Here is a 226,673-nt window from a genome sequence, read left to right on the forward strand (position 1 = left end):
CGTCAGCGTGGAGCCGCAGCTGATCGTGACCTCGGCGGGGCAGGACGGGTCGAGCTCACGCCTCGCCGTGATCGCGTCGACGGCGTTCTGCAGCAGTTCCCGCACGTAGACGCGCGGACTGCTGTACAGGTGGTGGCTGAGCAGGTCGATGATGCCGCGCAGGTCGACGCGGAAGGTGTGCGACATGATGCGACCATCCTAGGGACGACACGGGCACTGGTGCCGCTCTTTAACGGAAGCGCCCAGAGCGGTCAACTCGGCACCGACTACGATCGGTCTGTTCATTGCCAAGTCCGCTGTGTTGGTTCACAACTGGGAGCTGTCCACAAACCATGTCCGGAGCCAACGACCCGTACGACCCGAAGCAGGTCGCGGCGCTGTCGGCCGAGAACCTCGACGCGGCCGTGCAGAAGGCGCGCGAGGCGTTCCAGGGCGCGGCCGACCTGGAGGCGCTCGCCTCGGTCAAGCCGGGCCACCTCGGTGACCGGTCGCCCGTCCTGCTGGCCCGCCGCGAGATCGGTGCCCTGCCCCCCAAGGCCAAGGCCGAGGCGGGCAAGCGGGTCAACGAAGCGCAGTCCGCCATCAAGACCGCGTTCGACGAGCGCCACGCCGTGCTCCAGGTCGAACGCGACGAGCGGGTGCTGCGCGAGGAGTCCGTCGACGTCACGCTGCCCTGGGACCGCTTCCCGCGCGGCGCGCGCCACCCGATCACCACGCTCGCCGAGCGCATCGGTGACGTCTTCGTGGCCATGGGCTACGAGGTCGCCGAAGGCCCCGAGCTCGAGACCGAGTGGTTCAACTTCGACGCGTTGAACTTCGGCAAGGACCACCCGGCCCGGTCGATGCAGGACACGTTCTACATCGCGCCCGGCGACTCGCAGCTGGTCCTGCGCACGCACACCTCGCCGGTGCAGGCCCGCACGCTGCTGGAGCGCGAGCTGCCCGTGTACGTCGTGTGCCCCGGCCGCACGTTCCGCACGGACGAGCTCGACGCGACGCACACCCCGGTGTTCCACCAGGTCGAGGGCCTCGCGATCGACAAAGGCCTGACCATGGCCCACCTCAAGGGCACGCTGGACGCGTTCGCGCGCTCCATGTTCGGCGAGGACTCGAAGACCCGCCTGCGCCCCTCGTTCTTCCCCTTCACCGAGCCGTCGGCCGAGGTCGACGTGTGGTTCCCGGAGAAGAAGGGCGGCGCCGGCTGGGTCGAGTGGGGCGGCTGCGGCATGGTCAACCCCAACGTGCTGCGCGCCACCGGCGTCGACCCGGACGTCTACTCCGGCTTCGCGTTCGGCATGGGCCTGGAACGCACCCTGCAGTTCCGCAACGGCCTTCCCGACATGCGCGACATGGTCGAGGGCGACGTCCGCTTCACCCAGCCTTTCGGAACGGAGGCCTGATCCGGATGCGCGTCCCGGTCAGCTGGCTGGTCGAACACCTCGGTTTCGACGAAGTCCCCACGCCCGACGAGCTCGCCGAGGCGTTCATCCGCATCGGCATCGAGGTCGAGGAGGTGAGCCCGCTCGGTCCCGTGACCGGCCCGATCGTCGCCGGTCGCGTCGTCGAGATCGAGGAGCTCACCGAGTTCAAGAAGCCGATCCGCTACTGCAAGGTCGAGGTCGGCCCCGAGCAGGTCAACCAGATCATCTGCGGCGCCACGAACTTCGTCGAGGGCGACTCGGTCGTCGTCGCGCTGCCCGGCGCCGTGCTGCCGGGCGGGTTCTCGATCGCCGAGCGCAAGACGTACGGCCGCGTGTCGCAGGGCATGCTCTGCGCCGCCGACGAGCTCGGCATCGGCGACGACCACTCGGGCATCCTCGTGCTGCCCACCGGCACCGCGCAGCCCGGCGACGACGCCATGGAGCTGCTCGGCCTGAACGACACCGTCATCGAGCTCGCGCCGACGCCCGACCGCGGCTACGCGTTCTCGGTGCGCGGCCTCGCCCGGGAGATCGCCTGCGCGCTGGAGGTCCCGTTCGGCGACCCCGGTCTCGCGGAGATCCCGGAGCCCGAGGGCGAGGCGTGGCCCGTCCACATCGAGGACCGCGACGGCTGCTCGCGCTTCGTCGCGCGCCGGGTGACCGGGGTCGACCCGACGGCGCCCACGCCGTGGTGGATGCGCCGCCGCCTGATGCTCGCGGGCATGCGCTCGATCTCGCTGCCGGTCGACGTCACGAACTACGTGATGCTCGAACTGGGCCAGCCGCTGCACGCGTTCGACGCCGCGTCGCTGTCCGGCCCGCTGACGGTCCGCCGCGCGCTCGTGGGCGAGAAGCTCACGACGCTGGACGACTCGGTGCGCGCGCTCGACGTCGACGACATCGTGATCGCCGACGACTCCGGCGTCATCTCGCTGGCCGGTGTCATGGGCGGCGCCTCGACGGAGGTCCAGGACAGCTCCTCGGACATCCTGCTGGAGGCCGCGAACTGGGACCCGGCGTCCATCGCGCGCACGGTCCGCCGGCACAAGCTGCCGTCCGAGGCCGCGAAGCGCTTCGAGCGCACCGTCGACCCCGCTTTGGCGCCGGTGGCGCTGGAGCGGGCCGCGAAGCTGCTCAACCACTACGCCGAGGGCTCCATCAAGCCGGGCCGCACCGACGTGGGCGCGCCGACGCTGCCCGACGCGGTGTCGATGCCGATCGACCTGCCGGACCGCATCGCCGGCGTCCGCTACGCCCGCGGCGTGACGGCCCGCCGCCTCGGCCAGATCGGCTGCCAGGTCTCCGTGACCACCTCGGAGGAGGGCCAGACGATCGTCACGGCCGTGCCCCCGACGTGGCGCGCGGACCTCGTGCAGCCCGCCGACCTGGTGGAGGAGGTGCTGCGGCTGGAGGGGTACGACACGATCCCGTCCGTGCTGCCGCCCGCGCCCGCCGGTCGTGGCCTGACCGAGCAGCAGCGCCGTCGTCGCACGGTGTGGCGCACGCTGGCCGAGGACGGGTTCGTCGAGGTCAAGCCGTTCCCGTTCATCGACCCGTCGGTGTTCGACGCGTTCGGGCTCCCGGCCGGCGACATCCGCCGCAACACGGTGGGCGTGCTGAACCCGCTCGAGGCCGACAAGAACGTGCTGGCCACGACCCTGCTGCCGGGGCTGCTGGAGACGTTGCAGCGCAACCTGGCCCGCGGGGTCCGCGACGTGGCGCTCTACAACGTCGCCCAGGTGACGTTGCCGCGCGCGCAGCAGGTCCCGGTGCCGTCGCTCGGCGTGGACCGCAGGCCGACCGAGGCCGAGGTGGCCACGATGCTGGCCGCGCTGCCGCAGCAGCCGCTGCACGTCGCGGGCGTGCTCACCGGCCACCGCGAGCGTGCGGGCTGGTGGGGCAAGGGCCGGATCGCCGACTGGTCGGACGCCGTCGAGGCGGCCCGCCGCGCCGGTGCCGCGTACGGCGTGACGTTGCGCGTCGTGGCCTCGGACCTGCTGCCGTGGCACCCCGGCCGCTGCGCCGAGCTGCGCGTGGGCGACTGGCCCGTCGGCCACGCCGGCGAGCTGCACCCGAAGGTCGTCGAGGCGCTGGGCCTGCCCAAGCGCACCGTGGCGTTCGAGTTGGACCTCGACGCGCTGCCGCTCGACGACCACCGCCCGGCCCCGACGGTCTCGGCCTACCCGCCGGTCCTGCTGGACGTGGCCCTGGTCGTGGACGACTCGGTGCCGGTGCAGTCGGTGTCCGAGGTGCTCGGCGCGTCCGCGGGCGACCTGCTCGAGGACCTGCGCCTGTTCGACGTCTACACGGGCGAGCAGCTGGGCGAGGGCAAGAAGTCGCTCGCGTACTCGCTGCGCTTCCGCGCGCCGGACCGCACGTTGACGGTGGAGGAGGCGACTGCGGCCCGTGACGCCGCCGTGGCCGTCGCCGGTGAACGCCTGGGTGCCGCTCTGCGCGCCTGACCGATCAGCTAGAAGGGGCCCGGGACTCCCGCTGGAGACCCGGGCCCCTTCGCGTCGGCGTGCCGCCGCGGTGCCCGGATATGTACACAGTATTGTGGCAACAGGGAAAAGCCCGGTGCCGCGTCGGCTGGGCTCCGTGGCAGTCCACCCGACGTGGCCATGGATGACACGCTGATAAATTGCCCATGAAAGTTCGCTCGATCGGCTGAGTCCCGTTCACCGGGATTTGGGATCAAACCAGCAGGTGGTAGCCCTGCGTAGCTGTCAAGGTGCCAAAGGTCCTTCATTACAAGGGGAAATCGGCGCCCGTCGGACGCTTGCGCAGTACGTGAAGCTTCTCCAAGATTGGCGGCGCGGCCCGCTAGGGCCGAGGGGCGAAGCGATGAACCACCGGGCGAGTTGGTCGCCGGTCCGGTGGGGAGCTAGAGGCGAACCCACCGCCTGGAGCAACAACTCTGGAGAGTTGCGCCATGCGTAGTCTGGGTCCGCGTCTTGAGGTCGCCGTGTCGTTGACGATCCTCATGGTCGGTGCGGCGGTCGTGGCGGCCATGCACCTGACGTGGCCCGAGAAGCAGCTGCCCGCGATGGCGTACTCCGTGAGCAGCGGCGAGTCCGGGATGCAGCAGCTCAAGCCGTTCGAGATCAACGACATCTCCGGCGCGGCCGTCGAGCTCACGCCCGGCGCGGTGGGGGAGCGCAAGGTGCGGCTGTCGAACCCCAACGCCGTCGGCATCATCGTCGAGAGCCTGTCCGCGGTGCCAGGTCAGCCGCTGGACGCCACGCAGCAGCGCGTGGAGGGGTGCCCGGCCGGGGTGCTGACCGTCGTGCCGCTCACCGACATCGTGGAGATCCCCGCCGGAGGAGCGGTCGAGGTCACCATGAAGGTCGAGGTGGCGAAGGACGTGCCGGCGGCGTGCGCCGAGCTGGTCTTCCCGCTCACCTACTCGGGCCGAGCGAAGCACGGTTAAGCGCGCGGGGCATGGCTGGTCGCGCGAGGTGCGGCTAACCGCGCGGGGCATGGCTGATAGCGCGAGGTGGGTTGGTCGCGCGAGGTGGGCTGGTCGCGCGGAGCATGGCTGGTCGCGCGTGGTGCGGCTGACTGCGCGATGCACGGCCAACCGCGCGAGGTACGCCTAACCGCGATGCACAGCTAACGGCGCGAAGCACTCCAGCCGCGAAGTACTCCCAACCGAGCGAAGCACTCCAGCCGCGAAGCACCGCCACCCCAGCGAGGCCTGGCTAGCCGCGCGGGCCGGCACCGTCGCGGGCCACCCGGCCGGCGAGCGCTTCCCGTGCCGCAGGCCACTCGTCAGCGATCATCGAATAGACAACGGTGTCCCGTTGCGTGCCATCAGGCCGTGTGACGTTCGCGCGCAGCACGCCGTCCCGTTGAGCGCCCAGCTTCTCGATCGCCCGTTGCGAGCGGACGTTCGCACCGTCCGTGTACCAGCCCACGCGCAGCGCGCCGCGCACGTCGAACGCCTCGGTCAGCAGCAGTAGCTTCGCCTCGGGGTTGATGGACGTGCCGTGCCAGGCGCTGCCCACGATCGTGTAGCCGATCACGAGACGCCGGTTCTCCGGCGACACCTCGTAGAACGACGTCGTGCCGACGACACGGCCCGTGGCGATCTCGATCTGCGCGAACGCCTCACGCGAAGACACCGCGGTGGCAATCCACGCGCGCATGTCGTCGACAGAAGAAGGCTGACTGCTCAGCAACCACGTCCAGATGTCCGGATCGCGGGTGACCTCGAACAATTCCGGAGCGTGATCTACCGACAACGGTTCGAGACTGACATGTTTCCCTCTCATGTGTGCTCACGCTAAAGGTGTTTGAGTGCCTCGCGACGTGACAACGGTGACAGTCCCGGTCGTGCCTCCACGAACGCGCGCACCCACCCCGGTTCGGTCTTCGCGAACTCGCGCAACGCCCACCCGATCCCCTTGCGCAGGAAGAAGTCCGGATCGTCCGCGTTGGCGTCGATGCACGCCGTCAGCAATTCCACGTCAGTGGCGCCTTTGCCGCCGAGCTGACAGATCACCGACGTGCGCCGCCGCCACTTGTCCGCGTCCGCGGACCACTGGAGCATCAACGGCCGCACGACCTCCGGCGAGGAACGCAGCAACGGGCCCACGAGCTTCGACGCGATCTCGTCCACGTAGTCCCACCAGGCGCCGGTCACGATCATCTCGTCGAACCACGGCAGCAGGTCGACGGACTGGAAACGCTTGTCGCCGCTCAACGTGAGCGCGACGTACCGTTCCTCACGATAGGTGGCCTCACGCCACAACGTCCGCACGGCGTCGAGCCACTCGTCCCGGTCGTGCAACCGCGGCAACGACTTCAGCAACACGACGCGTCCCGGTTTCTGCACGCCCAGGAACGGCATGTCGGACTTCATGTACGCCTGCATCTCCGGCGCCTTCACCGGATCCGCGAGCTCCTCGAGTCCTGCTCGAACCGCGTCGATCAAGGAAACCTTAAGGGTCACGTCCAAACGGTATAGGCATTAGGAGTAGCCCAGTTGAGATTTATGGCCCCATCGGTACCGAAAGTGCTAACGAACACGCAAAACATCACTTGAGTGGGCGCTTCTGTGAACAGAACGGGTGCCACACCCATATACAGTTCGCGTTCATGCGCGTGCTGATGGTCGTGGCGGCGCTCGTGCTCGGCAGCATGGGTGCTACCAAAGCGGACGCGGTGGGTTACCTGGATCTGCCGCTGGTGAACGGAAACGGAGAGCAGCGGGGTGGCGTGCACCCCGATCTGCCCACCGACCGTGCCGCGCTCGAGCAGGCGCTGACCGACTACCGCGCCAGGGGCATCTCGCCCGTCCGGTTCAAGGCCCTGCTGTGGCACTACTGGGTGATCCGCGCGGCCGAGGACGCCGGTGTGAACCTGTCCGACTGGGACCCGCAGCGCACCGCCGAGTCCAACCGCGCGGTGATCTTCGCCGTCTACGACTTCTACGCGCGCCTCTACCTCACGCACCCGGACACGTTGCGATGGATGGGTTTCGCGAACATCGGCGCGCCCGCGTTCGCCGCCGGCATGCTCGACCTCGGCTCCATCCCGGAGCTGCGCTGGTTCGCCACGATGCTGATGTCCATGCAGAAGCACATCTTCATGGACCTCGGCGCCATGCACGCCGCCTACCTGCACGGCGGGATCGAGGCCGTCCGGGAGATGCGCGACGCGGGCATAATCGACGAGGACACCACGAAGGCGTGGGAGGACCCGGCCGGCGCGGTCATGGAGTTCTCCTCGCGCGAGCAGAACCTCGTGATCCCCGACCAGTTCGACCGCATGCGGGGCCGGTTACTCCCGCCCGGCGAGATGGTCACGTACGCGATCACGGTCGCCGGACCGATGCCCGTACCGGGCGGCAGGACACCCGCGCAGTACAAGCCCCTCTTCGGCGGCCCGCTGCCCGCCTTCAACTACGCCGACCGCACCGCCCGCTGGGACTTCCTGAGCAGGGACACGATCCCCGCCTACGAGCGGCTCACCCAGGAGGCCGTGCACCGGATCGTGCAGCGGCCGTTCGCCGACAGGGTCGCCGACTACCGGGCAGGGGCGCGCCTGATCGACCTCCTGCCGTTCCGCAGCGGCGTCCGCTGATCCGTTTGTTCACTTCGTTCGGGCGTGGATTCGCATCCCCCGACGTAGGCTGTCGACCATGACGTCGTACGACTACGACCTGATCGTCATCGGCTCTGGTCCTGGCGGCCAGAAGGCGGCGATCGCGGGTGCGAAACTGGGCAAGCGCGTGGCGATCATCGACAAGCAGGACATGATCGGCGGCGTCTGCACGAACACGGGCACGATCCCGTCGAAGACGCTGCGCGAGGCGGTCATGTTCCTGACGGGCATGAGCCAGCGCGAGCTGTACGGCGCCAGCTACCGCGTCAAGCAGGACATCACCATCACCGACCTGATGGCCCGCACCCAGCACGTCATCGGCCGCGAGGTCCAGGTCGTGCGCGCCCAGCTGCACCGCAACGGCGTCGACCTGCTCAACGGCTTCGGCCGCTTCCTCGACGAGCACACCATCGCCGTCGACGGCGCCCACCGCGGCGACCACACGACGATCACCGGCGAGTTCGTCGTCATCGCGACCGGCACGACGCCCGCGCGTCCGTCCGGGGTGGACTTCGACGAGGAGCGCATCCTCGACTCCGACGAGGTCTTCGCGCTCACCGAGATCCCGTCGTCGCTGGTCGTGGTCGGCGCGGGTGTGATCGGCATCGAGTACGCGTCGATGTTCGCCGCGCTCGGCACCCGCGTCACGGTCGTGGAGCAGCGCGAGAAGATGCTCGACTTCTGCGACCCCGAGATCGTCGAGTCGCTCAAGTTCCACCTGCGCGACCAGGCCGTCACGTTCCGGTTCGGCGAGAAGGTCGTCAACGTCCAGGTCTCCGACGGCGGCACGGTCACGACCCTCGCGTCCGGCAAGCGCATCCCGGCCGCCGCCGTCATGTACTCGGCGGGCCGCCAGGGCACCACCGAGAAGCTCGACCTCGCCGCCGCCGGCCTCGAAGCGGACCCGCGCGGCCGCCTGTCCGTCGACGAGCACTACCGCACGCCCGTCGAGCACATCTACGCCGTCGGCGACGTGATCGGCTTCCCCGCGCTCGCCGCCACGTCGATGGACCAGGGCAGGCTCGCGGCCTACCACGCGTTCGGCGAGCCGGTGCACGACCTGACGGCGTTGCAGCCCATCGGCATCTACACGATCCCGGAGATCTCGTACTGCGGCGCCACGGAGACCGAGCTGACCTCGTCCGCGATTCCGTACGAGGTGGGCATCTCCCGCTACCGCGAGCTCGCCCGCGGCCAGATCGTCGGCGACGCGTACGGCATGCTGAAGCTGCTGGTGTCCACTGTGGACCGCAAGATCCTCGGTGTGCACGTCTTCGGCACCGGCGCCACGGACCTCGTGCACATCGGCCAGGCCGTGATGGGCTGCGGCGGCACGGTCGACTACCTCGTCGACACGGTCTTCAACTACCCGACGCTGTCCGAGGCGTACAAGATCGCCGCGCTCGACGCCACGAACAAGATCCGCGCCCTGGAGCGCTTCACGACCCGGTGATCACGACCGCGTCAGGCCGGCGTCGTGCGCCACGATGGCGGCCTGCACGCGGTTGGTGACCTCCAGCTTGGGCAGGATCCGGCTGATGTGCGCCTTCACCGTGCCGGTCGCCATGAAGAGCTGCTCGCCGATCTCGGTGTTGGACAGCCCCTCGCCCACGAGCTTGAGCACACCTCGTTCGGTCTCGGTCAGCGCGTCGATCTTGCGGCGCGCGTCCGACCCGTCGTTCGGCGCGGTCAGGTGCCTTTCGATGAGGCGCTTGGTGATCTGCGGCGCCAGGATCGGTTCGCCCGCGGCGGCCTTGCGCACGGCGGTGATCAGCTCCTGCGGCGGCGTGTCCTTCAGCAGGAACCCGGTCGCGCCGACCTTCAACGCCTGCGCCACGTAGGAGTCCTCGCCGAACGTCGTGAGCATGACGACGTTGGCCCGCGAGGCGATCTGCTCGGCCGCCTTCAGCCCGTCGCCGCCGGGCATCCGGATGTCGAGCAGCGCCACGTCGACCGCGTGCTTCAACGTCAGCTCGACGGCCTGCCTGCCGTCGCTCGCCTCGGCCACCACGGTGATCTCGGGGTCGTTCTCCAGGATCAGCCGGATTCCGGCGCGCATGAGCGTTTCGTCGTCGGCGATGAGAACTCGGATCACGAAGTGCACACTACGGGCGTTCCTGCTCCTTCGAGGACAGAACGCCTTCGCGGAAGCACAGCTTGTAGGCGAGGTCGGGGTTGTGCGACGTCCGGAACCGCGAGCAGCCGTCCACCCCGAGCACCCCGATGCCGAACTGCTCGTACACCTCGCCCTCCGGCGTGACGCCGACCTTCAACGAGTCGAAGTACGGCGCGTTCATCTGCGTGGGGTTGAGCAACGTGAAGAGCAGCAACACGACCAACGCGCCCGCGATCGGCACCAGTGCCAGCAACCCGAGACATCCGCCGCCGAGCACGCGCGGCACCGTCAGCACCTCGGCCGCGAGCGGCGGCGGGACCTCCGCCACCTCGGTGCCGGCCAGGTCCGCCTGGGCAGGCGGGTGCAGCGGCACGTCCGCCGCCACCCGGAACCCGCCCTCGACCGGCGGGCCCGCGCTGAACGACCCGCCGAGCAGCCCGACGCGTTCCTCAAGGCCGACGAGGCCACGCCGGGCGCCCTTGCCGGGACCCGCCGACGACGGTCCGTTCAGCACCTGGATGCGCACCCTGCCGTTCTGCACCGCCACCTGCACCCGCGTGCGGGCGGACGGCGCGTGCTTGGCGGCGTTGGTCAGCGCCTCGCGGACGACCCGGTGCACCGCGCGGCGCGTGCGGGGGTCGGCGCCGTGCAGGTCGTCGCCGGACCAGTCGAGCGCCGCCCCGGACACCTCGACCAGCGCGGTGATGTCGGACCGGGTGCCGGTGTCCTCGTCGAGCGACTCGGGTTCGGGGTTGGTCCGCAGCACGCCGAGGATCTCGCGCAGCTCGGCCATCGCGAGCGACGACGTGGTGCGGATCAGCTCGGCCTGCTCGTGCAGCTGCGGGGCCTTGGACGCGGTCGTGAGCTCCAGCGCCCCGGCGTGGATGGAGATCAGGCTGAGCCGGTGCCCGAGCATGTCGTGCATCTCGCCGGCGATGTGCGCGCGTTCGTCGGACCTCGCCGACGCGGCGGTCAGCGCCCGCGCCCGTTCCAGGTACTCGTTGCGCTCCTGCAGCAGCCGGACCATCGGCCTGCGCCGGCCGAGCAGCATCCCCGACACCGCCGGGAACAGCACGAAGAACACCGAACCGACGATCGCGCCGAAGGCCGCCTCCCAGAACGGCATGCTCCGGTAGCTCTCCTGGAGCTGGCTGAAGCCGCCCTGCAACACGGTCATGATGCCGAGCAACGCCCACAACCGGCCCATCCGGTCGATGCGGCGGCACGCGGTGAAGACCACGAACGTCGTGATGGCCTGCGCCCACAGGTTGTTCACGGCGAACAGCGGCGCGGTGAGCAGCAACGCCCACTCGGGCTTCTTCGGCGCGATCCACACGAGGGCCGCGATCCACAGGGCGGTGGTGACCGTCAGCGTCCAGTGGGGGACCGGGGCGAGCGGCGCGATCAGCGGCACCAGGCCGACGAGGAACGCGAGCAGCGTCCAGACGTACCTCATCGGGTCAGCTCCCTCTTCGCGGTCATCAGCCCGTTGTCCCGGTCGAAGCAGAGCTCGAAGTCGCGGTCGGGCGAGTCCTTGACGGGGTAGCGGTAGCAGCCGGCGTTGTCCGACAGCACGCCGAAGCCGTACGTCTCGGTGATCTCCTGCTCGTGCGTGACGGCCGTCTGGAACCTGTCGTACTCGGCGCGGGGCATGTCGTCGCGGCCGAACACCGCGACCAGCAGCAGCACGAACACCGTGCCGAGCGCGGGGACGACCGACAACGTGGCCAGGCAGCCGCTGCCGACTGCGCGCGGCACCGTGAGCACCTCGGCGGTGATCGGCGGCGGCGCCTCGGCCACGGCGTTCGCGGCGCCTGTCTCCTCCGGCACGACCGGGTGCAGCGGCAGGTTCGCGGTCACCCGGAACCCCTGACCCGCCGGCACCTCGGCGAGGAACGACCCGCCGATCAGCTCGACGCGTTCCTCCAGGCCGATCAGGCCGCGCCGGGTGCCCGCACCCCGGGGCGCCGCGCTCGGACCGTTCACGACCTCGACCCGCACCCGGTCGGCGACGGCGACCGATACGCGCGCACGGGCCGACGGCGCGTGCTTGTGCACGTTCGTGAGTGCCTCACGCACGACTCGATGCACGGCCCTGCGCAGTCGTGCGTCGGCGTTGGCCAGGTCGTCGCCGCTCCACTCAAGGTGCACGGTGAGGCCTGCCGCTGAGGACGCCGCCACGAGTCGTTCGACGTCCGCGCGCGTACCGGCGTCTTCGTCGTGTTCGCCGGACGCACCGAGAACGCCGAGGATCTCGCGCAGTTCCTCCATCGCCACGGCGGACGTCTTGCGGATCAGCTCGACCTGTTCGCGCAGCTCAGGGGCCTGCTCGGCGGCAGACCGCTCCAACGCGCCCGCGTGCGCGGTCAGCTGCCGGAGCCGGTGGCTGAGCATGTCGTGCATCTCGCTGGCGATGTGTGCGCGCGTTGCCGACCGTGCTGTGCTCGCGGTCAACGCGCGCGCGTGTTCCAGGTAGTCGTTGCGCTCCATCAACACCTGCGTCAACGGCTTGCGCCGCCCGATCAGCGCCCCGGACACGGCGGGGAAGACCAGCAGGAACACGACGCTGAACAGCGTGCCGACCAGGTACTCGGCGAGGCCGTCCCCGGCGAGCCACGAGTGCAGGCCGCCGAACGCCGCCTGGAGCGCCGCCGTCACGCCCACCAACGTCCACAGCCGGCCCTGCGAGCGGATCGACCGCGCCGACCGGAAGATCACGAGCGACGTCGGGGCGAGCGCGAGCAGGTTGCTGACGCCGTTGAGGGGACCGGTCAGCACGATCGCCCACCCCGGCCGGTGCGCGCTGAGCGGCACCAGCGCCGCCGCCCACACCGCGGACAGCACGACCAGCCAGACCGGCGCGGGCCTGCCGAGCGGCGCGACCAGCGTCACGAGCGCCACCAGGAAGGCGGCCGCCGCCCACAGTCCGTCGCGCACCTTCACGTTCACGCCGATCATCATGGTCGACCGCGTTCGGCGGCTCACAGCGCCAGGTGGCCCGTTCAGGTAGCCAGGTGGCCGTGTTTGTTGGCCGCTGCTTCGCAGACGGCGGCGAGTTCACCGGGCGCGAACTCGCTGTTGAGTGAGTTTGCACGAACGTGCATAATCATGCGTATGACAGTGAGGATCGCGGTCGCGGGCGCCAGCGGGTACGCGGGTGGCGAGCTGCTCCGCCTGCTACTGGGCCACCCGGACATCGAGATCGGCGCGCTGACGGCCAACAGCAGCGCCGGCGACAAGCTGCTCAAGCACCAGCCGCACCTCCTGCCGCTCGCCGACCGAGAACTACAAGACACCACAGTCGAGACCCTGAAGGGCCACGACGTGGTGTTCCTCGCACTACCCCACGGTCACTCAGCAGCACTCGCCGAGCAACTCGGCGACGACACGGTCGTGATCGACTGCGGCGCCGACCACCGGCTGACCAGCGCGGACGACTGGACGCGGTGGTACGGCGGGGAGCACGCGGGCACCTGGCCGTACGGGTTGCCCGAGCTTCCCAACGGGCGGGACGCGCTCGTCGGCGCCCGCCGCGTCGCCGTGCCCGGCTGCTACCCGACCGTTTCCTCCTTGGCGCTCGCACCGGCCGTGGACCTCATCGAGGACGAGGTCGTCGTCGTCGCGGTGTCAGGTACCAGTGGCGCCGGCAAGTCGCTGAAGACCAACCTGCTCGGGTCCGAGGTGATGGGGTCCGCCAGCGCGTACGGCGTCGGCGGCGCACACCGGCACACGCCAGAGATCACCCAGAACCTGAGCGCCGCCGCGGGCCGTCCGATCAGGGTCAGCTTCACGCCGGTGCTCGCACCGATGTCCCGGGGCATCCTCGCGACCTGCACGGCCACGCTCAGGGACCCCTCCGCAAACGTTCGCGCGGCCTACGAGAAGGCGTACGCGGACGAGCCGTTCGTGCACCTGCTGCCGGAAGGGCTCTGGCCGACGACGAACGCCGTGCTGGGGTCGAACGCCGTGCAGCTGCAAGTCACCGTCGACGCCGACCTCGGCAGGCTCGTGGTCGTGGCCGCCGTCGACAACCTGGCCAAGGGCACCGCCGGTGCCGCTGTCCAGTGCATGAACCTCGCTCTCGGACTGCCGGAAACGACCGGCCTCTCGACCGTTGGAGTCGCTCCGTGAACCGCAACAAGGGCGTCACCGGACCCCAGGGCTTCCGCGCGGCCGGCATCGCCGCCGGGATCAAGGAATCCGGTGCACTCGATCTGACGCTCGTCGTGAACGACGGGCCGTCCGACTCCGCCGCGGGGGTCTTCACCACGAACAAGGTGAAGGCCGCGCCGGTGTTGTGGTCGCAGCAGGTGATCCAGTCGCGCCGACTGCGCGCGGTCGTGCTCAACTCCGGTGGCGCCAACGCGTGCACCGGTCCCGAGGGCTTCCAGGACACGCACGCCACCGCGGAGAAGGTCGCCGACGTGCTCGGCACCGGCGCGGTCGACGTCGCGGTCTGCTCCACCGGCCTGATCGGCGAGCGCCTGCCGATGGACAAGATCCTCACCGGCGTCGAGAACGTCGCCAAGGCGCTCGACTCGACCGTCGAGGCGGGCCTGAACGCGGCCACCGGCGTGATGACCACGGACAGCCGTCCCAAGCAGTCGTGGAAGGCCTCCGAGCAGGGCTGGTCGGTCGGCGGGTTCGTGAAGGGCGCGGGCATGCTCGCCCCGAACATGGCCACGATGCTGTCGGTGATCACGACCGACGCCAAGATCTCCGGTGAGTCGCTGGACAAGGCGTTGCGGCAGGCCGTGTCGCGCACGTTCGACCGGCTCGACGTCGACGGCGGCACGTCCACCAACGACACCGTGCTGGTGCTCGCCTCGGGTGCCTCCGCGGTCGAGCCGTCGTTCGACGACTTCGTGGCGTTGCTGACCGAGGTCGCGGGTGACCTGGTCAAACAGCTCCAGGGCGACGCCGAGGGCGTGACGAAGGAGGTCAGCATCACCGTCCGGCAGGCCGCCACCGAGGCCGAGGCCGTCCACATCGGACGGACCGTCGCCGAGGACAACCTGGTGAAGACGGCGCTCTTCGGCAGCGACCCCAACTGGGGCCGGATCGCGATGGCCCTGGGCCGCGCGGACGCCGAGATCGACCCGGACGTCCTGCAGATCATCATCAACGGCGTCTCGTTGTACCGCAACGGAACCCGCGACCGCGACCGTTCGGAAGCCGACCTCTCCGGCCGTGACATCGAGATCGTCATCGACCTCAACGTCGGCGAGGCCGAAGCCACCGTGCTCACCACGGACCTGTCCCACGACTACGTCGAAGAGAACAGCGCGTACTCCTCATGAACGCACAAGAGAAGGCAGCCGTCCTCGTCGAGGCGCTGCCGTGGCTGGAACGGTTCCGGGGCGCGCTCGTCGTCGTCAAGTACGGCGGCAACGCCATGGTCGACGACGAGCTGAAGAAGGCGTTCGCCGAGGACATGGTGTTCCTGCGGCTGTGCGGCCTGCGCCCGGTCGTCGTGCACGGCGGCGGCCCGCAGATCAAGTCGATGCTCGACAAGCTCGGCATCCACAGCGAGTTCCGCGGCGGCCTGCGCGTCACCACGCCCGAGGCCATGGACGTCGTGCGGATGGTCCTGGTCGGGCAGGTCGGGCGTGAGCTCGTCGGCCTGATCAACCAGCACGGCCCGTACGCCGTCGGCATCTCCGGCGAGGACGCGCACCTGTTCACCGCGACCCGCCGCGGCGCGATCGTGGACGGCGAGGAGGTCGACATCGGTCTCGTCGGCGACATCACCGAGGTCAACCCGGACGCGGTGCTCGACATCGTGCGTGCGGGCCGTATCCCGGTCGTGTCGTCGGTGGCGCCAGATGTGCACGGCGTGCCGCACAACGTGAACGCGGACACGGCGGCGGGTGCACTGGCCGTGGCGTTGGGCGCGGAGAAGCTCGTCGTGCTCACGGACGTCGAGGGCCTGTACTCGAACTGGCCCGACAGGTCGTCGCTGGTGGACCAGATCCGCGTCTCCGAGCTGGAGAAGATCCTGCCGGACCTGGAGAGCGGCATGGTGCCGAAGATGGAGGCCTGCCTGCGCGCGGTGCGCGGCGGTGTCCCGCAGGCGCACGTGATCGACGGCCGGCTGGCCCACAGCGTTCTGCTCGAAGTCTTCACCAGCGAAGGTGTCGGCACCATGGTTTTGGGGGACAACAAATGACCACTCGCTGGCAACAGTCCATGATGGACAACTACGGCACGCCGGCGTTGCAGCTCGAACGCGGTGAGGGCGCGCACGTCTGGGACGCCGACGGCAACCGGTACGTGGACCTGCTGACCGGTCTCGCCGTCAACGCGCTGGGGCACGCGCACCCGGCGATCGTCGAGGCGGTCTCCACGCAGATCGCGAAGCTCGGCCACACCGGCAACCTGTACGTCAACGAGCCCGCGCTGAAGCTCGCCGAACGGCTGCTGGACCTCGCGGGCGAGCCCGGCAAGGTGTTCTTCTGCAACTCCGGCGCCGAGGCCAACGAGGCCGCGCTCAAGATGGCGCGCCTCACCGGCCGCACCAAGATCATCTCCACGCTCGGCGGGTTCCACGGCCGCACGATGGGCGCGTTGACGCTCACCGGCCAGCAGCCGAAGCGCGCGCCGTTCGAGCCGCTGGTCCCCGGCGTCGAGCACGTGCCGTTCGGTGACGTGGCGGCGTTGGAGGCGGCGGTCGACGACGACACCGCGGCGTTCATCGTCGAGCCGATCCAGGGCGAGCAGGGCGTCATGGTGCCGCCCGCCGGGTACCTGCAGGAGGCCCGCCGGATCACCTCCGAGCACGGCGCGCTGTTCATCCTCGACGAGGTGCAGACGGGCATCGGCCGGCTCGGCACGTGGTTCGCGTTCCAGCAGGCCGGGATCGTGCCGGACGTCATGACGCTCGCCAAGGGCATCGGCGGCGGACTGCCGCTGGGCGCCACCATCGGGTTCGGCGCGGCGGCCGACCTGTTCAAGCCCGGCCACCACGGCACCACCTACGGCGGCAACCCGGTGTGCTGCGCGGCGGGTCTCGCCGTGATCGACACCATCGCCTCGGAAGGCCTGCTGGAGCACGTCTCGTCCGTCGGCAAGGAGATCGCCACCGGCGTCGAGGCGTTGCACCACCCCGCGATCGCCGGGGTCAGGGGAGCCGGCCTGCTGCTCGGCATCATGCTGCGCGAGGCGGTCTCGGCGAAGGCCGCGGCGGCCGCGCAGAAGGCCGGCTACCTGATCAACCCGATCCAGCCGGACGTGCTGCGGCTCGCCCCGCCGCTCGTGCTGGAAGCCTCCGACGCGCAGGCCTTCGTCGCCGCGCTCCCCACTTTCATCGAGGAGACGCAGTGACGCTTCGGCACTTCCTTCGCGACGACGACCTGACCACCGAGGAGCAGGCGGCCGTCCTCGACCTGGCCGACGTCTACAAGTCGGACCGGTTCACCGCGAAGCCGCTGGCGGGCCCCAAGTCCGTCGCCGTGATCTTCGAGAAGAACTCGACGCGCACGCGCCTCTCGTTCGAGGTCGGCATCGCGCAGCTCGGCGGCAACCCGGTGATCATCGACGGCCGGTCGATGCAGCTGGGCCGCGAGGAGACGATCGAGGACACCTCGCGCATCCTGTCCGGGTACGTGGACGCGGTGGTGTGGCGGACGTTCGCCCAGGCCCGCATGGAGGCCATGGCGTCCGTGTCGCGCATTCCCGTGGTCAACGCGCTGACGGACGAGTTCCACCCGTGCCAGGTGCTCGCGGACCTGCAGACGATCCGCCGCCGTTACGGCAAGCTGGCCGGTCTGACGCTCACGTACCTGGGCGACGGCGCCAACAACATGGCGCACTCACTGCTGCTGGGCGGTGCCACGGCCGGTATGCACGTCCGCATCGGCGCGCCCGCCGGTTTCGTGCCGAACCCGCAGATCCTGGAGGACGCCAAGAAGCGCGCCGCCGAGACCGGCGGCTCGGTGGCGTTGATCAGCGACCCGCAGGCGTCGGTCGACGGCGCGGACGTGCTGGTCACCGACACCTGGACGTCGATGGGACAGGAGAACGACGGCAAGGACCGCGTCGGCCCGTTCCGCCCGTACCAGGTGAACGCCGCGTTGCTGGGGGCGACGGGCAAGCCGGACTCGACGGTGCTGCACTGCCTGCCCGCGCACCGCGGCTGGGAGATCACCGACGAGGTGCTCGACGGCCCGCAGTCGCTCGTGTGGCAGGAAGCGGAGAACAGGCTGCACGCGCAGAAGGCGCTTCTCGTGTGGTTGCTGGAGCAGTCGTCATGACCCGCACCGCCCGTCAGGGTCGCATCGTCGAGATGGTGTCGCATCAGGCCGTGCGCAGCCAGTCCGAGCTCGCGAAGCTGCTGGCGGCGGAAGGCATCGAGGTCACACAGGCCACGTTGTCGCGCGACCTGGACGAGCTCGGCGCGGTCAAGCTGCGCGGCCCTGACGGCGGTGCGCCGGTCTACGTGATCCCCGAGGACGGCAGCCCGGTGCGCGGTGTCCAGGGCGGCACCACGCGCCTGGTCAGGGTGCTGGGCGAGCTGCTGGTGTCCACGGACCACTCCGGCAACCTCGCGGTGCTGCGCACTCCACCGGGTGCCGCGCAGTTCCTCGCCTCGGCGCTGGACCGCGCCGCATTGCACGAGGTAGTCGGCACGATAGCGGGCGATGACACCATCCTCGTCGTGGCCCGCGAACCGATGACCGGCGCCGAGCTCGCCGAGCGGATCACCGCGCTCGCGGCGGGCGACGTCGATGAATGAGCCCGTGCACGCCGTGGTGGCGTTCGACGAGGGCGTGGTCGTGGCGGTGGACGGGGAGACCATGTCCGTCGCCGAGGCGGTGCGCGAGCTGAACTTCCGCGCCGGTGTGGTCAGGTCCAGCCTGGGCTCGGTCGCGTTGCGCGTCGCACGGATGGCATTGCCGTCGGGCTGCGGGGAGGTCGACGTCGCGCTGCACGAGGGGCGCGTCGTCGGGCTCGTGGCCCGTTCGGAAGAATCTCTTTACGACTTCGCTAGCTGAAAGTTGCGTGTGATGAGTTCTTTGTGGGGTGGCAGGTTCGAGTCGGGACCGGCCGAGGCGATGGCGCGGTTGTCGCTGTCGACGCACTTCGACTGGCGGCTCGCGCCGTACGACATCGCGGGCTCGCGCGCACACGCCCGTGTGCTGCACGCGGCCGATCTGCTGACCGACGACGAGCTCGCGGGCATGCAGAAGGCGCTGGACGAGCTGCTCGCCGACGTCGAGTCCGGTGCGTTCACCCCGGTGCTGGAGGACGAGGACGTCCACACGGCGCTGGAGCGGGGCCTGATCGACCGCGCCGGCACCGAGCTCGGCGGCAAGCTGCGCGCGGGCCGTTCGCGCAACGACCAGGTGGCGACGCTGTTCCGGATGTGGCTGCGCGACGCGGCCCGCCGGGTCGCCGCCGGTGTGCTGGACGTCGTGGACGCTTTGGCCGCCCAGTCCGAGACGCACTTCGGCGCCGTGATGCCGGGCCGCACGCACCTGCAGTCCGCACAGCCCGTGCTGCTCTCCCACCACCTCCTGGCGCACGCGCACTCGCTGCTGCGTGACGTCGACCGCCTGCACGACTGGGACAAGCGCGCCGCGTTCTCCCCGTACGGCTCGGGCGCGCTGGCCGGGTCGTCGCTGGGTCTCGACCCGGCGAAGGTGGCCGCTGACCTGGGCTTCTACGCGCCGGTCGAGAACTCGATCGACGGCACCGCCTCCCGCGACTTCGCCGCCGAGATCGCGTTCGTGCTGGCCATGGTCAGCGTGAACCTCTCGCGGATCGCCGAGGAGATCATCATCTGGACCACCGCCGAGTTCCGCTTCGCGGTGCTCGACGACGCGTGGTCGACCGGCAGCTCGATCATGCCGCAGAAGAAGAACCCGGACGTCGCGGAGCTCGCCCGCGGCAAGTCCGGCCGCCTGATCGGCAACCTGGCCGGCCTGCTGGCGACGTTGAAGGCCCAGCCGCTGGCCTACAACCGCGACCTGCAGGAGGACAAGGAACCGCTGTTCGACTCGGTCGCGCAGCTGGAGCTCCTGCTCCCGGCGTTCGCGGGCATGGTGGCGACGCTTCGGTTCGACGTGGACCGCATGGCGTCGCTGGCCCCGGCCGGCTTCACCCTGGCCACCGACATCGCGGAATGGCTGGTGCGCCAGGGAGTTCCGTTCCGCGTGGCCCACGAGGCCGCCGGCGCGTGCGTCCGCGCGGCCGAGTCCCGCGGCGTCGGCCTGGAGGACCTGACCGACGAGGAGTTCCTCGCGATCTCGCCCTCCTTGACGCCCGAGGTCCGTTCGGTCCTGACCGTCGAGGGCTCCATCGCCTCCCGCGACGCCCACGGCGGCACCGCTCCCGCACGCGTCCGCGAGCAGCTGGACGCTCTGGTGGGGAAGGCCGCTGCCGCACGTGAGTTCTAGGCAGCTGACCAGGGAGGAGCTGGCCATCGACCCGGTCGATGCGTCCCGGCTCCTCCTCGGTTCGCACCTGGAGGCGGGCGGCGTGCGCGTGCGCATCGTCGAGGTGGAGGCGTACCGGGGCGGCGACGACCCGGCGTCGCACTGCTACCGCGGCAAGACCCCGCGCAACGAGGTCATGTTCGGCCCGGCCGGGTTCCTGTACGTCTACTTCGTCTACGGCATGCACTTCTGCGCCAACGTCGTGACGCTGACCGACGGCGTACCGGGTGCGGTGCTGCTGCGCGCGGGGGAAGTCGTTGAAGGTGAGGACATCGCCTTCTCTCGTAGGCCTGCATCACGTTCCGCGGCCGAACTGGCGAAGGGACCCGCACGGTTGTGCAAGGTCCTCGGGCTGGACCGCTCGCAGAACGGCCTCGAGCTGACGTCCCCTTCTTCGCCCGTGCGTCTGTACGCAGCAGATGAACCGGCCACGGTCGTGCGTTCCGGACCGCGCGTTGGCGTTGCCGTGGCGATGGACGTGCCGTGGCGGTTCTGGATCGACTCGCCTGCCGTCTCGACCTACAAACGCGGCGGAAAACGGCGCGCTTAGGATCTGCCCCTCGAACGATCTTGGGGGACCAGATGAAGGACGCGCTCGCCGCTGTCGCACGGGAACTGCTGTCGTCTGTCGAATCCGACTTCGAGGAGCTGACGCTCAGAGCGTCGCTCAGCGGAGGCGGGGGAGGCCACCGGATCGACGCCCGGCCGGACGACGTGCTCCTGGGCCACTCCGGTTACGAGCAGAAGCTGTACCCGATCGGCCTGACCCGACCGGTCGTGCTGGAGCTGCGGATCTTCCAGGACGGCACCTTCGAGGCCGTCGTCACCGAGGACGTCGGGCAGCGCACCGGCCACCTCCCGCCGATCTACACCGTGCTGCGGACCAGGCCCGAGCTCCCCGAGCCGTCGCCCGTGTCGACGCTGGCCGACGTAGAGGCCGTGATCGGCGCACCGCTGCCGCCGGAGGTGCACGAGCTGTACGCGAGCGGTGTGCAGATCGATGACGAAATCGACCTGTACCCGCCAGACGACATCATCAGCGCGTGGCGCCTCTACCGCTCGATGGTGGAGAACGATCCGGAGTTCTGGGGCGAGACGTTGCTCTACGTGGGCCCTCCCGGAGCCGTGCGGACCGTGCAGTTCCATCCGCTGTGGGTGCCCATCGCGTCCAACGAGTGGGGCGACAACCTGTGCGTCGACCTCGCCCCCGGCCCGAACGGCCGGATCGGCCAGATCATCCAGCTGGCCGGCGAGGCACCGCTGACCTACCTGGCGGAGTCCGCGACGGCCTGGGCGCAGTCACCAGACGGTCCTGGTCACGGCAAGCTCGAAGCGAGCTGGAAGGTCCCTGACCTCGGGCCCGACGGGGTGGCCGCGCTGGCCACGACCCTGCAGAAGCTGGTCCTGCACGATCCCGGTGACCTCGACTTCGGCCTGCTCGCCCGCCTCACCTCCCTGCGCGAACTCTGGATCAGGGGCGGCGGCTCCGTGCGCCTGGAGGACCTCGCACACCTGCCGCTGGAAAGCCTTCACGTGATGGCCGACGAGATCGAGCTGCCGAAGTGCGAGACCCTGCGCTCTCTCACGGTCAGCGGTGCGCGCGTTGAGCTGCCCACGTACCCGAACCTGCGCGTGCTCGACGTTTCCGGTGCGGAGGTGGACGTCGAATCGCTGCCACCCGTCGACCACCTCACGTTGAACGTCGAACAGTGGCAGCGTTGTTCTCTTACGCCTGCCGCAGCGACTCTCACCGGTGAGTCGTCATTGCTCCGTGCGCTCGCATGGGCTCGTGAGCGTGGCGCGGAACGGCCCTACGAGGTGATCAGCGGGGCAGTCGTTCCAGCGCGGCCTTGAACTCCAGCTCCAGCGCCGGTTCCACCTCGAACACCAGCGGCACGGTCATGTCGATGACCTCGCCGGCCGTCAGCCGTTCGACCAACGTGTCCGCCACCTCACGGAGGTCGCGCGCCACCTTGTGCATCGCTTCCAGCTGACGGTCGGCGAACCGCGCCTGTACGCGCGCTGCTGTCCGTGCGTTGGCATCGGCGTAGCTCGTGCCGTGGATTCCCCGTGCCCACTCAAGGATCTCCTCGAACGTCCGCACGAACAGCTCGCCGAGGTGCACGATGCGGTCGGCGTCGCCCGGCTCGCCCGACCGGCCGAACGCGGCCTCCTGCGTCGCGGGCGTGAACACCGAGTCGACGGCGACCGCGATGATCTCGCTCAGCAGCACGTTGCGGTCGCGGATCAGCTCGATGCCGCTGCCGTGCTCGACCGTGCCGTTGCGCGGCGAGTAGCGCAGGAAGTGCTCGCGGTACTTCTGCTGCAACGCTTCAAGCCCTTGCGCCACAACGGTTGCGTAGAGCAGGTACTCCCAGCCGCGCGGCTTCTCGCGAACGAGCGCGGCCACGGACTTCGGCGTGATCGGGGTCGTGGGCGTGAACTCGGCGCGGTGCTGCGCGAGCTTCTGGACGACGGCGTCCGCGATCGTTGTCGCGTCGTGCACTCGCACGTCCAGATAGGCGACGTGTGGGGAAAGGCCGGGCACCGCGGTGTCGTCGATGCGGATCGGCAGCACGTATTCCGTGTGCAGCTCCAGCGCGCGCCCTAGCGCCGTGCGTCGTGCCAGGCGTGACCACTTGCCCACGTAGTGACGCGAGGTGAAGAGCAGCACGTACCTCGCACGACTGCTGAAGGCCTCCGAGAAGTACTCCACCAGGTCAAGGCCCCACATCTCGGCCTCGCGCTCCCTGCTGTGGAAGACCTCGACCTCGGAGCCCTTCAGCAGTTCGACGATCGGGAGGACCAGGTGCTGGTCCTCCTCGGCGTACGACAGGGCGACGTCGAACTCGTACTCGGCCACCCCTTGATTCTCTTAGGGGCGCACCGTCCTGCGGTACCAGGCACGCCGGTGACCCGACGGCAGTGCAACGCGCGTGATGAGGTTCGTCAGCAACGCACCGATGACCAACCACAAGAGAGCGGCGAGGCCTTCGTTCAGAAGCGTCGCCACGGAGGCGTTGTCCGGCGTGAACAGACCGTCCAGGCCCAGGGTGATGCCGTCCGCCCAGCCCGCGACGAACTGGAAGAACCCGTTGCCGGCGTTGGCACCGGCGATGACGAGGAAGATGTGCACCAACAGCACGATGGCGAACGTCCAGCAGATGATGTCGATGATCGCGCAGACGGTCCGCACCGTCCGCACCCTGCGGTAGTCGTCGTCGCGCTGGACGATCTCTTCGACCACCGGCTCGTTGACACGAGGCATGTGTGGTTCGTTCACACGCGGCAGGCGCTCGGTGGGCCGCCGTAACTCCGCATCACGTGGATCCGTCATGTCCACGTGCGTACCCGTGAGCACACCGGGTCGAAACCTGTTGGACCAGGTAGGCGACAATGAGGGGCGTGAGCGAGCACATCCTTGACGAACTTGCCTGGCGCGGCCTGATCGCGACGTCCACCGACCTCGACGCACTGCGGAAGGACCTGGACGCCGGCCCGCTCACCCTCTATTGCGGGTTCGACCCGACGGCGAAGTCGCTGCACGCGGGCAACATGGTCCCGTTGCTCATGCTGCGCCGCTTCCAGCGCGCCGGGCACCGGCCGATCGTGATGGCCGGCGGCGCGACGGGCATGATCGGCGACCCGCGCGACACGGGTGAGCGCACGCTCAACTCGCTCGACACCGTCGCCGAGTGGGCCGAGCGCATCCGCGGCCAGCTGGAGCGGTTCGTCGACTTCGACGACTCGCCCACCGGCGCCATCGTCGAGAACAACCTCAACTGGACCGGCCAGGTCAGCGCGCTGGAGTTCCTGCGCGACGTCGGCAAGCACTTCTCGATCAACGTCATGCTGTCGCGGGAGACGGTGAAGCGCCGCCTCGAAGGCGACGGCATGTCGTACACCGAGTTCAGCTACCTGCTCCTGCAGTCCAACGACTACCTGGAGCTCAACCGCAAGTACGGCACCGCGCTGCAGGTCGGCGGCTCGGACCAGTGGGGCAACATCGTCGGCGGCGTCGACCTGATCCGCCGGGTCGAGGGCAGGCACGTGCACGCCCTGACCGCACCGCTGGTCACCGACGCCGAGGGCCGCAAGTTCGGCAAGTCCACCGGCGGCGGCAGCGTGTGGCTCGACCCGGAGATGACCTCGCCGTACGCCTGGTACCAGTACTTCGTGAACGTCGACGACGTCACGGTGCTCAACTACCTGCGGCTGTTCACGTTCCTCACGCGTGAGGAACTGGACGAGCTCGAGAAGCAGACCGCGGAGGCGCCGCACCAGCGGGCCGCGCAGAAGCGTCTCGCGCAGGAGTTCACCGACCTGGTCCACGGGGAACGCGCGACGCAGCAGGTCGTGCTCGCGTCGTCGGCGCTGTTCGGCCGCGGTGAGCTGCGGGACCTCGACGAGCCGGTGCTCCAGGCCGCGCTGGCCGAGGCGCCCAAGGGGGAGGTCCGGCTGGCGGACGAGCCCACGATCGTCGACCTGCTGATCGCGTCAGGCCTGGCCGAGAGCCGGGGCGCCGCGCGGCGGACGGTCAACGAGGGCGGCGCCTACGTGAACAACGCGAAGGTGACCGACGAGGAGTGGAAGCCGGCGTCTTCGGACCTGCTGCACGGCAGGTGGCTGGTGCTCCGTCGCGGCAAGAGGAACAACGCGAGCGTCCACGTGGTGCTCTGACCTGCACGTTCGGGTCTCTGAAGGCCGTCGGTCCGGTGTCGGACCGACGGCCTTCGATCTTTCTTGGTGTGATCGCGGTCACAGTGTGCGCGGGTTTGGGGTGGGATAGCGTGGTCGGAGGGTCCTGTACGGGGCTGCTGACCTGCGGTTTTCGGATCGCGGGTAGCCGGGTTGCCCCCGATTTGACCCTCAGTTGGCGTGCGTGTAACTTTCTCCATGTCAGCGAGGAACGGGCCGGGAACACCGGAACGGAGCGCGACGCAGGTCACGAACCAAGCTTCCACTGAGTGTGGTAGAGTGGGTGACCGCGAAACGATGAAGACCCAGCCGGTAGCTCGTCTGAGCTCAGAGGCCAAGGGCGTCGGAAGTTTCAAACACAAGCTTATGTATGACACAGCCTCGGATCGAGTCGCCGTGTGGCGGATCGTGATGATGAGCGCGTGTTCTTTGAGAACTCAACAGCGTGCCGAAACACAGCCAGTAATATGAATACCCCTCGTCGGGGTATTCCTTTGAGAGTAATACCAGATTGCCAGACATATTCCGTCTGGAGCGATCAAACACAATCCTTATTGGAGAGTTTGATCCTGGCTCAGGACGAACGCTGGCGGCGTGCTTAACACATGCAAGTCGAGCGGTAAGGCCCTTCGGGGTACACGAGCGGCGAACGGGTGAGTAACACGTGGGTAACCTGCCCTGTACTCTGGGATAAGCCTTGGAAACGAGGTCTAATACCGGATACGACCTTCGATCGCATGATTGAGGGTGGAAAGTTCCGGCGGTATGGGATGGACCCGCGGCCTATCAGCTTGTTGGTGGGGTAATGGCCTACCAAGGCGACGACGGGTAGCCGGCCTGAGAGGGTGACCGGCCACACTGGGACTGAGACACGGCCCAGACTCCTACGGGAGGCAGCAGTGGGGAATATTGCACAATGGGCGAAAGCCTGATGCAGCGACGCCGCGTGAGGGATGACGGCCTTCGGGTTGTAAACCTCTTTCAGCAGGGACGAAGCGCAAGTGACGGTACCTGCAGAAGAAGCACCGGCTAACTACGTGCCAGCAGCCGCGGTAATACGTAGGGTGCGAGCGTTGTCCGGAATTATTGGGCGTAAAGAGCTCGTAGGCGGTTTGTCGCGTCGGCCGTGAAAACTTGGGGCTTAACTCCAAGCTTGCGGTCGATACGGGCAGACTTGAGTTCGGCAGGGGAGACTGGAATTCCTGGTGTAGCGGTGAAATGCGCAGATATCAGGAGGAACACCGGTGGCGAAGGCGGGTCTCTGGGCCGATACTGACGCTGAGGAGCGAAAGCGTGGGGAGCGAACAGGATTAGATACCCTGGTAGTCCACGCCGTAAACGGTGGGTGCTAGGTGTGGGGGGCTTCCACGCCCTCTGTGCCGCAGCTAACGCATTAAGCACCCCGCCTGGGGAGTACGGCCGCAAGGCTAAAACTCAAAGGAATTGACGGGGGCCCGCACAAGCGGCGGAGCATGTGGATTAATTCGATGCAACGCGAAGAACCTTACCTGGGCTTGACATGCACTGGAAACCAGTAGAGATATTGGCCCCCTTGTGGCCGGTGTACAGGTGGTGCATGGCTGTCGTCAGCTCGTGTCGTGAGATGTTGGGTTAAGTCCCGCAACGAGCGCAACCCTCGTTCCATGTTGCCAGCACGTAATGGTGGGGACTCATGGGAGACTGCCGGGGTCAACTCGGAGGAAGGTGGGGATGACGTCAAGTCATCATGCCCCTTATGTCCAGGGCTTCACACATGCTACAATGGCCGGTACAAAGGGCTGCTAAACCGCGAGGTGGAGCGAATCCCATAAAGCCGGTCTCAGTTCGGATCGGGGTCTGCAACTCGACCCCGTGAAGTCGGAGTCGCTAGTAATCGCAGATCAGCAACGCTGCGGTGAATACGTTCCCGGGCCTTGTACACACCGCCCGTCACGTCACGAAAGTCGGTAACACCCGAAGCCCGTGGCTCAACCCGCAAGGGGGAGAGCGGTCGAAGGTGGGACTGGCGATTGGGACGAAGTCGTAACAAGGTAGCCGTACCGGAAGGTGCGGCTGGATCACCTCCTTTCTAAGGAGCATCTGCTTCTGTTCTGAGCGAACGTCTCAGCAGAAGCCAGAACCTGCACCAGCCTCGATGCTGGGTAGGGCTCATTAGTGGATGCTGGCTGGCTAGACGTTCGGTTGCTTTGACAGTGAGTACTGCAGGTTCGCCTGCGTGGAAAGGTGTCGAAGGGGCTGGATGAACAGATCGGTACGCTGTTGGGTCCTGAGAGAACACGCTTAGTGTCTTTCAGTGATCGGCCATCGGCCGCGGATGAACCACCTAGCCACTGGGTTAGGCCGGCATCGCGCAGTAGAGCTGGTGGATCTGATTGTTCTTTGAGAACTGCACAGTGGATGCGAGCATCTTTGTAGCAAGTTAGTAAGGGCATACGGTGGATGTCTTGGCACCAGGAGCCGATGAAGGACGTAGGAGACTGCGAAAAGTCTAGGGGAGCTGTCAACCGAGCTGAGATCCTAGAATTTCCGAATGGGGAAACCCGGCCCCAGTCATGTGGGGTCACCCATACCTGAACACATAGGGTATGTGGAGGGAACGCGGGGAAGTGAAACATCTCAGTACCCGCAGGAAGAGAAAACAACCGTGATTCCGTGAGTAGTGGCGAGCGAAAGCGGATGAGGCTAAACCGCGTCTGTGTGATACCCGGCAGGGGTTGCATTCGCGGGGTCGTGGGACCTCTTGGTCAGTTCTGCCGGACTGGCAAACAGTCAGAAAACGCATCGTTAGAGGAACGTGTCTGGAAAGCACGGGCGTAGAGAGTGAAACCCTCGTACTCGAAAACGTAGCGTCTGTTTAGAGTGTTCCCAAGTAGCAGCGTACTCGTGAAATTCGCTGTGAATCTGGCGGGACCACCCGCTAAGCCTAAATACTCCCTGGTGACCGATAGCGGACTAGTACCGTGAGGGAAAGATGAAAAGTACCCCGGGAGGGGAGTGAAATAGTACCTGAAACCGTGTGCCTACAATCCGTCGGAGCCTTTAGGGGTGACGGCGTGCCTTTTGAAGAATGAGCCTGCGAGTTAGTGCTACGTGGCGAGGTTAACCCGTGTGGGGTAGCCGTAGCGAAAGCGAGTCTGAATAGGGCGCTTGAGTCGCGTGGTCTAGACCCGAAGCGGTGTGATCTAGCCATGGCCAGGGTGAAGCGCGGGTAAGACCGCGTGGAGGCCCGAACCCACCAGGGTTGAAAACCTGGGGGATGAGCTGTGGTTAGGGGTGAAAGGCCAATCAAACACCGTGATAGCTGGTTCTCCCCGAAATGCATTTAGGTGCAGCGTCGTATGTTTCACCGCGGGGGTAGAGCACTGGATGGTCTAGGGGGCCCACAAGCTTACCGAAATCAACCAAACTCCGAATACCGTGGTGTGAGAGTGCGGCAGTGAGACTGCGGGGGATAAGCTTCGTAGTCGAGAGGGAAACAGCCCAGAACGCCAGCTAAGGTCCCTAAGTGTGTGCTAAGTGGGAAAGGATGTGGGGTCGCACAGACAGCCAGGAGGTTGGCTTAGAAGCAGCCACCCTTTAAAGAGTGCGTAATAGCTCACTGGTCAAGTGGTCCTGCGCCGACAATGTAGCGGGGCTTAAGCACACCACCGAAGCTGTGTCATTTCGAGCTTGACTCGGGATGGGTAGGGGAGCGTCGTGTAGCGGTTGAAGCGGCGGAGTAATCCAGCCGTGGACGCTATGCGAGTGAGAATGCAGGCATGAGTAGCGAAAGACGAGTGAGAAACTCGTCCGCCGGATGACCAAGGGTTCCTGGGCCAGGCTAATCCGCCCAGGGTAAGTCGGGACCTAAGGCGAGGCCGACAGGCGTAGTCGATGGACAACGGGTTGATATTCCCGTACCCGTGTGAACGCGCCCATGATGAACCTTGTGATACTAACCGCCCGAAGCACCTGTCGAAACTCTTCGGAGCTAGATGGAATGTGGAGCGCGGGACCTGAACTTGTAGTAGTCAAGCGATGGGGTGACGCAGGAGGGTAGCTCCGCCAGTGAGTGGTAGTACTGGTGCAAGCGTGTAGGGAGAGGCATAGGCAAATCCGTGCCTCACATATCCTGAGACGTGATGCGTAGCCGATTGAGGCGAAGTAGAGTGATCCCATGCTGCCGAGAAAAGCCTCTAGCGAGCTTTCACGCGGCCCGTACCCCAAACCGACACAGGTGGTCAGGTAGAGAATACCGAGGCGATCGGGCGAACTGTGGTTAAGGAACTCGGCAAAATGCCCCCGTAACTTCGGGAGAAGGGGGGCCGTAGCGCTTGAAGCCTCTTGCGGGCTAGGGCGAGACGGCCGCAGAGACCAGCGAGAAGCGACTGTTTACTAAAAACACAGGTCCATGCGAAGTCGCAAGACGATGTATATGGACTGACGCCTGCCCGGTGCTGGAACGTTAAGGGGACCGGTTAGTCCTTCGGGGCGAAGCTGAGAACTTAAGCGCCAGTAAACGGCGGTGGTAACTATAACCATCCTAAGGTAGCGAAATTCCTTGTCGGGTAAGTTCCGACCTGCACGAATGGCGTAACGACTTCTCGACTGTCTCAACCGCAGGCCCGGCGAAATTGCATTACGAGTAAAGATGCTCGTTACGCGCGGCAGGACGGAAAGACCCCGGGACCTTTACTATAGCTTGGTATTGGTGTTCGATTCGGCTTGTGTAGGATAGGTGGGAGACTGTGAAGCGGCCACGCCAGTGGTTGTGGAGTCATCGTTGAAATACCACTCTGGTCGTATTGGATGTCTAACCTCGGTCCGTGATCCGGATCAGGGACAGTGCCTGGTGGGTAGTTTAACTGGGGCGGTTGCCTCCCAAAGAGTAACGGAGGCGCTCAAAGGTTCCCTCAGCCTGGTTGGCAATCAGGTGTTGAGTGCAAGTGCACAAGGGAGCTTGACTGTGAGACTGACGGGTCGAGCAGGGACGAAAGTCGGAACTAGTGATCCGGCCATGGCTTGTGGAAGCGTGGTCGCTCAACGGATAAAAGGTACCCCGGGGATAACAGGCTGATCTTCCCCAAGAGTCCATATCGACGGGATGGTTTGGCACCTCGATGTCGGCTCGTCGCATCCTGGGGCTGGAGTAGGTCCCAAGGGTTGGGCTGTTCGCCCATTAAAGCGGTACGCGAGCTGGGTTTAGAACGTCGTGAGACAGTTCGGTCCCTATCCGCCGCGCGCGTAGGATACTTGAGGAAGGCTGTCCCTAGTACGAGAGGACCGGGACGGACGGACCGCTGGTGTGCCAGTTGTTCTGCCAAGAGCATTGCTGGTTGGCTACGTTCGGAAGGGATAACCGCTGAAGGCATCTAAGCGGGAAGCTCGTTCCAAGATGAGGTATCCCACTCTTCGTGAGTTAAGGCCCCCAGCTAGACCACTGGGTTGATAGGCCAGAGGTGGAAGACCGGTAACGGTTGGAGCTGACTGGTACTAATAGGCCGAGGACTTGTTACAAAGACGCTACGCATCCACTGTGCGGTTCTGGGAGAACAACCAGAACCGATCGACCCCCCGCAAGGCTGGTTCAGCTTGCTGGTCGGGGTTGCTGGTTGAATTCCATAGTGTTTCGGTGGTTATAGCGTTGGGGAAACACCCGGTCCCATTCCGAACCCGGTAGTTAAGCCCTTCTGCGCCGATGGTACTGCACTGGTTACGGTGTGGGAGAGTAGGTCGCCGCCGAACTTTACTTCCCTGAAGGGGCTTGTGATCGCGGGGCACAATTACAGTGCATCGCTCACAGGCCCCTTTCAGCGTTTCCAAGTAAGTAGGAGGATTTGGTGTCCAGGTTCGGGGATCGTCCCGGCGACCGTCAGCGTGGCCAGGGAGACCGACCGCGCCATTCCGACAGTGGCCGTACGTCAGGCGATCGAAAGTTCAGCAGCAACTCCCCGCGTGGTGAAGGCTCCGGCGACCGCAGCAACAGCGGCGACCGTCGAGACAACCGCGCCGGCTCAGGCGACCGCGGCGGTTACCGCGGTCAGGGTTCCAGCGACCGCGGTGGCTACCGCAAGGACGACTCCGGCGATCGCGGTGGCTACCGCGGCGACCGTTCGAGCGACCGCGGCGGTTCTCGCGGCCAGGGCTCGAGCGACCGCGGCGGCTACCGCAGTGACCGCCCGGCCTACCGCAAGGACGATTCAGGCGACCGCGGCGGCTACCGGGGCCAGGGCTCCAGTGATCGTGGCGGCTACCGCAAGGACGACTCCGGCGACCGTGGCGGTTACCGGGGCCAGGGCGGCAGCGATCGCGGCGGTTTCCGCAAGAGCGACTCCGGCGACCGTCCCGGTTTCCGGAAGAGCGACTCGGGTGACCGTCCCGGTTACCGCAAGAGCGAGTCCGGTGACCGTGGTGGGTTCCGCAAGGACGACCGCGGTGGTGACCGTGGTGGCTACCGGGGTTCCAGCGACCGTGGCGGCTTCCGGCGGGACGACGAGCGTGGCGGCGACCGCGGTGGGTACCGCGGCCAGGGCGGAAGCGACCGTCCCGGCTACCGCAAGGACGACTCCGGCGACCGGGGTGGTTTCCGCGGCGAGCGTTCCGGTGATCGTGGTGGGTTCCGCAAGGACGACCGCGGCGGCGATCGCGGTGGTTACCGGGGGCAGGGGTCGAGCGACCGCAGCGGGTTCCGGCGCGACGACGACCGCGGTGGCTACCGCAAGAGCGACTCCGGCGACCGGGGTGGCCGTCCCGGCTTCCGCAAGGACGACTCCGGCGAGCGCGGCGGTTTCCGCGGCGAGCGCTCCGGTGACCGCGGCGGGTTCCGCAGGGACGACTCCGGCGACCGGGGTGGTTTCCGCGGCGAGCGTTCCGGCGATCGTGGTGGGTTCCGCAAGGACGACCGCGGTGGTGATCGTGGTGGCTACCGGGGTTCCAGCGACCGCGGCGGCTTCCGGCGCGATGACGAGCGTGGCGGCGACCGCGGTGGGTACCGCGGGCAGGGCTCGGGCGACCGGCCTGGCTACCGCAAGAGCGAGTCGAGCGATCGTGGCGGGTACCGCGGCGACCGTTCGAACGACCGCGGCGGCTTCCGCCGGGACGACGAGCGCGGCGGGAACCGGGGTCAGGGTTCGAGCGACCGCGGCGGGTACCGCAGGAGCGACTCCGGCGACCGGGGTGGCTACCGGAAGAACGACGCGGGTGACCGCGGTGGCTTCCGGCGCGACGACGACCGCGGTGGCTACCGCAAGGACGAGGTCGTGCGGGACGACGTCCGGTCCGACGAGCGTTCGGCCAGTGATGACAAGCGCGACGAGCGCAGCCGTGAGCGGGCCGCGCGGTTCCAGGAGCGCATCGCCGAGCAGGAGACCGTCGCCAAGGACACCGTCGAGGACGGTGCCGAGGCCGAGGTGACCGAGCAGGGCGAGCGCGCCGGCTACCGGCTCGGTGACGGCGCCGCCGCCACCCGTGCCGCCGGTCGCGAGGCCGCCAAGGCCGACGCCGAGGACGCGGCCGACGACGAGACCGAGGACGAGGAGACCGAGACGGTCGCCGACGCCGAGGCCGGCACCCAGGACGACGCGGACGACCAGAGCGATGACGCGGACGAGGCAGAAGAGGTTCGCGACGAGGCGCCCGCGCCCCGTGGCGGACGGCCCGAGCTGCCCGAGGAAGCCGACCTCTCGCTGCTCGACCCCGAGATCAAGCTCGAGCTGCGCAGCCTTCCCAAGGGCCTCGCGGAGCTCGTCGGCAAGCACCTGGCCGCGGCCGGGCTGCTGATCGACGAGGAGCCGGAGCTCGCGCTGGAGCACGCCCGGTACGCGCGCAGCAAGGCGGCGCGGGTCGGTGTCGTGCGCGAGGCCGCCGGGCTGACGGCGTACTTCGCGGACGAGTGGGCCGAGGCGCTCAGCGAGCTGCGGGCCGCTCGCCGGATGATGCCCGGACCGGGCCACCTGGCGATCATGGCGGACTGCGAGCGGGCGCTCGGCCGGCCGGAGCGGGCGATCGACCTCGCCAAGGACCCGGCGGCCAAGGAGCTGTCCCAGGAGGACGAGATCGAGCTGCGGATCGTCGCGGCCGGTGCTCGCCGGGACATGGGACAGTTGGACGCGGCCGTGGTCGCGTTGCAGGGTCCCGACCTCGACCCGGGGCAGCGCACGCCCTACTCCGCGCGGCTCTTCTACGCTTACGCCGACAACCTGGCCGCGGCCGGGCGTACCGAGGAAGCCGTCAAGTGGTTCCTCAACGCCGCCGAGGCTGACGACGAAGGGGAGACGGACGCCGCCGAGCGCGCGTTCGAGCTGACCCAGGAGGAGACGCCGGAACAGTGAGCGAGACGCTGGTCGACAGGTACGACGCGTTGCTGATCGATCTCGACGGCACCGTCTACCGCGGGAACGAGGCCGTGCCGGGAGCCGCCGAAGCGATTGCGGCGGCCAGGAGCAAGGGCGTCGGCATCCGCTACGTCACCAACAACGCCTCCCGCTCACCGCAGACGGTGGCCGACCACCTCGTCGAGCTCGGGTTCGAGACGAACGTCGACGAGGTGAGCACCTCCTCCCAGGCGGGCGCGGCCATGCTGGCCGACCGCCTGCCGAAGCGCTCCACCGTGCTCGTGCTCGGCACCAAGGCCCTCCAGGCCGAGGTGCTGAAGCGCGGGCTCGTCCCGACCGACACAGCCGACGGCGCGGTGGCGGTCCTGCAGGGCCTTTCGATGGACCTCGGCTGGCGCGAGCTGGCCGAGGCCACCGTGGCCATCCGCAACGGCGCGCTGTGGGTGGCGTGCAACGTCGACGCCACCCTGCCCACCGAACGCGGCCTGCTCCCCGGCAACGGCAGCCTCGTCGCTGCCCTGAAGACCGCGACCGACCAGGAACCGCTGGTCGCCGGCAAGCCCGCCACGCCGTTGCTCCAGCAAGCGGCGAAGGACCTCGGCGCGCACCGCCCGCTGGTCATCGGCGACCGCCTCGACACGGACATCCTGGGCGCGGTGAACGCCGGCATGGACTCACTGCTCGTGCTCACGGGTGTATCGACCGAACAAGAGGCGCAAGCGCTTCCGGATGAGCAAAAGCCCACGTATGTCGGCGCGGACCTGTCGGTACTGCATCGGCTACCGTAAGACCGTGAGCTACCCCCTGCCCGGACCGCCGCCGAACCCGGCCGACGCCATCGAAGGCGCGCTGGAGCGGCTCGACGGGCTCGAGAACGTTCCCCTGGACGAGCACGTGGGCCGGTTCGACGCGGTGCACGCGACGCTCACCGACGCGCTGTCGAGCATCGACAAGGTGTGATGCACAGTGCCTCGCAGGGTGCGGCTCGACGCCGAACTCGTGCGCAGGGGGCTCGCCAGGTCCCGTGAGCACGCCAGCCAACTCGTCGCGGACGGGCGCGTGAAGGTGCGCGGCACCGTCGCGACCAAGCCCGCGACCGCCGTGGAGACCTCCGACGCGGTCGTCGTCAAGGACATCGCCAACGACCCCAACTGGGCGTCGCGCGGTGCCCACAAGCTCATCGGCGCGCTCGACGGCTTCGGGATCGACCCGGCCGGAAAGCGCTGTCTCGACGCGGGCGCATCCACTGGCGGTTTCACCGACGTGCTGCTGCGCAAGGGCGCACGGCAGGTCGTCGCGGCCGATGTCGGCAGGGGTCTGCTCGACTGGAAGCTGCAGACCGACGACCGGGTCGTGGTCAAGGACAAGACAAACGTCCGCACCCTCACACCCGAGGACATCGGCGGCGAAGTTGAACTCGTGGTGGCCGATCTTTCGTTTATCTCGTTGAGGCTTGTGCTTCCCGCACTGGCCGCGTGCCTCGACGAGGAAGGCGATCTGCTGCCGATGGTCAAGCCGCAGTTCGAGGTCGGCAAGGAACGCCTCGGCTCCGGTGGCGTCGTGCGCGAGCCCGAACTGCGCGCCGACGCCGTGCTCGACGTGACCAGGGCCGCCGCCGAGCTCGGTCTGGCCGTGCACGGGGTCGTCGCGAGCCCGCTGCCCGGCCCGTCCGGCAACGTCGAATACTTCCTCTGGCTCCGCAAGGGAGAACCGGTCCCCGCGGACGAGATGGTGCGCACCGCCGTCGAAGAAGGGCCCCAATGAGGGAAGTCCTGCTGGTCGTCCACACCGGTCACCAGAGCAACATCGATCTCGCCCGTCAGGTCGCAGGCCGCCTCGCGGTCGGAGGCGTCACGACGAGGGTGCTCGACGACGAGGCACGAGACCTCGGCCCGTCGTGCTGCACCAAGGTCGTGCCCGCCGACGACCACGCGGCCGAAGGCACCGAGCTGGTGCTGGTGCTGGGCGGTGACGGCACGCTGCTGCGCGGCGCCGAACTGGCCCGCCCCGCGCGCGTGCCGGTGCTCGGCGTCAACCTCGGCCGCGTCGGGTTCCTCGCGGAGGCCGACTCGGACGCGTTGCACGAGGCCGTCGGGCACGTGCTGGAACGCGACTACTTCGTGGAAGAGCGCATGACGCTCGACCTGATCGCCAAGGTGAACGGCGAGGTCGTCGTGCGGACCTGGGCGCTCAACGAGATCAGCGTCGAGAAGCTGATCCGCGAACGCATCCTCGAGGTCGTCGTCGAGGTCGACGGACGGCCGGTGTCGGCGTTCGGCTGCGACGGCGTGCTGTGCGCGACGCCCACGGGCTCCACCGCCTACGCGTTCTCCGCCGGCGGCCCCGTCGTGTGGCCGGACGTGCAGGCGATCCTGGTCGTGCCGAGCAACGCGCACGCCCTGTTCGCGAGACCGCTGGTCGTCTCGCCGAAGTCGCACGTGGCGTTCGAGATCGAGGCGACCGGGCACCCGGCGGCGCTGTCCGCGGACGGGCGGCGCACGTTCGAGCTGCCCGCGGGCGCGCGGATCGAGATCGTGGAGGGCGCGGTGCCGCTGAAGGTCGTGCGGCTGCGCCAGGCACCGTTCACGGACCGGCTGGTCGAGAAGTTCGACCTGCCGGTGAAGGGCTGGCGGGGACCATCGGCAGGCTGATCGCGCCGCTCGGTGCGTCGGCACTCGCTCGTTATGGTGCCCGCGAGGAAATGTCGGAGTCGACAAGTAAGGTTCGCCCTGTGCTGGCCGAGATGCGCATCAATGGCCTTGGCGTGATCGACGAGGCCACCCTTGAACTAGATCCCGGATTCACCGTGGTCACCGGTGAGACCGGCGCGGGCAAGACCATGGTCGTGACCGGGTTGCACCTGCTCGGCGGTGGCCGGGCGGAGGCGTCGCGGGTCCGCACCGGGGCCGACAAAGCGGTGGTCGAAGGCCGCTTCCAGGCTCCGGCGGGCAGCCCTGCCGCGAAGGTGGCGGAGGAGGTCGGCGGTGAGGCCGACGAGGACGGGTCGCTGATCGCGATCCGCACAGTGGGGTCCGACGGCCGCTCGCGCGCGCACGTCGGTGGCCGTTCCGTGCCGGTCGGCGTGCTGTCCGAACTGGCAGAGCAGCTCATCGCCGTGCACGGGCAGAACGACCAGCTGCGGCTCATGCGGCCGACCGAGCAACGAGGTGTGCTCGACAGGTTCGCGAGCGACGACGTGGGCGAGCCGCTGCGCGCGTACCAGTCGGTCCGCGAGGAGTGGCTGCGCGTCTCGACCGAGCTGCGAGAACGCACCGAACGCTCCCGCGAGCTCGCCCGCGAGGCCGACCTGCTGCGGCACGGCCTGACCGAGATCGACGCGGTCGACCCCAAGCCGGGCGAAGAGGCCGAGCTGCACGACGAGGCCCGTCGCCTCGCCGACGCCGACCAGCTCCGCGAGGCCGCCCAGGGCGCGCAGTTCGCGGTGTCCGGCTCGCTCGAAGGCGATCCCGACAACCCCGGCGCGCTCGGCCTGATCTCCGAGGCCGCGCGCAGGCTGTCGGCGTCGGAGGACCCGAAGCTCCGCGAGATGGAACCCCGCCTGGTCGAGGCCGCCACGCTGCTCGCCGACGTCGGCGCCGAGATCTCCGGCTACCTCGACCACCTGGAGGCCGACCCCGGCCGCCTGGAGGCCGTGCTGCAACGGCAGGCCGAGCTGAAGGCGCTGACCCGCAAGTACGCGGCCGACGTCGACGGCGTGATCGCCTGGGCCGCGGACGCACGGTCCCGGCTCGACGGGCTCGACACGTCGGAGGAGGCGCTGACCGCGCTGGCCACCCGGCGCGACGAGCTGGCCGTCGAGCTGGCCGGCCTGGCCGAACGCGTCACCGCCGCGCGCACCGAGGCCGCGCTGGAGCTCGGCAAGGCCGTCAGCGAGGAGCTCGACGGGCTCGCCATGCCGCACGCCACGGTCGAGCTGGCCGTCCGGCCCCGGCACGCCGAGGCGGGTGACGCGCAGGCGTTGACCGTCGGGCGTTCGATCCTGCACGCCGGGTCGTCCGGGGTGGACGACGTGGAGCTGCGGCTGATCTCGCACCCCGGCGCGCCCGCGCTGCCGGTGCACAAGGGCGCGTCCGGCGGTGAGCTCTCACGCGTCATGCTCGCGCTGGAGGTCGTGCTGTCGCACTCGGACCCGGTGCCCACGCTGGTGTTCGACGAGGTCGACGCCGGTGTCGGTGGCCGCGCGGCGGTCGAGGTCGGGCGCAGGCTCGCCCGGCTGGCCCGCTCGCACCAGGTCATCGTCGTGACGCACCTGCCGCAGGTCGCCGCGTTCGCCGACCGGCACCTGGTCGTGGACAAGTCCGCAGACGGCACGTTCACGCGGTCCGCCGTGCGCAAGCTCGACGAGACGCAACGGGTCGTGGAACTCGCCCGCATGCTCGCCGGCATGGACTCGACCGACACCGGTCGCGCGCACGCCGAGGAGCTGCTGGCCGCGGCCAAGGCCGACAAGTCGTCGGCGCCGGTCGTGCGCAGGCGCAAGAAGAAGGGCTGACACCGCTCACGTTCGGCATGATGGGCAGGGTGACCGGATCTGTGACGACGCGCCGCGTGTTCGGGGCGGTGCTGGTGTGCGTCGCGGCCGGGCTCGCGGTGGTGGCCACGTTCCTGAACGCCTACTCGGTGCAGTTCGTGGTCAACCGCCGCACGCTGCGCTTCGAGGCGACGACGTGGGCCGTGGAACGGGACGACTTCCGCGAGTTCCTGCTGCTCAAACCCCTGGAGTTCGGGGAACCGGTGGTGGGGGCCGCGGTCGTCGTGCTCGTGTCCGCGGTGCTCGCGTTCCGGGTGCCCGCGATGCGCGTCGGCACGCTGCTCGGCGCCGGCCTGCTGGTCGGTGCCGCCTGGTCCGCCGTGGTGCGGGTGCAGGGGCTGATCGACGAGCTCGGCGCGCTCGACTCGCCCGTGCCCATCGAGGTCGAGCAGGGCGACGGCGTGACGATGCTGATCGTCGCCGCGGGCCTCGCCGTCGTCGCGGCCGTGCTGCACCAGGAGCTGCCGCGCCCCGAACCCCGGGAGGACACCGGTGACGGGGCGGTGATCCACCAGGCCGACGACGCGGACGACACGGACACCCCGCCGTACGGATATCCGGTGATCGTGGAGCCGAAGAGTGACTGACCGCCGCAGGATCGCCCCGTTGCTGCTGGTGCTGGCGGCCCTGCTGGGCGCGGTCTGCTCCCTCCAGCCGATGTACAGCATGATCTACAAGGGTTTCGGCCCGCAGGAGCTCAAGGTCGTCACGTCGTTGTGGACGACCAGCTCGGAGCCGTCGGAAAGTCCTTCCGACCAGCCCGCCATCTTCGCCGCCGGGTGGCCGGTCATCTGGTCGTTGGTGATCATCGTGGTCGCCGTCGTGCTGCTGCTGCGCGAACGGACCGCGTTCGCCGGACGGCCGCTCGCCGCCGGTGGTGCCGGGTTCTTCGCCGGTGTCGTGTTCCTCTACATCGCCGAGCTGCGGTCGATGGAGGAGATCGTCCGGTCCCAGATGCCACCTCAGACCGACGCGCGGGAGAGCCAGGAGGTCGTCTACCACTCCGGGCTGTACCTGCTGGTCGTCGCGGTGGTCATCGCGATCGCCGGCGCGGCGCTCGCGCAGCGGCGGAACCCCGAACCCGCACCCGAGGAAGACGACGAGAACGAGGACGGGGTGGTCGTGCACCAGCTCGACGCCGACGACGACACACCGCCGTTCGGGCTCGCCATCCCGCACGACGAACCGCGACAGGAGAACCGGTGATCGGCAGACCCACCGCGATCGCGCTGATCGCCATCGGAGTGGTGCTGACCGCGACAGCGCTGGTGCTGCCGTGGTACTCGACGGGGTACGCGGGCGGCGTCGAGGTCATCGTCCGCGCGTGGGGCACGGAGATCGTCAACAAACCCGGCGACTGGCCGGCCGGCGAGCTGTCGCCCTGGTACGGCCTGCCCGTCGCGGTCACGCTCGCGTTGCTCGTCGCGGGCGTCTGGGTCACCCGCGCGGCACTGGCCGGTGCGGCCGGGCAGCTCGGCGCTGCCGGGATCATCGGCGCGCTGGTGGTGTCCGAACGCGGTCACGCGCTGGAGCAGCAGGGCGACTTCGCGATCGGGTTCGGGCTGGTGTTCCTCGCCGTGGGAACGCTGGTCGCGCTCGCCGGAGCCGTTGCCGTGCAACGGGAGGCGGCATGAGGAAGATCGTCGGCAGCGCGTTGCTCGTGCTCGCCGCGGCGGCCGCGGTGGGTGCCACGTTCCTGCCGTTGTCGGAGCTGCTGATCAGGCTCGCGCCCGGCCAGCCGCAGACCGCGTACGTCACCACGGGGTGGAGCACGCACTTCGGTGGCACCAAAGACGAGCACGGCCCGATGTTCGCGATCCCGGTCGTGCTCGCGGCCGCCGCGGTGCTCGCGGGCGTCCGGTGGCGAAAAGTCGCCTATGCCGGAGCGGCGGCCCTCGCGGGGATCACCGGAATGTTGTTCGTGTATTTGCTGAACGCGATCAGCTTTCACAAGGAAGGCAACATCGCCATCGATCCGGGGCTGGAAGCCGGGTTCGGCAACGGCATTTGGGTCCTGATCGCCGCCGTGGTCCTGGCGTTTGGTGCCGTAGTAGTTCACCCCGACGACTGAGCCACCTGGAATTGCCCGGCGTGCCTCACCTGTCACGTGGGCACCGTGGGTCACTATCGGCCCATGAAGCTTTCCGGGCTGCTGAGCCGCACCAACCACGAACTTCCCGGTGTCACGGGCGTCGCGCGGGTTGATCGGCGCGCGAGCGACCTGGTCAGGCGCGTCAGTGCCGGTGACATCGCGGTGATGGACCTCGTCGACCTCGACCGGCGCACCGCGGAAGCGCTCGTCACGGCCGAGGTCGTCGGCGTCGTGAACGCCTCGCCGTCCATTTCGGGGCGTTTTCCCAACCTCGGCCCGGAACTGCTGATCGAGGCGGGCATTCCGCTGATCGACAACGTCGGCGCGGTCGCGCTGCGGGAGATCAAGGAAGGCACGAAGGTCCGGTTGCACGAAGGTGTCGTGTACGCCGGGGAACGCGAGCTCGCCAAGGGGATCGAGCAGAACGCCGAAAGCATCGCCGACGCGATGATCGAGGCGAAGGCCGGCATGTCGGCTCAGCTGGAGGCGTTCTCCGCCAACACCATCGAGTTCCTGCGCCGCGAACGCGCGCTCGTGCTCGACGGCGTCGGCGTGCCCGAGGTGTACGTGCCGATGCGCGACCGGCAGGTGCTCGTCGTCGCGGGCGGCCCGTCGCACGCAGAGGAGCTCCGCAAGCTGCGCAAGTACATCCGCGAGTACCGGCCGGTGCTGATCGGCGTCGACACCGGCGCCGACACGCTGCACGACGCCGGGCTCAAGCCGGACATCATCGTCGGCGACCCCGACGGCATCGGCACCGCGTCACTGCGCGCCGCCGCCGAGGTCGTCGTGCCCGCGCAGACCGACGGCCACGCGCCGGGCCTGCAGCGGATCCAGGACCTCGGCATCGGCGCGGTGACGTTCCCCGCGTCCGGCAACGCGGAGGACCTCGCGTTGCTGCTCGCCGAAGCACACGGCGCGTCCCTGGTCGTCACGGTGGGGCTGCGGGCGACGCTGCGCGAGTTCCTCGACCGCGGGCACTCCGGTTCCAACCCCTCCACGTTCCTCACCAGGCTCAAGCTCGGCAGCAAGCTCGTCGACGGGGAGGCCGTCGCGACCTTGCACCGCAGCCGGGTCTCGCTGGGCGTGATCGTCCTGCTGGTGACCGCAGCGGTCGTCGCGATGGCGGCGGCGCTGGCGGTGTCCGGCGTCGGTCATGTCTACGTCGACATCGTGGTCGACGGCTGGCAATCCGTCGTCAACTGGTTCAAGGGGTTCTTCTCGTGATCACGCTGCGCTACCACATAGTTTCGATCACCGCCGTGTTCCTCGCGCTGGCGGTCGGCGTCGTGCTGGGCTCGACCGCGATCAGCGGACGGCTGCTGTCCGGGCTGAGCGACGAGAAGAACTCGTTGGCACAGCAGGTGAACGACCTGCAGAACGACCGCAACGCGTTGAACGCCAAGCTGACCGAGGCGGACAAGTTCGCCTCGTCCGTCGGCCCGCTCGCGGTCAAGGACCGGCTCACCGACCGCACGGTCGTCATCGTCACCACGGCCGATGCGCGCCCGTCCGACCGTGACGCGCTCACGAGCCTGCTGAAGTCGGCGGGCGCCACCGTCACCGGCGAGATCCAGCTGACCGACGCCATGGCCGACCCGTCGCGCGGGGACCAGCTGCGCGACCTCGTGGCCCGGTTGCAGCCCGCGGGGTCGCAGCTGCCCACGGCCGCCGACCCCGGCACCCGCGCGGGTGGCCTGTTCGGCACGTTGCTGCTGCTCAACTCCTCTTCGAACCAGCCGCAGGCCACGGCCGACGAGATGGCGTCCGCGCTGTCCGGCCTGACCAACGCGGGGTTCGTGAAGGCGACCTCGGGCGTGAAGCCGGCGCAGCTCGCGATCGTGCTGACCGGTGGCGCCGCGATCGGTGACTCGGCCGCGGACCGCGCGTCGACCGTCGCCCGGTTCGCGACGCAGCTCGACCGGACGGGCGCGGGCGTGGTGCTGGCCGGGGCCAACGGGTCCGCGAACGGCACGGGCGCGATCGGCGTGGTCCGCGCGGACACCGCCGCCACCTCGATCCTGTCCACGGTCGACAACTCCGACACCCCGGCGGGCCAGGTCGTCGTGGTGATGGCGTTGCGCGAACAGCTGGAGGGCCGCTCCGGCCGGTACGGCGTGGCGGGCAACGCGGAGGCGTCCTCGCCGGGCACGGCCGGTTAGTGCTCGGTAGTCCACTCGCCGGGAAGGGCTTTCTGGAGCTGCTCCAACGCGAGCGGGGTGCGGGCGCGGGCCCACAGCCACTCGCCCTCGTCCTCGCGGACGATCAGGTCGTCGGAGACGAACCAGCGGGTGCCAGGGCTGTGCAGCGGTAGCAGGGCGAACCGGTTCTCGAGCAGGGAGATGTCCACCTCGGACATCTCCCTGTCCGCTGTCTCGGCCCCGTCGCGGAACAACGACTCCGACAGCACCAGCTCCACGCACGCCAGCGAGAACCGGGGCAGCCAGGAGTCCCAGTGCTCCTCCGCCTTGTGCACGAGGTCGAGCTTGACCACCACGGTCGGGTCGTCGGCGTCGAGCCCGGCACCCCACGACGCGACAGACTGGTTCTCGTCGCGGAACACCAGCACGTCGTGGTCGAGGCGCAGTTCGGCAGGGGTGAGCAGCCAGTCCTGGTTGCTCGTCAGGTCGGGGCGCTTGCCGAACAACGCGTAGGCGTCGCGCACGGCGTCCGGCAGCCGCACGCCGAGCCGGTCCTCGGTGGCGTTCAGGTCGGCGTGGTTCCAGCCGTCGCTCGCCTCGATCGGCTCGGCCCACGCGGCCGCGAATCCCTCGACGAAGCGCCACGCCGCCGAGCGGTCGTGCAGTGCCAGTGCCGCGTTCCCCACCACGTCGAAGGTCACGTGACAACTTTTCCTGATGCCGGGCCGTGCCGTGGGAGGTTCGGGAAAACCCCTCGCTGCGCCGATCGGGTGATGTGATCTGCCGGGTCGTGGTGCGCTGAGTGACGGACGGCGTGTTAGCGTTATGGCCCGTGGATAGGGGGATTTCGGCCCCCACGATTTTCACGGGAGCCCCGTTGGTGCAGCAGGCACGTACGACCAAGCACGTCTTCGTCACGGGAGGCGTCGCGTCTTCCCTGGGCAAGGGGCTCACGGCCTCCAGCCTGGGTCAGTTGCTCACCTCGCGCGGCCTGCGGGTGACGATGCAGAAGCTCGACCCGTACCTCAACGTGGACCCCGGCACGATGAACCCGTTCCAGCACGGCGAGGTCTTCGTGACCGACGACGGCGCGGAGACGGACCTCGACATCGGCCACTACGAGCGGTTCCTCGCGCGAGACCTGAGCGGTGAGGCCAACGTGACCACCGGCCAGGTGTACTCCGAGGTGATCGCCAAGGAGCGGCGCGGCGAGTACCTGGGCGACACGGTCCAGGTGATCCCGCACATCACCGACGAGATCAAGCGCCGCATCCGGATGATGGCGGAGCCGGACGCCGACGGCGTGACGCCGGACGTCGTCATCACCGAGGTCGGCGGCACGGTCGGTGACATCGAGTCGCTGCCGTTCCTCGAGGCGGCCCGCCAGGTCCGCCACGACGTCGGCCGCGACAACGTCTTCTTCCTGCACGTCAGCCTGATTCCGTACCTGGCGCCGTCCGGTGAGCTGAAGACCAAGCCGACGCAGCACTCCGTGGCCGCGTTGCGCAACATCGGCATCCAGCCGGACGCCATCGTGTGCCGCGCGGACCGGGAGATCCCGGACGCGCTCAAGCGCAAGATCGGCCTGATGTGCGACGTCGACACCGACGCCGTCGTCGCCGCGGTGGACGCGCCGTCGATCTACGACATCCCGAAGGTGCTGCACTCCGAGGGCCTCGACGCGTACGTCGTGCGCCGGCTCGGGCTGCCGTTCCGCGACGTCGACTGGACGGTGTGGGGCGACCTGCTGGAGCGGGTGCACAACCCGTCGGAGACGGTCAAGATCGCGCTGGTCGGCAAGTACGTCGACCTGCCGGACGCCTACCTGTCGGTGACGGAGGCGCTGCGTGCGGGCGGGTTCGCGCACCACGCCAAGGTCGAGATCAAGTGGGTGCCGTCGGACGAGTGCCAGACGCAGGAAGGCGCCGCACGGGCGTTGTCCGGCATGGACGCGGTGCTGATCCCCGGCGGGTTCGGCGTGCGCGGCATCGAGGGCAAGGTCGGCGCGCTGAAGTACACGCGCACCCGTGGCGTGCCCACGCTGGGCCTGTGCCTCGGCCTGCAGTGCATGGTGATCGAGGCCGCGCGCAACCTCGCGGGCATCGAGGACGCCAACTCGTCGGAGTTCGAGGAGGGCGGCACGCCGGTCATCTCGACGATGGCCGACCAGCAGGACGTCGTCGCCGGTCAGCGTGACATGGGCGGCACGATGCGCCTCGGCGCGTACATCGCGAAGCTCACGCCCGGTTCGGTGGTCGCCGGTGCGTACGGCTCGACCGAGGTGTCCGAGCGCCACCGGCACCGCTACGAGGTCAACAACGCGTACCGGGGCAAGCTCGCCGACGCCGGCCTGGTGTTCTCCGGCACGTCGCCGGACGGGCGCCTGGTCGAGTTCGTGGAGCTGCCGTCCGACGTGCACCCGTTCTACGCGGGCACGCAGGCGCACCCGGAGCTCAAGTCGCGGCCGACGAAGCCGCACCCGTTGTTCGCCGCCTTCGTGAAGGCCGCGATCGACTACCGGGTGGCCGACCGCCTCCCTTTGACCGCGGGCGCGTCCAAGTGACGCGCCACGACTTCCGGACGGTCTCCAGCGCGGACGTGCACGTCGGCCGTGTCGTCGCGCTGCGGGTCGACGACGTCGAGATGCCCGGTGGCGGCACGGCCAAACGCGAGGTCGTCGAGCACATGGGCGCCGTGGCGGTCGTGGCCGTGGACGCCGACGGCCAGGTCGTGCTGATCCACCAGTACCGGCACCCGCTCGGGCGGCACCTCTGGGAGCTGCCCGCCGGGCTGCTCGACCACGACAGCGAGGAGCCGGTCGTCGGCGCGCGGCGGGAGCTGGCCGAGGAGGTCGGGCTCGACGCGGCGCGCTGGGACACGCTGGTCGACACCGCCGCGTCGCCGGGGTTCACCGACGAGGTCGTGCGCGTCTACCTGGCGCGTGACCTGAGCGAGGTCGACCGCGAGGTGCAGGGCGAGGAGGAGGCGGATCTGGAGATCCACCGCTTCCCGCTCGACGAGGCCGTGCGGATGGTGCTGGCGGGGGAGGTCGTGAACTCCTCGGCCGTCGCCGGGCTGCTCGCGGCCCGTGAGGTGCTGGAGGGACGGGCCGAGCCGCGTCCGGCCGACGCACCGTTCCGCGACCGGCCGACCCGGTTCGCCGCGCGCAAGAAGTAGGTTGGTCCCATGCAGACGCTGACGGGTTCCTTCACACGGATGAGGGGGCCCCTCAGCGTGCTCGCGGCTGCTGCCGCGGGTGCTGGGCTGCTGATGTTCGTGGACCCGAACCAGCCAGGGAACCTGCTGCCCAAGTGCCCGTTCAACTGGCTGACGGGCCTGAACTGTCCCGCGTGCGGCGTCACGCGCATGCTGCACGCGCTGCTGCACGGCGATGTCATCAGCGCGTTCCACTTCAACGCCGTGATGCTCGCGTTCGGCGTGCCGCTGGTCTTGTGGCTGTTCGCGCGCTGGAGCCGTGACAAGTGGACGGGCCAACGGCGATCCGTGCCTCGTTCGGTCGGTGTCGCCGTTGTCGCCGTGGCCGTCGTGTGGGGCGTGGGGCGCAATCTCGCCGGGGTCTAGCTGTCCCGGAGCCTGCGGCCTTCCGCGTCCGTGCCGCCGTTGACCAGGATGATGATCGCGTCGACCAGCGACCAGATGCCGCAGCCACCGCAGGTCAGCAGCTGGGCCACGGCGATGCCGGTGTGGCCGGTGTAGAAGCGGCCGATGCCCAGGTTGCCCAGGAACAGCTGCAGCAGGCCCGCGACGATCTTCGACTTGTCCGACAGCGGGATGCCCGTGTACGGGTCGACGCCGTACGGCGCGCCGGGACCCGGGTAGCCCATGGGCGGCGGCGGGGGAACCGCGTACTGCGGGCCCGTCTGCGGCGGGTAGTACGCCTGCGTGGGCGGCGGCACGTAGCCGGGCGGAGGAGGCGGCGGCACGGCGGCGAACGGCACCGAGTTCGGCGCGAGGAACGGCGGGTGGGGCTGCGGCAGGTCGCGGAACAGCTCCGCGAGCTCGACGTAGCTCTGCGCGCCGGACGCGCGGTTCACGCGTTCCTGGTACTCGCCGATGTCGAGCCGCGCCATCGCGAAGTGGTCGTTGAGGGCGGTGATCGCCTCTTCGCGCTGTTGGTTGCCGATGCGCTGCTGCTCTGGCCCGAATGCTTCTGACACAGCCAGGCACGTTATCCGATGCAGGCGATCGATATCGGGAATACGCTGCGACGATGCTGGTCGGTGTCCCAAAGGAGATCAAGAACCACGAGTACCGCGTGGCCATCACGCCCGCCGGTGTGGTCGAGCTCGTGCGCCGCGGTCACTCCGTCGTGATCGAGCGGGACGCCGGCGCGGGCTCGTCGTTCCCCGACCAGGAGTACGTGGCGGCGGGGGCTCGGATCGCGGGTTCGGCGGACGAGGTGTGGGGGCTCGCGGACCTCGTGCTGAAGGTCAAGGAGCCGATCGAGCCCGAGTACCACCGGATGCGCCGGGACCAGGTGCTGTTCACCTACCTGCACCTCGCGGCGTCGCCCGAGTGCACCGCGGCGATCGCGGCTTCGGGCATCACGGCCATCGCCTACGAGACCGTGCAGCTCGCGGACGGGTCCTTGCCGTTGCTGGCGCCGATGAGCGAGATCGCCGGGCGGATGGCGGCCCAGGTCGGCGCGCACTGCCTGGAACGCGCGCAAGGCGGGCGCGGGGTGTTGCTGGGCGGTGCGCCAGGGGTGGCGGCGGGCAAGGTCGCGGTGATCGGCGCCGGGGTGGCGGGGATGAACGCGGCGACGATGGCCGTCGGGATGCAGGCCGAGGTCGTGGTGCTGGACAACAACGTCAACCGGTTGCGGCAGATCGACTTCGTGTACCGCGGGCACCTGCAGACGATCGCGTCCAACGCGTACGAGGTCGAGAAAGCCTGCCGTTGGGCGGATCTCGTCGTCGGCGCCGTGCTGGTGCCGGGTGCGCGGGCGCCGAAGCTCGTGAGCAATGCGTTGGTGTCGTCCATGCGTCCTGGGTCCGTGTTGGTGGACATCGCCGTCGATCAGGGCGGGTGTTTTGAGGACACGCGACCCACCACACACGATGCGCCTACCTACCGTGTGCACGACTCCGTGTTCTACTGCGTCGCGAACATGCCCGGTGCCGTGCCGAACACGTCGACGTACGCGCTCACGAACGTGACGCTGCCATACGTCATCGCGTTGGCGGACAAGGGTTTCGAAACAGCCGTCGCCGACGATCCGGCGCTGGCCAAGGGCGTCAACGCACGGGACGGGAAGATCGTGTTGGAAGGGCTGGCGTGATCGCTCAGCTGGTGGCGACCTATCTGGACCACCTCGCCGTGGAACGCGGCACCGCTCGCAACACGCTCGATTCGTACACTCGCGACCTTCGGCGCTACGCCGAGCACCTGGAATCGCTTGGTGTCACGGATCTTGGGGCCGTGACCGAGATGCAGGTGAGTGAGTTTCTCGCCGTGTTGCGGGAAAGCGGGCTTGCAGCGTCTTCTGCCGCACGGACGTTGGTCGCCGTGCGCGGATTGCACCGCTTTGCACACCGTGAAGGCGTTGTGCCCCATGACGTCGCACGGGCCGTGCATCCGCCTTCGCCGCCCAAGCGACTGCCGAAAGCCTTACCCGTGAATGAGGTTCTCACCCTCCTCGAAACTGTGGGAAACCTCAGGGACAAAGCGTTGCTGGAGCTGCTGTACTCGACAGGAGCCCGAATTTCCGAGGTGGTGGGGCTCGACGTCGACGACATCGACGCGTCCGAGCGCACCGTGCTGCTCGACGGGAAGGGAGGCAAGCAGAGGCTGGTCCCGGTGGGGCGTCCGGCGTTGGCGGCGGTGGACGCGTACCTGGTTCGCGCACGTCCCGCGTTGGCGGCGAAGGGGCGTGGCACACCGGCTTTGTTCCTGAACGCACGCGGCGGAAGGCTGTCGCGGCAGAGCGCGTGGACCGTGCTGAAGACCGCCGCGGAAGAGGCGGGAATCAGTTCCGCGGTGTCCCCGCACACGTTGCGACATTCGTTCGCCACCCATCTGCTCGAAGGGGGTGCTGACGTTCGGGTGGTGCAGGAACTCCTCGGGCACGCATCCGTTACGACCACTCAGGTGTACACACTGGTAACCGTTACGACTTTGAGGGAGGTCTACGCAACTGCACACCCTCGGGCCACTGGAACATGAGGCTTCCACGGGTACGGTGGGCAGGTGCCGAACTTGGACGAGCCGTCCCCCCAGGCCATTGATCTAGCCGCTGTGCTGCACGCGCTGAGTGACCCGACGAGGCTCGCGGTCGTGCGCCAGATCCAGTCGAGCGGCGAACGGCTGTGCGGGGCCTTCGAGGTTGACGTGGCGAAGTCGACGCTCTCTCAGCACCTGCGCGTGCTGCGCGAGGCGGGCATCACGCGAACACGCTGCCGGGGCAACCAGCGGTGGGTGTCGTTGCGTCGCGATGACCTGGATCTGCTGTTCCCGGGACTGCTGGACGTCGTGCTCTCCGCCGTCGACAGGCGAACACGAACGGATGTCGCGGTCTAACTCAGTCTTGACAAACACCGGCGAGGCGCGTTGCCGCTCGCACGGGTGCGGCCTAGGCTGCGCCCGGAGAGACGACTACGACCAGTGAGGGAACGCCAGCCATGTCGACACCGGAGCACGCTTTCGCGCCCCGTGCCGACCTGAACCTGGCCCCGCACGCCGCGCCGGTGGACGACGTCGCCACCGAGCAGGTCGACGGCATCGGCCCGACCGGCAGACAGCGCCGCGTGATCCCCGACCCGCCGGCGTTGCTGCACCACGGCCCGGCGAAGATCCTGGCGGTCTGCAACCAGAAGGGCGGCGTCGGCAAGACGACGACGACCATCAACCTGGGCGCGGCGCTGGCCGAGTACGGGCGCCGCGTGCTGCTCGTCGACTTCGACCCCCAGGGCGCGCTGTCGGTCGGCCTCGGCGTGCACCCGCACCAGCTGGAAACCACGATCTACAACGTCATCATGGAGAACGACACCGCCGTTCCCGACGTGATCCGCAAGACCATGGTCGACGACATGGACCTGTTGCCCAGCAACATCGACCTGTCGGCGGCCGAGATCCAGCTGGTGTCGGAGGTGGGGCGCGAGCACACGCTCGTGCGCACCCTTCGTCCCGTCATCGACCACTACGACTACGTGCTGGTCGACTGCCAGCCCTCGCTCGGCCTGCTCACGGTGAACGCCCTCGCGGCCGCGGACGGTGTGCTGATCCCGCTGGAGTGCGAGTTCTTCTCGCTGCGCGGGGTGGCGCTGCTCATCGACACCATCGAGAAGGTCAAGGAACGCTTGAACCCGAAGCTCAACATCACCGGCATCCTCGCCACGATGTACGACCCGCGCACGCTGCACTCGCGCGAGGTCATGGCCCGCGTCGTGGAGGCGTTCGGCGACATCGTGTTCGACTCGGTCATCAACCGCACCGTGCGGTTCCCCGAGACCACGGTGGCCGGCGAACCGATCACCCGCTGGGCCCCGCGTTCGTCCGGCGCCAACGCCTACCGCGCGCTGGCCCGCGAGGTGATCGCCCGGTGAACCGTCGCCCGTCACTGCCAGGGGCGGCGGAGCTGTTCAGGCTGACCGCTGCCGCGCCCACGCCCGCCGACGCTCCGGTGTCGTCGGTGTCGTCGGCGGAGGAGGCCCCGCAGCAACGCCGTGGCTCCGGCCGCACCAAGCACACCACCAAGATCACGGTCTACGTCTCCGACGAGGAGCTGCTCGCCCTCGAACAGGCCCGCCTCACCCTGCGCGCGGCCCACGGCCTGGGCGTGGACCGCGGCCGCGTGGTCCGCGAGGCGATCGCGATCGTGCTGGACGACCTCGAATCGCACGGTGACGAGTCGCTGCTGGTACGCAGGTTGCGCGAGCGGTGACCGAGGAAGCCCCTGCCGAGGTCACCGAGGTCGCTGAGGTTCCCGCTCCGGACGACGGCAAGTTCAAGGTCAGGCTCACGAACTTCGAGGGCCCCTTCGACCTGCTCCTGCAACTGATCTCGCAACACACCCTCGACGTCACCGAGGTGGCCCTGCACCAGGTCACCGACGACTTCATCGCGCACATCCGCGGCATGGGCGACCAGTGGGACCTCGACGAGACCACGGAGTTCCTGGTCATCGCCGCCACCCTCCTCGACCTCAAGGCAGCGCGCCTGCTCCCCACCGGCGACGTCGAGGACGAGGACGACCTCGCGCTCCTCGAAGCCCGCGACCTCCTCTTCGCGCGCCTGCTCCAGTACCGCGCCTACAAGCAGGTGGCGGCGCTCTTCGCGGAGCTCGAACAGGGCGCCTACCGCCGCTACCCGCGCTCGGTGTCCCTGGAACCTCGTTTCGAGGGCCTGCTGCCCGAGGTGATGCTGGGCGTCACGCCCGACAAGTTCGCCCTGATCGCGGCAGCGTCCTTCCGCCCGAAGCAGAAGCGCACCCTCTCCACCGACCACATCCACCAGCACCGGGTCTCCATCCGCGAGACCGCGGACGAACTCCGCGCCCTCCTCATCGAGAAGGGCACGGCCTCCTTCTCGGAGATCGTCGCCGACTGCACCGAGACCATGCAGGTCGTGGCGAGGTTCCTGGCGCTGCTGGAGCTGTACCGAGAAAAGTCACTGGCCTTCGAACAGGAAGACCCCCTGGGCCCGCTGCAGGTGACCTGGGTGGGCGGCACGATCGAACAGGCGCAGGCACAGAACCACGCCGGCGACGAGGATGAGGACTACGGCGGATGAGCGACCCACTGGTGGGACCGGACGCGGCAGAGATCGACCAGCCGGGCCCGGCCTTCGACGGCGCCGAGCCTGCGACGAACGACGCCGAGGTCGCGGAGCCGGACGCCGCGCTGGACGACGCCGCGCCCGCCGCCGTCGAGCTGGAGGAGCCCGGCGAGCCGGCCGACGTGACCGCGGTGCCGCCCTCGACCGAGGAACCCGGCGACGCCGCTCTCGACGACGCCGCACCCGCCCCCGTGGTGCTGGACGAGCCCAAGCCCGCCCCCGCGCGGAAGGCACGCGCCCCCAAGGCCAAAGCCGCACCCGCTGCCGAGCCTGCCGCAGAACCAGCGCCCGACTCCGCTGACCTCGCGGAACCCGACGCGGACGCCGCCACCCTCGAGGCCCAGCTCCTCGCCGCCGCCCCCGAAGAGGCCATCGAGGACAGCGGCCTGCCCGACCTCACCGACGACGCCACGTTCGAGGCCGCCCTCGAGTCCGTGCTGCTCGTGGTCGACAGCCCGATCGCGGAAGACCAGCTCAGCAGTGCCCTCGAACAGCCGGTTAAGCGGGTCAAGCAGGCACTCCGTACACTTTCGAACCGGTACACCGAGTCCGGCAGCGGCATTGATCTGCGTCGGGCGGGGGACGGCTGGCGGTTCTACACGCGGGACCGGTTCGCCCCGTTCGTGGAGAAGCTGTTGCTCGACGGCCAGCGCGCGAAACTCACCCGCGCTGCCCTCGAGACGCTCGCGGTGATCGCCTACCGGCAGCCTGTGACGCGGGCGCGGATCGCGGCGGTTCGCGGCGTCAACGTGGACGGGGTGATCCGGACCCTTGTCGCGAGGGGGCTCATCGAGGAGACGGGCACCGACAGCGACACTGGTGGGATCCTGTACCGCACGACCGAACTGTTCCTGGAGCGGTTGGGGCTGTCCTCGTTGAGGGACCTGCCGCCGATCGCTCCGCTCCTGCCCGAAGTGGATGCGATCGACGATGTCTGAGAACGAGGGCGTGCGCCTGCAGAAGGTGCTCGCGCAGGCGGGGATCGCCTCGCGCCGTGCTTCGGAGGAGCTGATCGACCAGGGGCGGGTGCAGGTCGACGGCGAGGTCGTCAGGGAGCAGGGTCGGCGGATCGACCCCGAGACGGCCGTCGTGCACGTCGACGGGGTGCGGGTGCAGATCCGCGAGGACGTCGTGACGATCGCGCTCAACAAGCCGTTCGGGATGTTGTCCACGATGGAGGACGACCTCGGGCGGCCGTGCGTCGGCGACCTGGTGCGCAACCGCAAGGAGCGGCTCTTCCACGTCGGGCGGCTCGATGCCGAGACCGAGGGGCTGTTGCTGCTCACGAACGACGGTGAGCTCGCGCACCGGCTGATGCACCCGAGCTACAACGTCAAGAAGACGTACCTCGCCGAGGTGCCCGGGCCGGTGGAGAAGGGCCTCAACAAGAAGCTCAAGGCGGGCATCGAGCTGGAGGACGGGCCGGTCAAGGTCGACTCCTTCAAGCTCATCAGCGCGGTGCCGGGCAAGGCGCTGGTCGAGATCGTGCTGCACGAGGGCCGCAAGCACATCGTCCGCCGCCTCATGGAGACGGCCGGGTACCCGGTGCAGTCGCTCGTGCGCGTCGCGGTCGGTGACGTGTCGCTCGGCAACCAGCGTCCCGGCTCGATGCGGGTGCTGAACCGCCAGGAGGTCGGCGGGCTGTACAAGCTCGTCGGCATGTGACCGAGAACTGACCGCTCGCCCCTCCGGCCCCCAGAGCCGGAGGGACGACCTGCGGTGAACCCCCGTTCACCTTGCGACGGAAACGCTACGGCGACGACGTTGTAAGGGGTCGGCAGTGCGCATCGAACAACAACGTGTAGACAATCGGTCTCTGGGGGAGACCGACATGCCACGTGCTGAAAGCCCGTTGGCCGGCGAGGACACCGAGCTCGGCCGGTTCGCGGGAGACCTGAGGAAACTGCGCGAGAAGGCGGGCACACCGTCCTATCGAGCGCTCGCTTCACGCGCCCACTACTCGGCGGCGACGCTCTCGGACGCGGCCGGCGGCAAGAAGCTGCCGAGCCTCGCCGTCACGCTCGCCTACGCGAAGGCCTGCGGAGGCGACGAAGAAGAGTGGGAACAGCGGTGGCGGGCCATCGCCGCCCCGCCGGAACCGGCCGGAGAGTCGCCGTACGTCGGCCTCAAGGCGTTCCAGCAGGAGGACGCGGCCAGGTTCCACGGCCGCGAGAAGCTCACCGCGAAGCTCACCGACCTCACAGGCACCCGCCCGTTCGTCGGGGTGTTCGGCGCGAGCGGCTCCGGCAAGTCGTCGCTCCTGAGAGCGGGCCTGCTGCCGAACCTCCCCAGCGCCCTGATCTTCACGCCCGGCCCGCAACCCAGGGACGAGTGCGCGGTCCGGCTGGCCCGGCTCACCGGCCACTCCGCCGTCGTCCTGCACGCCGAACTCGACGACCCCAGGGCGCTGAACCTCATCATCAGGCAGCACGACGAGCACCTCGTCCTGGTCGTCGACCAGTTCGAAGAGGTCTTCACGCTGGCGAGCCCCGAGCAACGCGACTGGTTCGTCCAGGCCCTCACCCAGGCCCCGCACGTGGTCATCGGCGTCCGCGCCGACTTCTACGGCCACGTCGGCCGCCACCCCGAACTCGTCGAGGCCCTCGAAGGCGCCCAGGTCCTGGTGGGACCACTGACCACCGAGGAACTCCGCAGGGCCGTCGTCGAACCCGCCCGGCACGTCGGCGCCACCGTCGAGTCCGCCCTGGTCACGAGGCTCGTCGCGGACGTCGCGGGCCAGGCCGCCGCACTCCCGCTCGTCCAGCACGCCCTCGTCGAGACCTGGCACCGCCGCCGCGGCATGACGCTCTCGCTCGCCGGCTACGAGGAGGCGGGCGGCGTCGAACACGCCATCGCCCGCACGGCGGAGGCCGTCTACGAGGAACTCACCGAAGACCAGCGGCACGCCACCAGGAAGACCTTCCTGCGCCTGATCGCCCTCGGCGACGGCACCGAGGACACCAAACGCCGCGCGAACCGCGAGGACCTCGACGCCGACGTCCTCGAACGCCTCGCCACCGCCCGCCTGGTCACCCTCACCGAGCAGCACGCCGAACTCACCCACGAAGCGCTCATCCGCTCGTGGCCGAGGCTGCGGGACTGGATCGCCGAGGACCGCGAGACCCTGCGCGTGCACCACCGCCTCACCGAGGCCGCGAGGAACTGGGACGGCGACCGCGACGCCCTCTACCAGGGCGCGAGACTCGCGCAGATCGCCGAACTCAGCCCGCAGGACCTGACCGGGGACGAACGGGAGTTCCTCACCGCGAGCCAGGCGGAGGGCCGCCGCCGCACCAGACGGGCCCGCGCGGTCGTGGCGGTCCTGTCGGTCCTGGTGCTGCTGCTCGCCGGCACGGTCGTGTTCGCCATGCGCAAGGCCGACGAGGCCGCCGACCAGCGCGACATCGCGATCGCCGGCACCGCCGCCACCGAGGCGCGCTGGCTCGCCCGGCTGCCGATGGACACCGGACGTGCCGTGCGCCTCGCCCTCGCCGTGCACCGGGTGGCGCCCAGCGACTCGAGCCGCGACCTGCTGCTCGGCGCCGACGCCGCCATCCGCCAGCGGCAGTTCCAGCAGGGCCACCGCCGGATCACCGCGAAGGCCAACGGCGGCAGGCTCTTCCTGGCCGAGAGCGAACACGAGGGCACGGTGCTCTGGGACGTCGAGACGGACAGGTTCGCCGGCGCCCTGCCGGACGTCCCGATCGTGATCAGCGACGACGACCGCCGCGCGGTGATCGCCGAGACCGACTCCCGGTTCGGCCTGTACGGGATCGCGCCCACCGGCGAGGTGGAACGGCTCGCCGACCTCCCGGCGCACGACATCTCCTCGGTCGTCACGAGGGACGGCGTCGACTACGTCGCGGGTCTGGTGCACGAGGACGACGAGGCGACCCCGCGGGTCTGGGTGCACGACGGGGAGGGGCACGTCGAGGAGATCGACCCACCCGGCGAGGGACCGGCCCACTCCGCGCGGCTGTCCCCGGACGGCGGGCTGCTCGCGGTCGAACGGGGCACCGGCGCGGGCGTCGAGCTCTGGCGGTTCGACGGCTCCGAGCTGCACCGCGCGGGCGGGTTCGCCTCCCGCGCCACCATCGCGGGACCCCGGTTCAGCCCGGACGGCCGTCTGCTGCTGATGGCCACGCCCACCAGCGCGTCGGCGACCGTGTGGGACGTCTCCGATCCCGCGAACCCGGTGCACTGGGCGGACTTCCAGGACCAGTTCGCCCACAACCAGGTGCCGATGATCAAGTTCTCGCCGGACGGCCGCCAGGTCGCGCTCAGCACGGCGAGGACGGTGGACGTCTGGGACATCGCGCGCAGGGACGCCCCCAGGAGGCTCGCGGCGTTCGACAACCTCACCGCGGACGTGAAGGCGGTCTTCTGGAAGCAGGGGTTCGCCGCGATGACGACCGACGACGCCGTCTGGCAGCTCCGCCTGGACCCCGAACAGGTCGCGAAGGACCTCTGCCTCGGCGGCGCCGAACTGTCCGACCAGGAGTGGGGGCAGTACTTCCCGGGCATCGACCGCCGGCCCGTGTGCTGAGTTCGTGAGCCGTGGGTGGCGCGTGCGCGGGCCACCCACGGCCACCTCCGGCGCCGGTTCGGGGCGCGAGCACCGGGTCTTCCCCGCTCAAAGGTGTCTGCCCAGCACGTTAGGGCGAACGGGTTGTTCACGGTCAGGTGTTGGCCGCTGAACAAAGTTCTCTGAACAATGACGGGATGCCGAGACGGGAACGCCCTCTCGACGAGGGCGAGAGCGGTCTCCTGCGGTTCGCGGCGGATCTGCGCCGGCTGCGGGAGCGCGCGGGAAGCCCCACCTACCGGGAACTCTCCCGGCGGGCGCACTACTCGGCGGCGGCGTTGTCGGAGGCGGCGGGCGGGCGCAAGCTGCCGAGCCTCGCGGTGACGAAGGCGTACGCGAAGGCCTGCGACGCCGATCCGGAGGAGTGGGCACGGCGGTGGCGCGCCGTCGTCGAGTCGGAACCCCACGCCGCCAACGACAGTCCGTACGTCGGGCTCGCCATGTTCCAGCCCGGTGACGCGCCGAGGTTCTTCGGGCGCGAGCGGCTGACGGCCGAGCTGCTCGTCACGAGGAACCGCTTCACGGGCGTGTTCGGCCCGTCCGGGGTGGGCAAGTCGTCGTTGCTGCGCGCCGGTCTGATCGCCCGCACCCGAGAGGACGTCCTGCTCTTCACGCCCGGCGCCAACCCCGTCGAGGAGTGCGCGCTCGCCCTGGCGAGGCTCACCGGCAGGGAGGCGGCGGACCTCGCCGACGAGCTCGAAGATCCGTCGCGGCTGGGCGAAGAACACCCGCACCTCGTGGTCGTGGACCAGTTCGAGGAGCTCTTCACGTTGTGCCGCAACGAAGAGCACCGCAGGTGGCTCATCACCGCACTGCTCGGCTGCACCAGAGTCGTCATCGGCGTGCGGGCCGACTTCTACGGCCACTGCGCGCGGTACCCCGACCTCGTCGAGGCGCTCGAGGGCGCGCACCTGCTGCTCGGCCCGATGACCCCGGACGAGCTGCGCCTCGCCATCACCGAACCCGCCGCGGCCGTCGGAGCCAAGGTCGAGACCGCCCTGCTGGCCCGGCTCATGGCCGACGCGGTGGGGCAGGCCGCCGTGCTCCCGCTGCTGTCGCACGCCCTCGCGCAGACCTGGCAGCACCGGCGCGGCATGACGCTCACCCTCGCGGGCTACGAGGAGGTCGGCGGCCTCGACCACGCCGTCGCCCGCACCGCGCAGGAGGTCTTCGACGGCCTCCCGCCACAGGGACGGCACCAGGCCAAACGAATCCTGCTCCGGCTCGTCACCGCCGACGACACCAAACGCCGCGCGCAGCACGACGAGCTCGAAGCCGACGACGACGTGCTGCTCGCGCTGGCCGCCGCGAGACTCGTCGTGATCGACCGCGACGGCGTGGAGCTCGCGCACGAGGCGTTGATCCGCGGCTGGCCCGAGTTCCAGGGCTGGGTCGAGCAGGAACGCGAGAACATCAAGGCACAGCGGGAGATCACGCACGCGACGAGCACCTGGGAGTCCCTCGACCGCGACGCCGGCGCGTTGCTGAGAGGACGCCGCCTGGCGAACGTCCCGGACGGACTGTCCCTCAACGCCGGGGAGCGCGCCTTCCTCGCCGCGAGCAGAGCCGCGGAGGAAGAGGTGTCGCTGAGCGCGCGAAGACGCACCCGCCGGCACCGCCAGCTGCTCGCCGCCCTCGCGGCACTCGTGGTCGTCGCGGCCAGCTCGACCGCGTTCGCCTTGCAGGCCAACAGAACCGCCGACGAGCAACGTGCCACCGCCGTCGTGCTGAGAGCTGTGGGGGAGGCGGGCTCCCTGCGGTCCACCAACCCCGCGCTGGCCCAGCAGGTCGCCCTCGCCGCGTACCGGCTCGTGCCGTTGCCCCAGGCCCGCAACGGACTCCGGCAGGAGGACGTGCCGTCCCAGGTGCTCAGGGAAGCCCAGTCCGACGTCACCGCGCTCGTCGTCGGCCCCACCCAGCAGCAGGTCGTGACCGGGCACCGCGACGGCACGGTCGTGCTGACGATGCTGAACGACCTGCCGTCCCCGCGCACCTCCCACGACGCGACCCGGCACACCGGCGCCGTGACCGCGCTCGCGATGGACCCGGCCGGAGGGCTCGTGGCGAGTGCAGGCGAGGACGGCACCGTGCACGTCGTCGACGTGTCGCTGGGCAGGCCGCGCGAGTTGACCGTGCTGCCCGTCCGCGCCAAGGCGATCGCCTGGCAGGGCACGACCCTCGTCACGACCGACGACGACGGCGCGCTGAGCTTCTGGACCGACCTGCGGCTGCAACGCCCGCGGCTCGTCACGACGGCCCAGCTCGGCCTCGGCCCGCTCGCCGGTCTGTCGTTCCGCCCGGACGGTCGCGTCCTCGCCGCCGTCACCACCGGCCGGGCCGTGCACCTGGTCGACGTCACCGACCCGCGTGACGTGAAGCTCCTCTCGCTGACCAGGGAGTTCGCCGGCGGCGCCCAGTTCGCGGGCGACCACGAGCTGATCACCACGGCGAGCGCGGCCGTGCACCTCTGGGACACCACCGACCCGCGCGACCCGGTGCGCCGTGCCGAGATCCCGTCCGGCGGCGGCGAGGTCACCGCGGCCTGGCTGGGCGCGGGCAGGGCGGCGGTCGCCACCGACGACGGGCTCGTGCGGCTCTGGCAGGTCGACGGCGGCGAACCGGTGGAGCAGGCCCTGCTGCGCGGCCACGCCGGACCGGTCACCGCGGTCGGCCTGACGCCACGCGGTGACGAGGTGGTGACGGGCGGTGCGGACCGGTCCGTGCGGCTGTGGAACGCCGACCCGCGCGACCCCGCCGCCCGCATCTGCGAGCAGGCCTACCCCCGGATGACCAGGGCGGAATGGGACAGGTTCTTCCCAGGACTGGACTTCACGCCGCCCTGTCCTGGCTGAAGCCCCAGCACCGGGCAGGTGGAACGATCACGAAGCGCACGTCCGGGTGGTGAGCGATTAGCGGCCCGTTAGACGGCGGGCGAACCTCTGGTGGACAATCCGGCCAGGAGGCGGCATGCCACGAGGGGAACGACCGCTGGGTCCGGAGGACACCGCGTTGCTGCGGTTCGCCGGTGACCTGCGCAGACTGCGCGACCAGGCAGGCAAACCGAGCTATCGCGAGCTGGCCAGGCGCGCGAACTACTCGCCGACCGCGCTGTCCGACGCGGCCGGTGGGCGGAAGCTGCCCTCGCTCGCCCTGACGCTCGCGTTCGTGCGCGCCTGCGAGGCCGACACCACACCGTGGACCCGGCGCTGGCGTGAGCTCGCCGCCGAACACGCACAGCCGTTGCAGCCCAACGCTCCGTATCCAGGCCTGGAGCCGTTCACCGAGCACGACGAGAAGCGGTTCTTCGGCCGTGAGTGCCTCGTCGAGCAGGTCGTCGAATCGGTCAAGCTCAAGCCCCTCACCGTCGTGCTCGGCGCCTCTGGCTCCGGCCGCACCTCACTGCTGCGCGCGGGCCTCGTCCCGGCGCTCGACGACGCCGTGGTGGTCACGGCGGGCACCGACCCGCTGCACGACCTCGCCGAGGCGCTCACCGAGGTCTTCGAGCACACGACGGCCGCCGGCCTCGCGCAGGAGCTCCGCGCCGATCCCGACCACCTGCGGCTGCGTCTCCGCCAGCACCGCCCCGACCTCGTCCTGCTCGTCGACGACGCCGAACGCGCGCTCGACGCCGAGGACTTCCTGAAGGCCGTCACCGGCTGCCCCCACGTCGTGCTCGCGATCCGCGCCGACCACCAGCGGCGCTGGCGGGCCAGGCAGATCGACGCGACCGAGATCGTCATCGAGCCCATGAGCGCGGACCAGCTGCGCCGCGCCATCACCGAACCCGCCGCCAAGATCGGCGCCACGGTCGAGACCGCGGTCATCGCCCGTCTCGTCGCCGACGCCGCGAACCAGCACGCGCTGCCGCTGGTGCAGCAGGTGCTGGTCGAGACCTGGCGGCGCAAGCGCGGCATGACGCTGTCGTTCGCGGGCTTCGAGGAGTCCGGCGGCATCGAGCACGTCGTCGCGCGGGCCGCCGAGACGTTCTACGAGGGCCTGCCGGAAGACGACCGGCGCGCGGCCCGCCAGCTCCTGCTGAGGCTGGTCTCCGTGCAGCGCAACGGACTCGCCCAGCGCGGCGACCGCAGACCGGACCTGGACGGTGACGCCGAGCTGGGCGGCCTGCTCGACGTGCTGGTGAAGGCACGGCTGGTCACCTTGACCGAGGACGGCGCCGAGCTCACCCACGACGCCGCGCTGCGCTGGCAGCGCCTCGCCGGGTGGATCGACGAGGAACGCGAGAACCTCAAGACGCACCAGCAGCTCGTCACCGCCATCGAGCTGTGGGAGGCGAGCGACCGCGACCCGCTGGCGCTCTACCGGGGCGTGCGGCTGCGCAAGGCCAAGGACCTCGGCGAGTTCCTGACCGTGCGCGAACGCCGGTTCGTCGACATGAGCACCAAGCGCGAGACCCGCCGCTCCACGGCGTTGATCGCGGTGATGGCCGTGCTGCTCGCCCTCGTGCCCGGCACGGTCGTCTACGCGCTCGCGAACGAACGCAAGATCACCGAGATGAACGCGACCGCGCTCGGCGGCAAGGCGCTCTCGCAGTCCGAAGCGCTGCTGGAGCAACGCCGCCCGTACGCGGACAAGTACGCGCTCGTCGGCTACGAGGTCAGCCCGTCGCCGGAGGCCGAGAAGGTGCTGCGGCTCGCGAACGCCGTCGCGCGCGGCATCCCGTTCACCGGCACGCCCAAGGACGACGCGGACGTCGTGGTCGGCCCGCGCGGCGACATGGCCGCCGTCACCGACGAGGACGGCACCGACCGGATGTGGTCGATCGACGAGGACACGGCGACGCCGGGCAAGAGGTTCGCCGACCGCCACCGGGTCGTGAAGCTCGCCGAACGCCGGGCCATCACGCGGGACTTCAACGGCGACGAGCACCTGTGGGCCGTCAACGACGCGGGCGACATCAGCTACCTCACGGCGTTGCCCCGCCGGTTCCGCACGCTCGACCTCAGCCCGGACGGCTCGCGGCTCGTCGGCAAGGTCGGCGAGGCCGTCGAGATCGGGTTGCCGACCCCGGACGAGTCCGAGCACGCCGAGCTCTACGACCTGAGCGACCCGCGCACCCCGCGCAAGCTGCCGATGCCGGTGCGCAACCCGGAGACCGTGGCGCTCAGCCAGGACGGCCGCGAGCTCGCGACGAGCACGTGGGACCTGGCCACCGGCACGACGACGATCGAGTTCTGGCGCATCGGCGGCACCGTCGAGTCCGCCGGACCGGTGCTCTCGCAGCACGTCTACGTCCGCGGCATCACCTACAGCGGCGACGGGCGCTGGCTCGCCGTCGAGCACTCGGCGCCGGAGTCGATCGTCGAGGTGTGGCAACGGGTGCCGAGCGGCACGCCCGTGCTGCGCGCACGGCTCGACACGGCGTTGCGCGCGGGCGCACGTGTGTCGTTCTCCGACGACGGTCGCGTGGCGGTCGTGCGGGACAACGTCTTCGAGGTCCAGCAGCTCTACACGAACGACCGTCCGGCGGACCGGCTCGTGTACGTCGTCGGGCACGGCAGCTCGATGCGCGCGATCTACCGGCCGCAGAACCGCGACTTCCTGGTGCGCAGCGGTGGCCAGGACCCGGAGCTGCTGCCGTACGACCTCGACACCACCCGGATCATCGACCGCCTGTGCCACGCGAAGGACGGCGCTCGGCTGACGGACTCCGAATGGGTGAAGAGCTTCGGCGAAGTGGAGCGCGTGGAGGTCTGCTGAACCGCCGCGTTGTGGGGGAAACAACGTGCAGTTGCGTGAGCACGCATTGTGAACTGGAGATCCACTCTCTAGGGTGACCGAGTGCGTGCGTTCACAAGGGGACTCATCGGCATAGCCGGGTTCCTCGCGCTCTGGGAACTTCTCGGGCGCTCTCCCCTCATCCCCGCTCACGCGCTCCCGCCACCGTCCGCAGTGTTCGGTGAGCTCGTGACGCAGTTGACTTCTCCCGAATTCGTCAGTCATGTCGTCGCAACGGTTCTGGCGGTGCTGATCGCCATCGGGATCGCCATCGCCATCGCGGTGCCGAGTGGACTCGTCCTCGGCAGCGTCCCCGCCGTGCGGCACGCGACCCGTGCCGTGATCGAGTTCCTCCGCCCGATCCCTTCTGTGGCACTGATTCCGCTCGCCCTCGTGGTGCTGGGCTTCGGCCCGGAAACGAAGATCACGCTCGCGGTCTACGCCGCGCTGTGGCCGATCTTGTTCAACACCATTTACGCGCTCGACGAACTGGACCCGCTGCTCGTCGAGACGTCCAGGGTCTTCGGCACCGGACGCGTGGGCGTGCTGTTCCGGGTCGCGCTGCCCAGCGCGTTGCCGTTCGTCCTCACCGGAATCAGGCTCGCCGCGACCACCGCTCTGATCGTCATGGTCAGCGTGGAGCTCATGGCGGGCGCTCAGATCGGACTCGGCTACTTCATCATGGAGGCCCGCAGCGGACCGGGCCGGATGGACCAGGTGCTGGTCGGCACCGTGGTCGCGGGCGCGATCGGCGTCCTGCTGAACAGCGGTCTGGAGCGCATCCGCCGGCGTTGGGTGGCCTGGTGAACAAGTTCCTTCAGCGGTGGACCGTGTTCGCCGGCCTGATCGTCGTGTGGCAGGTCCTCGGCATGTGGGCCGACGACCCGTTCTTCCCGCCGCCGTCCGAGATCGTGACGGCCGCGTGGGAGTGGTGGGTGCTCGAGCCCAAGAACGTCACCGAGCACATCCTCCCGTCCATCGGCAGGCTGCTGTCGGGCTGGGCGATCGCGTCGGTCATCGGCGTCGCGCTCGGCCTGCTGCTCGGCCGGTCGGACCGGGCGATGGAGTACGCGGGCCCGTTGCTCGTGTTCCTGCGCTCGATCCCGCCGCCCGCGCTGGTGCCGGTGTTCCTGCTGCTGTTCAAGGCGGGCACCTCGATGCAGCTCGCCACGATCATCTTCGGCGTCATCTGGCCGGTGCTGCTCAACAGCGTCGACGGCGCCCGTTCCGTCGACGTGACCAAAGTGGACACTTCGGCCGTCTTCCGGATCCCGCGCCACCAGTGGGTTCTCGGAGTCGTGCTGCCCGCCGCCTCCCCGAAGATCTTCGCGGGACTGCGGGTGTCGTTGTCGCTCTCCCTGGTGCTGATGGTCATCTCCGAGCTCGTGGGCACGGACAACGGCATCGGTTCGCAACTCATGACGGCACAGCGCGAGTTCGACTACACGCGCATGTGGGCCGGGATCGTCCTGCTGGGCGTCCTCGGCTACGGACTCAACACCGCGTTGCTGGCGGTGGAACGCAGGGCTTTGGCATGGCAACCGAGGAGCAGGGATGAGCAACATGCTTGAGGTGGCCGACCTGGGCCACACCTACGGCGACTACGAGGCCATCGGCGGCCTCACGTTCACGGTGAAGGCCGGTGAACTGGTCTGCGTGGTCGGACCTTCCGGCTGCGGCAAGTCCACGCTGTTGCGTACGATCTCGGGACTCATCAAGCCGTCCCGCGGCGACGTCTCCTTGAACGGTTCACACCTCGCGGTGGTGTTCCAGGACTACTCGCGCTCCCTGTTCCCGTGGCTCACGGTGCAGGGCAACGTCGAGTTCCCGCTGCGCTCCCTCAAGCGCGCCGAACGCCGCAAGCGCGCGGCGGAGGCACTGGACTGGGTGGGACTGTCCGGCGCGGCCAAGAAGCGCCCGTGGCAGCTTTCCGGTGGCATGCAACAGCGTGTGGCGATCGCGCGCGCTCTGGCCTACCGCCCGGCGTTGTTGTTGATGGACGAGCCGTTCGCCTCCGTGGACGCGCAGACCCGCTTCGAGCTGGAGGACCTGTTGCTGCGCGTGCGCCGTGAACACGACACGACCGTCCTCGTCGTCACGCACGACATCGACGAGTCCGTCTACCTCGGAGACCGCATCCTGGTCCTGTCCACCTCGCCCGCGCGGCTGGTGGCGAACCTGGAGGTACCGCTGCCCGCGGAACGCGACCAGGTCACCACGCGCACCGACGAGACGTTCGTGGAGCTGCGGTCGAAGGTGGCCCGGCTGCTGAACGTCGGCGGCAAGCCCGCGATGGACGTCGACAAGTGGGCGGCGGCGGAGCGCGAGTCGCTGAGCGAGACCGTCTCGTCCTGACAGAAGCCTGAAAGCTTCACCGGCTAGGCAGAACATCAAGGCCCCTGACCGTCTCGGTCAGGGGCCTCAGTGTTTTCGAGTCCAAGCAAGTACACCCAGGGGCGAACGGACGAAGAGCGTGTCCGTTCGCCCCTGGGTGCGTTCTCAGCGCCGGCGGGAGGTTGTCAGCGCTGTTGTGGGGGAGACGGACGCTCAGGCCTGGGGGCAGGGCTCTGAGCGCCCGTTCGAGGTCCCCTGGGGGTGGCTCAGAGGTGCAGGTCGAGGTCGTTGCCGTTGCCGATGCCGCCGTCGAGCAGGTCGACGTCGCCGAGCTTCACGTCGCCGATGACCTGGCCGAGGTCGGTGTGCAGGTCGCCGACCTGAGCGACGTCGTGGACCACGTTGCCGGAGGCGACGTCGCCGGTGAGGTTGTCGGTCACGTCGAAGACGTCCTTGACGTTCACGTCCGCCGAGTCCAGCACGTCCTTGACCAGCACGTCGGAGTCGACGACGTCCTTCACGAGCACGTCGGTGTCGAGGTCGCCGACCACGTGGGACACGTCGGCGACGTCCTTGACGTCCACCACGTCGGTGACCTTGGCGACGACGTCGTTGCCGGTCGCGATGTCGGAGACGGTGGTGACGACCTCGTTGGCGTTCGCGACGTCGAGGGTCTTGGTGATGTCGCCGAGGCCGTCGAAGTCCGTGACCAGCGCGGTGATGCTGGACGGGGCGGCGATGTCGGCGATGTTCGTGACGCCCTCGATGTTGCCCGTGAGGAGCTTGAGGCTGTCGACGGCGGTGAGGTCACCGGCCTCGACCAGGACCTTGTCGATGGCGTCGATCTTCACGACGGACGCGCTGTCGAGCACCAGGGGCAGGATCTCCTGCACGTCGACCGGGGAGATGTCACCCAGGCCGGCCGCCTCCAGGGCGCCTTCCGGGTCGAGCTGGAACGCCTCGCGGGCGTCCAGGTCGCCGAGCAGGTTGAGGGTGAAGTCGTGCAGCGTCTGGGTGCCCATGGAAACTCAAGCTCCTGTAGGTGGATCGGGGGATGTCGTGATGAACCGTATGGATGAACGACATCCCCCGGCATCGGGAGTTGGCCCCAAACCGTGACGCTGCGATGTCCCTAGGGGGTTGCTCTCACTCGTTAGGGGACCCGGGAATTCACCCCAGAGGGTCGAATTTTCACCCTCATGGACCTACGTAGTTCTCCGCGAAGGTCGCGCGGTAGGCCGGGGACTCGGCCAGGTGCTCCAGCCTCGCCTGGGCCAACCGTCCGAAGAACGGCGAGCTCACGTCCGTGTGGATCATGTTCACCATCCACTGCGAGAACTCCTGGGCCCGCCAGACGCGGTGGAGGCAGTCCTCCGAGTAGGTCTTCAGCCCGGTCTCGGATCCGGTGGCGTAGAAGTCGATAAGCGCACGTCCGAAGGTTGCGGCGTCGTTCATGGCGAGGTTCATGCCCTTGGCGCCGACCGGGGTGATGATGTGTGCTGCGTCACCCAGCAGGTACAGCCGGCCGTACGACATCGGCTCCACCACGTGGCTGCGCATGTCCAGCACGCGCTTCTCGATGATCTTTCCCTCGTTCAGCGCCCAGGTCGAGTTGTGCAGTGCGAAGCGTTTGTGGAGCGCTTCCCAGACCTGTTCGTCCGACCAATCGGAAGCTTTCGTGCCGACCGGCACCTGAAGGTAGAAGCGGGATACCGCCGGCGACCGCAACATGTGGCCGGCGAATCCATCCTCGTGCAATGCGTAAATGATGGCTTTAGTCGATGGAGGGGCCTCCGCGAGAATGGCGAGCCACTCGATCCCGTGCTGGTGGGTAAATTCTGAGAGCGCTCCCATAGGAATGGACGGCCGGCTCACCCCGTGGAAGCCGTCGCACCCCGCCACGAAGTCGCTCGTGATGGTTTCGCGGGTGCCGTCCGCGCTGGTGAAGGCCACCGTGGGGGTCGACGAGGTGAGGTCCGCCAACTCCACGTCACTGACCTCGAACCGGATGTCACCCCCTCGGGCCAGAAATCCCCCGATGAGGTCCTTGACCACTTCCTGCTGGGGGTAGACGTAGTGTTCGCGTCCCCCATACAGGTCGCTGTAGGACACCTGGAAGGACTGGCCGTTGACGCGGAATTCACACGTTCCGTGACGGTCTGCTTCCATCAGCAAACGATCTGCCAGACCGAGTGACTCCAACATGGTCACGGAGCGGTGCTCCAGGACTCCCGCGCGTGGCCGGGTTTCCACATGGGTGCGACTAGCCTTTTCGAGCACAACGCAGTCGATACCTGACTGCTGGATCAGGTTTGCCAAGGTCAGACCGGCCGGCCCTGCGCCGACAACGGTCACGGGACGCTTCACTTGGGGTTCTCCTAGCCCTAGACCAGCTGTGCTTAGATGCTCACCGCAGGTAGTGGACTGGAACCTGCTCGTGTCGGTCAACTGGGGTCTTTTGGAGCAGCATCACTACTCTGAGTGGTTGACCGGCGCGGCTCATCCCCCCGCAACGACGACACCGCTCCGACAGGAGAGTGCTCCCGATGACTCGAAGAGTCCGCCGCTTCGCAATCCGTGGCATCGCCCTCGCCACGCTGCTCGCCACGGTGGCGAGCTGTAGCGCGCTCGGCGGCAAAGAGCAGGCGCCCGCGTCCGACGCGAACAGCGGCGGTCCGGTCGAGAAGGCCAAGATCACCCTCGGTGTTCTGCCGATCCTCGACGTGGCGTCCGTTCACGTAGCGATCAAGCAGGGCTTCTTCAAGGCCGAAGGCCTCGAGGTCGACCTGAAGGTCATCCAGGGTGGCGCCGCTGCCATCCCCGGGCTGGTCAGCAAGGAGCTGGACTTCACGTTCGGCAACTGGGTCTCGTTCTTCGCCGCCCAATCGAAGGACGCCGCCAAGGCGGTCGACGGAATCAAGCTCATCTCCGACGGCTACCAGGCGAAACCCGACATGTTCCTGATCTTGGCGAACGGTGACTCCGCCATCAAGAGTCCTGCCGACCTCGCCGGCAAGACCATCGCGATCAACACGTTCAAGAACATCGCGGAGCTCACCGCGAAGGCCACGCTCGAGGCCGCGAACGTGGACGTGAGCACGGTCAAGTTCAAGGAGATGCCGTTCCCGGACATGCAGGCGGCGGTCCAGAACAAGACCGTTGACGCGGCCTTCATGGTCGAGCCGTTCATCACCCGCGCGCAGCGCGCCGCCGGTCAGATCAAGGTGCTGGACGCGGCGTCCGGCCCGACCGACAACATCCCGATCGCGGGCTACGCCACCACCGGTGCCTTCGCGAAGGAGAACCCCAAGACCGTCGCCGCCTTCCAGCGCGCGATGGCCAAGGGCCAGGCCGCCGCGACCGACCGTCCCACGGTCGAGCCGCTGCTCGTCGAGTACGCCAAGGTCGACAAGGAAACCGCAGGTCTTGTCCACTTCGGCGCGTTCCCGACGACGCTCGACGCGACGCGCCTGCAGCGCGTCGTCCAGCTGATGCAGCGGTACCAGATGCTGGACAAGGAGCTCGACGTCAAGCCGATGCTCATCCAGCCCTCCGGTAGTTGACGAACCGTGCGGGTGACTGTGATCAGGCCGTGATCACGGTCACCCGCACGACCGTTTCCTCCAGATGAATTATCGGAGGACGGCCGTTTAGCCGCGCTGTCCAAAGTTGTTGATTCTCGAACCAGCGTTTTGTCGTCCGAACGGCGGTATGAGAACAGCGCGTTTTACTCCAAGATCCACCAGGTTTGCTGCTATTAAACGGGGCGGGGAGTGTTGACGGTGCGCGGTCGTGAGGACCAGCGAGGCATCGACCGGTTTCGCCTACGCAACTGGCGGCTGCGGAGCAAGCTCGCAGTGGTGTTGCTAGTTCCGGCCCTGAGCACCGCGACTCTCGCGGGCCTGAGGCTGAACACCCAGCTCGACGACGTCGAACTCTTCGGCAACGTCCAGCGCGAGCTCGCCGTGAGCCACCAGGCCGCGAAGGTGGAGAACGCTCTACAGGTCGAACGTGACTGGGCAGTGCAGTGTGTGGGCGCGGGCAGGCAGAACGCGTGCCCCGAGCACGCCGCCCGGACGGGCCTCACCGATGTTGAACTCGGCAAGTACCGAGACTCGGGCGCGACGGCTACGGCCTTGAGCGCGCCCCTTCAGGATTCGTTCACGAAGTCGCTCCAGTCCCTCGACGGACTGGCGAGCCTGCGCGTGACGTTGCTGAGCACGAAGTACCCCGACGTCGCGGTGATCAGTGCGTACAACCAGATCATCGCGTCGTTGACCACGGTGCACCGCGCCGCGATCTCCAGTCTCAGCGAGCCGGAGATCGTTCCGCTGGTGTCCGCGGCGCAGGCCCTCTACAGCGCGCAGGAGCAGCTGGGCCAGCAGAACTCGATCCTGACGTCCACCGCGCTGCGCCGGAGCTTCGCACCCGGTGCCGCCGACGAGCTGCGTGCCGCGCAGTCCCGTCTGGACGCCGCGTTCGGCGAGTTCAACGACGCGGCGTCGGCGGAGAACAGGCAGAGGTTCCAGGACATCGTGTCCGGTTCGTCCGTGGACGGTCGCAACCGGCTCGTGCGCCTGGCGCTGGCGCAGGACTTCGAACGCGAAGCGGTCACCATCACCGACGCCGAGGTGCTGAAGATCGGCCAGGACACCGCGAACCTCGTTCGCGAGGTCGCGGCCGACCTGGAGGGCCAGGCGGACGCGACGACCACGCGGTTGCAGTCGACCGCGCGTTCGGACGCGTGGCGCGACGCGGCACTCGTCGCGATCTCGCTGCTGATCGCGTTCGGTCTCATGGCGATGGTCGCGCAGTCCATGCTGCGGCCGCTGCGCGTTCTCCGGCGCAGCGCCCTCGACGTGGCCCGCAACCAGCTGCCGGAGGCCATCAAGCGAATCCGTTCGCACCGCGAGCCGGAACGGGCCGCCGAAGAGGCGATCGTCCCGGTGCCGATCAACACGACCGAAGAGGTCGGCCAGGTCGCGCGGGCGTTCGACCTCGTGCAACGCGAAGCGGTCCGCCTCGCCGTCGAGCAGGTGGCACTGCGCGCGAACGTCAACGACATGTTCATCAACCTGTCGCGGCGCTCGCAGGCGTTGGTGGAACGCCAGATCAGCGTGATCGACCGGCTGGAGCAGGACGAGCAGGACCCCGACCACCTCGCGTCGCTGTTCGAGCTCGACCACCTCGCGACGCAGATGCGCCGCAACAGCGAGAACCTGCTGGTGCTCTCGGGCACCACGGTCAACCGCCGCGTCACCCGCCCGGTCGCCATCGCCGAGGTCCTCGGCGCCGCGGTGTCCGAGGTCGAGAAGTACGCGCGCGTGCAGATCGCGCCGACGCCGGAGCTCATGGTGCAGGGCCGCGTGGTCAACGACCTCGCGCACCTCGTCGCCGAGCTGCTGGACAACGCGACCGCGTTCTCCAAGCCCAGCACCAAGGTGACGGTGCGGACGATAGAGACCCGCAAGGGCGAGGTCGCCATCCGCATCCACGACCGCGGCGTCGGCATGCAGGAGCACGAGGTCGTCGAGTTCAACGCGAAGCTCGCCGAGCCGCCGGAGGTCGACGTCTCGGTGGCCCGCGAGATGGGCCTGTACGTGGTCGGTCAGCTCGCGAAGCGCCACGAGATCCGCGTGACGCTGGCGAACAACGACGACATAGAGGGTGGCGTCACCGCGCAGGTGATCCTGCCGATCTCGTTGCTGCACAAGGGACCCGCGCCGGCACTGCCGTTGCCGGCCGCCCCGCAGCAGGCCGCGATCGAGTCCACCAGCACCGGCGAGGCGTTGTCCGGCGTTCCCAAGTGGACTCCGGAGCAGCCCGCCCTCATGCCGTCGCCCGCCGCGGCGGACGACAACTCCGGCCGGCACCGCATCGAGCAGACGTCCGCGGACGGCCTGTTCACGGCACGGATCGAGGCGACCGAGGACGCCGCGGAGGAGGGCTACACCTACGAGCCCCCGTCGCAGCCCCCGGCTCAGCGCTCCGCCGACCCGGCCACGGAGATCTTCCCGGCCATCACGGACGAGCCGCTGATCTCGCACGACGACCTGTCGAGGTGGTTCCAGACCCCCTCGGCGCCGGAACCCTCCACAAGGGACGTACCGTCAGCGGAGCCGGTGCGGGCCCAGCACGACGAGCACGTCGAGGACGACGCGGAACCCGCCACCGTGAACGGACTGCCCAAGCGGCAGCGTTCGGCGGAGACCGCGAAGATCGAGGCACCAACGGCGGTGCCGCGCGCGGTCGCCGACTACGCGGACTCCGACTGGGGAGCCGCGGACGAAGGCTGGAAGGCAGCGGGCGCGCTCGACAAGAACGCACCCGCCCAGACGACGGAGAACGGTCTGCCCAAGCGCGTCCCCCAGGCGCGGCTGGTCCCCGGATCGTTGCCGAAGCCGTCGTCGCCGGCACCGCAGCTCGCCACCGCCGCCGCAATCCCCGGCCGTTCGGCCGACAGGTTGCGCGCACGGTTCGCCACGTATCAGAAGGGCGTCCAGATGGGCCGTGAGTCGCTCTTCGACTCCGCCGTCGGAGGCATCCCCGTGATCGCAGAAAGGGAACGCCAGTGACCACCGCGACTGAGGAACTGGACAACTTCAGCTGGCTGGTCGAGGACTTCGTCAGCAGGGTGGCCGGTGTCGCACACGCGATCGTCGTCTCCGCCGACGGCCTGTTGCTCGCAACGTCGGAACGGCTGCCGCACGACCGGGCCGAGCAGCTCGCCGCCGTCTCCTCGGGGCTGGTCTCGCTGAACCTCGGCGCGGCCCGCTGTTTCGAGGCGGGTGACGTCAAACAGACCGTCGTGGAGATGGAACGCGGCTATCTTTTCCTGATGTCCATCAGCGACGGGTCGTGCCTCGCCGTGCTCGCCGCGCCCAACTGCGACATCGGGCTCATCGGTTACGCGATGACCCGCCTGGTGGAGCGGGTCGGCCTCCAGCTCACGCCGGAGATCCGCGCCCAGCTGCACGTGTCCATGCGAGCCTGAGTTCGAGTAGAGAGAAGTTCCCATGAGCAACGGTGCTCCGGGTCGTCCGGGGTCACCTGGGGCCGACCTGAACGTGGTGTCGTCGAAGATCGTCGTCGCGGGTGGGTTCGGTGTCGGCAAGACGACGTTCGTCGGGTCGGTCTCCGAGATCACCCCGCTGACGACCGAGGCCGTGATGACCCAGGCGTCGGTCGGCGTCGACGACCTGTCCCACGTGCCGGACAAGGTGACCACCACGGTGGCCATGGACTTCGGCCGCGTGTCGCTGGACAAGGACCTGATCCTGTACCTGTTCGGCACGCCCGGTCAGCACCGGTTCTGGTTCATGTGGGACGACCTGGTCCGCGGCGCGATCGGCGCCGTGGTCATGGTCGACACCCGGCGCATCGACGAGGCGTTCGCACCCATCGACTTCTTCGAGGACCGCGACCTGCCGTACGTGATCGCGGTGAACTGCTTCGACGGCCTCATGCACCACCGGGCCGAGGAGATCAGGGACGCCCTGACCATCTCCGCGTCGGTGCCGATCATCCCGTGCGACGCGCGGAACCGGCAGTCGACGAAGCAGATCCTCATCGCGTTGGTGGAGCACGCGCTGCGCCAGCCGTCGTTCGCCTAGAGGACCGCACTCCCGCGGAAAGAAGGCCGGTGTCCAGGGGACGCCGGCCTTTTCGCGTTGCGCCGTAACCCTTCCGGCGAACCCGGCGATGACCTCCTCGGAGTCACCGAACTCGGGAGGGGGCGAGCCAGGTGGGCAACCGCTTGAGCACAGCCGTGAAGAGCCCGTGGTTTCTGCTGGCCGGTGTCGTCGTCGCCGCTCTGTCCCTCGTCGTGGCGATCACCGGCCCCGCGTCCGAGGTCAGCAAGAACCGGACCGAGGTGAAGAGCCTCGTCGCCGAACCCGTCAACAGCCCGTCCGTGACCGAGTTCGCGCTGCCTCTCGACACACCGCTCGACCAGTTGCCGCAGACCGACGCCGGTTTCTTCTGCGACACCGGCATGATCGAGTGGCTGCGCCGGTTCGGGACGGAAGTGCCGCCCTACGAACAGATCTCCATCCGCAGCGCGGCCGAGGACGGCGCGATGCTGGTCGTCGACAACCTGCGCGCGGTGGACGTGAACCGGTACGAACCCCAGCCGGTCATGCACTTCCAGTGCCCTGACTCCGGCAACGCCGACACGGCGATCCTGGAGCTCCGGCTCGACCGGGACCGCGTCGCGCGGGAGCTCGTCAACGGCTCGTCGGACAACATCCGCCCGTTCGCGTTCAACCTGGAACCCGGTGAGCAGGGCAACCTGGAACTCCGGATGTGGAGCGACGACACCTATTCCTACTCGGGTCGCATCGTCGCCGACGTGACGACCGGAACGACGAAGGGGACGGTGTCCCTTCCCCTCAACGGTGAGGACTCCACGAAGTTCGACCGCGTCGGCCTCGGCAAGTACGGGCGTCTGGTCGTGGCGCCCGGACGGACGAAGACCGACTTCCTCTGCGAGCTGTACCCGGCCGGGTACAGCAGGTGGAGGCCGCGGGACGACGAGAGGGCCGAGGACTCGTTCGACTGCACGCTGGAGAAGGTGCGGTCGTTGCTCGCGGAGATCGGCGGCACGTCGTGAAGTGGGCGTGGGCGGCCGTGATCGCGACGATCGTGGTGGCAGCGGGGATCTTCGTCGTCCGCCAGGTCACCGCACCGGACTCCCCGGCCACGCCGAACGTCGGCGTGCAGACGATCACGAGAACGCCGGACCCCGTGTCCACGACCACCGCCGAGCCCGCGGACCCGGCGACCGAGGTCGTGACCGTGGTCGCCGTCGACCGCGCGGGCAACCCGGCGGCCGGATACCGGGTCACGGCGGGGGAGGAGGTGGACAGCTGTCTGCCGTCCGGGACCGACACCGGGGTCGTCAGCTGTGCGCCGGCCGCGGCGGGTGCGAGCGTCTGCTGGGTCACGCCCGCGCCCGGCGTGCTGCTGTGCGGGGACGAACCGTGGGGGAAGTCGTTGCGGCGGATGACGACGGCCGAGCCGGTGAGCCGGACGCCGTCGGCCGGCGAGGCCGAACCCTGGGGGCTGGAGCTCGCCGACGGCGCGAAGTGCCAGCGGCGCAACGGGGGCGCGTGGGACGGCCGGTCGGACGGGTTGGTCGGCGCGTACTTCTGCGACCGGGAAGGCGAGTTCGTGCTCGCGGGTGACGGGCCGGTGGTGAACCGGACTGAGCCGGCCTGGACGGTGAAGACCGGAGGGCTGGGCGCGCAGGACGTGAGTTTTCCGCCGCCGGTCGACACGCGCGTGGTCAAGGCGTACTTCGCCGCCTCACCCTGACGGAGCGTTGCGCCGACCGGTCCATCAGAACCAGTCGCGTGTGAACAGTTATTCGCCCGTTCGGCGGCGGCCTGTTCGAGGCGGACGGTGGCCGGGAAGCCGGTCGTAGGGCACGTTCTCCCTTGCCACGCGCGGGTTCGGGGCAGCCGGGGTGGTGATCACCTACGAACGCCCTTGATCGTGTCAGCGTCGCTTCACACTTGACTCTTCTTGTGCGCCAACACCTCGGCGATACAGTCGGTGGGCAATCACCCTGCATTGCGAGGAGATTCCTGTGTCCCTGCGGAAAACAATCGGTGTGGCGGCCAGCGTGGCCGCCCTCTCGGTCGGCCTCATCGGTACCGCTGAAGCCGCGCCCCGCACGCTGTACTACAACTCCGCCGGCGCCGCCGAGTTCGTCTCGGCCGTCGACGCGGGTGCGAACGTGTGGAACACGCAGCTGCCGAACACCGTCAAGCTGGTGAAGCGGAACAGCGGTTCCGTCAACATCACCATCGTCGCGGACAACGGCTGGCCCCGCGCCCAGACGACCAGCCTCGGCAACGGCCGCGTCTGGATGGGCCGCGAGGCCGTCAACGAGGGTCACAACACGACCCGGATCGCCGCGCACGAGCTCGGCCACATCCTGGGTCTGCCGGACCGCCGGACGGGGCTGTGCACCGACCTGATGTCCGGTGCGAGCGCCGGCACGTCGTGCACGAACGCCAACCCGAACGCCGCCGAGAAGGCCCAGGTCGTGCGGAACTTCGGTGGACGGGTGACCGTCCAGGCCACCACGTTCGAGGACGCGGCCTAGTACGCGGGTGAGCGGTCGTGGTCTCCCTGACGGCCACGACCGCTCAGCGCGACACCACCAGGTCCACGCCGAGCGCCCGCAGCTCGTCCGGGTCGCCGGGCCCGCCGATCACGTGCACGCCGGACCCGCGCAGCAGCGGTACCAGCAACGCCAGTCCCTGCCGCGCCAGCCGTTCCGACGGCGGCCGTGCCAGCCGGACACCCCAGATCTGGTTGCGGTCCACAGTGGACAGCCCGGTGAACCCGCCGCCGAACTCGTGCAGCAGCACGTGCACGCCCATGTCGTGCAGCACCTCGAGGTTCTCCTCGCCGTCCGGCATCGCCCGGACGTCCAGCGCCAGGAACAACGACGACGCCGGCAACGCGCAGGCCCGCAGGTTCGACCGCACGTGCGCGGCGAGGTCCTGGTCGCGCGACTGGTCGCGGGTGAGCCTGACCAGCACCGGCTCGCCGCGTGAGCACGCGTCCTGCAGCACCATCTGCCCGATCCGCGACGCGAGACCGAGTGCGTCCGCGCAGGCCGCCACCTCGTCGTGCCCGGTGGCGCCCCACCGCAGCGAGGCCTCCACGAAGGCCTGCTCTCCCGAGACCCACGACACCGGCGAGTACTCCACGGTGATCTCGCCGTTCTCGAAGGCGCCGGGCATCGCGGCGATGCGCCCGTATCTCTCCCTGTCGGCGATGTCGGCCTCGTGGTCGTAGAGAGCCCACTGCCGCTTGCCCCCGGCTTCGGCCCTGCGCAACGTCGAGTGCGCGCGCCGCAACAGGGTCGTCGGGCTCGCACCGTGGCCCGCGGTGTGCACGAACCCGATCGACGTCGACACCGCGACACCCGCGCCCTGCAGGTACACCGGCTCGGACAACTCCTCGTCGATCATCGCGGCCAGCGCCGCGACGTCGGGGGAGCCGTGGATCAGCACCACGAACTCGTCGCCGCCGACCCGCGCCACCACGGCGTCCGGCAGCACGGCCCGCAACCGCCGCGCCACCTCGACCAGCACGGCGTCCCCCGCCACGTACCCGAGGCCGTCGTTGACGATCGTGAGGCTGTCGACGTCCAAGTACCCCAGCGTGTACGGCTCACCGGTGGCGAGCGCGGACTCCAGCTTGTCGGTGAACGACGCCCGGTTCGGCAGCCCCGTCAGCAGGTCCGTCAACGACTGGTGCCGCAGCCACTCCTGCAGCATCCGCTGCTCGGTGACGTCCTCGACCAGCGCGACGTGGAACTTCGGCAGCCCGTCCGACCCGCGCAGCACCGACAGCACGACGTTGGCCCACACCGTGTCACCGCCGGCCTGGGTGAGCTCCCACTCCCGCCTGTCGGTGTCCACAGAGGACTCGATCATGCGCTTGCACACCGCGGCCAACGACACCGCGTCGGGTTCGGCGAACAGCTCCTTCGGCATCTCCTCGTGCCCCAGGATGGCCGCCAGCGCCTCGTTCGCCTCCACGACCGAGCCGTGCAGGTCGAAGATCGCGATGCCCACCGCCGTCGTCGCGAAGACCTGGGCGAACCGGGCCTCGCTGTCGTGCAGGTCGCGCTGCGCGTCCTCGACGGCCTTCAGCAGCGAGTCCCTGACCTTCTCCTGCTCGGCGAACAACTGGTCGCGCGTCGCCCGCACGTACCCGGACGCGAGCGCGGCGGTCGTCTCGGGCGGGAACTCCGGCCCGAGCACCTCCAGCGTCCGCCGCAACGAGTCGGGGCCGGTGAAACGCTTGCGCACCAACCATTCCCCGATGGCCACCGCCGCCTGCCCGGCACGCAGCCGGGCGGCGTGTTCGTCGAGGTGCTGCGTGAGCTTCCGCCGGGACATCGGCGAGTACGCGCTCTCGATCAGAACAGCCGCCCAGCGCTGTGCGAGGGGCGATGCGGCCATCAGGGCTTGCGACCCACCGCGGCGTAGAGGTTCGCCTTCGACGGTTCGTCGCCGACGTCCTCGGGGGACTCGGGCCGCCACTCGGGCGTGAACACGATGCCGGGCGCCACGATCTCCGTGCCCGCCAACATGTTCGCGACCTGCTCCTTGGTGCGCGGCGTGATCGGCTCCGCGGTCTTCGCGAAGATCTCCGCGCCGGCCGCCATGGCCGCGGGCATGCTGTCGGCGGTGAAGTGCGACAGCGCCAGGTAGGACCCGGAGGGCAGCGATTCCACGTAGCGGGACAATACGCCCCACGGGTCGTCCGAGTCGGGGATGAACTGGAGGACACCGACGACGAGCAGCCCGACGGGCTGGGTGAAGTCGAGGTGTTCCCTGGCCTGCGCGACGACCTTCTCCGGTTCGCGCAGGTCGGCGAGCAACGCCGTCACGTCCGGCTCGGCGGAGAGCATCAGCTCGGCGTGCGTGATCGCGACGGGTTCGAAGTCGACGTAGACGACCTTCGAGTCGGCGGCGACCTCGTGCGCCACCTCGTGCACGTTGCCGACCGTCGGGATGCCCGACCCGAGGTCGAGGAACTGCCGGATCCCGAGCCCGGCCAGTTCCAGAACGGCCCTGCGCAGATAAGAGCGGTTCAGCCGGGCCATCGCCCGCACGGGCAGAACCCTGATCAGCTCCTCCGCCGTCGTGCGGTCCGCCTCGAAGTTGTGACCGCCGCCGAGCAGGTAGTCGTAGATCCGGGCGGAACTCGGGACGTCGACGTTGACACCGTCCGGTACCCAGCTGACTCGATCGACCACAGCAGCACACCTCTCGCGATGCGAATTCTGAGCGTGCACAACCCTACTGGCGGCAGGTGTGGGCCGAATGAGGGAATTCACCCTTCACACGAATGGCCAGGACCTGTCCTGCGAGTTCGTCAGGTGAGAGACGCGGGCGAGAGTCCCGGAGGCGGTGCCGCCGCGACGGCCTCATACCGGGCGTATTCGGGTGTCGCGGCGGTATCGCCTCCGGGGCCCTCGGCCGCCGCTCTCGCCCGGCGAGACTTGCGGGACAGGGCCTGGTCAGAGGATGAACCAATCGGTGCAACCGGTGGCGAACCGGAACTTCACCGGCCCCCGCGGCGCCACCCCCATCACGAACGTCCCCAGCTCGTCCACGTCGGCCGTCTCGTGGTCGCCGTTCGGCGTCACGAGCGTGACCGGCCCGGACGCCGGCACCAGCTGCCCGGTCACCCCGGCCGCCGACACCTCGACCTGCAACATCACGCCGTCCGCGTCGAACACCAACTGCCGCGCTGTGGCTGTGGACCGCGCACGGGCGAACAACGTGTCGTCGAGAACGGAGTCGTACGACGTGATGAGCAGCAGCTCCTCGTCGATGTTCCGCCAGGTGAAGGCGGCCTTCGCGGCCTCCACGAACTCCGGCGGAACGTCCTCGGAAGGTGTGCTCAACGCGTCGCGCAAGGCGTCGAGCAGTACTTCGTCACTGTCCCAGTCGTGCCGCACCCAGCACACCTCCTCTCTTCACCGGAGACCCCAGGAACGCTGAGAGCGCGGGGGTCTTCCGCAGTTTCTCCAGGCAACGTATCCGCGTCGGGCCGATGCTGCCGACCGGCATCGCGAGCTCTTCGCTCACGACCTGGTAGCTCGGCGGCGGATCGGTCATCAGCTTCGTCAGCAACCGCTTGCACTGGTCGGTGAGCTCCGCGAACCCGTCCCGCAACGCCTGCCGCCGCTCCACCGCCAGCAGGTCGGCCTCCACGTCCGCGTCCACCTGTTCCGCCTCCAGAGCGTCCGATTCGGACAGAGGGTCGTACAGGTGCGTCCGCTGCTGCACGCGCAGCACGCGCAGGCACTCGTTGCGGGTCGTCGTCATGATCCAGCCGGGCAGCGCCTCCGGCTCGCGGAGCCGTCCGATCTGCTCCACGAGCCGCAGCCACAGCGTCTGGTTCACGTCGGCCGCATCCGAAGGGCGCAGCCGGTGCTTGTAGATCACCGACACCACCAGCGGCGTGTAACGGTCCACGATCTCGTTCCACGCCGACTGGTCGCCCTCGGCCGCCGCGCTCACGAGCGCGGCGATCGGGGATGCAGAGGTCACGTCGACTCCTTGCGGTCACAACTGGCGGAGGCCGAGGTTGCCTCGCAGATACAACTATTTGACGAAAATTCCGTAGCCGGGGTGGAAGACCGGCCCGGAGAGCAGCTTGTCACGTGCCTGACGTGCGTCGACGCCCTCGGACACCATCGTGGCGGCGATCCGGCCGGTGACCAGGGGAGCGGCGAACGACGTGCCGTACCAGTACGCCCACAGCGCGAACGGCGTGGCGGACGCCTCGCCGGGCAGCTGCCACTCGCCCTTGAGGTAGGTCGAGGCGCGGTTGCCGATCGCGCACGCGTCGACCCAGTGGCCCCAGTTCGAGTAGAACGCCGGGGCGAGCGAGCCGTCGCGTTCCTGCTGGGCGGCGGCCACGGCGGTGACCCCGCACAGCGCGGCGGGCCAGCTCGGCCGTTGCGTGCCCTGGTTGCCGGCGGAGGCGACCACGACGATGTCGTCGGGCAGCGCCTCGATGGTGCGCCGGAACGGTTCGGACGCCACGTCGTCCTCGGTGAAGCAGCCCAGCGACAGGTTGAGGACGTTGATCTTCTTGCGGCCCAGCTCGGTGATCTTGCGGCAGATCCGCTCCTCGTCCCCGAACCCGTTGGGGTCGAGGCCGGCCTCCGGGTCGAACGTGACGCCGGGCGCCGCGTTCTGGATGACGCCCGCGACGAACGTGCCGTGCCCGCCCTGCAACGCGAAGTTGTCGCCGCTCGCGTAGGCGGGGTCGACGTCGTCCGCCTCCTTGGCGTAACGGCCGTCGAACCACTCGGAGTGCTCGCTGCTCGCGCCCTGCGAGATGCCGGTGTCGATGATGCCGACCCGGACGTCCTTCAGCCGCTCGTCGATCTTCGGCGCGACCACCGGGTCTGTCGGATATGGACGGTCGCCGGGGTTGCCCATCACCAGGCCGCCGTGCCCGACGACCACGTGGTGCGGCTGCACGAGCGGCACGCGTTCGTTCGGCCAGGTCCGCTGGTCGCGCAACAGGCGAACAATGCGCGGAATGTCCTCGGCGTTGTTCGGCAACGTCAATCGTGCCAATCCGGCGAATCCCTCGCCGGGCCGCGCGACGATGTTGTTTTCGCGCAGCTTTTCGACCACGCGTTGTTGGTCCTCGGCTCCGACGAGCAACTGCCCCGGCCGATAAAGGAATTCACGCCCGCGTTCGGCGTGGAAGCTGATGTTCTTGTCCTCGGCGATGAGCTGCAGGAAAGCTCTTTGGTAAAGCTCCGCGCTTTCTGGCGTTTTCGACACCACGGCCTCACTAAAGCAGCGTTGACGGGCACCCCGACCGAGCTTGATCAAGCTACCACAGCGGATAAAGTGTTGCCGTGACCGACTTTTCCGCAGAGGACGCGCTGGAGGCCAGGCAGCGCAACCCGCGCGCCGCCGTGGAGATGGCGCGCGCGGTCCTCCGTGCGACGGAAGATCGTTCGGAATGGTCGATCGCCGAGCGTGCCATCGGCCTCGCGCTGCGTGAGATGCACGACTTCCCCGGCGCGGCACGGCATCTGCGCCGCTCGATCCGCATCGCGTCCGACGCCGCGCTGCCGCGCCTGGAAGCCTTGGCGCAGATGAGCCTCGCGTGGGTGCTCGCCTACACGGGCAAGCAGAAGGCCGCGCTGACGTTGCTGGACGACGCGATGCCGGAGCTGTCCGGCGCGGACTCGGTGGCCGCGTTGATGCAACGCGGCGTCGTCTTCCACTACCTGACCCGCTACGACGACGCGCAGCGCGACTACACCGCCGCCATCGCGGGCGCCCGTCGCGTGGGGGACCAACTGGTCGAAGCGCGCGCACTCAACAATCGCGGGCTCGTGCGCGCGTACGTCGGCAACATGCGTGAGGCGTCGGCCGACTTCTCCCTGGCCGCGTCGTTGCTGGGCGAGCTGGGCCAGGAGCTCGGCGTCGCCGACGTCAACTGGAACGCGGGCATCATGGCCACCCGCGGCGGTGACGTGCCCGCCGCGCTGTCGTTGTTCGACAAGGCGGAGGAGGTCCACCGCCGCCTCGACGTCATGCGCCCGGTGCTGTTGGTGAACCGCCTCGAACTGCTGGTCTCCGTGCCGTTGCTGGACGAGGCCCGTGCCGCCGCCGACCGCGCGATCGTCGAGCTGAAGGCGTTGAAGAACCCCCTGGGCGTGTCGGAGGCGCTGTACTTCCGCGCCCGGATCGCCCTGCTGGACGACGATCCCGACGCCGCCAACTCGTTCGCCGCCGAGGCCCGCCGCCGGTTCCGCCGCGAGCAACGGCTGCTGTGGGCCGCCGGCGCGCGTTATCTGGAGCTGCACGCGGCCGTGCTGCGCGGCGACCGCTCCCGGCCGTTGCGACTCGCTCTGTCGCGGGTGGCCACGGAGCTGGACGCGATGGACTGGCGGCTGCCGGCCCTGGAGGCCCGCATCGACGCCGGGCTGGTCGCCGCCGACCTCGGCCACCGCGCCCGCGCCGTGACGGAGCTGTCGGTCGCCGCCGCCGCACGGTCGCGCGGCCCTGCTGGACTGCGCGTGCGCGGCTGGTACGCGGAAGCGTTGCGGCGCAAGCTCTCCGGTGACGTCAGGGGCACCTCGTCCGCGCTGCGGCGGGGCATCGGGCTGCTCGACGAGTACCGGGTGTCGCTGGGCGCGGCCGAGTTGCGTGCCTCCGCCGGTGTGCAGGGGCAGGCGCTGGCGGCCGAGGGGCTGGCGCTCGCGATGGCGTCGGGCAGCGCCTCGCGGGTGTTGTCGTGGACCGAGACCTGGCGGGCCGGGGCGTTGCGGATGAAGTCGGTGTCCCCGCCGGACGACCCCCGCCTGGAGGACGCCCTCGCGTCCCTGCGCGCGGTCTCCGCCGACGTGGAATCCGCCGTGCTGGCAGGGAAACCCGCCGGTTCGTTGCGCGCCAAGCTGGTCCGCGCCGAGCAACGTGTCCGCGACCTCACCCGCCAGACCTCCGGCGAGGTCTCGGTCTTCAAGCCCCCGCCCGTCGCCTCGCTGGCCGCGGCGCTGGGCTCGTCGGCCCTGATCGAGTTCGTGGAGCACGACGGCTCGCTGCTCGCCGTGGTCCTGGCGGGCGGCCGCGCCACCCTGCACTCCCTGGGGCCGGTCGACGGCGTGGTCCGCGAGATCCGCCTGCTCCGGTTCGCGTTGCACCGCCTGGTGACCCTGCCGCCCCAGCTGCCGAACCTCGCCGTGGCACGGTCTTCGGCCTCGCACGCGGCCGCGTTGCTGGCCCGCCGCCTGCTGGAACCCCTCTCCGGGCGCATCGACGGCAGGCCGCTGGTGGTCGTTCCGACCGGCGCCCTGAACGGCCTGCCGTGGGCCGTGCTGAACCGCCAGGTCACCGTCGCCCCGTCCGCCTCGGTGTGGCTGCGCGCCTGGTCCGTCCCGGACGCCGCGGGCGACGCCGTGCTCGCCGCCGGACCCCGGATGGCCGCCGCCCCCACCGAGATCAAGGCCATCAGCGCCCACGTCCCCGGCCGGGTCCTGGTGGACGCCGAGGCCACGGTGAGCGCCGTGGCGTCCTCAATGGACGGTGCCGCGCTGGCGCACATCGCCGCGCACGGCTCGTTCCGCGTGGACAACCCGCTCTTCTCCGCGCTGGAACTCGCGGACGGCCCGCTGACCGTCTACGACATCGAACGCCTGCGCCGCCCACCGACGCGGGTCGTGCTGTCGGCGTGCGACACGGGCCAGTCCGCCGTGCGCCCCGGCGACGAGCTGATGGGCTTCACGGCCGCGCTGCTCGGCCTGGGCACCCGCACGTTGATCGCGCCGGTGGTCCCGGTGCCGACCGACGGCACCGCCCCGGTCATGGTGGAGCTGCACCAGAAACTCGCCGCCGGCATGGCCCCGGCCGAAGCCCTGGCCGCCGTGCAACGAGCAGCGGTTGACGACGCCGCCTACGCCGCGGCAGTGGGGTTCGTCTGTTTCGGCGCGGGGTGATGGAGGGTCTCCAACGTCCATCTCTTCGGTTGGACTTGGCCCCAAACGGTGCTGCGGCGGGTGGAATCGGCCCTACTTTCCTGACATGCCAGTACGAGCCTCCACGGTGCGCGGCCGCGAGTTCGCCGCGCTGGTCCGCGCGGCGGTCGATGCGACGGGGATGTCGCACCGCGCCATAGCCGAAGTGTTGGGGTGGGATCCGCAGAAGCTCTCGGACCTGCTCACGGGAAAGGGCGGGGTGACCGAGGTCGACTTCGCCCGCCTGCTCGGCCTCTGCCGGGTGAAGGAAGAAGAGTTCGACCACCTCATGACCCTGTTCAAGGTGTCACGGGACAAGGGGTGGTGGCAGCACTACCCCGGTGTTCTGCCGATCAAGATGCGGACGCTCGTCGAGCACGAGGCGGTCGTGAGCGAGCTGTACAGCTGGCACCTGACGCTGGTGCCGGGCCTGTTGCAGATCCCCGACTACATGCGGCCGCTGTACGAGGTGTGGCCCAAGATCGAGGCCAAGGACATCGCGCTGCGGGTGGAGGCACGAGTCGCCCGGCAGCAGATCCTGGACGGGACGCGGAAGTTCTTCTTCTTCGTGCACGAGCAGGCGTTGATGCTGCCGGTGGGTGGCGAGGACGTGTGGCGCGACCAGTTGCACCACGTGCTGCGCATGTCGGTGCGGCCGAACATCACCATCCGGGTCGTCCCGACGCGGATCGGCGCGCACGCCGGCGCGATGGGCGAGTTCAGCCTGATGAAGTTCAAGAAGATCCCGCCCGTCGTCTACACGGACACGATGAACTCGGGGATCTTCATGGAGGACAAGGCGTCCGTCGACCTCTACACGGACATCCTGAAGTCCCTGGCTGGGGTGGCCTTGGATGCGGAACAATCGAGGAGGTTGATCACCGACATCGTGTCCTGAGGAGGCCACCGTGTGGCGCAAGAGCAGCTACAGCCCCGACGGCAACAACTGCGTGGAGATCGGCGCGGGGATCGGTGTCCGGGACAGCAAGGCTCCTGCGGCGCACATCCCGGTGTCCGCACGGGCGTGGGAGGCGTTCCTGGACTCCGCCAAGGGTGACCGCTTCCGGAACTGACGCGTTTCGCTTATGGTTGCTCGCCATGACAACGAGGTCGTGGTGGGGCTGGGGCACCGTCGAGGACGCCGTCACCCCGGAGGAACGCCGTGCGCTGGTCGACCGGGTGCGGGCGGTGCTGCCGGACGCGGACCTGACGTTCCACGAGCCACCCGACCCGGCCTCGCTCGGCGTGCCGGAGCCGCGCGTCGAACCGTCCGCGCTGTTCTCGACCGATCCCGTCGACCGGCTCGCGCACGCCCGTGGCCAGGCCTACCGGGACGTGACGCGCAACCTCGCCGGGGACGTCGGCCCGGTGCCCGACGCCGTCGCGCGGCCGCGCACCGAACAAGATGTCGTGGACGTGCTGGACTGGTGTTCTGCCCACGACGTCGCGGTGATTCCGTTCGGTGGCGGCACTTCCGTCGTCGGTGGCGTCGAACCCCGTGACCTGGACCGGGTCGTGACGCTGGACCTCGGCCACCTCGACCGGGTGCTGGAGGTCGATCCGACGAGCCGGGCGGCGCGGATCCAGGCGGGCGTGCTCGGGCCGTCGCTCGAAGCGCAGCTCAAGCCGCACGGCCTGACGTTGCGGCACTTCCCTCAGTCGTTCGAGTTCTCGACGCTCGGCGGCTGGCTCGCCACCCGCGCGGGCGGCCACTACGCCACGCTCTACACGCACATCGACGACCTGACCGAGTCGCTCAGGGTCGTGACGCCGCAAGGGATCTCCGAGTCGCGCCGCCTGCCCGGCTCGGGCGCGGGCCCGTCGCCGGACCGCCTCTTCCTCGGCTCCGAAGGCACCCTGGGCGTGATCACCGAGGCGTGGATGCGCCTGCAGTCACCGCCGGTTCATCGCGCTTCCGCCTCGGTGCGGTTCGCGTCGTGGGAACGTGCCGTCGAGGCGACGCGGCTGATCGCGCAGTCCGGCCTCAACCCGGCCAACTGCCGTCTGCTGGACCCCGCCGAGGCGTTCCTGAACGCCGGCTCGCCGCAGTCGGTGCTGGTGCTGGCGTTCGAGTCGGCAGACCACCCGGTGGACGCGCTGCTGGCGCGCGCTCTGGAGCTCTGCGGCGACGGCGAGGTCGTCGAAGGTGCCGCCGGACGATGGCGGAAGTCGTTCCTGCGCATGCCCTACCAGCGTGATGCGATGGCGCAGCACGGCATGATCACCGAGACGTTCGAGACGGCCTGCACCTGGGACCGCTTCCCCGTGCTGCACGCGGCCGTCGTCGAGGCGGCGACCAAGGCGTTGCAAGAGGTCTGCGGCGTCGGCATCGTCACGTGCCGCTTCACCCACGTCTACCCGGACGGCCCCGCGCCCTATTACGGCATCTACGCGCCGGGCCGCTGGGGCAGCCTCACCGAGCAGTGGGACGACATCAAGGCGGCCGTCTCCGAGGCGTTGATCAGCTCCGGCGGCACGATCACGCACCACCACGCCGTGGGCCGCGACCACATGCCCTGGTACACCCGCCAGCGGCCGGACGTCTTCCACGCGGCCCTGTCCGGGGCCAAGGCCGCGCTCGATCCTCAGGGCCTGCTCAACCCCGGCGTCCTCACCACACGATCGACCGCAGGATCAACGCCGCGATGAACACCACCGTGAACGCCAGGTCCAACCCGAACCCACCGAACCGCACCGGCGGCAACACCTTCCGCACCGGCGCCAGCACGGGCTCCGTCACGCTGTGCGTCACCCGCCGGACCTGCCACACCCAGTCGCCGCGCGCCTGCAGGGTGACAGCCCAGTCCACGATCATCCGGCCGATCATCACGAGGATGAACAGCGTCAACACCCAACCGACGATCCACCCGACCAAGCCGAACAACTCGGGCCTCCTTATGTCCTGTATGTCCATGAAGCCACACGAACCTGAGAGGCGCCTGGCAACTCGCTGAGACAGTATTCAGCGCATGGCGTACGACGAGGGCCTTGCCCACCGTCTCGGCGAGTCGCTCGGCGACCTCCCGGACCTCACCACGAAGAAGATGTTCGGCACCCTCGTCTTCCTGTGGCGGGGAAACATGCTGGTAGGAGCCCTGGGCTCGGACCTGCTGGCACGCGTCGGCCCGGAGGCCCAGGCCGACGCGCTCAGTGTGCCGGGCACGCGCGTGTTCGACTTCACCGGCAAACCGATGAGGGGCTGGGTCGTCGTGGACGGCGAGGCGATCTCGGAGGACGAGGCCCTCGACGACTGGATCGCGCGCTGCCGCGACTTCGTGGAAGCCCTGCCGCCGAAATGAGCGCCGAGGTGTGGGTCAGAACCTGACCAGCGGCCCTCCCGTGAAGAACTCGTAGACGAAGTTCACGAAGAAGAACCCGAAGAACACCACGTTCAGCACCAGGACCACGTGGTGCCACCACCGGGGCCGGGCAGGCCGCGGCAGCCGCGAGTTCAGGTACATCAACGCGAACGGGAACATCAGCGCGCCCAGGTTCGACATGTTCGCCGAGATCTGCACGAGCTCCACGGGCAGCGCGAGGTGCAGCGCGCCGGCGATGATCGCCAGCACCACCAGCATGAAGGGGTAGTAGAACCGGCGCGGGTCGTCCTCGATCCGGCGCCGCAACCGCGGTGAGACGGCGTGCATCGCGTCGGTGAAGTTCCGCACCAGCGCCTCGAAGATGCCGAGCTGCGTGGAGAAGAGCACCAGCACCCCGACGATGAGCATCAGGTAGAACATGCCCTGGCCGTAGAGCAGGCCGAGCTGCTCGGCGGAGAACGTCGGCACGTTCGCCGCCGTCGGCTGCTGACCGGACGTCGCGACGAGGTGCGCCATCAGCACGGTCGGCAGCAGCATGCCGAGCATCGCGCCGACGAAGAACACCGCCCACTGGTCGATCAGCAGCAGCCGGTACCAGCGGCGCCACAGCGAGGCGTTGGCCGGAGTGTCCACAAAGGTCACGCCGACCGGGCGCAGCTCCTGCTTGCCGCCGCGCAGGCCCGCGATGAACCCGACGTGGTGGCCCATGCCGTAGCCCTTGTCGCGGTAGTGGCTCATCGCGTACCAGTTCAGCCCGGACGCGAGCGCGGTGAAGCCGGCGAGGCCGCCGAGTTGCGTCGCCGTGATGCCGGCCGGAGGGGCGGCCGGGGTGATGAGGCCGCGGATCCCCTCCCACCACACGGAGAACGGCACGATCGCGACCGTCACGACGATCAGCACCAGCAGCAGCGAGCCGACGAGCACCCAGTTCGTCAGCTCCAGCGCTCTCGACACCTTGCGGGCGCCCGCCGTGATCAGGAAGACCACGACCAGCAGGCCGATCGCGAGCAGCCGCACGTACTCGATCTCGTCGGGGCGGTAGCCGCGGCCCGCGATCAGGGCGAAGAGCCCCTGTCCGGCGCCCGCCGCCCAGCCGCCGAAGATGAACGCGAAGTAGAACAACGCCAGCGACACCGGTACCCAGAACTTCCAGCCCGGCGGCACCCGGCCCCAGCCGACGACCGGGGTCTCGCCCGTCGCCACGACGTAACGGGCGATCTCCACGTTGTAGAACGTCTGCAGCAACGCCGACACCGTGATCACCCAGCCGATGCCGACGAAGCCGAACCTGCCGACCGCCTGCGGACCGAGCAGCCACTCGCCGCTGCCGATCGAGATGCCGAGCGCGATGAGGCTCGGGCCGATGACGAACTGGACCACCTGGACAGGTCCGAGCTTGCGGACCTTGAACACCTTCTCCGGTTCCGGCAGGTCCGCCACGTCCAGCGGCGGCCTGCTCACTCCGATCTGCATCGACGACACTGTCGACCTCCCGGCACTGCGGGGAACGGAATCCACCACTTTCCCGACGTTCCGGGCGACAGGTCAACACCTGCGCGTGATCCCGGCTTGTCCCTTTTCTCCCGACCTTCGGACGTGTCGTGCCGGAAATCGCGAACGTAGGTTCCCCTCGGGATTCCGAGGAGGGGAACACAAGTGCGAAGAGTTCTGGCGGGAGCAGCGGCGCTCGCGCTCATCAGCGCGGCCATGGTCACACCGGCCACCGCGACGCCGCCCGTGCAGCCCGAGGTCCAGGAGACGCGGCAGTCCGACGAGCAGCCGCACGAGCTGGAGGTGAAGCGCCGCGCGTTGAAGCAGCAGGCGCTCGCCGACGTGCTGACCGGTCAGGCCACGACCGAGAAGCGGGGCACCAGCACCGTCGCGAAGGTCGGCAAGAAGAAGGACAAGGACCAGTACGTCGAGCTCAAGCGGGAGAAGACCGACAAGATCTTCGTGATCCTGACGGAGTTCGGCAACGAGCGGCACCCCGACTACCCCGACCGCGACACGAACCCGGGCACGCCGGGGCCGCAGCGGTTCGACGGGCCGACGCACAACCAGATCCCCGAGCCCAACCAGGCCGTCGACAACACGACGATCTGGCGCAAGGACTTCAGCCAGAAGTACTTCCAGGACCTGTACTTCAGCCGCAAGAAGGACGCCAACTCCGTCGCGAACTTCTACGACAAGCAGTCGTCCGGCCGCTACACCGTCAACGGTCTCGTCACGGACTGGGTGAAGGTCAAGTACAACGAGGCCCGCTACGGTCGCAGCAACGGCTTCCCGTGCAACGACAACATCTGCAACAACTCGCGTGAGCTCATCAAGGACGCGGTGACGCAGTGGGTCGCCGACCAGAAGGCCGCCGGCAGGACCGACGCGCAGATCAAGGCGTCGCTGGCCGAGTACGACGTCTGGGACCGGTACGACTACGACAACGACGGCGACTTCAACGAGCCCGACGGCTACATCGACCACTTCCAGATCGTGCACGCGGGCGGCGACCAGGCCGACGGCGACCCGTTGCAGGGCGAGGACGCGCTGTGGAGCCACCGCGGGTACGCGTTCAAGAACTACACGACCGGTCCCGGCACCAACAAGCTCGGCGGCGCGCAGATCGGTGACACCGGCATCTGGGTCGGCGACTACACCGTGCAGCCCGAGAACGGCGGCGTGAGCGTCTTCGCGCACGAGTACGGCCACGACCTCGGCCTGCCGGACCACTACGACACCAACGGCGGCGCGAACGGCGTCAACTGGTGGTCGATCATGGCGCAGAACCGGGTCAACGCGCCCGGCGAGGCTCCCGGTGAGCGCGCCAACGAGTTCTCCGCGTGGGACAAGCTCCAGCTCGGCTGGCTCGACTACGAGGTCGCGGTCGCCGGTCAGGAACGCGTCTTCGAGCTCGGCCCGCACGAGTACAACAGCGCCAAGGCCCAGGGCCTCGTCGTCGTGCTGCCGGACATCTCGAAGAACTTCGACTACGGCGCCCCGTTCGCGGGCAGCAAGATGTGGTGGAGCGAGAAGGGCAACGACCTCGACCACTCCATGACGGCGCCTCTGGACCTGCGCGGCAAGACCAGCGCTTCCCTGACGCTGAAGGCGCGCTTCGACATCGAGGCCGACTACGACTACCTCTACGTCGAAGCGTCCAATGAGGACGGCAGCTGGACCCAGCTCGACGGCACCGCCGGCGGCGTCCCGTTCGCCCGCGACTCCGGCGACTCGCCCGCGATCTCCAGCTCGTCCGGCGGCCAGTGGGTCGACGTGAACGTGTCGCTGGACGCGTACGCCGGCAAGAACACCAAGCTCCGCTTCGCCTACCGCACCGACGGCGCGCTGGCGTTGCAGGGCTTCTTCGCCGACCAGATCGTGGTGACGGCGGACGGCGCTCCCGTGCTGACCGACGGCGGCGAGACGGCGGGCGTGTGGACCACCCGCGGGTTCCGCACGACCGAGGGCAAGGAGACGAAGACGTTCGACCAGTTCTACATCGCGTCGAACCGCACGTACGAGTCGTACGGCAAGTACAACCAGACCGGCCCGTACCGCTTCAGCTTCCCGGACAAGCCCGACTTCGTGGAGCACTTCCCGTACCAGGACGGCCTGCTGGTGTCGTTGTGGAACACCTCGTTCCTCGACAACAACGTCAGCGAGCACCCCGGTGAGGGCCTGATCCTGCCGATCGACGCCAACCCGGCACCTCTGTACAACCTGGAGGGCCAGCGCTGGTCGCCGACCGTCAGCGGCTACGACGCGCCGTTCGGCCTGCAGAAGTCGGACTCCTTCACGTTGCACGTCAACGGCAAGGCGTCCTACGTCCGCGGCCAGGCGGCCCAGCCGACGTTCGACGACACCAAGCAGTTCTGGTACGCCGAGCAGCCGAACGCGGGCGTGAAGCTGCCGGCCGTCGGCGTGGGTCTGCGCGTGCTGCGGCAGTCCGGCACGTCGATGACGGTGAAGTTGTTCAAGACTGCGTAGAACGCCCTTACGGGTAGGCTCCACCCGATGACAGCTGAGGAAATGCTGGCCGTCGCCGTCGAAGAGGCGCGGATGGGACTCGCCGAAGGCGGAATCCCCATCGGCGCGGCCCTCTTCGGCGGCGACGGCCGTCTGCTGGGCAGGGGCCACAACCGGCGCGTGCAGGACGGCGACGCCTCGATGCACGCCGAGACCTCGGCCTTCCGCAACGCGGGCCGCCAGCGCGGCTATCGCGGCACCACCATGGTCACGACGCTGTCGCCGTGCTGGTACTGCAGCGGCCTGGTCCGCCAGTTCGGCATCTCTCATGTGCTGATCGGCGAGGCCACGACGTTCTTCGGCGGCCACGAGTGGCTCGCCGAACACGGCGTGGGCATCACCGTCGTCGAGGACCCGGCGCTGATCGAGCTGATGACGACCTTCATCGCCGAGCGCCCCGAACTCTGGTACGAGGACATCGGCCAGGACTAGCGTGGGCGGCGTGGCTGCTGTGCTGATCGTCGGCGCGGACGAGGCCTTGGGGCTCGAGACCTCCCGCCTGCTCACGTCCGCGGGACACACCGTGGTCGCCGAGGGTGCGGACCTGGACGTGCTGATCATCGACGCGGGCGCCCCGCGCGAGTTCGAGAGCGCACTCGTCGAGGTGGTCCGGGTGTTGCAGTCGCACCTGCCGGCGCTGGAACGGTCGGCGGCGCCGGTCGTGGTGATCACCGGGCACGACGCACTGGCCAGGGCGGTCGCCACCCTCGTCGCCGTCCGCTATGCCGATTCGTTCCCCCGGCTGCGGATCAATGGTGCCGGTCCGGACGCGGCGGTGATCGCGCGGACGGCGCAGATCGGGCCTTCTGGACCTTCGGGCGCCTACTTCGAGGCGGTGTAGCGCTTCCGGGTCGTGGTGGCGGCGGGTTGTTCACGCTCTACCCGGCGGCGCGGCGGCAGCGCACGCAGGAGGAGGCGCAGCAGTTCGGTGAAGAGAAGGCGCCAGTGCAGCCGGGCGGGCCCTACGCGCTAGAACGGCTTGGGCAGCAGCAGCCGGACCAGCGACGCACGATCGTCAACGTGCTGTGCGCCTACCTGCGGCTTGCCGGAGGCGACACCGGGAGCGACGGCGAGTGGTTCTCGCTGGTCAGGACGAGGTGCGCTGAACCGCCTCGTCCACCGACCCCACGATCGTGAACACCAGGTCGAGCCCGGTCGCCTCGATCGGGCGCAACGCCGCCCTCGTCGACGCGACGACCACGAACTCGACCCCGGCCTTCGCGGCCCGTTGCTGCCCCAGCACCAGGGCCTCGAGGCCGGCCGAACCGAGGAACCGCACTCCGCCGAGGTCCACGACGAGAGCCCTCAGGCCCTCCGTCACGTGCTCGTCGAGCGGCCCGGTGAGCTCGCCGCTGGACGTCGTGTCGAGCTCGCCGGACACCTGCAGCACGACGACGTCGGGCGCGATCCGGTCGACGACCACGGTGGCCAGGGCGGAGGGGTCGGGCACGCTGTCTCCCTTCAAGAGAATGTCAGCACCCCACGTTAACGCGGGGCGGTGGCGCCATCCAACGCCCCCTCAGCGACGTGCGGCCCGCGACCTGCGCCGCGTGCACGTGCCGGGTCAGGCGGGCGTGCAGTTCGTGGCACGCGGTGAAGCCGAGTCGGACGTCGTCCGGCGGGCACTGGACGGGCAGCAGCTGGGCGAACGGGTCGCCGCCGATGGTGTCGACGGCGGTCAGGAAGCCGACGAGGGCGCCGACCAGGCGGCGGTGCTGGCCGAACAGGGCCAGCGCGTTCACCAGGGCGAGGGTGGGGGCGGGCATTTCGTCCACGCCGGCCGCCGGGGTGACGTCGCGAAGCGTCACGGAGAACAGCACCGAGTGGGTGCGTTCGGAGCGGGGGCCGTACGCGTCGCCGTGGAGGTCGCGCAGCACCGAGCGCATCTCGCGGCGCGGCTGCCAGAACGCGTGGTGCCTGCGGAGCTCGGCGAGGCCGTCGGCCGAGAGAGCGGCGGGGGAGGTGACCTCGGTCAGCGACCTCAGCGCGTCCTCCCAGCGGGACTCGAGCGCGGCGTGGAACTGGGCCAGGGCCGGGTGTTCGTCCCAGCCGGCGGCGACGTCGTCGAACCCGCCGGTGCGCAGCTCGTAGCAGATCCACAGCGACAGCTGCAGGTCGTCGTCCTGCCAGGCGTCCCTGGTGCCGCCGCTGACGAGCAGCGCGGGCACGGGCGGGGGAGGCAGGCGCAGCGCCGCGACCAGGGCTGAGCTCATGTGGCCGCGGGGAGCGGGGAGGCGCATCAGGTTTCCTCACGCGTTCGGGCGATCAGCATGTCCACAAGGGACTCGGGGTCCGGGCAGCGTCGTTGCCGAGCGGCACCGCAGCCGTTGTGGCGCAACCAGTCCAACTGCTGCTCCACAGTAGACAGAGTGCCACGATCGCGCAGCGCGACCTCGACGTGCTCTACGAGCGACACTGCCCGGTCGAACGCGGGGGAGAGTTTTCCGGTGTGTGGATCGGCGGCCAGTCCGTCGACCCCGTCGCGCGACGCCCGCCAATATGCCGCCCGCAGCACGGAATCGTCCACCCGCCCTTCGGAGGGTTCCGTCACGACGAGGGCCCGGATCAGCTCCGCGAGAACCGCGACTTCCGTTGCCAGCTGCGGAATGTCCGCGACGCGCACCTCAACCGTCGGATGATCAGCCGATGGGCGGACGTCCCAGTACACCATCGCCCTGTCCATCAACGCTTCCGAGCTGATCAGCGCCTGCACGGTCCGGTCGTAGTCGGCGGGCCCGCGCCACCACGGCGGTGGCCCGCTCACCGGCCAGCGCGACCACACCATCGACCGCCAGCTCGCATAACCGGTGTCCTCCCCCTGGTAGTAGGGGGAGTTCGCGCTCAACGCCAGCAACGTCGGCAGCCACACCCGCAGCTTGTTCGACGCCGACAGCGCTTCGGCCTTCGATGGAACGCCCACGTGCACATGGAGTCCGCACGCACCCGTTCCGGTCACGAGTCTTCGGTGGGAGTACTCGATCCGGTGATACCGCGGGTCATCCGATCCGGGAGGCGGACCGGCCTCGCCGATCGGCGGCATGCCCGTCGCCACGAGCCGGCACCCGGCCTGGTCGGCGGCGTCCACGAGCACCCGGCGTCCCAGCCGGACCTGCTCGGACATCTCCTCGAACGACGACGTCACCCCGGTGGCGATCTCGATCTGGAACGGCGTGAGCTCACCCTGCACGTCGAGGTCGCCAGGCGCGCGCGAGATCTCCCGGACGCGAGGTGCCAGCGCTACCGGCCGCCGCGACTCGGGGTCCACGAGCAGGAACTCCTGCTCCACACCGACCGTGTAGTGACTCATCGGCGAGCGGGTACCCGCGTTCCACAGAGATCAATCTTGGAGTGACCAGATGAGACTGCGCCGCAGCATCACCGCAGGTCCGGGCTGGACGCGCCGCAAGCACGGCGCCGGTTTCCGCTACCTCGCGGTCGACGGCACGACCCTGCCGAGGACCGACGCCGACCGGGTGAAGGCCCTCGTCATCCCGCCCGCGTGGCGCGACGTGTGGATCTCGCCGCACCCCAACGGCCACATCCAGGCCGTCGGCTACGACGACGCGGGCAGGCGCCAGTACCTCTACCACGAGCAGTGGCGCGCGGACCGGGACACGGAGAAGTTCGACCGCGTGCTGAAGCTCGCCCCGAAGCTCAAGGCCTTCCGCGAGCAGGTGGAACGGGACATGAGGTCGCGCGGCCGGCCGCGGTTGCTGGGCATCGCACTGCACATGCTCGACCTGGGCATCTTCCGCGTGGGCCACGAGGAGTACGCCGAGGAGAACGGCACCCACGGCGTGGTGACCCTGCTCTGCGAGCACCTGAACGTCCGCGGCGACCGCGTCCGGTTCACCTTCCCCGCCAAGTCCGGCGTCGAGGTGGACCAGGAGATCACCGACCCGCCGCTCGCGAGGGCCGTCCGGTCGCTGCTGCGCGGCCGGACCCCGGACTGCCGCGTCTTCGACCTCACCGCCGACGACGTCAACGACCGCTTCCGCGAACTCGTCGGCGACGAGTTCAGCGTGAAGGACCTGAGGACGTGGCACGCCACGGTGTTCGCCGCCCAGGCGTTCGCCGAGGCCCTGGAGGAACGCGGGAGGCCGTCGAAGCGCGCGGTCAGCGCGGTGATGAAGGAGGTGTCCGAGGACCTCGGCAACACGCCGTCCGTCGCGCGGAAGTCCTACGTGGATCCGCGCCTGGTGGAGGCGTTCGAGCACGGCGACGTCATCGGCAGGGGAGACCCGGAACGCGCGGTGCTCCGGTTGCTCAGGCGGGCTTGACCACCGGGGCCTTGTCGCACTGGCGGCACCAGGCAGCGCCCTGCGCTGCCGCCAGGCACGCGAAGCCGGCGAGGAAGTGCAGCGCGTTGGAGCCCGGGTTGACGTTGAGGAAGTTCACGACCTGGTCGTCGTAGCGCGCCAGGCCGAGCCCGAACATCACCAGGAACAGCATCGCGAGCAGCAGCCCGGTGCTGGTCAGCGCCTTCAACCGCGCGTACGACCCCAGCAGCGCCGCGCCGAAGACCAGGTGGATCACGTTCTGCAGCGGGTTGACGCGCAGACCGAGGATCCAGGTGTCGGCTTCGCTCGCGAACGGCGAGAAGCCGGTCACGACGAAGCCCGCCAGACCCCAGACGACGAGCAGCGCGCCGGTGCTGATCGCCAGCTTCTGGGGCCACCGCAAGCGGTTCATGAGAGCAGTATCGCCAGAACCGGACATTCCCGCTCGCTCATTTCACTCCTCCGCCAGCAAATCGTGCCGCAGCTGGTCCAGTGACTTGGTGAGCAGCCGGGACACGTGCATCTGGGAGATGCCCACGCGACGGGCTATCTCGGTCTGGGTGAGGCGGCCGAAGAAGCGCAGGACGACGATCGTGCGTTCGCGGCGGGGCAGACCCCGCAGCATGGGCTGCAGGGCCTCGTGGATCTCGACGCCCTCCAGCGCGGGGTCGTCGACGGTGGAGCTCTCCAGGTCCTCCAACGGCGCGAAGGCGATGTTCTTCTCGATGCGCAGGCCTTCGTAGACGTCGGTGAGCGGGATCCGCAGGTGCCGGGCGATCTCGGAGGGAGTGGGAGATCGCCCGGTGCGGTGCGACAGTTCGGCGGTGGCTCCGTCGATCGAGTCGCACAGCTCCTTCAGCCTGCGGGGCACGCGCACGGCCCAGCACTGGTCGCGGAAGTGGCGCCGCACCTCGCCGGTGATCGTCGGCACGGCGTAGGACAGGAAGTCCGTCTGCCGGCCGACGTCGAACCGGTCGATCGCGTTGATCAGGCCGACCGCGGCCACTTGCGCGAGGTCTTCCATCGGCTCGCCGCGTTCGCTGAAGCGGCGGGCGATGTGCCGGGCGAGCGGGAGGTACTCGCGCACCAGCCTGTCTCGCATCATGTAGTAGTGCGGCGAGTTACGGGCGGTGCGGCCGAGTTCCTCGAACGCCGCGTGCTGGTCCGGCGTCAACGCGCACCGCGATCAGACCTGGGGCGGCGGCGTCACGTCGCCACGCCACGCGCCGGTCTCGGTGCCGCGGTTCTCGATGAACTCCTTGAACCGCTTGAGGTCGCCTTCGACCCGGTGGCCGACGACGCCGAGCGCCGCGCCCGCCTTCTCGGTGAAGGTCTCCGGGTGGTACTCCATCTGGACGTGCACCCGCGTGGTGTCGTTGTCGAGCCGGTGGAACGTGACCACGCCACCCTGCGGCGCGCCGTCGACCGTGGTCCACGCGACCCGCTCGTCCGGGTGCTGCTCGGTGATCTCCGCGTCGAACTCGCGGACGATGCCACCGATCTTCGTGGTCCAGTGCGTCTTCGTCGGCGTGAGCTGGTCGATCTTCTCGACGCCGTCCATGAACGCCGGGAAGGATTCGAACTGGGTCCACTGGTTGTAGGCCGTGCTCACCGGCACGTGGACGTCCACCGACTTCTCAATGGTGGTCACGAAACCTCCTCCTTCATCTTGGTGTCGGAAGGTGAGTACCCGCGTCACGCGCCGTTACACATCCGACATATGTCCATTGAGGACGGTCACGCTGCGTGGTGCACCAATCGCGATCTGCACATCACGAAATCGCCCACAGTGGTCAAACCGCTCTGTGATCCACGTCTCACGAGCGGCATACTGCGCGGTATGTCACACGCCCCAACGAGGAGGCGCTGGTGCTCGAAGCGAACAACCTCGAGGTTGTCTACGACGACGTGATGCTGGTGCTGCGGGGCGTGAGCCTGAAGGTGCCCCGAGGCAAGGTCGTGGCACTCCTGGGTGCCAACGGAGCAGGCAAGACGACGTTGATGAGGGCCTTCAGCGGGCTCCTCGACGTGCACGACGGCAAGGTCACCAAGGGCTCGATCACCCTCGACGGTGAACCGATCCACCGCCTCTCACCGGCGAAGATCGCGGACCGCGGCATCAAGCAGGCGCTGGAGGGCCGCCGCATCCTGGCCGAGCTCACGGTCGAGGAGAACCTCAGGGTCGGCGGGCACGCCAGGCCGAAGAGGCTCAGCCACAACCTCGAACGCTGCTACGAGCTGTTCCCGCGGCTGCAGGAGAGGCGAAGACAGAGCGCGGGCTACCTGTCCGGCGGCGAGCAGCAGATGCTCTCGATCGGCAGGGCGCTGATGTCGGAACCGTCCTACCTGCTGCTGGACGAACCCAGCCTCGGCCTCGCGCCGCTGCTCGTGCAGCAGATCCGCGACCTCGTCGTGAAGATCAACGAACAGGGCACCACGGTCCTGCTGGTCGAGCAGAACGCCAGCATGGCGCTCTCCATCGCCGACCACGGCTACGTGCTGGAGACCGGCAAGGTCGTGATGGACAAGCCGGCGGACGCACTCCTCGCCGACGACGACATCCGCGAGTTCTACCTCGGTCTCGGCACCTCCTCGTTCCGTGCGGTCAAGCACTACAAGCGCAGGAAGCGGTGGTTGTCTTGAGCGTTCTGGAAGTCAGCGAGATCCGGCTCGCGTTCGACGGCGTCATCGCCGTCGACACCGTGTCGTTCACCGTCGAGGAAGGCGAGCTCTTCGCCATCATCGGCCCGAACGGCGCCGGCAAGACGTCCATCTTCAACGTCCTGAGCGGTGTCTACCGGCCGCAACGCGGCACCGTGCGGTTCCACGGCGACGACCTGGTCGGCATGCGCCCGCACAGGATCGCCGCCCGCGGCATGGCCCGCACGTTCCAGAACATCGAGCTGTTCTCCCACCTCACGGTCGTCGACAACCTGATGCTGGGGCGCCACAACCACATGCGGTACGGCGCGCTGTCGGCGTTCCTCTGGCTCGGTAGAGCGCGCAACGAGGAGCTCAAGAACCGGGCCGCGGTCGAGGACGTCATCGACTTCCTGGAACTGGAGCAGTGGCGCCGGTTCCCGGTCGGCCTGCTGCCCTACGGCGTGCAGAAGCGCGTCGAACTCGGCCGTGCGCTCGCCATGGAACCCAAGCTGCTGCTGCTCGACGAGCCGGTCGCCGGCATGAACGTCGAGGAGACCGAGGACATGGCGCGGTTCATCCTCGACGTCCGGGAGGAGCTGAACATCCCGATGATCATGGTCGAGCACGACATGGGCCTGGTCATGGACCTGGCCGACCGCGTGATGGTGATGGACTTCGGCCGCCCGATCCGCACCGGCACACCCGCTGAGGTGCAACAGGATCCGGACGTCATCCGCGCGTACCTGGGCGAGCAGCACAAGAGCGTGACGCCATGACGACGACCGTGGTGACGCGCGTGCGAGACCGCGCTGCCGAGACCCCCGACCAGGTCGCCTTGCGCGCCAAGGACTTCGGCATCTGGCAGGAGGTCACCTGGTCCGGCTACTGGGCGAACGTCGAGCTCGTCGGGCACGCCCTGCTGGCGTTGGGACTCCAGCCGGGCGAACGGGTCGCGATCCACGCCGAGAACCGCCGCGAGTGGCTCTACGCGGACCTCGGCGCGGTCGCCGCGCGGGGCATCACGGTCGGCCTCTACCCGACGAACCCAGCCTCCGAGGTCGCCTACCTCCTGTCGCACTCCGGCGCGCGCATCCTGATCGCCGAGGACCAGGAGCAGGTCGACAAGGCGTTGCTGGTGCTGGAGGACACGCCCGACCTGGAGTGGATCGTCTACCTCGAACCACGCGGGATCAGGGGCCGCTACGACAACCCGAAGCTGATGGCCTGGGACGACTTCCTGGCACTGGGCGCCGCCCACCGCGACGAGTTCGGCGGCGAGCTCGCCGAGCGGATGGCGGCGACCGCGCCCGAGGACGTCATGACGTTGATCTACACGTCCGGGACCACCGGGCCGCCCAAGGGCGCGATGCTCACCGTGGCGAACGTCGAGTTCGCCGTCCACGTGCTGGTGGAGGGCGGCGGTTTCACTTCGCCACCGCCGTCCTCCGCCGACGTCACGCTGTCGTACCTGCCGCTGTGCCACGTCGCCGAGCGCATCTTCACGACGTGGTTCAGCGCGGCGAGCGGCGTGTGCGTCCACTTCGCCGAGTCGATCGAGACGGTGCAGGCGAACCTGCGCGAGGTCCAGCCGACGATCCTGTTCGGCGTCCCACGGATCTGGGAGAAGGTGCTGGCGGGCGTCAAGATCGGCGTCTCCAGCGCGTCCTGGACCAAGCGCACGACCACCCGGTTCTGGTTGCGCAGAGCCGAAAGCATCGGCGAGACGCTGGTGCGGACCGGCGGCAAGCACACCAGCCGAAGCCGGTTGATCTACGCCCTGGGCTGGCTCTTCTGCTTCCGCGCTTTGAAAGCCCGGATCGGCATGCGGCACGTCCGGTACGCCGCCTCGGGTGCCGCGCCGATCGCCCCGGACGTGCTGAAGTTCTTCATGGGCATCGGGGTGCCGATGCACGAGGTCTACGGCATGACCGAGAACACCGCCGTGGCCACCGGGAACCGGCCGGGCCGGGTCAGGCTCGGCACCGTCGGCGAACCGCAGCCCGGCACCGAACTGCGGATCGACGACGAGACCGGCGAGGTGCTCACCAGGCACGGCGGCACGTTCGCCGGCTACTGGCAGGACCCCGAGGCCACCGCGCGGGTCCTGAGCGACGGCTGGCTGCACACCGGCGACGTCGGCGAGTGGGTCGACGGCACGCACGTGAAGATCACCGACCGGATGAAGGACATCATCATCACCGCGGGCGGCAAGAACATCGCGCCGTCCGAGCTGGAGAACGCGCTCAAGACCTCCCCGTACATCAAGGAAGCGGTCGTCATCGGCGACCAGCGCGCGTACCTCGTGGCGTTGATCGGCATCGAGTACGAGACCGTCGGCCACTGGGCGCGGCAACGCAAGATCACCTACACCACCTACCGGGACCTGTCGGAGAAGGCCGAGGTCCTGGAGCTGGTGCAGAAGATCGTGACCGAGACGAACGGGAAGTTCGCCCAGGTCGAGCAGATCAAGAAGTTCCGGATGTTCCCCAAGGAGCTCGACCACGAGGACGGCGAGCTGACCGCGACGCAGAAGGTGAAGAGATCCGCGCTGGGCAAGATGTTCGACGACCTCGTGGAGAGCATGTATGGATGAGTTTCTCCAGTCGTTGATCCGGGGTCTCGGCACCGGGTCGATCTACTCGCTGCTCGCGCTCGGCTTCGTGATCATCTACAAGTCGACGCAGGTGATCAGCTTCGCGCAGCCGGCGTTCATGCTGGCCGGTGCCGTGCTGGTCTCGTACCTCTCGCCCGCGGTGACGTTCGCGGGCGCGGTGGTCGTGGCGGCCGTGGTGATCGCGGTGCTGGCGCTGGGCGTCGAACGCGCGGTGTTGCGGCCGATGGTCGGCAAGCCGGTGTTCGTGGTCGCGATCATCACCATCGGCGTGGACGTCGTGGTCCGGGTCGTCACCAACGCGTTCATCGGTCTCGACGTGCGGCAGGTCGGCGACCCGTGGGGGTTGAACACCGTCGGCTTCCTCGGTGCCGAGGTGCAGCAACGCTATCTGGTGATGATCGCGACGACCGCCGTCGTGACGGGCGTGCTGTTCCTGTTCTTCCGGTACTCGCGGATCGGTCTCGCCATGCGGGCCGTCGCCTACGACCAGGAAGTCGCGCTGGCACAAGGGGTTTCGGTCGGGTCTGTGTTCGCGCTGTCGTGGGCGCTGGCCGGCGGGCTCGCCGCGCTGGCCGGGGTGTTCGTCGCCACGGGTGCCGGGGTCGACCAGCAGCTGTGGATCGTGGCGCTGAAAGCGTTGCCCGCCATCATCATCGGCGGCCTGGAGTCGCTGGGCGGGGCCGTGGTAGGCGGGCTGACGGTCGGGGTCGTCGAGTCGCTCTTCGGCACGTACCAGAACGACTTCGCGCCGTGGCTCGGCCCGAACTTCGGGCTGGTCGCGCCGTACGCGTTGATGCTGCTCGTGTTGCTCGTCAGACCGTACGGACTGTTCGGCAAGAAGGAGGTGGAAAGGCTGTGAAAGGTCGTCCTGAGCTCTACACCTCTTACGGGCAGGACATGGCGTTCCTGAACACGCGTCCCAAGCGCGCGTGGACGGTCGGGCTCGTCGTGTTCGCGCTCATCATGCCGTTCATGATCACCGACGACCTGCTGCAGTTGCTGGCAACGGGGTTCGTGGCGGCGATCGGCGCGATCGGGCTGAACATCGTCACCGGCTACGCGGGCCAGGTCTCGCTGGGCCACGCGTTCTTCCTCGCGATCGGCGCCTACACGGCCGCGGCGTTGTCCGGTCCCGAGACGGGACGGGTGATCGGGTTCGGCATCACCTCGTTGCCGATCTGGCTGCTGGCCGCAGGTCTGGTGGCCGCGTTCTTCGGCGTGCTGGTCGCGCCGGTGGCGGTGCGGTTGCGCGGCCTCTACCTCGCGATCGTGACGCTGGGGCTGGTCTTCCTGGGAGAGCACGTCTTCAAGGAGTGGACGTCGCTCACCGGCGGCCCCGGCATCGGGCGACCGGCGGCGGTTCCCGAGCTCTTCGGGGTGCGGCTGGACCAGAGCAACTCGGTGTTCACCGCCGCACAAATGCTCTACCTGCTGATGTTCGTGCTGCTGGTGATCTTCGGCGTGCTGGCGCGCAACCTCGTGCGGTCGCGGGTCGGGCGGGCGTTCGCGGCGGTACGAGACCGGGATCTGGCCGCGTCGGTCATCGGCGTGGACCTGACGAAGTACAAGGTGCTCGCGTTCGCGGTGTCCTCGTTCTACGCGGGTGTCGCGGGCGCGTTGTTGTTCGTGGTGAACGGGTTCTTCGATCCCGGCTCGTTCAACCTGCTGTTGTCAGTGCAGTACATCGCGATGGTGCTCATCGGCGGCGCGGGCACCATCTCCGGAGCGATCATGGGCGCGCTCTTCATCACTCTGCTGCCACGCATCACCAGGGAACTGCCCGCGGTGCTGCCGTTCATCAGTGGTGACGCGACCGGCGTGATCACGGTCTTCCAGGTGGAGGCCGTGCTCTACGGCGTGCTCATCATCGTGTTCCTCATCGTCGAGCCACGCGGGTTGTTCGGCATCTGGGTCCGCGTCCGCAACTACTGGCGCACCTGGCCGTTCTCGTACTGAGGAGATTCCCCATGCATGGTAAGAGAGTCGCGGTAATTTTCGTGGGGGCGTTAGCCCTGGCATCGTGCCGAGGATCCGACGGCGCGGCGCCGCAGGAGGGCACGGGCGGCATCAAGGTCGACGTCGGCGTCACGTCCGAGGCGTGCCCGAACGCCGTCGACAAGGCCAAGGGCTGCATCTACCTGGGCACCATCTCGGACCTCACCGAGGGCCCGTTCAAGACGCTGGCCGTGCCGATCACCGACTCGCAGAAGGCGTTCTGGAAGCGCGTCAACGACAAGGGCGGCATCGGCGGCTACGAGGTCGACGTCTCCAAGTACGTCAAGGACAACAAGTACAACCCGCAGATCCACAACCAGGTCTACCAGGAGATCAAGGGCAACGTGCTGGCGCTGACCCAGACCCTGGGCTCGCCGACGACCGCCGCGATCCTGCCGGACATGAAGAACACCAAGATGGTCGCGGTGCCGGCGTCGTGGACCTCGTTGTGGGGCTTCGAGGACGGCGTGCTGGAGTCCGGCGCGAACTACTGCGTCGAGTCGATGAACACCGTCGACTACGCCGTCGAGAAGATGGGCGTGAAGTCCGTGATGGCCGTGCACAACGCCGGTGACTACGGTGACGACGCGGCGGCCGGCGCGAAGATCGCGGCGGAGAAGCGCGGGCTGACGTTCGAGAACGTCACCACCCAGGCGGGCCAGGACAACCAGGGCGGCGCGATCGACGCGGTGGTGTCGAAGAAGCCGGACCTGGTCGTGCTGACGACCGGCCCGACGGACGCGGCCGTGATCATCGGCCAGGCCGCGGCCCGCGGCTTCAAGGGTCGCTTCATCGGCACCTCGCCGACGTGGAACCCCGGTCTGCTGAAGTCGCCCGCCGCGCCGGCGATCAAGGCGCTGTACATGCAGTCGGCGCCGTGGAAGTCGTGGAGCACCGAGTCCGTCGGCCACACCGCGATGCGCGCGGCGCTGCCGGGCGTGACGCCGAACGACGGCTACACGGCCGGCTGGGTGTGGGCCTATCCGCTCAAGGCGGCACTCGAGAAGGCCGCTGCCAACAAGGACCTGACGCGGGCCGGTGTGCTGAACGCTGTGAAACAACTCACCTCTGTGGACTACGAGGGGATGCTCCCTTCGGGTGCAGGTAATTTCTCCGCTTCGCCCCAGGACGCACTGTTCCGTCAGTCACTCATCTACCGGCCCGACGACGCGTCCCCGACCGGAGTTTCCCTGGTGGAGGACTTCTTTACCGGTTCAACGGCCAAGGACTTCAAGTTCGACAAGCCGTGCTACCAATGAACCGAACGGGTGATGCCCGACCCTGACAGTCGCGATCTCTGACTAGTGTCGGGGGTGAGCCCCTTAGGAGGTCGTTAGCGGTGTTGTCGTGCGTCGAGGTTCGCCGATCCGCTGGAGGGCTCCGGTTGTTCGTCCGTCCCCCGGCCGCGCTGAGCTGGAACGCGCGGCTGGGGTACGAGCGGGTGTCGGAGTTGCTGGAAGCGATTCGTCAGGTCGAGTCCTGCACGGTGCCGGACGTGGCACTGACGTTCGTGCCCGACCAGCGCACCGGTGAAGCGGTGCTGAAGTGCGAGACGGGAACGGTCGTGCTGGACGCGGGCGAGGTGGCCACGCTGTCCACCGCGTTGCGCGCGCACATGCCGGACCGGATGAGGCCACTCCCGGCCTAGGTCAGTTTTGCCGCAAGCCACTCCGTGCGGGTGCGCCGCGCCCGCACGGAGAGCGCGGCTTCGGGGAAGATCGCGTCGAACCCGTGGAACCCGCCTGCCCAGGTGTGCAGCTCGGCATCGCCACCGGCCGCCCAGATCCGCGAGGCGTAGGCGACGTCCTCGTCCCGGAACACCTCGGCCGTTCCCGTGTCGATGTAGGTGGCGGGTAGGCCGGCCAGGTCGTCGGCCAGAGCCGGTGACACGTAACGGGAAACGGTCGTGCTTTCGCCGAGGACCGAACGCCAGCCGAACTCGTTCATCTCCCGCGTCCACACGCCCGGCTCGCCGGAGTGCTGCCTGCTCGACGTGGAGTCGTTGCGGTGGTCCAGCATCGGGCAGACCAGCACCTGCGCGGTGATCTCCGGGCCGCCGAGGTCGCGGGCCATCAACGTGACTCCAGCAGCTAGTCCGCCACCGGCGCTGATGCCCGCCACGACGAGCTTCTCGGCACCGAGGTTCTCGGCCGTCCACAAGAGACCGCGGTAGCAGTCGTCGACGAGCGTGCTGCCGGTCGCCTCCGGGGCGAGCCGGTGCTCGACGGTGACCACGGCGACGCCGAGCTCCGCGAGCCACTGCAACGGGATGTCGATCTGCGAGAACCGGTCGCCCATCACCATGCCGCCGCCGTGGATCCAGTAGACGCACGCGGTCGGCGTGATCCCCTTGGGGCGGAACACGGTCAGCCCGATCTCGCCGACCGTGACGTCCTCCCGTCCGGCGTCGGTCCGGACCGGTGGCGACGGCATCTGGCGGATCAGCTGGAGCATCTCGGGCGTCAGTTCGGTCGACAGCGGCATGTCGGCGAGGAGGGTGCGCAGTTCGGGGTCGAGGGCGAGGGACATCAGAACGCCGCCTTGCCGCCGACGGGCAGCTCGTCCAGGTACGCGGACTCGCCGTCGAGCAACGTCCCCAGCTTCGCCACCAGCGCCTGCGCCTCATCGCTCGCGAAGAACGCGCGGTGCGCCTCGGCCGTCGTCCAGCCCTCGGTCACGTAGATGACGTCCGGGTTCGCGGTGGACCGGCCGACCAGGAAGACCACGCAGTCGTCGTTGGTGAGCGACGGGGCGTCGAGCAGGAACTCGACGACCTCGTCGCCCTTGCCCTGCCGTGCGGTCAGGGTGGCGTGGAAACCGTGCTGGACGATCATCTGTTCCTACCTCTCGTCGTTCTGGCGATGTCTCAATCAGACCGCCTGAGCTGGGGAGAGGGGAGATCGATGCTGCCGCGCCCTTGCCTGATCCTCCCGGGTCAGCTGATCGGCGCCGGTGAGCTGGCCTCGGGCACCAGGATCGCCGCGCTGCCGGAACCGTCCGCCGGCACCGACCACACGTCGTTCAGCCCGTCCTCGCGCTGCAGCGAGTAGGCGACGGTCCTGTCGTCCACCCACGCGGGCTGGTCGTCGACGCTGCGGGTCTCGGCCAGCTCGGTGATCCTGCGCGTCGCGAGGTCCACGACCGAGACGCGCCAGCCCTTCTGCGGGTCGCCCTCGACCGCCTTCTTGTAGGCGATGCGGGTGCCGTCCGGGGAGAGCGACGGGCACTCGACGTTGTCGAAGTCGGTGAGCGGCTTGACCTTGCGCGCGGCGAAGTCGCCTTCGAGCAGGTAGCGGTGGCCGCCGGTGGACATGGTGGCGTAGAAGCGGTTGTCGTCGGCGGTGAAGGTGACGCCCCAGTAGTTCGTGTCGACCGGGCGCTGCGGCATGCCCTCGACGGTGAACTCCTCCAGCGACGTGACGAGCGTGTCCGTCTTCGTGTCGTAGATGCCGGTGCTGGTGGAGAAACCGTTGGCGGCGTAGGAATGGCCGTCGACGAACAACGTCCAGGCGACCATCCGGCCGCTCGCCGACACCCGCGTGCGGTTCGGGAAACCGGTCAGGGGCACGGTCTTCAGCTCTTCGAGATCGCGGTCGAGCACCGCCAGCTCGCCGGCCTTCAACGCGCCGACCGGCCGCAGGCACGAGATCGTGCCCGCCGCGGAGTACACGCGGTCGCAGTTCTGCGCGGTCACCTCGCGGGATCCGGCGGGATCGGTGCGCGAGACGGTGGAGAGCTTGCCGTTGCTCAGCACCATCAGCCGTGGTCCGCCGCCGGACGGCACGGACTGCGCGGCGTTGTCGGGTGCGGCGCCGGAGAGCGCGGTGTAGCCGGCGGCGACACCGCCGAGCAGCACGGCGGCGGTCAGCGTGATCAGCAGGCGCTTGTTCATGAGCGGCGACGTCCCAGCAGTGCGGCGGTGGCGATCAGGGCGAGGACGACCGCGACGGCGGCGATCCTGGTGGCGGTCTCGGGGCTGGTGAACTGCCACGCGAGACCGAACAGCACGGACGAGCCGAGGTAGGCGAGCGCCTGCCCGCTCTGGATCAGCGCGATCCCGGTGGTGCGCAGGCGTTCCGGCAGCACCGGGCCCGCCAACGCCATCAGCACGCCGTCCGTGCAGGCGTAGAACACGCCGTACAGCAGCACGACCAGCACCAGCAACGGCCAGCCGCCGATCGGCCCGTGCAGCAGCAGGTAGACGCCGGTCAGCGCGCCGTACCCGGCCAGCATCACCTTGAGACGGCCGACGCGGTCGGCCAAAGCGCCCAGCGGTGCGGCGAGCAGCAGGTAGACGAGGCTCGTGCCGACCGCGAGCAGCGGGAACCAGCCGAACGCCAGCCCCTCGCGCTTCTGCAGCAACAGGTACACGAACCCGTCGCCGATCGTGACGAGCCCGAGCAGCGACGCGGCCAGCACGATCTTCCGCACGGCCGGGTCCTTCAGCAGCGCGAGCTTGAGAGGTTCCTTGCGCTCCACCGGTTCCGGCCGGTCGCGCACGTACAGCACGAGCACCAGCACACCGAACGCGGCGATGCAGAAGCTCACCACGAACACGGCGTCGAACGACTGGGCCGACGCGGCGAGCACGGCCATCGCGACGAGCGGCCCGGCGAACGCGCCGATGCCGTCCATCGCCCGGTGCACGCCGAACGCCCGCCCGAGGTCACCGCTCGGCGTCGAGAGCGTGATCAACGCGTCCCGTGGCGCGGTGCGAAGTCCCTTGCCCGCGCGGTCGGCGGTGATCACGACGCCGAGCGCGGTCAGCGAGTTGCCCGCCGCGAGCAGGCCGAGCTTGGCCACGGCGGAGAGCCCGTACCCGAAGCCCGCCACGGCTTTGCGGCGGTTCGTGCGGTCGGCGAGGTAGCCGCCCGCGAGTCTGAGCAGGGTGGTGGCGCCGGTGTAGACGCCGTCGATCAGCCCGTACGCGGCGGGGCTGAGCTGGAGACCGATGACGAGGTACAGCGGCAGGATCGCGGCCACCATCTCCGACGACACGTCGGTGATGAGACTGACCGTGCCGAGCGCGAAGACGTTGCCGCTCAGCCCTTTCCAGTTCGCCGTCTTGGGTTTGTCGATCGTGGACAGGTACATCATCGGCCTCCAGCGGCTAGCCGTCAGTGACAGTTGGTGGTGCCGCTGTCGGTGTAGGTCTTGCCCGCCTCGGGGACGAACTGCCAGTCGAAGCTGTTGCTGTGCAGCGTCAGCTTCAGCACGCCGCGGGTGCCGGTGTTGCGGGCCTCGCTGTTGGGCCTGATCGTGCCGAAGCCGTACGCGCCCGCGCCGCCCATGCCCGCGACGAACGACCGGATGCCACGCGAGTTGTCCAGCGCACCGCTGGGGTTCTGCGGGGCGAACCGCTCGTACTGGTGGTTGTGCCCGGTGACGACGACGTCCGCGTTGTAGTCGTACAGGGCCTGGAACAACGGCCGGGTGGCCGTCGAGGGCGCGTGGTTGGCACCGCTGGTGAACAGCGGGTGGTGCCAGTACGCGGCCGTGCACGGCTTCGTGCTCGCCGCCAGGTCCTGACGCAGCCACTGCTCCTGCGCGCTGCCCGCCGACATGCTGATGTTCGAGTTCAGCGACACGATGTGCCAGTTGCCGAGGTCGTAGGAGTAGTAACCCCGGCCGGACGGCCCGGCCTGCGCGCCGAAGTAGTTGTAGTACCCCGTGGCGCCACTGGTGTTGTAGTCGTGGTTGCCGGGCGAAGGCTTCGTGCGCGCCTTGTGCCGGCCCCACGTCGGTTCGTAGTAGTTGGCGAACTCCGAGGCGGTGCCGTTGGTGTAGACGTTGTCGCCGGTCGTCCAGACGGTGCCCTGGATGTTGTCCAGCAACGCGGCCGTGGCGGTGTCACCCGAACCCGAGTCGGCGATGTCGCCCGCGCCGACCCACACCGGGTCGCCGGGAGGCGGCGTCGTGCCGTCGGTGACCACGAGCTGAGGTGCCGTCGTGGAACCGGACTCGCGCGAGTCGTAGTCGGCGCCGTCCGAGCTGCTCGACGTGATGCCGATGCTGTACGTGCCGTTGCCGGTGACGTAGCTCGACACGTCGACCTCGTACCAGGCGTTGCGCACGACCGAGCCGATCGACCCGAGCGTGGCGCCGTCGATCGCGGGCTGGTTGTTCCAGGTGACCGCGGTCTCGGTCCAGCTGACGTTGGACATCGCCCGGAACGTGCCGCCGTTCGGGCTCTCCGCGCCGGAGACGTCGTCGGTGTGGATGCGCAGCTTGGCGTTGCTGACGCCGCCCGAGATGCCGGAGACCGTGAACTTGAGGAACGTCCGCTTGACCGGCGAGTTGTCGATGCCGAGCTGGCCGGACGTGCCGAAGTTCGTGCCCGTGGACCCGTTGTCGACGTAGGTGTCGGCGGTGGGGGTGAACGTGGTGGTGGCAGCGTGAGCTGCGGTGGAGGCGGTGAGAGTGGCCGCCGTGACGATGACGGTGGAGAGCACGGCTATGGGAGCCCTGCGACGTGACATGCCTGTCCTTGTGGTGGTGGGCGGACATGGGCCGTCGGGAAGGGTAGAGCCGAATCGTTCGGTGCCTGATGTTCGTTCGGCGGCGGTTGGGTGAACGGCGAGCGAATGACGTTATTGCGGTATTTCCGCGTGCGTCCGGCACTCCGTCACTACATGGGAGTCGAGGTCTGCGACCCTCGCTGGCTCACCGCCGTGCCCGGAGCCGAGCTCGTGGTCGCGCTGGACGAGGTCGCGGTGCACGCCGCCGAGGGGCATCGGGTGACGGTGCTGATCGACCTGGTGCCCGACAACGTTGCCATGCTGCGTGGACTGGCCACGGAAGCGGTCGGGGAAGGCGCGCGGAAGGTGCGGGTGCGGCCGCACGGCGTGGATCGCGTCGATCTCGTCTACGCGGCGGTGGAACTGGGGCGTGTGGCCGAGGACGACGCCGTGGAGGTGCAGTTCGACGTCACGTCCGCGGCGTTGCTGCGCGCCGACCCCTCCGCGTTCGTGCGGGCGGATCCGTTGGTGGTGCTGGAGGACGGGACCGTGGTGCCGATCTGCGCCGGGCTCGCGGAGTACGCGCTGGGACGGCTGGGGTCACTCGACGAGCTGCTGGAGGAGTGGGATCCCGAGCCCGTCCGCGACCTCTGCCGGGTGGCGCTGACGCGGGCGCTGGCCGACACCGGGCCTCTCGTGTCGTGGTACGAGCACCTCACCCGGACCGCAGCTGAGATGCGGGGCGGGTGTTGATCACCAGGTCTTCTGTGACGCCGCATTCCTCCGCTCGCGCGCAGCCGTAGTTCAGCCAGTCGAGCTGGCCGGGTGCGTGCGCGTCGCTGTCGATGGAGAAGGTGCAGCCGGCGTCGACGGCGAGGCTGAGCAGCCTTCGCGGCGGGTCGAGGCGTTCCGGCCTGGAATTGATCTCCACGGCCGTGCCGTGCTCGGCGCAGGCTTCGAAGACCCTGGCCGCGTCGAACTGCGACTCCGGCCTGCCCTTGCCCACGACCAGACGTCCGGTGCAGTGGCCGAGGATGTCGACGTGCGGGTTCTTCACCGCGTTGATCATGCGCCTGGTCATGTCGGCCCTGGGCATCTTGAGTTTCGAGTGGACGCTCGCGACGACGACGTCCAGGCGTGCCAGCAGGTCCTCGTCCTGGTCCAGGCCGCCGTCGTCGAGGATGTCGACCTCGATGCCGGTGAGGATCACGAACGGTGCCAGTTCCTCGTTGAGTGCTGCGATGACTTCCAGCTGCTTCTCGAGCCGCTCCCTGGTCAGTCCATTCGCGACGGTCAGGCGCGGGGAGTGGTCGGTCAGGACCATGAACTCGTGGCCGAGGTCGCGGGCCGCCTCCGCCATGTCCCTGATGGGGCTGCCGCCGTCGGACCAGTCGGAGTGCACGTGGCAGTCGCCCCTGAGCTTCGACCGCATCTCCTCGCCGCCGGTGATGTCGACGTGCCGGAGCTTCGCGAGGTAGGCGGGTTCGCGGTTGGCCAGCGCGTCCACGACCACGCCCGCGGTCGACTTGCCGACGCCCTTGAGATCGGTGAGCGTACCGAGCTTCGCGCGTTTCTCGACGTCGGCGGGATCCAGGTCGGCGAGGACGGCGGCCGCGTTGCGGAACGCCTGGACGCGGTAGGTCGGCTCGCCCGCCCGTTCCAGGTGGAAGGCCACCTGCTTCAACGCCTTGACCGGATCCATACCCCTTCCTACCCCATCGGACGGGTGCGTGCGCTGCGTACGGGGTTCCGCGACAGATAAGCGTTCGGCGTTGGGGCAGCCGGTTCGCGTCGCATAGCTTCGGGCCGTGATGGAACTTGTGCCGCTTGGTGTCCTGACCGCTCAGTTGCGGAAGCCTCACCGGTTGCCGAGGACGCCGGCCGGTGATCGGTTCGTGTATGAGGTGGAGTCTGGGACGTTCGCCGGGGAACGGCTCTCCGGCGTGATGTGTGGGACGTCCTCCGCGGACTGGTTGACCGTCGGGCCGGACGGGATCGCCACCCTCGACGTGCGTTCGTTGCTGCGCACTCATGACGACGCCTTGGTGTATCTGCACTACTCGGGGCGGGTTGACGTCTCCGGTGGGTTCGGCGCGCCGTTGTACGCGGCGCCGTTGTTCGAGACCGGGGACGATCGGTACCGCTGGTTGAACCGGGTGCAGGCGGTGTCCAAGGGGGCGCTGGACGGCCTTGTGCTGACCTACGAGGTGTGCGAGGTGCGGTGACCTGGGTCAGCGTTGTTGCATGGCGTCCAGGGCCCTTGCCAGTTCCAGTCGTGAGGAGACGTGCAGCTTCGCGTAGACGCGGGACAGGTAGACCTCGATCGTGCGCGGGCTGTAGTGCAGGGCTGCGGCTATGTCCCGGTTGCGCATGCCCTGTTGCACCAGGCGGGCCACGTTTTCCTCGGCCGTGGTGAGCAGGCCCGGGGTTTTGGAACGGGCTCTGGGCACCTTCGCGCCCAGCGCTCGCAGGTGGTTGCCTGCTTGGCGCCGTAGGCCGTGTGCGCCCAGGCGTTGGAACGTGATGTAGGCCTCCGTCAGGGCTTGCACTTCGCCCAGTGCCAGTTGGGCTCTTGCCTTTTCGAACTCCAGGCCGCCCTGGGCCGCTTCCGCGGCGGCTGCCCGGAGGTGGTCCTGGTCGTTGCGGACCACGCCGGTGATGCGGGCGATGGTGGTGCGGGACCACGGGGAGACTCGGGTGGGGGCTACCTCGGTCAGGCGGGCCAGGGTGTCGTGGGCTGCTTTCGTGTTGCCCTGGTCCAGGTCCAGTTCGATCATGCGGGCTGCCAGGAGGCAGGAGTACGGGGCTTCCAGGTCTTCGCCGATGCTCGCCCTGAGCAGGTCGTAGGCGGCGAGCTGGTCGCCTTTGGCTATCAGGTGTTCTGCCTGGGCCGCCGCGTGCAGGCGGGAGATGTTCGTCGAACGCGGGGGTGGGAGGGCGGCCAGGCGGGCGGCCACGTCCAGTTCGCCTCGCCAGGTCCTGATGGACAGTTCGATGGCCTGCAGGGCGCCCTGGGCCTGGTCCGCCTGGGAGGCGGCCATGTCGGGGAGGTAGCGGCCGATGTTGTCCAGGGCCGCGTCCCAGTGGCCGCCCAGCCAGTCGAGGGTCACCCGGGTGGCCTGGCGTTCCGCCCGGAAGCTGTGCGCGCCGGTTCTGGTGGCGAGGTCCTCTGCCCGGCGGTAGCGCCAGTCGGCGTCGTGGACGAGGCCTGCCAGCGCGGTGATCGAGGCGCAGACGGAGAGGGCCTGGAGTTCCAGCATCAGGTGGCCGGCGCTGTGGGCCAGGGCCTGGTCGGCGTGCTCGACGGTTCTGTCGTGCTGGAACAGGAACGAGGTGAGCAGCGCCAGGTGCTCGTGGACGATCACGCCCTCGGCCGGGGAGGTGATCGGGAGGGACGGCAGGCGGGCCGCCTCGGCGAGTGCCTCGGGGTAGCGGTTGTTGTAGACGAGCAGGACGGCTCGCTGGGCCTGCAGGGACGTCGGGGTGGAGCCCGCGGCCACCTCGGCGTCGGCGAGGGCCAGGGCCTCCGCGGTGCGGCCCACGGAGAAGAGGGACGAGATCGTCGCGGTGGCCACGCGGGTGCGTTCCTGACCGGGGCCCAGGGATTTCAGCGCGGCGAGGCCAGGGTCGACGGCCAGGGCGGGGCGGGAGGCGCGCGCCAGGATCCGGCATTGCAACGCCAGCAACGGGATGCGGTCCTGGGCGTTGACCGGCAGCAGTTGCAGGGCTCTCGCGCAGAGGGCGGCGGCGGTCTCCGGGGCCGAGGTGCGGGCCTCGGTGGCGGCCTCGGTCAGGACGGCGACTGCTCGGTGGTCACCGGGGGCGGCTGACTCGGCGAGGTGCCAGGCCAGCTGGAGGAGGTCCACCGGGAGGTGGTGGGCGCGGTCGTCGAGCAGCCGCGCCGAGATCAGGGAGTGCAGGTGACGGCGCTGGGCCGGGCCCAGTTCCTGGTAGAGGGCCTCGCCCACGAGGGCGTGCGAGAAGCGGTAGCCGGTGTCGTCGTGGATCACGATGCCGGCGTGCAGCAACGCGTCGAACGCCTCGGCGACGGTGGGCTCCGGCAGCGACGACACCCTGGCCAGCAGGGGGATCTGATCGAGGCGCACCCGGCGGAACACGGCGACGGCCCGTGCCACGAGCCGGGTGTCGTTCTCCAGCGGCGCCACCCGGCGCAGCAGGGCCTCGCCGCGGGTCAGGCGGATGGCGTCCGGGGAGACGGCGAGGCGGGCGCGGTTGTCGTCGACGGTGAGCAGGTTCAGCTCGCGCAGCGAGCGGGCGATCTCCGTGACGAAGAACGGGTTGCCGTCCGAGCGGTGCAGCACCTCGCGGGCCAGGCCCTCGTCGACCGCGGTGTCCAGGAAGGACTCCACCACGCGGGTCACCTCCGCGCCGGTCAGCGGAGGCAGGACCAGGTGGGTCACCTCGGCGTGCTCCTCCACGCGGTCCAGCAGCCCGGGGTCGGCGGAACGGCTCGTGGTGACGAGGACCAGCGGGGCGGCGGTCAGGCGGCGCAGCACCAGCGTCAGCAAGGAGAGCGAGTCGTCGTCGGCGTGGTCCAGGTCGTCGACCAGCACCGCGGCCGGGCGCGCGGCCGTCAGCGCGGTCAGCAGGCGGACGACCTGGTCGCAGGCCCTGCCGAACCACGTGCCGGAGTCCTCGCCCGTGATCTCCAGCGCCGCCAGCGCCTCGGCGCGCGCACGCTCGGCGGGCAGCGAGCGGACCAGCGCCGTGATCGTGCCGTACGGGATGCGCTTGCCCAGCACGTCCGACGCCGAGGTGAGCACGGCGCACTGCTCGTCGCGCAGGCGGCGGGCGATCTCGGTCAGCAGCGAGGTCTTGCCGATGCCCGGTTCGCCGCTGATCCCGATCACGGCCAGCCCGGTCGCGGGGGAGCCGGCGGCGCAGGCCAGCACCGTGCGCAGCTCCTGGTCGCGGCCAACTAGCGGCGTGCCGGCGATGACGGGCCTCCTGCTGGGTCGGGCTGACCCGAGTCTTCCACGCGTTAGGCGTTGAGGCTTCCCTACTGATGCGTGGCCGCGTCCGGTGGTGGTCTGATGGCCCCCGCCGTCCGAGGAGGATCAATGACGATCCAGGGAAGCTGTGCACCGCGGTTCGCCGAGGTGCGCGAGGAGTTCGAACGCAACTTCGCCGAACGGGACGAGGCCGGCGCGTCCGTGCACGTGACGCTCGACGGCGAACCCGTCGTGGACCTGTGGGGCGGTGTCGCCGACCCGGTGAGCGGGCGGCCCTGGTCCGAGGAGACCGTCGTGCACGTGTGGTCGTGCACCAAGGGCGCCACCGCCCTCGCCGCGCACGTCCTCGCCTCGCGCGGCGAGCTCGACCTCGACGCGCCGGTCGTCCGCTACTGGCCCGAGTACGGCGCCGAGGGCAAGGACGCGACGCTCGTGCGGCACGTGCTGGCGCACCAGGCAGGCCTGCCCGCCGTCACCTCGCCGCTGCCCGCCGGGGCGTTCTACGACTGGAACCTCATGACCACGACGCTCGCCGCGCAACGGCCGTTGTGGGAACCGGGCACGCGGCACGGCTACCACGGGCTGACGTTCGGGTTCCTCGTCGGCGAGATCGTGCGGCGGGTCAGCGGCCTGTCGCTCGGGCGGTTCTTCGAGAAGGAGGTGTCCGGGCCGCTCGGCCTCGACTTCTGGCTGGGCCTGCCGGAGGACCTCGAACCCCACGTCGCCCCCACCATCCCGGTCGACCCGACGCGGCCGGGGGTGTTGCTGCCGTCGTTGTTCGTCACCGCGCTCACGCGACCGGAGTCCGTGCCAGGCTTGATGCTGCTCAACAACGGCGGCTACATGATGCCCGGCGAGTCCGACTCGCGCGCCGCCCACGCCGCCGAGATGGGCGCGATCGGCGGCATCTCCAACGCCAGGGGCCTCGCCGGCCTCTACCGGCCGCTCGCGCTCGGCGGCGCGTACCAGGGCGTGCGGCTGGTCGAGGAGTCCCAGCTCCCGCTGATGTCGGACGTCGCGGTCGCCGGGATGGACGCGGTGGTCATGGTGCCGTCGCGGTTCGCGCTCGGCTTCCAGAAGGCCACCGACAACCGCTACCTGCCGCCCAACGACCGCGAAGGGCTGCTGCTGCCGGAAGAAGCGTTCGGGCACAACGGAATGGGCGGCTCGCTCGGGTTCGCCGACCCGAAGGCGCGGCTGTCGTTCGGGTACGCCATGAACCGGCAGGGACCGGGGCTCGGCATCAACGAACGCGGACAGTCCCTTGTGGACGCCGTGTACCGGGCGCTGGGCTGATCGGGCACTGAGCTGATCGGGCTCTGGGCTGATCGGGCTCTGGGCTAGCCGGGCGGCACGACGCGGCCGAGCCGTTTGCGCACTCCCTCTTCCTGGTAGCGCGCAACGGTTTCGGCCAGCTGCTCGCAGGCGCGCTCGATCGCCCGCTTCGCCTCGTTGCGCTCGCTGGTGATCGCGGAGAGGATCAGCCCGGTCAACGCCACCGAGCCGTTGAACGCCTGCAACACCATCATGGTCATCAGCACCGTGCTCGCGGAGAAGTGGCCACCGGCCGCCGACATCACCGCCGCCACGGAGATGATCGCCGTACACGGGGCCGCGATCGCGTGCTGGAACCGCAACGCCGCCCAGATCAGCATCGGGAACACCAGGAACAGCAGCCGCGCGCCCGACGTCGTCACGACCGACGCGACCGCGGCCGTCAGCACCAGCAGCACCACCGCCTCGGCCAGCCGGGCGGGCGGGGCTCGCCATTGGCGGGGCAGCGTCAGCAGCAACGGCGCGAACACCAGCACGCCCATCGCGTCCCCGGTCCACCACACCGACATCACGGCCGGCACGTCCCGCCACGCGATCACCCCGCCGATCCGCAACGCCAGCGTGCCGACCAGCGCGCTCACCAGCATCGCGCCCAGCGCGCCCGCGAACACGAGCAGCAGCGCGTCCTTCAGCCGGTCGATCGCCGGGCGGAAACCGAAGCGGGTCAGCAGGTACCAGGCGAGCAGCGGCGCCGCGGTGTTGCCCGCGGTGATCAGCACCGCCGAGAACAGCGGCGCGGTCAGCGAGACGTTGGCGGCGAACGCGCCGAGCGCGACGCCCGGCCAGATCCGGTGCCCGAACATCAGCAACGCCGCCACGGAGATCCCCGTCGGCAGCCACAGTGGAGTCACCTGACCCTGCACGAGGGCCAGGACCAGGCCGACCTGCGCGGTCGCGAAGTACGCGAGCGCGACGACGGCGATCGTGGCGACGGTCCGGAGTGCGGCGTTCACCGCCACATGCTGCACCCGTGCACACACGATGGCCATAGCCCGTGACCGGCCGTACCCACCTGGACTCACCCCGTTCGTCTTAGCTGTTGTGGAAGCCGCACTACAGCCCTGCGCCGCACACCGGTGAGATGGACGGCATGCGCACAGCCGAGGTCGCCGACGAGATCCGGGTGGAGGACGGCGGGCGCCGCGTGGTCGTCATCGCGGGCCGCGTGTGCCTGCCGGTCTCCGCGGGCGTCACCGACGACCAGGCGCTGACCCTCGCCAGAGCCGGCACGACGGCGTGGCACCTCCTCCGCACGTGTGCCCACATGCGCCCGGACGAGTCGATCGTGGTGCACGACGCGATGAGCGAGGTCGGTGCCATCGCGGTCCAGCTCGCCCGCGGGTTCGCGGCCGGGCGGGTGATCGCGACCGAGTCCACTCAGGCCCGCCGTCGCCAGGCCGTCCGACTCGGCGCCGACGTCGCCGTCGACTCCGGCCGAGACGGTCTGACTGCCCGGTTGGTCGCCGCGAACGAGGGCGAACAGGTCGATGTCGCGCTCGATCCCGGTGGCGCGCTCACCTCCTCGCTGGACGCGCTCGCGCCGTTCGGCAGGGTGGTCTGCTACGGCCCTGACCAGGACGAATCCGTCAGGCTGACCGGTCTGCTCAGCGGTTCGCGGGCGATCATCGGATTTCGCTTCGACGACACCCTCGACCAGCCCGGCATGGTCGCCAGAGCTGTCAGTGAGCTGTTCGGGTTGACCTCGGCCGGCCGCTTGCGTCCGATGGCAGACAGCTAGTACTCGTTGGTAACAAGCCGATAAGGGGACCCATGAGGACCGTGTTCACGACCTGCCCGCTCTGCGAAGCCACGTGCGGGCTGGAACTGACGGTCGAGGGCGACCGCATCACGAAGGTGCGCGGCGACCGCGAGGACGAGTTCAGCAAGGGGTTCCTCTGCCCCAAGGGCGCCTCGCTCGGCACGCTCGACGCCGACCCGGACCGGCTGCGCGCGCCGCTGGTCAAGCGCGACGGCGAGTTCCACGAGGTGAGCTGGGAGGAGGCGTTCGCGTACATCGACGAACGCCTGAAGGACTTCCCCGACCGCAACGCCGTCGCCCTGTACCTCGGCAACCCCGTCGCGCACTCGCTGGCCGGCGGCCTCTACGCCGGGCCGCTGCGCAAGGCGCTCGGCAGCCGCAACATCTTCTCCGCCAGCACCGTCGACCAGATGCCCAAGCACGTCCAGGTCGGCCACATGTTCGGCGGCATCTTCTCCATCCCCGTGCCGGACATCGACCGCACCGACTTCATGCTGGTGCTGGGCGCCGACCCGTACGCGTCCAACGGCAGCCTGTGGACGGTGCCGGACGCGCCGGGCCGCTTCAAGGCGTTGCAGAAGCGCGGCGGGACGTTCGTCGTGGTCGACCCGCGCCGCAGCCGCACGGCCGCGGCGGCCGACCAGCACGTCGTGATCCGGCCGGGCACCGACGTGTTCCTGCTGCTGGCGTTGATCCACGAGCTGTTCGCGCAGGACCTGGTGGACCTCAAGGACCTCGCGGACCACGTCACCGACCACACGGCGATCCGCGCGCACGTCGAGCCGTTCAGCCCCGAGGCCGTGCAGGAACGCACCGGCGTCGACGCGGCCACGATCCGCGCGCTGGCGGCCCGGCTCGCCCACGCCGAACGCGCCGCCGTCTACGGCCGCATCGGCACGACCACCGTCGAGTTCGGCACGGTCGCGTCCTGGGCGGTCGACGTCCTCAACGTCCTCACCGGCAACCTCGACCGGCCCGGTGGCGTGATGTGGCCGCTGCCCGCGCACCTGAACCGCGGCACGGGCAGCGGCAAGGGGTTCGGCGTCGGCCGCTGGCACAGCCGCGTGGCGGGCCACCCCGAGGTGATGGGGGAGTACCCGGCCGTCACGCTGGTCGACGAGATCGAGACGCCCGGTGCCGGCCAGGTGCGCGCGCTGTTCACGATCGGCGGCAACCCCGCGCTGTCGTTGCCGAACTCCGCCCGCGTGACCGCCGCGCTGTCCTCTTTGGACTTCATGGTCAGCGTCGACCCGTACCTCAACGAGACCACCCGGCACGCCGACGTCATCCTGCCGACGCCGCCGCCGTCTCGCCGCGTCCACTACGACATCGCGTTCCTCAACCACTCCGTGCGCAACGTCGTGAAGTACTCGCGCGCCGCGATCCCGCTGGAGGAGGGCAGGGTCGACGAGACGGACATCTTCTTCCGCCTCATCACGATCTTCTCCGGCATGGGCCCGGCCGCCGACCTCGACGCCATCGCCGCGTTCCAGCTGAACGACCTCAGGAAGAAGGCGGGCGTCGACTTCGAACCGGACGGCGAGACGCGCGAGGAACGCCTGCTGGACCTCAAGCTCCGCACCGGCGCGTACGGGCTGAGCCTCAAGCAGCTGCTGGACAACCCGCACGGCATCGACCTCGGCCCGCTCACCCCGCGCCTGCCGGAGATCCTCCGCACGCCGTCCGGCAAGGTCGAGCTCACCCCGGAGCCGATCGTCGCCGACCTGCCGCGCGTGCGGGAGGCGTTGGAGAACCCCGAGACCGGGATGGTCCTCGTCGGCCGCCGGCACCTGCGCACCAACAACTCCTGGATGCACAACGTGCCCGCGCTGGTGAAGGGCAAGCCGTTGTGCACGCTCCTGGTCAACCCCGGCGACGCCGACCGCCTCGGCCTCGCGGACGGGAAACCCGCCCAGGTCACCTCGCGCGTCGGCGAGGTCGAGGTGCTGGTCGAGATCACCGCGGACATCGCGCCCGGCGTCGTGTCCATGCCGCACGGCTGGGGCCACGACCAGCCCGGCACCCGGCTCACCGTCGCGAGCGAGCACGCCGGGGTGAACGTGAACCTGCTGACCGACGACCTCCGCCTCGACCCGCTCTCGGGCACCGCCGTCCTGAACGGCACCCGCGTGCAGGTCGTGCCCGTCTGAAGAACCCTCCCAGCGCCTCCAGGAGCCGCCATGACCGCCGGAGTCACCAGCCCCAACGCGGTGCAAGCCGTCCGCCGCATAGCCGACCTGCCGTTCCTCGCGGAGCAGGCGCACGGCGACGCGGTGGCATGGCGGTTCAAGCGGGACGGACGGTGGCACGAGCAGACCTACGCCGAGGTCGCCGAGGTGGTGCTGGACCTCGCGTCCGGGTTCGTCCACGCCGGACTGAAGGCGGGCGACCGGGTCTGCGTGCTCGCGAACACCCGTCCGGAGTGGACGGCCGTCGAGCTCGCGGTGCTCGCGGCGGGCGGCATCGTCGTGCCGATCTACCCGTCGAGCACGTCCGAGGAGATCGCCTGGGTCGTCGGCGACTCCGGCGCGTCGATCGTGGTGGCGGAGAACGAGGAGCAGTGCGTCAAGGTCGAGGTCGTCGCCCGGGAGCTCCCCGAGCTGCGCACGGTCTTCTCGATCGACCCCGCCGGTGACCGCCCGCGCGTCGCCGAGGTCCAGGACACCGGCCGCACGTCACCGCTCGCCGCCGTGCTGGACTCCCGCCGCGCGGCGATCAGGCCGGAAGACCCGAGCCTGATCATCTACACCTCGGGCACCACCGGGCCGCCCAAGGGCTGCGTGCTGACGAGCTCGAACTGGGTCGCGCTGTGCCGGGTCGCGGAGGAGACCCGGATGGACGCGATGACCGACACGGTCTACCTGTTCCTGCCGATGGCGCACGTCTTCGCGCAGATCATCATGTTCGGCACGATGTACCGGGGCGGCACGCTCGCGTACTTCGGCGGCGACATGAAGGCGATCGTGCCCGAGCTGGCCGAGGTGAAGCCGACGTTCCTGCCGTCGGTGCCGCGGATCTTCGAGAAGATCTACACCTTCGTCACCTCCAGCGTGCCCGCCGAGCAGCTCGAGCAGGCCGTCGCGCTCGGCCTGGAGGTGCGCCGCCGGCGTGCCGCGGGCGAGGCGGTGCCACCGGAGATGGCGGCGGCGTTCGAGCAGGTCGACGCGTTGTTCGCGAACGTCCGCGCGGTGTTCGGCGGCCGGCTCGTGCAGGCGCTGTCCGGCGCCGCGCCGATCTCCGCGGAGGTGCTCCAGTTCTTCCACGCGGCCGGCGTGCCGGTGCTGGAGGGCTACGGCATGACCGAGTCCACCGCCGTCGGCACGATCAACACCCTGGACCGCTTCAAGATCGGTTCGGTCGGCGCGTCCGGCATCGCGGGCCTGGAGATGAGGGTGGCCGAGGACGGCGAACTGCTCATGCGCGGCCCCCACGTCTTCGCGGGCTACTGGCGCAACGACGAGGCCACCGCGGCCACGTTGCAGGACGGCTGGCTGCACACCGGCGACCTGGGCGAGATCGACGAGGACGGGTTCGTCACGATCACCGGGCGAAAGAAGGACATCATCATCACCGCGGGCGGCAAGAACATCGCGCCGGCGAACGTCGAGAACGTGCTGCGCCAGTCCCGCTGGATCTCGCACGCCGTGCTGTTCGGCGACCGCAAGCCGTACTGCGTGGCGCTGATCACACTCGACGCGGACGAGATCGTGCCGTGGGCGGCACAGCGCGGCTTGCCGTCCGACCTCGAATCGTTGGTGGGTCACCCGGACGTGCGAACGCTCGTCCAGGAAGTTGTTGACGAAGCGAACTCGCACTTCGCCAGTGTTTCCCAAGTGAAGAAGTTCGTGCTGCTCACCCGTGATCTGTCACAGGAGGACGGGGAGCTGACTCCGACGTTGAAGGTCAAACGCGCGGTTGTGCACCGAGTTCACTCTGCGTTGTACGAAGGGCTCTACGAGTAACCCGTACGTACGAGAAATCCAAAAACAGGTACATCCACCCTGGCGCATTTCTTCCGGTCAGGGCAGAGTGGGACACCAAGCGGCGCTAGGCCCCCTCCCCCCTCGGGCCCAGCCGCTTCGCGGCCCCGGCTCAAGGCGTACTCCCCCCAGACGCCCAGCCGGGGCCGCCTTGCATTCCAGGCAGGTCTGGACCGCGGGTCACTTTGTTTCGAAACTTCTCGTTTTGAAACAAAGTGACCCGTTGTCAATTCGCCACTACTTGCGGGGAGGAGTGGTCGTGCCGCGCACGATGAGTTGCGTCTCGGCCACTATCTGCGGCACCTCGGTGTTGTCCGAGTCGAGCCAGTCGAGCAACAGGTTCACCGCCGTGCGCCCTGCCTGGGCGACCGGCATCGCCACTGTCGTCAAAGCGGGGGAGCACAAAGACGCGTACGTGAGGTCGTCGAACCCCGTCACGGACACGTCGCCCGGTACCGAGATGCCCCGGTCGCGCAGCCGGGCCAGCACGCCCAGCGCCATGATGTCGTTGTAGGCGACGATCGCCGTCGTGTCGGCCGCCACCGCGAGGTCCGCCGCCTGCAGGCCGCCCTCGTAGCGCGGCGCGAACGGCCCGAGGTCGACCAGGTCCACCTCGTGCTTCGCGACCGCCTTCATCAGCCCACGCCGGCGTTCCTGGTTGGACCACGACGTGCGCGGCCCGTTGAGGTAGGCGATCCGGTGGTGCCCCAGCGCCACGAGGTGGTCGATGATCGCGTGCATGCCGCCCGCCGAGTCCATCAACGCGGCGGGCACGCCGGGCAGCCGCCGGTTCAGCAGCACCAGCGACGTGGCCCCGGCCATCTCGTAGATCTGCGAGTCCTCGAGGCCCGGCGCGCACAGCACGACGCCGTCGACCTGCTTGGCCATCGCGTGCACGAGCTTGGCCTCGGTGACCGGGTCCTCGTCGCTGTCCGCCACGAACACCGCGTAGTCGGCCTGCACGGCCCGCGCCTGCACGGCCTTCAGCACGCCGGTGAAGAACGGGTTGTCGAGGTCGGGCACGACGATGCCGATGTTGCCCGTCTTGCCCGTGATGAGCCCGCGCGCGGCCCTGTTCGGCTGGTAGCCGAGCTCGGTCGCGGCGGCCAGCACGCGTGCTCTGGTCTCCGGCCGCACCAGCTCCGGGGACGTCAGCGCACGCGAAACGGTGGCGACCGACACGTGCGCCCTGCGGGCCACGTCGCGGATCGTGACTGCCACTTGTACCTCACCCTCAACAGCCGGTTGAACCAATCATGACGGGTCGTCTGTTAAGTGGGGTCTTTGAGGCGGGTGACGAGCTGCGTCGGGTTCACGAACCGCAGCGCGACGACCAGCAGCACCAGCATCGACCCCGTGTAGATCACCGCCATCGAGTCGACCATCTGCTGCGGCCTGATCCCCGCTGACGACATGGCCTCGTACAGCGACACCACCAGGGTCTGGCTGGTCGGACCGGCCGTGAGGAACGTCAGCTCGAACATGCCCACCGTCCTCACCAGCACCAGGATCGACGCAGCCAGCACGCCGGGCACCAGCAGCGGTGCCAGGACGCGGGTGAAGAGCGCGAACGTCGACGCCCCGCACATCCGCGCCGCCGACTCGACCTTCGTGTCGATCTGCTCGATGAACGGGGTCATCGTCAGCACCACGAACGGCACGGCCGGCACGAGGTTCGCCGCGATCACGCCCGCCATGCTGCCCGCGAGGCCGAACTTGTAGAGCACCGTGGCGAGCGGGATGCCGTACGTCATCGGCGGCATCAGGATCGGCAGCAGGAACAGCACGCTCAGCACCTTCTTGCCGGGGAAGTCGCGCCGCGCCAGCGCGTACGCCGCCGGGACTCCGATGAGGACGGAGACCGCGACGACCGACAGCGCCACCTGGAACGTCACCACCAGCACGTCCAGCAGCCGGTAGTCGCGCCACGCCTCGCCGTACCACTTGCCGGTGTAGCCGCCGGGCAGCCACGTGCCGAACCACGTCTCCGCGAACGAGTTCGTCACGACGGCGCCGACGACGCCGACCAGGTTCAGCAGGAAGAACGCCAGTGCGCCCCAGGTCAGCCACACCAGGGGCCGGGCGGTGAGCCTCATCCCTTGCCTCCCGTCGCGCCGCGGTACAGGGTCGTGCGCCAGAGCAGCACCACACCGATGACGACCAGCATCACCAGCGCCATCAGCATCGCGATCGCCGAACCCATCGCGAAGTCGTTGTCCCGCAACGCCGTCTCGTAGGCGGCGATCGACATCACGTGCGTCTCGCCCGCCGGGTCGCCGACCATCACCGCGGACGGGAACACGCTGAACGCCAGCACGAAGCTCAGGCAGAACGTCACCGCGAGACCGGGCGCGAGCAACGGCATGGTGATCGTCCGGAACCGCTGCCGCCGCGACGCGCCCAGCGTGGCCGCCGCCTGCTCCAGCGTCGGGTCGATGCCGGACAGGTACGACAGGGTCAGCAGGAACGCGAACGGGAACCCGGTGATGACCAGGCTGAACAGCACGCCCCAGTAGTTGTGCGTGAGCCTCGCCGGCTCGTCCGCGCCCAGCGCGAGCCAGACGCGGTTGAACCAGCCGGTGGGGCCGAAGAACGCGAGCAGTCCCTCGGCCGTCAGCACCGTGCCGAGCGTGATCGGCACGACCAGCACGGTCGTCAGCGCCCGCTTGCCCCGGAACCGGCCGCGCATCCGGAACGCGATCGGGATCGACGCCAGCACGTTGAAGAGCGCGGCCGGGAGCCCGAGCCGCAACGTGATCCACACCGTCTCGGCCAGGTAGTCGTCGGAGAAGAACGTGGTGTAGTTCCGGAGCGGGTTGCCGCCGCCCTTGGGCTGGAACGACAACTGCAACCCGTACAGGAACGGGTAGACGAACAGCAGCACCACGAACACCGCGCCCGGCAGCAACAGCCAGAGCACCCGGTCGACGCCCTTCTCGGCGAGCCGGTGCCGCACCGACGCGCGTTCCGCAGTCGTCGTCACGAGAACACCAGCACGCGGTCGACGGGCACCTCCACCGTGATCGTGTCGCCCGGTGCGAGCCGGGAGCCGGTCCGGACGTGCAACCGGGTGCCGTCGCGCAGCCGTGCCTCGACCGCCTGCTCGCGCCCGTGGTACTCGACGATCTCGACCACGGCTTCGAGCACGTTCTCGCCGGACCCGCCGACCACGAAGTCCTCCGGCCGCACCGCCGCCACCGCCTGCGTCCCGAGGATCTCGCGCTTCACCCCGGCGAGCCGTACGCCGTCTCCGGTGTGGACGGTCGCGCGTTCGCCGTCCTGAGAGGTCACCGACACCGGGATGATGTTGCGGTACCCCATGAACGCGGCCACGTGCCGGTTCACCGGATGCGCGTACACCTCCTCCGGCGACCCGACCTGCTGCACCTCGCCGAGGCGCAGGACCACGAGGCGGTCGGCGAGGGCCAGCGCCTCCTCCTGGTCGTGCGTGACGTAGACGGTGGTGAGCCCGAGCGACTGGTGCAGCCGCCGGATCTCCGTGCGCATCTCCAGCCGCAGCGAGGCGTCCAGGTTGGACAGCGGCTCGTCCATCAGCACCAGCGGCGGTTCGAGCACGATCGCGCGGGCGATCGCGACCCGTTGCTGCTGGCCGCCGCTCAGCTGGGCCGGGAACCTGTGCTGGTGCTCCTCCAGCTGGACGAGCCGCACGGCCTCGTCCACGCGGCGGGCGATCTCGGCCTTCGCCAGCCGTCGCATGGAGAGCCCGAACGCGATGTTGCGCCGCACCGACATGTGCGGGAACAGCGCGTAGTTCTGGAACACCATGCCGAATCCGCGTTTCTCGGGTGGCAGGTCGTCGATCCGCCTGCCGTCCAGGGTGATCCGGCCGCCGGTCAGCGGCAGCAGGCCCGCCAGGCAGTTCAGCGCCGTCGACTTCCCGCAGCCCGACGGCCCGAGCAACGCCACGAACTCGCCGCCCTTGATCGTGAGATCCACGTCCCGCAACGCGACGGTGTCCCCGAACGCGCGCCGCACGTGGTCCAGGTGCAGTTCGGCGAACCTCATTTCCTGCCGATCTCGCGGTCCCACCGCTGGAACGCCTTCACCTGCTGGGCGGCCGGCAGCGACTGCTCCTTCGGGTTCTTCTCGATCAGCGCGTCGTACTCGGGCCGCCCGAACTTCGCGATGGCGTCGCGCGACTCCTGCGGCGCCATGTCGAGCGTGACGCCCTTGACCGCGGGGCCCGGGTAGAAGTAGCCCTTGTCGTAGGCCTTCGCCTGCTGCTGCGGTTCCAGCATGAACTTGATCAGCGCGAGGTTCGCCGACAGCACGTCCGCGCTGACCCCCTTGGGGATCACGGCGTAGTGCGCGTCCGTGACCCAGTGGAAGTCCTTGAAGGTCGCGATCTTCATACCCGCCGGCACGGTGCCGAGCACGCGCGGGTTGATGTCCCAGCCGGTGGTCGAGGCGACCATCCACGACGTGCCGTTCGCGAGGTTCTTCATCACGTCCGTGGTGCCGCCGGGGTAGCTGTCGACGTACTGGCCGAGCTCCTCCAGGTACGCCCAGGTCTTGTCCCAGCCGTTCTCCGGGTCCTTGGGATCCTTGTCCCCCAGCAGGTACGGCAGCCCCATCAGGAACGTCCGGCCGGGCCCGGAGTTCGCGGGCCGCGCGTACTGGAACTTCCCGGGGTTGGCGCGGGCCCACGCCAGCAGGTCGGCGGGGGAGCTGGGTGGCGACGGCACCTTCGCCGGGTCGTACTCCAGCAGCGGTCCCGCCGGGTAGTAGGTGATCGCGACGCCCTGGTTCTGCGCGAGCTTCTGCATTTCGCCGGCCGCCGGCAGGTACACGTCCTCCAGTTTCGGCAGCCTCGCCGAATATTCGGGGAGCAGCTGGAGGACGAGTTTCTGGTCGATCACGCTCGCGAGCCCGTCCGTTCCGGTGAGCACGAGGTGGGTCTGCGAGGTGCCCGAGTTCTGCTCCGCCTTGAGCTTGCCGGGCATGTCCGGCGCGGTCGCCTTGGTGGCGTTCACCTTCGACACGACGTCGGGGTGCGACCGCACGAAGTCGTCGATCATGCCCTGCGTGAGCTGCAGGTTGCCGGCCACGTCGAGCACGTTCAGCTCGACCGGTCTCGACGGCTTGTCCGGGACGGCGGCAGGGGCGTTCTGCGCCTGCGGGGCCTCCGGCGCACCACACGCCGCGACGACCAACAGGGTGGGGATGACGAGCTGCAACTTCCTTGTCCAGCGCATCTCACGGCTCCCTAACTGACTCTGGACCTGGCGCGCGAAAACGTTTACGGTTTTTCTGTAACACCAGTACACCCGCCGCCGGGTCGAACGCAACGCCGCCGCCGCACATCCCGTTCCCAACGAAAGTGGGAGGCTTCTGTGGCACCCCGTTCACGGCGGTCGCCGGCGAGAACCGGCGTCCTGGCCACCGCACTCGCGGTGGCGGTGAGCTCGCTCGTCTCCGCCGCTCCGCAGGCCGTCGCCGCGGATGTCCTGCTGTCCCAAGGCAAACCGGCGACCGAGTCGGCGTCCGGCGGCGCGAACTACGCACCGCGGTTCGCCGTCGACGGCGACTCCGCGACGCGCTGGGCCAGCAAGTCCAACACCGATCCTGCCTGGATCCGGGTGGACCTCGGCGCGTCCGCGACCATCAGCAGGGTCCGGCTGCAGTGGGACCTCTCGTGCGCCAAGGCGTACCGCGTCGAGACGTCGGAGAACGACTCGGCGTGGACGTCGATCCACACGACGGCGGACGGCAAGGGCGGCGTCGAGGACCTGGCGGTCTCCGGTCGTGGCCGGTACGTCCGCGTCTACGGCACCTCGCGCTGCCGCACGGGTTCGTCGTACGGCTACTCCCTGCAGGAGTTCCAGGTCTTCGGCAACACCGGCCCCGCCGACGCTGAACCTCCTTCCGCGCCAACCGGTCTCGTCGCGTCGGACGTGAAGCCGGACTCGGCGAAGCTGACCTGGGAGCCGTCGACCGACAACGTCGCGGTGACGTCGTACGAGATCTACAACCTGGGCCAGTTCGTGAAGTCCGTGCCCGCCGCGACCTCCACGGTGGTGGAGGGGCTGAAGCCGAACACCACCTACGGCTTCTACGTCAACGCGAAGGACGCGGCGGGCAACATCTCGCAGGCCTCCAACACGGTGGAGTTCAGGACCCCGCCCGCCCAGGAGGACCCGACCCCGCCGACCGCGCCGCGCAACCTGCGTTCCACCGGCGTCACGGCGAACTCGGTCTCGCTGGCCTGGGACGCGTCGACCGACAACATCGGCGTGACGCGCTACGAGATCTACACCGGCGCGACCAAGGTCGGTGACGCGATGGGCACCTCCGCCACGATCGGCGGCCGCAGCGCGAACACCGAGTACACCTTCACGGTCAAGGCCTTCGACGCCGCCGGCAACGTCTCACCCGTCTCGAACGCGCTGACCGCGAAGACCCGTTCCGGCGGCGACCAGGTCGGTGCCGTCACGCAGGTCGCGACCGACAACGACGTGCCGTGGGGCCTCGCGTTCCTGCCCAACGGCGACGGCGTCTACTCCCGCCGCGACGCGCAGGACATCATCAGGATCACCCCGTCCGGCACGAAGACCACCCTGGGCAAGGTCCCCGGCGTCTCCGGCACCAACGGCGAGGGCGGCCTGCTCGGCATTGAACTCTCTCCGACGTTCGCCAGCGACGGCCTGATCTACGTCTACCACACGGCTTCCGGCGACAACCGGATCGTGCGCGCCAAGGTCGAGGGCAACACCCTCACCGGCTGGACGACGTTGCTGACCGGCATCCCGCGCAACAAGTTCCACAACGGCGGCCGCCTGCGCTTCGGCGCCGACGGCAAGCTCTACGCGGGCACCGGCGACGGCCAGAACGGCAACAACGCCCAGAACAGGCAGAACCTCGGCGGCAAGGTGCTGCGCCTCAACCCCGACGGCTCCGCACCCACCGACAACCCCTTCTTCAGCGAGGGCGGCAACGCGCGCTACGTCTGGACCTACGGCCACCGCAACGTCCAGGGCCTCGCCGTGGACTCGCAGGGCCGCATGTGGCAGGCGGAGCTCGGCAACTCGAACATGGACGAGGTCAACCTCCTGCAGAAGGGCGGCAACTACGGCTGGCCGTCGTGCGAGGGCACCTCGGGTTCGTGCGGCGGGTACGTGGCCCCGAAGAAGACCTTCTCGGTCGGCTCCGCCTCACCGTCCGGCCTCGCGATCGTGAACGACGTGCTGTTCCTGGCCGCGTTGCGCGGGGAACGCCTGTACCGCATGCAGATCAGCGGTTCGTCGGTCGGCACGACGACGTCGCACTTCCAGGGCACCTACGGCAGGCTCCGCACCCCGGAGCCCGCGCCGGACGGGTCGCTGTGGGTCACGACGTCCAACGGGGACAAGGACTCCACGGCGGGCAACAGCTCGACGAGGATCCTGAAGGTGGCGCTCAACTAGCCGCCGGTAGGAAAGAGACGGCCCCTGGGTGCGCGCTCACCCAGGGGTTTTCTCCTTGCGCAGGCCGTCCAGCAGCAGCGCGACCAGCCGGCGCGGGTCGTACCGAGGATCGTCGTCCCGCCCGATGCACAGGTTCCCGATCCCGCGCATCAGCTCGAACGGCGTGACGTCGTCCCGGATCTCCCCGGCCTCCACCGCGGCGTCGAGCAACGACCCGGCCACCGGCCCGAGCCGGTCGAGGAAGTACGCGTGCAGCGACTGGAACCCACTGCTGTCCGACCGAAGTGGACAGCAGTGCGGGCCCGGCTTCCGCGCACGCCTCCACCTGGTGCCGGTAGACGGCCACGACCAGGTCCGCGCGGGTGGGGAAGTGGCGGTAGGTCTGCTCGTTGCGCACGGCGTCTGCTCGCTTGCGTGGTGGCACGCGAACTCCCCTCGGTTGACAAAGCGGAACAGCGCTCCGTATCGTTCCGGAACGTCGCTCCGCTTGACCTGGGAAGCGTACCCGAAGGGAAACCCGATGACCGTCTTCACGGTGAGCCCCGTCGTGCTCGAGACCCCCGGCCGGCCCGTTGACCTGCAGCTGAAGGTCTCCGCGCCGACCGAGGGCGCCGACCTGCCGATCCTGTTGCTGTCGCACGGCCAGGGCTACTCGAACCACCTGTCCTCGCTGAACGGTTACGCGCCGCTCGCGAACCACTGGGCCGAGCAGGGCTTCGTGGTGCTCCAGCCGACGCACCTGAGCAGCCGCAGCCTGAACCTGCCCGCGACCACGCCCGGCGCGCCGCTGTTCTGGCGCGAGAGGGCCGAGGACATGTCCGCGATCCTCGACCGGCTCGACGAGGTCGAGAAGGCCGTGCCGCAGCTGCAGAACCGCTGGAACCGCACCAAGGTCGCCGTCGTCGGCCACTCCATGGGCGGCCACACCGCGAGCCTGCTGCTGGGCATGCGCACGGAGGACACCAGCCTGAAGGACGAGCGGATCAAGGCGGGGGTGCTGCTCGGCTCGACCGGCCGCGGTGACGCCGTCACCGACGTGGTGAAGGAGAACTACTCCTTCATGCAGAGCACGGACTTCAGCGCGATGACCACGCCCGCGCTGGTCGTCGCCGGTGACGCCGACGCGTCCGCGCACCTCACCACCATGGGCCCGGACTGGCACGCCGATCCGTACCACCTCGCGCCCGGCGAGAAGGTGCTGCTCACGTTGTTCGGTGCCGAGCACGGGTTCGGCGGCGTCAGCGGGTACGACGTCGCCGAGACCACGGACGAGAACCCGCAACGGGTCGCGGACGTGCAACGGCTCACCACGGCGTACCTGCGCACGCAGCTGCACGGCACGAATGACTGGGACACCGTGGAGATCACCGACGGCCGCGTCGAGTCGAAGGGCTAGTGGTGTGGCTCCGCAACCTGCTGAGCCCTCCGCACTAGTGCGCGTTCGGTTCGGGGTTGTGCCCCGGCCGTGACAGGAACTCGAAGTCGCAGCCCTCGTCGGCCTGCGTGATGTGCTCGTAGTAAAAAGCGCCGTACCCGCGTTCGAACTTCGGCGGCGGCGATGTCCACGCGTCCCGGCGCCGCGCCATCTCCTCGTCGGAGATCTCTACGCGCAACACCCGCGCCTCGACGTCCAGCGTCACGAGGTCGCCGTCGCGCACCAACGCCAGCGGCCCGCCGATGTGCGCCTCCGGTGCGACGTGCAGAACGCAAGCACCGTAAGAAGTTCCGCTCATCCGCGCGTCCGACACGCGCACCATGTCCCGGACGCCCTCGCGCAGCAGCTTGTCCGGGATCGGCAGCATCCCGTATTCCGGCATGCCGGGCCCGCCCTTGGGTCCGCCACCGGCCAGCACGATCACCGAGTCCTTCGTGACGTCCAGCGACGGCGAGTTGATCCGTGCCTGCAGGTCCTTGTAGCCGTGGAAGACCACGGCGGGCCCGGTGTGCCGCCACAGCGCGGGATCAGCCGCCACGTACTTGATCACCGCCCCGTCGGGAGCCAGGTTGCCCCGCAGCACAGCCAGCCCACCCTCGGCGGAAATCGGGTCGTCCAGGGCACGGATCACCGCGGAGTCGTACACCTCGGCGCCTTCGAGGTCCTCGCCGAACGTCCGGCCGGTGACCGTGATCCGCTTGAGGTGCAACGACTCCCGCAACCGCGACAGCAACCCCCGCAGCCCGCCCGCGTAGTAGAAGTCCTCCATCAGGTGCGACCCGGCGGGCTGCACCGACGCCAGCACAGGCACTTCCCGCGACAACCGGTCGAAGTCGTCCAAAGACAGGGGGATCTGCGACCGCCCGGCCATCGCGATCAGGTGGATGTACGAGTTCGTGGACCCGCCCAGCGCCAGCACGGTCCGGATCGCGTCCTCGTACGCCTCCGCGGACAGCACGTCGCCGATCGTCAGCCCTTCACGCACCATCTCGACCGCGCGCATCCCGGATGCCGCCGCCATCCGGTGGTGCGCCGAGTCGACGGCCGGAATCGAGGACGCCCCTGGCAACGTCAGCCCGAGCGCCTCGGCCGCGGCGGTCATCGTCGACGCCGTGCCCATCGTCATGCACGTGCCGGGGGAGCGGGCCAGCCCGGACTGGATCTCCGACCAGTCACCCGACGAGATCGTGCCCGCGCGCTTCTCGTCCCAGAACCGCCACATGTCCGTGCCGGACGCGAGGTGCTCGCCCCGCCAGTGCCCGCGCAGCATCGGCCCGGCCGGCACGAACACCGTGGGCAGTCCAGCGGAAGCCGCCCCCATCAGCAACGCGGGAGTCGTCTTGTCGCAGCCGCCCATCAGCACGCACCCGTCGACCGGGTAGGACCGCAGGATCTCCTCGGTCTCCATCGACAGCATGTTCCGGTACAGCATCGGCGTCGGCTTCTGGTACGTCTCCGACAGCGTGGACACGGGGAACTCCAGGGGAAAGCCGCCCGCCTCCCACACCCCGCGCTCGACCTGCCCGGCCCGTTCCCGCAGGTGCATGTGGCACGGGTTGATCCCGCTCCACGTGTTGAGGATCGCGATCACCGGCTTGCCGAGGTGCTCGGACGCGTTCAGGCCGAGCTGCCGCATGCGCGCGTTGTGCGAGAACGCCCGCAACCCCTCACCCTCGAACCACTCCGCGCTGCGCAACCTCACAGCAGACTCCACGAGTTCAGCAGCACGCCCACGGCGGACCGATCGGCCTCGGACAGCACCGAGGCGGGCGGCCGCACGTCCCGCCGGCACAACCCCAGCTGTGCCAACGCTTCCTTCACCACCGACACGTTGTTCGCGGACTCACCGGCGGCCCGCAGCTCCTCGAACCCGCGGAGGAACTCCCAGAACTCCATCGCCGCACCGAACTCACCCGCCCGCAGGCACCGGAACATCTGCACCGACAACTGCGGTGCCACGTTCGCGAGGCCCGAGGTGAACCCGGACGCCCCGACCGCGAAGTACCCCGGCGCGGACAGCTCGGCGAGCCCGGCGATCCACGTCAGCCGTTCCAGTCCGGCGTCGCGCGCCACCGACGCGAACCGCACCGGGTCCGGCACCGCGTACTTCACCCCGACGACGTTCGGGCACGCGTCGGCCAGAGCCGCGATCTGCGCGCCACCGATCCGCGGGTTCCGCACGTACAGCACGACGCTCAGCTCGGGCACCGCGGCAGCGACGGCCCGGTGGTAGTCCACCCAGCCGTCCAGCGACACGTACGGGTGCACCGGCTGGTGGATCATGATCCCGGACGCCCCCGCCCGGTCGGCGAACCGCGCCCCGGCCACGGCGGACGCCACGTCGTGCCCCACCCCGGCGACCACGGACGCCCGGTCCCCGACGGTGTCGACGGTGATCTCCACGGCGCGTTCGGTCTCGGCCGCGGACAACGTGTAGAACTCGCTCGTGTTGCCGTTCGGCGTGACGACCGAGATCCCGCCCTCGGCCATCCGGTCCAGCACGGCCGCGTAGCTCTTCTCGTCCACGGCCCCGTCGGCGTCGAACGGCGTGACGGTGATCGCCACGACGGACGCCAGCTGCTCGGTCAGGTCATCGAACGACATCGGGAAGCTCCTCGGCGAGCCGGTCGGCGAACGTGCGGAGGTGGCGGCGCAGCAGATCGGCCGCGGCCTCGCCGTGGCCCTCCTCGGCGGTGGTGAGGATCGCCCGGTGCTCGGCGTCCTCGGCCTCCCACGTCGGGCGCAGCCCCCAGCCGGCGGCGGTGACGAGCGCGGCCTGGTCGTGCAGGCCGTCCAGGATGCGGATCATCAACGGGTTGCCGCAGCCCGCGTACAACGCGCGGTGGAACCGGCGGTTCGCGAGGTTGCGCACCGCCAGGTCCTCGGTGTCGTCCAGCGCGGCCCTGGCCTCGGCGAAGTCGGCGCCACGGGCAACGGCCCTGCTCAGCGCCTCGGGTTCCAGCAAGAGCCGCACGTCGTAGACGGACGTGACCAGCTCGGCGTCGACCGTGCGGACCGTCGCCCCCTTGTACGGGCTCATCACGACGAGCCCCGACCCGGCGAGCGTCTTGAGCGCCTCGCGCACGGGCGTCTTCGAGACGGCGAGAGACGAGGCGAGATCACTTTCGACGAGAGCCTGACCCGGCCTCAGTTTTCCATAAAGAATCGCTTCTTTGATCGATTCCAGAACAAAGTCGGTGCGGGACGCCGGAAGGGCTCCAGCCCGGTCATACATCATATATGAGAGCGTAGGAGCAGGTAGAAGGCTCGTCAACCGTCTTGTGTGTGCTGCGCAACGTCCCTGTATCTGCGTTGAACCAACTTCCTCGACGGCTCGTTTTGAAGGTGTTGGTCACCGCTGCCCGCGGGACTGGAGAAGGAGAAATTTGAGTGCATCGTTCCGCGTAACCGTGTCCATAGCCGCGTCCGCCAGCGCATGGCACCGAACGTCCTGGGCACCAACGAGTTGAACGAGAACGACATGCTGATGGAAGAACTGCCACCGGAGGCCGCGCTCGACGGGCCTCCACCCGACATGGACCACCTGTTGCAACGCACGCTCGGGACGGTCCGCCAAGAGAGACATCAGGCCGTGCGCCGCCGTGGGCGCATCACGGCCCTGTCGTCGACCCTGATGGTCGCCGGCGTCCTCGCCGGGGGCGTCTGGATGGGCCAGGGCATGGGGGTCGGCGGCACCACCGACGCGGTCCTGCAGGGGACCTCGGCGGCGGGCGCGCACATGGCCGTGCAGGTCACCGACACCGAGGGCGGGCTGAGGCTCGTCGCCACCGTCGCCGGGATGCAGGACGGGGAAGCCTGCTGGCTGGTCGTGCACACGAAGGACGGCCGGACCTTCACCGCCGGCTCGTGGAGGGCGCACGACGGTGAGGTCACGCTGAACGGGTCCGCGCTGGTGCGGGCAGGGGACGTCGCCGGGGTCAGCGTCGTCAACCACGACCGCCTTCCGCTGGTGACCGCGAAGTAGCGGCGTGGCCCCGCCGCCCCGCCGCCACGCCCCGGAAAGCCGGGGTCGGTCCTCGGCCGGGCATTCGCTCGGCCGAGTGATTTGACCCCCTGCGTGGCCGATGTCAACATTCGGACATGCCCCCTCCCGCCGTCCGGCCCGTCGCCCGCCGCGGTGTCGCGGGCGAGGCCGCCGACCGGATCAGGGACGCCATCCTGGCCGGTGAGCTGGCCGCCGGCACCGCGCTGAAAGAGGTCGAGCTCGCGAGCGTGCTGGGCGTGAGCCGCGGGTCCGTGCGCGAGGGCCTGGTCGTGCTGGAGAGCGAGGGCCTCGTCGTCTCCGAGTGGCACCGCGGCACGTGGGTGCGCGAGCTGACGCCCGAGGACGTCGACGAGCTCTACACCCTGCGGACCTCGCTGGACGTCCTCGCGATGCGCACCGCGGCCGCGAAGGCGCCCGATCTCGGCCCGGTCGACGAGGTCGTCAGGGCAATGAAAGATGCCCGCACGGACGCCGAACGGGTCGCTCTCGACATGCGGTTCCACGACGCCGTCTACGCTGCGACCGGGCACCGGCGGCTCCGCGAGGCGTGGCGGGCGATCCGCTGCCAGGTGCACCTCTTCCTGCTCGCGAGGGTCGCCGACGACCCCACCTACCAGGACCTCGTCGTTCCGGAGCACGCCGGTCTCGCGGCCGTGCTGCGCGCGGGCGACCCGGTCGCGGCGGGGTGTGCGGCGGAGGAACACCTGCGCGGGTCGTACGTGAAACTGGTGGAGAAGCGGTGACCGGTCGTATTGAGACAGGGCACTTTGGTTCGCCCGATCGGATTGGCAGGCTGTAACCGTGGCCCGGAACAAACCGGCGACCGTGGCGGTCGCGGTGGTGGCCGTCCTCGTGGTCGTGGGTTCGGCGGTCTTGCTGCGCGGCACCTCGAACGGCGCGCCGTCCGCCGAGCACTACGTGAGCGAACTCGACCAGGTGATCACCGAACCGAAGACGCCGAACGTCGTGATCAGGTGCGGTGTCAACGAGGAACGCCACCTCAACGCGGACAACCCGGTCGTCTCGCCCGGCATCCCGTTCGGCGCGCACCACACGCACGAGTACGTCGGCAACCGCTCCGCGGACGCGATGTCGACCGACGAGTCCCTCGCGGCCGCGACCACGACGTGCGAGAACGACGACCTCTCCACCTACTACTGGCCGGTGCTGCGGCTGACCGACGGCGCGGGCCACGACGCGCACGCCGACGGCGGCGGCCTGCACGGCAACACCGGCGAGGTGCTCGCCCCGAAGAGCGTCGAGATCCGCTACGACGGCAGCCCCACGAGCGACGTGCTGCCGATGCCGAGGTTCCTGCGGCTCATCACCGGCGACCCGGCCGCGTTCACCAACGACTACGGCCCGAACACGCGCGCCCGCTGGGGCTGCTCGGACCGGCCCGGCCGGTACACGACGAAGTACCCGCTCTGTGGAAGCGCGACCACCTTGCGCACCTACGACTTCGGCAGCTGCTGGGACGGCAACAACAAGGACAGCGCCTCGCACCGCACGCACGTCGTGTTCCCGCTGGCCGGGGGCAACTGCCCGGCGAAGACCTTTCCCATCCCGCGGCTGCACGTCACCGTGGGCTACGACATCCCCGCAGGTAGGCCGTTCGCGATCGACTCCTTCAAGGAGGAGCTGCGGGACCCGGCGACCGACCACGGGATGGCCATCAACGCCATGCCGGAGGCGCGCATGGCGGAGCTGGTCGGGTACCTCAACCGGTCCCGCTAACATCCGGCGTCTCTTTTTAGTTGAAACCCGTTGAACCGAAGCTCTCTGCCGCTCGTGTGACGGCTGAGGTCTTGAACAGGACGCCCGCACGAGGTGTTCGCGGGCGGGGAGGAGTGGGTGGATGGCGGCTTTGTTCTCCCGCAAACGGGAGACCGCGGCCGACGAGGCGCTGATCCGATCGCTCTACGAGGAGCACGGTCGGGCTCTGCTGGCCTACGCGACGCGGTTGACCGGTGATCGGGCGGCTGCCGAGGACGTGGTCCAGGAGACCCTGGTCCGAGCGTGGCGCCATCCCGACGCCCTCGTGAACGGCAAGGGATCGGTGCGCGGTTGGTTGCTGACCGTGGCGCGCAACATCGTCACGGACCGTGTGCGTGCGAAGGCGGCACGCCCGCAGGAGGTGGCCGAGTCCCCGGCGACGCCCCCCATCGAGCGCGACCACGCTGACCAGGTGGTTGACTCGGTGGTGGTGCTCGAAGCGCTCGACCGGCTCTCTTCCGACCACCGCGACGTGCTGATGGAGATCTACTTCCGAGGCCGGAGCGTGACGGAGGCGGCGGAGGCGCTGGGAGTGCCACCTGGCACAGTGAAGTCGAGATCGTATTACGCGTTGCGAGCCTTGAGGGAGACCTTCGGAGGTCAGAAGGTCGCACTGAAGGGGGTGGCTGGATGACGACGCAGCACGACCCGCAGCTGCTCGGTGCTTACGTTCTCGGAGCACTCGACGAGCAGGAGGTGCGCGAGATGGACGAGCACCTGGCGTCCTGCCCCGAATGCACGCGTGAACTCGGCGAGCTCCGCGACATGGAGGCGTTCCTCGGCGAGGTGCCTCCGGAGTTCGCGATGGACGGCCCGCCCGAGGGCGGTGACCTGCTGTTGCAGCGCACGCTCCGCCAGGTGCGCACGGAACGGGGCGGCGTCGCGAAACGCCGTCAGTTCGCGCTCGGTGCCGCGGCGGCCGTGGTGGCCGCGGTGGTGCTCGGAGCCGGAGTCTTCGTCGGCAAGGCCACGTCGCCCGATGCGACCACGGCCCTTCCCACTCCGACGGTGGCACCGGACCCGAGTGGCACGAAGCTCGCCACGTTCACCGACCCGGCGACCAAGGCGTCGATGACCGTGAAGGTCGTCCCCGCCGCCGGCTGGGTGCGGACGAACATGGCGATCAGCGGCATCCCCGAGGGCGAGAAGTGCCGGATCTTCGTCGTGGCGAAGGACGGCAGCCGCCAGGAGGCCGGCTCGTGGGTGGTGTCCAAGAAGGGCGCCGCCGAGGGCACGAACCTGGACGGATCAGCGCTCGTCGCCCCCGCGGACGTGAAGTCCGTGGTGGTCGAGAACTTCGACGGCAAGAAGTTCGTCGAGGTGCCGGTCCAGGCGTGATCACGGGAAATGGGGCCGTCCTCCCGGGACGGCCCCATTGTCTTCTTCCCATGTCCTCTCACCTGTTCGTCGGCGACCACTGCTGGAACCAGTCCGGTGGCACCGTGCGCTGGGCGCTCGAGGTGATCGCCGACCACCTGACGCACCCCGAGGCCGTCGCCGAGCTGAGAGGGTTCTCCGTCGGCCTGATCTTCGTGGAGGACTTCGGGCGCAGCTTCGGCCCCGAGGTCGCCGAGCAGATCGTGGAGATCATCCGCACGAGGATCCGCCCGGCGGCGCAGGCCGAACCGGAGGGTGCGGCGCGCGACTACACCGTGCGGGTCGCGGACGAGCTCGTCGAGATGGCGAACCAGTGGCGCGGCTTCGCGATCGAGGCCGGCGAAGCGTGATCGCGAGTCCGTCCTTTCGGGACGGCCCCTTCTCTCACGGCCTGAGCACGACCTTGCCCGCGGTGGCCCTGGACTCCAGCGCCTCGTGCGCCTTCGCGGCGTCCGCGAGCGCGAACGGCGGGTGCACCGCCGGCACGAACCGGCCGCTCGCCAGCCCCTCCATCGACTCGTCCTCCAGCGCGCGCAACCCGCGCCGCATCAGGTTCGGTCCCAACGCGACAGTCGCGGTGAGACTGTTGGCGAACAACGCCTCGGTGCTGATCGGCGTCGAGCTCCCCGACGCCCAGCCGTAGATGATCTGCCGGCCACCCGGCCCGAGTGTTCCGAGAGCCTGCGCGCCCGCCTCGCCGCCCACCCCGTCCAGCACGACCGTCATGTCCTTGAGCCCGTCCGCCCAACCCGGCCGGGTGTAGTCGATGGCGGCGTCGGCGCCGTTGTCCATCACCAGGTCGAGCTTGCCGGCGCTCGCGAGTCCGACGACCCGCGCGCCGACGTTGCGCGCCTCCTGCACGAACAACGTCCCCATGCCCCCGGCCGCGGACAGCACGAGCACGACGTCGTCCTCGGTGAGCTTGGCCGCGTCGAGCACCCCTACGACCGTGCGCCCGGTGCCGATCATCGCGACCGCCGCCTCGAACGACACGGCGTCGGGCAGCGCGTGCAGCGCGCCGACGTTCGCCACCGCGAGTTCCGAGTAGCCGCCGCCCGCCGTGCCGAGGTGCGCGACGACCCGGCGGCCGAGCCAGTCCGGTGCCACGTCCTGGCCGAGTGCCGTGACGACACCGGCCACCTCGCGGCCCGGCGTTGTCGGGAACTCGACGGGCCCGAACGCGCCCTTGCGGATGGTGGTGTCGACGAGGTGGACGCCGGCGGCGGCCACGGTGACGCGGACCTGGCCCGCCGTGGGCTCCGGGTCGGGGACCTCTTCGAAGAGCAGGTTCTCCGCCGGGCCGAACTCGTACTGCCGAATCGCGAACATGCGGCTGACGCTACGAACTCCACCTAACTGGAGGTCAATCGAGTGGCGGGTAGTGGCACGAGTGTGTTAAAAACACAGTTGTGTGGAAAACCGTCATCGCGAGCCTGCTCCTGGTCACCTCGGCGCCCGTGGCGTCGGCGGCCGGACCCGAGCAGGTGCCGCACGTCGTCGCGGCGCATCACCGCGGCCTGGGGGACGGCATCGGGTACGGGCAGGCGAAGGCGCACCTCTGCGACCTCGCGAAGCTGTTCACCGACTTCGCCGCCGATCCCCAGTTCAGGGACCTGGAACGCCGGAAGGTGGTCGAGGGGATCGTCGCCCAGCCCCCGCCGATCGGCCCGACGAAGCAGGTCCGCGACCTGTTCGCCGGGTACGTGCAGGGCTACAACCGTTACGTGGCGCGGAATCCGGGCTGTGGCGCGCGGCCGATCACCGAGGCCGAGCTCTACCGGTTCAACCACGTGGCGTTCAACGAGGGCGTCTTCCGGGCGTACGAAGGCATCTGGCCGTCGCCGCCCGAGGAGGTGAAGGAGCGGGGCAGCAACACGATCGCCGTTGGTTCGAGGGGTACCAGCGGAGGTCGTGGCGTGCTGCTGGGGAACCCGCACGTGCCGTGGCGCGGCATGGTGTCGTTCTGGCACGCCCGGCTCACCATCCCGGGCGAGGTCGACGTCGACGGCGTCACCGTGCTCGGCATCCCGGTCGTGTTCAACGGCTACAACCGCGGCGTCGCGTGGTCGGCCACGGTGTCGACGGCGTCGAGCTACACGCTCACGAAGCTGGAGCTGGTCGACCGGCACACCTACCTGGTCGACGGGAAGCCGGAGAAGATGATCGACCGCGGCACGCACTGGGACACCCGCTACGGCCCGGTCACCAGGCTGCTCCGCACCAACCCGCACCTCACCGGCCACGAGATGACGCCGCTGCCGTGGACCGGCACCGAGGCCTACGCCGTCACCGACCTCGCGGCGGACCGGCTGGCGACGCTGAACTCGGCCGCGACCTTCCTGGAGGCGCGCACCACCGCCGACCTCAAGGCGGGGCTGGACCGGTTCGGCGGCACGGTGCGCACCAACATCGTCGCGGCCGACCGGCGCGGGCAGACGCTCTACGCCGGCATCCAGGTGGTGCCGGACGTGCGCGGCGACTGCGTGGTGGACCACGAGTTCCTGCGCCGCACCGGTGTCGCGATCGTCGACGGCACGCGGTCGGCCTGCCGGGCAGGGTTGCTGCCGGTGGACAGGATGCCGTGGGTCGAGAGCGACACCTACGCCACGAACTCCAACTCGTCGCACGCCTTCGCGCGTGCCGACAAGCCGCTGACCGGGTTCCCGCCGGTGTTCGGCGACGAGACCATCGCGAACCTGCGCACCGAGTTCGGACTGCGGGAGATTCCACGTCACCTGGGCCGGTTCGACGCGGCGGTGATGCGGAACCTGGTGCTGGAGAACAGGAACACCGCCGCCGAGAAGTACCTCGACTCGATGCCCTGCGCCCGCCCGGAGTGCGAGATCCTGCGGAAGTGGGACCGCCGCAACGAGACCGGCAGCGTGGGAGCGCTCCTGTTCGACCAGTGGTTCGCGGCCGGGGGCACCGAGAAGGCGTTCGACGAGGTGGTCGCGCGGCTCGGGCCGAGGATCCACCAGCCGTTGGGGGAGAACCAGTACGTGGTGCGGGACGGGAGGAAGATCCCGCTGCACGGCGGGCCCGGTTCGTCCGGCGTCTACAACCTGATCAACATGGACCGGGAGAAGCAGGAGGTCAGCGACGGGTCGAGCTTCGTCTTCGCCGTCGAGTACACGGATCGGGTCTGCCCGACCGCGTACACGCTGATGGCACCGAAGCGGCCGGACCTCTACGGCGCGAAGAAATGGCAACGGGGCGCGCTTTGCTAATCCTTTCGGGGTAAGGATCTTCAGCGCGCCCGGCACTCACGGAATGATCATGGGCGTGACGCTGGGACCTGAGTCGGTGACGTGGCGGCTCGGCTGGTACACCCGGTTCGAGCTGGTGGTGCTGGGCCGCGCGGTGCTCATGCAGGTCGCGCACCCGGTCATCGCGGCCGCCGTGCGCGACGGCTACCGCGCGGACCCGTTCGCGCGCCTGACGAGGACGATCACGTCGTCGCAGCTGCGCCTCTTCGGCGGTGAGCTGGCGGACGAGGAGGCGGACCGGCTGCTGCGGTCGCACGCGTCGATCCCCGGCGCGGACGAGGAGCTGTTCCGCTGGGTGCACGCCACCAGCTTCGACTCGCTGCTCACCGCGTACCGGTTGCTGCGCCCCAGGATGCCGGCGATCCGCGAGGAACGACTGTACCGGGAGTGGCGGGAGACGGGACGGACGCTCGGCATCCGTTCCATGCCGAGCGACCTCACCGCGTTGCGCGAGTACCTCGACGACGTGATCGCCACCCAGCTCATGCCGACCGACGGCGTGGACGGCCTGCTGGAGGCGTTCGAGCTGCGGACCGGGAAGGCGCCGGGCGCGGAGCACGTGCCCAGCGCGTTGTGGCCGTTGGTGCGGCCCGTCGCGGCGCAGGTGCTGCCGGACTTCGCCGTCGGGACGCTGCCGGAGGCGTTGCGGGACAAGCTCGGTCTGGAGTGGACGGACCGGGACGACCGCAGGCTGCGCCGGTGGATCCGCGCGATCCGGGTGGTCTCCGCGGTCGTCCCGGCGAGCCTGCTGCACTACCCCGTGCCGTACCAGGCGATGCTCAGTGCGCGATCATCACGTGCTTGACGCGCGTGTAGTCCTCCAGGCCGTGCATCGACAGGTCCTTGCCGTAGCCTGACGCGCCGAAACCGCCGTGCGGCATCTCGGACGCCACCGCGCCGTGCGTGTTGACCCAGACGATGCCGAAGTCGAGCCGGCCTGTCAGCACGGCCGCCCGGCTGGTGTCGCGGGTCCAGACCGACGACGCAAGCCCTTGCGGCACACCGTTGGCGAGCGCGATCGCCTCGTCGTCGTCCGCGAACGGCTGCACGGTGATCAGCGGCGCGAACGCCTCCTCCTGCACCAGCTCGTCGTCCTGGCCCAGTCCCGAGATCACCGTGGGCTCCAGGAAGAAGCCCGCGGTCCCGTGCCTCTTGCCGCCACAGTGGACGGTGGCGGACGACCGGGACAGCAGTCCCAGCACGCGGTCCAGCTGCGCCTGGCTGTTGAGCGGGCCGAAGTCCGTGCCGGGAACGGTCGCGGACGCCACCTTCACCAGCGCCGCCACGAACTCGTCGTGCACGGCGGAGTGCACCAGCACGCGGCTCGCGGCCGTGCAGTCCTGGCCCGCGTTGTAGAAGGCGGCACCGACGACGCCCTCCGCGGCCTTGGCCACGTCCACGTCGTCGAACACCAGCACCGGCGCGTTGCCACCGAGCTCGAGGTGCGTGCGCTTCACCGTCGCGGCGGCACTGCGCGCCACCTCGACCCCGGCCCGCGTCGACCCGGTCAGCGACACCATCGCGGGCACGGGGTGCTCGACCAGCAGCCGTCCGGTGTCGCGGTCGCCCAGCACGACGTTGAACACGCCGTGCGGCAACACCCGAGCCGCGAGCGACGCGAGCAGCACCGTGGACGACGGCGTGGTGTCGGCGGGCTTGAGCACCACGGTGTTGCCCGCGGCCAGAGCGGGCGCGATCTTCCACACCGCCATCATCAGCGGGTAGTTCCACGGCGTGATCTGCGCGATCACCCCGACGGCCTCCCGCCGCTGGTACGACGTGTGGCCGGCGATGTACTCCCCGGCGGCGGCCGTGCCGAGCGCGCGCGCGGCACCGGCGAAGAACCGGATCTGGTCCACGCACTGCGGGATCTCCTCGTCCAGCAGCACCGACCGGATCTTGCCGGTCTCGCGCACCTCGGCGTCCGCCACCTGCTCGGCGTTGGCCTCCAGCAGGTCCGCGAGCTTCAGCAACGCCTGCTGCCGTTCGCCCGGCGTCGTGCGCGACCACCGCGGAAACGCTTGCGCGGCCGCCTGGACGGCGGCGTCGACCTCGGCCCCGCGCGAGACGACGGCACGGCCGAACTCCTCGCCGGTGCGCGGATCGATGAGCGGAGAGGTCTCCTCGGCACTCGCGGAGGTGCCGTTGACGAGGTTCTCGACGATCACGTGTGCTCCAGGTGCGTGGGGGCGAACATGCGCAACACCGCGGGCAGCACGACGACGTGCGGGCCGTCCGAGGCGAACGCCTTGGCCAGATCCTCGCGCAACGACTCGGGCGTGCCGCGGGTGGCGGGCACCCCGAACGCGCCGGCGAGCGCGACGAAGTCCGGCCTGGCCAGCTCGGTGGCGGTGGCCTGGCCGAACGCGTCGGTCATGTACTCGCGCAGGATGCCGTAGCCGCCGTCGTCGACGATCAGCCACACCACCCGCGACCCGTGCTGCGCGGCCGTCGCGAGCTCGGAGATCCCGTACATCGCGCCGCCGTCGCCGGACACCGCGAGCACCGGACCGTCCACGGCGGCCGCGACCCCGAGCGCGGCGGGGAACCCGTAGCCGAGCCCGCCCGCGCCCTGCGCGGTGAACTGCGCGCCACCCCGCGGGTCCCACGCCGACCAGGCCCAGTAGGCCAGGATCGTCATGTCCCAGCAGGTCGGCGTGCCGTCCGGCACGGCCTCGCGGACAGCGTTCAGCACCTGCCACTCCAGGTCGAGGTGCTGCCCCGCCAACCGTTCCCGAACGCTCGCGAGCAGCCCGAGCACCCGTTCCTCGGCCATCCCGTCGGCGGGTTTCGGTGTTGTCGCCGCGGCCAACGCGCGCAGGGCGTGCGCGGCGTCGGCGTGGATGGCGAGCGCGGGGTAGTTCGACTCCAGCTTGCCGAGGTCGGCCTCGACCTGGACCACCGCGCCGCGCGGCGCGAACGTCCGGTAGTTGCTGGACAGCTCACCCAGCCCCGAGCCGACGACGAGCAGCACGTCCGCGCCGGCGAGGAACTCGGTGGTGTGCCAGTCCTCCAGCCACGACTGCGCCGACAGCGGGTGCTCCCACGGGAAGTTCCCCTTGCCGCCGAACGTGGTCACGACCGGCGCCCGCAGCTGCTCGGCCAGCTCCAGCAGCTCGGCACGGGCGTGCAGCGCGCCACCCCCGGCGAGGATCACCGGCCGTTCGGCGCCGTCGAGCAGCCTGGCGGCCTCCGCGACCAGCTCGGCACGCGGGTGCAGCGCCCGAGGCGACCACTCGATCGACGTCACGGGCGGCACACCGGCCGGCCCGAGCAACACGTCCTGGGGGATCTCCACCCACACCGGCCCGTACGGTGCGGTCAGCGCGACCTCCCACGCCTCGGCCAGCGCGGACGGGATCTGCGACGCGTGCCGCACGACCCGTGCGTGCTTCACGACGTCGCGGAACGAGGCCAGCTGGTCCGTCAGCTCGTGCAGGTAGCCGCCCCGCACCCCGCCGAGCCCGGCACGCGGGATCTGCGACGAGATGCCCAGCACCGGCGCCGACGCGGCCGCCGACTCCTGCAGGCCCGCCAGGGTCTGGAGCGCGCCCGGACCGGTCGACACCAGCAGCGGGGTCACCTCGCCGGTGACGCGGGCGTGGCCGTCGGCGGCGAACGCGGCGTTGACCTCGGTCCGCGAGCCGACGTAGCGCAGGCCGGAGCGGCGCAGCGCGTCGAAGAGGCCCAGCGCGTGCTGGCCGGGGATGCCGAACACCGTGCGGGCGCCGAGCGCTTCGAGGGTCTCGACGACGACGTCGCCACCGTTCCGCTCGCGCAGCCGCCCCCCATCGGCTGCCGCCACGTTCACGCGCTCTTCGCTGCTCGCCTCCGCGCTCAACTGCCCTCCACCACTCGCATCCTCGCTCACTTCCCCTCCTTCAACGCCAGCAAGCTCACCAGGTCGTAGGCCAGGTGCGAGGCCGCCACCGACGTGATGTCCGAGTGGTCGTACGCCGGCGCCACCTCCACCACGTCGGCGCCCACGAGGTTCAGCCCCCGCAGCCCGCGCACGATCTCCAGCAGCTCCCGCGACGTCATCCCGCCCGCCTCGGGCGTCCCGGTGCCGGGTGCGTGCGCGGGGTCCAGCACGTCGATGTCGATCGACACGTACAGCGGCCGCGAACCGATCCGCTGCCGCAGCGCGTCCACCGTCTCGTCCACGCCGCGCCGCATCACGTCCGACGACGTGACGATGCCGAAGCCGAGCCGCCGGTCGTCCTCCAGGTCCTTCTTGCCGTACAGCGGTCCGCGCGTGCCGACGTGCGAGATCGCCTCGGTGTCGAGGATGCCGTCCTCGACCGCGCGCCGGAACGGGGTGCCGTGTGTGTACGGCTCGTCGAAGTAGGTGTCCCACGTGTCGAGGTGCGCGTCGAAGTGCAGCAGCGCCACCGGTCCGTGGATGCGCGACACGGCTCGCAGCAACGGCAGCGCGATCGTGTGGTCGCCGCCGATCGTCACCAGCCTGGTGCCGCCTGCCTGCAGGTCGGTGGCCGCGCCCTCGATCGTCTCGATGGCGTCGCCGATGTGGAACGGGTTCACGGTGATGTCGCCCGCGTCCACGACCTGGAGGCGTTCGAACGGCGCCACGTCCAGGCCGGGGTTGTACGGGCGCAGCAGCCGCGAAGCCTCCCGCACGGCCGAGGGCGCGAACCGCGCGCCCGGCCGGTACGAGACGCCGGTGTCGAACGGGACTCCCACCACCGCGACGTCCGCGTGCGCCACCTGGTCGAGGCGCGGCAGCCGGGCGAAGGTCGCCGGGCCCGCGTAGCGCGGGACCTGCGAGGAGTCGACGGGGCCGATCATGCTTTCACCAGTTCCTCTTCTTCTTCGGTCGCCTCGCCCGCCACCCGGCGCTCCCAGTGCGCGAGCACGGCCGGATCGGTCGCGGGCGTGGCCAGACTGACGATCACGTACGTCACGAACGACGCGCCGAGGCTCCAGTAGATGGGCGAGTCGGCGAGCACACCGTCGACCACCATGAACGTGATCGACGTGAGAGCACCGACGGCCATCGACACCATCGCACCGATCCGCGTGCCGCGCTTCCACACCAGACCGCCGATGATCGCCACCAGCAGGCCGCCGACCAGGATGTTGTAGGCGACGGTCAACGCCGCGACGACGTCGTTGAGGATCACCGCGATGCCGATGGCGATGATGCCGAGCACCAGCGTGAACATCCGGTTCGAGTGGACGTCGGTCCTGCGCCGCCAGATGTCGTTGGCGGCCACGGTCGAACATGCGATCAACGCACCGGACGACGTGGACATCATCGCCGCCAACGCGGCGGCCAGCACGAGTCCGCGCACACCGGTCGGCAGCAGGTTCTCGACGATCACCGCGAACGCCTCGTCCTTGTTCGCGATGTTCGGGTACAACGCCTTGCCGGCCGTGCCGATCAACGCGCCCGCGACGGCGTAGACCAGGCAGTACAGCCCGGACGTGACGCCACCCCAGGTCGCGACCTTCGGCGACTTCGCGGTGAACACCCGCTGCCAGATGTCCTGGCCGATCAGCAGACCGAACACGTAGATCAACAGGAACGTGATGATCGTGCCGACGCCGATGTTGCCGATGTCGAACATCGCCGGATCATCGAGCCGCTCCTTCATCCCGTCGAACCCGCCCGCGGCGGCGATCGAGACCGGGAGCAGCAGGAACAGGATGCCGATCGTCTTGATGACGAACTGGACGATGTCGGTCAGCGTGATCGACCACATGCCGCCGAGAACGCTGTACAGCACCACGATCGAGCCGCCGATGATCACGCCCAGGGTCTTCGGCAGTCCGAAGAGGACGTTGAAGATGGTCGAGTAGGCGATCGTCGACGTGACGGTCAACATCAACGTGTACGCCCACATGACCGCGCCGGAGATCAACGACGAGTTGCCGCCGTAGCGGAGGTCGAGCATCTGACTGACGGTGTAGACCTTCAACTTGACGATCCGGCGCGCGAACAACGCGCTGAGCAACAGGATGCCCAGCCCGATCGCGAACACCATCCAGGCGCCGGAGATGCCGAACCTGTAGCCGAGCCCGACCCCGCCGATGGTCGACGCGCCCCCGAGCACGACCGCCGACATGGTGCCGGAGTACATGCCGAACCCGAGCCGCCGCCCGGCGACCAGGTACTCGCTCTTGCTGGTGGCGCGGCGCATGCCCCACCAGCCCATGCCGATCATGCCGAGCACGTAGGCGGCGATCACCGCGTAGTCGAGAGCCACTGCCGACCTCCTTGGGGTTGCAGGTCACAGTAGGAATCCGGGGTGGCGCCGGTAAGAGGTCGTTCTGCACAATCCTGGACTTGTGGTTGTGCAAACCGTCCCGCTGCGAGCCTTGGTGACGCGAGCCGAACTGGGCCTGACCGTCCTGTGTGGAGCCGACGCCCTGGACCGCCCGATCCGCTGGGCGCACGTGTCCGAACTGGAGGACCCGACCCCGTACCTGGTCGGCGAGGAGCTCCTCCTCACCGCCGGCGTGCGCCTGCCGTCGGACGTGCCCGCCTACGTGGCGGGTCTCGTGTCGTCGGGCGCCTCCGCGATCGGCTTCGGCGTCGAACCGGAGTTCCCGGAGGTCCCGTCGTCGCTGGTGCACGCCTGCGCCGCCCAGGGCATGCCGCTGCTGGAGGTGCCGCCGACGACCCCGTTCCTCGCGGTCTCGCAGGCCTTCGCCGCCCTGCTGGCGGAGATCGCCGTGCGCGAGCAGCGCATGCTCGCCGACAGCCAGCGCGCCCTCACCAGGGCCGCCACCCGAGTCCGCCCGGTGGAGGCGGTCCTCTCGACCCTCGCCGCCGTCCTGGACTGCCGCGCCGACCTGGTGGACGACGCCGCGGCCCCCGCCGACGTCGCCTCCCTGGTGCGCCGGGTGTCGTCGGGCCGGGGCCCTCGGTCGGCCTCGGCCCAGGTGGGCGAGGACCACGTGACGCTCGACCCGGTGGGGTCCGCGGTGCTCGTGGTGCGCCGCGCCACGCCCCTGTCGGCCGCCGAACGGGCCGTGGTCGCGGTGGCGCTCGCGCTGCTCGGCCTGCTGCGCCGGGACGTGGAGAGCGAACGCGGCCGGCTCGCCCGGCTCGCGGCGTCGGCGTTGCTGCGGCAGGAGGTCTCCGGACTTGAGGGGGTGACGGGACCTGGCCCCTATCGAGTGGTGGCGGGGGAGTCGCGGGCGGACTACGACGTGCTGGCGCAGCGCTACGGCCCACTGGTGGCCGAGGAAGGCGACGGGTTCCTCGCGCTGGTCGCCGCCGGGGTGGAGATCGCCGGCCCGGTAGGAGTCGCCCCGCTGCCAGGTCTCCACCGCACGGACCTCGACGCCGCCGCTGCCGAGGCAAGCGCTCTCCTGAGCCGCGCTCAGGCGACCGGCGAGCCCGCCCTCCCGGCCTCCGACCTGGCCTCCCTCGTCGATCCCGCGGCCGCGAAAGCGTTCGCCCGCCGCGAGCTCGCGCCCCTGCTGAACCGGCCCGACCTGATCGACACCCTGAGGGCCTGGCTCGGGCAGCACGGCAGCTGGGAGGGGGCCGCGGCCGTGCTGAAGGTGCACCGCAACAGCGTTCGGCACCGAATTTCTCACGCCGAGCGGCTCCTCGATCGTGATCTTGGAACGGCCGACGCGCGCACCAGGCTGTGGCTCGCGCTCACGTGGCTCGATTAATTGCTTTGCGCACTCCGCGCGCCGCACGTCATCATTGTTCCATGATTCGAGCAGATGAATGGGCCGGAGCGCCCTCCAAGCTCTGACCAGCAAGTTCACTTTCTACTATTTCTTACGAGCATTTGTGCATCAATGCTCGTGTCTGGCGTGTTCGTCTAGTGGTCAGGACGCTGGACTCTCAATCCGGAAACACGGGTTCGATCCCCGTACGCGCTACGTGGCCCGGTCTTCGTGGGGTGGGCCGGGCCCTCCCGCACAGTGGTCCATGTCAGACGGACCCAAAGAATCTTCGAAAACTTCGCCCGAATGGTCTAGGCGCCAGTTACGCTCTGCGAATGGCTGCGGTCCCCGCCTTCGCACGCTACGAGGTCGACGTACGTCGGCCGAACGCCGCACGGATCCATGACTTCTATCTCGGTGGCGCGCACAACTACGCCGCCGACCGCGCGTTCGCCAAGCAGGCCGTGCGGATCGATCCGGAGCTGCCGCTCGTGACCCGGGCGCAGCGCACGTTCCTCCGTCACGCCGTCCGCCACTGCTGGGCGTCCGGCGTGCGCCAGTTCCTCGACCTCGGTTCGGGCATCCCGACGTGCGGTGCCACGCACCAGACGCTGCCCGACGCGCGTGTGGTCTACGTGGACTCCGACCCGGTGACGGTCGCGTTCTCCCGTGGACTGCTGCGCGGCGAACCGCGGGCGTGCGCGATCGAGGCCGATCTGCGTCGTCCCGACCAAGTGCTCCGGCATCCGGGCGTGCTGTCGCATCTGGACCTGCGCGAGCCGTACGCCGTGTTGATGGTCGACGTCCTCAGGTACGTCGACGACACGACGAGCCCTGGACGCGTGGTCAGACGCTATCGGCACGCATTGCCCGCGGGCGGGTTCCTCGTCGTGTCGCACCCGCAGCCCGTTGAGCAATTGATGGAAGGTCTGCAGATCGAAGCGCCGGCCGTCGTGCCGGGCGCGTACGCGAGCATCGGGCGCAAGGCCAGCGGCTGACGCGTTTGGTCCTTGTGAAGCAGGGGTAGTCCGCCGGGCGAGTAGAAACGGAGCCTGGAGGGCGACATGACCCACCGCATCAAGGTCGCCGGTCTGCAGCCGGTGCAGGTGCTGGCCGGACTGGCCGGCATCGCGTTCATCGTGTTCGGCGTCGTGGGTTTCACCCGCACAGGAGTCGGCGACTGGGCCGCCCAGTCGTTCGTGCTCGGGTTCTCCGTGAACCCGTTGCACAACCTGGTGATGGTGGCCGTCGGCGTGCTCGGCCTGCTCACCGCGCTCGGCTCGGGCACGGCCCGCCTGTACGGCTGGCTGCTGTTCGCGGGCTTCGGCGCGCTCTTCGTGTGGGACCTGATGATCACGGGGATCCTCGCCCGCAACCCGGCGCAGGAGTACGGCAACCCGCTGGCCGTCAACGCGAACGACAACTGGCTGCACCTCGGTCTCGCCCTGTTCGGCCTGCTGCTCGCGGTCATGCCCGCGCGCCGCAAGCTGGTCGAGGACGAGGTCCCGGTCGTGCCGGAGCCGCGTTCGGAGGCGTTCCGCGACGAGCGCGACGACACCCCGCGCGTCGAGCAGGTGGACCCGGCCGTCAGCACCCGGTCCGGCAACGCCATCACCGAACCGCTTCCCACGCACCACCGGGAGCCGGTCACGCAGGAGCAGGCGGTCGTCGACCCCAAGACCGAACGCGTGAGCAAGGACAAGATCAAGCACTGAAGCCCCTGTCCGGTGCGGACGCGCCGTGAGAGCCCACATGCGGCTCTCACGGCGCGTCTGTTTCGATGTCGCGATGCCTGAGGACTTGCTGACCCACGAGGTGCTCATCACGTGGGGAACGGCGGCCGCCGCGTTCCTGGCCGTCGCGCTGCACGGGATCTGGCGGGTCACCCGCAACGTCATCACCATCGCCCACGAGGGCGGCCACGCCCTGCTGGCCGTGCTGACCGGACGGCGCCTCAGCGGCATCAAGCTGCACTCCGACACGTCCGGCCTCACCGTCTCGCGCGGCAAGCCCCGCGGCCCCGGCATGGTGCTCACCGCGCTGGCCGGCTACGTCGCCCCGTCGCTGCTCGGCTTCGGCGCCGCCGTGCTCATCACCACCGAGCAGATCCAGCTGATGCTCTGGATCAGCATCGGGTTCCTCGCCGCCATGCTCATCATGATCCGCAACGTCTTCGGCGTGCTGTCGATCATCATCACCGGCGGCGTCTTCTTCTACGTCTCCTTCTACGCCTCGCTGGAGGTCAGGGACGCGGCCGCGTACGTCTTCGCCTGGTTCCTGTTGCTGGGCGGCGTGCGGCCGGTGTGGGAGCTCCAGGTCAAGCGGTGGCGCCGGCAGGCCCCGAGGTCCGACGCCGACCAGCTCGCCTGGCTCACCGGGGTGCCCGCGCTGGGCTGGGTGACGTTCTTCGGCCTGGTGAGCCTCGCCTCGCTGGTGGGCGGGGGAGCGCTGCTGCTCGGGCGGTGGTGAAGAAGCGTTTTGCCACGGGTGAAATACTGAGGTGAACAAGCCGTGGTGAGAGGTGGGTTCAGTGCTGCGTGGGGATGTCGGGCTGGAACTGGGCCAGCGGGTCGCGCAGGCGCTGCGCGTCGCCCTGGACGTGGACATCACCGCCGAGGAAGCGCTGATCCGACCGTCCAACCGAGACGGTGCCGACTACCAGTGCAACGTCGCGATGAGCCTCGCCAAGAAGGTGGGCCGCAACCCGCGCGAGGTCGCGACGCTGATCGTCGAGCACCTCGACGCGGCCGACGCGATCGAGCCGCCGGAGATCGCCGGACCGGGCTTCATCAACCTGAAGCTCAAGCGCTCGTGGCTGGAGACCGAGGCCGCAGGACTCCTGGCCGACGACCGGCTCGGCGTGCCGCGGACCGGCGAGCCGCGCCGCATCGCGATCGACTACAGCAGCCCCAACGTGGCCAAGGAGATGCACGTCGGCCACCTGCGCTCGACGATCATCGGCGACGCGTTCTGCCGGCTGCTCACGTTCGCGGGCCACGAGGTCATCCCGCACAACCACCTCGGTGACTGGGGCACCCCGTTCGGCATGCTCATCGAGCACCTGACCGACGAGGGCCACGGCGCCGACCACGAGATCAGCGACCTCAACGCGTTCTACCAGCAGGCCAGGCAGAAGTTCGACAACGAACCGGGCTTCGCCGACCGCGCGCGCCGCCGGGTCGTGCTGCTGCAGGGCGGCGACGAGGCCACGCTCAAGCTGTGGCACGAGCTCGTCGGCGAGTCCCAGCGCCACTTCAACGAGGTCTACCACCTGCTCGAGATCGGCCTGTCCGCCGACGACAACTACGGCGAGAGCTTCTACAACCCGTACCTCGCCGACACGATCACCGAGCTCCAGTCCAAGGGCCTCATCGAGACCAGCGACGGCGCCCTCTGCGTCTTCCCGCCCGGTTTCACCAACCGCGAGGGCGACCGCCTCCCGCTCATCGTCCGCAAGAGCGACGGCGGCTACGGCTACGCCACCACGGACTTCGCGACCGTCCGCTACTGGGTGCGCGACCGCAAGGTCGACGAGCTGATCTACGTCGTCGGCACCCCGCAGGCCCAGCACTTCCAGATGATCTTCGCCACCTCGAAGCAGGCGGGCTGGCTGGACGACGCGCACACCGCCGTCCACACCGGCTTCGGCACGATCCTCGGCAGCGACGGCAAGACCATCCGCACCCGCGCCGGCGGCACGATCAAACTCATCGACCTCCTCACCGAGGCCGTCGAGAACTCCTACAAGGTCATGCCGGAGACGTCCGAAGTGGAGGGTGAGGAGAAGGACGCGCTCGCCCGCACCATCGGCCTCGGCGCCGTGAAGTACGCGGACCTCTCCAACGACCGCGAGAAGGACTACGTCTTCACCTGGGAGAAGATGCTCGCCACCACCGGCGACACGTCGGTGTACATCCAGTACGCCAACGCCCGCATCCTCTCCATCGGCCGCAAGGTGGGCCGCGAGGCCCCGCAGGACGCACCCCTGGTCCTGCAGGAGCAGGCCGAACGCGACCTGGCGCTGAAGCTGCTCCAGCTGCCCGCGGCCATCCAGGCCGCGATCGACGAGCTGGCCCCGCACAAGCTCACCGGCTACCTGTTCGAGACCGCCACGGCGTTCTCGACGTTCTACAACAACTGCCCGGTGGCGACCGCCGAGTCGCAGGAGCTCCAGGACTCGCGCCTGCACCTGCTCACGCTCACGTCGCGGGTGCTGACGCTGGGCCTGTCGCTGCTCGGCATCGGCGCCCCCGAAAGGCTCTGAGCCCAGGCCCGGTCCGGGGTCCGCGGAACGCTGCGGGCCCTGCTGAGTCGTCCGGCAGGGGAGGCGAGGCGTTCTTCCCACTCACCGCCGCGCAAGCGGTATCGGTGACGTGCCCGCTCGACCCGGTCCCGACCTCTTCGCCGCGAAGCGGCGACCACCGGGCCGCGCCCGTCGAAGTCTTTGCACCCAAACCCGGCCACCGCCTCGATGACGTGCACGTGAACGACGCCACCCGAAAGGCTGGAACAGGTTTATCGTCACCCACCCAGAGGTACGCAGAGATCGCAACTCTTTCCCCCTAGTCGCCAGGGAGTCGCGATGACCTGCACCACCCGTCTGCCCAAGCCGGTCACCGACGTCTGGGACTGGCAGATGGACGGCCTCTGCCGGGGCGAGAACAGCGCGATCTTCTTCCACCCCGACAACGAACGGGGCTACGCCAGGGCGGCCAGGGAGGACAGGGCCAAGGCGATCTGCGGCCACTGCCCGGTGCTCGCGCAGTGCCGCGCCCACGCGCTGGAGGCCCAGGAGCCGTACGGCGTGTGGGGCGGCATGGGGGAGGACGAACGGCGCCAGATCGTGGCAGCGTCCCGGCGCCGTGTCCGCGTTCACTCCTCCAGCACGTCCCGCAGCTGACGCAACGTCTTCGCGAGCAATCGCGAGACGTGCATCTGGGAGATGCCGACCTTCTGCGCGATCTGCGTCTGGGTCATGTTGCCGAAGAAGCGCATGATCACGATCTTGCGCTCGCGCTCCGGCAGCTTCTCCAGCAGCGGGTGCAACGCCTCGCGCTGCTCGATCATCGCGATCTCGGGGTCTTCCTCACCGATGGTGGACCCCAGTGAGATCGACGAGTCCTCGCTCATCAGCATGTCGTCCAAAGACGCGCTCTGGTAAGCGTTTCCGGCCGCGAGTCCTTCGTGGATCTCCTCACGCGACAGTCCCAGGTGCTCGGCCAGCTCCGACGGTGTCGGTGCGCGGCCGAGCGATTGCGACAGCCGTGAGGTGCCCGCGTTGATCGCGAGGTGCAGCTCCTTGAGCCGCCTCGGCATCCGCACGGACCAGCTGGAGTCGCGGAAGTACTTCCGCACCTCGCCCATGATCGTCGGCACCGCGAACGACAGGAAGTCGCTGCCGCGCTCGGGGTCGAACCGGTCGACGGCGTTGATCAGGCCGACGGTCGCCACCTGCACGAGGTCCTCGTGCGGCTCGCCGCGGTGCCCGAAGCGCCGCGCGATGTGCTGCGCGACGGGCAGGTGCTCGGTGACGAGCCGGTCCCGCAACGTCTCGCGCGCCGCGCCCGCCTTGGTGGCCGCGAGCTCGGCGAACAACGGGGCCAGGTGGTCGTAGTCACCCGAGCGGGAGGACTTGGTCTCCTCCTGCTTGGACTCCTCCGCGGCCGCCTCTTCGGTCGTGGTGGTCGTCTCGTTCGCCTCGGTCACGCATCCACCGCCCCTGCCGTGGACTTCACCAGGCCGATGTGCACCACGAACCCTTCGTTCTCCTCGACCCTCGTCTGCACGGAGTCGACGAGCGCGGTGAGCACGCGCCACCCGAAGCTGCCCTCGTCCGGCCCGGAGCCGGACTTCGCGGACACCTTCGCCGAGACGTGGACGGCGCCCCTGTCGTCCACCGCGAAGTGACAGCTGAGCACCGCGTCGTGGGCCGCCAGCGTGATCAACGTCGAGCACGTCTCGTCCACGGCGAGCTTCAGGTCCTCGATCGAGTCGAGGTCGAAGTCCTGCCGCATGGCGATGTCCGCCGCGACCGCACGCACGATGGACAGCTGCGTGGGGTCCGCGGCCATCCGAAGCTCGACGCCTGACAGTTGAGTCACAGCCACCTCGTAGTCCGTTCTGCTGAAGGCCGGCATGTCCTGCCGTACCCGAATCGATCTCGTCTTACACGTGCAGTCGTACGTGTAGTCGCGCCCCGCTCAGGGAAATCCACTGCTGGAAGCAGAAGAGGATCATCCGGGAGGAGCGTCGTGCTGGTGCATCAGGACTTCCTCGCTCTCCGCTTCCCGGCGGACGCGCGTGAGGTGGGCCCCGTGAGGCACCGCCTGCGCGACTGGCTGAAGGACAGCGGACTGACCGACGACGAGGCGAGCGACCTCGTCCTCGCGGCCAGCGAGGCGATCAACAACTCCGTCGAGCACGCCTACTCCACCTCGCCGGGTGTCGTCGAGGTGCGGGCCCGCGTGGAACCCGACGGCTCCACCAGCGTGGACGTCAGCGACCGCGGCCAGTGGCGGACACCGCCTCCCGCGCTCACGATGCGCGGCCGGGGACTGCTGCTCATGCGGGAGAGCGTGGACGAGGTCCGGATCGACCGCAGGGCGAGCGGCACGACCGTGCGCCTGCGGCTCGCCCCGGCGACGGGACCGAACCCGCCGGCCGCGATCGCACCCGAGTGCGAGGTGCGAGTCCACGAGTCCTCCTCGGGCGTGGTGGCGGTGATCTGCGGCGACGTCCCGGTGGCAGCCGCCCCGTCGTTGCGCCGCACGCTCACCACGGCGGCGCGGGGCGGAACCGTGCCGCTCACCGTGGACCTCAGCGGCGTCGGTCAGGAGCACGGCGGGGTGGACCTCGCCCTCCAGGACGTCGCGGAGGCGCTGCGTCAGGCAGGCAACCGCCTGAGGATCAGCCCAGAGCCTCGTCCACCGACGAGTGCAGGCTGAAGACCTCACCCAGTCCGGTGGCCTCCAGCGGACGCGTCACGCTCCGCGCGGTCGCCACGACCTTCAGGGTCGCGCTCTGCTGCTGGGCGAGCTTCGCGGCCTCGACGAGAACGGCGAGACCGGCGGAGCCGAGGAACGTCACGCCGGTCATGTCGACGACGAACACGCCGCCGTCACCGAGACCGTTGACCAAGGATTCCCGCAACACGGGCGCCGACACCATGTCGACCTCACCGGACACGGCGAGGACGGTGACTCCGGGCGCCGGCTGCCGCACCTTCAGCTCGATCTGCTCCGCACGTGGGTCCTGCACAGTCACCGAAGTACTCCCTTTCACGGACAGGGAGCCGCCACGCAGCGGCCCCGACGCGGCTGCTGGCTCAACCGCTGCGGCCACCACCGTACGGGAAGTCGCCGCTTTACAGGACAGGTCGAGTGCTCCATACCCGGACAACGGTTGGTTCAAACGCGGAGAGCCTCCCACAGTTTCCGCGCGACCCCGAACGCGTCCTCTGGCGGGTCGGCGACCTCCTCGGCGCTGTCCTCCAGCGTCCCGCCGACCACCAGGACCAGCGCCGTCGCCAGATCGCGGAGCTTCACGTTGGCGTGCTGGCTCGTCCGCACGAGCAGCTCGAACGCCTCGCCGGGCGCGCACGGCCGTGCGCCCATCACGAGCCCTTTCGCCTGCTCGATGTACCGGCGGTGCTGGAGCATCCGCACCATCTGGTCCGCGCGCAGCACCTCGCCCGCGCAGAACTCGACCACCGACGCGGCCGTCGCGACGAGCGGTTCCATCTCCTCGATCGCCTGCAGGTCGGCGGGCCGGGGCCGGTGGTCCAGGTAGACCGTCAGCACCACCGGCCCGCTGTCGCCCCAGCTGCCCGGCACCGCCACCACCTGCAGACCACCGGTCTCGCCCGAGACCTGCCGCTCGTCGCGGGAGGCCTCGACGAGCGGCCCCGCGCCGGCGTCCAGCTGGGCCTGGTCGAGCTCGGCCGCGACGCCGACCGACCGCAGCCGGCGCACACCCGGCCAGACGCTCAGACCCACCCCGCGACAACCGTCCACTTGGGAGCTCAGGTGGGTCATCAAGCGGCTGAGCAGCTCTTCTCCGAACTTCACCTGGGAATCCACGGGTCGAGGTTAGGCCGGGCAGAAGACGAGCACGAGCCGTGCGGTCATCGGCGAACGACGAACGGTTGCGCAGGCAAGGACCAGAAGATCCGTTCCGCTTCGGGCCCGAACAGCTCGGCGCGCCGAACGACCCACCCAACGCTTAGGGCCCAAAACACACACGTGTTCTGAACCACAGTCCGACAGAATTCGTTTCCAGGGATAACGCCGGAGCCCCGGTACGCGACATCCCTGGTGTCACGGAGGGACAGAGATGAGAACCGCCATGGAGACCCACCCGAAGCAGGACGAGGAGTCCGACTCAAGCCTGCCCACCACGCCGTGCAGCGTGGTGTGGAGCCGGGGTCACGCCTACGTGCTCGAGGGTTTCCGCGCCCGCTGGGTCGGCCGGGACGACCGGGGCCGCCCGCACGCCATCACCGGTGCCGAGATGCAGCGCCGAGGCTGGACGTTCACCCGCACGGCCTGAGAAGCACCCGCGAGAACGCAGAACGACCGCACCCCCGCAACCAGTCGCACCGCGTGCCGTGACGCCATCCGGCAGCCCTTGCGCAGTCACTCGTTTAGAGTGCGGGTGTGCGTGATCCGGCTGATCGCCTGCTGACGATTCCGAACCTGCTCAGCGTGTTGCGGCTGGCCGGTGTTCCGCTCTTCCTGTACCTGTTGCTCGGACCCCGCGCGGACGGCTGGGCGCTGCTCGTCCTCGTCTTCGCGGGGCTGTCCGACTGGCTGGACGGCAAGCTCGCGCGCTGGCTCAACCAGATGAGCAGGCTGGGCGCGCTGCTGGACCCCGCCGCGGACCGCCTCTACGTGTTCTGCACGCTGCTGGCGTTCGTCATCAGGGACATCGTGCCGCTCTGGGTCGCCCTCGTGCTCGTGGGCAGGGAGATCGTGGTCGGCCTCTGCCTGCTCGTGCTGCGGCAACGCGGCTGGGGCCCGTTCGAGGTCACCTACCTGGGCAAGGCCGCGACCTTCAACCTGCTGTACGCGTTCCCCCTGCTGCTGCTCGCGCAGGGCGACTCCGGCTGGGCGCAGGCCGCGCAGCCGATCGCCTACGCGTTCACGGCCTGGGGCGGAGCGCTCTACCTGTGGTCGGCGCTGCTGTACGTCTACCAGTTCTTCCTGGCCCTGCGGGTCACACCTCGCACGGTCGCGTGAAAAGATCACCCCATACAGGTTCAGCACGAGGAGCGCAGTCAGTTGATTCCCGAGGAGCTTCGCTACACCGAGGAGCACGAGTGGATCGCCAGCACAGGCGAGAACACCGTGCGCGTCGGCATCACCGACTACGCCCAGGAACAGCTCGGTGACGTCGTCTTCGTCCAGCTGCCCGAGGTCGGTCACACCGTCTCGGCGGGTGACACGTTCGGTGAGGTCGAGTCGACCAAGAGCGTGTCTGACCTCTACTCACCGCTCGACGGCGAGGTCGTCGCGATCAACGACGCGTTGGTCCAGTCGCCCGACGCCGTCAACACCGACCCGTACGGCGAAGGCTGGATGGTCGAGATCCGGCTCAACGACGCCGACGCGCTCGAAGGACTGCTGGACGCGGACGGGTACAAGGCGTTGGTGGAGAAGGAGTGACGTCGATCTTTCGCCGGATCTTCGGCCGGAAGGGGAGCCGCGCTGAAGGCGGTGACCCCAACGCGATAGGTTTTACCGGAAGTGACGGATCCAGCAGCAGGAGGAGAGCTCAGGTGAGCACGAACGACGGCCCAGGCGTTCCGCCGGAGCAGTCCCCGGAGCGGACCTCCGTCTTCCGGGCGGACTTCCTCCAGGAGATGGAAGGCGGCGCCGAGGCGCCCGCACAGGAGCCGGCCGTTGCCGGTGTTGACGCCCTTCCCGCCGGTTCCGCGCTGCTCGTGGTCAAGCGCGGTCCGAACGCCGGATCCCGGTTCCTGCTGGACCGAGACACGACGAGCGCCGGGCGCCACCCCGACAGCGACATCTTCCTGGACGACGTGACGGTCTCGCGCCGGCACGCCGAGTTCCGCCGGGAGAGCGGCGAGTTCGTCGTCATCGACGTCGGCAGCCTCAACGGCACCTACGTCAACCGGGAGCCGGTCGACCAGGCCGTTCTCGCGAACGGTGACGAGGTGCAGATCGGCAAGTTCCGTCTCGTCTTCCTGACGGGTCCCGGCTCCGCGGGAGCCTGACGCGTGACGGCCGGGCGGCCACAACGCGGGGGCTCGAGCATCGGGGCTGTGCTCGCGCAGCTCCGTCCCGAGTTCCCCGACGTCACCATCTCCAAGATCCGCTTCCTGGAAGCGGAGGGGCTGGTCCGCCCGGCACGCACCGCCTCCGGCTACCGCCAGTTCAGCGTGGCGGACGTCGAGAGGTTGCGGTTCGTGCTGTCCGCACAACGGGACAGGTACTTACCGCTCAAGGTGATCCGCGAGCAGCTCGACGCCGTCCCCGACGGCACGACCGCCGTGACGCGGATAGAACTGCTGGCCCAGACCGGTTTCACCGCGGAACAGCTGTCCCAGCTGGAACGCGACGGTCTGCTGCGCCCCGGCCCCGGTGGCCGGTTCACCACCGACGACATCACCGCGCTCCGCACGATCCGGACGATGACCGGGCTCGGCGTCGAGCGCGAACACCTGCGCGCGGTCCGCGCTGCGGCGGACCACGAGGTGGTTCTGCTCAACTCTTTCTCAGATCCTGAGACGGTTCGGGAATTGGCTGACCTCTTCACCTCGTTGCACACGTTGTTGGTGAGAGCGGGTCTGCGGCAATCATCTTGATCACGTTCTGCCCGCAACGATTGAGCACACGGCCCGCTTGGCGGGTAGCGTCGAACGCATACGCCGGGGGATGCTCGGAGACGAACCGGGTACTCCCCAACGAGTCAGAGGGAGGCGAGACCCGATGAGTGAGATGCGCGTCGTGGGCGTCCGGGTGGAGCTGCCCCAGAACCAGCCGATCCTCCTGCTGCGGGAAACCGAGGGCGAGCGGTACCTGCCGATCTGGATCGGGTCCGTCGAGGCCACGGCGATCGCGCTCGAGCAGCAGGGCGTCCGTCCTGCCCGCCCGCTGACCCACGACCTGCTCAAGGACGTCATCGGAGCGTTGGGCCGCAACCTCGAACAGGTCAGGATCACCGACCTGCAGGAGGGCACGTTCTTCGCCGAGCTCGTGTTCGACGGCGACGTGCGGGTGTCCGCGCGGCCGTCCGACTCGGTGGCGCTGGCGCTGCGGGTGGGCGTGCCCATCCACGCCGACGAGGCCGTGCTCGCCGAGGCCGGGTTGATCATCCCGGACGAGCAGGAGGACGAGGTCGAGAAGTTCCGCGAGTTCCTCGACTCGGTCTCCCCGGAGGACTTCCGCGGAGCGGACACGTAGGCACTGCTGCGGCGCGGACACGTGGGCGCCGTCGCGAGGCAGAGTTCCGTGCGACGCCTGTGGCGCCTGTGAGTGAGTTTCGGGGCGTCGCACTCTGTCTCGTTAGGGCTTTCGAACGTTCGTTTGGACGTCGCTCGATCGGACTACTTTAGGTCGTTTTTCTCGCTAAACGATCACTAAACGTCACCTGAAACGCCTAGTTCGGGTGACGGTGTGACTCTCTACCTGAGGTTGAGGGTTGCAACTCCCCGCGCGTCGCGTTGACCTGCCCTCGGACCGGTCTTACCGTCGAACTCGAGTGGACGTCGCCGGTTCACGTGAGTGGACGAGGCGGCTTGACGGTCATGAGTTTCGTGGCCGTTCCGAGGGGAGGCAGGCGTGGTCGAGGAAGCGCCCTTGAGGGCCGAATCCGGGCTGCAGGGTGAACTGTTCCCGGACTCCTCGCTGCCGGACGAGCTCGTCGGTTACCGAGGGCCCGCGGCGTGCCAGATCGCGGGCATCACGTACCGGCAGCTCGACTACTGGGCACGGACCGGGCTGGTCGCGCCGACGGTGCGGATGGCGCACGGGTCGGGCAGCCAGCGGCTGTACTCGTTCAAGGACATCCTGGTGCTCAAGGTCGTGAAGCGGCTGCTGGACACCGGGGTCTCGTTGCAGAACATCAGGGTCGCGGTCGACCACCTGCGCCGCCGCGGCGTGCAGGACCTGGCGAAGATCACGCTCTTCTCCGACGGCACCACCGTCTACGAGTGCACCTCGCCGGAGGAGGTCGTCGATCTGCTGCAGGGCGGTCAGGGCGTGTTCGGCATCGCGGTGAGCGGTGCGATGCGCGAGATCTCCGGCACGATCCACGAGTTCCCGGCCGAACGTGCGGACGGCGTCGAGATCGCGCCGATGACCGAGGACGAGCTGACCCGCCGCCGTCGCGAGCGCGCCACCGGCTGACCGGCCCGGTGAACGTGGCCGACTGGCCGTCCCGAGTGGCCGGTCGGCAGCAGCGCCGCGACCCCCTTCGTCCCTAGCGTTTCCGGCATGACGCACACCCCTTCAGCGCAGGTGGTCAAGGTCCTGGCCGCGGCCGTGCAGCGCGCCTTCCGGCTGGAGTTCGGCTTCGTCGGCACCGAGAACCTGCTGATCTCCCTGGTCGACACCATCGGCCCCGGCCGCAAGCTCGGCACGACCTCGCTGACGGCACAGGCGATGGCCAGGGGCACCGACCACTGGGCCGGTGACGACGGGGGTGTCGTCGCCGAGTCCCACCCGGACGTCACGGCGCTGATGAGCGCCGCCCACCACCACGCCCGCGTCGACACCGTCCTGCCCGTGAGCCAGGCGCTGGAGACCTGCCTGCGGGCCGCCGTGGCGCAGGCGGGCGACGGCGTGCTGACGACGACACACCTCGCGCTGGCGCTGCTGTCGCTCGACTCCGGGAGGGTCGCCGACCTGATGTTCCTGCACGGTGTGGACGTGGAGGAGACCGCCGCAGCCGTGCGGGCCGACACCACGCGGAAGTACGCCGAGGTCGAGGAGGCACCTGCCGTCTGGTTGCTGCGCAAGGCCGGAGCGCTGGAGGGGGAGTCCGGCGGCGGGTACGTGCGCTGGCTGACCAAGCTCGTGTCGCGCGGCCAGGGACTCGGTGGTCCGGTGCTGACCGCCGTGCGCAACGAGGCCGACCGCCTCGCCGTCGCCGGGCGCCGGGACGTGTCGTCTCGCGACCTGGTGGAGGCCGTGCTCACGCTCGACCACCAGTTGACGGTCGCGGGGCGCAGGCTCAAGCCCGAGTTCGAGTCGGGTGGGGCGGCGGCCCTGCGCGCAGCCGGCGTGGACAGCACGTCCCTGCCCGCCGGAGGCGCCGTCGAACGGGCGATGGAACGCGCGAAGCTCGTCGCGGCCCGCAGCGGTGACCAGATCGTGGGCACCCGGCACCTGCTCGTGGCGGTGCGCGACGACCCCGCCGACCCGGTGGCCGGAGTGCTCGCCGGTCTTCGTGCTGAGACGTAGGTCGCGTCCCTAGCGACTACCCGGGCTGCCTGCGGGTATTCTTCTCGGGTAGTCGCTGAACTCAGGCGGGAGAGCCCGGGCCCCGAGCCCGGCGCCGAAGGAGCAAGTCCCTCCCCGGGAACCTCTCAGGCATCCAGGACCGCCAGAGCGAGACGCCTCTGGAAAGTGGACTCCCGCAAGGGATTCCCGCCGACGGTGAAAGCCCATCAGTGATGGGTGAACCTCTCAGGCGCCCCTCGGGGTACGGACAGAGCGGGGAGGGCACAGGACACGTGTGCCCTCAAGCCACCCGGAGGCGTTTGATGACGCAGGACCGCATTCCGCTCGCCGCTCTCGAGCACGGCACCCCGTTCGCCGACCGCCACGTCGGTCCCCGGCCCGCCGAGCTCGCGCGCATCCTCGACGTCATCGGCGTCGGATCGCTGGAGGAACTGGCGCAGCACGCGGTTCCGTCGTCCATCCACGAACGCGACCTCGTGCTGGACCTGCCCGTCCCGGCCACCGAGACCGAGGCGCTCGCCGAGCTGCGCGAGCTCGCGTCGCAGAACCGGCCGATGACGCAGATGATCGGCCTCGGCTACTACGACACCGTGACGCCGGGCGTGATCCTGCGCAACGTGCTGGAAAGCCCGGCCTGGTACACGGCCTACACGCCGTACCAGCCGGAGATCTCGCAGGGCCGTCTCGAGGCGCTGCTGAACTTCCAGACCATGGTCGGCGACCTGACGGGCCTGCCGGTCGCGAACGCGTCCATGCTGGACGAGTCGACCGCCGCCGCCGAGGCGATGACGCTGGTGCGCCGCGCGGGCAAGTCCAAGTCGAACAAGTTCGTCATCGACGCCGACACGCTGCCGCAGACGCTCGCCGTGATCGAGACGCGCGCCGAGCCGCTCGGCATCGAGATCGTCGTCGCCGACCTGTCGCAGGGCATCGAGGGCCTCGGCCTCGGCGGTGACTTCTACGGCGTGCTGCTGTCGTACCCCGGCGCGTCCGGTGTGGTGCGCGACCAGAAGGCGTTGATCGAGGAGATCCACGCCGCGGGCGCCCAGGCCGTCGTCGTCGCCGACCTGCTCGCGCTGACGCTGCTGCGCGCGCCGGGCGAGATCGGCGCGGACGTCGTCGTCGGCACCACCCAGCGCTTCGGCGTGCCGATCGGCTTCGGCGGCCCGCACGCCGGCTACATGGCCGTCCGGTCCGGTCTGGAGCGTCAGCTGCCCGGCCGTCTCGTCGGCGTCTCCGTCGACTCGGACGGCTCGCTGGCCTACCGCCTCGCGTTGCAGACCCGCGAGCAGCACATCCGCCGCGAGAAGGCCACGTCCAACATCTGCACCGCGCAGGTGCTGCTGGCCGTGATCGCCTCCATGTACGCCGTCTACCACGGTCCCGAGGGCCTGCGCGGCATCGCGACCCGCGTGCACCGCATGGCCACCGTGCTCGCCACGGGCCTGTGCGAGGCCGGTCTGGACGTCGTGCACGGCGAGTTCTTCGACACCGTCGAGGTCCGCGTCGAAGGCCGTGCCGCCGCTGTCGTCGCGAAGGCCCGTGAGGCCGGCATCAACCTGCGTCTGGTCGACGAGGACGTCGTCGCCATCGCGTGCGACGAGAAGACGACGCGCGCGCACATCATCGCCGTGTGGAACGCCTTCGGTGTCACGAAGGCCGATGTGGACGCGATCGACGCCGACACCGCCGACGGCATCCCGGCCGACCTGCGCCGCACGTCCGACTACCTGACCCACCCGGTCTTCCACGCGCACCGCTCGGAGACCGCGCTGCTGCGCTACCTGCGGGCGTTGTCCGACAAGGACGTCGCGCTCGACCGCAGCATGATCCCGCTCGGCTCCTGCACGATGAAGCTGAACGCCACCGCGGAGATGGAGCCGGTCACCTGGCCGGAGTTCTCCGGCCTGCACCCGTTCGCGCCCGTCGAGGACGCCCGCGGCATGCTGAAGATCGTGTCCGACCTGGAGGCCTGGCTCGCCGAGGTCACCGGCTACGACGCGGTGTCGTTGCAGCCCAACGCCGGCTCGCAGGGCGAGTTCGCGGGCCTGCTCGCGATCCGCGCCTACCACCGCGCCAACGGCAACGCCGACCGGGACGTCTGCCTGATCCCGTCGTCCGCGCACGGCACCAACGCCGCGTCCGCCGTCATGGCCGGCATGCGCGTCGTCGTCGTGAAGTGCGACGACAAGGGCAACATCGACATGGGCCACCTGCGCGCCACGGTCGAGGAGCACGCTTCCGACCTCGCCGCGATCATGATCACCTACCCGTCGACCCACGGTGTGTACGAGGACACCGTCCGCGAGGTCTGCGGCCTGGTCCACGACGCGGGCGGCCAGGTGTACGTCGACGGCGCGAACCTCAACGCGCTGATCGGCCTGGCCCGCTACGGCAAGTTCGGCTCGGACGTCTCGCACCTGAACCTGCACAAGACGTTCTGCATCCCGCACGGCGGCGGCGGCCCCGGCGTCGGCCCGATCGGTGTGAAGTCCCACCTCGCGCCGTTCCTGCCGAACCACCCGCTGCAGCCCACCGCGGGCCCGGCCACCGGCGTCGGCCCGATCTCCGCGGCCCCGTGGGGTTCCGCGTCGATCCTGCCGATCTCGTGGGCCTACGTGCGCATGATGGGCGGCGACGGCCTGCGCCGCGCGACCCTGACGGCCGTGGCCGCCGCGAACTACGTCGCCCGGAGGCTGGACGAGCACTACCCGGTCCTCTACACCGGCGAGGGCGGCTTCGTGGCCCACGAGTGCATCCTCGACCTGCGCCCGATCACCAAGGCCACCGGCGTCACCGTCGACGACGTGGCCAAGCGCCTCGCCGACTACGGCCTGCACGCCCCGACCATGTCGTTCCCGGTCGCCGGCACCCTGATGGTCGAGCCCACCGAGTCCGAGGACCTGGCCGAGATCGACAGGTTCATCGACGCGATGATCGCCATCAAGGGCGAGATCGACAAGGTCGGCGCGGGCGAGTGGTCCGTCGAGGACAACCCGCTGCGCAACGCCCCGCACACCGCCGCGTGCGTGACCGTCGGCGAGTGGAACCACCCGTACAGCCGTGAGGTGGCCGTCTACCCGGCCGGCACCGCGGCCCCGAAGATCTGGCCGCCGGTCCGCCGCATCGACGGCGCGAAGGGCGACCGCAACCTGGTCTGCTCCTGCCCGCCGCTCGACGCGTACAGCAGCTGATCCGAACGGTGAAAGGGGGCGCGCCCGAAAAGGCGCGCCCCTTCGTCGTCGCACGGCATGATCCCGGTGAGGGGTGGTGCTGCGGATGAGCGGCTGGGCGGTGTTCGCGCTGATCGCCGGACTGGTGCTGATGTTCGGTGCGGTCTGGGGCGGCTGGGTCCTGCTGGGCAACGCCCTCGCGTGGGTCAGCTGCGTGGGATGGGGGATCGCCTGGTTCGCGACCGGTGCCGGCTGGGTCGGCGAGGCGATGTTCGTGGCCGCGCTGGTGAGCGTCTTCGGCTTCCTGCTGATGTTCGCGGGCGTCGGGTACGGCCGCTGGCGTTAGCTCACGCCGACGGGGCAGGCCTCGTCGCCGCAGTTCTCGTCCACGCTCAGCCCCGGCTTGTCCAGGTCGTGCTCGAACGCGAAGTGGAAGCAGTCGGGGTGCATCCGCTCGAACAGCTCGAAGTCCTCGCGGTCCAGTTCGACCGTCTCACCGCAACGCTGGCACGTCTGCTCTTCTGACACGCCGCAGATCGTCTCACCCCCGCGCGAACAGCACCGCGCCGTCCTCGCCCAGCAGCCACCGGGCCTCGACCACGAACCCCGCCTCCCGCAGCCACCCCGCGACCCGCTCCGGCGGTCGCAGGTGGACGTTCACCCGCATCGGATGCCCGCCGTAGCCCGACGTCTTGAGGTTCGTGCGGTCGCCGACGTGGAAACCGACCTGCACCAGCCCGCCCGGCACCACCGCCTCCCGGAAGTGCCCGAACACCACCGGCACCAGCTCGTCCGGCACGTGGATCAGCGACCACCAGCAGAGGACGCCGCCGAGCCCGCCGGGCAGCGGGTCGGTCATCGAGCCCACCTCGAACCGCAGCCCCGGATGCGCGGACCTGGCCAGCTCGACCATCGCGGGGGAGAGGTCGATCCCGGACGCGTCCACGCCCAGCGCGGCCAACCGTGCCGTGATGTCGCCGGGGCCGCAGCCGACGTCGGCGACCGGCCCGCTCACCTCCTCCGCGAACAGCCGCAACGCCGCTCGCAGGTGCGGCAGGCCGTCGAGCAGCCCGCGGGTCTGGTCGGCGTAGCTCGCCGCCACCGTGTCGTAGGAGTCGCGCGTGTCCGTCAGCCAGTCGCTCACGACGGCCGAAGCTACTCGGTGAACGGCTCCGGGCGGTGCCGTCCGAACAGGGCCAGCGACGAGATCCACACGTCCGGATCGCCGTCCCAGTCCAGTGCCTTGATCTGGTCCGCGGACCGGCGCCCGCCGATCGCCCGCATCAGCTCGAACGACGTCGTCCGCACCGTCCCTGCCGGTTCGCCGTGGCCGAGCACCCGGTCGCCGTGCTCCAGGGTGATCCGCAACGCCGGCACGCCGTTCTCCCGCATCCGCTGGTCGAGCTGCTGCAACGGCTTCACCAGCGCCGCCCGCACCTCGACCCCGGACCGGTCTCCGGGAACGCCCAGCGCCGCGCGCAGGTCGTGCTCGTGCGCGATCACCTCGGACACCAGGATCGGACCGAGAGGCGTGTCGAACAGGGGCGCGGCCAGCCGCAGGTTCACGTCCCACTCGGCGAACGCGTCGTCCAGGGAGTTGTCGCGGCGGTCGCGCACCTGCCGTTCGCCCCACTCGCCCGACTCGACGCCGTCGAACCGGCGGTCCGCGAAGTCGCGCAGACCGCCGGCGAGGTGCGCCACCACGTCCTTGACGGACCAGCCGGGCGTCGCCGCCACGGGTGTCTGCGGATCGGCGCCGGTGACCAGCGTGGTGATCCGCTGCTTGGCCGCGTCGTAGATGGGGGCGTTGGTCATGGTCAGACCTCGTACTCCAGGGTGTAGGTGCCGCTGCCATCCTCCGCCCAGTCCACCGTCACCGCACCTTTCGCGTTGAGGAACTCGCCGGTGCCGTCGACGATCTCGGTGGCACCCTCCACAGCGGACCGGTAGGCGCCGACGTGCCGCAGCACCAGCGTTCCGCCGCCGGTCGTGATCTCCTCCAGCGCCGTCGTCCACGCGACGTCCTCGCCGTAGTACATGAGGTAGCGGCAGCTGCCGACGCCGCTGATGTCGCCGCCGTAGGTGAACTCGACGTGCGCCTCGGTGAGCTTGCGCCCCTCGACGTCCTTGTAGGACCGGCCGTCCCAGGTGTTCTCGTCCCAGCTCTTCACCGCGATGGTTCCTGTTGCCTTCATGCGGACCACTCTGCTGGTAATTCCTGACAGATCGTGTCAGGTTCATTCCATGAAATCCGGCAGGCTCATCCAGGTGCTGCTGCTCCTGCAGGCGCGGGGCCGCATGACGGCCGACGAGCTCGCGGCGGAGCTGGAGGTCTCGCCGCGCACGATCTACCGCGACGTCGAGTCGCTGAACGCCGCCGGCATCCCGATCTACTCCGACCGCGGCCCTGCGGGCGGCTACCAGCTCGTCGACGGCTACCGCACCCGGCTGACCGGCCTCACCACCGACGAGGCGCAGTCGTTGTTCCTCGCGGGCCTGCCGGGACCGGCGGAGGCGCTGGGCCTCAAGGAGTTCGCGGCCGCGGCCCAGCTCAAGCTCCTCGCCGCGCTGCCCACCGAGCTGAGGTCCAAGGCCGAGCAGATCCGCCGGCGCTTCCACCTCGACACCCCGACGTGGTTCCGCGGCGACGAACCCACCGAGCACCTCGCCACCATCGCCGACGCCGTGTGGGAGCAGCGCCGCGTCCGGATGACCTACCTGCGGTGGGGGAACCAGGCCGTCGACCGCGAGGTCGACCCGTACGGGCTCGTGCTCAAGGCGGGCACCTGGTACTTCGTCGGCAGCGGCCGCACCTACCGCGTCTCCCGCGTGCTCACCCTGCAGGTCACCGCGGACACGTTCGACCGCCCGGAGGACTTCGACCTGGCGCGGTTCTGGGCGGAGTGGTCCGAGCAGTTCGAGGCCCGCATGTACGGCGACCGCGTCACCGTCCGGATGACGCGAGCAGGCCTCGACAAGACGCAGTACCTGCTGAGCGGGTACCAGGCCCGCGTCATTCGAGACGCCGATCCGCGACCCGGCGAGGAGTTCGGCTTCCCGACCGAATCGCTCCGGCACGCCGTCGCTGACCTGCTCAAATTCGGCGCCGACGTGGAAGTGCTGGCACCGGACGAACTCCGGCGCGAACTGGTCGCGACAATCAAGGCGATGCACGACGTCTACAACGGTGCGAAGCTACCCGCATGGTTCCGCTGATCTCGTTGAACAACGGAGTACGGATCCCTCAACTCGGCTTCGGCGTCTACCAGGTGCCGGAGGACCAGGTGGCCGGTGCGGTCACGACGGCGATCGAGGCCGGTTACCGCAGCATCGACACCGCGGCGGCGTACGGCAACGAGTCCGGAGTCGGCGACGCCATCGCCGGCGTCCCCGACCTGTTCATCACGACCAAGCTGTGGAACTCCGACCAGGGCCACGATGCGACGCTGCGCGCGTTCGACGAGAGCACGCGCCGGCTGCGCCGGGACGTCCTCGACCTCTACCTCATCCACTGGCCCGCCCCGAAGCGCGACCTCTACGCCGACACGTGGCGCGCGTTGGAACGCCTCTACGCCGACGGCCGGGTGCGCGCGATCGGCGTGTCCAACTTCCACACCGCGCACCTGCAGCGCCTGTTCGACGAGTTCCCGACCACCCCGGCGGTGAACCAGATCGAGCTGCACCCGTTGCTGCAACAGGAAGAGATGCGCAAGGTCCACGTCACGCACAAGATCGTCACCGAGGCGTGGTCACCGCTCGGCCAGGGCACGCTGCTGCGCGAACCGGACATCGCGGGCCTCGCCGAGAAGTACGGCAAGACCGCCGCCCAGATCGTGCTGCGCTGGCACGTGCAGCTCGGCAACGTCGTGATCCCGAAGTCCGTCACCCCGTACCGGATCAAGGAGAACTTCGACATCTTCGACTTCGAGCTGGCCGCCGACGACATGCTGGTGATCAGCGAGCTCGACCGCGGCACCCGCACGGGTCCCGATCCCGACCGCTTCAACGCCGCCTGAGGCGGGCGGCGCTCAGGCCTTGGTCGACAGGACCTGGCCGAGCGCCGCCTCCACGCCGTTCTCGTTCTCCACCACGGAAACCGAGCCGCCGGTCGTCTGCGCGATGTCGGTCAGCGCGTTCTTGTCGACGTCGCCGCCGATCGCGATGAAGCTGATCGCCAGGTCCGTTCCGTGCAGCTGGCCCTTCAACGCCGCCAGGTCGATGCCGCCGTCGGACCTGCCGTCGGTGATCACCACGACCCGGTTCACGCGTCCCGCCACGAACCCGTCGTGCGCTGTCTCGTAGCAGGCGGCCAAAGCGCTGTAGAGCTGCGAACCCTCGGACGTCTTCAGCCCTTCGATCGCCCGCTTCAACGCGTCGCGCTTGTCGGCCACGGGACCGGTCGCGACGAGCTGCTTGTGCGGCTTCGAGCCGTCCAGGTCGCGGGCGAACTCCCACAGCCCGAACGACCCGGACACCGCCCGGTCGACCTGGCCGCGCAACGCCGCCTTCACCTTGTCCAGCCTGGGTTTCATCGACGTCGACACGTCCGCCAGCACCGTGACGACCTGCCCGCCGCGGTCCGCCGACGCCCACGCCGACGAGATCTGCTGCGTGGTCGTCGCGTCCGCGCCGACCAGGTTCTCGGTGACCTGCGACCAGGCCACGCCGGGCGACGGCGACGGACGGTCCTGAGTGGACTCCACCCGCAACCCGCCTGCCGCCAGGATCTTCTGCTGCTCCGGCTCGATCATGAAGTCCCGGAACGCCTGCGCCGCACGCACTTCCGCCTCGCCGACCTCGGGCCCGCCGAGCGCGACGTACGGGAAGTCCGCCACCGGCGCCGGTCCGGCCGGCAGCACGCCGGCCAACGGCTTCGACGGCGCGTCCTTGCCCGTGTTGTGCCTGAACAGGTCCACTTCGGACACCGGCGTCACGGAGAAGCCCGCCGCGTTCACCGTCGCGCTGTCACCCAGGCGCCCCAACGCGTCGCGCGTCGTCGGCGGCACCTCCGGCGGCACGGCGGCCGCGAGCTTCGTCAGCGCGGACTTCGCCGCGTCCGACCCGAGCGACTCGGCCGTCACGGGGCCCTTGCCCCCCGCCAGCGCGGCCTGGATCGCGAGCGCGGAGGCCGTGTTCGCCGCCGGGTCGGGCATGGCGACGCTGAACCGGCCCCAGGGCTGCCCGAACTTGGTCCAGTCGGTCACCTGGGGCATGTCCGACCAGCGGAAGTCCTTCAGCACGGGTGCGGCGGCCTCGGGGGCGGCGAGCAGCACCGGTGACGTGCCGACGGACTTCGGCGCCGCGCCCACCAGCTTCGCGTCCAACGCCGTCAGCCGGTTCGCCCACAGCGTCGAGTCGGGCAGCCACGCGTGCGGGCGCTTGCCGAGCTTGTTCTCGTCCCAGGACGTCGTCAGGCCTTCGAGCACGGCCGAGGAGTCGGCGGACGTGACCTCGATCGCGATGCAGTGGTCGTAGACGACGGGCCGGGTCGCGCTGTAGGCCCGCGCGACGTCGCGGACGGCCTCGGCGACGCTGGGCGTCACTGCCACCCGCAGCACGGAGTCGCCCTCGCTGCAGTTCTGGGCCAGCGCCTGCGAGCGCTTGTCGAGGACGTCGCCGGCCCACGACAGGGCGAGCCAGCTGAGGCCTAGCAGCACCACGAGCACGACGATGAGCACGGGCCATTTGGCGATTCCGCGCTTCACCTTCGCCCGCAGAGTGCGGTGTCGAGACATCGATCCCTCACAACTACTCAGCGGCCCCCGACGACCGCCAATCACGCTAACAGGTGAACTCGGTCAGCAGAGTGAAGTCACTGCAAGTATCGACTGGCACACGAAGACGAGCCGTTCTCGCAACGGTTGTGCCCGGTCAGCGAACTGCGCCTGCCTCCGCACGTACTCCGCGCGCCCCTCCGGCGTCTCGATCCGCACGGGTCCGTACCCGAGCTCGACCAGGTCGTACGGGGAGGCCTGCATGTCGAGTTCGCGCACGTCAGCGGCCAGTTCGAAGCAGTCGGCCACCAGCGACGACGGGGTCGCCGGCTCCAGCTTGTAGGCCCACTTGAACAGGTCCATGTTCGCGTGCAGGCACCCCGGCTGCTCGTTGTCCACCTGTCCGTCGCGGGTGGGCTGCAGAGCGTTGCGCGGCCGAGCGGGTGACGTGAAGAACCGGAACGCGTCGAAGTGGCCGCACTGGATCCGGCTCGCCTCGACGACCTCGTCGGTGCCGCCGCTGCCGAGCCGCAGCGGCCACGCGTTGTGCCGGACCTCCTCCGGCTGCTGCCGGTAGACCATGGCCCACTCGTGCAGCCCGAAGCAGCCCAGCCGGGCGGGACGGCTCAGCGTCGCCGTGAGCAGTGCTTGGACGAACTCCAACGTCTTGGCCCGCTGCTCGACGAAGCTCGCGACGTCAAGCGTGACGCCGTCGGACGTCGCCTTGTAGTGCGGGAACTCCAGGTACTCCGCCGCGTCCTCCAGGACGACGCCAGGCCCTGGATGCCACCGTTCGAGCCGCACGGGCCGATGGCTGTAATAGGTGAAGAGGAAGTCCATCACCGGGTGCTTCTCTTTGCGAAGCTTCCGCTCCTGGTGCGGCCCGGTGAACCGGCGCATGCGCGCGAGGTGCGCGTCACGCAGCTCGTGCCACTCGGCTCGGGTCAGGACTTCCACGGGCAATTACGGTACGCGTTCGGCCTAGAGAGGCGGCACGAGCCCGGTGAACGTCCGCGCACCGTGGCAGTGCGGGCACTCCCGGCCGTTGTCCACGGTCCTGGGCGCGCCGCCGATGATCGCGAGCGTCGGCGCCGCGATGTAGCTCGCGCCCCCGCACAGGTGACACACCGTGCGCGGTTCGGGTGTGACGGCGAAGAGGTCGTCCGGGTCTTCCTCGTCCTCGAAGTCGTCGTCCTCGGCGAACTCGTCCTCGTCGTCCTCACTCATGCCGCCCAACCTAGTGGGTCACCGGTTCCGCGCGGGTCAGCGACTCCGGTGTGGCCTCCTCGCCGCACGCCGTGCACACCACACGGGGTTCCAGCACGGCACCGCACGAGTGCTCCCACACGAGCGGGAGGGGCCCCTCTGTCACGTACGTGTCGCCCCACTCCTTGAGCAACAGCATCACGTTGTGCAACGCACGACCGGACTCCGTGAGCACGTACTCGTACCGCGGCGGGTGCTCGGAGTACTGGTGCTTCTCCAGCACGCCGGCCGCGACCAGCTTCTTCAGCCGCACGGTCAGCACGTCGCGGGACGCGCCGGTGTTCGCGGCGATCTGGTCGAAGCGGGCGACACCGAGGAAGACCTCGCGCAACGCGAGCAGCGACCAGCGCTCGCCCACGACTTCCAGGGCGTTGGCGATGGAACAGCTCCGAGGGGTCATGTGACGAGTCTAGCAGTGAGTTGGCAAATCCAACTGAGTGGCGCTAGCGTGGATTGGGAAATCCAACTTAGGAGGTAGTCATGGACTTCGACGGTGCTGTGGTGCTGGTCACCGGGGCCAACCGAGGGCTCGGCAAGGCGTTCGCGCAGGAGTTCGCGAAGCGCGGGGCGAAGGTCTACGGCGGCGCGCGCAACCCGGCGTCCGTGGTGGACGAGGGCGTCATCCCGATTCAGCTCGACGTGACCGACGACGCGTCCGTCGCGGCGGCGGCGAAGGAGCTCGGCGACGTCACGATCGTGGTCAACAACGCCGGCACGACCGGTCCCGGCGACGAGGTCGACAGCATCAAGGCGGAGTTCGAGGTCAACTTCTACGGCGTCGTCCGCACGACGGACGCGTTCGCCCCCGTCCTGAAGGCCAACGGCGGCGGCACCCTCGTCAACGTGCTGAGCGTTCTGTCGTGGGCGAGCTACCCGGCGGCGCGCGGCTACGCGGCGTCCAAGGCGGCGGCCTGGTCGTTCACGAGGTCGACCCGCGACGCGTTGCGGGAGCAGGGAACGCGCGTGCTCGGCGTGCACGTCGGCTACATCGACACCGACATGGCCGCCCACATCGACGGCCCCAAGATCGCGCCGGCCGACGTCGTCGCGCAGGTGCTGCGGGCGATCCAGAACGGTGACGACGAGGTGCTCGCGGACGACCTCACCCGCACGGTGAAGGCCTCGCTGGCCTCTTGAGGCGGTGAGGCTCCGCGCGACGCCGACGTGGAGCACCGCCGCGTCGGCGTCAGTCGGTCTCGTCGTACTTCACCCGGTACCGCAGGTGCGTGACCGACGTGCTCTCGACGACCGAGATCGGGCCTTCGAGCTGGTATCCCTTGCCGGGGGCGAAGAACGGCGTGCCGCCGCCCAGGATCACCGGCACCAGGTCGAGGAAGATCTCGTCCACCAGGCCCGCGTCGATGGCCTGCCGGGCGATCTCGCCGGAGTTCAGGCCGACGCCCTTGTCGCCCGCGTGTTTCCCCGCCACCGCGACGGCTTCCTCGATGGTGCCGTCGACGAACGTGAAGTGCTCGGTGTTCTCCAGCGGCCGGTGGGTGAGCACGACGGTGTGCACGCCCATCGGGTGCTGACCACCCCAGCCGCTGGTCATGTCGTACAGCTTGCGCCCGACGACCAGAGCGCCGGTGACCTCGATGAGGCCGCTGTAGTGCGCGGCGCTGGCCGGGGTGAGGTGCACGGTCATCGCGCCCGTCGGCACCGTGAACGCCACGTCCCCCGCCTCGTACCAGGCGAACAGCCGGTCGAAGGCGGAGAAGTCCTGGCCGGAGACGTAGCCGTCGATCGAGGTGCTGGCGCCCGTGTAGACCTTGTTCATCTGCTGTGCCTTCCTGTTGTGGTCCTTCGCGAGGACGTCGAACAGGCCGGAACCGCGATCGACACGGGTTCCGCGGGCGCATACCGGGGCTCAGCCGATGGGGTCGGGCAGGCGGGTGACCTCGTAGTCGCAGTCGAGGACGTCGCCGGTCGCCGGGTCGCGCAGCTCGACGCGCCACCTCGACGCGAACTGGTCGACGCCGTGGTGCATCGGGATCGTGCCGGACAGCAGCACGGTGCCGGGCCGGAGCAGGTCGAGGTCGCGCAGGCGGTCCACCCAGTACTGCGGGGTCAGCAGCTCGGCGAGGGTGCCGCGCTGGATCTCCGCGCCGTCGGCCCACGCGGTCAGTTCGATCGAGTCGATCCGGTCCGCGACCTCGGACAGGCGCCACGCCCTGCGGCCCAGCACGTCCGGACCCGCGTTCTTGCTCCACGCGACGCCGTGCACTTCCAGCGCGCGGTCCGTGTGGTCGCATGCGACGGTCAGGAGGACGTCGTCGGAGGTGACCACCAACGCCCACTCGGCCTCGCCTGAGGTCTTGCCGTGCTGGGCGGGGACCGTCGAGGTCTGCTGTGCGAGGTACGGCGAGACCGGGTAGAGGCTCGGCGTCACGGATGGCGCCGGCACGCCCAGTTCGGCGAGTTCGCGCACGTGAGCGGCCACGTCCTCCTGGCTGCGGCCCGCGTAGCCGCCGTTGAGCAAGGTCGTCACGGCGACCTCGGCGACGGAGCCGTCGGGAAGGTCGAAAGCGAGCGTAGCGGCCTGTGTACGAACGGTAGACATGCGGTACTCCTTGCGCATACGAGTTGTATACAGGCAGTATTACGCCATGCCGCCTGACACTGCAACGCCAGCAACGCCACAGCCGGATTCTCAGCCGGGTTCTGAGCCGGGCACGCCGGACGTACCTCGGTCCGCGCTCGTCAGGGCGTTCGTGGCCTCGCTCTCCGGTACCGCACTGGAGTGGTACGACTTCGCGATCTACAACGTCGCCGCGGCGGTCGTGCTCGGCCCGTTGTTCTTCCCCAGCGAGGAGCCGCTCACCGCCACGCTGCTCGCGTTCTCGACGTACGCCGTCGGCTACCTGTCAAGGCCGCTCGGCGGGTTCCTGTTCGGCAGGCTCGGCGACAAGATCGGCCGCAAGCGCGTGCTCGTCACGACGTTGCTGATCACCGGCATCGCCACGCTGCTCATCGGCCTGCTGCCGACGCACGACGCGATCGGTCCCGCCGCCGGCGTGCTGCTCGTGGTGCTGCGGTTCGCGCAGGGCGTCGGTCTCGGCGGCGAGTGGGGCGGCGCCGTCCTGCTGTCCAGCGAGTACGGCAACCCGAAACAACGCGGCTTCTGGGCGAGCGCAGCCCAGATCGGCCCGCCCGCCGGCAACCTGATGGCCAACGGCGTGCTGGCGTTCCTCGGCGTCGCGCTGTCCGACGCGGCGTTCATGTCCTGGGGCTGGCGCGTGGCGTTCCTGCTGTCCGCGGTGCTCGTGATCTTCGGCCTGTGGATCCGCGTGAAGCTGGAGGAGACCCCGGTCTTCAAGGCGATCGAGGCGCGCGGCGACCGGCCGTCCGCACCGGTCAGCGAGGTCTTCCGCACCCAGACCCGGCCGCTGGTCGCCGCCGTGCTGTGCCGCGTCGGCCCGGACGTCCTGTACGCGCTGCACACCGTCTTCGTGCTGACCTACCTCACGACCCAGCTCAAGCTGCCGCGCAACGTCGGCCTCGTCGCCGTGCTGATCGCCTCGGGCTTCCAGCTGTTCCTGATGCCGCTCGCGGGCTGGCTGTCCGACCGGGTCAACCGCCGCGGCCTCTACGCCGTCGCCGCCGTGCTCGGCGCGGTGTGGCCGTTCGTGCTCTTCCCGCTCATCGACACCGGGTCGTGGCCGCTCATCGTCATCGGCGTCGTGATCGGACTCGGCTTCCACGCGTTCATGTACGGCCCGCAGGCCGCGTTCATCGCCGAGCAGTTCACCGAACGCCTGCGCTACACCGGAAGCTCACTCGCCTACACGCTCGCCGGCGTGATCGGTGGCGCCATCGCGCCGTTGCTCTTCACCGCACTGTTGGCGGGCTTCGGCACGTGGGTCGTCGTCGGCCTCTACGTCACCATCGCCTGCGTGGTCACGCTCGTCGGCCTGTGGCTGGGCCGCGACCCGCAGGAAGACGAGGCTCACCCGTTGAGCAGCACCTTCAGCGTGGTGTCCAAGTGAGCGGTGATCGCCGCCGTGGCCGCGCCGACGTCCCCGGACTCGAGCGCGGCCACGATCTCGTCGTGCTCGTCGATCACGGCCTGCTGCCGGTTGTGCGCCCGGTACAGCGCCACGACACCCGCGCGCACCTGCCGGGCGCGCAACCCCTCGTACGTCTTCGTCAGCAGCTCGTTGCCCGTCGCCGCCACCAGCAACGCGTGGAACTGCCGGTCGACGTCGATGAACTGCCGCGCGTCCTCGACCAGGAACCGCTGCCGCTCGATCAGCTCCTGCATCCGCCGCAGCGGAACGGTGCCCTCGGCCATCGTGCGCTCCGCCGCGTACCGCTCGACGACGCCGCGCAGCTCCATCAGCTCGCCGATCTGCCGCGACGACAACGGCGCGACGTACGCGCCCTTCTTCGGCACGAGCGTCACGAGGTCCTCGGCCGCGAGCAGCAGCAGCGCCTCGCGGATCGGCGTGCGGGAGACGCCGATCTGGTTGGCGACGTCCTGCTCGCTGATGAACCGCCCCTGCATCTCGGGGTCGGCGAGGATGGTGTCCTTCAGGAACTCGTACGCCTTTTCCCGGCCGGACAACGAGTCGGCAGCCTGCATACAACATGTATACCAGAGGAGGATCATGCGCTTCGCGCTCTGCCAGATCAGCTCCACCGCTGATCCGCAGGAGAACCTTGCCACCGTGCGCGCCCAAGTGGCCAGTGCCGCGCACCAAGGCGCACGGGTCGTCCACTTCCCGGAAGCCACCCAGTGCCGCTTCGGCGTCGACCTGAAACCGGTGGCCGAACCCCTCGACGGCCCGTGGGCGACCGAGGTCCGGAACATCGCCGACGAGCACAACGTCGTCGTGGTCGCCGGGATGTTCACGCCAGGCGAGGGCGATCGGGTCACCAACACCACCCTCGTCACCGGCGCCGGCCTGCACCTCGGCTACGACAAGATCCACCTGTTCGACGCGTTCGGCTTCCGCGAGTCCGACACCGTCACGCCCGGCGAGAAGCCCGTGACGTTCGAGGTCGACGGCACCACGATCGGCCTCGCCACCTGCTACGACGTGCGGTTCCCCGAGCTCTTCCGCACCCTCGCCACCACCGCGCCGGTGATCCTGGTCGGCGCCTCCTGGGGAGCGGGCCCCGGCAAGGCGGACCAGTGGGACCTGCTCGTCCAGGCCCGCGCGCTGGACGCCACCTCGTGGGTCCTCGCCTGCGGCCAGGCGGACCCCGGCACCGACTACGGCTCGGCCCCGACGGGAATCGGCCGCAGCGCCGTGGTCGACCCGATCGGCACCGTCCGCGAGCGCCTCGACGGCAGGCCGGGCACGATCCTGTCCGATGTGGACCCCGCGCTCGCAGGAGAAGTCCGCGAGAAGCTGCCCGTGCTCGCCAACCGGAGGCTGTAGATGCGCGAGGAGCACGAGTTCTTCCCGACCGGCGACCTGCCGTGGCACCTGGCCACCGAAGGCGTCACCGAACGGGTCCTGAGCCGCGACCCGGACACCACGACCCTCACCAGGATCGCCCGCTGGGCACCGGGCCTGGAGACCGAGGGCGTCATCAGGCACGACTTCCACGAGGAGGTCTACCTGCTGGAGGGCGACCTCACCGACCTGACCCTGGGCAGGACGTTCCGGGCCGGCGACTTCGCGAGCCGCCGCCCCGGCATGCCCCACGGCCCCTACAGGACCGAACAGGGCTGCGTGATGCTGGAGATCCGCACCGCGCAGCCCTGACGAGACGTACTAGACCCAGCGCACGTGGGTACCGTCACGAACGGTGCCCACGTACTCCTCCAACAGGTCCTCCAACGCCACGACGCCGAACACCGTGCCGTCCGCCGACACCGCGCGCGCGAGGTGCGACTGAGCCCGGCGCAACGCGGCCAGGGCCTCGTCCAGGCGGGCGTCCACCGGAACCTCCGGCAGCCCGCGCACCCGGTCCCGAGGCACCGACGTGGCCGCGCCCTCCAGGTCCAGCACGTCCTTGACGTGCAGGTACCCGATCAGCCCCGCCTCGGCCAGCACGGGGAACCGGGAGAACCCGGTCGCCGCCACCGCCGCCTCGATCTCGCCGACGGTCGGCGTCGAGGACACCGTCGTCAGCCGGTCCAGCGGCACCAGCACGTCGGCCACCGTGCGTTCGGCCGACGACAACGTCTGCGCCAGCCGCCGGTGCTCCGAGTCCTCCAGCAGCCCCTCCGAGCGGGACTGCCCGATCAGCAGCGCGAGCTCGTCCGGCGTGTAGGCCGACTCGAGCTCGTCCACGGGCTCCACGCCGAACCGCCGCAGCACCCACCGGCCCACGGCGGTGAACATCGCCAGCACCGGCGCGATCATCCGCGAGAACCCGTAGTGCACCGGGACCAGCCACACCGCGGCCCGCTCGGGACCGGCGATGGCCAGGTTCTTCGGCACCATCTCGCCGAGGATCGTGTGCAGCGCGACAACGATGACCAACGCCACCGCGAACGCCACACCGTGCACCACGGCCAACGGCAGCCCAACGGCGCCGAGGGGCCCCTCCAGCACCGAAGCCAACGCGGGTTCGGCGATCGCACCCAGGCCCAGCGAGCACAGCGTGATGCCCAGCTGCGCGCCCGCGATGAGCAACGGCAGCTGCTGCGACGCCTTGATCGCCGTGCGGGCCCGGGCAGAACCCTTGTCCGCCAACGCTTCGAGGCGGTCCCGGCGCGCGGTGATCACCGCGAACTCGGCACCGACGAAGAACGCGTTGCCCGCCAGCAGCAGAGCGATGACGAGGAAGTTCACGACGACACCACCCGCAGCTCGGCCACGCGGTGCTTGTCCATCCGCATCACGGTGACCCTCCAGCCGTCGACCCGGATCTCGTCACCGACGTCGGGAATCCGGCCGAGCCGCGCCAGCACCAGGCCGGCCAGCGTCTCGTAGTCGCCCTCCGGCATCTGGAACCCGGTCGCGTCGGCCACCTCGTCGTCGCGCAGCAGCCCGGACACGATCCAGCTGTCCGAACCCAGCGACCGCACCGGCGCCGCCTCACCGCGGTCGTGCTCGTCGCGGACGTCGCCGACGATCTCCTCGACCACGTCCTCCAGCGTCACCAGCCCGGCCGTGCCGCCGTACTCGTCCACGACCAGCGCGGACTGCAGCCCGGACGCGCGCAGCCGGTCCAGCAGCGCGTCGCCCTCCAGGGTCTCCGGCACCGAGTACACCGGCCGGGTCAGCGCCGACAGGGGAGTGGACCCCCGCAGCGCCGCGGGCACCGCGAACGCCTGCTTGACGTGCACGATCCCGCTCACCTCGTCCAGCGACCCGTTGTGCACCGGGAACCGGGAGAACCCGGTCTCGCGCGCCTTCAGCACCAGGTCCGCGACGGTCGCGTCGGCGCGCAGCGCCTCGACCCGCACGCGCGGCGTCATCAGTTCGCCCGCCGTTCTGTCACCGAAGCGCAGCGACCGGTCGAGCAGCACCGCGGTGCTCTCGTCCAGCGTGCCGTGCTCGGCCGACGTGCGGACCAGCGCGCCCAGCTCCTCGGGCGACCGCGCGGACGCCAGCTCCTCGACCGGCTCGACGCCGAAGCGCCGCACCAGCCAGTTCGCCGAGTTGTTCATCGCGGTGATCAGCCAGCGGAACACCGTGGAGAACGCCGCCTGGAACCCGACCACGCCGCGCGCGGTCTCCAGGGGCTTCGCGATCGCGAGGTTCTTGGGCACGAGCTCGCCGAACACCATCGACAACGCCGTGGCGATGGCCAGCGCCAACGCCAGCGACAGCCCGCTCGCCACGGTGTGCGGCACGCCCACCAGGGTCAGTCCGGGCTCGATCAGCTCGGCGATCGCTGGCTCCGCGATGTAACCGGTGATCAGCGTGGTCAGGGTGATGGCGAGCTGGGCGCCGGAGAGCTGGAACGACAGCGTGCGGTGCGCACGGTCGATGGTGCGCGCCTTCGCGTCACCGACCTCGGCGACGTGCCGCTCGACCGTGCTGCGTTCCAGCGCGGTCAGCGAGAACTCCGCCGCCACCGCGATGAAGGTGCCCGCTGTCAGCGCCACGACGGCGAGCAGCCCGAGCACGCTCAGAAGAATGCCGGTCACCTATGCGCTCCAACAGAACAGGCGACCGGGCGTATATGCCAGTCAGGGCCAGACCCCATGGGGACGGCTCAACTCCTCGTGACTAAGAATGTGAATAGCCAGACGAGTCTAATTGTGGGCAGTCGAGGCCCTGAGCACCACCTCACCCGCCACACGGACGGTGCGGGCCTCGTCACCTCCGCCGTCGAGCACGAGACCAGCGGCGATCTCGCCCATCTCCTCCAACGGAAGTCGCACAGTGGACAAAGCGGGCACCGTGTCGCGCAGCGTCGGGATGTCGTCGAACCCGGCGATCGACATGTCGTCCGGAATCCGCACGCCCCGCTCGCGCAGCGCCGCCATCGCGCCCATCGCCATGACGTCGGTCACGGCGAACACGCAGGTCGCGCGCGACTTCGAGCCCAGCAGCTCCATCGCGGCCTCGTAGCCGCCGTCGCGGGTGAACGCGCCGTTGATCACCACCGGCGGTGCGACGCCGGCGTCGTTCAGGCCCGCCTTGAACCCGGCCAGCCGGTCGCGGGCCACCACGAGTTCGGAAGGTCCACCCAATACGGCGAACTTCTTGTGCCCCAGCTCGGCGAGCGCGCGGGCGAGCGCGCGGCCGCCCGCCCGGTTGCCGGGCACGACCGTGTCGGTGCCGAGCTTCGCCTGCGAGACGCACGCGACCCGGCCGCCCTGCTCGGTGAACGCGTCGATCTCCGCCGCGAGCCGCGACTGCGCCGCGCGGTCCGTGGTCCGCGACCCCGCCAGCACCACCGCACGCGCCCGATGCGCACGCAGAGTGGAGAGCAGCTCCGCCTCACGCTCCGGGCGACGCCCCGTCGTGCCGAGGACGACGACGAGCCCGGCCTCCTCGGCCACCCGCGTCACCCCCGCCGCGATGCAGGAGAAGTACGGGTCGGTGATGTCGTGCACCACCAGCCCCACCAGGGAGCTGGAGTTGCGGGCCAGCGCCTGCGCCGAGGCGTTCGGCACGTACCCGAGCTCCTCCGCGGTGCGCAGGACGCGGTCGCTCAGGTCCTCGCTCACCTGTCGCGTGCTGCCGTTGAGCACGCGGGAAGCCGTCGCCAACGACACACCCGCCTGCTTCGCCACCTCGGCGAGCGTCACCTGTCGGGCGGACACGACCACCTCCGTCAACGTGCATGTGAGCGCTGAGACTAACTCGCGAGGAGGTTGACGTCCGTGAAGCGCCGCGATTAGCGTGGCGGGAAAGCGCTTTCCAGCGCTGCTACCAGGGAGGTGCGATGGCGGTCAGGACCATTGGCGTGGCGGTCAACGGCGTCACGGGGCGGATGGGTTACCGCCAGCATCTGGTCCGCTCGCTGCTGCCGTTGCGCGACGAGGGCGTGCGGTTGCAGGACGGGACCCTGCTCAAGGTGGAACCGGTCCTGGTGGGCCGCAACGCCGACAAGCTCAAGGAGATCGCCGAGCGGCACGACCTCGCGCGCTGGACGACCGACCTCGACTCGGCGCTCGCCGACCCGTCCGTCGAGATCTACTTCGACTCGCAGGTCACGTCGAAGCACGTCGAGTCGATCACGAAGGCGCTCGAGGCGGGCAAGCACGTCTACACCGAGAAACCCGTCTCGGAAACGGTCGAGCAGGCGGTGGCGCTCGCCCGTCTCGCCGACGAGCGGGACCTGCGGCACGGCGTGGTGGCGGACAAGCTGTACCTGCCGGGCATCCGCAAGCTCAAGCGGCTGATCGAGGGCGGCTTCTTCGGCCGGATCCTCAGCGTGCGCGGCGAGTTCGGCTACTGGGTCTTCGAGGGCGACTGGCAGCCCGCGCAGCGCCCGAGCTGGAACTACCGGGCCGAGGACGGCGGCGGCATCGTCTCGGACATGTTCTGCCACTGGAGCTACCTGCTGCACGACCTGTTCGGGCGGGTCGAGGCCGTGACCGCGAAGGCCGTCACGCACATCCCGACGCGCTGGGACGAGCAGCGCAACGCCTACGACGCCACCGCGGACGACTCGGCGTACGGCATCTTCGAGATCGAGAACGGCGTCATCGCGCAGATCAACTCGTCCTGGTGCGTGCGGGTGCGCCGCGACGAGCTCGTCGAGTTCCAAGTGGACGGCACCGAGGGCAGCGCGGTCGCCGGCCTGCGGGAGTGCTTCGTGCAGCCCCGCGCCGTCACGCCGAAGCCGGTCTGGAACCCGGATCTCCCGGTCACGCACCCGTTCCGCGACCAGTGGCAGCAGGTGCCGGACAACGAGGACTTCGACAACGGCTTCAAGGTGCAGTGGGCGGAGTTCCTGCGGCACGTCTACGAGGGCGCGCCGTTCCCGCACGACTTCCGCGCGGGCGCACGGGGTGTGGCCCTCGCGGCCGCCGGTCTCCAGTCCTCTTCGGAGGGACGCCGGGTGGAGATCGCCGATGTCTAGCCGGAACGAACGCATTGTGTTCGCCGCGGCACACGTCGTGGCGAAGGACGAGACCGCGGTGGACTGGGACGCCACGCTGGCGTTCCGGCACCACCTCTGGTCGCACGGCCTCGGTGTCGCCGAGGCCATGGACACCGCCCAACGCGGCATGGGCCTCGACTGGCCGACCGCCACCGAGCTGATCCGCCGCAGCGCCGCCGAGAGGACCGGCCGGATCTGCGCGGGCGTCGCCACCGACCACCTGACCGGCGAGCCGAGCCTCGACGACGTGCTGACCGCCTACCTGGAGCAGCTCGACGTCGTCCAGGAGGCGGGCGCCCAGCCCGTCCTTATGTGCTCGCGCCACCTCGCCGCCGTCGCACGTGGCCCGGAGGACTACGCGAAGGTCTACGGCACGTTGCTCGACCGCGTCAGCGAGCCCGTGATCCTGCACTGGCTCGGCACGGCGTTCGACCCGAAGCTGGAGGGCTACTGGGGCACGGCCGACGTCCCGCAGGCCACCCGGAACTTCCTGGAGATCATCCACGCGCGGCCGGACAAGGTCGACGGCGTGAAGGTCTCGCTGCTCGACGCGGACCACGAGATCGGCCTGCGCCGGGCGTTGCCGGACGGCGTCCTCTGCTACACCGGCGACGACTTCAACTACCCGGACCTGATCGCGGGCGACGAGGAGGGCCACAGCCACGCGTTGCTGGGCATCTTCGACCCGATCGCGCCGGTGGCCGCGAAAGCGCTTGCCGAACTCGCTCAGGGCAATGCCGACGAGTTCCACCGCATCATGGCGCCGACAGTTCCGTTGTCACGCCATCTGTTCAGCACGCCGACCTACTACTACAAAACCGGTGTTGTGTTCCTGGCGTGGCTTGCCGGGCACCAGGAACGCTTTCAGCTCCTCGGTGGCCTGGAAAGCGCGCGCACCGTCGAACATCTCGCCGAGGCGAAACGACTCGCCGAGATCGCCGGCGTGATCGACCCGGACCTCGCGGAACGGAGGTGGAGCGCGTGGCTCGCCTCTCGCTGAACCAGGCAACGATCAAACGCGCGACCGTCGCCGAGGCCGTCGACGGCTGCGCGCGGCACGGGATCGAGGCCATCGGCCTGTGGCGCGAACCGGTGGCCCAGCAGGGCCTCGAACGCAGCGCCAAGATCGTCCGCGACGCCGGCCTGCGCGTGTCGTCGTTGTGCCGCGGCGGTTTCCTGACGGCCGTCGACAACCGCGAGGCGCTCGACGACAACCGGCGCGCCATCGACGAGGCGGCGGCGCTCGGCACCGACACGCTGGTCATGGTCGTCGGGGGAGTGGCGGCGGACAAGGACCTCGTCGGCGCACGTCGGCGCGTCGCCGACGCCATCGAGGAGCTTGCTCCTCACGCCGCCCAGGCGGGCGTGATCCTGGCGCTGGAACCGATGCACCCGGTGTTCTGCGCGGACCGCGGCGTGCTGTCGACGTTGGCCCAGGCGCTCGACATCGCCGAACGGCACGAGTCCGTCGGCGTCGTCGTGGACGCGTTGCACGTGTGGTGGGACCCTGCCGTGTACGAGCAGATCGCGCGTGCGGGCGGGCTCATCGCGTCGTACCAGGTGTGCGACTGGCTCACGCCGGTGCCGGAGGACGTGTTGCTGGGACGCGGCTATCCCGGTGACGGCGACATCGACCTGGACCGCCTGACGCGCGTCGTCGCGGCGACGGGATACGCGCGGGACGTCGAGGTCGAGATCTTCAACGCGGCCATCTGGGCGGCGGACTTCGACGAGGTGATCGGCCAGGTGTCACGCAGGTACCACGACGTTGTGGAACCGGCGCTGTAACCACTCGCGCGGGGAAGCCGGTCGTCGACGGCGGCGACGACCGACCCCGGCGTGGTGCCTGTATATCCGAAAACCAGGTCCATCAGGGCCGGGTTTCGGATAAATCTCGGAGATCAGCCGCCGTTGAAGAACCTGTAAACCTTTGCACGGTGCCTGGGCTTCGTGGTCGTGATCTTGATGACCGCGTCGAACATCGACCGGCCGAGCTCCGCGCGGGCCGCGACGGCCGGGTGCGTGGTGCTGAAGTCCTCGTCGTTGACCGCCTTGTCACCGGAGAACGTGCCGGACGCGAACATCGAGTAGACCAGGATCGCCCGGTCGTCCGCGCTGAACATGATCCCGGCCTCGTTGCGGCCGTCCTCGAACCAGCCGGCCTTCGTCGCGACGCGCAGGCGTTCGTTGGTGGTGAGGTTGAGCCGCACGCCGTCGGTGAAGCTCGCCGTGGCGCGCAGGATGTTCAGCAGGTACGCGGTGGACGCCGCGGACAGCAGCTGGCCGTCGACCAGCTTCTGCAGCAACGTGTGCGTCTCGCGCGCCGTCGTGGTGCCGAGGAAGAACCGGTTCGGGTTCGCGACCGGAACGACCTGCGTGTGCACGAAACCCTTGGCGCGCAGGATCTCGTTGAGCTCGAGCGCCGGGACGACGAGGCCGCACAGGCGCACGGCGGTGTTGTCCGAGACGGTCAGCAGGTTCGCGAGCGCGTGGCCGACCGTCACCTCGCTCGGGTACGCGCCGTCGAGCGCGAAGATGCCGTCGGTGTCCTGGATGACGATCGCGGCCGACACCGTGACCGTCTGGTCGAGCCTGATCAGCCCGCGGTCCACCTTGTCCAGCACGGCGACGGCGACCGCGATCTTGTTGACGCTGTAGGCCTCGACCACCACGTCGGCGTTCTCGTCGACGGCGGGCTTCGTGGCGCCGTCCAGGTCGGCGACCGTGATCAGCGACGACCACGTGCCTCTCGCCTTGCGGACCTGTCGCTTGTAGACCTGGGCCACGCGCTTGCGCGACCGGTCGGCCGTCGCCGGGGATCGTTCGATCTCTACCTCCGCGTCTTCCTGCGCTTGTGCTGCACCGTTGGAGCCGAGCACGGCCGTCGCGGCCGCGACGGTTCCCAGCCCGAACACGGACCTGCGGTTCAAAGTCATGGTCGCCATCAAAACAGGCGGCACTGACGTTTCCCTGACTAGGGTTGCCGATCATGGAACACGTCTTCGTGGTGACCGGCGCCTCCCGCGGCATCGGGGCGGCTACCGCCGTTCTCGCAGCTCAGGCGGGGTATCGCGTGGTCAGGGCCTCGCGCAGCGCCGAAGAATCTGTCGGCGATCGCGGCTGGGACGCGCGATGCGACGTCTCTTCGTGGGATTCCGTGCAGGATCTCATGTCCCGAGTGGAAGCGCGGTGGGGCAGGATCGACGTCGTGTTCGCGAACGCCGGAGTCTCGGTGGACACCTCGTTCGTCTCTTCGGCCGGAGCCAAGCCTTCCGAATGGACGGACATGGTCGTCACCAACGTCTGCGGCCCCGCCTTCACCGCCCGCGCCGCGATGCCCGCGCTGATGCGGTCCGGCGGCCACCTGGTCATGACGGGCTCCGCGGCCGGCCGCGGGGTCCGTCCCGGCAACCTGTACTCGGCGACCAAGTGGGCCATCACCGGCCTGGCGCAGGCGATCCGCGCCGAAGCCGTCGGCACCGGCGTCCGCGTGACCGTGATCCAGCCGGGCCTCGTCGACACCGAGGGCATCCCGGCGTCCCGCGCGAACGACCCGAAGCTCGAACCGGAGGACGTGGGCAGGGCGGTGCTCTACGCCGTGTCCCAGCCGTCCACTGTGGACGTGAACGAGATCCTGCTCAGGCCGACCGGCCAGGCGGCACACCGCTAAGGGGGAGTGTTCGATGATCGTGCTCTTCGCGGCAGGCGGTGGTGGCGACCCGGAACGCCACCGCCCGCTCCTCGACCACTTCACCGCGCGCGGCCACCAGGTCATCGCGCCGTCGTTCGACCGCCTGCACCCGCAGCAGGCCACCTGGGACGACTACCTGGCGAGGCCCACCGGCCTCGTCGAAGCACTCGGCGACGTGACCGGCGAGGTGACCGTGATCGGCCACTCGATCGGCGCCTGGGCGGCCCTGTGCCTGGCGGGCGCGACCCCGTGGAGCCGCGACCGCGAACCCCTCGACGTGCCAAGGGATTCCCGCGTCACCAGGCTGGTCCTCTACACCCCGCCGGCGGGCTGGTTCGCGGCCCCGGGAGCCCTGGCCGCGGTGCACACGCCGATCCTCGCCTACGCGGGCGAACTGGACACCGTCGTCCCGGTGGCGGACGTGGAGGTCCTACGCGCGGCCCCGGCCGACGTGGACGTGCGCGTCGTGCCGAAGGCGGGCCACTTCGGCTTCATGCACGTGCCGCCGCCGGGGATGGACGACGACCCGGCGTTCGACCGCGCCGCGTTCCTGCCGCGGCTGGTCGACGAGACCTGCGAGTTCGTCACGCGGGGCCGAGCGTGACCGTGCGCCGTGCCGGATCGATGGCGGCGAGGACCACGACGACCTCGTCGCCTTCCCGGGGTGGTGTCGAGGCGTAGTCCTTCTCGTGCAGGAGCCCCTCGATGCCGTCGGCGACCCGTACGAACACACCGAACGGCACCACCTCGGTCACGAGGCCGCGGATCTCCTGCCCGATGGTCGCGGTGCCGGCGAACGCCCGCAGCGGGTCCGGCCGCAACGCCTTCAGCGACAGCCGGGCCTCCATGTTCCAGGTGTCGTGGTCGAGGAACTCGCCGGTGACGCGCTGCCCGGCCTCGAGCACGTCCGCCAGGTCGTCGATGTGCTCCCACGCCACCTCGGCCACGGTGACGAAGCCGACGCCGGCGAAGAACGGGTGCGGCGGGCCGTCGTCGAGCGCCACGAACACACCGAAACTCTCGATCGCCGCGACCGTGCCGGACAGGTGTTGCCCGGGCCGCAACCCGCACAGGAACGCGTGCAGCTCCGGGTGCGCCTCCGCCAGCTCGCGCGCGTGGTCGCGTGGGTCCCGCCGGCTCACGCGCCGCCCAGGAACTCGACCAGCAGCCGGTTCACCTCGTCCGGGCGTTCCAGGTACCCGACGTGCCCGGCGTCCGCGACCTCCGCGTACCGCGCGCCCGGGATCACGTCCGCCACCTCGCGCGACAACCGCGCCGGCAGCACCAGGTCGTCCGCGAACCCGATCACCAGCGACGGCACCGCGATGGCGCGGTAGGCGTCGAGGCGCGTCTCGTACTCGGCCAGCCCCAGCTGGACGCGCTCGCCCGCGCTGATCGACGAACCCGCGAACTCGTACATCTGCAGCCAGTCGCGGGCGGCCATCGGGTCGGCCAGTGTCGCCTGCGACAGGTTCCGCACCACCGACGCCACCGCGTAGAACGCCTGCGGCACCTCGGCGCCCTTGTCGTGCAGGTCGCGCAACGCCTCCGACCAGGCCTGCTGCACGGGGTCCGGCCGCCCGGCCGTCGCCATCAGCACCGCGGACCTGACCAGCGCGGGGCGGGCCAGGGCCAGCTCCTGGGTGATGCGCGCGCCCAGGGACGTGCCGATCACGTGCGCCGGGCCGCCGCCCAGGTGCTCGATCACCGCGGCGGTGTCGGCCACCATGTCGTCGAGCGTGAAGCCCTCGCCGCACTCGGACGACGGCTTGACGCCGCGGTTGTCGAAGTACGCCACCCGGTAGCCGGCCTTGACCAGCGCGGGCACCTGGTACGTGCGCCAGACGCGGCCGGGACTGCCGGTGCCCATGACGAGCACGACGAGGTCGCCGGAGCCCTCGGTCTGGACGTTCAGCTCGATGCCGTTGAGCGGGACAAGCGCCATTCCGAAGATCCTAGAGAGCTAGAACCTGCACAGGGGTCGAATGGCGGTGGCGTGTGAGGGATAACGCTCGCACAGGTCGTCCGCGTGCCCGAACTCCACGATGTCGTCGGTGTACGGCGGCACCACCACCGTGCCGACCAGCGACCAGTCGCCCGCCGGCGTGCTGCCCTGCCACACCCCCGCCGGCACCACGACCTGCGGGTTCGACGCGCTGAGCACCGGCTCGGTCACCGAGCCGTCCGGGTGCAGCAACAGCATCCGCAACGGCGACCCGGCGTGGAAGTGGTAGATCTCCAGGTGCTCCAGCACGTGCATGCCGGAGAAGTCGGGGCTGCGCAACAGGTACGCGATCGCCGACACCTCGTCCGACCGGTGCGTCTGCGCGAAGTACCCGCCCTCGACCGGCAGCTCCTGCATGGTCAACGAGGCGATCAACTGCTCTGGGGTCACGTCATCTCCGGAAGCGGTGAACCGTGCACGACGACCATGCCCTTGCCGAGCCGCTTCGCCGTGTACATCGCGGCGTCCGCGGCCCCCAGCACGTCGTCGGCGGTGATCTTGGGATCGTACGAGAACCGCTGCGCCACACCGATGCTGGCGTGCACCCGGTGCACCCGGCCGAGCACCTCGTGCGGATGTCCGAGCGAGCTCAGCAACCGCGCGCCGATCTCCTCGGCGTCGCCGCCGTCGACCAGCACGCCGAACTCGTCACCGCCGAGCCGTGCCACGGTGTCCTCTGGCCGGACGCTGCTTTCCAGTCGTGCGGCGACATTGCGCAGGACGACGTCGCCCTCCGCGTGACCGTTGTTGTCGTTGACGGCCTTGAAGCCGTCCACGTCGATGAACAGCAGGATCAACGGCGTGGAACGGTCACGCACCGAAAGCGCGCGCTCCAGCCGTTCGCGGAACAACGAGCGGTTGGCGACACCGGTCAACGGATCGTGCGTCGCTTCGTGTCGCAGTTGCTCACGTGAGACGCGTAGCTGATCCATCAGCCGTACGTTGTCCATCATCGTGAGCAACTGACGCACGATCACGAGACACACGACCATCAAACCGACGTAGATCTCGACCGGGTTCAGCCGCCCGCCCGTCGCCGTGTTCCAGATGACGAACAACCCGGTGATGGCCAACGGTAGGTACGGCACGAGCAGATGCAGTAAATCGGCCGTGCGCATGCGTCCGGGCGTGGGTTCGAGATTGCGTGCCGGCGCCAACGCACTCAGCAGGAAGAACGCCGGGCACAACATGAACCCGATGTCCGCCGTCGCCGGAATCGCCGTGTTGCCCTTGGAGATGTAGTACGCGAAAACCCAGCCCGACGACGACTGCGCGATGCCCGCCAGTGCGACGAAAAGCATCGGCCACTGCCGCACGGCCTGATGCGTCCACGACATCACCACGATCGCCACGAGCAACACGAGATATGCCGCGGGATGCGCGACCACGGTGGCGAACCCGGGCCCCGACGTGGCCCACGCGCGGGTCAGCGACTCCAGCGCCGACACCCACGTCAGCACGAACAGCGACCCGATCACGATCAGCCCGTCCAGCACGAGGACCGTGCGGCTGCGGTAGCTCGGCAGCAGGTCGTCGGCCCGGCGCTGCTGCGCCTTCACGATCAGCGCGGCCAGGCACAGCACCGGCACCATCGTGAACCCGAGCGGCGCGATCGTGGACGACGGCAGTTGCACGCCCATGACCTGCTGGCCCCAGATCCACGCCGACAACCCGACGGTGAGGCTCGCCATCGCCGCCGTCATCCAGCGGTTTCGCCTGCGCGCGTAGGCGATCAGCGCCGCCGCGGCGAACACGAGCTGCACGACCTTGTCGATTGCGATACCGATATCGCGAGGGACTGCCAGTGCGGTCAGGATGGCGATCGCCATGACGGTGCCGACGCACCCGGCGATGATCCAGAACCGCTTCACCCGTGCACTCCCGTGATCGAAACCCGACCACCGTAGTAACGGCGGCGTGGACTTGTCGAACCGTGTCGATGTCCGGCACCTATGGGTGCACCGGATATGGTTCGAACTGTTGTTCGTCCGGCGATGCGGGGAGCTGGTTGTGCGGGTGTTCGGGGTCGACCCCGGTCTGACCAGGTGCGGCTTCGGCGTGGTGGACGGCGGCCCTGGCCGGGTCGTGCGCGCCGTGGCCGTCGACGTCCTGCGCACGCCCGTCGACGCTCCTCTGTCCGTGCGCCTGCACGAGCTGTACACGGGTCTCTGCGTGTGGCTGGACCGTTACGAACCCCAGGTCGTTGCCATCGAACGCGTCTTCGCGCAGCACAACGTCCGCACCGCGATGGGCGTCGCGCAGGCGTCGGGTGTGGTGGCCCTCGCCGCTGCCCAGCGAAACCTGCCGGTCGAGTTCCACACGCCGTCCGAGGTGAAGGCCGCCGTCACCGGCTCGGGCCGCGCGGACAAGGCGCAGGTGACGGCCATGGTGACCAAGCTCCTCGGGCTCAAGACGGCCCCGAAACCGGCGGACGCCGCGGACGCCCTGGCGATCGCGATCTGCCACCACTGGCGCGCGCCGATGCGGTCGCGCCTGGAAGAAGCCCAGGCCAAGGCGGCCGAGCTCGCCCGCGTGCACCGGGCGAAGCTCGCCGAGGCGGCACGGCGGAGCGCGCCGTGATCGCTTCAGCGCCCGCCGAAACTGTCAGTGCCGGCTGGAAGAATGAAATCAAGGGGTCCCCTTCGCAGGGGGACGCCTGCGTGAGCGTGAAGTCCGGAGGAACCAGGTGATCTCGTCACTGCGCGGCCAGGTGCAGCACGTCGGCCTCGACCACGCCGTCGTCGAGGTGGGCGGCGTCGGGTTCGCCGTCCAGGCCACCCCGACCACCCTCGCGAGCCTGCGCCGCGGCGAGGAGGCCACCCTCGCCACCACCCTGATCGTCCGCGAGGACAGCCTCACCCTGTTCGGCTTCGCCGACACCGAGGCCCGCGAGCTGTTCGGCCTGCTGCAGACCGTGAGCGGCATCGGCCCCCGCATCGCCCTCGCGACGCTGGCCGTCCTCGAGCCCGACAAGCTCCGCCACGCCCTCGCCGAGGGCAACATCACCGTGCTCACGCAGGTCCCGGGCATCGGCAAGAAGGGCGCGGAACGCCTCATCATCGAGCTGCGCGACAAGGTCGGCCAGCTCGCCGCCCCCACCACGCCCGCGCACAGCCAGACGCGCGACCACGTCGTGGAGGCGCTGCTCGGCCTCGGCTTCCCGGCCAAGGCCGCCGAGGCGACCGTCGACAACGTCCTCGCCGACAACCCCGACCAGTCCACGCCCGCCGTGCTGCGCCGTGCGCTCGCCACCCTGGGGCGCAAGTGATGGAGGACGAGCTCAGCCCGTACGTCGCCCCCGCCGAACGCGACGTCGAGACGAGCCTGCGCCCCGCCGACCTGCACGAGTTCGTCGGCCAGCAACGCGTCCGCGAACAGCTCGAGCTCGTCCTGCACGGCGCCATGCGCCGCGGCACCGCGCCGGACCACGTGCTGCTCAGCGGCCCTCCCGGCCTCGGCAAGACCAGCCTCGCGATGATCATCGCCAAGGAGCTCAACGCGGCCATCCGCATCACCAGCGGCCCCGCCCTGGAACGCGCGGGCGACCTCGCCTCGATGCTGTCGAACCTGGTCGAGGGCGACGTGCTGTTCATCGACGAGATCCACCGCATGGCGCGGCCGGCGGAGGAGATGCTCTACCTCGCGATGGAGGACTTCCGCGTCGACGTGATGGTCGGCAAGGGCCCGGGAGCGACCAGCATCCCGCTCGACATCGCGCCGTTCACCCTGGTCGGGGCCACCACCAGGTCCGGAGCGCTGACCGGCCCGCTGCGCGACCGCTTCGGCTTCACCGGGCACATGGAGTTCTACGCGCCGGAAGAGCTCGACCTCATCGTGAAGCGCAGCGCCAAGATCCTCGGCGTCGACATCGCAGAGGACGCCGCCATCGAGATCGCCGGACGCTCCCGCGGCACCCCCCGCATCGCGAACCGCCTGCTGCGCCGCGTCCGCGACTTCGCCGAGGTCAGGGCGGACGGCCTGGTCACGCAGGAGATCGCCAGGCAGGCGCTGGTCGTCTACGACGTCGATGAGCTCGGCCTCGACCGTCTCGACCGCGCCGTGCTGAACGCCCTGGTCAAGAGCTTCCACGGCGGTCCGGTCGGGGTCGCCACGCTCGCGGTCGCCGTCGGCGAGGAGACCACGACCGTCGAAGAGGTCTGCGAACCGTATTTGGTGCGAGCTGGCATGCTGGCCCGTACACCACGCGGGCGAGTGGCGACGCCCGCCGCGTGGGTCCACCTGGGACTGGAACCGCCCGCCGGTGATCAACTGTGGTGACCTGGCACAATCGGTGAAAGCACCTGGACATATCGGGCGTGCGTCGAGGCATGTCCATTTGATCGGAGAATGATGGACCTTGGCAGTTTGATGTTCCCGTTGCTCCTGGTTCTGCTCGCGGTGCCGCTGTTCCTCAGCGCGCGCAAGCAGAAGAGGGCGATGGCCGAGCAGCAGTCGTTGCAGAACTCGCTCACGGTCGGTGACAAGGTGATGACGACGTCGGGCCTGTACGGCACCGTTGCCGACACGAGCCACGACACCACCATCGACATCGAGATCTCCGAGGGTGTCGTCACCCGGTGGCTGCGTGCCGCGATCCGCGAGAAGGTGGCGGAGACCGATGAGGCAGTGGTCGAGGACAAGGCCGACGAGGACGAGGAGCAGGTGACCACCGCACAGGTCGCCGAGCCCTTGGACCACAACGCCAAGAAGTAACCAACAGAGTCGTGACACCTGGAGTTGGCAACTGTGAACACCGCCAACTCCAGGTAGTGACGCGCAGCTCACCTGGCGCGCGTTACGCTGCGCGCTCGGAAACCATCGCTACTAGGAGACGGACGGATCGTGGCACCTCCGGCCGGGCAAATTCGCCCTGCGAAGTATCTGGCGAGTTTTGTCCTCATCGTGGTCGCGCTCTACGCCCTGGTCTTTTTGACCGGGAACGGTTCGGCCAAACCCAAGCTCGGAATCGACCTCCAGGGTGGCACGCTCGTCACCCTGACGGCTCGGCAGGAAGACGGCGCGCAGCCGAGTGAAGAGGCGCTCAACCGGGCGCGCGACCTCATCGAGGTCCGCGTGAACGGTCTCGGCGTCTCCGGTGCCGAGGTCGTGCGCGACGGCAACAACCTGGTGATCACCGTCCCGGGTGCGGACAGCGAAGGCGCGAAGGGCCTCGGCCAGACCGCCCGCCTCGCGTTCCGCAAGGTCATGGGCCAGCCGGTGCCGGCGGGCGCGGTCCCGAACCCGGCGCAGACGTCGTCGAGCACGCCGCCGTCGGGCAGCGCGAGCACCCCGCCGTCCACGCCGGCCGGCGAGAGCGCCGGCCAGGCGCCGCCGTCCAGCGGTGCGCCGCAGGGCCGTCCCGCGCCGGCGCTGGCGGGTCAGCCGTCCAGCACGCCGCCGTCCAGTGGCGCGAGCACCCCGCCGTCGAGCAACGCGAGCACGCCGCCCAGCACGCCGGCCGCCCCCTCCAACGTCGACCCGAAGGTCGCGAAGGAGATCCAGGAGGCCAAGGCGCTGCGGCAGGCCACGGACCCGCAGATCCTGCAGCAGGCCGCGCTGATGCTCGACTGCACGCAGCCCGACCCGCTGCGCGGCAACGACGACCTCGACAAGCCGCTCGTCACCTGTGACGAGAAGGGCGAGTTCAAGTACACCCTGGCTCCGGTCAACCCTCCCAAGGAGGACACCGAGACCAAGGCGGACGACTTCACCAACTACTCCCGCCTCACCGGTGAGGACATCAACAACGCCGCCGCGAACAACAACCCGAACGGCACCGGCTACGTCGTCAACCTGGACTTCAAGTCCGAGGGCGGCACCAAGTGGGCCAAGTTCACCGCGGCCAACGTCCAGCAGGCCGTCGCGGTCGTGCTCGACGGCGAGGTCATGTCCGCGCCGACCATCCAGTCGGCCATCGAGGGCGGTTCGACCGAGATCAGCGGCAAGTTCACGCTGAAGGAAGCCCAGAACCTCGCGAACACGCTGAAGTACGGCGCGCTGCCGCTGTCCTTCGACTCGTCCGAGGCGCAGACGATCTCCCCGACGCTCGGCCTGCAGTCGCTCAAGGCGGGTCTGATCGCCGGCGGCATCGGCCTCGCGCTGGTCTTCGTCTACTGCATGTTCTACTATCGCCTGCTCGGCATCCTGACGATCCTGTCGCTGGTCCTGTCCGGCGTGATCATCTACGCCGTGCTGGTCCTGCTCGGCCGCCTGATCGGGTTCACGCTCGACCTCGCCGGCATCGCGGGCTTCATCGTCGCGATCGGTATCACCGCGGACTCGTTCATCGTCTTCTTCGAACGACTGAAGGACGAAGTGCGTGAGGGCCGCACGTTCCGTTCGGCGGTGCCGCGCGCATGGGTCCGTTCGCGCCGCACGATCCTCTCCGCCGACGCGGTCAGCTTCATCGCCGCCGCCGTGCTGTACGTCATCGCCGTCGGCCAGGTGAAGGGCTTCGCGTTCACCCTGGGCATGTCCACGGTCCTCGACCTCGTGGTCGTGTTCCTCGTGACGCACCCGCTCGTCGCGATGGCGTCGAAGTCCAAGTTCCTCTCCAACCCGAGCCTGTCGGGTCTGGGCGGTGCCGCCCGAGAGGGCGCCGCGCACCGCGCCGCCGCGACCGGCAAGACCACCGCCGTGAAGGAGGCCTGACATGAGCGTGTTCTCACGGCTCTACGTGGGCAACGGCGCGTTCGACATCGTCGGCAAGCGCACCCGCTGGTACATCGTGTCCGGCATCATCCTGCTGGTCTGCATCGGCTCGATGGTGTTCAACGGCTTCAACCTGGGCATCGACTTCAAGGGCGGCACCAAGATCTCGATGCCGTCGGTCTCGGCCAGCGGCCAGACGATCACGACCGGCACGGTCGAGGACGTCTACGCGAAGGCCCTGCCCGGCAAGAAGCCCAACGCGGTGCAGGCCGTCGGTTCCGGCGCCAGCGCGTCGATCCAGCTCAAGTCGCCCGCGCTGAACGTCCAGGAGGTCTCGACCCTCAAGGCGGCGCTCGCGGCCGACACCCAGCCGCAGGGCGGTGCGACGGCCATCTCCGACAGCGCCGTCTCGGCGTCCTGGGGCGGTGAGATCAGCGGCAAGGCCCTCTGGGCCCTGTTCTGGTTCTTCGTCGTGGTGACGATCTTCCTCGCGTCCTACTTCGAGTGGCGGATGGCCGTCGGCGCGCTCGTCGCCGTGTTCCACGACGTCATCATCACCGCGGGCGTCTACTCGCTCATCGGCTTCGAGGTGACGCCGGCGACGGTGATCGGTCTGCTCACGATCCTCGGCTTCTCCCTGTACGACACGGTCGTCGTGTTCGACAAGGTCAAGGAGAACACCCGGGGCCTGCTGGGCCTGACCCGCCGCACCTACGCCGAGGCCGCGAACCTGGCGCTGAACCAGACCCTGATGCGCTCGATCAACACCTCGTTGATCGCGCTCCTCCCGGTCATCGGCCTGCTGGTCGTCGGCGTCGGCATCCTCGGCGTCGGCACGCTGCAGGACCTCGCGCTGGTGCAGCTCGTCGGCATGTTCATCGGCGCCCTGTCCTCGATCTTCATCGCCACCCCGGTGCTGGTGGACCTGAAGATGCGCGACCCGAAGTACATCGCGCAGGCCAAGCGCGTGCAGGCCCGCCGTGCCAAGGCCACGGGCCCGCAGGTCGCCGAGGGCATCGAGTCGGTCGACGAGGACGACCTCGCAGCCGACCTGCGCAAGGAAGAGGCGTACGCCGCCGCCGCGTCGGTGCCCCACCGCACCGCCAAGGCTGCCGACGCGCGCCGCCGTCCGACCGGGAAGCGTCAGCGTTGAAATTGGATCGTGCTCTGGGACTGATGCGTGAAGTCCCGGACTTCCCCAAGCCAGGGGTCGTCTTCCGGGACTTCACGCCGGTTCTCACCGACCCGGACGCCCTGCGCGCCGTGGTCGACGCTCTGCAGGACAAGATCGACGACAGCACCCAGGTGATCGCCGCCATCGAGTCGCGCGGCTTCCTCCTGGGTGCTGCTCTGGGTTATGGGTGGCGCTACGGCGTGGTGCCGCTGCGCAAGCCGGGCAAGCTCCCGGTCGTCGCCGACTCCGAGTCGTACGAACTGGAGTACGGCACGGCCTCGCTGGAGCTGCCTGCCGACGCCATCGAGCGGGGCCAGCGCGTGGTCGTGGTCGACGACGTGCTGGCCACCGGAGGCACCGCGGAGGCCGCCTGCACGCTCGTGGAGCGCGCGGGAGGCATCGTCACGGGCGTCTCGGTGGTGCTGGAGATCGCCGCGCTGGGCGGCCGCTCCCGCCTGGCGGGCCGCGAGGTCAACGCCCTCCTGGCCGTCTGACGTTCTACGTGCTCGACGAGGGGACCGGTCACCTGGCCGGTCCCCTCATCGCGTTCAGCCCCTCAGGATCACGAACGCGAAGCCCACGACGGCGCCGAGCATCAAGAGCACCTGCGACAACACGAAGTAGATCGCCGCGCTCAGGAAGATCAGCACCCAGGGCTTGATCCGGACCCGCCTCGCGAGCGCCCACATGACGAGCGCGGTGAGGCTCCACAGGACGAACCCGGCCACCAGCACGGTGACGAGCTGCCCGAACCCGGAGCCGGACCTCAGCACCCAGATCCCGTACCCGACCACGAGCGCCACGTACCAGACGCCGGCGCCGGCCGCGGCATGACCGAACGGCGTTCCTCTGCTCACGGAACGAACTGCTTGAGGGTGCGGCGAAGCAGACATGTGGTCCCCCCAGACCTTCGACTCACCTGAGCGACCATCATGCCAGCCGCGTAACCACCAAAACACCGCCTGGTGGTGCAAGTCGCACGTGCCGCACCTGCCGCGCGTGCCTGGGCTCAGGCGATCGGCGGCGGAGCCACGAACGCGGCGCCCACGCTCACGAACACCAGCGTGACGAGCGACGCCGGTGCCGTCACGACGACGATCTCCCACAGCCGCGGCCTCGGCGGGACGGCCCGGCGCAGCACCAGCCAGCTGAGCGCGGTGGCGATCACCCAGCCCACCGCCGAGCCGATCAGGGAGCGCTGGTCGACGTGGCCCGGCTCGTCCAGGGCCAGGTACGCCATCGTGCCGAGCCACACGAACGTCATCGCGGCGCACCACACCAGAGTCCTCACGCACCCGAGTCTGTCAGGTCGCCCAGCGACCCGCGCGCAGCTGCGCCTGAACGCACTTCCGCGGCCCGTTTTCGGGTGCTGGTTGCACCGCCGCCGGGCTGATTAACCCGAACGAGTGACGTCTGACGTGCGGTTATCTTGCGATCTTGCGGTACGGTCGAACACATGAGCGAATGGAAAACCCACCTGATCTCTGCCGCTGGGGCCACCGTCGCGCCCGTCGCGTCACATCTCGGCAGAGCGGCTTCGAAGCCTCGGCCGCCAACGCGACATCGGTGTGCCGCCGGCGGTTCCTGATCCGCCGCGGCGGGCGAAACTCCACAGTGGAATTCCTGGCTGCCGCCTGCTGGCGCATCCGTCCGCCGGCCCCGTCCGCTACCCGCTGTCCGCCGGCTCTGTCCGGTACCCGCTGTCCGCCGGCTCTGTCCGGTACCCGCTACCCGCTGTCCGTCCGCAAGCCGCCTGCGGCCCACCTGGTCGCCCGCTGTCCGCGTCCGCTCGCCCGAGCGTCAGTCCGTCCTCTGTGCATCTGCCGCATGCTCTGGGGTCCGCCAACTCCCGCCCGGCCCAACCCCGGCCCGCACACCGGAAAGCCAAGCGCACCAACCATTCCGCGCCACTCAACCGTCCCCATCGGACAGGAGGACCCATGCCCACTCGCGGCGGAACCGCTGCCACCGCCATCACCTCCACCGCCTACAGCCGAGCCCTGGGCGCCGAACTGCGCCGGCTGCGCGAGAAGTTCACGCGCCTCACCGGCCAGGCCTTCGCCGAGCAGCTCGGCTGGGACCCGAGCAAGGTCTCCAACATCGAGAAGGGCAAGGCCCGGGCGAGCGAGATCGACCTGGTCCAGTACCTGATGACGTGCGGGCGGGACAGCGACTGCTTCGAGGCGTTCCGCGCCCGCTACCGGTACGCGTTCGACCCGCGCGTGCTGATCGCTCCGGCCGACCTCCGCGCGCTCGCATTGGCGGAGGCGCAGGCCACGAAGATCACCAGCTACGACGTGCTGACCGTGCCCGCGAGAATCCAGAACCCCGATTACACGCGCGCACTCCTCGAGTTCGGCCGCGGGTCACCGGAGGAGATCGAGGAAGTCGTTCGGCAGCTGGAAGAAAGACAGGAGGCGAGATGGCCGAATAGTCCGGAATGTCTCTTCTACGTGCACGAGCTCGCGCTCCGGATGCGGGTCGGCGACGAGAAGATCATGCAGGAGCAGCTTCGACGGCTGGGGCACACCCCGCACACCGTGCGGATCGTGCCGATGTCCGCTGGTCCCGGGCCGGTCCGGCGGTCGCCGCGGATGTTGCTCGGCTTCGCGAAGCTGGCGCCGCTCGCCTGCGGGGAGTCGGATCTGGGCACCGTTTTCGCGCACGACGGTGCCTCCATCGCGGACAGTCGCGGGTTCTTCACGTGGTTGGACGGCATCGCGTTGGACGAAGGGAGTTCGCGAAGATTCCTGGAGACTCTCTGATCGGTGCGGCGGAAGTTTGGTGGGCGTTCATCGTGTGAGCTACGCCGCTCAGCGCGCCATCGGAAGTTTCGTCAGCGTAAACGCGTTATCCTCGGTACTCGCGAGACCCGAGGAGCGTGGGGTTGAGTCAAGACACCGAACCCGCTGCGACGGTTGTTCAACCGTCGGCTACCCGGCGCGTGCGCGCCCGCCTCGCGCGGCGCATCACCGCCCAACGTGCGGCCCCGGTGAAGCAGGTCCTCGAACCTCTCGCCGCCGTGCACCGTGACCTCCATCCCAAGGCCGATCTGGCGCTTCTGCAGCACGCGTACGACGTTGCCGAGGAGAAGCACCGCCCGCAGCGCCGCAAGTCCGGCGACCCGTACATCACCCACCCGCTCGCCGTGGCGACCATCCTCGCCGAGCTGGGCATGGATACCACGACGCTGGTGGCCGCGCTGCTGCACGACACCGTGGAAGACACCGACTACTCGCTCAACCAGCTCAAGGAGGACTTCGGCGAGGAAGTCGCCCGGCTGGTCGACGGCGTCACGAAGCTCGACAAGGTCAAGCTGGGGGCAGCGGCCGAGGCCGAGACCATCCGCAAGATGGTCATCGCGATGGCGAAGGACCCGCGGGTCCTGGTCATCAAGCTGGCCGACCGGCTGCACAACATGCGCACCATGCGGTTCCTGCCGCCCGAGAAGCAGGCCCGCAAGGCCCGGGAAACGCTCGAAGTGCTCGCACCGCTGGCCCACCGGCTGGGCATGGCGACGGTCAAGTGGGAGCTGGAGGACCTCGCGTTCGCGATCCTGCAGCCCAAGAAGTACGACGAGATCGTCCGCCTGGTCGCGAAGCGCGCACCGAGTCGTGACACCTACCTGCGGTCCGTCGTCAGCGAGCTGACCGGTCAGCTCGAGACGGCGCGGATCGTGGCGAAGGTCGAGGGCAGGCCGAAGCACTACTACTCGATCAACCAGAAGATGATCGTCCGCGGCAGGGACTTCGACGACATCCACGACCTCGTGGGCGTCCGGATCCTCGTGGACGAGGTGCGCGACTGCTACGCCGCGATGGGCGTCGTGCACGCCGCCTGGCAGCCCATGCCGGGCCGGTTCAAGGACTACATCGCGCAGCCCCGGTTCGGCGTGTACCAGTCGCTGCACACGACCGTGATCGGTCCCGACGGCAAGCCCCTCGAGGTGCAGATCCGCACCCACGAGATGCACCAGCGGGCCGAGTACGGCATCGCGGCGCACTGGCGCTACAAGGAGACCAAGGGCACGCACAACGGCAAGTCCGTCGAGATCGACGAGATGGCGTGGATGCGCCAGCTCCTCGACTGGCAGCGGGAAGCCGCGGACCCCGGTGAGTTCCTCGAGGGCCTCAGGTGGGACCTCGCCGCCCGCGAGATCTTCGTGTTCACCCCCAAGGGGGACGTCGAGACGCTGCCGACGGGATCGTGCCCGGTCGACTTCGCCTACGCCGTGCACACCGAGGTCGGTCACCGCTGCATCGGCGCCCGCGTGAACGGTCGCCTGGTCGCTCTCGAACGCAAGCTGGAGAACGGCGAGGTCGTCGAGATCTTCACCTCCAAGGCGGAGGGTGCGGGCCCGTCCCGCGACTGGTTGAGCTTCGTCGCGTCCCCGCGCGCCAAGGCGAAGATCAAGCAGTGGTTCGCCAAGGAGCGCAAGGAAGAGGCGATCGAGCAGGGCAAGGACGCGATCACCAAGGAGGTCCGGCGCGTCGGGCTGCCGATCCAGCGCCTGGTCAGCGTCGACTCGATGCAGGCCCTGGCGAAGGAACTGCACTACCCGGACATGAGCGCGCTGTACGCGGCGGTGGGCGAGGGGCACACGAGCGCCCGCCACGTCGTGCAACGGCTCGTCGCGCAGCTCGGCGGTGTCGACCACGCCGAGGAGGAACTGGCCGACCGCGCCACCCCGTCCACGGTCACCCGGCGCCGCCCCACCGGCGACGCGGGCGTGATCGTCAAGGACGCGGGCGACGTGTGGGTGAAGCTCGCCCGCTGCTGCACCCCGGTGCCGGGCGACGACATCCTCGGCTTCGTGACGCGCGGCGGCGGTGTGTCCGTGCACCGCACCGACTGCACGAACGCCGACGAGCTGCTGAAGTCGCCGGAACGGCTCCTGGACGTCGAGTGGGCGCCGAGCGCGTCCAGCGTCTTCCTGGTCGCCATCCAGGTCGAGGCGCTCGACCGGCACCGGCTGCTCTCCGACGTCACGAAGGTGCTGGCGGACGAGCGGGTCAACATCCTGTCGGCGTCGGTGACGACGTCACGTGACAGGGTGGCCGTCAGCCGCTTCTCGTTCGAGATGGGCGACCCGAAGCACCTCGGGCACGTCCTGAAGGCCGTGCGCAGCGTTGAGGGCGTCTACGACGTCTACCGCGTGACCTCGGCGTCGTAACGACCGGCGAGACGACCCGGCAGGACAACCTGGGGCCGACCACGACGAAAGGGCCCCCGGAGCGGATGCTCCGGGGGCCCTTTCCAGCGTCGAGGGACTAGTTCGCGACCAGCGCGGACTTGATGTCGACCGGGGTCTTCGGCTTGCCGTCGCCCTGGCCGGGCGCCTGCGAGATCGTGCCGGTCTTCGCGACCTCGTCGATCTTCTTCAGCGACTCCTCGTCGACCGTGCCGAAGATCGTGTACTTGGCCTGCAGGTTCGCGCCGTCGCCGTAGACGATGAAGAACTGCGAACCGTTCGTGTCCGGGCCCGAGTTCGCCATGGCGAGCACGCCGCGGCCGTAGGTGAGCTCCGGGTAGACCTCGTCCTTGAACGAGTAGCCGGGGCCGCCCATGCCGTTGCCGCCGGGGTCGCCGCACTGCAGGACCTGGATGCCGGTCACCACGAGGCGGTGGCACGTCGTGTTGTCGAAGTACTTCTGGCTCGCCAGGCTCACGAAGTTGTTCACCGTGCACGGCGCGAGCGAGCGGTCGAGCGTGAACTTCAGGTCGCCGATCGAGGTGCCGAGCGTGACGCCGACCGTGCCGGCCGAGGACTGCTCGCCGTTCGCGGGCGGGGTGTTCTCCTTGGCCGCCGGCTCCTGGCCCTTCGTGTATTCACAGTTCACCTTTTCCGGCAGCGCGGCGGGGCGCTTCGGAATCTGGTGCAGCGCGGTGGGGATGTTCTCCGCCTTGTCCACCGACTCCTGGGTGGGAGTCTCCGACGCGGCGGCGTCACCGTTGCCGAATACGTCATTGGTCGCGAGGAACCACACGCCACCTCCGACGAGCGCAACAACGACGACCGTCGACACGACGGCGATGATGCGACGCTTCTTGGCCCGCTCCTGGCGGTAGACCATTTGACGCTCAAGCTTGCGCTTGGCGCTAGCGCGTCGCTGCTCGTTGGTGGGCACGTGCTCCCTCCCCAGGGACTCATGCGAATAGGGCGGTCGGCTCGGGAGTCTAGGGCCTGGGCATATGAGCTTTGTGTGGTGGTTAGGCTGTCGTTGAACAGGGAGGTCATTTTCGTGCTCGTGATCGGGTTCCCCACCGGGGCGCTCCAGGCGAACTGCTTCGTCCTGGCGGCCGGTGAGGGCGAGCCCTGCGTGATCATCGACCCCGGTCAGGACGCGGTCGAACCGATCGAGCAGGCCTTGCGCAAGCACCGTCTCGCGCCTGTCGCCGTGCTGCTCACGCACGGGCACTTCGACCACACCTTCTCCGTCACGCCCGTGTGCGACGGCAACGACGTGCCCGCTTACATCCACCCGGATGACGTAGCGATGCTGTCAGACCCGCTGAAGGGCATCAGCCGTGAGTCGGCCGCGTTCTTCGGCGGCAACCTGGAGATGCGCGAGCCGTCCGAGGTCCGCGAGCTCACCGACGGCCTCGACCTGGACCTCGCCGGACTGCAGATCACCGTCGACCACACGCCGGGCCATACCGGCGGGTCGGTGATGTTCCGATCCGGTGTGCAGGAAGGCGGTCGCCTGGTGATCTCGGGTGACACGCTCTTCGCCGGATCGATCGGACGCACCGACCTGCCGGGTGGCGACCACTCCGCGATGCTGTCGTCTCTGCAGAGCAAGGTGCTGACCTTGCCCGACGACACGGTGGTGCTGCCCGGCCACGGCCCGACGACGACCATAGGCCGCGAGCGTGCGACGAATCCTTACCTCCTGCAGCTGCAGGACGCTCCGGCCGCCCCGCACCGAGGACTTTGAGAGACGTGTTTTCCGCACCCAAAGGCGTTCCTGACTACATCCCGCCGACGTCCGCCGCGTTCGCGCACGTCCGGTCCACGCTGACCAGGGCGGCCGAGCTCGCGGGCTACGGCTACATCGAGCTGCCGGTCTTCGAGGACACGGCGCTGTTCGCCCGCGGTGTCGGTGAGTCCACCGACGTCGTGTCGAAGGAGATGTACACCTTCCAGGACCGCGGCGAGCGGTCCATCACGCTGCGGCCGGAGGGCACCGCCGGCGTGATGCGGGCGGTCATCGAGCACAGCCTCGACCGCGGCTCGCTGCCGGCGAAGCTCTACTACGCGGGCCAGTTCTTCCGCGCCGAGGCACCGCAGGCCGGCCGGTACCGGCAGTTCCACCAGGTCGGCATCGAGGCGATCGGCATCGACGACCCGGCGCTCGACGCCGAGGTCATCGCCGTCGGTGACGCCGGGTTCCGCGCGATCGGCCTCACCGGCTACCGGCTGGAGCTCACGTCGCTGGGCGACGCGAACTGCCGTCCCGCCTACCGGGAGAAGCTGCAGGCGTTCCTCGCGGAGCTGCCGCTCGACGAGGCGACCCGGCAGCGCGCCGAGCTGAACCCGCTGCGCGTGCTCGACGACAAGCGCCCCGAGGTGCGCGAGATGGTCGCCGAGGCGCCGCTGATGGTCGACAACCTCTGCGACGCGTGCCGCGAGCACTACGAGCTCGTCAAGGGGTACTTGACCGAGCTGGGAGTGAAGTTCGTCGAGAATCCGCGCATGGTCCGCGGTCTCGACTACTACACGAAGACGACGTTCGAGTTCGTGCACGACGGCCTCGGCGCCCAGTCGGGCATCGGCGGCGGCGGTCGCTACGACGGCCTGATGGCGCAGCTCGGCGGCCAGGAGCTGTCCGGCGTCGGCTTCGGCCTCGGCGTCGACCGCGCGCTGCTCGCCGCGCAGGCGGAGGGCGTGCTGCCGGAGTTCACCCGCGTGGACGTGATCGGCGTGCCGCTGGGCGAGGGCGCGCGCGCACGGCTCGTGGCGATCGCCGGCGAGCTGCGGGCGGCGGGCGTGCGCACCGACCTGGTCTACGGCGGCCGCTCGATGAAGGCGGGCTTCAAGGCCGCCGACAAGTCGGGTGCCCGGATCGCCCTGGTGCTCGGTGAGCGCAACCTGGAGGCGGGCACCATCGGGGTGAAGACCCTGGCGACCGGCGAGCAGGTCGACGTGGCGTTGACGGACGTGCTGCCGGCGGTGCGGGACGCGCTGGCTCAGGGCGAGGCGGTGCGGGAGACCCCGTGAGCGACGACAAGCTCGTTCTCGACCTGCTCGACAAGGCGACGGTCCGCAAGCGCGCCAGGATGGTGGCGATCGGCGGCATCATGGTCGCCCTCGCCTTCGGTGCGATCGTGGGCCTGATCGGCGGCCGCTGGCCCGGCGTCATCGCCGGCGCGATCGTGGCGGTGCCGGTGATCCTGCTGGCGATGTCCGAGGCGCGCCGCACGGTGTGGCTGCAGGGCACGACGGTGCACGTGCGGGCGTTCGGCACGCGCAAGGTCGACCTCGCCACCGCAGACGGCCTGGACCTGCTGGTCACGGACCTGCGCGGCGCCCGGACCGTCGGCCTGTTCGTGCGCGGCAACAAGAAGGCGATCAACGTCGCCCTGTCGATGTACGCGGGAACGGGCGGCCGCGAGCTGGGCGTCTACCAGCTGCGGCGGCTCGCGGACGCGCTGGCCGCGCGCGGGGACACGCCCGGCCTGGTGTTCTCGGAGCTGCTGGTCGCCCAGCTGCGGGCCGAGGCGCGCGGGCTGGCGGCGGCGGAACGGCCGCTGTACCGGCTCGGGTCGCTGGCACCGGCGGGCCGGATGGCGCAGAAGCTCCACCCCGACGCCGTGTCGAAGTTCGTGACCTCGCTCGACTGAACGACCGACGGTTGCCCTGAACGGGCGACAGACCGGGGGCATTGCTGAGCGTTGTCCCTACCATCAACCTCACGGAAGTGGCCGGCCCCTGCTCGCAACAGAGGCCGACCTGATCACTTGCTTCCGATGAAGTTGAGCACGACCGCGCTCGCGTAGACGAGCACGGCGACGGTTCCGGCCACCCAGGCTGGGACCGTCGCCCCTGCCAGAGTGGCCAGCACCGCTGCGGCCGCACCCACGTTGCCGATGTCGGTGAGGACAAGCCTTGCCTTCTGTCGGCCTGGCGGATCCTCCTCGATCGGTTGGGGCTGCGGTCTTTCTTCTTCGAGCAACTGCCACCTCCACATCGGTCCGCTACTCAGCTGACGTGGCGGTTACGAGGAGGCAGCACCAGGTTCTCAGGTCCCTGCTGGGCCTTACGGGTGAATTCGCGGGAACATTGCGTGGCACCGACTGCTCAGGTGCCCCAGAGACCCGAGGGCGGGGCGGGGGAGAGCGTGGCGGTCGCGTCCGTCGTCACCGGGGCGCCCCCGATGAACTTCGTCAGCCCCGTGCCGTGCTCGACGCGGCCGGGGAACGGGTCGCCCGCCGTCGCGCGGGTCAGCTGCTGCATCGGCAGGCCCGTGTGCGAGGCCATGATCACGAAGTTGCCGAAGCGGCGGCCGCGGAACACGCCCGGTTCGGCCATCACGCAGACGTGCTCGAACACCTCGCGCACGGTCGCGCACTGGGAGCGGGCGAACTGGAGGCCGTTGCCGTCGCCGATGTTCGCCGCGTAGATGCCGTCCGGGGCCAGTGCGTCGGAGGCCTGGCGGACGAACTCGACGGACGTCAGGTGCGCCGGGGTGCGGGCTCCGGCGAAGCAGTCGGACACGATCAGGTCGAACGAGCCGGGGCGGGCCTTCACCAGCACGGCGCGGGCGTCGCCCGTGGTGATGCGCACGCGGGACGGGGGTGGGAGCTCGCGGCGGATGAACGCGATCAGGCCCGCGTCGATCTCCGCCACCTGCTGAGACGCGCGGGGGAGTAGATCGGCCACGTAGCGCGCTAGCGTGAGAGCGCCACCACCGAGGTGGAGCACACGTGAGGGCGCGGTGAGATCGACGATGTGACCCAGCCGGCGGACGTACTCGAACTCCAGGTAGGTCGGGTCGTCCAGGTCCACATGCGACTGTGGGGTTCCGTTGACCCGCAACGTCCAGGAGTTCCGTCCACCGAGGTCGGGGACCAGCTCCGCGACGCCTGAGTCGATCGACTCGGTGATCGCCTCTGTGTCGGGCCGTTGTCTTCCCACTGCTCTATTGTCTCACCGCGTGTGTCAGCTCTGAGGAGGAACCCAAGTGCAGGTCATCGCCAACGTACTGCTCGCCCTCGTGGCGTTGATCCACATCTACATCGTGGTCCTGGAGATGTTCCTCTGGACGACCCCGCGCGGGCAGAAGGCGTTCGGCCTGACGCCCGAGTTCGCGCAGGAGTCCAAGGCGCTCGCGGCGAACCAGGGCCTGTACAACGGTTTCCTCGCCGCCGGCCTGATCTACGCGATCGTCCGCCAGGACTTCGGCGCGTCCGTGCTGTTCACGGTGTTCGTGATCGTCGCCGGCATCTACGGCACGTTCACGGCGAGCCGGAAGATCTTCTTCGTGCAGGTGGTGCCGGGCGTGCTGGCGCTGCTCTTCGTGCTCTTGGCTCACTAGGACGTTCCCACGGCCCCTTGCCGGGGTCGTAGCCCGTGAAGAGGTCGCCCTCGATGCGCGCGGGCCGGGGCTTCGGCGCCGGCTTCGCGCGCTTCACCGTCTTCGGTTCCGAGGGTTCCGGTTCGGGTTCCGGGGCGACCGCCACGGGCGTGACCTCCTGGCGCACGGCCACCCAGGCGGCCAGCGCCGTCGTCACCGGGATCGCCGCCACCAGGCCGATGCTGCCGACCAGGGTGCGCACGATCTCCTGCGCGATCTGCTGCGCGGTCAGGATCTCGCCCATCGACCGCCCGGCCAGCGAGATCGCCAGCAGCAACGGCAGCGCGGCACCCGCGTAGGCCATCACGAGCGTGTTCACCACGGACGACATGTGGTCGCGGCCGATCCGCGAGCCCGCCGCGAACAACTCGCGCCACGTCAGCTTGTCGTTGGCGCGCCGCAGCTCCCACACGGCACTGGTCTGCGTCACGGTGACGTCGTCGAGCACGCCCAGCGCGCCGATCAGCGTGCCGGCGAGCAGCAGGCCGCGGGTGTCGATGTCGGTGCCGAGCAGCCGCACGAGGTTCGCCGTGTCGTCGTCCAGGCCGGTCAGGCTGGACAGGGCCGAGAACAACGCGCCGAGCAGCCCGATCAGCGCGAGGCTGACCATCGTGCCCAGCACCGCGGTCGACGTGCGCGCCGAGACGCCGTGCGTCAGGTACAGCACCACGAACATGATCAGCCCGGCGCCGACCACCGCCACCATCAGCGGGTTCTGGCCCGCGAGCAGCGACGGCATGATGAACAGCACCAGCACCACGAAGCTCAGCAGCAACGCGCCCAGCGCCGCGAGTCCCTGCCAGCGCCCGAGCAGCAGCACGGCGCCCGCGAACAGCAGCGCCAGCACCGCGAGCGACCAGCCGCGCTGGTAGTCGACGATCTGGTACGACTCGGCGGCCTGCGGCTGGGTGCCCGAGTAGGACAGCACCACCTCGTCGCCCAGCTTGAAGCTCGGTGCGCCGGGGCCCTTCACGCTCGGGATCGTGATGCTCTGGCCGGGCGAGGGGCCGTCGGTCATCTTCACGGTGATCGCGACGCACTTCTCGCCGCAGTTCTCCGCCATGCCCGTCACGACGGCCTCGACCGGCGTCTGGTTGAGACCGACCTCGGAGCCCTTCTTCTGCTCCACCCCGAACGGGTAGAGCAGCGCCGCGCCGACGATCGTGGCCAGCGCCAGCGGCACCAGCAGCCACGTCAGCAACGTGCGCACGCGCTGCGACGCCGGTTCCTCGCTCAGCGCGTGGCTATGCCCGTGACCGTGACCCACGCGCGACATCCTGCCGCATGAGGTGTTCGATCGCGGTCACGGCCGTGGCGAACCTGTCCTCGGTGAGCTTCAGCCACGGCACGCCGCGAGCGGTGAGCTCCCGTTCGAACAGGCCGGTCATCCACGAGCGCAGGTGTTCCCCGTCACGCCAGCCGTCCTGTTCGAACGGAACGCCCGCGTGGTCGGTCAGCAGGTACAGGTCCGGTGCGGAGCCCGGGAAGATCTCCGGCCGGAACCCGAGGTAGCGCTCGCCCCACACGGTCGCGGCGAACGCGTCGTTGTCCGCGATCACCAGCGGCGCCGTCTCGGCCTGGATGCGGCGTTCCTGTTCGCGCGCAACGTCTTCGAAGTCGCCGAGCGTCCACACCAGACCGTCCAGGGTGGCGTCCGCGCTGAACGACCGGGCGGCGGCCAGCTTGTGCTCGGTGTGCTCGCGGCCGTACTCGGGGATCCACGGCGCTCCGAAGTGGCCGGCGAGCCGCCGCGACAACGTCGTCGTGCCGGTGGACTCCGCGCCGAGCACCACGACCTTCCAGCCCAGGCCGCGTTGCACGGCGGGGGAGAGGTGGTGCCAGTTCGCGACCGGGTCGGTGCGCATCGCCGTGCCGGAGACGGGGTGGGTCAGGCGGTCGAGGTCGACCAGCACGTGCCGCGCGCCGAGCCTGCCGGCCAGCTCGTCGCCGTACTTCTCGCTGGAGAACACGGCGTCGACGCGTGCTTCGCCCGGTTCGCCGTCCGCGATGGCCCGCCTGGCCAGCACCGCGCGGGTCAACGCGACGTGCAGGTCCCAGATCTCGTCGGAGTCGAAGTCCATCGGGTGGTCGTCGAGGTCGCCGATGATCCGCACACCTGGTGTCGAAGCGTGCGTCTCGGTCAGCCAGCGCACGCGGTCGTCGAGCGGGATCGTTTCGTGCGAAGCGGCCAGAACGGTCACCGTCGTGCGTTCGCTTCGCGAGGCCGCTGTCTCGATGAGGTGGTGATGTCCGTTGTGCGGTGGGTAGAACTTGCCGAGCACGAGAGCGTGGCCGAACTCCTTCACGCGGCGACCTCCGCACTCCTGAGGTCCTTGGTCCAGCTGCGCAGGCCGATCACGCACAGCACCATGAACCCCACGTACAACACTGCTGTCAGGTACAGCTCCTTGTAGGCGTACAGCGGCACGTAGATGATGTCCGCGGCGATCCACAGCCACCAGCACTCGACCTTCTTGCGCGTCTGGCCCCAGGTCGCGAGCAGCGACAGCACGGTCGTGACGGAGTCCCAGAGCGGCACCGTCGACCCGTTGACGGCCAGGATCCAGTGCAGCAGCGCGGTTCCGAGCACACCGGCCACCGCGAGCCACAACCACTGGGAGTTGCTCGTGCGACTGACGTGCAACGTGCTGTGCTGCTCACCGCCGCGCACCCACGCCCACCACCCGTAGAGCGCCAGTGCCATGTAGACGATCTGGAGCCCGGAGTCGGCGTACAGGCCGCTTCCCCAGAACAGCACCAGGAACGCGATGTTGTTGGCGATCCCGATGGGCCAGTTCCACGGGTTCTGGCGGGCGACGAGCCACACGCAGAGTGCGCCGGTGATGAAGCCTGCTACCTCAATGGGTGACACGTGCGCTCCTTGACCGCCGTTCGAACATGTGTTCGAATCGATGGTGTGCGATGGGACGGGCAGAAACTCGAGGCAGAGCCGCAGCAGGCACTACCGGGGCTACCGGGACTGGTGCGCAGCGTACGAACTCCTGAGTTCGCGGACGTGGTGTTCCACGAGGTCCGCGCCAAATCCGTGCTCAACGGGGTACCGGGGTCGTCGCTGCCGTTCGCGTGGACGGTGAACCCGTACCGCGGCTGTTCACACGCCTGCACGTACTGCATGGCGGGCGACACGCCAATCCTCATGGGCAACGGTCGCACGAAACCGCTGTCCGAGCTGCGTGAAGGCGATGAGATCTACGGCACCGAGCTCGTCGGCAACTACCGGCGGTACAAGCTCACGACCGTGCTCGCGCACTGGGAGACGCGCAAGCAGGCGTACCGGCTGACGCTGGAGGACGGCACGAGCGTCGTCGCGTCCGGGGACCACCGGTTCCTGACCGACCGCGGCTGGAAGCACGTGACGGGCGAGACCGCCGGCGTGGGCCGCCGCCCGCACCTCACGACGGGCAACAAGCTGATGGGCACGGGGGCTTTCGTCGAGCAGCCCGCCGTGACCGACGACTACCGCCGCGGCTACCTGCGCGGGATGGTCGACGACGAGCAGGAGTTCCGGATCCCGGCCGCCGACATCGAGGCCATGGACCGCACCCAGGAGTATCTCGACTACTTCGGGGTGCGAGAAGGGAGGGGATTTCTGCACCAAGTGCGCGAGCTCGCGCACTGGCAGATAGCCCCGAACCCCGACTGGCTCAAGGGATTCCTGGCAGGAGCGTTCGACTACCTCGGGACCTGCTCGCGCAGCATCCTGCGGATGTCGACGCGCAACACCGTGGTGCTGGAGGCGATCTGCCTGGCGCTCAAGCACTTCGACTTCGACTTCGCGATCGAGGAGCTGCGCCGCCGCCGCGGCGTGCGGGTCATCCGGCTGCGCGGCGGGCTGCGGGAGAACCTGCGCTTCTTCCACACCGTCGACCCGGCGATCACCCGCAAGCGCGACATCGACGGCGTGGCCATCAAGTCGCAGCAGCCGCTCGGCGTCGTGTCCGTGGAACCGCTGGGGGAGATGACGCTCTACGACATCTCGACCGGCACCGCGGACTTCGTCGCCAACGGCGTGGTGTCCCACAACTGCTTCGCCCGCAGGACGCACTCCTACCTGGACCTCGACACCGGCAAGGACTTCGACAGCCAGCTGATCGTCAAGGTGAACGCGGGGGAGGTGCTGTCGCGCCAGCTGCGCTCGTCCCGCTGGAAGCAGGAACACGTGGCGCTCGGCACGAACACCGACCCGTACCAGCGGGCGGAGGGGCGGTACGCCTTGATGCCAGGGATCATCGAGGCGCTGACCGCCTCCCGCACGCCCTTCTCGATCCTCACGAAGGGCACCCTCCTGGCGCGGGACCTGCCGTTGCTGACGGCGGCCGCGGAGGTCGTGCCGGTCGGCATCGCGGTGTCGCTCGCGTTGATGGACCGCGATCTGCACAAGTCGCTGGAGCCGGGCACGCCGACGCCGGCCGCGCGGCTGGAGCTGGTGCGGAAGGTGCGCGAGGCGGGCTTACCGTGCGGGGTGTTCGTCGCCCCGGTGCTGCCCGAGCTCACGGATTCGGTGGAGCAGCTGGACTTCCTGCTGGAGCAGATCGCGGCGGCGGGCGCCACGGGAGTCACCGTGCTGCCGTTGCACCTGCGTCCGGGAGCGAAGGAGTGGTTCGCCCGGTGGCTGCGCCGCGAGCACCCGGACCTCGTGGAGACGTACCGGTACCTGTACGGGCCGCGGTCCTACGTGGACAAGCGGTACCGCGCCCGGCTGACCGCGCGGGTCGTGCCGTTGATCGAGAAGCACGGGCTGGCGCCGCGCGGCCGTTCCACCGACGCCGTCACCGGGGTGCCCGGCGACGACGACGGCGTGTGGCCCGACGGAAGCCTGCCGGTCGGTGTGCCGGCGCCTCGCGTGGACCAGGAACAACTCACCCTGCTGTGATCTCTCCGAGCCCTGGCTCGGAGAAGTGGAGGACTTCGTAGGCGCCCTCTTCCCCGGGGTGCTCCTCCCAGAGTTCGAAGCGCACGACTTCCCACGTGCGCGGATCGACGCCCAGCGCCGCCGAGTGCAGGCCGGGCGCCTTCTCCAGTTCGATCTCCTTCAGCGCGTCGATCGGGTTCGCCTCGGGTGCGAGCGCGATGATCTCGCGCGTCGCGTACTTCGCCTGCGCCGCATCACCCCTGAGGAACGCCACGCCCGGCCAGTGCCGCACCACCGGCCTGCCGAAGTCGGCGAGGATCCCCTGGAAGCCACCTCCCCGGTAGAGGAAGTTCGCCATGCCCGCCGAGGTGTTCCACACGTAGAACGGCGCGTACTGCGTGTCGCGGACCAGATAAGCCTTGAACCCCAGGCCGTCGAACCCGTCGAGCGCGTGACCGCGGGTGCGGACGCGTTCGCGGATGATCTCCATGTCGTAGTCCGACGGCAGCCTGATCTCGTACTGCATTGCGATCATGGTTCCGTTGTACAGGGGTCAGGCCCAGCCGCCCTGGGCCATCGTCTGGAACTTCCACTCGCCGCCGACCCGCGTGAGCAGGTCGCCGTAGCGGACCGTCATCCCGTTGATCGTGCCGTCCGTGATGACGAAGACCAGGTTGTCGTTGATGAAGTGCGGCGTCCTCGTGGACTCCATCTGCACGTCCCCGCCCAGTTGGGCGCCCATCTCCCGCAGGAACGTCTCGCGGTCCCACGACGTCGCCGAACCGTCGGTGACCGTGTTGATCGGGAACAGCGCCATGTCGGCCATCGCCTCGACGTCACCCTTCACCGCGAGCGCGTCCCACTTCGCAAACCACTGCATGACCTCGTCGTACGACATACCGTACATTGTACGGAACTTAGCGCCTCCCGACCACCGCGGTGCTGTCGTCGCTGGTCACGAGCTCGGCGGTGAGTCCTGCGGCGGCGAACGCGGCCAGTGCGCCGGCCGCCTGGCGCTCGCTGGTCTCGCTCAGCAGGTGCCCGCCGGGACGCAGCCAGGACGTGGCCTGCATGGCCACCCGGCGCAGGACCTCCAGGCCGTCCGTGCCGCCGTCCAGGGCCACGCGGGCCTCGTGGTCGCGGGCCTCGACGGGCATGAACGGGATGTCGAGGGTCGGCACGTACGGGACGTTGGCGACCACGACGTCGAGGGTGCCGCGCAGGTGGGCGGGCAGGGCGTCGAACAGGTCGCCCTCGTAGACGTCGGCGAGGTTCTTGCGCGCGCACGCCACGGCCACGGGGTCGATGTCGGCGGCGTGGACGTGCGCGGCGGGGAGGCGGTGCTGGAGCACGGCGCCCACCGCGCCCGAACCGCAGCACAGGTCGACGACGACGGACGGGTTCAGGCCGGTCGCGAGGTCGACCAGGAGCTCGGTGCGGTGGCGGGGGACGAAGACGCCCCTGGTGACCACGATCCGCTGCCCGCAGAACAGGGCCCAGCCCACCGCGTGCTCCAGCGGGAGGCCGTCGACCCGCTGGCTGACCAGTTCTTCCAGGTGCCGCGGCGAGTCGGCGGCTTCTTGGAGCAGCGCGGCCTCTTCCTCGGCGAAGACGCAGCCGGCGGCGCGCAGGCGTTCCACGATGTTCATCGGTCGCGGACGCTAGCAAGCGTACTTACAAGCAAGCTTGACTGTTTGTTTGTTCGGCGGAAGACTCGGCCGCGTGGAGACGAGGCAGCGCCAGGCCGACCGCACGCGGGAGACGAAGCGGAAGCTGATGGAGGCGACCGTCGAGTGCCTGGTGGAACGCGGCTGGTCGGGCACCACGACGACCGAGGTGGCGGAACGCGCCGGGGTGTCGCGCGGCGCCCAGCTGCACCACTTCCGCACGCGCGGCGAGCTGGTGGCGGCGGCCGTGGAGCACGTCGGGGCGGAGAGCGTCGAGGTGCTCAGGCGGCGGGCCGAGATCGCCGAGAAGAGCACGCACGCCGTGGTGGAGCTGATCGCGGACTTCCACGCGAGCGACCTGTTCACGGCCGCACTGGAGCTGTGGGTGGCGGCGCGCACCGATCCCGAGCTGCGCGCGCAGGTGCTGGAGCTGCAGGCGCGGCTGGGGCGCGAGGTCTACGGGCTCGCGCTGGAGCTGCTGGAAGTGGACGACACCAGGCCGGGTGTGAAGGACGCCGTGCAGGCAACCCTTGATCTTGTGCGCGGGCTGGCGCTCGCCAACCAGCTCGCCGACGACGCCAAGCGCCGGGCGCACGTGGTGCGCTACTGGGCGCGGATGCTGGAGGAGCAGCTGTGATCACGGAACTGCTGGCCGACCTCGACGCCGAGTCGCGTTCGCTCGACGACATCGTCGCGGGCGCGGACTTCTCGGTGCCGACACCCGCCGAAGGGTGGACGGTCGGGCACCAGATCGGTCATCTCATGTGGACGGACAAGGCGGCGATCCTCGCGATCACCGACCCCGAGGCGTTCAAGGCGCAGCCGCTGACCGCCGACATCGTGGACCGGACCGCGGCCGAGGCGGCCGTGCTGCCGGACCTGGTGGAGCTGTGGCGGGACAGCCGCGCGGCGTTGCGGGATCAGCTCGCGCGGGCCGAGGGCAAGATCCTCTGGTTCGGGCCGCCGATGAGCCCGGCGTCGATGGCGACCGCGCGGATCATGGAGACCTGGGCGCACGGGCAAGACGTCGCCGACGCGCTGGGCGTTGTGCGCGAGCCGACCGCGCGGATCCGGCACGTGTGCCACATCGGGGTGCGGACGATGGGGTTCGCTTTCCTGCTCAACGGGCTGGCGGCGCCGGAGGCCGAGGTGCGGGTCGAGCTGACCGGGCCGTCCGGCGAGCTGTGGACGTGGGGGCCGGAGGACGCGGAGAACCGGGTTTCCGGGCCCGCGCTGGACTTCGCGTGGCTGGTGACGCAGCGGCGCAACCGCGCGGAGCTCGCGATCGAGGCCGTCGGGCCGGTGGCACAGGAGTGGGTGCCGATCGCGCAGGCCTTCGCGGGCCCGCCCGGAGGTGGCCGGTGATCCGCATCGGCAACGCCTCCGGGTTCTACGGAGATCGCCTGTCCGCGATGCGGGAACAGCTCGAAGGTGGCCATCTCGACGTTCTCACCGGGGACTACCTGGCCGAGCTGACGATGCTGATCCTCGGGCGGGACCGGATGAAGGACTCGTCGCTGGGGTACGCGAAGACGTTCCTGCGGCAGATGGAGGACTGCCTGGCGCTCGCGCTCGACAAAGGCGTCAAGATCGTGGTGAACGCCGGCGGTCTCAACCCTGAGGGTCTCGCGCGCAAGCTCGACGCCAAAGTCGGCTACGTGACCGGCGACGACCTCAAAGGCCGGTTCCCGGAAGCGTTGACCGCCAACGCGTACCTCGGCGCGTGGGAGATCGCGGAGTGCCTGAACCAGGGCGCGCAGGTCGTGGTCACCGGACGCGTCACCGACGCCAGCCTGGTCGTGGGGCCCGCGGCGGCGCACTTCGGGTGGGCGCGCGACGACTGGGATCGGCTGGCCGGGGCCACGGTCGCGGGCCACGTCCTGGAGTGCGGCACGCAGGCCACCGGCGGCAACTACTCGTTCTTCACCGAGATCGACGTGACCCGGCCCGGTTTCCCGATCGCGGAGATCGACGAGGACGGCTCGTCGCTGATCACCAAGCACGACGGCACGGGCGGCGCGGTCACCGTCGACACCGTGACGGCACAGCTGCTGTACGAGATCGGGGCGCCGGAGTACCTCGGCCCGGACGTCACCACGCACTTCGACACGATCCGGCTGGACGCGCACGAGCGCGGGGTCAGGATCAGCGGCACCAAGGGTTCCCCGCCGCCGGACATTCTGAAGGTCTGCCTGAACACGTTGGGCGGCTTCCGGAACTCCACGACGTTCGTCCTCACCGGACTCGACGTCGAGGCCAAGGCCGAGCTGGTGAAGAGCCAGCTGCACGACGCCATCGGCACCGAGGGCCTGACGTGGACGCTGGCGCGGACCGACCAGGCCGACGCGGCGACCGAGGAACAGGCGAGCGCGTTGCTGCATGTCATGATCAAGACGGCGGACCCCAAGCGGGCCAAGGGGTTCAGCCGGGCGGCGATCGAGCTGGCCCTTGCCAGCTACCCCGGGTTCCACGTGACGGCGCCGCCGAGCGACGGCACGCCGTTCGGCGTCTACCGGGCGGCCTACGTGAACCGCGACGAGGTCAGCGCCAAGGCGGTGGTGCTGTGAAGAGGCCACTGGGCACGATCGCCGGTGCGCGCAGCGGCGACAAAGGCGGCGACGCGAACCTCGGCGTCTGGGTGCGAAATGACGCGGCTTTCGCGTGGCTCACCGGGTTCCTGACCGTCGAGAAGCTCAAGGAGCTGCTACCGGAGGCGGAAAAAGTCAGCCGGTACGAGCTGCCGAACCTCAGGGCCCTCAACTTCGTGCTGCACGGCCTGCTGGGCGACGGCGTGGCCAGCAGCACGAGGTTCGACCCGCAGGCCAAGGCGCTGGGCGAGTGGTTGCGGGCGAGGGTGGTCGAGATCCCCGAGGAGTTGCTGTGATCACGAGGGACCTGTTCGAGCGCAAGGAGCTGCGGCAGCTCGTCGCGGACTTCACCCGCAAGGAGATCGTGCCGCACCTCGACCAGTGGGAACGCGACGGCGAGGTGCCGCGCGAGCTGCACGAGAAGGCCGCGGCGCTCGACCTGCTCGGCATCGGGTTCGAGCACGGCGACCTGCTCGACTCGGTCGCGATGACCGAGGAGATCATCCAGAACGGCGGCTCGTCCGGGGTGATCTCGGCGTTGTTCACGCTCGGCATCGCGATCCCGCACATCTGGCAGAGCGGGAACACCGACCTGATCGAGCGGTTCGCGAAGCCCGCGATCCGGGGCGAGAAGATCGGCAGCCTCGCCGTCACCGAACCCGGCGCCGGGTCCGACGTCGCGGCCATCCGGACCAGGGCGGTCCGCGACGGCGACCACTACGTCGTCAGCGGCGAGAAGACCTTCATCACCTCCGGGTGCCGCGCGGACTTCGTCACGACCGCGGTGCGCACCGGCGGCGAGGGTTACCAGGGCATCTCGCTGCTGGTGATCGAGGACGGGTTCACCCGGCGCAAGCTCGACAAGATGGGCTGGCACTGCAGCGACACCGCCGAGCTGCACTTCGACGACGTGCGGGTGCCGGTCGCGAACCTCGTCGGCGAGGAGAACCAGGGGTTCCCGCAGATCATGCGGCAGTTCCAGGTCGAACGCGTGACGATGGCCGTCGAGGCGTACGCCACCGCGCAACGGGCGCTGGACCTGACCGTCGAGTGGACGCGCAACCGCGAGACGTTCGGCAAGCCGCTCATCAAGAACCAGGTGATCCGGCACAAGCTTGCCGCGATGGCACAGCAGATCGACCTCGCGCGGACCTACACGCGAGAGGTCGCGGCACGGATCGAGCGCGGCGAGGACTGCGTGACCGAGGTCTGCTTCGCGAAGAACGCCGCCGTCGACGCGTGCGGCGCCGTGGTCGACGAGGCGGTCCAGTTGCACGGAGGCATGGGGTACATGCGGGAGTCCGAAGTGGAGCGTCACTACCGGGACGCCCGCATCCTCGGCATCGGGGGCGGCGCGAGCGAAGTGATGACCGAGCTCGCGGCACGACGATTGGGGTTCGCCTGATGGGCAACAGGGAGGCGCTGCTCGCGAAGATCGCGGGCCTCGACGCCGAACACGCGAAAGCGCTCGCGGGAGGTGGGCCGAAGTACGTCGAACGGCACCACAGGCGCGGCAAGCTGCTCGCCCGCGAACGGGTCGAGCTGCTGATCGACGAGGACAGCCCGTTCCTGGAGCTGTCGCCGCTCGCCGCGTGGGGCACCGACTTCCCGGTCGGCGCGTCCGTCGTCACGGGCATCGGGCGGATCGAGGGCGTCGAGTGCGTCATCGTCGCGAACGACCCGACGGTGCGCGGTGGCTCCTCGAACCCGTACACGCTGCGCAAGTCGTTGCGGGCCAACGACATCGCGTTGCAGAACCGGCTGCCGCTGGTGAGCCTGGTCGAGTCCGGTGGCGCCGACCTGCCGACGCAGAGCGAGATCTTCATCCCCGGCGGGCGGGCGTTCCGCGACCTGACCAGGCTGAGCGCGGCCGGGATCCCCACGGTCACGGCGGTGTTCGGCAACGCGACCGCGGGTGGCGCGTACGTGCCGGGCATGTCCGACTACGTGATCATGATCAAGGACCGCTCCAAGGTGTTCCTGGGTGGCCCGCCGCTGGTCAAGATGGCGACCGGCGAGGACGCCGACGATGAAAGCCTGGGCGGCGCGACCATGCACGGCGCCACGTCCGGGCTCGCGGACTTCGTGGCCGAGGACGAGACCGACGCGATCCGGCTGGCCCGCAGGGTGGTCGCGCGGCTGAACTGGCGCAAGCTCGGGCCGGAACCGGCCGCCGTCGAGGAGCCGAGGTTCGAGGCCGAGAGCATCCTCGACGTCGTCTCCGAGGACCAGCGGGTGCCGTTCGACCCGCGCGACGTCATCGCGCGGCTGGTCGACGGGTCGCACTTCGACGAGTTCAAACCGTTGTACGGCAACAGCCTCGTCACCGGGTGGGCGCGGATCCACGGCTACCCGGTCGGCATCCTCGCCAACGCACGGGGCGTGCTGTTCAGCGAGGAGTCGCAGAAGGCCACGCAGTTCATCCAGCTGGCGAACCAGAGCGACACGCCACTGGTGTTCCTGCAGAACACCACCGGGTACATGGTCGGCGCGCAGTACGAGCAGGGCGGCATCGTCAAGCACGGCTCGATGATGATCAACGCCGTCTCGAACAGCAGGGTGCCGCACCTGACGATCACGATGGGCGCGTCGTACGGCGCCGGCAACTACGGCATGTGCGGCCGCGCGTACGACCCGAGGTTCCTGTTCACCTGGCCCAACGCCAAGTCGGCCGTGATGGGTCCCGCGCAGCTCGCGGGCGTGCTGTCGATCGTCGGGCGGCAGGCGGCGATGGCCAAGGGGCAGGAGTACAACGAGGAACACGACGCCGCCATGCGCAAGATGGTGGAGGCGCAGATCGAGGAGCAGTCGCTCGCGCCGTTCCTGTCCGGGAAGCTCTACGACGACGGCGTGATCGACCCGCGCGACACCAGGACCGTGCTGGCCCTCTGCCTCTCCGCTGTCCACAGCGGACCGATCAAGGGCGCCGACGGCTTCGGCGTCTTCCGGATGTGAGCCAGAAGATGATCAAGAGCCTTCTCATTGCCAACCGGGGCGAGATCGCCCGCCGGATCATCCGCACCTGCCGGGACAACGGGATCCGCACGGTCGCGGTGTTCTCCGACCCGGACGCCGAGTCGCCGCACGTGCGGGAGGCCGACCTCGCGGTCCGGCTGCCCGGCGCGTCACCGGCCGAGACCTACCTGCGGGCCGACCTGCTCGTCGAGGCGGCGGTGAAAGCCGGTGCCGACGCGGTGCACCCCGGCTACGGCTTTCTCAGCGAGAACGCCGACTTCGCGCGCAAGGTGCAGGCCGCCGGGCTGACGTGGGTCGGGCCGGAACCGGACTCCATCGAGGCGATGGGGTCGAAGGTCGCGGCCAAGAAGCGGATGGCGGCGGCCGGCGTGCCGACGTTGCCGGAGCTCGACCCCGAGACCGTCACCGAGTTCCCGGTGCTGATCAAGGCGTCGGCCGGTGGTGGCGGGCGCGGCATGCGGATCGTGCGGGAACGGTCCGAGTTCGCCGACGCGCTCGCGAGTGCGCGGCGCGAGGCCGAGTCGGCGTTCGGCGACCCCACGGTGTTCTGCGAGCCGTTGCTGGAGCAGGCGCGGCACGTCGAGGTGCAGGTCCTGGCCGACGCGCACGGCACGGTGTGGGCACTCGGCGAACGCGAGTGCTCGATCCAGCGGCGGCACCAGAAGATCGTCGAGGAGTCGCCCAGCCCGGCGGTCGGCGACGACGTGCGGCAGCGGTTGTTCGCGGCGGCCACGGCGGCGGCCGAGTCGATCGGGTACGTCGGCGCGGGCACCGTCGAGTTCATGCTGAAGGGCGAGGACTTCCACTTCCTGGAGGTCAACACGCGCCTGCAGGTCGAGCACCCGGTGACGGAGTTCGTCTACGGCGTGGACCTCGTGGAGTGGCAGCTGCGGATCGCGGAGGGCGCGCGATTGCCTGCTGAGGCACCGGAACCGCGCGGGCACGCGATCGAGGTCCGGCTGTACGCCGAGGACCCCGCGCACGACTGGCGGCCCGCGAGCGGCACGCTGCACCGGTTCGAGGTGCCCGGTGACGTGCGGCTGGACAGCGGCGTCGAGGACGGCTCGGTGGTGTCGGTGCACTACGACCCCATGCTGGCCAAGGTGATCGCGTACGCCCCGACGCGGCGGGCAGCGGCCCGCAAGCTCGTGACGGCGCTGGAGAGCGCGCGGATCCACGGCCTGGTCACGAATCGGCAGCTGCTCGTGGACGTGCTGAGCGACGCCGACTTCCTGAACGGGGACACCCACACCGGGTTCCTCGACGAGCACGACTTCAGCAGGTCCGTTGACCCGCAACCGTTTGCGCTCGCGGCCGCGCTGGCCCAGGCCGCGACGCGGAGGATCGGGACGTTGCCGCTCGGCTGGCGCAACGTGCGGTCGCAGCAGCCGAAGGCGCGGTTCCTCCTCGGCGAGGAGCTGGTCGAGGTCGAGTACGACCCGAGGCAGGCCACGCCCGACACGGTCGTGCGGGACCTCGACGGCGTGCGGGTGCCGTTCCGGGTGGCCCGGTACGGCGACGTGGTCGAGGTCGACTCGCCGCGCGGCTCGGTGACGCTGAAGGTCGTGCCGCGGTTCCCCGAGCCGGAGACGAAGCTCGCGCCCGGCGCGACCGTCGCGCCGATGCCGGGGACCGTGGTCAGGGTGTCGGTGCAGCAGGGTGACGTGGTCGAGGCCGGTGCCGAACTGCTGGTGCTGGAGGCCATGAAGATGGAACACCGGGTGCTCGCCACGAACGCGGGCACGGTCACCGAACTTCTCGTGGAGCACGGAAAGCAAGTCAACGCCGGCGATGTTCTGGCCGTAGTAGCCGAGATGGATGGAGATCGATCGTGAGCTTCGTCGAGTCCGAAGAGCGGATCGCGCTGCGCAAGGCGGTCGCCGAGTTCGGTGCCAAGTACGGCCACGACTACTTCACCGCCAAGGCGAGGGCGGGGGAGAAGACCACCGAACTGTGGGAGGAGGCCGGCAAGCTCGGCTACCTGGGCGTGGCCGTACCGGAGGAGTTCGGCGGGGGTGGTGGCGGCATCGGTGACCTCGCGGCGGTGTGCGAGGAGCTCGCGGCGGCCGGATGCCCGTTGCTGCTGATGGTGGTCTCACCCGCGATCTGTGCGACGGTGATCGCCCGCTTCGGCACCGACGAGCAGAAGGCCAAGTGGCTGCCCGGTTTCGCGGACGGCACGCTCAAGATGGCGTTCGCGATCACCGAGCCCGACGCGGGGTCGAACTCGCACAAGCTCAGGACGAACGTGCGCCGCGACGGCGACGACTGGGTGCTGAAGGGCGGCAAGACCTACATCTCCGGCGTCGACGAGGCCGACGCCGTGCTCGTCGTCGCGATCCTGGAGACCGGGCCGGTGCTGGTCGTCGTCCCGACGAACGCCGAGGGCTTCACCTGGCAGGAGATCGACATGGACCTGTTCATGCCGGAGAAGCAGTTCACACTGTTCTTCGACGACGTCCGGCTGCCGTCCGACGCGGTCGTCGGCTCGCCGGACCAGGGACTGCTGCAGGTCTTCGCCGGGCTCAACCCCGAACGGATCATGGGTGCGAGCATGGCCACCGGGTCCGCGCGGCTCGCGGTCGCCAAGGCCGTGAAGTACGCGAAGGAACGGCAGGTCTGGGACGCGCCGATCGGCTCCCACCAGGGCCTCGCGCACCCGCTCGCGAAGATCCACGTCGAGATCGAGCTCGCCCGGCTGATGACGCAGAAAGCCGCCGCGCTCTACGACTCCGGTCGCGACAAGGAGTCGGGCGAGGCCGCGAACATGGCCAAGTACGCGGCGGGCGAGGCCATCGCGGCCGCGGTCGACCAGGCGATCCAGGTCCACGGCGGCAACGGGCTGAGCCGAGAGTACGGCCTCGCGTCGATGCTCGCGTCCTCCCGCCTCTCCCGGATCGCGCCGGTGTCGCGGGAGATGGTGCTCAACTTCGTCGCGCAAAACTCGCTGAAGCTGCCCCGGTCCTACTGACACACTGCGGGGCATGGGGACTTTCACGAATTCTGACGGCGTCGGCCTCGTCTACCACGGCGAGGCCGCCGACCCGTTGATCTGCCTGCCCGGCGGGCCGATGCAGGCTTCTTCGTACCTGAGCGGCTTGCCGCTGCGCGACGTGATCCGGCTGGACCTGCGCGGTACCGGCGAATCGGAGAAAGCGGGCAGCTACCGCGTCGACCACCAGGTCGACGACGTCGAGGCGTTGCGGCGGCACCTGGGGCTCGAGAAGCTGCGGCTCCTCGGGCACTCCGCCGGTGGCACGCTCGCGATCCTCTACGCGACCCGTTTTCCGCGGCACGTCGAGGAACTCGTGCTCGTCGCGCCGAGCCCGCGGGTCGTCGGCATCGAGGTGACCGACGACGACCGGCGCGCGGTGGCGGTGCAGCGGTCGGCCGAACCCTGGTACGCCGAGGCGATCGAGGGGTTCGAGCAGATCTGGGCCGGGAACTTCTCCGGCGAGGCGTTCGCGAAGATCGCGCCGTTCCACCACGGCCGCTGGGACGACGCCGCACGGGCGCTGGAGGACCACCCGCGCAACGACGAGGCCGCCGCCGAGTTCTACGGCGAGGGCGCGTTCGATCCGGCGCAGGTCCGCGAGGAGCTCGGAAAGCTCGACGTCCCAACGGTCTTCCTCGCCGGCGCCTACGATGTCGGGCTGCCCGCGAACCGTGCGCGGGAGTACGCGGCACTGATCCCCGGCGCCCGGTTCGAGCTGCAACCCGGCGCCGGTCACTTCCCGTGGGTGGACGATCCCCGGAATTTCGCGGAGCTGCTCCAGCGCATTCCGTAGACGCCGGGACCGAAGTCGAGCGCGGCCGCGTGCGCGTAGCCCCCGTCGTCCACGGCGGCGGGGGCCACGCCGCCCGCTTCCGTTCCGGCGGGGCCGGTCGCGAATTGCTCGCAGGCGTCCGGCGCGTCCTGGAATTTGATCTCCAGCACGTAGTCGTGGACGCGTTCGGCGAACCGGCGGAAATGCGTGTGCTCGGCCGTCGGATGTGGATAGATCAATTCGTACTCGATCGCGACGGACTCGCCGGCGGAGATCGGTTCGTCGAACAACAGCTCGGCGACGAGCACGCCGTTCGTGCGTTCGCGGGCGATCCGGCCGACCCGGCAGGAACGCACGGCGGTGAGCGCAGGCTGCGCGGAACCCGTTTCCTGACAGAGGATCCAGCGGTCCACACCGGCCGAGTTCGCCCGCATGACCTGCCGGGACCGGATGCCGCGCACACCGCCGCAGGGTGCGACGTCCACCCGGTCGTGCTGGGCGGTCAGCACCAGGCCGGAGGAGTCCCAGGCGGCCCGTGCGGACGGCTCCCGCCTGCGTGAACGGCCACGCGGCCGAGGTGGGCCGAGCAGACGGCTGAGAGCGCTCTCGGGCAGCCCCAGCACGTCCTCGAGGTGGGTGAGGGCCATCAACGACTCGGGGCGTTCGGGTCTGCGCCTGCCCGACTGCCAGTAGCTCAGCGCCGTCACGCTGATCGGCGCGCCCCGCACCTTCAGCCGGTGCTGCAACCGTTCCAGGCTGAGTCCCCGCACCTGGATCGCGACTCGCAACGCGTCCGCGAACGGACCCGTCACGAGAAGGTCGGCCAGCTCCTCGCGCGGTGGGTAAATCGTGAGCATCGCTCCTCCGGTTTCACGGAGTCAAGATCGGAAGGCTATCGGCAGCAAAGGGAACGCGGTACAGCCGATCGGCGGTTTCCACCGGCTGGGAAACCCGCCAGGTTCAGATCTCGGGACTATTACGCCGCCAATAGGCCCGATGGTTTCCACGCAGCATCCCTGCGACGAACAGGACTGCACAATGCGCAAGACTGCAACTCTGCTCGGTTCGGCGGTCATGATCGCGGCGTTCGCGGCACCGGCCACCGCCGCGGTGGGCGAGATCCGCGTCTCGCCCGGCCAGAACATCGACGGAAGTTTCATCGTCAAGCTCAAGGACGGCGGGGTCACCGCGAGCGCGCAGGCTCTCGGTTCCCGGTTCGGCGGCCAGGTCGGCTACGTCTACGACACCGTGTTCCAGGGCTTCTCGGTCAAGATGAGCGACGCCCAGGCGCGCAGACTGGCCGCTGACCCCTCGGTCGAGTACGTGGAACGCGACCAGGTGGTCAGCATCCAGGCGACCCAGGTCAACCCGCCGTCGTGGGGGCTCGACCGGATCGACCAGCGCAACCTGCCGCTCGACCAGCGCTACACCTACAACTCCACCGGTTCGGGCGTGAACGCCTACATCATCGACACCGGTGTCCGCATCACGCACCGCGACTTCGGCGGCCGGGCGCGCAACGGCTACGACTTCGTGGACAACGACGCCGTCGCGCAGGACGGCAACGGCCACGGCACGCACGTCGCCGGCACCGTCGCGGGCACCTCGTACGGCGTCGCGAAGCAGGCGAACATCGTCGCGGTCCGCGTGCTGAACAACGCCGGTTCGGGCACCATCGCCGGGGTCGTCGCCGGCGTGAACTGGGTGGCGTCGAACCACGTCAAGCCCGCTGTCGCCAACATGTCGCTGGGCGGCGGCGCGAACACCTCGCTCGACAACGCCGTCTCGGGGGCGATCACGCGCGGCGTGACGTTCGCCGTCGCGGCGGGCAACTCCAACACGAACGCGGCGAACACCTCGCCCGCGCGCGTGGCGGCGGCGCTGACCGTGGGCTCCACCGAGCGCACCGACGCCCGTTCCTCGTTCTCCAACTACGGCCCCGTGGTGGACGTCTTCGCGCCCGGTGGTGGCATCACGTCCGCGTGGAACACCAGTGACACGGCCTCGAACACGATCTCCGGCACCTCGATGGCGTCGCCGCACGTCGCCGGCGTGGTGGCCCGCTACCTGCAGGGCAACCGGAACGTGACGCCCGCCCAGGTGGCGACCGCGATCACGAGCAACGCCACCAACGGCAAGGTGACCAACCCCGGCGCCGGCACGACGACCAGGCTCCTGTACTGGCCGCCGACCAGCTGAACGCGGTCCCTGTGATGTGCGGCCCCGGCTCCTCTCGCGAGCCGGGGCCGTTTTCCCCTGCAACCGAAAGGAATCCTGCCCGTGAGAGCCCTGCTGGCAGTCGCCGCGCTCGCGGCAGCGGTCGTCGTCGCCCCGGCGTCCGCGGCCACTTCGTCGTACATCGTGGTGCTCAAGGACGGCGCCGTCTCGTCGTTCAGCGGTGCCGTCGAACACCGCTATTCGAGTGTCTTCAACGGTTTCAGCGCCCGGCTGACCTCGGCGCAGCTGCGGTCGCTGAAGGCGGACCCGAACGTGTCCTCTGTGGAGCGTGACGGGATCGTGCACGCTCTGGGCGTCCAGCTCGACCCGCCGTGGGGGCTCGACCGGATCGACCAGCGCGCGTTGCCGCTGAACCAGCGCTACGAGTACACGACCACCGGGCGTGGCGTGAACATCTACGTGATCGACACCGGGTTGCGCGTGACGCACGCGGACTTCGGCGGCCGGGCGCGCGACGGCTGGGACACCGTCGACAACGACGCGGTCGCGCAGGACGACAACGGCCACGGCACCCACGTCGCGGGCATCGCCGCCGGTGCGAAGTACGGCGTCGCCAAGCAGGCCACCGTGTGGGGCGTGCGCGTGCTGAACGGCTCGGGGTCCGGCACGATCGCCGGTGTCATCGCCGGCGTGGACTGGGTGACGCGCAACGCCGTCAAACCCGCGGTCGCCAACATGTCGTTGGGCGGCAGCGCATCCGCGGCGCTCGACACCGCGGTGAAGAAGTCGATCGACTCGGGTGTCTCGTACACGCTCGCGGCCGGCGGCAGCAACACCGACCCCGTGAACTCGTCGCCGCAACGGGTTTCGGCCGCGATCTGCGTGGGAGCGTTGACGCAGAACGACACCAAGGCACCTTCGTCCAACTACGGACCGCTGGTGGACCTCTACGCGCCGGGCGTCAACATTCCCTCCGCCTGGAACACCTCCGACACGGCGACCGCGACGCTGAGCGGAACCTCAATGGCCGCACCACATGCGGCCGGTGTCGCGGCTCGGTACCTGGAGAGGAACCGCGCGGCCACGCCCGCGCAGGTGGAACGCGCGCTGGTTACCACGGCCACCCCGGGCACGCCACCCGTCAACCGTATCCTCTACTGGCCGCCATCCCTGTGAAAGGTGAATTGTCCGGCAATGCAAGCCCGTCTTAAACACTAAGACACCCTTGGCAGGAACCGGATCTCTCCATAACGTCGAAAGCGCTTCGTTCCCCTGCAAAGAACGGATTGCAATCATGACGCGAAAGATCCGGTTCCTGGCCGGTGCCGGCGCGGCGACTCTCGCCCTGTCGGTTCTGATGGTTCCCAGCGCCTCCGCCGCCGAGGGCGAGGTGCTGTCGCTCGACCACCCCGAGAAGATCGCCGGCTCCTTCATCGTGAAGCTGAAGGAGGGCAAGACGAACGGGCACGCCCTCGCTTCCCGTTTCGGCGGCTCGGTCGAGCGCGAGTACAAGACCTTCGGCGGCCTCAACGTGAAGCTGTCCGAGAAGCAGGCCAAGAGGCTCGCCGCCGACCCGTCGGTGGACTTCGTCGAGGCCGACCAGGTCGTGCACACGCAGGCCACGCAGACGAACCCGCCGTCGTGGGGTCTCGACCGCATCGACCAGCGCAACCTGCCGCTCGACGCCAAGTACAGCTACACCTCGACGGGCGCGGGCGTGACCGCGTACGTCATCGACACCGGTGTCCGCATCAGCCACTCGACGTTCGGGGGCCGCGCCTCGAACGGCCGTGACTTCGTGGACAACGACAACGTCGCGCAGGACGGCAACGGCCACGGCACGCACGTCGCCGGCACCATCGCCGGTTCGCAGTACGGCGTCGCGAAGTCCGCGAAGATCGTCGCCGTGCGCGTGCTCGACAACAACGGCTCCGGCACCCTCGCGGGCGTCGCGGCCGGCATCGACTGGGTGGGTGCCAACGCGGTCAAGCCGGCCGTCGCGAACCTGTCCCTCGGCGGCGGCGCCAACGCCACCCTCGACACGGCCGTGCGCAACGCCATCGCCAAGGGCGTCACGTTCGCCGTGGCGGCGGGCAACAGCAACGCCAACGCGTCCGGCTTCTCGCCGGCCCGCGTGACCGAGGCGATCACGGTCGGCTCCACCGACCGCAACGACGCCCGCTCGTCGTTCTCGAACTACGGCGCGGTGCTCGACATCTTCGCCCCGGGCCGCGACATCACGTCGTCCTGGAACACCTCCGACACCGCCACGAGCACCATCTCGGGCACGTCGATGGCCACCCCGCACGTCGCGGGTGCCGCCGCGCGCTACCTCTCGACGAACGCCTCGGCCACCCCGGCCCAGGTCGCCTCGTACCTGGTCGCGCAGTCGACGCCGTCGAAGGTGACGAACCCGGGTTCGGGCTCGCCGAACCGCCTGCTGTACCTCGCGCCGACCGCGTGAACTAGCACTCTCTAGAGAAGGCCGCGACCGTCAGGGTCGCGGCCTTTTCCTATTCTGGGGTCCATGGTGGACGGCCTGAAGAAGATCGACTGGTACCGGTTGCGCAGTCATGACGGGTACGCCGACGAGCTTCCCAGGCTGCTGAGGCAGGCGCGGACCTCCGTCGAGCCGCACGAGGAGCTGGTGCGGCACCTGACCGGTGACCCGTCGGAGGTCAGCGAGGCGACCGCGGCGGCGTGGCCGTTCCTGCTGGACCTGGTCGCGCACGACAACACGCCCAGCAGGGAGTGGCTGCTGGAGAACCTGTGCGGCGCGATCGCGGTCGCCGGGGGTTCTGGCGGCGCGGGCGTGCACCCGAGTTGGCCGCCCGCCTGGGAGGCGTCGAAACCGGCGTTGCTCGCGCTGCTCGGCCACAGCTCGGCGGCGGTGCGCCGGGGCACGTTGTTCGTGCTGGGCAAGGGGCTCGGCGACAGCGCGCCCGTGCTGCCCGCGTTGTCGGCGCGGTGGGACGAGGAGTTCGACCCGGCCACCCGGCTGTGCGTCGTGATCGTGGCCACGGAGTTCGCCGGCCGCGGCGACGAGGCGGCGGTGACGTGGCTGCGGGACCTGCCGGTGACCGACGCCGAACCGCTGGTGCGGATGCTCGTGTCGGCGGCGACCCGGCCCGACGCCGACGTGATCCTGCGGGCGCTGACCGGCGACCTGGAGCTGTTCCTCGCCACCGGGTCGTTCGAGATGGGCTACGACGAGGTACTGGAGCACGTCCTCTGGCTGGTGGGCCCCAAGGACTTCGACGGCATCGACCTGGTCCTGTCGCTGGTGGACGTGCTGCCGTGGCGCACCGAGGCGCTCGACTACCTGCGCCGCCTCTTCGAACGCGACACCACCGACGTGGGCCTGGTCGTGCCGTACGTGCCGGTGTGGATCGCCGACCCGGACGTCCGGCTGCGCGCGTTCGCGGTGTGGCTGGTCGGCGTGGCGATGGCCCGCGAGCACCGCGACCTGGTCGCCGAGCGGGTGCACGACCACGGCGTGACGTCGCTGGGGCAGAAGGTCTCGGCGCTCGCCACCTCGGTGCTGCTGGAGCTGGGATGAACCTGGACGACGTGCCGTGGCACGCGATCGACCACGCCTACGGGCCCGCGCTGGACACGCCGGGGCACGTCCGGGCGCTGCGGTCGGACGATCCCGAGGTGGTGGCGCGGGCGATCACCGACCTGGACCGGACCATCCACGAGGAGGGCGGGTTCGTGTGCGGTGCCGCCACGGCCGTGCTGCCGTTCCTGGTGGAGGTGCTGCCGTCGCTGGCGCTGGAACCTCGGACGCGGCTGCTGGACCTGCTGGACAGGATCGCCGCGTGGGGCGACGCCGAGCAGGTCGACGCCGGGTGGGCCGCGGCGTGGGCGAAGGCGCAGCCGGCGCTGGATCGGCTGCGGCCGTGATCGGGGGACTGGCCGCGCTGGTGCGGGCGGCACGCACGTCGAAGAAGGCGCAGGGCGAGCTGCTGGCGCTGCTGCGCACCAACGAGTTCGAGGTGGGCGAGGCCGCGGGAGTGGCGTTGCCGCTCGTGCTGGAGCTCGTCGCCTCGCGGGACACGCCGCGGCGGGAGCACCCGCTGGACGAGATCTACGCCAACACGGCCGAGGTCGGCTCGCGCGGTGCGGAGCCGTGGGTGCACCGGAACTGGCGGCCTGCCTGGGAAGCGGCGAAACCCGCGATGGTGGCGCTGCTGGACGACGACTCCGCGGGTGTGCGGCAGTCGGTGCTGTTCGTGCTGGGGCAGGGACGCGGGGACAGCGCGCTGGTGCTGCCCGCGCTGACGCGCCTGTGGCACGCCGAGACCGATCCGGCGACCAGGCTGTGCGTGGTGGACACCGCCGTCGAGCTCGCGATGACGGGTGATCGCGCCGCGGTCGAGTGGTTGCGGGCGCTGGAGGTCGGGGACGACGAGCCGGAGGCCCGGATGCTGGTCTCCGCCGCGGTCCGCCCGGACCCCGGGGTGATCGAGCGAGGGCTGGCCGGACGGGCGGAGCTGTTCCGGGAGGCGCGGTCGTTCGAGATGAGCCCCGACCAGGTGCGCGCCCACGTGCGGTGGGTCGAGGAGCGGCTAGAGGACGTTCGCCGCGATCTGGAGTGACACCAGGTAGAGCACGATGATCAGGGCCGCGCCCAGCCACGGCACGGCGGCGCGGGGTTCGCGGACCGCGCGGAACCAGGTCGCGAACGTCGCGGACAGGCCGACCACCACCGTGCCGGCCAGGGTGATCATCAGCGGTGCCTGGCAGGCGCCCGAGCACGTGGTGACCGGGGTGAAGCCGAGGACGCCGACGAACAGCACGCCCACGGCGACCACGG

The 226,673-nt window shown here is 69.5% G+C and carries 222 protein-coding genes, 1 tRNA gene, 3 rRNA genes, 2 pseudogenes and 1 riboswitch (2 of these 229 cut by a window edge); of the genes and pseudogenes, 145 read left to right on the forward strand and 83 right to left on the reverse strand.

Features of this window, described 5'->3' with window-relative positions; genetic code table 11:
• Positions 1-186, reverse strand: partial view of an HSP90 family protein gene (locus tag ACQEU1_RS37275; protein ID WP_433212810.1) — the 5' end (the start) only. Its footprint begins 1,569 nt before the window's first position; only the first 186 of its 1,755 coding nucleotides appear in the window; the start codon lies at positions 184-186; its stop codon lies beyond the left edge, outside the window.
• Positions 187-332: 146 nt separating this feature from the next.
• Between ACQEU1_RS37275 and pheS the strand changes: the two genes are divergently transcribed.
• From pheS to ACQEU1_RS37290, 3 genes are all read left to right on the forward strand, one after another.
• A complete protein-coding gene (gene pheS / locus ACQEU1_RS37280; protein WP_433212813.1) occupies positions 333-1,400 on the forward strand; it encodes a phenylalanine--tRNA ligase subunit alpha in 1,068 nt (355 codons plus the stop codon).
• A 5-nt stretch (positions 1,401-1,405) separates the two neighbouring features.
• Positions 1,406-3,883, forward strand: coding sequence for a phenylalanine--tRNA ligase subunit beta (gene pheT / locus ACQEU1_RS37285; RefSeq protein ID WP_433212816.1), 2,478 nt, complete (start codon positions 1,406-1,408; stop codon positions 3,881-3,883).
• Between the two features lie 470 nt (positions 3,884-4,353).
• Positions 4,354-4,851 carry a hypothetical protein gene (locus ACQEU1_RS37290; protein ID WP_433212819.1) on the forward strand — a complete coding sequence of 166 codons (498 nt, stop codon included), beginning with the start codon at positions 4,354-4,356 and terminating at the stop codon, positions 4,849-4,851.
• Between the two features lie 271 nt (positions 4,852-5,122).
• On the opposite strand, the gene ACQEU1_RS37295 is transcribed toward ACQEU1_RS37290, so the two are convergent.
• Together ACQEU1_RS37295 and ACQEU1_RS37300 are read right to left on the reverse strand one after the other, a co-directional pair.
• Positions 5,123-5,695 (reverse strand): GNAT family N-acetyltransferase, encoded by a 573-nt coding sequence (locus ACQEU1_RS37295; RefSeq protein ID WP_433212822.1) that lies wholly within the window; start codon positions 5,693-5,695, stop codon positions 5,123-5,125.
• Positions 5,696-5,706: 11 nt separating this feature from the next.
• A complete protein-coding gene (locus tag ACQEU1_RS37300) occupies positions 5,707-6,375 on the reverse strand; it encodes a DNA alkylation repair protein (protein ID WP_433212825.1) in 669 nt (222 codons plus the stop codon).
• A 146-nt stretch (positions 6,376-6,521) separates the two neighbouring features.
• On the opposite strand from ACQEU1_RS37300, the gene ACQEU1_RS37305 reads away from it, so the two are divergent.
• Complete coding sequence (locus ACQEU1_RS37305; protein WP_433212828.1) at positions 6,522-7,508, forward strand: hypothetical protein; 987 nt, start codon at positions 6,522-6,524, stop codon at positions 7,506-7,508.
• Between the two features lie 58 nt (positions 7,509-7,566).
• On the forward strand, positions 7,567-8,982 hold the full coding sequence (gene sthA / locus ACQEU1_RS37310; RefSeq protein WP_433212831.1) for a Si-specific NAD(P)(+) transhydrogenase: 1,416 nt from the start codon (positions 7,567-7,569) through the stop codon (positions 8,980-8,982).
• On the opposite strand, the gene ACQEU1_RS37315 is transcribed toward sthA, so the two are convergent.
• The 3 genes from ACQEU1_RS37315 to ACQEU1_RS37325 are packed head-to-tail and all read right to left on the reverse strand — an operon-like array spanning position 8,983 to position 12,594.
• Positions 8,983-9,624 (reverse strand): response regulator, encoded by a 642-nt coding sequence (locus ACQEU1_RS37315; RefSeq protein WP_433212834.1) that lies wholly within the window; start codon positions 9,622-9,624, stop codon positions 8,983-8,985.
• 10 nt (positions 9,625-9,634) lie between these two features.
• Positions 9,635-11,101, reverse strand: a complete 1,467-nt coding sequence (locus tag ACQEU1_RS37320) for a sensor histidine kinase (protein WP_433212837.1) — start codon at positions 11,099-11,101, stop codon at positions 9,635-9,637.
• Positions 11,098-12,594, reverse strand: coding sequence for a sensor histidine kinase (locus ACQEU1_RS37325; protein ID WP_433212840.1), 1,497 nt, complete (start codon positions 12,592-12,594; stop codon positions 11,098-11,100). The genes ACQEU1_RS37320 and ACQEU1_RS37325 overlap by 4 nt, the downstream gene beginning before the upstream one ends.
• A gap of 165 nt (positions 12,595-12,759) precedes the next feature.
• Here ACQEU1_RS37325 and argC point away from each other — a divergent pair, with 165 nt between their 5' ends.
• The 10 genes from argC to ACQEU1_RS37375 are packed head-to-tail and all read left to right on the forward strand — an operon-like array spanning position 12,760 to position 21,935.
• Positions 12,760-13,776, forward strand: a complete 1,017-nt coding sequence (gene argC, locus ACQEU1_RS37330; protein ID WP_433212843.1) for an N-acetyl-gamma-glutamyl-phosphate reductase — start codon at positions 12,760-12,762, stop codon at positions 13,774-13,776.
• The gene (gene argJ, locus ACQEU1_RS37335; protein WP_433212846.1) at positions 13,773-14,945 is read left to right on the forward strand and encodes a bifunctional glutamate N-acetyltransferase/amino-acid acetyltransferase ArgJ; all 1,173 of its coding nucleotides are present in this window, start codon (positions 13,773-13,775) and stop codon (positions 14,943-14,945) included. Before argC ends, argJ begins: the two co-directional genes overlap by 4 nt.
• Positions 14,942-15,814 (forward strand): acetylglutamate kinase, encoded by an 873-nt coding sequence (gene argB, locus ACQEU1_RS37340; RefSeq protein WP_433212849.1) that lies wholly within the window; start codon positions 14,942-14,944, stop codon positions 15,812-15,814. Before argJ ends, argB begins: the two co-directional genes overlap by 4 nt.
• Positions 15,811-16,968, forward strand: a complete 1,158-nt coding sequence (locus tag ACQEU1_RS37345) for an acetylornithine transaminase (RefSeq protein WP_433212852.1) — start codon at positions 15,811-15,813, stop codon at positions 16,966-16,968. Before argB ends, ACQEU1_RS37345 begins: the two co-directional genes overlap by 4 nt.
• Complete coding sequence (gene argF / locus ACQEU1_RS37350) at positions 16,965-17,897, forward strand: ornithine carbamoyltransferase (RefSeq protein WP_433212855.1); 933 nt, start codon at positions 16,965-16,967, stop codon at positions 17,895-17,897. The genes ACQEU1_RS37345 and argF overlap by 4 nt, the downstream gene beginning before the upstream one ends.
• Positions 17,894-18,379, forward strand: a complete 486-nt coding sequence (locus ACQEU1_RS37355) for an arginine repressor (RefSeq protein WP_433212858.1) — start codon at positions 17,894-17,896, stop codon at positions 18,377-18,379. Before argF ends, ACQEU1_RS37355 begins: the two co-directional genes overlap by 4 nt.
• On the forward strand, positions 18,372-18,638 hold the full coding sequence (locus tag ACQEU1_RS37360; RefSeq protein WP_433212861.1) for an argininosuccinate synthase: 267 nt from the start codon (positions 18,372-18,374) through the stop codon (positions 18,636-18,638). The genes ACQEU1_RS37355 and ACQEU1_RS37360 overlap by 8 nt, the downstream gene beginning before the upstream one ends.
• A gap of 12 nt (positions 18,639-18,650) precedes the next feature.
• A complete protein-coding gene (gene argH, locus ACQEU1_RS37365) occupies positions 18,651-20,042 on the forward strand; it encodes an argininosuccinate lyase (RefSeq protein ID WP_433212864.1) in 1,392 nt (463 codons plus the stop codon).
• Positions 20,032-20,631: a DNA-3-methyladenine glycosylase gene (locus ACQEU1_RS37370; RefSeq protein WP_433212867.1), complete on the forward strand. Its 600-nt coding sequence runs from the start codon at positions 20,032-20,034 to the stop codon at positions 20,629-20,631. Before argH ends, ACQEU1_RS37370 begins: the two co-directional genes overlap by 11 nt.
• 32 nt (positions 20,632-20,663) lie before the next feature.
• The gene (locus tag ACQEU1_RS37375; protein WP_433212870.1) at positions 20,664-21,935 is read left to right on the forward strand and encodes an SMI1/KNR4 family protein; all 1,272 of its coding nucleotides are present in this window, start codon (positions 20,664-20,666) and stop codon (positions 21,933-21,935) included.
• Here the strand turns inward: ACQEU1_RS37375 and ACQEU1_RS37380 are convergent.
• Together ACQEU1_RS37380 and ACQEU1_RS37385 are read right to left on the reverse strand one after the other, a co-directional pair.
• Entirely contained in the window at positions 21,904-22,944 is a 1,041-nt protein-coding gene (locus ACQEU1_RS37380; RefSeq protein WP_433212873.1) for a TIR domain-containing protein, read from the reverse strand. The two genes, ACQEU1_RS37375 and ACQEU1_RS37380, sit on opposite strands and share 32 nt — an antisense overlap.
• Positions 22,945-22,956: 12 nt before the next feature.
• A complete protein-coding gene (locus tag ACQEU1_RS37385; protein ID WP_433212876.1) occupies positions 22,957-23,349 on the reverse strand; it encodes a hypothetical protein in 393 nt (130 codons plus the stop codon).
• Between the two features lie 137 nt (positions 23,350-23,486).
• Here ACQEU1_RS37385 and tyrS point away from each other — a divergent pair, with 137 nt between their 5' ends.
• From tyrS to ACQEU1_RS37465, 16 genes are all read left to right on the forward strand, one after another.
• Complete coding sequence (gene tyrS, locus ACQEU1_RS37390) at positions 23,487-24,761, forward strand: tyrosine--tRNA ligase (RefSeq protein ID WP_433212879.1); 1,275 nt, start codon at positions 23,487-23,489, stop codon at positions 24,759-24,761.
• Between the two features lie 569 nt (positions 24,762-25,330).
• Positions 25,331-26,847, forward strand: a 16S ribosomal RNA gene (locus ACQEU1_RS37395).
• A 344-nt stretch (positions 26,848-27,191) separates the two neighbouring features.
• Positions 27,192-30,275, forward strand: a 23S ribosomal RNA gene (locus tag ACQEU1_RS37400).
• A gap of 111 nt (positions 30,276-30,386) precedes the next feature.
• Positions 30,387-30,503 (forward strand): 5S ribosomal RNA (gene rrf, locus ACQEU1_RS37405).
• Together the 16S, 23S and 5S rRNA genes form the textbook arrangement of a ribosomal RNA operon.
• 95 nt (positions 30,504-30,598) lie before the next feature.
• Positions 30,599-33,088: a hypothetical protein gene (locus tag ACQEU1_RS37410; RefSeq protein WP_433212882.1), complete on the forward strand. Its 2,490-nt coding sequence runs from the start codon at positions 30,599-30,601 to the stop codon at positions 33,086-33,088.
• Positions 33,085-33,879 carry an HAD-IIA family hydrolase gene (locus ACQEU1_RS37415; protein WP_433212885.1) on the forward strand — a complete coding sequence of 265 codons (795 nt, stop codon included), beginning with the start codon at positions 33,085-33,087 and terminating at the stop codon, positions 33,877-33,879. Before ACQEU1_RS37410 ends, ACQEU1_RS37415 begins: the two co-directional genes overlap by 4 nt.
• Positions 33,880-33,883: 4 nt before the next feature.
• Entirely contained in the window at positions 33,884-34,051 is a 168-nt protein-coding gene (locus ACQEU1_RS37420; RefSeq protein ID WP_433212888.1) for a hypothetical protein, read from the forward strand.
• A 6-nt stretch (positions 34,052-34,057) separates the two neighbouring features.
• Positions 34,058-34,855, forward strand: coding sequence for a TlyA family RNA methyltransferase (locus tag ACQEU1_RS37425; RefSeq protein WP_433212891.1), 798 nt, complete (start codon positions 34,058-34,060; stop codon positions 34,853-34,855).
• The gene (locus ACQEU1_RS37430) at positions 34,852-35,742 is read left to right on the forward strand and encodes an NAD kinase (RefSeq protein WP_433212894.1); all 891 of its coding nucleotides are present in this window, start codon (positions 34,852-34,854) and stop codon (positions 35,740-35,742) included. The genes ACQEU1_RS37425 and ACQEU1_RS37430 overlap by 4 nt, the downstream gene beginning before the upstream one ends.
• Before the next feature lie 80 nt (positions 35,743-35,822).
• On the forward strand, positions 35,823-37,604 hold the full coding sequence (gene recN / locus ACQEU1_RS37435; RefSeq protein WP_433212897.1) for a DNA repair protein RecN: 1,782 nt from the start codon (positions 35,823-35,825) through the stop codon (positions 37,602-37,604).
• Between the two features lie 29 nt (positions 37,605-37,633).
• Complete coding sequence (locus ACQEU1_RS37440) at positions 37,634-38,230, forward strand: hypothetical protein (RefSeq protein WP_433212900.1); 597 nt, start codon at positions 37,634-37,636, stop codon at positions 38,228-38,230.
• Complete coding sequence (locus ACQEU1_RS37445; RefSeq protein WP_433212903.1) at positions 38,223-38,849, forward strand: hypothetical protein; 627 nt, start codon at positions 38,223-38,225, stop codon at positions 38,847-38,849. The genes ACQEU1_RS37440 and ACQEU1_RS37445 overlap by 8 nt, the downstream gene beginning before the upstream one ends.
• Positions 38,846-39,277 carry a hypothetical protein gene (locus ACQEU1_RS37450; RefSeq protein ID WP_433212906.1) on the forward strand — a complete coding sequence of 144 codons (432 nt, stop codon included), beginning with the start codon at positions 38,846-38,848 and terminating at the stop codon, positions 39,275-39,277. Before ACQEU1_RS37445 ends, ACQEU1_RS37450 begins: the two co-directional genes overlap by 4 nt.
• A complete protein-coding gene (locus ACQEU1_RS37455) occupies positions 39,274-39,714 on the forward strand; it encodes a hypothetical protein (RefSeq protein WP_433212909.1) in 441 nt (146 codons plus the stop codon). The genes ACQEU1_RS37450 and ACQEU1_RS37455 overlap by 4 nt, the downstream gene beginning before the upstream one ends.
• A gap of 63 nt (positions 39,715-39,777) precedes the next feature.
• Positions 39,778-40,962: a putative cytokinetic ring protein SteA gene (steA, locus tag ACQEU1_RS37460; RefSeq protein WP_433212912.1), complete on the forward strand. Its 1,185-nt coding sequence runs from the start codon at positions 39,778-39,780 to the stop codon at positions 40,960-40,962.
• Positions 40,959-41,897 (forward strand): copper transporter, encoded by a 939-nt coding sequence (locus ACQEU1_RS37465; RefSeq protein ID WP_433212915.1) that lies wholly within the window; start codon positions 40,959-40,961, stop codon positions 41,895-41,897. The genes steA and ACQEU1_RS37465 overlap by 4 nt, the downstream gene beginning before the upstream one ends.
• Here ACQEU1_RS37465 and ACQEU1_RS37470 read toward each other — a convergent pair.
• Entirely contained in the window at positions 41,894-42,577 is a 684-nt protein-coding gene (locus tag ACQEU1_RS37470) for a hypothetical protein (protein ID WP_433212918.1), read from the reverse strand. The genes ACQEU1_RS37465 and ACQEU1_RS37470 overlap by 4 nt on opposite strands.
• A gap of 179 nt (positions 42,578-42,756) precedes the next feature.
• On the opposite strand from ACQEU1_RS37470, the gene ACQEU1_RS37475 reads away from it, so the two are divergent.
• Genes ACQEU1_RS37475 through ACQEU1_RS37485 form a run of 3 tightly spaced genes read left to right on the forward strand, consistent with a single transcriptional unit; the run spans position 42,757 to position 45,458 of the window.
• A complete protein-coding gene (locus ACQEU1_RS37475) occupies positions 42,757-44,439 on the forward strand; it encodes a CTP synthase (protein ID WP_433212921.1) in 1,683 nt (560 codons plus the stop codon).
• Positions 44,436-45,053 (forward strand): NUDIX domain-containing protein, encoded by a 618-nt coding sequence (locus ACQEU1_RS37480; protein WP_433212924.1) that lies wholly within the window; start codon positions 44,436-44,438, stop codon positions 45,051-45,053. Before ACQEU1_RS37475 ends, ACQEU1_RS37480 begins: the two co-directional genes overlap by 4 nt.
• Before the next feature lie 39 nt (positions 45,054-45,092).
• Positions 45,093-45,458, forward strand: coding sequence for a DUF2752 domain-containing protein (locus tag ACQEU1_RS37485; protein ID WP_433212927.1), 366 nt, complete (start codon positions 45,093-45,095; stop codon positions 45,456-45,458).
• On the opposite strand, the gene ACQEU1_RS37490 is transcribed toward ACQEU1_RS37485, so the two are convergent.
• Positions 45,455-46,054 (reverse strand): NINE protein, encoded by a 600-nt coding sequence (locus tag ACQEU1_RS37490; protein WP_433212930.1) that lies wholly within the window; start codon positions 46,052-46,054, stop codon positions 45,455-45,457. The genes ACQEU1_RS37485 and ACQEU1_RS37490 overlap by 4 nt on opposite strands.
• Positions 46,055-46,107: 53 nt before the next feature.
• On the opposite strand from ACQEU1_RS37490, the gene ald reads away from it, so the two are divergent.
• From ald to ACQEU1_RS37560, 14 genes are all read left to right on the forward strand, one after another.
• Complete coding sequence (gene ald, locus ACQEU1_RS37495) at positions 46,108-47,178, forward strand: alanine dehydrogenase (protein ID WP_433212933.1); 1,071 nt, start codon at positions 46,108-46,110, stop codon at positions 47,176-47,178.
• Complete coding sequence (gene xerD, locus ACQEU1_RS37500) at positions 47,175-48,062, forward strand: site-specific tyrosine recombinase XerD (protein WP_433212936.1); 888 nt, start codon at positions 47,175-47,177, stop codon at positions 48,060-48,062. The genes ald and xerD overlap by 4 nt, the downstream gene beginning before the upstream one ends.
• A 24-nt stretch (positions 48,063-48,086) precedes the next feature.
• Positions 48,087-48,416, forward strand: a complete 330-nt coding sequence (locus ACQEU1_RS37505) for an ArsR/SmtB family transcription factor (protein WP_285644500.1) — start codon at positions 48,087-48,089, stop codon at positions 48,414-48,416.
• A 101-nt stretch (positions 48,417-48,517) separates the two neighbouring features.
• Positions 48,518-49,441 (forward strand): ParA family protein, encoded by a 924-nt coding sequence (locus ACQEU1_RS37510; protein WP_433212940.1) that lies wholly within the window; start codon positions 48,518-48,520, stop codon positions 49,439-49,441.
• Complete coding sequence (locus ACQEU1_RS37515) at positions 49,438-49,779, forward strand: hypothetical protein (RefSeq protein ID WP_433212943.1); 342 nt, start codon at positions 49,438-49,440, stop codon at positions 49,777-49,779. Before ACQEU1_RS37510 ends, ACQEU1_RS37515 begins: the two co-directional genes overlap by 4 nt.
• Positions 49,776-50,627 carry a segregation and condensation protein A gene (locus ACQEU1_RS37520; RefSeq protein ID WP_433212946.1) on the forward strand — a complete coding sequence of 284 codons (852 nt, stop codon included), beginning with the start codon at positions 49,776-49,778 and terminating at the stop codon, positions 50,625-50,627. The genes ACQEU1_RS37515 and ACQEU1_RS37520 overlap by 4 nt, the downstream gene beginning before the upstream one ends.
• Positions 50,624-51,610, forward strand: coding sequence for an SMC-Scp complex subunit ScpB (scpB, locus tag ACQEU1_RS37525; RefSeq protein WP_433212949.1), 987 nt, complete (start codon positions 50,624-50,626; stop codon positions 51,608-51,610). Before ACQEU1_RS37520 ends, scpB begins: the two co-directional genes overlap by 4 nt.
• A complete protein-coding gene (locus ACQEU1_RS37530) occupies positions 51,603-52,337 on the forward strand; it encodes a pseudouridine synthase (protein ID WP_433212952.1) in 735 nt (244 codons plus the stop codon). The genes scpB and ACQEU1_RS37530 overlap by 8 nt, the downstream gene beginning before the upstream one ends.
• Positions 52,338-52,503: 166 nt before the next feature.
• Positions 52,504-55,218, forward strand: coding sequence for a hypothetical protein (locus tag ACQEU1_RS37535; protein ID WP_433212955.1), 2,715 nt, complete (start codon positions 52,504-52,506; stop codon positions 55,216-55,218).
• Positions 55,219-55,394: 176 nt separating this feature from the next.
• Positions 55,395-58,109: a helix-turn-helix domain-containing protein gene (locus tag ACQEU1_RS37540; protein WP_433212958.1), complete on the forward strand. Its 2,715-nt coding sequence runs from the start codon at positions 55,395-55,397 to the stop codon at positions 58,107-58,109.
• Between the two features lie 115 nt (positions 58,110-58,224).
• Positions 58,225-60,975, forward strand: a complete 2,751-nt coding sequence (locus ACQEU1_RS37545; protein ID WP_433212961.1) for a helix-turn-helix domain-containing protein — start codon at positions 58,225-58,227, stop codon at positions 60,973-60,975.
• Between the two features lie 264 nt (positions 60,976-61,239).
• Positions 61,240-61,800 (forward strand): ABC transporter permease, encoded by a 561-nt coding sequence (locus tag ACQEU1_RS37550; protein ID WP_433212964.1) that lies wholly within the window; start codon positions 61,240-61,242, stop codon positions 61,798-61,800.
• Positions 61,797-62,564, forward strand: coding sequence for an ABC transporter permease (locus tag ACQEU1_RS37555; protein ID WP_433212967.1), 768 nt, complete (start codon positions 61,797-61,799; stop codon positions 62,562-62,564). Before ACQEU1_RS37550 ends, ACQEU1_RS37555 begins: the two co-directional genes overlap by 4 nt.
• Positions 62,548-63,348 (forward strand): ABC transporter ATP-binding protein, encoded by an 801-nt coding sequence (locus ACQEU1_RS37560; protein WP_433212970.1) that lies wholly within the window; start codon positions 62,548-62,550, stop codon positions 63,346-63,348. The genes ACQEU1_RS37555 and ACQEU1_RS37560 overlap by 17 nt, the downstream gene beginning before the upstream one ends.
• Before the next feature lie 245 nt (positions 63,349-63,593).
• Here ACQEU1_RS37560 and ACQEU1_RS37565 read toward each other — a convergent pair whose 3' ends face one another.
• On the reverse strand, positions 63,594-64,349 hold the full coding sequence (locus tag ACQEU1_RS37565; protein ID WP_433212973.1) for an IniB N-terminal domain-containing protein: 756 nt from the start codon (positions 64,347-64,349) through the stop codon (positions 63,594-63,596).
• Positions 64,350-64,524: 175 nt separating this feature from the next.
• Entirely contained in the window at positions 64,525-65,694 is a 1,170-nt protein-coding gene (locus ACQEU1_RS37570) for a 4-hydroxybenzoate 3-monooxygenase (RefSeq protein ID WP_433212976.1), read from the reverse strand.
• Positions 65,695-65,873: 179 nt separating this feature from the next.
• Here ACQEU1_RS37570 and ACQEU1_RS37575 point away from each other — a divergent pair, with 179 nt between their 5' ends.
• The 7 genes from ACQEU1_RS37575 to ACQEU1_RS37605 all read left to right on the forward strand — a co-directional run bounded on the left by ACQEU1_RS37575 (position 65,874) and on the right by ACQEU1_RS37605 (position 73,438).
• Complete coding sequence (locus ACQEU1_RS37575; protein ID WP_433212979.1) at positions 65,874-66,890, forward strand: ABC transporter substrate-binding protein; 1,017 nt, start codon at positions 65,874-65,876, stop codon at positions 66,888-66,890.
• A 297-nt stretch (positions 66,891-67,187) separates the two neighbouring features.
• Positions 67,188-69,902 carry a sensor histidine kinase gene (locus ACQEU1_RS37580; protein ID WP_433212982.1) on the forward strand — a complete coding sequence of 905 codons (2,715 nt, stop codon included), beginning with the start codon at positions 67,188-67,190 and terminating at the stop codon, positions 69,900-69,902.
• The gene (locus ACQEU1_RS37585) at positions 69,899-70,321 is read left to right on the forward strand and encodes a roadblock/LC7 domain-containing protein (protein ID WP_360392562.1); all 423 of its coding nucleotides are present in this window, start codon (positions 69,899-69,901) and stop codon (positions 70,319-70,321) included. The genes ACQEU1_RS37580 and ACQEU1_RS37585 overlap by 4 nt, the downstream gene beginning before the upstream one ends.
• 22 nt (positions 70,322-70,343) lie before the next feature.
• Positions 70,344-70,940: a GTP-binding protein gene (locus ACQEU1_RS37590; protein ID WP_285644521.1), complete on the forward strand. Its 597-nt coding sequence runs from the start codon at positions 70,344-70,346 to the stop codon at positions 70,938-70,940.
• Positions 70,941-71,083: 143 nt separating this feature from the next.
• On the forward strand, positions 71,084-71,938 hold the full coding sequence (locus ACQEU1_RS37595; protein WP_433212986.1) for a hypothetical protein: 855 nt from the start codon (positions 71,084-71,086) through the stop codon (positions 71,936-71,938).
• Complete coding sequence (locus tag ACQEU1_RS37600; RefSeq protein WP_433212989.1) at positions 71,935-72,642, forward strand: hypothetical protein; 708 nt, start codon at positions 71,935-71,937, stop codon at positions 72,640-72,642. The genes ACQEU1_RS37595 and ACQEU1_RS37600 overlap by 4 nt, the downstream gene beginning before the upstream one ends.
• 274 nt (positions 72,643-72,916) lie before the next feature.
• Complete coding sequence (locus tag ACQEU1_RS37605; protein WP_433212992.1) at positions 72,917-73,438, forward strand: snapalysin family zinc-dependent metalloprotease; 522 nt, start codon at positions 72,917-72,919, stop codon at positions 73,436-73,438.
• 43 nt (positions 73,439-73,481) lie between these two features.
• Here the strand turns inward: ACQEU1_RS37605 and ACQEU1_RS37610 are convergent, their stop codons facing one another.
• From ACQEU1_RS37610 to ACQEU1_RS37630, 5 genes are all read right to left on the reverse strand, one after another.
• The gene (locus tag ACQEU1_RS37610; protein ID WP_433212995.1) at positions 73,482-75,314 is read right to left on the reverse strand and encodes a diguanylate cyclase domain-containing protein; all 1,833 of its coding nucleotides are present in this window, start codon (positions 75,312-75,314) and stop codon (positions 73,482-73,484) included.
• The gene (locus ACQEU1_RS37615; protein WP_433212998.1) at positions 75,314-76,114 is read right to left on the reverse strand and encodes an SAM-dependent methyltransferase; all 801 of its coding nucleotides are present in this window, start codon (positions 76,112-76,114) and stop codon (positions 75,314-75,316) included. The genes ACQEU1_RS37610 and ACQEU1_RS37615 overlap by 1 nt, the downstream gene beginning before the upstream one ends.
• Before the next feature lie 264 nt (positions 76,115-76,378).
• Positions 76,379-76,822, reverse strand: coding sequence for a hypothetical protein (locus ACQEU1_RS37620; protein ID WP_433213001.1), 444 nt, complete (start codon positions 76,820-76,822; stop codon positions 76,379-76,381).
• Positions 76,800-77,417, reverse strand: a complete 618-nt coding sequence (locus ACQEU1_RS37625; protein WP_433213004.1) for an RNA polymerase sigma factor — start codon at positions 77,415-77,417, stop codon at positions 76,800-76,802. The genes ACQEU1_RS37620 and ACQEU1_RS37625 overlap by 23 nt, the downstream gene beginning before the upstream one ends.
• Positions 77,418-77,471: 54 nt before the next feature.
• A complete protein-coding gene (locus tag ACQEU1_RS37630) occupies positions 77,472-78,368 on the reverse strand; it encodes a S8 family peptidase (RefSeq protein ID WP_433213007.1) in 897 nt (298 codons plus the stop codon).
• On the opposite strand from ACQEU1_RS37630, the gene ACQEU1_RS37635 reads away from it, so the two are divergent.
• The 5 genes from ACQEU1_RS37635 (at position 78,348) to ACQEU1_RS37655 (ending at position 84,004) form a co-directional block, all read left to right on the forward strand.
• A complete protein-coding gene (locus tag ACQEU1_RS37635) occupies positions 78,348-78,752 on the forward strand; it encodes a hypothetical protein (RefSeq protein ID WP_433213010.1) in 405 nt (134 codons plus the stop codon). The two genes, ACQEU1_RS37630 and ACQEU1_RS37635, sit on opposite strands and share 21 nt — an antisense overlap.
• Positions 78,749-81,337: a CHAT domain-containing protein gene (locus ACQEU1_RS37640; protein WP_433213013.1), complete on the forward strand. Its 2,589-nt coding sequence runs from the start codon at positions 78,749-78,751 to the stop codon at positions 81,335-81,337. The genes ACQEU1_RS37635 and ACQEU1_RS37640 overlap by 4 nt, the downstream gene beginning before the upstream one ends.
• Before the next feature lie 85 nt (positions 81,338-81,422).
• Positions 81,423-82,253: a helix-turn-helix domain-containing protein gene (locus ACQEU1_RS37645; RefSeq protein ID WP_433213016.1), complete on the forward strand. Its 831-nt coding sequence runs from the start codon at positions 81,423-81,425 to the stop codon at positions 82,251-82,253.
• Between the two features lie 10 nt (positions 82,254-82,263).
• A complete protein-coding gene (locus tag ACQEU1_RS37650) occupies positions 82,264-82,428 on the forward strand; it encodes a DUF397 domain-containing protein (protein WP_433213019.1) in 165 nt (54 codons plus the stop codon).
• Between the two features lie 25 nt (positions 82,429-82,453).
• Positions 82,454-84,004, forward strand: a complete 1,551-nt coding sequence (locus tag ACQEU1_RS37655) for an FAD-binding oxidoreductase (RefSeq protein ID WP_433213022.1) — start codon at positions 82,454-82,456, stop codon at positions 84,002-84,004.
• On the opposite strand, the gene ACQEU1_RS37660 is transcribed toward ACQEU1_RS37655, so the two are convergent.
• Positions 83,967-84,239, reverse strand: a complete 273-nt coding sequence (locus ACQEU1_RS37660; protein WP_433213025.1) for a YggT family protein — start codon at positions 84,237-84,239, stop codon at positions 83,967-83,969. The genes ACQEU1_RS37655 and ACQEU1_RS37660 overlap by 38 nt on opposite strands.
• Positions 84,240-84,324: 85 nt before the next feature.
• Between ACQEU1_RS37660 and ACQEU1_RS37665 the strand changes: the two genes are divergently transcribed.
• Positions 84,325-84,654 (forward strand): TfoX/Sxy family protein, encoded by a 330-nt coding sequence (locus ACQEU1_RS37665; RefSeq protein WP_433213028.1) that lies wholly within the window; start codon positions 84,325-84,327, stop codon positions 84,652-84,654.
• Positions 84,655-84,669: 15 nt separating this feature from the next.
• Here the strand turns inward: ACQEU1_RS37665 and ACQEU1_RS37670 are convergent, their stop codons facing one another.
• Entirely contained in the window at positions 84,670-86,148 is a 1,479-nt protein-coding gene (locus ACQEU1_RS37670) for an Nramp family divalent metal transporter (RefSeq protein WP_433213031.1), read from the reverse strand.
• Positions 86,149-86,331: 183 nt separating this feature from the next.
• Here ACQEU1_RS37670 and ACQEU1_RS37675 point away from each other — a divergent pair, with 183 nt between their 5' ends.
• Genes ACQEU1_RS37675 through ACQEU1_RS37685 form a run of 3 tightly spaced genes read left to right on the forward strand, consistent with a single transcriptional unit; the run spans position 86,332 to position 89,536 of the window.
• Positions 86,332-88,656: an immune inhibitor A domain-containing protein gene (locus ACQEU1_RS37675; protein WP_433213034.1), complete on the forward strand. Its 2,325-nt coding sequence runs from the start codon at positions 86,332-86,334 to the stop codon at positions 88,654-88,656.
• Between the two features lie 27 nt (positions 88,657-88,683).
• Positions 88,684-89,127, forward strand: coding sequence for a nucleoside deaminase (locus ACQEU1_RS37680; protein ID WP_433213037.1), 444 nt, complete (start codon positions 88,684-88,686; stop codon positions 89,125-89,127).
• A gap of 10 nt (positions 89,128-89,137) precedes the next feature.
• The gene (locus ACQEU1_RS37685; RefSeq protein ID WP_433213040.1) at positions 89,138-89,536 is read left to right on the forward strand and encodes a hypothetical protein; all 399 of its coding nucleotides are present in this window, start codon (positions 89,138-89,140) and stop codon (positions 89,534-89,536) included.
• Between the two features lie 246 nt (positions 89,537-89,782).
• Here the strand turns inward: ACQEU1_RS37685 and ACQEU1_RS37690 are convergent, their stop codons facing one another.
• Genes ACQEU1_RS37690 through ACQEU1_RS37700 form a run of 3 tightly spaced genes read right to left on the reverse strand, consistent with a single transcriptional unit; the run spans position 89,783 to position 92,002 of the window.
• A complete protein-coding gene (locus tag ACQEU1_RS37690) occupies positions 89,783-90,145 on the reverse strand; it encodes an STAS domain-containing protein (protein ID WP_433213043.1) in 363 nt (120 codons plus the stop codon).
• A gap of 22 nt (positions 90,146-90,167) precedes the next feature.
• Positions 90,168-90,935 (reverse strand): iron-containing redox enzyme family protein, encoded by a 768-nt coding sequence (locus ACQEU1_RS37695; RefSeq protein WP_433213046.1) that lies wholly within the window; start codon positions 90,933-90,935, stop codon positions 90,168-90,170.
• On the reverse strand, positions 90,935-92,002 hold the full coding sequence (locus ACQEU1_RS37700) for a carboxylate-amine ligase (protein ID WP_433213049.1): 1,068 nt from the start codon (positions 92,000-92,002) through the stop codon (positions 90,935-90,937). The genes ACQEU1_RS37695 and ACQEU1_RS37700 overlap by 1 nt, the downstream gene beginning before the upstream one ends.
• A 49-nt stretch (positions 92,003-92,051) precedes the next feature.
• On the opposite strand from ACQEU1_RS37700, the gene ACQEU1_RS37705 reads away from it, so the two are divergent.
• Complete coding sequence (locus ACQEU1_RS37705; protein ID WP_433213052.1) at positions 92,052-92,975, forward strand: DNA topoisomerase IB; 924 nt, start codon at positions 92,052-92,054, stop codon at positions 92,973-92,975.
• Here the strand turns inward: ACQEU1_RS37705 and ACQEU1_RS37710 are convergent.
• From ACQEU1_RS37710 to ACQEU1_RS37720, 3 genes are read right to left on the reverse strand one after another with little or no spacing between them, the layout of a single operon-like run.
• Entirely contained in the window at positions 92,962-93,387 is a 426-nt protein-coding gene (locus ACQEU1_RS37710) for a DUF4383 domain-containing protein (RefSeq protein WP_433213055.1), read from the reverse strand. The two genes, ACQEU1_RS37705 and ACQEU1_RS37710, sit on opposite strands and share 14 nt — an antisense overlap.
• A 42-nt stretch (positions 93,388-93,429) precedes the next feature.
• Positions 93,430-94,149 carry a SigB/SigF/SigG family RNA polymerase sigma factor gene (locus ACQEU1_RS37715; RefSeq protein ID WP_433213058.1) on the reverse strand — a complete coding sequence of 240 codons (720 nt, stop codon included), beginning with the start codon at positions 94,147-94,149 and terminating at the stop codon, positions 93,430-93,432.
• A gap of 12 nt (positions 94,150-94,161) precedes the next feature.
• Positions 94,162-94,626 (reverse strand): SRPBCC family protein, encoded by a 465-nt coding sequence (locus tag ACQEU1_RS37720; protein WP_433213061.1) that lies wholly within the window; start codon positions 94,624-94,626, stop codon positions 94,162-94,164.
• A 218-nt stretch (positions 94,627-94,844) separates the two neighbouring features.
• Here ACQEU1_RS37720 and ACQEU1_RS37725 point away from each other — a divergent pair, with 218 nt between their 5' ends.
• The 7 genes from ACQEU1_RS37725 to ACQEU1_RS37755 all read left to right on the forward strand — a co-directional run bounded on the left by ACQEU1_RS37725 (position 94,845) and on the right by ACQEU1_RS37755 (position 101,875).
• Positions 94,845-95,618 (forward strand): ABC transporter ATP-binding protein, encoded by a 774-nt coding sequence (locus tag ACQEU1_RS37725; RefSeq protein WP_433213064.1) that lies wholly within the window; start codon positions 94,845-94,847, stop codon positions 95,616-95,618.
• Positions 95,606-96,394, forward strand: coding sequence for an ABC transporter ATP-binding protein (locus ACQEU1_RS37730; protein ID WP_433213067.1), 789 nt, complete (start codon positions 95,606-95,608; stop codon positions 96,392-96,394). The genes ACQEU1_RS37725 and ACQEU1_RS37730 overlap by 13 nt, the downstream gene beginning before the upstream one ends.
• Positions 96,391-98,211 carry an AMP-dependent synthetase/ligase gene (locus ACQEU1_RS37735; RefSeq protein ID WP_433213070.1) on the forward strand — a complete coding sequence of 607 codons (1,821 nt, stop codon included), beginning with the start codon at positions 96,391-96,393 and terminating at the stop codon, positions 98,209-98,211. The genes ACQEU1_RS37730 and ACQEU1_RS37735 overlap by 4 nt, the downstream gene beginning before the upstream one ends.
• Positions 98,204-99,091, forward strand: coding sequence for a branched-chain amino acid ABC transporter permease (locus ACQEU1_RS37740; protein WP_433213073.1), 888 nt, complete (start codon positions 98,204-98,206; stop codon positions 99,089-99,091). Before ACQEU1_RS37735 ends, ACQEU1_RS37740 begins: the two co-directional genes overlap by 8 nt.
• Positions 99,088-100,188, forward strand: coding sequence for a branched-chain amino acid ABC transporter permease (locus tag ACQEU1_RS37745; RefSeq protein WP_433213076.1), 1,101 nt, complete (start codon positions 99,088-99,090; stop codon positions 100,186-100,188). The genes ACQEU1_RS37740 and ACQEU1_RS37745 overlap by 4 nt, the downstream gene beginning before the upstream one ends.
• A 41-nt stretch (positions 100,189-100,229) precedes the next feature.
• Positions 100,230-101,486, forward strand: a complete 1,257-nt coding sequence (locus ACQEU1_RS37750) for an ABC transporter substrate-binding protein (protein WP_433213079.1) — start codon at positions 100,230-100,232, stop codon at positions 101,484-101,486.
• 125 nt (positions 101,487-101,611) lie between these two features.
• The gene (locus tag ACQEU1_RS37755) at positions 101,612-101,875 is read left to right on the forward strand and encodes a hypothetical protein (protein ID WP_433213082.1); all 264 of its coding nucleotides are present in this window, start codon (positions 101,612-101,614) and stop codon (positions 101,873-101,875) included.
• Here the strand turns inward: ACQEU1_RS37755 and ACQEU1_RS37760 are convergent.
• From ACQEU1_RS37760 to ACQEU1_RS37780, 5 genes are all read right to left on the reverse strand, one after another.
• Positions 101,872-102,756, reverse strand: a complete 885-nt coding sequence (locus ACQEU1_RS37760) for an alpha/beta hydrolase (RefSeq protein WP_433213085.1) — start codon at positions 102,754-102,756, stop codon at positions 101,872-101,874. The two genes, ACQEU1_RS37755 and ACQEU1_RS37760, sit on opposite strands and share 4 nt — an antisense overlap.
• Positions 102,756-103,061, reverse strand: coding sequence for a putative quinol monooxygenase (locus ACQEU1_RS37765; RefSeq protein WP_433213088.1), 306 nt, complete (start codon positions 103,059-103,061; stop codon positions 102,756-102,758). Before ACQEU1_RS37765 ends, ACQEU1_RS37760 begins: the two co-directional genes overlap by 1 nt.
• Before the next feature lie 101 nt (positions 103,062-103,162).
• On the reverse strand, positions 103,163-104,119 hold the full coding sequence (locus ACQEU1_RS37770; RefSeq protein WP_433213091.1) for a TolB family protein: 957 nt from the start codon (positions 104,117-104,119) through the stop codon (positions 103,163-103,165).
• Positions 104,116-105,321 carry an MFS transporter gene (locus tag ACQEU1_RS37775; protein WP_433216967.1) on the reverse strand — a complete coding sequence of 402 codons (1,206 nt, stop codon included), beginning with the start codon at positions 105,319-105,321 and terminating at the stop codon, positions 104,116-104,118. Before ACQEU1_RS37775 ends, ACQEU1_RS37770 begins: the two co-directional genes overlap by 4 nt.
• Before the next feature lie 23 nt (positions 105,322-105,344).
• Entirely contained in the window at positions 105,345-106,706 is a 1,362-nt protein-coding gene (locus tag ACQEU1_RS37780; RefSeq protein WP_433213094.1) for a CBM96 family carbohydrate-binding protein, read from the reverse strand.
• Positions 106,707-106,859: 153 nt separating this feature from the next.
• On the opposite strand from ACQEU1_RS37780, the gene ACQEU1_RS37785 reads away from it, so the two are divergent.
• Positions 106,860-107,438 (forward strand): hypothetical protein, encoded by a 579-nt coding sequence (locus tag ACQEU1_RS37785; RefSeq protein WP_433213097.1) that lies wholly within the window; start codon positions 106,860-106,862, stop codon positions 107,436-107,438.
• Here ACQEU1_RS37785 and ACQEU1_RS37790 read toward each other — a convergent pair.
• The gene (locus tag ACQEU1_RS37790; RefSeq protein WP_433213100.1) at positions 107,401-108,387 is read right to left on the reverse strand and encodes a PHP domain-containing protein; all 987 of its coding nucleotides are present in this window, start codon (positions 108,385-108,387) and stop codon (positions 107,401-107,403) included. The two genes, ACQEU1_RS37785 and ACQEU1_RS37790, sit on opposite strands and share 38 nt — an antisense overlap.
• A gap of 109 nt (positions 108,388-108,496) precedes the next feature.
• Here ACQEU1_RS37790 and ACQEU1_RS37795 point away from each other — a divergent pair, with 109 nt between their 5' ends.
• Entirely contained in the window at positions 108,497-108,910 is a 414-nt protein-coding gene (locus ACQEU1_RS37795) for a DUF3237 domain-containing protein (RefSeq protein ID WP_433216970.1), read from the forward strand.
• 6 nt (positions 108,911-108,916) lie between these two features.
• Here ACQEU1_RS37795 and ACQEU1_RS37800 read toward each other — a convergent pair whose 3' ends face one another.
• Complete coding sequence (locus ACQEU1_RS37800; RefSeq protein WP_433216973.1) at positions 108,917-111,643, reverse strand: ATP-binding protein; 2,727 nt, start codon at positions 111,641-111,643, stop codon at positions 108,917-108,919.
• A 123-nt stretch (positions 111,644-111,766) separates the two neighbouring features.
• Here ACQEU1_RS37800 and ACQEU1_RS37805 point away from each other — a divergent pair, with 123 nt between their 5' ends.
• Positions 111,767-112,954, forward strand: coding sequence for a serine hydrolase domain-containing protein (locus tag ACQEU1_RS37805; RefSeq protein WP_433213103.1), 1,188 nt, complete (start codon positions 111,767-111,769; stop codon positions 112,952-112,954).
• A 44-nt stretch (positions 112,955-112,998) separates the two neighbouring features.
• On the opposite strand, the gene ACQEU1_RS37810 is transcribed toward ACQEU1_RS37805, so the two are convergent.
• Positions 112,999-113,946, reverse strand: a complete 948-nt coding sequence (locus tag ACQEU1_RS37810; RefSeq protein WP_433213106.1) for an MASE1 domain-containing protein — start codon at positions 113,944-113,946, stop codon at positions 112,999-113,001.
• Between the two features lie 137 nt (positions 113,947-114,083).
• Here ACQEU1_RS37810 and ACQEU1_RS37815 point away from each other — a divergent pair, with 137 nt between their 5' ends.
• Genes ACQEU1_RS37815 through ACQEU1_RS37825 form a run of 3 tightly spaced genes read left to right on the forward strand, consistent with a single transcriptional unit; the run spans position 114,084 to position 118,714 of the window.
• On the forward strand, positions 114,084-114,731 hold the full coding sequence (locus ACQEU1_RS37815) for a zinc-binding dehydrogenase (RefSeq protein WP_433213109.1): 648 nt from the start codon (positions 114,084-114,086) through the stop codon (positions 114,729-114,731).
• A gap of 32 nt (positions 114,732-114,763) precedes the next feature.
• Positions 114,764-116,902: a molybdopterin oxidoreductase family protein gene (locus tag ACQEU1_RS37820; protein WP_433213112.1), complete on the forward strand. Its 2,139-nt coding sequence runs from the start codon at positions 114,764-114,766 to the stop codon at positions 116,900-116,902.
• A gap of 30 nt (positions 116,903-116,932) precedes the next feature.
• Positions 116,933-118,714 carry an AMP-dependent synthetase/ligase gene (locus ACQEU1_RS37825; RefSeq protein ID WP_433213115.1) on the forward strand — a complete coding sequence of 594 codons (1,782 nt, stop codon included), beginning with the start codon at positions 116,933-116,935 and terminating at the stop codon, positions 118,712-118,714.
• A 255-nt stretch (positions 118,715-118,969) separates the two neighbouring features.
• Here ACQEU1_RS37825 and ACQEU1_RS37830 read toward each other — a convergent pair whose 3' ends face one another.
• Genes ACQEU1_RS37830 through ACQEU1_RS37850 form a run of 5 tightly spaced genes read right to left on the reverse strand, consistent with a single transcriptional unit; the run spans position 118,970 to position 123,948 of the window.
• Positions 118,970-119,953 (reverse strand): LacI family DNA-binding transcriptional regulator, encoded by a 984-nt coding sequence (locus tag ACQEU1_RS37830; RefSeq protein WP_433213118.1) that lies wholly within the window; start codon positions 119,951-119,953, stop codon positions 118,970-118,972.
• Between the two features lie 50 nt (positions 119,954-120,003).
• A complete protein-coding gene (locus tag ACQEU1_RS37835; protein ID WP_433213121.1) occupies positions 120,004-120,828 on the reverse strand; it encodes an ABC transporter permease in 825 nt (274 codons plus the stop codon).
• Positions 120,825-121,715: an ABC transporter permease gene (locus tag ACQEU1_RS37840; protein ID WP_433213124.1), complete on the reverse strand. Its 891-nt coding sequence runs from the start codon at positions 121,713-121,715 to the stop codon at positions 120,825-120,827. The genes ACQEU1_RS37835 and ACQEU1_RS37840 overlap by 4 nt, the downstream gene beginning before the upstream one ends.
• Entirely contained in the window at positions 121,712-122,758 is a 1,047-nt protein-coding gene (locus tag ACQEU1_RS37845) for an ABC transporter ATP-binding protein (protein ID WP_433213127.1), read from the reverse strand. Before ACQEU1_RS37845 ends, ACQEU1_RS37840 begins: the two co-directional genes overlap by 4 nt.
• Complete coding sequence (locus ACQEU1_RS37850) at positions 122,755-123,948, reverse strand: extracellular solute-binding protein (RefSeq protein ID WP_433213130.1); 1,194 nt, start codon at positions 123,946-123,948, stop codon at positions 122,755-122,757. Before ACQEU1_RS37850 ends, ACQEU1_RS37845 begins: the two co-directional genes overlap by 4 nt.
• Positions 123,949-124,086: 138 nt before the next feature.
• On the opposite strand from ACQEU1_RS37850, the gene ACQEU1_RS37855 reads away from it, so the two are divergent.
• Positions 124,087-126,156, forward strand: coding sequence for a PQQ-dependent sugar dehydrogenase (locus ACQEU1_RS37855; protein WP_433213133.1), 2,070 nt, complete (start codon positions 124,087-124,089; stop codon positions 126,154-126,156).
• 36 nt (positions 126,157-126,192) lie between these two features.
• On the opposite strand, the pseudogene ACQEU1_RS37860 reads toward ACQEU1_RS37855, so the two are convergent.
• Positions 126,193-126,580: pseudogene (locus ACQEU1_RS37860) on the reverse strand (hypothetical protein).
• 96 nt (positions 126,581-126,676) lie between these two features.
• On the opposite strand from ACQEU1_RS37860, the gene ACQEU1_RS37865 reads away from it, so the two are divergent.
• On the forward strand, positions 126,677-127,552 hold the full coding sequence (locus ACQEU1_RS37865) for an alpha/beta hydrolase family protein (RefSeq protein WP_433213136.1): 876 nt from the start codon (positions 126,677-126,679) through the stop codon (positions 127,550-127,552).
• 34 nt (positions 127,553-127,586) lie between these two features.
• On the opposite strand, the gene araD is transcribed toward ACQEU1_RS37865, so the two are convergent.
• Genes araD through ACQEU1_RS37880 form a run of 3 tightly spaced genes read right to left on the reverse strand, consistent with a single transcriptional unit; the run spans position 127,587 to position 130,826 of the window.
• A complete protein-coding gene (araD, locus tag ACQEU1_RS37870) occupies positions 127,587-129,293 on the reverse strand; it encodes an L-arabinonate dehydratase (RefSeq protein ID WP_433213139.1) in 1,707 nt (568 codons plus the stop codon).
• On the reverse strand, positions 129,290-130,195 hold the full coding sequence (locus tag ACQEU1_RS37875; RefSeq protein ID WP_433213142.1) for a dihydrodipicolinate synthase family protein: 906 nt from the start codon (positions 130,193-130,195) through the stop codon (positions 129,290-129,292). Before ACQEU1_RS37875 ends, araD begins: the two co-directional genes overlap by 4 nt.
• Positions 130,182-130,826, reverse strand: coding sequence for a GntR family transcriptional regulator (locus ACQEU1_RS37880; protein ID WP_433216976.1), 645 nt, complete (start codon positions 130,824-130,826; stop codon positions 130,182-130,184). The genes ACQEU1_RS37875 and ACQEU1_RS37880 overlap by 14 nt, the downstream gene beginning before the upstream one ends.
• A gap of 201 nt (positions 130,827-131,027) precedes the next feature.
• Between ACQEU1_RS37880 and ACQEU1_RS37885 the strand changes: the two genes are divergently transcribed.
• From ACQEU1_RS37885 to ACQEU1_RS37910, 6 genes are all read left to right on the forward strand, one after another.
• Complete coding sequence (locus ACQEU1_RS37885) at positions 131,028-131,576, forward strand: anti-sigma factor (protein WP_433213145.1); 549 nt, start codon at positions 131,028-131,030, stop codon at positions 131,574-131,576.
• Positions 131,577-131,692: 116 nt separating this feature from the next.
• A complete protein-coding gene (locus tag ACQEU1_RS37890) occupies positions 131,693-132,340 on the forward strand; it encodes a GntR family transcriptional regulator (RefSeq protein ID WP_433213148.1) in 648 nt (215 codons plus the stop codon).
• Between the two features lie 58 nt (positions 132,341-132,398).
• On the forward strand, positions 132,399-133,334 hold the full coding sequence (locus tag ACQEU1_RS37895; protein WP_433213151.1) for a DUF1996 domain-containing protein: 936 nt from the start codon (positions 132,399-132,401) through the stop codon (positions 133,332-133,334).
• Positions 133,335-133,455: 121 nt separating this feature from the next.
• Positions 133,456-134,007: a sigma-70 family RNA polymerase sigma factor gene (locus ACQEU1_RS37900; protein ID WP_089953784.1), complete on the forward strand. Its 552-nt coding sequence runs from the start codon at positions 133,456-133,458 to the stop codon at positions 134,005-134,007.
• On the forward strand, positions 134,004-134,711 hold the full coding sequence (locus ACQEU1_RS37905; RefSeq protein ID WP_433213154.1) for an anti-sigma factor family protein: 708 nt from the start codon (positions 134,004-134,006) through the stop codon (positions 134,709-134,711). The genes ACQEU1_RS37900 and ACQEU1_RS37905 overlap by 4 nt, the downstream gene beginning before the upstream one ends.
• A 50-nt stretch (positions 134,712-134,761) precedes the next feature.
• Positions 134,762-135,100 (forward strand): hypothetical protein, encoded by a 339-nt coding sequence (locus ACQEU1_RS37910; protein ID WP_433213157.1) that lies wholly within the window; start codon positions 134,762-134,764, stop codon positions 135,098-135,100.
• A 34-nt stretch (positions 135,101-135,134) separates the two neighbouring features.
• Here the strand turns inward: ACQEU1_RS37910 and ACQEU1_RS37915 are convergent, their stop codons facing one another.
• A complete protein-coding gene (locus ACQEU1_RS37915) occupies positions 135,135-136,079 on the reverse strand; it encodes a zinc-binding dehydrogenase (RefSeq protein WP_433213160.1) in 945 nt (314 codons plus the stop codon).
• A gap of 80 nt (positions 136,080-136,159) precedes the next feature.
• Here ACQEU1_RS37915 and ACQEU1_RS37920 point away from each other — a divergent pair, with 80 nt between their 5' ends.
• Together ACQEU1_RS37920 and ACQEU1_RS37925 are read left to right on the forward strand one after the other, a co-directional pair.
• Complete coding sequence (locus ACQEU1_RS37920) at positions 136,160-137,977, forward strand: penicillin acylase family protein (protein WP_433213163.1); 1,818 nt, start codon at positions 136,160-136,162, stop codon at positions 137,975-137,977.
• A 55-nt stretch (positions 137,978-138,032) separates the two neighbouring features.
• A complete protein-coding gene (locus ACQEU1_RS37925) occupies positions 138,033-138,821 on the forward strand; it encodes an oxygenase MpaB family protein (protein ID WP_433213166.1) in 789 nt (262 codons plus the stop codon).
• Here the strand turns inward: ACQEU1_RS37925 and ACQEU1_RS37930 are convergent.
• The 4 genes from ACQEU1_RS37930 to ACQEU1_RS37945 all read right to left on the reverse strand — a co-directional run bounded on the left by ACQEU1_RS37930 (position 138,796) and on the right by ACQEU1_RS37945 (position 144,243).
• Positions 138,796-140,184 (reverse strand): aminobutyraldehyde dehydrogenase, encoded by a 1,389-nt coding sequence (locus tag ACQEU1_RS37930; protein ID WP_433213169.1) that lies wholly within the window; start codon positions 140,182-140,184, stop codon positions 138,796-138,798. The genes ACQEU1_RS37925 and ACQEU1_RS37930 overlap by 26 nt on opposite strands.
• The gene (locus tag ACQEU1_RS37935) at positions 140,181-141,797 is read right to left on the reverse strand and encodes a thiamine pyrophosphate-binding protein (protein WP_433216979.1); all 1,617 of its coding nucleotides are present in this window, start codon (positions 141,795-141,797) and stop codon (positions 140,181-140,183) included. Before ACQEU1_RS37935 ends, ACQEU1_RS37930 begins: the two co-directional genes overlap by 4 nt.
• Positions 141,798-141,883: 86 nt before the next feature.
• Positions 141,884-142,822 (reverse strand): agmatinase, encoded by a 939-nt coding sequence (gene speB / locus ACQEU1_RS37940; RefSeq protein ID WP_433213172.1) that lies wholly within the window; start codon positions 142,820-142,822, stop codon positions 141,884-141,886.
• Positions 142,819-144,243, reverse strand: a complete 1,425-nt coding sequence (locus tag ACQEU1_RS37945; protein ID WP_433213175.1) for a sodium:solute symporter — start codon at positions 144,241-144,243, stop codon at positions 142,819-142,821. Before ACQEU1_RS37945 ends, speB begins: the two co-directional genes overlap by 4 nt.
• 115 nt (positions 144,244-144,358) lie before the next feature.
• Between ACQEU1_RS37945 and ACQEU1_RS37950 the strand changes: the two genes are divergently transcribed.
• The 7 genes from ACQEU1_RS37950 (at position 144,359) to ACQEU1_RS37980 (ending at position 150,566) form a co-directional block, all read left to right on the forward strand.
• Positions 144,359-145,666 (forward strand): PucR family transcriptional regulator, encoded by a 1,308-nt coding sequence (locus ACQEU1_RS37950; RefSeq protein WP_433213178.1) that lies wholly within the window; start codon positions 144,359-144,361, stop codon positions 145,664-145,666.
• Between the two features lie 144 nt (positions 145,667-145,810).
• Positions 145,811-145,882: transfer RNA gene (locus ACQEU1_RS37955), tRNA-Glu, on the forward strand.
• A 119-nt stretch (positions 145,883-146,001) separates the two neighbouring features.
• Positions 146,002-146,664, forward strand: a complete 663-nt coding sequence (locus ACQEU1_RS37960) for an SAM-dependent methyltransferase (RefSeq protein ID WP_433213181.1) — start codon at positions 146,002-146,004, stop codon at positions 146,662-146,664.
• A 66-nt stretch (positions 146,665-146,730) separates the two neighbouring features.
• Positions 146,731-147,381, forward strand: a complete 651-nt coding sequence (locus tag ACQEU1_RS37965; RefSeq protein ID WP_433213184.1) for a DUF4383 domain-containing protein — start codon at positions 146,731-146,733, stop codon at positions 147,379-147,381.
• Between the two features lie 73 nt (positions 147,382-147,454).
• A complete protein-coding gene (locus ACQEU1_RS37970) occupies positions 147,455-148,135 on the forward strand; it encodes a M50 family metallopeptidase (RefSeq protein ID WP_433213187.1) in 681 nt (226 codons plus the stop codon).
• Positions 148,136-148,196: 61 nt separating this feature from the next.
• Positions 148,197-149,930 (forward strand): arginine--tRNA ligase, encoded by a 1,734-nt coding sequence (argS, locus tag ACQEU1_RS37975; protein ID WP_433213190.1) that lies wholly within the window; start codon positions 148,197-148,199, stop codon positions 149,928-149,930.
• Between the two features lie 318 nt (positions 149,931-150,248).
• Complete coding sequence (locus tag ACQEU1_RS37980; protein WP_433213193.1) at positions 150,249-150,566, forward strand: WhiB family transcriptional regulator; 318 nt, start codon at positions 150,249-150,251, stop codon at positions 150,564-150,566.
• Here the strand turns inward: ACQEU1_RS37980 and ACQEU1_RS37985 are convergent.
• Together ACQEU1_RS37985 and ACQEU1_RS37990 are read right to left on the reverse strand one after the other, a co-directional pair.
• Positions 150,539-151,270 (reverse strand): SigB/SigF/SigG family RNA polymerase sigma factor, encoded by a 732-nt coding sequence (locus ACQEU1_RS37985; protein WP_433216982.1) that lies wholly within the window; start codon positions 151,268-151,270, stop codon positions 150,539-150,541. The genes ACQEU1_RS37980 and ACQEU1_RS37985 overlap by 28 nt on opposite strands.
• A 98-nt stretch (positions 151,271-151,368) precedes the next feature.
• Entirely contained in the window at positions 151,369-151,767 is a 399-nt protein-coding gene (locus ACQEU1_RS37990; RefSeq protein ID WP_433213196.1) for an ATP-binding protein, read from the reverse strand.
• Between the two features lie 150 nt (positions 151,768-151,917).
• On the opposite strand from ACQEU1_RS37990, the gene ACQEU1_RS37995 reads away from it, so the two are divergent.
• Positions 151,918-152,610 (forward strand): ATP-binding protein, encoded by a 693-nt coding sequence (locus ACQEU1_RS37995; RefSeq protein ID WP_433213199.1) that lies wholly within the window; start codon positions 151,918-151,920, stop codon positions 152,608-152,610.
• Here ACQEU1_RS37995 and ACQEU1_RS38000 read toward each other — a convergent pair.
• Complete coding sequence (locus ACQEU1_RS38000; protein WP_433213202.1) at positions 152,573-152,929, reverse strand: STAS domain-containing protein; 357 nt, start codon at positions 152,927-152,929, stop codon at positions 152,573-152,575. The two genes, ACQEU1_RS37995 and ACQEU1_RS38000, sit on opposite strands and share 38 nt — an antisense overlap.
• 143 nt (positions 152,930-153,072) lie before the next feature.
• Positions 153,073-153,744: an ANTAR domain-containing protein gene (locus tag ACQEU1_RS38005; protein WP_433213205.1), complete on the reverse strand. Its 672-nt coding sequence runs from the start codon at positions 153,742-153,744 to the stop codon at positions 153,073-153,075.
• Positions 153,745-153,997: 253 nt separating this feature from the next.
• Between ACQEU1_RS38005 and ACQEU1_RS38010 the strand changes: the two genes are divergently transcribed.
• From ACQEU1_RS38010 to ACQEU1_RS38055, 10 genes are all read left to right on the forward strand, one after another.
• On the forward strand, positions 153,998-154,213 hold the full coding sequence (locus ACQEU1_RS38010; RefSeq protein WP_382440520.1) for a hypothetical protein: 216 nt from the start codon (positions 153,998-154,000) through the stop codon (positions 154,211-154,213).
• A gap of 107 nt (positions 154,214-154,320) precedes the next feature.
• Positions 154,321-154,902, forward strand: a complete 582-nt coding sequence (locus ACQEU1_RS38015) for a CDP-alcohol phosphatidyltransferase family protein (protein WP_433213209.1) — start codon at positions 154,321-154,323, stop codon at positions 154,900-154,902.
• A 42-nt stretch (positions 154,903-154,944) separates the two neighbouring features.
• Positions 154,945-155,328: a glycine cleavage system protein GcvH gene (gene gcvH, locus ACQEU1_RS38020; protein WP_433213212.1), complete on the forward strand. Its 384-nt coding sequence runs from the start codon at positions 154,945-154,947 to the stop codon at positions 155,326-155,328.
• Between the two features lie 113 nt (positions 155,329-155,441).
• The gene (gene garA / locus ACQEU1_RS38025) at positions 155,442-155,900 is read left to right on the forward strand and encodes a glycogen accumulation regulator GarA (RefSeq protein WP_030476302.1); all 459 of its coding nucleotides are present in this window, start codon (positions 155,442-155,444) and stop codon (positions 155,898-155,900) included.
• 48 nt (positions 155,901-155,948) lie between these two features.
• Complete coding sequence (gene ftsR, locus ACQEU1_RS38030) at positions 155,949-156,491, forward strand: transcriptional regulator FtsR (protein WP_433213216.1); 543 nt, start codon at positions 155,949-155,951, stop codon at positions 156,489-156,491.
• A 124-nt stretch (positions 156,492-156,615) separates the two neighbouring features.
• Positions 156,616-157,089, forward strand: coding sequence for a bifunctional nuclease family protein (locus ACQEU1_RS38035; RefSeq protein ID WP_285644641.1), 474 nt, complete (start codon positions 156,616-156,618; stop codon positions 157,087-157,089).
• Between the two features lie 378 nt (positions 157,090-157,467).
• A complete protein-coding gene (locus tag ACQEU1_RS38040; RefSeq protein WP_089913860.1) occupies positions 157,468-158,034 on the forward strand; it encodes a MerR family transcriptional regulator in 567 nt (188 codons plus the stop codon).
• Positions 158,035-158,121: 87 nt separating this feature from the next.
• Entirely contained in the window at positions 158,122-159,090 is a 969-nt protein-coding gene (locus ACQEU1_RS38045) for a Clp protease N-terminal domain-containing protein (RefSeq protein WP_433213221.1), read from the forward strand.
• Positions 159,091-159,146: 56 nt separating this feature from the next.
• A riboswitch (glycine riboswitch) is annotated at positions 159,147-159,242 on the forward strand.
• Between the two features lie 150 nt (positions 159,243-159,392).
• Positions 159,393-162,284 (forward strand): aminomethyl-transferring glycine dehydrogenase, encoded by a 2,892-nt coding sequence (gene gcvP, locus ACQEU1_RS38050; RefSeq protein ID WP_433213224.1) that lies wholly within the window; start codon positions 159,393-159,395, stop codon positions 162,282-162,284.
• Between the two features lie 85 nt (positions 162,285-162,369).
• Positions 162,370-162,609, forward strand: a complete 240-nt coding sequence (locus tag ACQEU1_RS38055; RefSeq protein WP_433213227.1) for a hypothetical protein — start codon at positions 162,370-162,372, stop codon at positions 162,607-162,609.
• On the opposite strand, the gene ACQEU1_RS38060 is transcribed toward ACQEU1_RS38055, so the two are convergent.
• From ACQEU1_RS38060 to ACQEU1_RS38075, 4 genes are read right to left on the reverse strand one after another with little or no spacing between them, the layout of a single operon-like run.
• Entirely contained in the window at positions 162,606-162,791 is a 186-nt protein-coding gene (locus ACQEU1_RS38060; protein ID WP_433213230.1) for a hypothetical protein, read from the reverse strand. The two genes, ACQEU1_RS38055 and ACQEU1_RS38060, sit on opposite strands and share 4 nt — an antisense overlap.
• Before the next feature lie 13 nt (positions 162,792-162,804).
• The gene (locus ACQEU1_RS38065) at positions 162,805-163,407 is read right to left on the reverse strand and encodes a class I SAM-dependent methyltransferase (RefSeq protein ID WP_433213233.1); all 603 of its coding nucleotides are present in this window, start codon (positions 163,405-163,407) and stop codon (positions 162,805-162,807) included.
• 11 nt (positions 163,408-163,418) lie between these two features.
• Positions 163,419-164,078, reverse strand: a complete 660-nt coding sequence (locus ACQEU1_RS38070) for a maleylpyruvate isomerase family mycothiol-dependent enzyme (RefSeq protein ID WP_433213236.1) — start codon at positions 164,076-164,078, stop codon at positions 163,419-163,421.
• 2 nt (positions 164,079-164,080) lie between these two features.
• Entirely contained in the window at positions 164,081-164,458 is a 378-nt protein-coding gene (locus ACQEU1_RS38075; protein ID WP_433213239.1) for a DUF3224 domain-containing protein, read from the reverse strand.
• Positions 164,459-164,507: 49 nt separating this feature from the next.
• Here ACQEU1_RS38075 and ACQEU1_RS38080 point away from each other — a divergent pair, with 49 nt between their 5' ends.
• Both ACQEU1_RS38080 and ACQEU1_RS38085 read left to right on the forward strand, forming a co-directional pair.
• A complete protein-coding gene (locus tag ACQEU1_RS38080; RefSeq protein WP_433213242.1) occupies positions 164,508-165,479 on the forward strand; it encodes a helix-turn-helix transcriptional regulator in 972 nt (323 codons plus the stop codon).
• Positions 165,467-166,279 carry an aldo/keto reductase gene (locus tag ACQEU1_RS38085; protein WP_433213245.1) on the forward strand — a complete coding sequence of 271 codons (813 nt, stop codon included), beginning with the start codon at positions 165,467-165,469 and terminating at the stop codon, positions 166,277-166,279. Before ACQEU1_RS38080 ends, ACQEU1_RS38085 begins: the two co-directional genes overlap by 13 nt.
• 12 nt (positions 166,280-166,291) lie before the next feature.
• Here the strand turns inward: ACQEU1_RS38085 and ACQEU1_RS38090 are convergent, their stop codons facing one another.
• From ACQEU1_RS38090 to ACQEU1_RS38105, 4 genes are all read right to left on the reverse strand, one after another.
• Complete coding sequence (locus ACQEU1_RS38090; RefSeq protein ID WP_433213248.1) at positions 166,292-167,998, reverse strand: substrate-binding domain-containing protein; 1,707 nt, start codon at positions 167,996-167,998, stop codon at positions 166,292-166,294.
• 63 nt (positions 167,999-168,061) lie between these two features.
• A complete protein-coding gene (locus tag ACQEU1_RS38095) occupies positions 168,062-168,877 on the reverse strand; it encodes a 3-methyladenine DNA glycosylase (protein WP_433216985.1) in 816 nt (271 codons plus the stop codon).
• Positions 168,878-168,958: 81 nt separating this feature from the next.
• Positions 168,959-169,204: a hypothetical protein gene (locus tag ACQEU1_RS38100; RefSeq protein ID WP_285644657.1), complete on the reverse strand. Its 246-nt coding sequence runs from the start codon at positions 169,202-169,204 to the stop codon at positions 168,959-168,961.
• 10 nt (positions 169,205-169,214) lie between these two features.
• The gene (locus ACQEU1_RS38105; protein ID WP_433213251.1) at positions 169,215-169,643 is read right to left on the reverse strand and encodes a winged helix-turn-helix transcriptional regulator; all 429 of its coding nucleotides are present in this window, start codon (positions 169,641-169,643) and stop codon (positions 169,215-169,217) included.
• An 80-nt stretch (positions 169,644-169,723) separates the two neighbouring features.
• On the opposite strand from ACQEU1_RS38105, the gene ACQEU1_RS38110 reads away from it, so the two are divergent.
• Positions 169,724-170,380 (forward strand): SDR family oxidoreductase, encoded by a 657-nt coding sequence (locus ACQEU1_RS38110; RefSeq protein ID WP_433213254.1) that lies wholly within the window; start codon positions 169,724-169,726, stop codon positions 170,378-170,380.
• A 49-nt stretch (positions 170,381-170,429) separates the two neighbouring features.
• Here the strand turns inward: ACQEU1_RS38110 and ACQEU1_RS38115 are convergent, their stop codons facing one another.
• Both ACQEU1_RS38115 and ACQEU1_RS38120 read right to left on the reverse strand, forming a co-directional pair.
• On the reverse strand, positions 170,430-171,020 hold the full coding sequence (locus ACQEU1_RS38115) for a dihydrofolate reductase family protein (protein WP_433213257.1): 591 nt from the start codon (positions 171,018-171,020) through the stop codon (positions 170,430-170,432).
• A gap of 90 nt (positions 171,021-171,110) precedes the next feature.
• Positions 171,111-171,803 carry a DUF2848 domain-containing protein gene (locus ACQEU1_RS38120; protein WP_433213260.1) on the reverse strand — a complete coding sequence of 231 codons (693 nt, stop codon included), beginning with the start codon at positions 171,801-171,803 and terminating at the stop codon, positions 171,111-171,113.
• 151 nt (positions 171,804-171,954) lie between these two features.
• On the opposite strand from ACQEU1_RS38120, the gene ACQEU1_RS38125 reads away from it, so the two are divergent.
• Positions 171,955-173,229, forward strand: a complete 1,275-nt coding sequence (locus ACQEU1_RS38125; RefSeq protein WP_433213263.1) for an MFS transporter — start codon at positions 171,955-171,957, stop codon at positions 173,227-173,229.
• Here the strand turns inward: ACQEU1_RS38125 and ACQEU1_RS38130 are convergent.
• A complete protein-coding gene (locus ACQEU1_RS38130) occupies positions 173,190-173,825 on the reverse strand; it encodes a GntR family transcriptional regulator (protein ID WP_433213266.1) in 636 nt (211 codons plus the stop codon). The two genes, ACQEU1_RS38125 and ACQEU1_RS38130, sit on opposite strands and share 40 nt — an antisense overlap.
• Before the next feature lie 25 nt (positions 173,826-173,850).
• Here ACQEU1_RS38130 and ACQEU1_RS38135 point away from each other — a divergent pair, with 25 nt between their 5' ends.
• Positions 173,851-174,627 carry a carbon-nitrogen hydrolase family protein gene (locus tag ACQEU1_RS38135; RefSeq protein ID WP_433213269.1) on the forward strand — a complete coding sequence of 259 codons (777 nt, stop codon included), beginning with the start codon at positions 173,851-173,853 and terminating at the stop codon, positions 174,625-174,627.
• A complete protein-coding gene (locus ACQEU1_RS38140; RefSeq protein ID WP_433213272.1) occupies positions 174,628-174,957 on the forward strand; it encodes a cupin domain-containing protein in 330 nt (109 codons plus the stop codon).
• A 9-nt stretch (positions 174,958-174,966) separates the two neighbouring features.
• Here ACQEU1_RS38140 and ACQEU1_RS38145 read toward each other — a convergent pair whose 3' ends face one another.
• The 3 genes from ACQEU1_RS38145 to ACQEU1_RS38155 form a co-directional block, all read right to left on the reverse strand.
• Complete coding sequence (locus tag ACQEU1_RS38145) at positions 174,967-175,992, reverse strand: hemolysin family protein (protein ID WP_433213275.1); 1,026 nt, start codon at positions 175,990-175,992, stop codon at positions 174,967-174,969.
• Positions 175,989-177,296, reverse strand: a complete 1,308-nt coding sequence (locus tag ACQEU1_RS38150) for a hemolysin family protein (RefSeq protein WP_433213278.1) — start codon at positions 177,294-177,296, stop codon at positions 175,989-175,991. The genes ACQEU1_RS38145 and ACQEU1_RS38150 overlap by 4 nt, the downstream gene beginning before the upstream one ends.
• A 108-nt stretch (positions 177,297-177,404) precedes the next feature.
• Positions 177,405-178,421: a LacI family DNA-binding transcriptional regulator gene (locus ACQEU1_RS38155; RefSeq protein WP_433213281.1), complete on the reverse strand. Its 1,017-nt coding sequence runs from the start codon at positions 178,419-178,421 to the stop codon at positions 177,405-177,407.
• Positions 178,422-178,543: 122 nt separating this feature from the next.
• On the opposite strand from ACQEU1_RS38155, the gene ACQEU1_RS38160 reads away from it, so the two are divergent.
• From ACQEU1_RS38160 to ACQEU1_RS38170, 3 genes are read left to right on the forward strand one after another with little or no spacing between them, the layout of a single operon-like run.
• Positions 178,544-179,686, forward strand: coding sequence for a Gfo/Idh/MocA family protein (locus tag ACQEU1_RS38160; RefSeq protein ID WP_433213284.1), 1,143 nt, complete (start codon positions 178,544-178,546; stop codon positions 179,684-179,686).
• On the forward strand, positions 179,679-180,707 hold the full coding sequence (locus tag ACQEU1_RS38165; protein ID WP_433213287.1) for a dihydrodipicolinate synthase family protein: 1,029 nt from the start codon (positions 179,679-179,681) through the stop codon (positions 180,705-180,707). The genes ACQEU1_RS38160 and ACQEU1_RS38165 overlap by 8 nt, the downstream gene beginning before the upstream one ends.
• Positions 180,689-181,495, forward strand: a complete 807-nt coding sequence (locus ACQEU1_RS38170; protein WP_433213290.1) for a sugar phosphate isomerase/epimerase family protein — start codon at positions 180,689-180,691, stop codon at positions 181,493-181,495. Before ACQEU1_RS38165 ends, ACQEU1_RS38170 begins: the two co-directional genes overlap by 19 nt.
• 113 nt (positions 181,496-181,608) lie before the next feature.
• On the opposite strand, the gene ACQEU1_RS38175 is transcribed toward ACQEU1_RS38170, so the two are convergent.
• On the reverse strand, positions 181,609-182,643 hold the full coding sequence (locus ACQEU1_RS38175) for a serine hydrolase (RefSeq protein WP_433213293.1): 1,035 nt from the start codon (positions 182,641-182,643) through the stop codon (positions 181,609-181,611).
• A gap of 53 nt (positions 182,644-182,696) precedes the next feature.
• On the opposite strand from ACQEU1_RS38175, the gene ACQEU1_RS38180 reads away from it, so the two are divergent.
• Positions 182,697-183,377: an SDR family oxidoreductase gene (locus ACQEU1_RS38180; RefSeq protein ID WP_433213296.1), complete on the forward strand. Its 681-nt coding sequence runs from the start codon at positions 182,697-182,699 to the stop codon at positions 183,375-183,377.
• Between the two features lie 13 nt (positions 183,378-183,390).
• Positions 183,391-184,002 (forward strand): alpha/beta hydrolase family protein, encoded by a 612-nt coding sequence (locus ACQEU1_RS38185; RefSeq protein ID WP_433213299.1) that lies wholly within the window; start codon positions 183,391-183,393, stop codon positions 184,000-184,002.
• On the opposite strand, the gene ACQEU1_RS38190 is transcribed toward ACQEU1_RS38185, so the two are convergent.
• Genes ACQEU1_RS38190 through ACQEU1_RS38205 form a run of 4 tightly spaced genes read right to left on the reverse strand, consistent with a single transcriptional unit; the run spans position 183,983 to position 187,274 of the window.
• Complete coding sequence (locus ACQEU1_RS38190; RefSeq protein WP_433213302.1) at positions 183,983-184,540, reverse strand: S1 RNA-binding domain-containing protein; 558 nt, start codon at positions 184,538-184,540, stop codon at positions 183,983-183,985. The genes ACQEU1_RS38185 and ACQEU1_RS38190 overlap by 20 nt on opposite strands.
• On the reverse strand, positions 184,537-185,343 hold the full coding sequence (locus ACQEU1_RS38195) for an alpha/beta fold hydrolase (RefSeq protein WP_433213305.1): 807 nt from the start codon (positions 185,341-185,343) through the stop codon (positions 184,537-184,539). The genes ACQEU1_RS38190 and ACQEU1_RS38195 overlap by 4 nt, the downstream gene beginning before the upstream one ends.
• An 18-nt stretch (positions 185,344-185,361) precedes the next feature.
• Positions 185,362-185,793 carry a cupin domain-containing protein gene (locus ACQEU1_RS38200; protein ID WP_433213308.1) on the reverse strand — a complete coding sequence of 144 codons (432 nt, stop codon included), beginning with the start codon at positions 185,791-185,793 and terminating at the stop codon, positions 185,362-185,364.
• Positions 185,790-187,274: a diguanylate cyclase domain-containing protein gene (locus ACQEU1_RS38205; RefSeq protein ID WP_433213311.1), complete on the reverse strand. Its 1,485-nt coding sequence runs from the start codon at positions 187,272-187,274 to the stop codon at positions 185,790-185,792. The genes ACQEU1_RS38200 and ACQEU1_RS38205 overlap by 4 nt, the downstream gene beginning before the upstream one ends.
• A gap of 139 nt (positions 187,275-187,413) precedes the next feature.
• Here ACQEU1_RS38205 and ruvC point away from each other — a divergent pair, with 139 nt between their 5' ends.
• The 7 genes from ruvC (at position 187,414) to ACQEU1_RS38240 (ending at position 193,722) form a co-directional block, all read left to right on the forward strand.
• Positions 187,414-187,983: a crossover junction endodeoxyribonuclease RuvC gene (gene ruvC / locus ACQEU1_RS38210; protein WP_433213314.1), complete on the forward strand. Its 570-nt coding sequence runs from the start codon at positions 187,414-187,416 to the stop codon at positions 187,981-187,983.
• 106 nt (positions 187,984-188,089) lie between these two features.
• The gene (ruvA, locus tag ACQEU1_RS38215; RefSeq protein ID WP_433213317.1) at positions 188,090-188,671 is read left to right on the forward strand and encodes a Holliday junction branch migration protein RuvA; all 582 of its coding nucleotides are present in this window, start codon (positions 188,090-188,092) and stop codon (positions 188,669-188,671) included.
• The gene (gene ruvB / locus ACQEU1_RS38220) at positions 188,671-189,681 is read left to right on the forward strand and encodes a Holliday junction branch migration DNA helicase RuvB (protein WP_433216988.1); all 1,011 of its coding nucleotides are present in this window, start codon (positions 188,671-188,673) and stop codon (positions 189,679-189,681) included. Before ruvA ends, ruvB begins: the two co-directional genes overlap by 1 nt.
• 90 nt (positions 189,682-189,771) lie before the next feature.
• Positions 189,772-190,116, forward strand: coding sequence for a preprotein translocase subunit YajC (gene yajC / locus ACQEU1_RS38225; RefSeq protein WP_433213320.1), 345 nt, complete (start codon positions 189,772-189,774; stop codon positions 190,114-190,116).
• Positions 190,117-190,245: 129 nt separating this feature from the next.
• A complete protein-coding gene (secD, locus tag ACQEU1_RS38230) occupies positions 190,246-192,054 on the forward strand; it encodes a protein translocase subunit SecD (protein ID WP_433213323.1) in 1,809 nt (602 codons plus the stop codon).
• Position 192,055: 1 nt separating this feature from the next.
• Positions 192,056-193,207, forward strand: a complete 1,152-nt coding sequence (gene secF / locus ACQEU1_RS38235) for a protein translocase subunit SecF (protein ID WP_433213326.1) — start codon at positions 192,056-192,058, stop codon at positions 193,205-193,207.
• 23 nt (positions 193,208-193,230) lie between these two features.
• Positions 193,231-193,722, forward strand: a complete 492-nt coding sequence (locus ACQEU1_RS38240) for an adenine phosphoribosyltransferase (RefSeq protein ID WP_433213329.1) — start codon at positions 193,231-193,233, stop codon at positions 193,720-193,722.
• Between the two features lie 54 nt (positions 193,723-193,776).
• Here the strand turns inward: ACQEU1_RS38240 and ACQEU1_RS38245 are convergent, their stop codons facing one another.
• Complete coding sequence (locus ACQEU1_RS38245; RefSeq protein ID WP_433213332.1) at positions 193,777-194,085, reverse strand: hypothetical protein; 309 nt, start codon at positions 194,083-194,085, stop codon at positions 193,777-193,779.
• A gap of 152 nt (positions 194,086-194,237) precedes the next feature.
• A complete protein-coding gene (locus ACQEU1_RS38250; RefSeq protein ID WP_433213335.1) occupies positions 194,238-194,519 on the reverse strand; it encodes a hypothetical protein in 282 nt (93 codons plus the stop codon).
• Positions 194,520-195,168: 649 nt separating this feature from the next.
• Here ACQEU1_RS38250 and ACQEU1_RS38255 point away from each other — a divergent pair.
• Together ACQEU1_RS38255 and ACQEU1_RS38260 are read left to right on the forward strand one after the other, a co-directional pair.
• Positions 195,169-195,993 (forward strand): helix-turn-helix domain-containing protein, encoded by an 825-nt coding sequence (locus tag ACQEU1_RS38255; RefSeq protein WP_433213338.1) that lies wholly within the window; start codon positions 195,169-195,171, stop codon positions 195,991-195,993.
• A 122-nt stretch (positions 195,994-196,115) separates the two neighbouring features.
• Positions 196,116-198,401, forward strand: coding sequence for a RelA/SpoT family protein (locus ACQEU1_RS38260; protein ID WP_433213341.1), 2,286 nt, complete (start codon positions 196,116-196,118; stop codon positions 198,399-198,401).
• Between the two features lie 97 nt (positions 198,402-198,498).
• On the opposite strand, the gene ACQEU1_RS38265 is transcribed toward ACQEU1_RS38260, so the two are convergent.
• Positions 198,499-199,356 carry a peptidylprolyl isomerase gene (locus ACQEU1_RS38265; RefSeq protein WP_433213344.1) on the reverse strand — a complete coding sequence of 286 codons (858 nt, stop codon included), beginning with the start codon at positions 199,354-199,356 and terminating at the stop codon, positions 198,499-198,501.
• Positions 199,357-199,470: 114 nt separating this feature from the next.
• On the opposite strand from ACQEU1_RS38265, the gene ACQEU1_RS38270 reads away from it, so the two are divergent.
• Genes ACQEU1_RS38270 through ACQEU1_RS38280 form a run of 3 tightly spaced genes read left to right on the forward strand, consistent with a single transcriptional unit; the run spans position 199,471 to position 202,072 of the window.
• On the forward strand, positions 199,471-200,166 hold the full coding sequence (locus ACQEU1_RS38270) for an MBL fold metallo-hydrolase (RefSeq protein WP_433213347.1): 696 nt from the start codon (positions 199,471-199,473) through the stop codon (positions 200,164-200,166).
• Positions 200,167-200,171: 5 nt separating this feature from the next.
• Positions 200,172-201,449 (forward strand): histidine--tRNA ligase, encoded by a 1,278-nt coding sequence (gene hisS, locus ACQEU1_RS38275; protein ID WP_433213350.1) that lies wholly within the window; start codon positions 200,172-200,174, stop codon positions 201,447-201,449.
• The gene (locus tag ACQEU1_RS38280; RefSeq protein WP_433213353.1) at positions 201,446-202,072 is read left to right on the forward strand and encodes a hypothetical protein; all 627 of its coding nucleotides are present in this window, start codon (positions 201,446-201,448) and stop codon (positions 202,070-202,072) included. Before hisS ends, ACQEU1_RS38280 begins: the two co-directional genes overlap by 4 nt.
• 113 nt (positions 202,073-202,185) lie before the next feature.
• On the opposite strand, the gene ACQEU1_RS38285 is transcribed toward ACQEU1_RS38280, so the two are convergent.
• Together ACQEU1_RS38285 and ACQEU1_RS38290 are read right to left on the reverse strand one after the other, a co-directional pair.
• Complete coding sequence (locus ACQEU1_RS38285; protein WP_433213356.1) at positions 202,186-202,404, reverse strand: hypothetical protein; 219 nt, start codon at positions 202,402-202,404, stop codon at positions 202,186-202,188.
• 125 nt (positions 202,405-202,529) lie between these two features.
• A complete protein-coding gene (locus tag ACQEU1_RS38290) occupies positions 202,530-203,366 on the reverse strand; it encodes a spermidine synthase (protein WP_382440571.1) in 837 nt (278 codons plus the stop codon).
• A gap of 46 nt (positions 203,367-203,412) precedes the next feature.
• Between ACQEU1_RS38290 and ACQEU1_RS38295 the strand changes: the two genes are divergently transcribed.
• A complete protein-coding gene (locus ACQEU1_RS38295) occupies positions 203,413-203,766 on the forward strand; it encodes a DUF1304 domain-containing protein (protein ID WP_433213360.1) in 354 nt (117 codons plus the stop codon).
• Here ACQEU1_RS38295 and ACQEU1_RS38300 read toward each other — a convergent pair.
• Genes ACQEU1_RS38300 through pnuC form a run of 3 tightly spaced genes read right to left on the reverse strand, consistent with a single transcriptional unit; the run spans position 203,687 to position 206,677 of the window.
• On the reverse strand, positions 203,687-205,081 hold the full coding sequence (locus ACQEU1_RS38300) for a YibE/F family protein (RefSeq protein ID WP_433213363.1): 1,395 nt from the start codon (positions 205,079-205,081) through the stop codon (positions 203,687-203,689). The two genes, ACQEU1_RS38295 and ACQEU1_RS38300, sit on opposite strands and share 80 nt — an antisense overlap.
• A complete protein-coding gene (locus ACQEU1_RS38305) occupies positions 205,050-206,111 on the reverse strand; it encodes an AAA family ATPase (RefSeq protein ID WP_433213366.1) in 1,062 nt (353 codons plus the stop codon). The genes ACQEU1_RS38300 and ACQEU1_RS38305 overlap by 32 nt, the downstream gene beginning before the upstream one ends.
• Positions 206,108-206,677: a nicotinamide riboside transporter PnuC gene (gene pnuC / locus ACQEU1_RS38310; protein WP_433213369.1), complete on the reverse strand. Its 570-nt coding sequence runs from the start codon at positions 206,675-206,677 to the stop codon at positions 206,108-206,110. Before pnuC ends, ACQEU1_RS38305 begins: the two co-directional genes overlap by 4 nt.
• A gap of 45 nt (positions 206,678-206,722) precedes the next feature.
• Between pnuC and ACQEU1_RS38315 the strand changes: the two genes are divergently transcribed.
• Complete coding sequence (locus tag ACQEU1_RS38315) at positions 206,723-208,699, forward strand: intein-containing Rv2578c family radical SAM protein (protein WP_433213372.1); 1,977 nt, start codon at positions 206,723-206,725, stop codon at positions 208,697-208,699.
• On the opposite strand, the gene ACQEU1_RS38320 is transcribed toward ACQEU1_RS38315, so the two are convergent.
• Genes ACQEU1_RS38320 through ACQEU1_RS38330 form a run of 3 tightly spaced genes read right to left on the reverse strand, consistent with a single transcriptional unit; the run spans position 208,686 to position 210,327 of the window.
• On the reverse strand, positions 208,686-209,213 hold the full coding sequence (locus ACQEU1_RS38320) for a DUF4865 family protein (protein ID WP_433213375.1): 528 nt from the start codon (positions 209,211-209,213) through the stop codon (positions 208,686-208,688). The genes ACQEU1_RS38315 and ACQEU1_RS38320 overlap by 14 nt on opposite strands.
• A gap of 18 nt (positions 209,214-209,231) precedes the next feature.
• Positions 209,232-209,576 (reverse strand): nuclear transport factor 2 family protein, encoded by a 345-nt coding sequence (locus tag ACQEU1_RS38325; RefSeq protein ID WP_433213378.1) that lies wholly within the window; start codon positions 209,574-209,576, stop codon positions 209,232-209,234.
• Positions 209,577-209,595: 19 nt separating this feature from the next.
• Positions 209,596-210,327: a putative protein N(5)-glutamine methyltransferase gene (locus ACQEU1_RS38330; RefSeq protein WP_433213381.1), complete on the reverse strand. Its 732-nt coding sequence runs from the start codon at positions 210,325-210,327 to the stop codon at positions 209,596-209,598.
• A 73-nt stretch (positions 210,328-210,400) separates the two neighbouring features.
• On the opposite strand from ACQEU1_RS38330, the gene ACQEU1_RS38335 reads away from it, so the two are divergent.
• From ACQEU1_RS38335 to ACQEU1_RS38370, 8 genes and pseudogenes are all read left to right on the forward strand, one after another.
• Positions 210,401-210,982: a TetR/AcrR family transcriptional regulator gene (locus tag ACQEU1_RS38335; RefSeq protein ID WP_433213384.1), complete on the forward strand. Its 582-nt coding sequence runs from the start codon at positions 210,401-210,403 to the stop codon at positions 210,980-210,982.
• The gene (locus ACQEU1_RS38340) at positions 210,979-211,710 is read left to right on the forward strand and encodes a TIGR03084 family metal-binding protein (RefSeq protein WP_433213387.1); all 732 of its coding nucleotides are present in this window, start codon (positions 210,979-210,981) and stop codon (positions 211,708-211,710) included. The genes ACQEU1_RS38335 and ACQEU1_RS38340 overlap by 4 nt, the downstream gene beginning before the upstream one ends.
• Before the next feature lie 47 nt (positions 211,711-211,757).
• A pseudogene (locus ACQEU1_RS38345) lies at positions 211,758-213,229 on the forward strand (acyclic terpene utilization AtuA family protein).
• A complete protein-coding gene (locus ACQEU1_RS38350; protein WP_433213390.1) occupies positions 213,226-214,338 on the forward strand; it encodes an acyl-CoA dehydrogenase family protein in 1,113 nt (370 codons plus the stop codon). The pseudogene ACQEU1_RS38345 and the gene ACQEU1_RS38350 overlap by 4 nt, the downstream one beginning before the upstream one ends.
• Positions 214,338-215,888: an acyl-CoA carboxylase subunit beta gene (locus ACQEU1_RS38355; RefSeq protein ID WP_433213393.1), complete on the forward strand. Its 1,551-nt coding sequence runs from the start codon at positions 214,338-214,340 to the stop codon at positions 215,886-215,888. The genes ACQEU1_RS38350 and ACQEU1_RS38355 overlap by 1 nt, the downstream gene beginning before the upstream one ends.
• Before the next feature lie 8 nt (positions 215,889-215,896).
• Positions 215,897-217,744, forward strand: coding sequence for a biotin carboxylase N-terminal domain-containing protein (locus ACQEU1_RS38360; RefSeq protein ID WP_433213396.1), 1,848 nt, complete (start codon positions 215,897-215,899; stop codon positions 217,742-217,744).
• Positions 217,741-218,880: an acyl-CoA dehydrogenase family protein gene (locus ACQEU1_RS38365; RefSeq protein WP_433213399.1), complete on the forward strand. Its 1,140-nt coding sequence runs from the start codon at positions 217,741-217,743 to the stop codon at positions 218,878-218,880. The genes ACQEU1_RS38360 and ACQEU1_RS38365 overlap by 4 nt, the downstream gene beginning before the upstream one ends.
• Before the next feature lie 13 nt (positions 218,881-218,893).
• Positions 218,894-219,697: an alpha/beta fold hydrolase gene (locus ACQEU1_RS38370; RefSeq protein ID WP_433213401.1), complete on the forward strand. Its 804-nt coding sequence runs from the start codon at positions 218,894-218,896 to the stop codon at positions 219,695-219,697.
• Here ACQEU1_RS38370 and ACQEU1_RS38375 read toward each other — a convergent pair.
• The gene (locus ACQEU1_RS38375; RefSeq protein ID WP_433213404.1) at positions 219,637-220,533 is read right to left on the reverse strand and encodes a hypothetical protein; all 897 of its coding nucleotides are present in this window, start codon (positions 220,531-220,533) and stop codon (positions 219,637-219,639) included. The two genes, ACQEU1_RS38370 and ACQEU1_RS38375, sit on opposite strands and share 61 nt — an antisense overlap.
• A 181-nt stretch (positions 220,534-220,714) precedes the next feature.
• On the opposite strand from ACQEU1_RS38375, the gene ACQEU1_RS38380 reads away from it, so the two are divergent.
• The 6 genes from ACQEU1_RS38380 (at position 220,715) to ACQEU1_RS38405 (ending at position 226,455) form a co-directional block, all read left to right on the forward strand.
• Complete coding sequence (locus tag ACQEU1_RS38380; RefSeq protein ID WP_433213407.1) at positions 220,715-221,875, forward strand: S8 family peptidase; 1,161 nt, start codon at positions 220,715-220,717, stop codon at positions 221,873-221,875.
• An 81-nt stretch (positions 221,876-221,956) separates the two neighbouring features.
• Entirely contained in the window at positions 221,957-223,030 is a 1,074-nt protein-coding gene (locus ACQEU1_RS38385) for a S8 family peptidase (RefSeq protein WP_433213410.1), read from the forward strand.
• A gap of 118 nt (positions 223,031-223,148) precedes the next feature.
• The gene (locus tag ACQEU1_RS38390; protein ID WP_433213413.1) at positions 223,149-224,318 is read left to right on the forward strand and encodes a S8 family peptidase; all 1,170 of its coding nucleotides are present in this window, start codon (positions 223,149-223,151) and stop codon (positions 224,316-224,318) included.
• Positions 224,319-224,381: 63 nt separating this feature from the next.
• Positions 224,382-225,413 (forward strand): hypothetical protein, encoded by a 1,032-nt coding sequence (locus tag ACQEU1_RS38395; RefSeq protein ID WP_433213416.1) that lies wholly within the window; start codon positions 224,382-224,384, stop codon positions 225,411-225,413.
• On the forward strand, positions 225,410-225,760 hold the full coding sequence (locus tag ACQEU1_RS38400; protein ID WP_433213419.1) for a hypothetical protein: 351 nt from the start codon (positions 225,410-225,412) through the stop codon (positions 225,758-225,760). Before ACQEU1_RS38395 ends, ACQEU1_RS38400 begins: the two co-directional genes overlap by 4 nt.
• Positions 225,757-226,455 carry a hypothetical protein gene (locus ACQEU1_RS38405; protein WP_433213422.1) on the forward strand — a complete coding sequence of 233 codons (699 nt, stop codon included), beginning with the start codon at positions 225,757-225,759 and terminating at the stop codon, positions 226,453-226,455. Before ACQEU1_RS38400 ends, ACQEU1_RS38405 begins: the two co-directional genes overlap by 4 nt.
• Here ACQEU1_RS38405 and ACQEU1_RS38410 read toward each other — a convergent pair.
• Positions 226,426-226,673, reverse strand: partial view of a hypothetical protein gene (locus tag ACQEU1_RS38410; RefSeq protein WP_433213425.1) — the 3' portion only. The gene runs 40 nt beyond the window's last position; 248 of the gene's 288 nt are visible here — the last part of the coding sequence; its start codon lies beyond the right edge, outside the window; the stop codon is at positions 226,426-226,428. The two genes, ACQEU1_RS38405 and ACQEU1_RS38410, sit on opposite strands and share 30 nt — an antisense overlap.

Source organism: Lentzea sp. CA-135723 (assembly GCF_050936595.1).
Lineage (GTDB): Bacteria > Actinomycetota > Actinomycetes > Mycobacteriales > Pseudonocardiaceae > Lentzea.

Excerpts from the sequence above, each read along its gene's own strand:
- pheS (WP_433212813.1), top strand. The coding sequence starts at position 333 with ATGTCCGGAGCCAACGACCCGTACGACCCGAAGCAGGTCGCGGCGCTG.
- pheT (WP_433212816.1), top strand. The coding sequence starts at position 1,406 with ATGCGCGTCCCGGTCAGCTGGCTGGTCGAACACCTCGGTTTCGACGAA.
- ACQEU1_RS37290 (WP_433212819.1), top strand. The coding sequence starts at position 4,354 with ATGCGTAGTCTGGGTCCGCGTCTTGAGGTCGCCGTGTCGTTGACGATC.
- ACQEU1_RS37295 (WP_433212822.1), bottom strand. The coding sequence starts at position 5,695 with ATGAGAGGGAAACATGTCAGTCTCGAACCGTTGTCGGTAGATCACGCT.
- ACQEU1_RS37305 (WP_433212828.1), top strand. The coding sequence starts at position 6,522 with ATGCGCGTGCTGATGGTCGTGGCGGCGCTCGTGCTCGGCAGCATGGGT.
- sthA (WP_433212831.1), top strand. The coding sequence starts at position 7,567 with ATGACGTCGTACGACTACGACCTGATCGTCATCGGCTCTGGTCCTGGC.
- ACQEU1_RS37320 (WP_433212837.1), bottom strand. The coding sequence starts at position 11,101 with ATGAGGTACGTCTGGACGCTGCTCGCGTTCCTCGTCGGCCTGGTGCCG.
- argC (WP_433212843.1), top strand. The coding sequence starts at position 12,760 with ATGACAGTGAGGATCGCGGTCGCGGGCGCCAGCGGGTACGCGGGTGGC.
- argB (WP_433212849.1), top strand. The coding sequence starts at position 14,942 with ATGAACGCACAAGAGAAGGCAGCCGTCCTCGTCGAGGCGCTGCCGTGG.
- ACQEU1_RS37345 (WP_433212852.1), top strand. The coding sequence starts at position 15,811 with ATGACCACTCGCTGGCAACAGTCCATGATGGACAACTACGGCACGCCG.
- ACQEU1_RS37355 (WP_433212858.1), top strand. The coding sequence starts at position 17,894 with ATGACCCGCACCGCCCGTCAGGGTCGCATCGTCGAGATGGTGTCGCAT.
- ACQEU1_RS37360 (WP_433212861.1), top strand. The coding sequence starts at position 18,372 with ATGAATGAGCCCGTGCACGCCGTGGTGGCGTTCGACGAGGGCGTGGTC.
- argH (WP_433212864.1), top strand. The coding sequence starts at position 18,651 with ATGAGTTCTTTGTGGGGTGGCAGGTTCGAGTCGGGACCGGCCGAGGCG.
- ACQEU1_RS37375 (WP_433212870.1), top strand. The coding sequence starts at position 20,664 with ATGAAGGACGCGCTCGCCGCTGTCGCACGGGAACTGCTGTCGTCTGTC.
- ACQEU1_RS37385 (WP_433212876.1), bottom strand. The coding sequence starts at position 23,349 with ATGCCTCGTGTCAACGAGCCGGTGGTCGAAGAGATCGTCCAGCGCGAC.
- ACQEU1_RS37430 (WP_433212894.1), top strand. The coding sequence starts at position 34,852 with ATGAGGGAAGTCCTGCTGGTCGTCCACACCGGTCACCAGAGCAACATC.
- ACQEU1_RS37455 (WP_433212909.1), top strand. The coding sequence starts at position 39,274 with ATGAGGAAGATCGTCGGCAGCGCGTTGCTCGTGCTCGCCGCGGCGGCC.
- steA (WP_433212912.1), top strand. The coding sequence starts at position 39,778 with ATGAAGCTTTCCGGGCTGCTGAGCCGCACCAACCACGAACTTCCCGGT.
- ACQEU1_RS37485 (WP_433212927.1), top strand. The coding sequence starts at position 45,093 with ATGAGGGGGCCCCTCAGCGTGCTCGCGGCTGCTGCCGCGGGTGCTGGG.
- ald (WP_433212933.1), top strand. The coding sequence starts at position 46,108 with ATGCTGGTCGGTGTCCCAAAGGAGATCAAGAACCACGAGTACCGCGTG.
- ACQEU1_RS37510 (WP_433212940.1), top strand. The coding sequence starts at position 48,518 with ATGTCGACACCGGAGCACGCTTTCGCGCCCCGTGCCGACCTGAACCTG.
- scpB (WP_433212949.1), top strand. The coding sequence starts at position 50,624 with ATGAGCGACCCACTGGTGGGACCGGACGCGGCAGAGATCGACCAGCCG.
- ACQEU1_RS37530 (WP_433212952.1), top strand. The coding sequence starts at position 51,603 with ATGTCTGAGAACGAGGGCGTGCGCCTGCAGAAGGTGCTCGCGCAGGCG.
- ACQEU1_RS37535 (WP_433212955.1), top strand. The coding sequence starts at position 52,504 with ATGCCACGTGCTGAAAGCCCGTTGGCCGGCGAGGACACCGAGCTCGGC.
- ACQEU1_RS37540 (WP_433212958.1), top strand. The coding sequence starts at position 55,395 with ATGCCGAGACGGGAACGCCCTCTCGACGAGGGCGAGAGCGGTCTCCTG.
- ACQEU1_RS37545 (WP_433212961.1), top strand. The coding sequence starts at position 58,225 with ATGCCACGAGGGGAACGACCGCTGGGTCCGGAGGACACCGCGTTGCTG.
- ACQEU1_RS37560 (WP_433212970.1), top strand. The coding sequence starts at position 62,548 with ATGAGCAACATGCTTGAGGTGGCCGACCTGGGCCACACCTACGGCGAC.
- ACQEU1_RS37565 (WP_433212973.1), bottom strand. The coding sequence starts at position 64,349 with ATGGGCACCCAGACGCTGCACGACTTCACCCTCAACCTGCTCGGCGAC.
- ACQEU1_RS37575 (WP_433212979.1), top strand. The coding sequence starts at position 65,874 with ATGACTCGAAGAGTCCGCCGCTTCGCAATCCGTGGCATCGCCCTCGCC.
- ACQEU1_RS37590 (WP_285644521.1), top strand. The coding sequence starts at position 70,344 with ATGAGCAACGGTGCTCCGGGTCGTCCGGGGTCACCTGGGGCCGACCTG.
- ACQEU1_RS37610 (WP_433212995.1), bottom strand. The coding sequence starts at position 75,314 with ATGGCCGCATCGCCCCTCGCACAGCGCTGGGCGGCTGTTCTGATCGAG.
- ACQEU1_RS37645 (WP_433213016.1), top strand. The coding sequence starts at position 81,423 with ATGCCAGTACGAGCCTCCACGGTGCGCGGCCGCGAGTTCGCCGCGCTG.
- ACQEU1_RS37655 (WP_433213022.1), top strand. The coding sequence starts at position 82,454 with ATGACAACGAGGTCGTGGTGGGGCTGGGGCACCGTCGAGGACGCCGTC.
- ACQEU1_RS37665 (WP_433213028.1), top strand. The coding sequence starts at position 84,325 with ATGGCGTACGACGAGGGCCTTGCCCACCGTCTCGGCGAGTCGCTCGGC.
- ACQEU1_RS37670 (WP_433213031.1), bottom strand. The coding sequence starts at position 86,148 with ATGCAGATCGGAGTGAGCAGGCCGCCGCTGGACGTGGCGGACCTGCCG.
- ACQEU1_RS37680 (WP_433213037.1), top strand. The coding sequence starts at position 88,684 with ATGACAGCTGAGGAAATGCTGGCCGTCGCCGTCGAAGAGGCGCGGATG.
- ACQEU1_RS37695 (WP_433213046.1), bottom strand. The coding sequence starts at position 90,935 with ATGCGCCTCCCCGCTCCCCGCGGCCACATGAGCTCAGCCCTGGTCGCG.
- ACQEU1_RS37700 (WP_433213049.1), bottom strand. The coding sequence starts at position 92,002 with ATGAGTCACTACACGGTCGGTGTGGAGCAGGAGTTCCTGCTCGTGGAC.
- ACQEU1_RS37705 (WP_433213052.1), top strand. The coding sequence starts at position 92,052 with ATGAGACTGCGCCGCAGCATCACCGCAGGTCCGGGCTGGACGCGCCGC.
- ACQEU1_RS37710 (WP_433213055.1), bottom strand. The coding sequence starts at position 93,387 with ATGAACCGCTTGCGGTGGCCCCAGAAGCTGGCGATCAGCACCGGCGCG.
- ACQEU1_RS37735 (WP_433213070.1), top strand. The coding sequence starts at position 96,391 with ATGACGACGACCGTGGTGACGCGCGTGCGAGACCGCGCTGCCGAGACC.
- ACQEU1_RS37740 (WP_433213073.1), top strand. The coding sequence starts at position 98,204 with ATGGATGAGTTTCTCCAGTCGTTGATCCGGGGTCTCGGCACCGGGTCG.
- ACQEU1_RS37760 (WP_433213085.1), bottom strand. The coding sequence starts at position 102,756 with ATGTCCCTCGCCCTCGACCCCGAACTGCGCACCCTCCTCGCCGACATG.
- ACQEU1_RS37765 (WP_433213088.1), bottom strand. The coding sequence starts at position 103,061 with ATGATCGTCCAGCACGGTTTCCACGCCACCCTGACCGCACGGCAGGGC.
- ACQEU1_RS37770 (WP_433213091.1), bottom strand. The coding sequence starts at position 104,119 with ATGAACAAGCGCCTGCTGATCACGCTGACCGCCGCCGTGCTGCTCGGC.
- ACQEU1_RS37775 (WP_433216967.1), bottom strand. The coding sequence starts at position 105,321 with ATGTACCTGTCCACGATCGACAAACCCAAGACGGCGAACTGGAAAGGG.
- ACQEU1_RS37780 (WP_433213094.1), bottom strand. The coding sequence starts at position 106,706 with ATGTCACGTCGCAGGGCTCCCATAGCCGTGCTCTCCACCGTCATCGTC.
- ACQEU1_RS37785 (WP_433213097.1), top strand. The coding sequence starts at position 106,860 with ATGGGAGTCGAGGTCTGCGACCCTCGCTGGCTCACCGCCGTGCCCGGA.
- ACQEU1_RS37790 (WP_433213100.1), bottom strand. The coding sequence starts at position 108,387 with ATGGATCCGGTCAAGGCGTTGAAGCAGGTGGCCTTCCACCTGGAACGG.
- ACQEU1_RS37795 (WP_433216970.1), top strand. The coding sequence starts at position 108,497 with ATGGAACTTGTGCCGCTTGGTGTCCTGACCGCTCAGTTGCGGAAGCCT.
- ACQEU1_RS37805 (WP_433213103.1), top strand. The coding sequence starts at position 111,767 with ATGACGATCCAGGGAAGCTGTGCACCGCGGTTCGCCGAGGTGCGCGAG.
- ACQEU1_RS37815 (WP_433213109.1), top strand. The coding sequence starts at position 114,084 with ATGCGCACAGCCGAGGTCGCCGACGAGATCCGGGTGGAGGACGGCGGG.
- ACQEU1_RS37820 (WP_433213112.1), top strand. The coding sequence starts at position 114,764 with ATGAGGACCGTGTTCACGACCTGCCCGCTCTGCGAAGCCACGTGCGGG.
- ACQEU1_RS37825 (WP_433213115.1), top strand. The coding sequence starts at position 116,933 with ATGACCGCCGGAGTCACCAGCCCCAACGCGGTGCAAGCCGTCCGCCGC.
- ACQEU1_RS37835 (WP_433213121.1), bottom strand. The coding sequence starts at position 120,828 with ATGAGGCTCACCGCCCGGCCCCTGGTGTGGCTGACCTGGGGCGCACTG.
- ACQEU1_RS37845 (WP_433213127.1), bottom strand. The coding sequence starts at position 122,758 with ATGAGGTTCGCCGAACTGCACCTGGACCACGTGCGGCGCGCGTTCGGG.
- ACQEU1_RS37850 (WP_433213130.1), bottom strand. The coding sequence starts at position 123,948 with ATGCGCTGGACAAGGAAGTTGCAGCTCGTCATCCCCACCCTGTTGGTC.
- ACQEU1_RS37865 (WP_433213136.1), top strand. The coding sequence starts at position 126,677 with ATGACCGTCTTCACGGTGAGCCCCGTCGTGCTCGAGACCCCCGGCCGG.
- ACQEU1_RS37875 (WP_433213142.1), bottom strand. The coding sequence starts at position 130,195 with ATGTCGTTCGATGACCTGACCGAGCAGCTGGCGTCCGTCGTGGCGATC.
- ACQEU1_RS37880 (WP_433216976.1), bottom strand. The coding sequence starts at position 130,826 with ATGTATGACCGGGCTGGAGCCCTTCCGGCGTCCCGCACCGACTTTGTT.
- ACQEU1_RS37885 (WP_433213145.1), top strand. The coding sequence starts at position 131,028 with ATGGCACCGAACGTCCTGGGCACCAACGAGTTGAACGAGAACGACATG.
- ACQEU1_RS37890 (WP_433213148.1), top strand. The coding sequence starts at position 131,693 with ATGCCCCCTCCCGCCGTCCGGCCCGTCGCCCGCCGCGGTGTCGCGGGC.
- ACQEU1_RS37900 (WP_089953784.1), top strand. The coding sequence starts at position 133,456 with ATGGCGGCTTTGTTCTCCCGCAAACGGGAGACCGCGGCCGACGAGGCG.
- ACQEU1_RS37905 (WP_433213154.1), top strand. The coding sequence starts at position 134,004 with ATGACGACGCAGCACGACCCGCAGCTGCTCGGTGCTTACGTTCTCGGA.
- ACQEU1_RS37910 (WP_433213157.1), top strand. The coding sequence starts at position 134,762 with ATGTCCTCTCACCTGTTCGTCGGCGACCACTGCTGGAACCAGTCCGGT.
- ACQEU1_RS37915 (WP_433213160.1), bottom strand. The coding sequence starts at position 136,079 with ATGTTCGCGATTCGGCAGTACGAGTTCGGCCCGGCGGAGAACCTGCTC.
- speB (WP_433213172.1), bottom strand. The coding sequence starts at position 142,822 with ATGATCGGCCCCGTCGACTCCTCGCAGGTCCCGCGCTACGCGGGCCCG.
- ACQEU1_RS37960 (WP_433213181.1), top strand. The coding sequence starts at position 146,002 with ATGGCTGCGGTCCCCGCCTTCGCACGCTACGAGGTCGACGTACGTCGG.
- ACQEU1_RS37965 (WP_433213184.1), top strand. The coding sequence starts at position 146,731 with ATGACCCACCGCATCAAGGTCGCCGGTCTGCAGCCGGTGCAGGTGCTG.
- ACQEU1_RS37970 (WP_433213187.1), top strand. The coding sequence starts at position 147,455 with ATGCCTGAGGACTTGCTGACCCACGAGGTGCTCATCACGTGGGGAACG.
- ACQEU1_RS37980 (WP_433213193.1), top strand. The coding sequence starts at position 150,249 with ATGACCTGCACCACCCGTCTGCCCAAGCCGGTCACCGACGTCTGGGAC.
- ACQEU1_RS38010 (WP_382440520.1), top strand. The coding sequence starts at position 153,998 with ATGAGAACCGCCATGGAGACCCACCCGAAGCAGGACGAGGAGTCCGAC.
- ACQEU1_RS38035 (WP_285644641.1), top strand. The coding sequence starts at position 156,616 with ATGAGTGAGATGCGCGTCGTGGGCGTCCGGGTGGAGCTGCCCCAGAAC.
- ACQEU1_RS38045 (WP_433213221.1), top strand. The coding sequence starts at position 158,122 with ATGACGCACACCCCTTCAGCGCAGGTGGTCAAGGTCCTGGCCGCGGCC.
- gcvP (WP_433213224.1), top strand. The coding sequence starts at position 159,393 with ATGACGCAGGACCGCATTCCGCTCGCCGCTCTCGAGCACGGCACCCCG.
- ACQEU1_RS38055 (WP_433213227.1), top strand. The coding sequence starts at position 162,370 with ATGAGCGGCTGGGCGGTGTTCGCGCTGATCGCCGGACTGGTGCTGATG.
- ACQEU1_RS38070 (WP_433213236.1), bottom strand. The coding sequence starts at position 164,078 with ATGACCAACGCCCCCATCTACGACGCGGCCAAGCAGCGGATCACCACG.
- ACQEU1_RS38075 (WP_433213239.1), bottom strand. The coding sequence starts at position 164,458 with ATGAAGGCAACAGGAACCATCGCGGTGAAGAGCTGGGACGAGAACACC.
- ACQEU1_RS38080 (WP_433213242.1), top strand. The coding sequence starts at position 164,508 with ATGAAATCCGGCAGGCTCATCCAGGTGCTGCTGCTCCTGCAGGCGCGG.
- ACQEU1_RS38085 (WP_433213245.1), top strand. The coding sequence starts at position 165,467 with ATGGTTCCGCTGATCTCGTTGAACAACGGAGTACGGATCCCTCAACTC.
- ACQEU1_RS38090 (WP_433213248.1), bottom strand. The coding sequence starts at position 167,998 with ATGTCTCGACACCGCACTCTGCGGGCGAAGGTGAAGCGCGGAATCGCC.
- ACQEU1_RS38095 (WP_433216985.1), bottom strand. The coding sequence starts at position 168,877 with ATGCGCCGGTTCACCGGGCCGCACCAGGAGCGGAAGCTTCGCAAAGAG.
- ACQEU1_RS38100 (WP_285644657.1), bottom strand. The coding sequence starts at position 169,204 with ATGAGTGAGGACGACGAGGACGAGTTCGCCGAGGACGACGACTTCGAG.
- ACQEU1_RS38105 (WP_433213251.1), bottom strand. The coding sequence starts at position 169,643 with ATGACCCCTCGGAGCTGTTCCATCGCCAACGCCCTGGAAGTCGTGGGC.
- ACQEU1_RS38110 (WP_433213254.1), top strand. The coding sequence starts at position 169,724 with ATGGACTTCGACGGTGCTGTGGTGCTGGTCACCGGGGCCAACCGAGGG.
- ACQEU1_RS38115 (WP_433213257.1), bottom strand. The coding sequence starts at position 171,020 with ATGAACAAGGTCTACACGGGCGCCAGCACCTCGATCGACGGCTACGTC.
- ACQEU1_RS38120 (WP_433213260.1), bottom strand. The coding sequence starts at position 171,803 with ATGTCTACCGTTCGTACACAGGCCGCTACGCTCGCTTTCGACCTTCCC.
- ACQEU1_RS38130 (WP_433213266.1), bottom strand. The coding sequence starts at position 173,825 with ATGCAGGCTGCCGACTCGTTGTCCGGCCGGGAAAAGGCGTACGAGTTC.
- ACQEU1_RS38135 (WP_433213269.1), top strand. The coding sequence starts at position 173,851 with ATGCGCTTCGCGCTCTGCCAGATCAGCTCCACCGCTGATCCGCAGGAG.
- ACQEU1_RS38140 (WP_433213272.1), top strand. The coding sequence starts at position 174,628 with ATGCGCGAGGAGCACGAGTTCTTCCCGACCGGCGACCTGCCGTGGCAC.
- ACQEU1_RS38160 (WP_433213284.1), top strand. The coding sequence starts at position 178,544 with ATGGCGGTCAGGACCATTGGCGTGGCGGTCAACGGCGTCACGGGGCGG.
- ACQEU1_RS38165 (WP_433213287.1), top strand. The coding sequence starts at position 179,679 with ATGTCTAGCCGGAACGAACGCATTGTGTTCGCCGCGGCACACGTCGTG.
- ACQEU1_RS38175 (WP_433213293.1), bottom strand. The coding sequence starts at position 182,643 with ATGACTTTGAACCGCAGGTCCGTGTTCGGGCTGGGAACCGTCGCGGCC.
- ACQEU1_RS38180 (WP_433213296.1), top strand. The coding sequence starts at position 182,697 with ATGGAACACGTCTTCGTGGTGACCGGCGCCTCCCGCGGCATCGGGGCG.
- ACQEU1_RS38185 (WP_433213299.1), top strand. The coding sequence starts at position 183,391 with ATGATCGTGCTCTTCGCGGCAGGCGGTGGTGGCGACCCGGAACGCCAC.
- ACQEU1_RS38195 (WP_433213305.1), bottom strand. The coding sequence starts at position 185,343 with ATGGCGCTTGTCCCGCTCAACGGCATCGAGCTGAACGTCCAGACCGAG.
- ruvB (WP_433216988.1), top strand. The coding sequence starts at position 188,671 with ATGGAGGACGAGCTCAGCCCGTACGTCGCCCCCGCCGAACGCGACGTC.
- yajC (WP_433213320.1), top strand. The coding sequence starts at position 189,772 with ATGTTCCCGTTGCTCCTGGTTCTGCTCGCGGTGCCGCTGTTCCTCAGC.
- secF (WP_433213326.1), top strand. The coding sequence starts at position 192,056 with ATGAGCGTGTTCTCACGGCTCTACGTGGGCAACGGCGCGTTCGACATC.
- ACQEU1_RS38240 (WP_433213329.1), top strand. The coding sequence starts at position 193,231 with ATGCGTGAAGTCCCGGACTTCCCCAAGCCAGGGGTCGTCTTCCGGGAC.
- ACQEU1_RS38255 (WP_433213338.1), top strand. The coding sequence starts at position 195,169 with ATGCCCACTCGCGGCGGAACCGCTGCCACCGCCATCACCTCCACCGCC.
- ACQEU1_RS38300 (WP_433213363.1), bottom strand. The coding sequence starts at position 205,081 with ATGTCGCGCGTGGGTCACGGTCACGGGCATAGCCACGCGCTGAGCGAG.
- ACQEU1_RS38320 (WP_433213375.1), bottom strand. The coding sequence starts at position 209,213 with ATGATCGCAATGCAGTACGAGATCAGGCTGCCGTCGGACTACGACATG.
- ACQEU1_RS38325 (WP_433213378.1), bottom strand. The coding sequence starts at position 209,576 with ATGTCGTACGACGAGGTCATGCAGTGGTTTGCGAAGTGGGACGCGCTC.
- ACQEU1_RS38330 (WP_433213381.1), bottom strand. The coding sequence starts at position 210,327 with ATGAACATCGTGGAACGCCTGCGCGCCGCCGGCTGCGTCTTCGCCGAG.
- ACQEU1_RS38355 (WP_433213393.1), top strand. The coding sequence starts at position 214,338 with ATGGGCAACAGGGAGGCGCTGCTCGCGAAGATCGCGGGCCTCGACGCC.
- ACQEU1_RS38360 (WP_433213396.1), top strand. The coding sequence starts at position 215,897 with ATGATCAAGAGCCTTCTCATTGCCAACCGGGGCGAGATCGCCCGCCGG.
- ACQEU1_RS38370 (WP_433213401.1), top strand. The coding sequence starts at position 218,894 with ATGGGGACTTTCACGAATTCTGACGGCGTCGGCCTCGTCTACCACGGC.
- ACQEU1_RS38375 (WP_433213404.1), bottom strand. The coding sequence starts at position 220,533 with ATGCTCACGATTTACCCACCGCGCGAGGAGCTGGCCGACCTTCTCGTG.
- ACQEU1_RS38380 (WP_433213407.1), top strand. The coding sequence starts at position 220,715 with ATGCGCAAGACTGCAACTCTGCTCGGTTCGGCGGTCATGATCGCGGCG.
- ACQEU1_RS38390 (WP_433213413.1), top strand. The coding sequence starts at position 223,149 with ATGACGCGAAAGATCCGGTTCCTGGCCGGTGCCGGCGCGGCGACTCTC.
- ACQEU1_RS38395 (WP_433213416.1), top strand. The coding sequence starts at position 224,382 with ATGGTGGACGGCCTGAAGAAGATCGACTGGTACCGGTTGCGCAGTCAT.
- ACQEU1_RS38400 (WP_433213419.1), top strand. The coding sequence starts at position 225,410 with ATGAACCTGGACGACGTGCCGTGGCACGCGATCGACCACGCCTACGGG.